Below are 226687 nucleotides of genomic sequence, written 5' to 3'. Positions count from 1 at the left end.
CCTGCGCCGCGCCCGCCTGCCCGTTCAGCGCGGCCGGGCACGCCGGCAGCGCCGCGATGGGGCTGTCCGCGCCGGCCGGGGCGACGACCGCGCCCTTGACCTGCGCGGCCAGCAGCGCGGCGGCGGTGGCGTCGGCGTTCGCGGCCTTCTTGCCGTCCTTGACCTCGTACGCGAAGGCGCCGCGGTCGGCCGCCGGCTGGTCCTCGCAGCCCAGCTGGAACGGCAGGAGCGCGTCGAAGCCCGACTTGCCCGCCTTCGACGTCACGGTCTGCGGCTGCACGCCCGCTGCGGCCAGCGAGCTGATCACGAGGGCCGTGGAGCTGGCCTCGGAGGGGGAGCCGGGCACGAAGCTCCAGCCGCCGTCCTCGTTCTGCACGGACTTCAGCCAGTCGATGCCCTTCTGGACCGCCGCGTCCTGGCCGCCCAGCGCCTTCAGCGCCTGCACGGCCACCGCGGTGGCGTTCGAGTCGAGCATCGTCGTCGCGTCGCACGCCTTGCCTGCGTCGGCGCGGAACGAGGCGAACGCGCCGTTCGCGCACTGCTGGCCGGTCAGCCAGTCCACCGCCTGCCGGGACGGGTGCAGGCCGACCGTGTGCTGCGCCAGCAGCGCGAAGGACTGGCGCCAGACGCCGTCGTACGTCGGGTCGCTCTTGCCGTACAGACCCGAGGGGATCACCGGCGCGGGGGAAGGAGAGGCCGTGTCGGCGAACGCCGCGGGGGCGGCGGCCACGCAGAGCACGGCGGAGGCGGCGAGCGCGGCGGCGCTGCGGCGGACGTTCATGGTGGGGGTGGTGCCTCTCCTGCTGGGGAGCGGGAGGCAGGCACGCACTGGCACCGGGCTCCGGCTCCGTTTACCTCGACGGTGCCGGCCGCCGGAGGATTCCGGCGGCACGAGCCGCGCACTCGGTACGGGGCATTCCGGCTTCCCGCGCGGGCGGGTCACGGTTGCGGGTCAGCGCCGGATTCGCACCGGCTTCCCCCCGTACGGAAGTGTGGACGACGCCGTCACTCTACCGGCCCCCGCTCCACGGGCCGGGGGCGGCGGCCCGGGGCATCCCTTACCGCCACCGCCACCGTCCGCTCACGGCCACCGCCACGGCCACCGCCGCCACGGTCAGAGCGCGCGGTACGTCACCGGGTCCGTCCCCGGTACGGCCTCGGCGCGCCCCTGCTTCACCAGCCGCCGCAGGTGCGCCTCCGCTTCCGATACGGCGATGGTGCGCGAGCCGTACGGGATCTGCTCCCACGGACGGTTCCACTCCATCCGCTCGGCCAGCCCCCACGGCGTCAGCGGCTCGGCGGCGAGCAGGGCCCACAGCCCGCGCAGCCGCTCCTCGTGGTGGCCGAGCAGCTCGCGCACCCGCGCAGGGGCGCCGGTGAACGCGTACTGGTGGGCCGGGAGCACCTCGGCGGGGTCCAGCCGGCCGATGCGCTCGAGGGAGTCGAGGTAGTCGCCGAGGGGGTCGGTGACCCGGGTGTCGGTCGGGTCCTCGTACAGGCCGATGTGCGGGGAGATGCCGGGCAGCAGGTGGTCGCCGGAGAACAGGCGGCCGTTGCCGGGCAGGTCCGCCGGATGCCGCTCCTCCAGGTGCAGGCAGACGTGGCCGGGCGTGTGGCCCGGCGTCCAGATCGCGCGCAGCCGGCGGCCGGCGAGGGGGAGCAGCTCGCCGGGGACGATCTCCCGGTCGGGTACGGCGGCGCTCAGCCCGGGCAGGGTCCGCAGCCGCCCGGACCGGCGGGCGGCGCGCAACGGGCCGACGTGCTCCTCGGGGGCGCCGGCGGCGGCGAGCTTCTCGGCCATGTAGTCGAACCAGACACCCGGCTCGGCCGCGCGCGTGCGGACGACGACCTCGGTGTCGGCGGCGTGCATGGCGATCCAGGCACCGGAGGCCTCGCGGACCCGGCCGGAGAGGCCGTGGTGATCGGGGTGGTGATGGGTGATGACCACGCCGTGGACGTCGGCGACGTCCGTGCCGAGGGCGGTCAGACCGGCGACGAGGGTGTCCCAGGAGGAGGGGTCGTCCCAGCCGGTGTCGATGAGGACGGGGCCGAGGTCGGTGTCGAGGACGTGGACGAGGGTGTGCCCGAGCGGGTTGTCGGGGATGGGCACCTTGATACCGCGGACGCCTCCGCCGTGGTCGGTTGTCTCTGGCATGCGGGCCCCCTGTCTGCGCCGGCTCGCGGCGGAAGGCCGGTTGCCGGCATCGGTTGCGGCCACTGTAACGAGAACTCGTTCCATTGGTAGCCCAAGTCGACCATCTCGGCCGCCATCTGACCGGCCGTCCGATCGCGAGCTCGGCGAAGTCCAGCCCACCCGCCCCTCCTTGTGTCCGGGCCGTGGACTCCTGGAACTAGAACTGGTATCAGTTCTTCAGCTCGCAGGCGCTTCAGCCCACCGGTTCTGAAGCACCCTCAGGGCGTGTCGGTGTCGCTCGCGTTCGCAGCCGCAGGAGGCCTCAGCCATGACCGAGCTCGTGGAACACGGACAACTGTTCATCGGCGGGCAATGGGCGGATCCGCTGGGCAGCGAGACGATCGAGATCGTCTCGCCCCACACCGAGCAGGTCATCGGACGCGTCCCGCACGCCTCGCGCGCCGACGTCGACCGTGCCGTCGCCGCCGCCCGCAAGGCCTTCGACGAGGGCCCGTGGCCCCGTATGACCCTGGACGAGCGGATCGCCGTCGTCTCCCGCATCAAGGACGCCATCGCCGTCCGGCACGAGGAGATCGCCCGGTCGATCAGCTCGCAGAACGGCTCCCCCTACTCCTGGTCCGTCCTCGCCCAGGCCCTCGGGCCGATGATGGTCTACGACGCCGCGATCACCGTGGCGCGCGCCTACCCGTACGAGGAGCACCGCCAGGGCGTGCTCGGGCCGATCCTGGTACGCCGCGAGCCGGTCGGCGTGGTCGCGGCCGTCATCCCGTGGAACGTCCCGCAGTTCGTGGCCGCGGCCAAGCTCGCGCCGGCGCTGCTCACCGGCTCCACGGTCATCCTCAAGCCGTCGCCGGAGTCGCCGCTGGACTCCTTCATCCTGGCCGACATCGCCAAGGAGGCCGGGCTGCCGGAGGGGGTGCTGTCGATCCTGCCCGCCGACCGCGAGGTCAGCGAGTACCTGGTCGGGCACCCCGGCGTCGACAAGGTGGCCTTCACGGGTTCCGTGGCGGCGGGCAAGCGCGTGATGGAGGTCGCGGCGCGCAACCTCACCCGGGTCACCCTGGAACTGGGCGGCAAGTCGGCCGCCGTGATCCTGCCGGACGCCGACCTGGAGACCGCGGTGGCGGGGATCGTGCCGGCGGCCTGGATGAACAACGGGCAGGCGTGCGTGGCCCAGACCCGCGTCCTCGCGCCGCGCAGCCGCTACGACGAGGTGGCCGAGGCCCTCGCCGCCGCGGCCGGCGCCCTCGTGGTCGGCGACCCGATGGACCCGGCGACCCAGCTCGGACCGCTGGTGGCCAAGCGGCAGCAGCAGCGGTCCTTCGACTACATCAAGATCGGGCAGGACGAGGGCGCGAAGGTCCTCACGGGCGGCGGCCGCCCGGCGGGCCAGGAGCAGGGCTGGTACGTCGAGCCGACGCTCTTCGGCGACGTCGACAACTCGATGCGCATCGCCCGCGAGGAGATCTTCGGCCCGGTCGTGTGCCTGATCCCGTACGGGGACGAGGCGGAGGCGGCGCGCATCGCCAACGACTCCGACTTCGGCCTCAGCGGCAGCGTCTGGACGGGCGACGTCGAGCGCGGCATCGACTTCGGACGGCAGGTGCGCACGGGCGTCTTCAACGTCAACACCTTCAGCCTGGACATGCTGGGACCCTTCGGCGGCTACAAGAACAGTGGTGTGGGCCGGGAGTTCGGGCCGGAGGGCCTGAGCGAGTACCTGGAGCACAAGATGATCTGCCTCCCGAACGGGTACGAGGCTCCTGCCGGGGATTCCGGGGCGGGCGTCTGATGGGGGACCGCTGGCACGTCGAGGTGGACCGGGGCGTGTGCATCGGATCGGGGATGTGCGTGAACCACGCCCCGTCGGGCTTCGCCCTGGACTCCGCCCGGCAGTCCCACCCGGTGACCCCGGAGACGGACGCGAACGAACCGGTCCTGACGGCGGCGGAGGGCTGCCCGGTGGAGGCGATCATGATCACGCTGCTGGGAAGCGGCGAGGCGGTGTTCCCACCGGAGGAGTGAGGCCCGCCGAAGCCCCTCGCCTACCGGCGACCTACCGGCGGGTTCCGGTCGAATCCGGTGGGGGCGGCGACGTCAGGTCGATCAGGCGGCAGACCGTTTCGATGTCGATCTTGACCTGGGCGATCGAGGCGCGGCCCGACAGCCAGGTGATGAGGGCCGAGTGCCAGGTGTGCTCGATCACGCGGACCGCCGAGAGCTGCTCGGCCGTGGGCGGGGCGTCCAGGCCCATCGCGTCCAGGATGATCGCGGTGGTCAGCCGGGAGACCGTGTCCACCTCGGGCGAGACGCTGCGGTCGGCGAAGGTCAGCGCGCGGACCATGGCGTCCGCCAGGTGCGGCTCGCGCTGGAGGGCGCGGAAGGCGCGCATCAGGGTCTCCGCGACCCGCGCCGACGGCTCCTCGCTCGCCGGCGGCCGCTTGCGCAGCGTGGTGTGCATGTGCTGGAGCTGGTCCTGCATGGTGGCGACCAGAAGGTGCACCTTGGACGGGAAGTAGCGGTACAGGGTGCCCAGCGCCACGCTCGACGACTCCGCGACCTCGCGCATCTGCACCGCGTCGAAGCCGCCCCGGCTGGCCAGTTGGGCGCTGGCGTGCAGGATCCGGCGGCGCCGTGCCTCCTGCCGCTCCGTCAGCGGCGGGGACGCCGGGGTGGTGACGGCTTTGGCTTCCGCTGTCATGTGTCCCGTTCCGTGGCGTTTCTGTCGTATCGCGAGGTGCTGAGGTGACGTGAGTGCCGTGAGTGCTGCCAAGTGCTGTTGAAGTGCTCCGTGTCAGGTCGTTCCGCCGATCACCGGAATCCTGCCCCAGCCAGCATGGCAGGCGCTGCGGCCGTGGCGCGAATCACCTGCCACGCCTCTTACGGTGTGGTTTCCGGCCGGTAGATTCAATGCCCTTGGACGGATCAAGTCTGAAACTTGTTCTAGATTATCCGAGCGGTTACGCTCCGGCGAAAGTGCAGTGAGAAGGGGGCCGAGAGTGTCCGCTGAGGCCATGGTGACGAGCCCTTTCCCAGGTTCCGCCACCGACGGCGACCGCCCGTTGCGCATCGCACTCCTCACCTACAAGGGGAACCCGTTCTGCGGCGGTCAGGGCGTCTACGTCCGCCACCTCTCGCGCGAGCTCGTCCGCCTCGGGCACTCCGTCGAGGTGATCGGCGCCCAGCCCTATCCGGTGCTCGACACCGGCGCGACGCTCACCGAGCTCCCGAGCCTGGACCTCTACCGCCAGCCCGACCCCTTCCGCACACCGTCACGCGACGAGTACCGCGACTGGATCGACGTGCTGGAGGTCGCGACCATGTGGACCGGCGGCTTCCCCGAGCCGCTGACCTTCTCTCTCCGCGCCCGCCGTCATCTGCGCGCCCGGCGCGGTGAGTTCGACGTCATCCACGACAACCAGACCCTCGGTTACGGCCTGCTCGCCGACCTCGGCGCCCCGCTGGTCACCACGATCCACCACCCCATCACCGTCGACCGCAAGCTGGAGCTCGAAGCCGCCAAGGACCGCAAGAAGCGGGCCTCGGTGCGCCGCTGGTACGCCTTCACCCGCATGCAGAAGCGGGTCGCGGGCCGGCTGCCCTCCGTGCTGACGGTCTCGGGCTCCTCCAAGCAGGAGATCGCCGACGACCTCGACGTCTCCCTCGACAACATCCACGTCGTCCACATCGGCGCCGACACCGACCTGTGGTCGCCGGACGCCTCCGTGGCGGAGGTGCCGGGCCGGATCGTCACGACGTCCAGTGCCGACGTACCGCTGAAGGGACTCGTCCACCTCGTCGAGGCCCTCGCCAAGCTGCGCACCGAGCAGCCCGGCGCCCACCTCGTCGTCGTCGGCAAGCGCGCCGAGAAGGGGCCGGTCGCCCGCGCCATCGAGACGTACGGGCTCCAGGACGCCGTCCGCTTCGTCAAGGGCATCAGCGACTCCGAGCTCGTCGACCTCGTGCGCAGCGCGCAGGTCGCCTGCGTCCCCAGCCTGTACGAGGGCTTCTCGCTCCCCGCCGCCGAGTCCATGGCCACCGGAACCCCGCTGGTCGCCACGACCGGCGGCGCGATCCCCGAGGTCAGCGGGCGGGACGGGGAGACCTGCCTGGCGGTGCCGCCCGGCGACGCCGGCGCCCTCGCCACCGCTCTGGGCCGGCTGCTCGCGGACGAGCAGCTGCGCGCCCGGCTGGGCGCCGCCGGCCGTGAACGGGTACTGGCCAACTTCACCTGGGCCAAGGCCGCCGAAGGCACCGTCGCGCGCTACCGCGCCGCCATCGCCGCCCGTACGGCGGCGGCCGACGCCCGCTCCGCCAGAACCAGCTGAGCCGGCCGGACCGGACACCTCCCCGATGCGCCACCCGTCGTACCCGCCATGCCCGTCAACCCCGTCGTACCCGTCAACCCCGTCGTACCTGCCGTACCGCCGCCCCCGCCGGCGTTCCGCGCAGCTCCCGCACCACCCTCACCCCCTTGACCGCGAAGGCAGGACCCCGTGCTGACCGTCGATTTCTCCCGGTTCCCGCTCGCCGCCGGAGACCGTGTGCTCGATCTGGGCTGCGGCGCCGGCCGGCACGCCTTCGAGTGCTACCGGCGCGGTGCCCAGGTGGTCGCCCTCGACCGCAACGGTGAGGAGATCCGCGAGGTCGCCAAGTGGTTCGCCGCGATGAAGGAGGCCGGTGAGGCCCCGGCCGGTGCCACCGCCACCGCCATGGAGGGCGACGCGCTGGCCCTGCCCTTCCCCGACGACTCCTTCGACGTCGTGATCATCTCCGAGGTCATGGAACACATCCCGGACGACAAGGGCGTGCTCGCCGAGATGGTGCGGGTGCTGAAGCCGGGCGGACGGATCGCCATCACCGTGCCGCGCTACGGGCCGGAGAAGATCTGCTGGGCGCTCTCCGACGCCTACCACGAGGTCGAGGGCGGCCACATCCGCATCTACAAGGCGGACGAGCTGCTCGGCAAGATGCGGCAGGCCGGCCTCCGGCCGTACGGCACCCACCACGCCCACGGGCTGCACTCCCCGTACTGGTGGCTCAAGTGCGCGTTCGGCGTGGACAACGACAAGGCGCTGCCGGTCCGCGCGTACCACAAGCTGCTGGTCTGGGACATCATGAAGAAGCCGCTGGCCACGCGGGTCGCCGAGCAGGCGCTGAACCCGCTCATCGGCAAGAGCTTCGTGGCGTACGCGACCAAGCCCCACCTCCCCGTCGGCGCGGCGCAGTGAGCTCGCCCGGGCGTACGGAGCACCTGGTCCTGGACGGGGTGCTGACCGCCGAGCAGGCGGCCGGGACCGTGGCCGGCATCCTGGCCGCGCAGCGCGCCGACGGGGCGATCCCGTGGTTCCGCGGCCACCACCTGGACCCGTGGGACCACACCGAGGCCGCGATGGCCCTGGACGCGGCCGGCGAGCACGCGGCGGCCGAGCGGGCGTACGCGTGGCTGGCGCGGCACCAGAACCCGGACGGGTCGTGGTACGCCGCGTACGCCGACGGGCCCGACGGAGTGGACACCGAGCGGCCGCAGGACGCGGGCAAGGAGTCCAACTTCACCGCGTACATCGCCGTCGGCGTGTGGCACCACTACCTGGCGACCGGCGACGACACCTTCCTCGACCGGATGTGGCCGGCCGTCTACGCGGCCGTCGAGTTCGTGCTGGGCCTCCAGCAGCCGGGCGGGGAGATCGGCTGGAAGCGGGAGGCGGACGCGGACGGCACGCCGGTCACGGACGCGCTGCTGACCGGCTCCTCGTCCATCCACCAGGCGCTGCGCTGCGCGCTGGCGATCGCCGACCACCGCGAGGAGGCGCAGCCGGACTGGGAGCTCGCGGCCGGCGCGCTGGGGCACGCGATCCGGCGGCACCCGGAGCGGTTCCTGGACAAGAGCCGGTACTCGATGGACTGGTACTACCCGGTCCTGGGCGGGGCGCTGACCGGCGTGGCGGCGAAGGCGCGGATCGAGGAGCGCTGGGACGAGTTCGTCGTCCCCGGCCTCGGGGTGCGGTGCGTGCTGCCGAACCCGTGGGTGACGGGCGGCGAGAGCTGCGAGCTGGCGCTCGCGCTGTGGGCGATGGGGGAGTCGGACCGGGCGCTGGAGATCCTGCGCTCGATCACGCACCTGCGGGCCGAGAACGGCATGTACTGGACGGGTTACGTCTTCGAGGACAAGGCGGTGTGGCCGGTCGAGCAGACGACGTGGACGGCCGGGTCGCTGCTGCTGGCCGTCGCGGCGCTCGGGGGTGACGAGGCGACGACCGCCGTGTTCGGCGGGCTGGAGCTGCCGAAGGGGCTGGACCCGGACTGCTGTTAGCGGGCGAGGCGGGGCGAGGCGGGGCGGGCGGCGCCGGGAGGGGGGAGGGAACCCGAATGGGTCCCCCGAGTGGCGCAGTGCCCGCACCGGGGTGAGGCTGCCGGGGACACCTCAGTCCCCGGAGGCAACCGTGTCCTTCCCCACGACCACCCGATTCCGCCGTGGCCTCACGGCGTTGCTCGTGTCCTGCGCGCTGCTGGCCGGCGCCACCGCCTGCGGTACGAACGGCGGCGGCGCCGGCGCCGCCGCGGACACCGCCGCGACCAGGGCCGAGGAGGCCTCGGTGACGGCCGCCCGGCAGGCGATGGCGGCCGAGACGGCGGCGATGGAGGCGCTGGAGGCCGCCGTCGAGCCGACGCCGACCACGACGGCCGAGAAGCAGAAGTTCGCCAAGGCGCGGTTCGTCGCCAACGCCGGGCTCGCGGCCGGGGCGACGTACCAGTGGATCGTCAAGCCGTACCGCGACGGCAAGTTCAAGAAGGGCGCCCAGGGCCGGACGTTCGCGCTCATCAAGGCGGGACTCGCGGGCGCCTTCGCCTACAACCGGTTGAAGGCCGCCATCGCCAACGCCCAGGGCGACCCGCTGCTGTCGAAGGCCGTGGCCCCGCTGACGGCCGGCATCGAGGCGCTCAAGGGCCTCGGTACGAAGCTCCGCAAGGGTGAGGCCGGCGACGCCGACATCAGCTCCTTCGAGGACGTCATCAGCGGGGTCAAGGAGGCCGGCAAGTCGGCGGGCGCCCCGGTGACGGACAAGGTGCCCAGCACCTCCCAGCTCACCGGCGGCTGACGGAGCGCGGCAGCCGGGCGCGGCAGCCGGGCGCGGGCCGGTCAGCTGTTGAGTTCCGCCAGGACCCGCAGCGTGTGCGGGTCCGGGGCGGTGACCAGCAGGTCGGTGACCGGGCCGGCCCGCCACAGCTCCAGCCGTTCGGCGATCCGCTCGCGCGGGCCGACCAGGGAGATCTCGTCGGCGAAGGCGTCCGGGACGGCGAGGACCGCCTCCTCCTTGCGGCCGTCGAGGAACAGCCGCTGGATGTGGCGGGCCTCGTCCTCGTAGCCCATGCGGGCCATCAGGTCGGCGTGGAAGTTGCGGGCTGCGTGGCCCATGCCGCCGATGTAGAAGCCGAGCATCGCCTTGACCGGCAGCAGCCCCTCGGCGACGTCGTCGCAGACCATCGCCCGGGCCATCGGCGCGATCATGAACCCGTCGGGGAGGTCCGTGAGGGAGGCCTGGTAGACGTCGGTACGGGTGGGTGACCAGTAGAGGGGCAGCCAGCCGTCCGCGATGCGGGTGGTCTGGGCGATGTTCCTGGGCCCCTCGGCGCCGAGGAGCAGCGGCAGGTCCGCGCGCAGGGGATGGGTGATCGGCTTGAGGGGCTTGCCGAGGCCGGTGCCGTCCGCGCCGCGGTAGGGGTGGCCGTGGAAGCGGCCGTCCAGGGCGACGGGGGCCGTGCGGCGCAGCACCTGGCGTACGACGTCGACGTACTCGCGGGTCGCGGTGAGGGGGCTGGCGGGGAACGGACGCCCGTACCAGCCCTCGACGACCTGCGGTCCGGACAGGCCCAGGCCCAGCATCATGCGGCCGCCGGAGAGGTGGTCGAGGGTGAGCGCGTGCATGGCGGTGGCGGTGGGCGTACGGGCGGCCATCTGGGCGAGGGCGGTACCGAGCCGGATCCGTGAGGTGTGCGCGGCGATCCAGGTCAGCGGGGTGAAGGCGTCGGAGCCCCAGGCCTCGGCGGTCCAGACGGAGTCGTAGCCGAGGTCCTCGGCGGCGGTGGCCAGGTCGAGGTGGCCGGGGTGGGGGGCGCGGCCCCAGTAGCCGAGTGCGAGTCCTAGGCGCATGGCGTGCCCTCCGAGGCCGGCGCGGTCAGTTCTGACGGTGCGTCAGGTGACTGTAGGGCAACGGCCCCCCGCCCGGAAGGGCGGGGGGCCGCTGCGTCCTGCGTCCTGCGTCGCGCGTCCTGCGTCGTGCGTCGGCGCCGTCAGCCGCGCTGGATGCCCGACGTGTCGTTCAGGACGCCCCGGCGGCCGTCCTGGGTCTGGGCGATCAGGGTGCTCGGACCGCGCTGGTCGACCGCGAGGTACCACGTGCCCGGGGCCAGCTCGGCGATCGGGGTGGGGGAGCCGTCCTCCGGGAAGAGGGGGCGGGCCACCGGGACGGCGAACCAGAACGGGGCGAAGTCGGCCGCCGGAGCGGGCGGCTGGGCGGGGTCCTGCGGGCCGGGGCCCGGTGCGGGCGCCGGGGTCGGGGTCGGGGTGCCGCCGTACGGCGGGACCGGCGACGGGGTGGTGCCGTACGGCGACGGGGCGCCGCCGGTGGCGCCCGGGTAGCCGTACCCGGCGCCCGGCTGCGGCTGGCCCCCGTACGGCGGGACGGCCTGCGGGGCCGGCGTGGGCAGCAGCGGTCCGGCCAGCGCCGGGACCTTGGGCCCGAAGACGGCGACACCGGCCACCACCAGGGTGGACAGGAACGCCAGGATCGACCCGGCGCCGAGGTCGGCGCCGTCCGGGCCGGTCATCAGGGCCCACAGCGCGGACCAGGCCGCCGCCACGGAGATTCCGGTTCCCCAGCCGGCCAGCGCGAGGCCGCCGATCCTGCGGGACTCGGGCAGGAAGCGGGTCGCGACGATCAGTCCCGCGCCGATCAGGCCGGCCAGGAAGATCGAGGGGAGGACGATGTTCAGTGCGTCCGTGTCCCACGCGTTCGGGATGCGGTCCTCACAGGCCGGGACGCCGCCGCATTCGACGGAGTAGAAGTTGAGGAACGACGCGATGAACAGCAGCACCGCTGCTCCGATCACCACGCCGTCGCCTCGAGTGAGGGAGCGGATGTTCACTTGGATGTCCTTCTCGGTCTCGGTCGCGGGCGGGGACCATCGTACGGATAGATTCCCGGCCCGAGGGCGCCGGGCCCGTGACGACAACCGTTCCGCTACCCGCCCAGGAAACCGATGATGCCGTTCGCGATGCCCTGCGCCGCCTTCTGACGCCACTGCGGATCCATCAGCAGGGCCGCGTCGTTGGCGTCCCGCATGTTGCCGCACTCGATGAAGACCTTCGGCTGCGTGGACAGGTTGAGGCCGCCGAGGTCGTCGCGGACCACCAAGCCCGTGCCGCCGCCTACGTAGTTGGAGGGCCCCGTAGCGGTGGACCGGGTGAAGTTCCCCGCGATCCGCTCGCCCAGCTCCTTCGACGGGCCCACGATCTTCGCGGTGTCCGCCGCCCCGCCCTTGACCCGGGCCGGGAGGATGACGTGGAAGCCGCGGTTGCCGGCGGAGGAGCCGTCGGCGTGGACCGAGACCACCGCGTCCGCCTTCGCCTCGTTGCCGATGCGGGCCCGCTCGGTGATGCAGGGGCCCCACGGGCGGTCGGCCTCGTGGGTGAAGACCACCTTCACGCCCTGCGCCTCCAGGGCCGTGCGCAGCCGGCGGGAGACGTCGAGGGTGAAGTCGGCCTCCTTGTAACCGGAGTTGGTGGTGGTGCCGGTGGTGTCGCACTCCTTGCGGTTCGTGCCGATGTCCACCTGCTGGTTGATCTCGCGGGCGTGCTGGAAGTTGCCCACGTTGTGACCGGGGTCGACCACGACCACCTTGCCGGACAGGGGCCCCTTGGCCACCGGCGCCGCCGGTGTCGCCGGGGCGGGGGCGGCCGGCGCGGTGGGCGTGACCGGGGCGCCCGCCCCGGTCGTACCGGGCGTGGGCTCCCCGCTGGCCTTCGCGTCCCCGTGGGAGGACGGGGCGGGTCCGGACGGCTGCTGGGGGGACTGCGCCGACGCGGGCAGCGGCGGCACCTGGGGCGCGGACGCCCCGGCGGAACCGGTCCCGGACAGCACCTGCACCAGCACCCAGCCGGCGAGCGCGGTCGGGGCGAGGGCGGCGACGGCCACGGTCAGGGTGGAGCGGCGCGCGAACCAGGGGCGGTCGGGGTCGACCGAGGAGGTGGACTCGGGCGGCGGCGGGGGGCTCTCGTCGTACGGCACGTCGCGATGCTAATCCGACGACATGCCCGGCGTCCGGATCCTGCTCCATCCGGGGGCGCGTGTGGCGTGGCGCGCCCCGCGGGTCACGCCGTGCACCGCGGTCAGATCCCGGGGCCGGTACGGCGCAGCACGCGCAGCGAGTCGGTCACGGCGACCTCCTCGAAGGCGCCGGACGCCAGCGCGCGGCAGTAGATCCGGTACGGCGCCTGCCCGCCGTCGGCCGGGTCGGGGAACACGTCGTGGATGACGAGCGTGCCGCCCTCGGCGACGTGCGGGGCCCAGCCCTCGTAGTCCCCGGTGGCGTGCTCGTCGGTGTGCCCGCCGTCGATGAAGACGAAGCCGAGCGGACCGCCCCAGGTGGCCGCGACCTGCGGGGACCGCCCGACGATCGCGACGACGTGCTCCTCCAGCCCGGCCCGGTGCAGGGTCCGGCGGAAGGTGGGCAGGGTGTCCATCAGCCCGATCTCGGGGTCGACGACGGACGGGTCGTGGTACTCCCAGCCCGGCTGCTGCTCCTCGCTGCCGCGGTGGTGGTCCACGGTGATCGCGGCGACGCCCGCCTCCCGGGCGACGTCGGCCAGCAGGATGGTCGAACGCCCGCAGTACGTGCCGACCTCCAGCAGCGGCAGCCCCAGCCGCGCCGCGTCGGCGGCCGCCTCGTACAGGGCCAGCCCCTCGCGTACGGGCATGAACCCCTTCGCGGCCTCGAAGGCGGCGAGGGTCTGCGGCTTGGGCGTGGCGGCCATGGTGTCTCCGGCGGTGGGACGTGGTACGGGCGGCCCCATGCTGCCCTACCACCGGGTCGTCGTCACCCCCGGGGTGTCCGCCACCTTCCGGGCACGGTGCGGGACTCCACGAACCCCCGGTGGGCCCGCCTTTACGGTGGACTCGGCCGCCATCACCACCTGGGCGAGGCCGCTCTCGGTAGGATCCCGATCCGCCGCAGGGGGAGGGCGGCCGCGAGGCGGGCGGGGCGGTGACGACGTCGAGCGGCCCGTCCGTACAGCCGACGGTCGTTGCCGGGCGGTACCGGAGGCTGGAGCCGTGCCCGGTGATGTCAGGGCTGCTGCCGCTGGCGAACCTCAAGATGGACAGCGTCTACCACGGGGAGAACACCGAGCGGACATACACCAGTTGCACCTGGTACGGGACGGCCACCCCGCGGGAGCCGGCCGAACGGATCGACTGGTACCTGACGTTCGGCGACGGCGGTGCCCGCGACGCGACGGCGGCGCAGCGGGCGCTCTTCGCCGGCGAGCTGCCCCAGGGGTCACGGGCGACGGTCGTGGGGTTCGGGGACGAGGCGTACTGGCTGACGTCCACGGCGGAGATGGACGACATCACCTGCGGGCTGGCGGTGCGCGACGGCAACCTCTCGGTCAAGGTGATCCTGCGCGGCCCGCAGCACCCGCCGGCGACCTGTGAGGCGGACGCCAAGCGCCTGGCCCGCACCGCCTGGGACGAAGTCCCCCGCTGAACCGGGCCGGGGAGACGCGCGCCCCCCGAGCCCGGCAGATCCTTACGGGGCGGCCCTCAGCGCCAGGAAGCCCACCAGGTAGGCGGTGGCGAAGATCAGGGGGACCCATTGTTCCACGTGGGTCAGGGGGAGGTAGCGGCGCCAGTCGCGGCCCTCGCCGAGGAGGGACCATTCGGCGCGGGAGTAGACGAAGGCCGGGAGCTTCTTCTCCAGGGCGCCTATCACCTCGAACTTGGCGGCGTTCAGCTGCCGGTAGGAGCGCACCATCACGAACCAGGTGAGGCACTGCGTCAGCAGGACCACCAGGGTCGCCAGCGCCACCGGTAAGGGGACCTGTCCGCCCTCGGGGCCGGCCAGGGCCGCCATGGTGGCCGCCACGGCGGAGTTGAGCGACAGGAAGAAGGTGTTGGCGAGGTTGCGGCGGCTGCTGATCCGGTCGGCCATCTCGATGTACGTCTTGTACTGCTCCAGGATCGCCGCCTGGTACTTCTCGCCGGTGTCCGCGTAGGCGGCCGGGCCCACCTGCTGGTTCCACAGCTTGTCGTCGAGGGAGTCCATGGGCACAGGGTTTCCCATGGGCCTCCTTCGTGTCAGGGCTTCCGGGCGGATCGGGGAGGGCGTCTCGGCAGCGCGGCCAACGGGCCGATGACCGGTTCCAGTTCGGCCCGGACGAGGCGGCGCACGGACCAGATCCAGCGGACCCGGGGAGCGGCCGGGCGGAAGGGGGTGAACGTCGCCCGCCAGGTCCGGTCGAAGGTGACGACGCCTTCGAGCGGGTACGTCCATCCCCCGTCCCGCGGAAGGGCGAGCGCGTCGGCCGCGGGCCAGTCCGGCAGCCGGGGCGGTGGCGGCCAGTCGGCGGCGCGCCGGTCGGCGTACGCGCGGGCGGCGGCGTCGCGGAAGAGGTCGTAGACCACGGGGCCGGACGTGATGAGCAGGAGCAGCCGGTCGGGCGGGGTGAGGCGGACGGCCTCGGTGAACTCCCAGACGGTGCCCGGCCCCGGCGCCGCCGACAGCATGACCACATGGGCGCCGGAGATCAGCTCGCTCACCGCGGCCTGCCAGTCGTCGAGGGGCAGGTAGCCGCGGCGCGCGCCGAGCAGGGGCAGCCGTTCGCCGGGCTGTCCGACGGCGACGACGGGGCCGAGCCGGTCGAACTGCCGGACCAGGAACTCCTCCTGCGTCAGCCCGGGCAGTTCGAAGGGTGAGCGGAAGGACCCGCGGGGAGCGCCGCCGGGGGCCGCGGCCAGGGGGCGGTCGAGGGCGAAGGGGCGCAGGTAGAGGACGTACGACGTGCCGCGGAGCCCGCCGAACGAGGTGATGACCGGGGCGCGCAGCCGCTTGCCGTGGACGAGGGCGGAGAAGCCGCCGACGAGGGCGAGCGCGCCGGCCAGGACGATCGCGGGGAAGACCGGGAGGAGCGCCAGCGGCGACAGCTGCTGTCCGCGCAGGGCCAGGTGGAGCAGGAAGCCCCCGCTGCCCAGCAGGGCGATGCCGAGTACGCGCAGGGCGTGGCCCAGGAGGACCAGGGCGTGCCCGGTGCCGGCCCGCGCGCCGCGGCGGAGACGGGGCGCCGAGCCCGCGCCCAAGCCCCTGCTCGCACCCCTGCTCGCGCCCCTGCTCGCGCCCCTGCTCGCGCTCACGGCCGTCGCGGCGCGCTGCCGGGGAGGGCGGCCAGCGGGGCGAGTACCGGCTCCAGCCGCTCGCGGACCTTCCGGCGGGTGCTCCAGCCCCAGCGCAGGGCAGGGACGGACACCTCGAAGGGGGTGAAGGTCGCTTGCCAGGCCTGGTCGAAGGAGATGACGCCCCGCAGCGGGTACTCCCACGTCCGGCCCTTCCCCGGCGGGCCCGGCGCGGGCCAGTCCGGCAGCTCGGGCAGGGGCGGCCAGTCGGCGGTGCGCCGTTCGGCGTACGCGCGGGCGGCGCGGTCGCGGAAGAGGTCGTAGACCACGGGCCCGGTGCAGACGAGCAGCAGCAGCCGGTCCGGCGGGACGGTGCGGACGGCCTCGGTGAACTCCCAGACGGTGCCCGGCCCGGGGGCCGCCGACAGCATGACCACGTGGGCGCCCCGGATCAGGGTGGCGACCGTGTTCTGCCAGTCGTCGAGGGGGAGGTAGCCGCGCTCGGCCCCGAGGAGGGGGAGCCGCTCGCCCGGCTGCCCCACCGCGATGACCCGGCCGAGCCGGGCGACCTGCCGGACCAGGAACTCCTCCTGGGTCACCTGGGGGAGTTCGAAGGGCGCGCGGGTGTAGAACCCCGGCTCGGGGACGGGGGCGGACAGCCCCGGATCGAGGGCGAAGGGGCGCAGGTAGAGGACGTACGGCTCGCCCGCGAGCTGTTCGAACGCGGTGATGACCGGGGTGAGGTGCTGCTTGCCCCGCCGGACCAGGTGCGTACCGCGGTCGAAGACCCACCAGCCGACGGTCGCGAGTGCGAGGGCGGTCAGGAGGACGCCCCACCAGGGCAGCGTCCCGCCGTCGTCCGCGCCGGGCCCGAAGGACTGGTACACCGCGTTGCCGCTGAAGGCGGCGACCGTCCCCGTCACGCGCAGGGTCCAGCCCAGCGTGATCAGCGCCCGGCCCAGGACGCCGCGCTGGGTGCCCCGGGCCGGTGAGCCACCAGTCGGTGAGCCACCGGTTGTGCCGTCGGCCGGTGAGCCACCGGTTGTGCCGTCGGTCATGTCGTCCACCCCTCCCCGGGGGCCAGGGTAGGCGGGTCCGGCGGCCATCTTCTGACCTTCCGTCAGAATGAAACGTGTTCTACTCTGGCCCGCGACCGACGGCGTGAGCGACGGGCGGGGGACCCCCATGGGCATCGGAATCACTGCGGAACAGCGGGAGTTGGCGGACGCCGTGCGGGGCTGGGTGGCCCGGGCTGTGCCGCCCGAGGAGGTGCGCAAGCTCCTCGACGGCCCGCCGCGGACCGGCACCCGGCCCGCCTACTGGGACGCGCTCGCCGCACAGGGGCTGCTCGCCCCGCACCTGGAGGGCGGGACCCTGCTCGACCTGGCCGTCGTGGTCGAGGAGGCCGCCCGGGGCGCGCTGCCCGGGCCGTACCTGGGCAGCGCGCTGGCCTCCGTGCTGCTCGGCCGGTGCGCGGGGACCGCCGACGTGGACGAGCTGGTGGCGGGGCTCGGCGACGGCGGCCGGATCGGGGCCGTCGCACTCGGGCCCGGGAGCATGACCGCGGTGGCCGTGGAGGGCGGCGGGCACCTGCTCGACGGGACGGCGCCGCCCGTGCTCGGCGCCGGCGAGGCGGACCTGGTCCTGCTGGCCGCCGAGGCCGCGCACGGCACGCTCTGGTTCGCCGTCGACGCCACCGCCCTGGACGTCCGTACGCACGACAGCGCCGACCCGACCCGGCCCACCGCCGAGGTACGGGCGCGCGGGGTCGCCGTACCGGCCGGGCGGCTGCTGCCGCTGGACGCGGCCCTCGTACGGGACGCGGCGTGCGCGCTGTTCGCCGCCGACGCCTGCGGCACCGCCGCCTGGGCCCTGGACACCGCCGCCGCCTACGCGAGGGTGCGCGAGCAGTTCGGCCGGCCCATCGGGCGGTTCCAGGGGATCAAGCACCTGTGCGCCGACATGCTGGTGCGGGTCGAGCAGGCCCGCGCGCTGGCCTGGGACGCCGTCCAGGCGCTCGACGAGGCTCCCGAGGTACGGGCGCTCGCCGCCGCGCTCGCCGCGGGCACCGCCCTGGACGCCGCCTACTCCTGCGCCCAGGACTGCATCCAGGTCCTCGGCGGGATCGGCTTCACCTGGGAGCACGACGCCCACCTCTACCTGCGCCGGGCCCTGGTCGCCCGCCAGCTGCTCGGGCCCGGCGACGGGCACCGGACGCGAGCGGTCCGGCTGGCCGCCGGCGGCGCCCGGCGCGAGCTGCGGCTGGAACTGCCCGCGCAGGCCGAGACCCACCGGGAGCGGGCGCGCGCCGTCATCGCGGACGCCCGCGGCCTGGACCCGGCCGCCGCCCGCCGGGTGCTCGCGCCCACCGGGTACGCGGCGCCGTACCTGCCGCCGCCGTACGGCCTGGGCGCCGGGCCCGTGGAACAGCTCGTCGTGCAGCAGGAGCTGGCGGCCGCCGGGGTGCGGGTCGCCGACCTGGGGATCGCCACCTGGGTGGTGCCCTCGCTGCTCGCCTACGGCACCCCCGCGCAGCAGGAGAGATACCTGCTGCCGACCCTGCGCGGGGACCTCACCTGGTGCCAGCTGTTCTCCGAGCCCGGCGCGGGCTCCGACCTCGCCTCGCTGCGCACGAAGGCGGAACGGACCGCGGACGGCGGCTGGCGGATCAACGGGCAGAAGGTGTGGACGAGTTCCGCGCACACCGCCGACTTCGGCATCCTGCTCGCCCGTACCGACCCGGACGCGCCCAAGCACCAGGGGCTCGGCTACTTCGTCGTCGACATGAAGGCGTCGGCGGGCATCGTGATCCGCCCGCTGAAGGAGATCACCGGCGAGGCGCTCTTCAACGAGGTCTTCTTCGACGACGTGTCACTGCCCGCCGACGCCCTGGTGGGCGCGGCGGACGGCGGCTGGCGCGTGGCCCGCAACACCCTCGGCAACGAGCGGGTCCACATGGCCGACCAGATGACCTTCGACACCGGACTGGAGGCGCTGATCGCCCGCTCGGCGGACCTGGACGGCGCCTACCGGGCCCGGATCGGCCGGCTCGCGGCGGAGGCGCACGCCCTGGCCTGCATCGGCCTGCGGACCACGCTCCAGCAGGTGTCGGGGCTGGAACCGGGCGCGGGGGCGTCCGTACGCAAGCTCGTCCAGACCCCGCACCAGCAGCGGACCGCCGAGCTCGCGCTCGAACTGCTGGGGCCGGCGGGAGCGGTGTGCGAGGGGGCGGGGGAGCGGGCGGTGCACGGGATGCTGATGTCGCGCTGCCTGACCATCGCCGGGGGCACCACACAGGTCCAGCTCAACGTCGTCGCCGAGCGGATCCTCGGCCTTCCCAGGGACTGAAGGGCACAGGGAGCACAGTGATGAAGTCGTACATCGTGGGCGTCGGCATGACGAAGTTCGAGAAGCCGGAGTCCCGGGACTGGCAGTACTGGGACATGGCCGAGGAGGCCGGGAGCGCGGCGCTCGCCGACGCGGGGGTGGACTACGGGCTGGTCGAGCAGGTGCCGGTGGGCTACTGCTTCCAGGCTTCCACCGCCGGCCAGCGCGCCGCGTACGAACTGGGCCTGACGGGGGTGCCGGTCTACAACGTCAACAACAACTGCGCGACCGGATCGACGGCGCTGATGATGGCCCGGCAGTTCGTGGCGGGCGGGATCAGCGACTGCGTGCTGGCGCTGGGCTTCGAGAAGATGAAGAAGGGCGCGCTGGGCGGGGGCGCCGATGGTGGGGACTTCAAGACCTCCCCTGTGGCGCGGCACTACGGGATCATGGCGGCCGGGCACGGCTTCGAGATGTCGCCGCCGACCGCGCAGATCTTCGGCAACGCGGCGCGCGAGCACATGGAGCGGTACGGGACGACGGCCGCGCAGCTGGCGGCGGTCGGCGCCAAGAACCACCGGCACTCGGCGAACAACCCGAACGCGCAGTTCCAGGACGTCTACACGGTGGAGGAGATCCTGGCCGCGAAGGAGATCCACGCGCCGCTGACCAAGCTCCAGTGCTCGCCGACCTCGGACGGCGCGGCCGCGGCGCTGGTGGTCTCCGAGCGGTTCGTGGTCGCGCACGGGCTGCACGACAAGGCGGTGGAGATCGCCGGCCAGGCGATGACGACGGACACGGCCGCGTCCTTCGACTCCGGCTCGTGCATCGACGTGGTCGGCCGGCCGATGTCGCGGGCGGCGGCCCGGGCCGCGTACGAGGCCTCCGGCCTGGGCATCGAGGACGTCGACGTCGTCGAGCTGCACGACTGCTTCTCGGTCAACGAGCTGCTGACGTACGAGGCGCTGGGCATGTGCGAGGAGGGGGCCTCGGGGAAGCTGGTCGAGAGCGGCGCCACCACGTACGGCGGGCGGTGGGTGGTCAACCCCTCCGGCGGGCTGATCTCCAAGGGGCATCCGCTCGGCGCGACGGGGCTGGCGCAGGCGGCCGAGCTCGTCTGGCAGCTGCGCGGCGAGGCGGGACCGCGGCAGGTGGCGGGCGCCCGGGTGGGCCTGGCGCACAACATCGGCCTGGGCGGCGCGGCGGTGGTGACGCTCCTGCGCCGCTGACCCTGCTGCGCAGCTGACGCTCCTGCGCCGCTGACGCCCCGGTACGGGTACGGGCGCCCGGTCAGCCCAGGGCCGGGTCCACCACCGTGTCGCCCATCGACGCGCGGCGGACCGCGTCGGCCAGGTCCTCGACGGGGCCGTCCCGCAGCACCAGGCCCGCCGCGCCCACGGCCCGGGCGGTGTCCCACAGGCCCGGGTGCGCCGAGCCGGCCAGCAGCAGCGTCCGGCACTCCGGGGCCTGGTCGGCCACGTCGGCGACGGCCGCCACCGAGTCCACCAGCGCCACGTGCGGCCGCTGGACCGGCGTCGGTACGACCTCGATGTCCGGCTGGAGGCCGAGCAGCACCGCCAGGGCGGGGTCCGGCGGGACCAGCAGGACCCGCAGGGCCTTGGCGGTGCGGTGCTCCCGCGGCATCTCGTCCACCTGCCCCACAGTAGGGCCGTACGGTGTCCGAACCGGTGATCTGACGTCGTGTCAGGAGTCTTCACAACCACCGGGGCGTGCGTTATACCTATCCCCATCGGCGCTAGAACGCGTTCTAGAACCGGTCCGTAGACGACCTCGGTGCGGCCGACGGTGCGGACGGCCGCACCGAGGTCTTCCCAGAACAAGGAGCAGCATCCGAATGCCGATCGATGCCGCCAGGGCTCTCGCCGCCGATCCACGTACCAGTGAGATCGGCTGGGACCACAAGGACATCCAGCTCTACCACCTCGGCCTCGGCGCGGGCCGGCCGGCCACCGACCTGGACGAACTGCGCTACACCCTCGAATCCAGGCTCCACGTGCTCCCCAGCTTCGCGACCGTCGCCGGCGCCGGCATGGCCATGCTGGGCGGCCTCGCCGCGCCCGGGATCGAGGTGAACCTGGCGAACGTCCTGCACGGCGGCCACTCCATCGAGCTCCACCGGCCCATCCCCGTCAAGGGGTCGGCCACCTCCCGCTCCCGGGTCGCCGCCGTCTACGACAAGGGCAAGGCGGCCGTCATCGTGCTGCGCTCCGAGGTCGCCGACGCCGACGGCCCGCTGTGGACGAGCGACGCGCAGATCTTCGTACGCGGGGAGGGCGGCTTCGGCGGCGAGCGCGGCCCCTCGGTCAGGGAGGACCTCCCCGCGCGGGAGCCCGACCGTGTCGAGGAGCGGCTCATCCGCGAGGAGCAGGCCCTGCTCTACCGCCTGTCCGGGGACTGGAACCCGCTGCACGCCGACCCCGAGTTCGCCAAGCTGGCCGGCTTCGACCGGCCGATCCTGCACGGCCTGTGCTCGTACGGGATGACCCTCAAGGCCGTCGTCGACACCGTCCTCGGCGGGGACGTGTCCCGGGTCCGGGCCTACCGCACCCGCTTCGCCGGAACCGTCTTCCCGGGCGAGACGCTGCGCATGCGGATGTGGCAGGAGCCCGGCCGGGTCCAGGTGTCGGTGACCGCGGTCGAACGGGACGACGCGCCGGTCCTCGCCGACACCGTCGTCGAACACGCGTAGGCACGCAGCCCACAGCCCACAGGTCACAGGCCACAGGTCACAGCTCACAGCACCGCAGCACGCGCAAGACCGACCGACACCAAGGAGCCGCACCGTGCGCGCAGCACTGCAGAGCGAGATAGGCCAGGACAAGCTCGAAGTCGTCGACGACATGGAGACCGTGGGCTTCGGCCCCGGCAAGGTGAGGATCCGCATCAAGGCCACCGGCCTGTGCCACTCCGACCTCTCCGCGATGAGCGGTGTGCTGCCGCAGCCCGCGCCGTTCATCCCCGGCCACGAGGGCTCCGGGGAGATCGTCGACGTCGGTGACGGGGTGACGAGCCATGCGATCGGCGACCGCGTGCTCGTGTGCTGGCTGCCGCCGTGCGGCCACTGTCCGGCCTGTCGGCGCGGCCAGGGCCACCTGTGCCTGGAGAGCTTCGCCAACGTCGCCACGCCCAACTTCCGGCGCGGCACCGGCGACATCTTCGGCTTCGCCGGCACCGGCACCTTCGCCGAGGAGATGGTGGTCCCGGCCGCCTGCGCGATACCGATTCCCGACGACGTGCCGTACGACATCGCCGCCCTCATCGGCTGCGGTGTCACCACCGGCCTGGGAGCGGCCATCAACACGGCCCAGGTGCAGGCGGGTTCGTCGGTCGCGGTGATCGGCTGCGGCGGCGTCGGCATCTCCGTCATCCAGGGCGCCAAGGTGCAGGGCGCGGCGCAGATCGTCGCCGTGGACCCGGTCGCGTCGCGGCGCGAGGCGGCGCTGCGGTTCGGGGCGACGGAGGGGGTGGCGCCGGATGCCTTCGGGGACGCCAGGAACCGGATCACCGGCGGCGAGGGCTTCGACTACGTCTTCGAGGTCGTCGGCAAGTCGGCGACCGCGCAGACGGCGTACGAGATGACCCGGCGCGGCGGCACGGTGTGCGTGGTCGGGGCGGGCGCGCTCGACGACAACTTCCAGATCAACATGTTCTCGCTGTTCTTCGACGAGAAGCGGATCCTGCCCTCCATGTACGGCGGCGGGGACGTCCTGCGGTCCTACGAGCGGACCATCGCCCTGTGGCGGGCGGGCCGCGTCGACCTGGAGGGCCTGATCACCCACCGGGTGAACCTGGCCGAGGTCAACGACGCGCTCGACCAGATGCGCACCGGCGTGGCCCTGCGCACCTGCATAGAACTCTGACCCCGACAACTCCGAAAGGAACGTGGCATGTCGCTCCCCCTTGAGGGACTGTCCGCCGTCGTGACCGGCGCCGGCCGCGGGCTCGGGCGGGCCGAGGCGATCGAACTCGCCCGGCTCGGCGCGAGCGTGGTCGTCAACGACTTCGGCCAGAGCGGCCGGGACGGCTCCGGCGAGGCCTCGGCGGCCCCGGCCGAGGAGGTCGCCGCCGAGATCCGGGCGGCCGGCGGTCAGGCGGTGGCGCACCTCGGCGACGTGGCCGACTTCGGGCAGGCGCGCGAGCTGATCGAGCTGGCGACCGGCACCTTCGGCAAGCTCGACATCCTGGTCAACAACGCGGGCATCCTGCGGGACCGGATGGTCTTCTCGATGTCGGAGGAGGAGTGGGACTCGGTGATCCGGGTCCACCTCAAGGGCCACTTCAACACCACCCACTTCGCCTCCGCGCACTGGCGGGAGCGGTCGAAAGCGGCGGGCGGCCCGGTGTACGGCCGGATCATCAACACCTCCTCCGAGGCCTTCCTCGGCGGGTCGGCCGGCCAGCCGAACTACGCGGCGGCCAAGGGCGGCATCGTCGGGCTCACCACGTCGACGGCGCTCGCCCTGGCCAAGTACGGCGTCACGGCGAATGCCATCTGCCCGCGGGCCCGCACCCGGATGACGGAGGACGTCTTCGCCGGCTTCCAGGTCCCGGAGGAGGGCAAGCTGGACGCCCTGGCCCCCGAGCACGTCTCCCCGCTGGTCGGCTACCTCGCCTCACCGGCGTCGGCGCGGGCCAACGGGCAGCTGTTCGTGGTGCACGGCGGGATCGTGGTCGTCATGGAACGCCCCCGGGTGGCGGCCAAGTTCGACACCACGAAGGAGGCGTTCTCCTTCGAGGAACTGGACGAGGTCCTCACCCCCCACTACGCCGCCCGCCCGGCGGACGAGACCTTCGCGGCGGCGGAGGTCCTGGCCCTCAAACACGGCTAGCGTCTGCCCCGCCCCGGCGCCGGGTCTCTCCGTCGGCGTCCCTCCGCCGGGGTCTCTCCGGCGGGCCTCAGCGCAGGGCCATGCGGCCCTTCAGCGGGGCCTGCTGGAGCGGGACCGGGCGCGGGGCGGCGGGGGCCGCCGGGGGCGGGGTGAGGTGCACCGCCGGGGGCGGGCCGTCGGGCAGCGCCAGGGAGGTCACGCCGCACGGGACGTCCGGGGTGGCGTACGGCAGTCTGAGGCGGCCCTCGCGGGTCCACAGCCCCGCCCCGCCGAGCCAGCCGGCCGGGGCGCCCAGCCGGAAGACGTGCCGGTCGGCAGGCCGCCACAGGGCGATCGCGTCACCGAACCCGCCGAACCCGGCGCCGCCGTCCCCGCCCTCGCCGCGATCCGGGCCGCCCGGCCCGGCCAGCCGCAGTGCGACCCCGCAGGCCTCCGGCATCAGCATCTGGCCCGGCTGGACCGCGAACGGGACCGCCGACCGGCCCACCCCGCGCAGGCACTCCGGGAACCGGACCGGGCGGGCGCTGCCCAGGACGCCCCAGCCGAGCCGCTCCTCGCCCGGCGCGTCCGAGCGGATCAGCAGCAGCCCGCTGTCCGCGTCGGCCAGCAGCAGCCGGTCGTCGCTCGACTCCGCGATCTGCAGCAGCGGCGAGACCTCGCCGCCCCGGCCCAGGTCGACCGCGACGGCCTTGGTCCGGCCGTCGAGTTCGCGGTCCAGGGCCAGCAGCCGGCCCTGCCCGTCCAGCCACACCCCGCCCGAACAGCGGCCGGGCACGTGCGCGACCCGCTCCGGCCCGAAGGCGGCCCCGGCCACCCGCCACACCGTCGTCGACTCCCCGCCCACCGCCAGCGCGTACGCGCTGCTGCCGTCCGGAGCGGGCGGCAGCAGGGTCACCCGGGTGCCGTCCGGCGGCTCGACCGCGCCCAGCGGGAGCTCACCGGTGCGCGGCCCCGTCGGGTAGAGCAGGGCGAACGCGTGCCGGTCGGCCACCCGGCGGTGGATCAGCACCCGCCCGTCCGCCAGCGGCAGCACCTCGCTGTCCGCCTCCTCCGGCTGCCCCAGCGGCAGCGGCACCGCGTACGGCTCGGGGCCGCCCAGGGTCCAGCGCTCCGGGTAGCGGGCCTCACCCTCCCCGGCCAGCCGGGCGGCGTACGAACCGTCCGCCGCGATCGTGAACGCGCTCACCGACGTCGTCATCGACCCCGGCACCGAAACCGACCCAGCCACAGCACAGGCAGTCATCCGTGCGTCACCTCCGGTGAGAAGCTAGTTTTCGCATTTCTTGCCGAACAACCGGAGCCAATCCGCTTCACACATACGGGTGGCCGCCCGGCGATTCCCCGGTGGCGACCGGCGCGATTGTGCTGGTACCGCTGGTCGGCGGGGCGGCCGCGGCGGACGGTAGCCTTGGGCCGTGCCCCGTCTCAGTGAAGTCATCGCCGCGCTCGACGCTCTGTGGCCCCCTCAGCGGGCCGAGCAGTGGGACGCGGTCGGAACCGTGTGCGGCGACCCCGACGCCGAGGTGTCCCGGGTCCTCTTCGCCGTCGACCCCGTCCAGGAGATCGCCGACGAGGCGGTGAAGCTGGGCGCCGACCTGATCGTCACCCACCACCCCCTCTACCTGCGCGGCACCACCACCGTCGCGGCCGGCACCTTCAAGGGCAAGGTCGTGCACACGCTGATCAAGCACGACATCGCGCTCCACGTCGCCCACACCAACGCCGACACCGCCGACCCGGGCGTCTCCGACGCCCTCGCCGGCGCCCTCGACCTGCGCGTCACCGGCCCCCTCGTGCCCGACCCGACCGACCCGGCGGGCCGCCGGGGCCTGGGCCGGATCTGCGAGCTCGACCACCCCGAGACGCTCGCCGCGTTCGCCGCCCGCGCCGCGGCCCGGCTGCCCCGTACCGCGCAGGGCGTCCGGGTCGCCGGCGCCCCGGACCGGCTGATCCGTACCGTCGCCGTCAGCGGCGGCTCCGGCGACAGCCTCTTCGAGCAGGTACGGGCCGCCGGAGTGGACGCGTTCCTCACCGCCGACCTGCGCCACCACCCCGTCTCCGAGGCCCGCGAGCAGAGCCCGCTCGCCCTCGTCGACGCCGCCCACTGGGCCACCGAGTGGCCCTGGTGCGAGCAGGCCGCGGCCCAGCTCGACGCCGTCTCCGAGCGCCACGGCTGGGGTCTGCGGACCCACGTCTCGCGCACGGTCACCGACCCCTGGACGGCCCACGCGCCGTCCGATCCCTCCCCTTCTATCTCTGGAGCCCCCAACTGAACGCCGAGCCCGCCGACCAGATCCGACTTCTCGACGTCCAGGCCCTGGACGTGCGGCTGTCGCAGCTCGCCCACAAGCGCAGGTCGCTGCCCGAGCACGCCGAGCTCGACTCCCTGACCAAGGACCTCGTCCAGCAGCGCGACCTGCTCGTCGCCGCGCAGACCGAGGAGAGCGACACCGCCCGCGAGCAGACCAAGGCGGAGCAGGACGTCGACCAGGTCCGCCAGCGCGCGGTCCGCGACCAGCAGCGGCTGGACTCGGGCGCGGTCGGCTCGCCGCGCGACCTGGAGAACCTCCAGCGCGAGATCGCCTCGCTCGCCAAGCGCCAGGGCGACCTGGAGGACGTGGTCCTGGAGGTCATGGAGCGCCGCGAGTCCGCCGCCGAGCGGGTCGCCGAGCTGACCGAGCGGGTCGCCTCCCTCCAGACCAGGACGGACGACGCCACCGCCCGCCGGGACGCGGCCACCGCCGAACTCGACACCGAGACCGAGACCGTCACCAAGGACCGGGCGCTGATCGTCTCGTCCATCCCGGCCGACCTGGTCGCGCTGTACGAGAAGATCCGCGTCAAGCAGGGCGGCGTCGGCGCGGCCAAGCTGTACCAGCGCCGCTGCCTGGGCTGCCAGATCGAGCTGGACATCGCCGAGGTCAACGAGGTCAAGGCCGCCGCGGCGAACAAGGTGGTGCGCCACGAGAACTGCGGCCGCATCCTGGTCCGTACGGCGGACTCGGGCATCTGATGCGGCTGGTGGTCGAGGCGGACGGCGGGTCCCGGGGCAACCCGGGCCCCGCGGGCTACGGGGCGGTCGTCCTGGACCCCGCGACGGGCGAGACGCTCGCCGAGCGCGCCGAGTACATCGGCGTCGCGACGAACAACGTCGCCGAGTACAAGGGCCTGATCGCGGGCCTGAAGGCGGTGCGCGAGCTGTCGCCGGACGCGCAGGTCACCGTCCGCATGGACTCCAAGCTCGTCGTCGAGCAGATGTCGGGCCGCTGGAAGATCAAGCACCCGGACATGAAGCCGCTGGCCGCCGAGGCGGCCCGGATCCTCCCGGGCGCGCAGGTGACGTACGAGTGGATCCCGCGCGAGCGCAACAAGCACGCCGACCGGCTCGCCAACGAGGCGATGGACGCGGGCAAGCGCGGCGGGCAGTGGGAGCCGGCCGCGTCCTCGGCCGCCCTGGACACCTCGGCGGCCCGCGCGCTGTCCCGCCCCCCGGCCCCGGCGGGCCCGCCGGGCGACGCGGCGGCGGGCGCGGCGGCGGCCCGCGCCGCCCTGACCGCGGCCCGCACCACGGCTCCGGCCGGGGCCGCCGACCCGTCCCGGGGCGCACAGGGCGTTCCCGTCGCGGGCGCCGCGCATCCGGCCGCGGCCGAGGCGGCCCGGGAGGCACAGGCGGCCGAGGCGGCCGAGGCGCTCTTCGGCCCCGGCACGGTCATGGCGGCCGGCGCCACCGCGCCGACCGCCGCGGGAGGCCCCGCCGTCGACCGGGACCGCGAGGCGGCCCGCGCGGCCGGGGCGCAGGTGGCGGACGTCGCCGGGCGGGCCGCCGCGCCCGCGGCCGGCCCCGGGTGGGCCGGGCCCGACCTCGGGACCCCGGCGACCTTCGTGCTGCTGCGCCACGGCGAGACCGCCCTCACCCCGCAGAAGCGGTTCTCCGGCAGTGGCGGTACCGACCCCGAGCTGTCCGCCGCCGGCCGCCGCCAGGCGGACGCCGTCGCCGCGGCCCTGGCCGCGCGCGGCACGATCCAGGCGATCGTCACCTCCCCGCTGCGCCGCTGCCGCGAGACCGCGCAGACCGTCGCCGACCGCCTCGGCCTGCCGGTCACCGTCGAAGAGGGGCTGCGCGAGACCGACTTCGGCGCCTGGGAGGGCCTGACCTTCGCCGAGGTCAAGGAGCGCCACCCGGAGGACCTCGACGCGTGGCTGGCCTCCGCCAAGGCCGCCCCGACCGGCGGCGGCGAGAGCTTCGCCACCGTCGCCCGCCGCGTCGCGGCGACCCGCGACCGGCTGCTCGCCGCCCACGCGGGCCGCACCGTCCTGCTGGTCACGCACGTGACACCGGTCAAGACGCTGGTCCGCCTCGCGCTGGGCGCCCCGCCGGAGTCCCTGTTCCGCATGGAGCTCTCGGCGGCCTCCCTGTCGGCGGTGGCGTACTACGCCGACGGCAACGCCTCGCTGCGGCTGCTGAACGACACCTCGCACCTGCGCTGAGCGCCCGCGCCCGGCACGCCGCAGGGCCCGCACACGGTGTGTGCGGGCCCTGCGGCGTGCAGACCGTGAAGAAGCAGAACAAGCGGAGCTGTACGCCGGGTTCTGTCACCCGGTGACCTCGCGGTCGCCGGGGAGACGGCCATCCATCTAGGACCGGTGTTGCCACCGGCCTCGTGCGGTCTACCCGCGGACTCGGGCGGGCAGCCCTCGATCGTCCGCGCAGGACCCTCCGGGGAGGATCCCTCTTGACCTTGCTCCGGGTGGGGTTTACCTAGCCGCCTGGGTCACCCCAGGCGCTGGTGGTCTCTTACACCACCGTTTCACCCTTACCGAGGGCCGAAGCCCCCGGCGGTCTGTTTTCTGTGGCACTGTCCCGCGGGTCACCCCGGGTGGGCGTTACCCACCACCCTGCCCTGTGGAGCCCGGACGTTCCTCGGCGGGGCGCGAAGCCCCGACGCGGCCGTCCACTCCGCTTGTTCTGCGGTGGACCATGTTACCGGCCCGTGCGCGTGCGGCTTGACCTTGACGCAGCGGCAACGTTTCTACTGGGGGCATGCGGATCGGAGAGATCGCCGCACTCGTCGGGGTCACCACCCGGGCGATCCGGCACTACCACCATGTCGGGCTGCTCCCGGAGCCGGAGCGGAAGGCCAACGGCTACCGCGCCTACAGCGTGCGCGACGCCGTGCTGCTGGCGCGCGTGCGCCGGCTCACCGAGCTGGGCCTGAGCCTGGACGAGGTGCGCGACGTCCTCGCGGACGACGCCGGGCGCGAGCTGGCCGACGTACTCGAAGAGCTCGACGCGGACCTGGCCCGCCAGGAGGCGGAGCTCCGCGAGCGGCGGCTGCGGCTGGCGGCGCTGCTGGCCGCGTCGCCCGGCGAGGTCGACCCGGTCTCGCCCGCGCTCGCGGCCCTGCTGGCGAAGGCGCCCCCGACGGACTCGCCGTCCGCCGCCAAGGACCGCGAACACCTGCTGCTCCTCGACACGAGGGGCAGTGGGGGCGAGGAGCTCTACGGCCTGCTCGGAGCGCTGGCCTCCGATCCGGCCGTGCTCGGGCTGTACGAGCGCCTGGACGCGCTGGCCGACGCCGGCGTCGACGACCCGCGGATCGCGGTGCTCGCCGAGGAGCTGGTCGCGGCGGTCCCGGACGAGGTCTTCGCGATGGTCCACGCGGACGGGCCGGTGGTGCCGGGGTTCCAGGAGGCCCTGCTGGCGGACTACGCGCCGGCGCAGGCGGAGGTCGTACGGCGGGTGATGGAGGCGTTCATGGCGAAGGGCAGCCGCAAGGGCCGCGAGGGCCGCACGGGCGGCGAGGGACGGGGGGCGACGTGACGGGTGTGCTGGGGCCGCGGGTGGCGCGGTGGGCGGTGGCGGCCGTGATCCCCGCCGAGCTGCTGCTGGTGGTCGTGGTGGTGGCGGGCGTACGGATACCGTCCGCCGTGCTGGCGGCCACGGAGCTGCTGGTGCTGGGCGTGCTCGTCCTGGAGATCTGGGTGCTGCGCGGGCTGTACGCCGCCGAACGCGCCGCCGGCCTGCGCCCCGGGCCGGCCGCGCGCTCGGCGCTGCGGACGGTCGTCCCGGTCCAGGTCCGCCGGCTGCTGCTGCACGAACTGCGGGCCATGGTCTCGCTGTGCCTGTGGATCGCCCGGCGGCGGCACGGCGTGCGCGAGGGCGACCACGCCGCCCGCTACACCGAGCCGCAGACGGCCATGATGTACGGGATGGTCTTCGTGTCGGTGGTCGAGACCGTCGTCCTGGCCCTGGTCATCCCCTGGCCGGCCGTGCACCGGGTGGTCCTGGTCCTGGACGTCTACGGCATCCTGATCATCCTGGCCATGCACGCGGCCTGCGTGACCCGGCCCCACGTGGTCGCCCGGGACGGCACCCTGCGGCTGCGCTACGGCGCCCTGGTCGACGTGACCGTCCCGGCGGACGCCATCGCCTCGGCCCGCGTCGACCGCCGCTACCCGCAGGGCCGCCTGGTGACGCCGGCCGAGGACGGCAGCCTGGACCTGATCGTGGGCGGCCAGACGACGGTGACCCTGGAACTCACCCGGCCGGTGCCCGTCGTCCGCCCGCTGGGCGCGGTGGCCGAGGCCACGGTGCTCCGCTTCCACGCCGACGACCCGCGGGCGCTCGTCGCGGCGCTGGGTCAGCCCACGCGCCGGTAGTCCGCCCCGGAGCCCGGCTCCGCGCCCGCTGTCCGCTGTGCTCCCCGGCCCGGGCCGGCCCCGTCGGGCGCGCGGCGCGGGCCGGGGACGCGGCGTACGGACGGGCGGCGCGGCGAGGTGGGCCGCCCGGCGCGCCGGCGCCGGTTCCAGGCGGTGAGCCTGCGCACCAGCGACAGGACCAGCGGTATCAGGAGCAGCCCGCCGAGGACCACGATCAGCACGGCGAAGGCGATGAAGGGCCGCGGCGCGGGGGTGTCCCCGCGGGAGGTGCCCTCAATCCGTCGTGAAGAGGACACTGGCCCGTCCCGGGTCCGCCTGGCGCAGCCGGGCGCGGACGTGGCCGCCGAGGGGGAGGGGGGCCGCGGCGGACTCCACGCGGCCGACCACGGCCGGTTCTTCGAGGTGGACCGTGCCGGTGCGCGGTTCCTGCTCGTCGACGTCGATCACCGTGGCGTCGAAGGTCTCGCCCACGTGGTCCTTCAGCAGCGCCGCCTCGACCAGGTCGACGCAGGCGCGTTCGGCGGCGTTGGCCAGGCGGGCCCCGCCGGCCATCTCCTCGGGCAGGCCGGGCAGCGCGGTCAGGACCCACTCCGGGACCGCCTTGCCCGCCGCGGCCGCCACGCACAGCTCCGACGCGTACCGGTCCACCAGGCGGCGCAGGGGCGCGGTGCAGTGCGCGTACGGGGCGGCGACGGCCGCGTGCACGGCGGGTGTCGGGGTCTCGCCGCCGGTGAAGAGGGTGTAGCCGGCCCCGCGCAGCAGCGCCGTGCACTCCTGGAGGAAGGCCGCCTGCGCGGGCTGCCGGGGGTCGAGGGAGCGGACCAGCTCGGCGTACGGCACGTGGTGCGGCCAGTCGATCCGCAGCGCCGCGGCCGTGCGGCGCAGCCGGCCGACCGCGCCGTCCGGGGCCAGCGGCAGCGTCCGCAGCACGCCCGTACCGGCGGCGAGCATGAGGTCGGCGGCGGCCATTCCGGTCATGAGGGAGATCTGCGCGTTCCAGCCGTCGGCGGGCAGCGGCGCCCGGTAGCCGAGGAAGAAGCGGCCCTCGCGTTCGGTGATCTCCTGCTCGGGGACGTTCAGGGAGACCCCGCCGCGCTCGGCCTCCAGCTCCTCGCGCAGCCGGCCGACGTCCCGGAGCAGGGCGAGGGGCTCCTCGGCGGTCCCGGTGTCGATGGCCTTCTGTACGGCGTCGTAGTCGAGCTTGGCCCGGCTGCGGACCAGCGCCCGGCGCACGTCCGCCTTCTCCACCCGGCCCTCGGAGTCGAGGTCGATCCGCCACAGCAGCGCCGGGCGGGTCTGGTCGGGCAGCAGGCTCGCGGCGCCCTCGGACAGCACGGGCGGGTGCAGCGGCACCTTGCCGTCGGGGAAGTAGAGGGTGGTGACGCGGCGGTGCGCCTCGGCGTCGAGCGCGCTGCCGGGGGTGACGAAGGCGGCCACGTCCGCGATGGCGTAGTGCACGCGGAAGCCTGAGCCGGAGAGCCGGCGCGCCAGGTGCATCGCCTGGTCGAGGTCGACGGAGACCGGCGGGTCGATGGTGAAGAAGGGGATCTCGGTGGCGTCCTCGGCGGGCAGCCGCGGGGCCCTGGCGGCGCTCTCCGCCTCGGCCAGGGCCGCCACCGGGAACGCGGCGGGCACCCCCAGCTTCGTCCGCAGGTCACGCAGCGCGGCCCGCAGGGCAGTTCCCTCTGCGCCGGTGATGTGCATGTGGCGGCGTGGCATGGGTCGAGCCTAGGGCGGCGGGGGGCGGGCGGCACGGCGAGACGGGCCGGGGGTGCGGGGCCGCGGCGGTTTACCCTGGCGCGGGGCCGCACTCCCCGCGCCGCGTCCGTACCGAAGGAGAACCACTGTGCTCGTGCTGCTGCCGCCGTCCGAAGGAAAGGCCACCGGCGGCTCCGGCGCGCCGCTGAAGGCGGCGGAGCTGTCCCTGCCGGGGCTGGCCGCGGCGCGCGCCGCCGTACTGGAGGAGCTGGTCGAGCTGTGCGCGGCCGACGAGGACAAGGCCCGCGAGGTGCTGGGGCTGAGCGAGGGCCTGCGGGGCGAGGTCGCCAAGAACGCCGGGCTGCGCGGTGCGGTGGCGCGGCCGGCCGGTGAGATCTACACCGGGGTGCTCTACGACGCGCTGGGCCTGGCCGGTCTGGACGCGGACGCGCGGGCGCGGGCGGACCGCTCGCTGCTGGTGTTCTCCGGGCTGTGGGGCGCGGTGCGGATCACCGACCGGATCCCGTCGTACCGCTGCTCCATGGGCGTGAAGCTGCCCGGGCTCGGCGCGCTGGGCGCGTACTGGCGCACCCCGATGGCCGAGGTGATGCCGCAGGCGGCCGGGGACGGGCTGGTGCTGGACCTGCGGTCGTCGGCGTACGCGGCGGCGTGGAAGCCGAAGGGCGAGGTCGCCGGGCGCACGGCGACCGTGCGGGTGCTGCACGCGCAGGTGGTCGACGGCGTGGAGAAGCGGTCGGTCGTGAGCCACTTCAACAAGGCGACCAAGGGGCGGCTGGTACGGGACCTGCTGACCGAGGGCGCCGCCCCCGCGACCCCGGCAGAGCTGGTCACGGCCCTGCGGGACCTGGGGTACGTGGTGGAGGCGGAGCCCCCGGCGAAGCCGGCGAAGGCGTGGTCGCTGGACGTGGTGGTCACCCGGATCCACTGACCCCGTGCCCCCGTACTCACGCCCCGCCGGCGATCGAGGCGCTGGGGGTCCTCCCGGACGGAGTCCGGGGGAGGGCCCGGGACGGGGTCAGCGGCCCAGGGGCCAGGCGACCGCGTGCGGGTCGTGGTCCGACGTACCCGCGTGCTGGGCGCAGGCGTCCGTCAGGGTCTCCAGCAGCGTCAGGGGGTCCGGCAGCGGGTGCTCCATGCCCCGCAGCCAGGTCACGGACAGCTCACCGGGCAGGGCGGCCGGCGGTACGAGCACGTAGCTGCCGCGGCAGTGCCAGCGCAGGCCCGGGTGCTCGTCCATGGTCTCGGGGTGGCAGTCCAGCTCGCAGGGCCACCACTCGTCCTCGTCCTCGGGGGTGCCGCGGGTGGCGGTGAAGAACAGCATCCGGGCCTGGTCGCCCGCACCACCGGACTCGGCGACGGGGCCGACGGCGATGCCGGCGGCGAGCAGCCGGTCGAGGGCGGAGCGGCCCGCCTCCAGCGGGACGTCCAGCACGTCGTGGACCATGCCGGTCGCGGTGATGAAGTTGGCCTGGGGCTGGGCGCGCGCCCAGCGTTCGATCTGCGCGCGGTCGGTCGTCGACTGGGTCTGCCAGGCGAAGGACAGCGGATGTCGCGCGGGGGTGGGACAGCCGATGCGTTCGCACGAACATCGGTATCCCGCGGGATGGGCGGCGGGGGCGAGCGGCAGGCCCGCGGCGGCCACGGACAGCAGGAGCGCCTCACGCTCCCGGCCCGGGTCCTCGGCGGTGGGCTTCTGCCGCCGACGCAGCCACTGGGAAATCCTGCTCTGCTCACCGCGTTTGAAGCGGCCGGACTCAGACCCCATCTATCCCCTCGCCAACCGTTGTCCCCGGCAGATCCCCCCATCGTCCCACCATCCGGAGGCCCGTATGACCGCACTTCCGCACCCCGGCCATCACAGAACCATCACATAACGGCACATTTCAGCCATACGTTCCCGGCCTGACGTGCCGGTGATCTACGACACCTTCCCGATTCCGTCCAGCACGCGGTCGACGAGCGCGTCCGTGAAGGCGTGGGTGAGCGGTGCGGTGCGCAGCAGCCAGCGGTAGGTCAGCGGGCCCAGCAGCATCTCGACGGCCAGCCGCAGATCGGTGTCCTCGGCGAGCTGGCCGGCCTCGCGGGCCGTGCGCAGCCGCTCCTCGTACAGCGCGAGCTGCGGCTCCAGCAGCTTCTGGGTGAACTCCGCGCCGAGGGCGGGGTCGGTGGCGCCGGCCGCGGTCAGGGCGCGGGCCGGAGCCTCGTACTTCTCGTCGTTGAACTCGTCGACCGTCGCCCGCAGCACGCTCTTGAGGTCGGCGGCGAGGTCGCCGGTGTCGGGGAACCCCTCCCAGCCGCCCTCCGCCTCGGCGTCGCCGGCCAGGGCGAGGGAGGCGTCGAGCAGGACGGCCGCCTTGGAGGGCCACCAGCGGTAGATGGTCTGCTTGCCGACGCCCGCGCGGGCGGCGATGGCCTCGATGGTCAGCTTGTTGTAGCCGACCTCGCCGACGAGGGCGAGTGCGGCGTCGAGGATCGCGCGGCGGGATCGGTCGCTGCGGCGGGAGGCGTCAGGGGTCTTCACCATGGGCTCACGGTACCAATGCGAGACGTCTCGTCTTCTAATGGTCGGATAAACCACCCGATCAGTTCACTGCGCGCTCACCCGTTGAGGAGAGACGATTCTGTGACTCTCATCCCGTGAGGAGCCTTCTTTGCGCAGAGACGCCACACCCCGGCGGTACCTGATGTGCCCACCCGCGCACTTCAAGGTCACGTACTCCATCAACCCGTGGATGGATCCCACGAAACCGGTGGACCTGCCCCTCGCACTCACCCAGTGGGAAGGCCTGAGGGACCGCTACCGGTCGCTCGGCCACACCGTCGAGGAACTCGACCCCGACCCCGCCCTGCCGGACATGGTCTTCGCGGCCAACGGCGCCACCGTCATCGACGACCGGGTGCTCGTCGCCCGCTTCGCCTACCCGGAACGGGCGGCGGAGGCGGAGGCGCACGCGGACTGGTTCGTGGCGCACGGTTTCCGGGAGGTCCACCAGGCCTCGCACATCAACGAGGGGGAGGGCGACTTCGCGGTCACCGCCACCTACCTCCTGGCCGGCCGGGGCTTCCGGTCCAGCCCGCTGTCGCACGACGAGGCGCAGGAGTTCTTCGGACGGCCGGTGATCGGGCTGGACCTGGTGGACCCGCGGTACTACCACCTGGACACGGCGCTGTGCGTGCTGGACGGCGACGAGATCATGTACTACCCGCCGGCCTTCTCGCCCGGCAGCCGGGCGGTCCTGGAACGGCTCTTCCCCGACGCGCTGCTGGCGGAGCCGGCGGACGCGGCGGCGCTGGGCCTGAACGCGGTGTCGGACGGCCTGCACGTGCTGGTGCCGCAGGCGGCGGTGGGGCTGTTCCCGCTGCTGCGGGAGCGGGGGTTCGAGCCGGTCGGGGTGGACCTGGGGGAGTTGTTGAAGGGGGGCGGCAGCGTGAAGTGCTGCACGCAGGAGCTCCGCCCGTCCTGACGGTGGCAGGCCCCCGTCCCCCCGCCGGCCACCCCGGCCGGCGGGGCCGGGGGCCGCTGCCCCGTACCCCCGCGCCTCAAACGCCGGCGGGGCCGGGTTGGGGCCCCTGTGCTTCAAAAGCCGGCGGGGCTGGGATGCCGCGCAGCGGCATGTCCAGCCCGCGCGGCGTTTGAGCGCACGGGCGCGAAGCGCACGTATGGGGGCCCGGGGGCGGGCCCGGGGACGGTCAGGGGTTGGACGGGGGCCAGGGGGCGCCCCAGGGGGTGTCGCGGGCCGCTTTGTAGAGGTCGCCGTGGCGCTTCGTCACCGTCTCGCGGCGCAGGCCGTCGGGCCCGCACAGGTCCAGCAGGACCAAGCCCTTGCGGATCTGCGGCTTCCGCGTCACCCGGGACACCGCCGGCCCCGCCGGCATCCGCACCGCCGCCACGTAGCTGAACTTCTCGTCCTCGTACGCCAGCGACCCGCCCTTCACCTGCCGGTGCAGCGACGACCGGCTGACCCGCGCCGAGAAGTGGCACCAGTCCTCGCCCACCACGATCGGGCACGTCCCGTCGTGCGGGCACGGCGCCGCCACCCGCATCCCCGCCGCGATCAGCGCGTCCCGCGCCGCGCGGATACGGAGGTAGCCCTCCGGGGTGCCCGGTTCGATGACGACCACCGCCTGCCCGGCCCGCGCCGCCTCCGCCACCACCGCCGCGCGCGCGGTCTCCGTCAGTTCGCCCAGGACGTACGAGACCGTGACCAGGTCCGCCTCCGGCAGCGCCAGCCCCGCCCCGATCACCGCGCGCCGCCACTGCGCCGCGCGCAGCACCGGGGAGCCGGAGGCGGCCGCGAGTTCGCGGCCCAGGGCCAGCGCCGGTTCCGCCCAGTCCAGGACGGTCGTCTCCCGCGGGCCCTCCCACGTGGCGTCGACCGCCCAGGTCGCCGCCCCCGTGCCGCCGCCGACGTCGACGTGCGACGCCGGGGACCACGCGGGCGCGGCGGTCGCGAGGGCGTCGAGTGCCGCCCGTACTGCCTCGAAGGTCGCCGGCATCCGGTACGCCGCGTACGCCGCCACGTCCGAGCGGTCGCGCAGGACCGGGGCGTCGGTGGGCGTACGGCCCCGGTAGTTGGCGATCAGCCGCTCGACGGCGGCCGCGGCCTGCTTCGGCGGCAGCCCGTCGAGCAGACCGGCCAGGGCGGCGCGCAGGGCATCAGCGGTGGGGGAGGCGTTCACCTGGGAATTTTACGGCGCCCCGGCCGCAGGGTCGGCCACCCCCTCGGGGGTCGCCATCGGCTCCCGCTCCCGCCACGGCCGGCACAGCCCCACGAAGCAGGCCACCGACAGCAGCGAGCACACCAGCTGCACCACAGCCATCGGCACCGCCGTGTCCTCGCCCGCGATGCCGACCAGCGGCGAGGCCACCGCGCCGACCAGGAACGAGGAGGTGCCCAGCAGCGCGGAGGCGGAACCCGCCGCGTGCGGGGTGCGCATCAGGGCCTGCGCGTTGGTGTTCGGCAGGACCAGGCCCATCGCCGACATCAGGACGAACAGCGCGGCCGCCACCGGCACCAGCCCGACCGTCCCGAACACCCCGGCCGACATCATCAGCAGGGCCACGGACGCCGCCGTGATGACCGCGAGGCCCACGGCCAGCACCTTGTCCAGGCTGACCCGGCCCACCAGCAGCTTGCCGTTGATCTGGCCGACCGCGATCAGGCCGACCGAGTTGAGGCCGAAGAGCAGGCTGAACGCCTGCGGCGAGGCCCCGTAGATCTCCTGGACGACGAACGGCGAGGCGGAGATGTACGAGAAGAGGACCGCGAAGGCGAAGCCGCCGGCCAGGGTGTAGCCGGCGAAGGCCCGGTCGGCGAGCAGCCCGCGCATGGTGCGCAGCGCCGCGCCGACGCCGCCGGTCTGGCGCCGCTCGGGCGGGAGCGTCTCGCCGAGCCCGCGCCACGCCAGCAGGGTCAGGAGCGCGCCGACGCCGGTGAGGACGAGGAAGACCCCGCGCCAGTCGGAGAAGCGGAGCACCTGGCCGCCGATGAGCGGGGCGACGATGGGCGCGCTGCCGGATATCAGCATCAGGGTGGAGAAGAACCGGGCCATCTCGACGCCGTCGTAGAGGTCGCGTACGACGGCCCGCGCGATGACGATGGCGGCGGCGCCGGCCAGCCCCTGGAGCAGCCGGAAGGCGATGAGCAGCTCGGCGGTGGGCGCGAGCGCGCAGACGGCGGTGGCCAGGACGTACACGACCATGCCGATGAGGAGCGGGCGCCTGCGGCCCCACTTGTCGCTCATCGGGCCGATCACCAGCTGTCCCAGGGCCATGCCGGCGAGGCAGGCGGTGAGGGTCAGCTGGATGGTGGCGGCCGGGCTGGACAGGGCGGTGGTGACCTCCGGCAGGGCCGGGAGGTACATGTCCATGGACAGCGGCGGGAGGGCGGTGAGTCCGCCCAGGATGAAGGTGACGAGCAGACCGGTCCGGCGGGCGGCCGGGCCGGTCTTCTCAGGGGGTGTGACGGCGGGTATCGCGGGGGTGGCGGCCCGGGTGGGGCCGTCGCCTCTTTCCGACATGGGAGCTCCAGTCCTCTGATCGCAAAATCGCACCCCTGACCGACCCATGTTCTCAGCAATCGGAACGTCCCGGGCTCCCCGCCGTCGCTGCCGTAGCCTGCGGCCTCATGAACGCACGCGGGAAGAAGATCGCTGTCGTCACCGGAGCGGGTTCCGGAATCGGCCGTTCCGTCGCGCTCGCGCTGGCCGGCGCGGGCTGGGCCGTTGCGGTGGCCGGCCGGCGGCAGGAGCCGCTGGAGGCCACGGCGGCCGCGGCGGCCCGGGCCTCCGGCCCCGGCGCGGACGTCCTGCCGGTGCGGGCGGACGTCAGCGACCCGGCGGACGTGGCCGCGCTCTTCGCGGCGGTGCGCGACCGGTACGGGCGCCTGGACCTGTTGTTCAACAACGCCGGTACGTTCGGGCCCGGCGGGGTGGCGCTGGAGGACCTCACGTACGAGGCGTGGAAGCAGGTCGTGGACGTGAACCTGACCGGCTCGTTCCTGTGCGCGCAGGCGGCGTTCCGCCAGATGAAGGAACAGGACCCGCAGGGCGGCCGGATCATCAACAACGGCTCGATCTCGGCGCACGTGCCGCGGCCGCACTCGGTGGCGTACACGGCGACGAAGCACGCGATGACGGGCCTGACGAAGTCCCTGTCGCTGGACGGCCGGCCGTACCGGATCGCGTGCGGCCAGATCGACATCGGCAACGCGGCGACGGAGATGACCGAGCGGATGCAGACGGGCATTCTGCAGCCGAACGGGCAGCTGGCGGTCGAGCCGGTGATGGACGCGGCGGACGTGGCGCGGACCGTGCTGCACATGGCGGAGCTGCCGCTGGAGGCGAACGTGCAGTTCGCGACGGTCATGGCGACGACGATGCCGTACATCGGGCGGGGCTGAGCCGGGCGGCGCCGTGCGGGCTGGGCCGGGCGGGCCGTGCGGGCCGGGCCGGGTGGGCCGGGCTGAGCGGGGCCGAGCCGGGTGGGCCGGGCTCAGCCGTGCGGGCGTGGTCATCGGGACCGGGAATGCCGGGTCACCGGGGCGGGTTGAGGCGATCATGACCGAGATCCTTCGCTACACCGCGTTCTCCGCCGACCCCGAAGGCGGGAATCCCGCCGGCGTGGTCCTCGACGCCTCGGGGCTGGACGAGGCCGGGATGCTCGCCGTCGCCGCCGGACTCGGCTACAGCGAGACCGCGTTCCTGACCGCGCCGCCCGCCGGACTCGGGGCCCCGGAGGGCCGCGGGTTCACCGTGCGGTACTTCAGCCCCAAGGCGGAGGTGCCCTTCTGCGGGCACGCCACCGTCGCCACGGCGGTGGCGCTCGCCGAGCGGATCGGCCCCGGCGAGCTGGTGTTCGCCACGCCCGCCGGCACGGTCCCGGTGTCCGTCACCGCCACCGGCACCGACGGGGACGGCACCGACGGGGGCGGGGGCCTGCGGGCCACCCTCACCAGTGTCGAGCCGTACGTCGAGGAGGTCGGTGCCGACGACCTCGCCGAGGCGCTGGCCGCGCTGGGCTGGCCGGAGGCCGACCTGGATCCGGAGCTCGCGCCCAGGATCGCGTACGCCGGGGCCCGGCACCTGGTGCTCGGCGCCGCGACCCGGGCCCGGCTGGCCGATCTGGCGTACGACTTCGCCCGGCTGGAGGCGCTGATGCGGCGCCTGGACCTGACCACGCTCCAGCTGGTGTACCGGGCGGGCCGTGACGTCTTCCACGTCCGCGACCCGTTCCCGGTCGGCGGGGTCGTCGAGGACCCGGCCACCGGGGCGGCGGCCGCCGCGTTCGGGGCGTACGCGCGCGAGCTGCGCCTGGTTCCGGCGGACGCCGTCCTGACCCTGCACCAGGGCGAGGACATGGGACGCCCGGGCGTCCTGACGGTCGAACTGCGCGCCGGTGACCCGCGCGTCCGGGTCGGCGGCGCGGGCGCCCGGATCGTATGAGGGACCGGGGTGGGAAGGGGACGGGCGGCGGCGTGCGGATCCTGAGCTTCGCGGAGGCCGACGTACCGGCGGGCCTGGCCGCGCAGGTGGCGGCCCTGGAGGACGAGGCCTGGCCCGGGGCCACCCCGGGGCACGACCCGGCGCTGGCGCCGCGCGCCCTGCTGCTCGTCGCCGACGACGGCACGGTGGCCGCGTCCCTGGCGCTGCTGTTCAAGGAGATCCGGCACGCGGGGCGGACCTACCGGGCGGCCGGGCTGAGCGCGGTCGTGACGCGGCGGGCGCTGCGCGGGCGGGGGTACGGGGCACGGCTGGTGGCGGCGGCGCGGCGGGAGCTGCGCGGCGTACCCGGCCTGGACGTGGTGCTGTTCAGCTGCGACCGGCCGCTCGCCGGCCTCTACGAGAGCGCCGGGTTCACCGTGCTGCCGGGGACCGTGCTGGTCGGGGGGACCCCGGACGATCCGCTGGCCACGGACGGCCCCGGCTTCGACAAGGTGGTCCTGGCCGACTTCCCGGGCGCCGCCGCCGACCCCACGGCCTTCACGGCCACCCGTATCCCCCTCCACCCGGGCCGGGTGGACCGCCTCTGGTGACGGCGGCCCGGCCGGCCGGGCACGACTCCAGCCGCTGCCCTCAGGAGGTGGCCGGGGAGGCGCCGGGACCGGGTACGGCGGCGCGCACCGGGACCACCAGAGGCACCCCCGTGCGGGGGTGCCCGAACACCTCGACCGGCTGCCGGTAGACCCGGCTCAGCAGCTCGTCGCGGAAGACCTCCGCGGGCGGACCCTCGGCGGCGATCCGCCCCTCGTGCAGGACGGCGGCGCGGTCCGCGTACGCGGCGGCCAGGCCCAGATCGTGCAGGACGACCACCACCGCGTCGCCGGCCGCGGCGCGTTCCCGGCAGATCCGCAGGACCAGCTCCTGGTGGCGCAGGTCCAGCGCCGCCGTCGGCTCGTCCAGCAGCAGCAGGAGCGCCCGCTGCGCCAGGACGCGGGCCAGCGCCACCCGGGCCCGTTCGCCACCGGACAGGGCCGAGAAGGGCCGGGCCGCGAACGCGGTGACCTCGGTGGCGGCCATCGCGGCGGCCACCGCGTCGTCGTCGGCGTCGGCCGGGGCGGTGCCCGCGTACGGCGCGCGGCCCATCCGTACGACGTCCTCGACCGGGAAGGGGAAGGACAGTTCGGCGGACTGGGGCAGGACGGAGCGGCGCAGCGCCAGGTCCGGGGCGGGCCACTCGGTCACCGGGCGCCCGTCGATGCGTACGGTGCCGCGGGCGGCGGGCAGATCGGCGGCCAGCGCCGCCAGCAGGGTGGACTTCCCCGCCCCGTTGGGGCCGACCAGGGCCAGCACCTCACCGGAGCGCGCGGTCAGTTCGATGCCGCGCAGCACCTCGCGCCCGCCCAGGCGTACGTGCAGGTCGCTCACCTCGGCGACGGTCTCGCCGGGGGCGGGGCGGGCGGGCAGGTCGCGCCGGGCGCGCCCGAACAGCGTGCGCAGCGGCGTCCCGGGCGTGCGGCTCATGCCCAGCCTCCTTGCCTGCGGCGGGTCCGGCGCAGCAGCCAGAAGAAGAACGGGCTGCCGATCAGGGCGGTCAGGACGCCCAGGGGCAGCTCGGCGGGCTGGGCGACGGTACGGGCGGCCAGGTCGCCGGCGACCAGGACCACGGCCCCGGCGAGCGCGCTGCCGGGGACCAGGAACCGGTGGCCGGGACCGTTGGCCATGCGCAGCAGGTGCGGGACGAGCAGTCCGACGAAGGTGATGACGCCGGCCACGGCGACGGCGGCCGCCGTCAGCAGCGCGACGAGCAGGATGAGGCGGACGCGCAACCGCTCGACGTGCACCCCGAGGTGGCGGGCGGGGCGTTCGCCGAGCGCGAGCAGGTCCAGCCGGCGGGCGTACAGCGGGGCCAGCAGCAGGCCGGCCAGCGCGCAGGGCAGCACGGCGAGCACCTTGGGCCAGGTGGCCTGGGCGAGTGAGCCGAGCTGCCAGAAGGTGATCTGGTTGACCTGGCCGCTGTCGGCGAAGAAGACGAACAGCCCGATGAGGGCGCCCGCGAAGGCGTTGACGGCGATGCCGGTGAGGATGAGGGTGACGACCTCGGTCCGCCCGCCGCTGCGCGAGAGCAGGTAGACGGAGCCGACCGTGAACAGGCCCGCGACGAACGCGCAGAACGTGATCGTCCAGTTGCCGAAGAAGCTGAGGCCGAGGCCGATGGCGGCGACCGCGCCGACGGCGGCGCCCGCCGAGATCCCGATGACGCCGGGCTCGGCCAGCGGGTTGCCGAACACGCCCTGCATCAGCGCGCCGGCACAGCCCAGGCTCGATCCGACGAGCAGCGCCAGGACCACGCGTGGCAGCCGCACGTTCCACAGCACGCTCTCACCGACCCGGTCCAGCGGCGCGCCGCCCAGTCCGATCCGGTGCTGTACGGAGGCCAGGACGTCGCCGAGGGGGATGCGGTAGGCGCCGAGCCCGGCCGAGACCAGGGCGAGGACCACCAGGGCGACGACGAGTGCGGCGCCGAGCACGAGTCCGCCGCGGCGCAGTCCGCCGAGGCCGGCCGTACGGGCGGGCGGTGCCCCGTCCTTCGACGGCGGGGTGCCGGAGGACGGCTCGGTGTCGGGCGGCGCCGGGGTGCCGGAGGGCGCCGGCGTGTCGGAGGCCGCCGAGGTCTCCGAGGGCGCCTGGGCCGACGGGTCGTCGGTGGGCGAGAGTGCGGTCACGGGTCAGGCCTTGCCGTAGAGCTGGGTGATCAGGGAGGTGAGGACCTCGTTCGTGCGGGGGCCGTAGTTGAGCAGGACCCCGTCGTCCACGGTGACCACGCGCCGGTCCATGCCGGCGGGGGTCTGCGCGACGCCCGGGATCTTGACCAGGCCGTCGACGCCGCCGACGGACTCCAGGCCCTTGGACATGACGAGGATCGCGTCGGGCGCGGCCGCCGCCAGCGCCTCGCTCGTGATCGGGGTGAAGTCCTTGGCCAGGCCCGACTCCTTGCCCGCGTCGACCGCGCCCGCCGCCTCCAGCAGGGAGGCCGCGCCCGAGTCGGCGCCGCCGAGCAGGTAGACGGAGGCCGTGCCGCGCAGGTAGAGGAAGGCCACCCGGGGCTTCTTGGCGGAGTGGGCCGGAATGTCCTTGCGGGCGGCGCCGATCCGGTCGGCGGTGCGCTGCTTGAGCGCCTCGCCCGCCTCCTTCACGCCGAGGCCCGCCGCGACCGCGTCGATGCGCCGGGGCACGTCGTCCAGCGACTTGGCCGGGGGCACGACCAGGACCGGGATGCCGGCGTCGCGGATCTGCTGCACGGCCTCGGCCGGGCCGGTCGTGGTCTCGGCGACGACGAGGGTGGGCCGCAGGGACAGCACGCTCTCGGCGGAGACGTCGTGTGCTCGTGTCACCACCGGCAGAGCGGCGGCCTGTTCGAACGTGGTGGTGATGTCCCGGGCGACGGCCCTCCCGCCGAGGCCCAGGGTGTACACGATCTCGCTCAGGCTGCCCGACAGCGGGATGATCCGTTCCGCCGACTCCACGGTGACCTGTGCGCCGTCCGCCGAGGACACCGTGGCCGGCAGCGCCGGTACGGGCGCCGCGGCGGCCAGTGGCTCCACCCGGTCCGGGGCCCCGGCGGCCGCGGGGGCCCCGGGGGTGTCCGTGCTCCCGCAGCCCGTCACGGCCGGCGCCAGCGCGAGCGCCAGGGCGAGCAGCGCGACGGCGCGGCGGGGGAAACGGGGTGGGGCGGCGGGCGTAGGCACGAAGGCACCGTCCTGTCGTCCGGCTGAAGGTTCTGGGCACCGGGGGCTTGCCAAACCCGGCCGGAGGTAGCTTAGGTTAGCCTAACCTCAGTTGCTAGACCTTGGAGGGGACATTCATGTCCGCACGACCCGCCCGCGCGTTCGCCGTTGCTCTGCTGGCGGCCCTGCTGGGAGCGCTCCTGCTGCCGGCCGCCGCCGCCGAGGCCGCGAGCCGCACCGTGCAGGGCGGCCGTCTCGACTGGGGCATCAAATCGTCTTTCCAGAGTTACGTCACGGGTCCCATCTCGAAAGGCGCTTTCCAGCTGAAGAACGGAGCCGCCACCGCGGGCGGCAGCCTGTTCCGTTTCCACTCGGCGAAGGGCTCCTACGACCCCGACACCGGTGAGTTCACCGCCGCCTTCACCGGCGGCGTCCGCTTCACCGGCCACGCCCGGCCCGACGGCGGCCTCGACCTGGACATGACGGTCAGCAACCCCACCGTGCGGATCTCCGGGGGCAGCGGCACCCTCCACGTCGACGTCACCAGCAAGGCCAAGGACACCGGCGCGGTCAGCAGCCAGTCCCAGGTGGCCTTCGCCACGCTCGGCCTCGGCGGCATCAACATGATGGGCGGCGGCAGCCCGCTCGCCCTCACCAACGTCCCGGCCACCCTCACCGAGCAGGGCGCCACGTCCTTCGCCGGCTACTACGGCGCCGGCACCGCGCTCGACCCCGTCTCGCTCTCCGCCGACGTCCTGGCCGCCGCGCAGCCCACCACCCCCGCCGCGCAGAGCCCGGGCGCGCAGCCGAGCGCACAGCCGAGCACCACCGGCACGGTCGCGCCGGGCGCCTTCGCCGACGCCGCCGTCGACTGGGGCGTGCGCCGTACCTTCCGCGAGTACGTCAGCGGCTCCGTCGGCCAGGGCAGGTGGACGCTCGCCGAGGGCGCGCAGGACGGCGGCGCGCTGTTCCGCTTCCCGCAGGGCCAGGGCACGTACGACGGCCAGAAGGGCACCCTTGACGCCGCGTTCGCCGGCAGCGTCCGCTTCACCGGCGCCCACCTCGACCTCACCTTCGGCAAGGTGGCCGTCAGGATCGAGAACGGCAAGGGAACCCTGTCCGCCGACGTCACCAGCGCCGGCCAGACCCAGAACGCCGTCCCGCTCGCCGAGTTCGACGCCAAGGGCATGAAGACCGAGGGGCAGCTCGCCACCCTCACCGAGGCGCCGGCCACCCTCACCGAGGGCGGCTCCAAGGCCTTCAACTCCCTCTACAAGGCGGGCACCGAGATGGACCCCGTCACCCTCGCGGTCGCCCTCGACGCCTCCGCCCAGCTGCCCGCCCTGCCGAACCTCGGTTCCACCGCCGCCGCGCCGTCGCCCACGCCGTCGGGCACCGCCGCCGCGGAGTCGCCCGCGCCGGCGGCGTCCGCCGAGGCGTCCTCGCGCACCGGCCTCCACCTGTCCCTGGCCGGGGCGGCCCTGGTCCTGGCCCTCGCCGCCGGCTTCCTCGTCCTGCGCAGGCGCCGCGCCGCGGCCGCCACCACCCGCGACACCACCGGCGCCCCCACCGGCGACACCGCACCCACCGCGGGCGCCCCCGACGCCGGTTCCGCCCCGCAGGACTGATCCACTCCCGACCCCCGTGCAGGAGACCTCTGTCATGTCGTTCCACCGCCGATCGCTCGCGCTCGCCGCCGCCACCCTGACCGCGGCCGCGCTGGGCGCGAGCGCCCTGATGCTCCCCGCCTCCGCCGCGGAGCCCGCCGGGGCCGCCAAGGCCGGACAGGCCGGACAGGCCGCACCGGCCGCCGGTGCGCCCACCGCGCCCCGGAAGGTCATAGGCGGCACCCTCGACTGGGGTCTGCTGAAGGACTACCGGGAGTACGTGACGGGCATGGCGCACGGCACGATCACGGTCGGCGACGGTGCGAAGCAGAACGCCGACGGCACCTTCCGGTTCGGCGCGCCCGCCGGCCAGTACGACCCCCGCGAGAACCGGCACACCATCACCGCCGCCTTCCAGGGCAGCGTCACCTTCAGCTCGCCCGCCCCGCCGGCCGGTCACGGCTTCACGGTCAAGCTCTCCGACTTCCGTATCGACAGCGGGACCCGGAAGCTCACCGCCGACGTCACCAAGGGGGAGGCCACCACGCAGGACGTGCCGCTCGCCGACGTCGCCTTCAAGGGCATGGACATGACCGGCCTGGCGACCAAGCTGACGAAGGAGGCCGCCGACCAGCTCGGCTCGCAGCGCTACAACGGCCTGGCCGGCGACCCGCTGACCGCGAAGCTGCAGTTCGAGGATCAGGCCCCCGGGCCGACGACCACCCCCTCGAACACCTCCTCCCCCTCGTCGACCCCGAGCGCCACCGCGAGCGCCACGGCGACGCAGGCGCCGGACGACGACGTGCAGAAGATCCTCTCCGGCCGCCTCACCTGGGGCTTCAAGGAGTCCTTCCGCGGCTACGTCCTCGGCGCGGGCGGCAGTGTCACCCCGGCCGGCGGCGCCGCCAAGAACGGCTCGACGTTCGACTTCGCCCTCGGCAAGGGCGAACTGGAGGCCAAGGCCAAGAAGCTCGACGCCGCGTTCGCCGGCAGCCTGCGCTTCCAGTACGCCGCGCACGGCATCGACATCACCCTCGCCAACCCCCGGGTCAAGGCCGCCGGCGCGTCCGGCACCCTGTACCTGGACGTGACCAACGCCGCCGGCGCCAAGACCGCCGTGCCGTTCGCCACGCTCGACCTCTCGCGCACCGACTACCGCACGGCCAAGGGCGTGCTGGCCCTCGACAGCGTGCCGGCCGTCTTCACCGCCGAGGGTGCGGCCACCTTCGACAGCTCCCAGGGCAACATGTACAAGGCGGGCATGCCGATGGACGCCCTCGTCCTGTCCGTGGCCGTCGACAAGGACGCCGTCCTGCCGAGCGCCACCCCCACCTCGACCGCGACCGCCACCACCCCGGCCGGCGGCACGGCGGGCGGCGGCGGCAGCGTGGGCGGCGGTACGGCCGGCGGCGGCAGCGCGGGCGGCAACCTCGCGGCCACCGGCTCCGAAGTCCCGGCCGGCACCCTGCTCCTGGCCTCCGGCACGATCGTCGCGGCCGGCGCGGGTGCGGTGTTCCTCGCCCGCAGGCGCCGGACCACCACCTCCGGCTGACGCGTGGACAGCTGACCGCGTGCTTCAATTCCCGCGTGAACGATCTCGACGTGCTCAAGGTCTTCTGCGCGGGCGACGGGAGCCACGGCAACCTGCTGGGTGTCGTACGCGACGGCCGGACCTGCCCGGACGACGCCTCCCGCCAGGCGCTGGCGGCCGAACTCGGCTACAGCGAGACGGTGTTCGTCGACGACCCCGAACGCGGGGTCGTCGACATCCGCACGCCCGGCACCCGGCCGGCCTTCGCCGGGCACCCGCTGGTCGGGGTGGCCTGGCTGCTGGACGTCGAGGAGCTGAACCCGCCCGCGGGCGCCGTATGGGCGCGCGACGACGGGGAGTTCACCTGGATCACGGCGCGCGCCGAGTGGGTCGAGGGCAAGCGCACCGTGCAGTACGCGAGCCCCGCCGAGGTGGACGCGCTGCCCGCGCCGCCGCCCGGCGAGGGCTGGCTGTACGCGTGGGCCTGGGAGGACGAGACCGCGGGCCGGGTCCGGGCCCGCGGTTTTCCGCGCCGCCCGGACGGGGTGATCACCGAGGACGAGGCCACCGGCTCGGCGGCGCTGCTGCTGACCGCCCAGCTGGACCGCGCGCTGAACATCACGCAGGGCGCCGGCTCGCAGATCCTGACCGCCCCCGGCCCCGACGGCACCATCGAGATCGGCGGCCGCGTCCGCTTCGCACCGGCCGCGGCCGGCGTACCGCGCCCACGGCAGTAGGCGTACGGCCAGGGCGCGGAAACGTTCCTGGGGGTCCGGCGGAGCTCCGCCGGACCCCCAGGTGGGGGCGCAGGGTTACCGGCGGCTCACGCGCTCAGCGGGAACTGCTCGCCCAGTTCGCGGAAGACCGCGCCGTTGAAGTCGAACGCGCGCTTGCACTCGTCGATGATCCGCTGCTTCTCCAGGTCGTCCGCCGCGATGGCGTCGAGGAGCTCGCGGTAGGTCCGCTTGAAGGCCGCCGGGTTGGAGATCTGCTCGAAGACGTAGAACCGCACGCCGTCGCCCCTGCGCTCGAAGCCCCAGGTCCGCTCCGCCTTGTCGCGGATGATCTGGCCGCCGGAGAGGTCGCCCAGGTACCGGGTGTAGTGGTGGGCCACGTACCCGCCCGGCCAGGTGGCGGCGCACTCGGCGACGCGCGCGGCGTACGCCTCGGTGGCGGGCAGGGCCGCCAGCGTCCCGCGCCAGGCGGGGCCGCGCAGGTGCGCGAGGTCGCGCTCGATCTCGGTCAGGCGCATCAGCTCGGGCCGTATGAAGGGGCCGGCGACCGGGTCGTCCCGCAGGGACGCGGCGGCGTCCTCCAGGGCCCGGTAGACGAACCACAGCTGCTCGGTGTAGCGCGTGAACGCGTCCACCCCGAGCCGGCCGCCGAGCAGGTCGCTCATGAACGTCGACGTCTCGGCCTCGGTGTGCTGCTCGTGCGAGGCGACGCGGATGACCGTGGAGAAGGCGTCCAAGACGGACCTCCGTAGGGATGCGGGAGCCGGGCGTGGCGGCAGCGCGCCGCCCCACCCGATCCTCTTACTTAGGCTTGCCTAAGTCAATGTGTTCCCGACGGCCTGTCGGTAAAACCTACGGGAGCGTGAGAATGTCGGCCCCGGTGTCGGTCACCACCAGTGTGTGCTCGAACTGCGCGGTCCGCTTGCGGTCCTTCGTGACGACGGTCCAGCCGTCCGCCCACATGTCGTACTCGTGCGTGCCCAGCGTCAGCATCGGCTCGATCGTGAAGGTCATGCCGGGCTCGATGACCGTGGTCGCGTGCGGGCTGTCGTAGTGCGGGATGATCAGGCCGGAGTGGAAGGACGAATTGATGCCGTGCCCGGTGAAGTCCCGGACCACGCCGTAACCGAAGCGCTTCGCGTACGACTCGATGACCCGGCCGATGACGTTGATCTGGCGGCCCGGCTTGACGGCCTTGATGGCCCGGTTCAGCGCCTCGCGGGTGCGCTCCACCAGCAGCCGCGACTCCTCGTCCACGTCGCCGCACAGGTAGGTGGCGTTGTTGTCGCCGTGCACGCCGCCGATGTAGGCGGTGACGTCCAGGTTCACGATGTCGCCGTCGCGCAGCACCGTGGAGTCCGGGATGCCGTGGCAGATGACCTCGTTGACCGACGAGCACAGCGACTTGGGGAAGCCCCGGTAGCCCAGCGTCGAGGGGTAGGCGCCGTGGTCGCACATGTACTCGTGGGCGACCTTGTCGAGCGCGTCCGTGGTCACCCCGGGCTCGATCAGCTTGGCGGCCTCCGCCATCGCCTGCGCGGCGATGCGGCCGGCGACGCGCATCGCCTCGACGGTCTCGGGCGACTGCACCTCCGGTCCGGTGTACGGCTTGGGCCCGGGCCTGCCCACGTACTCGGGGCGACGGATGTTGCCGGGGACGGAACGGGCGGGAGAGAGCTCGCCGGGTACGAGCAGCGACTGGCCAGACATGCATGCGAGTGTATCCAGCGGGGATCGGGCAGCATGGCGGCAGCGGAAGGAGCACGCGATGGCCCTGTTCAAGAAGCGTCAGGTCGGCAAGCCGGGTGAGTGGTACTACTGCCTCGTCCACCAGAAGGTCGAGGAAGGGCCGGAATGCCCGGCCAAGGACCGCTTCGGCCCGTACGGGACGCCGGAGGAGGCGGAGCGCGCCATGCAGACCGCGCAGGAGCGCAACCTGGAGTGGCAGACCGACCCCCGGTGGAACGACGTGAACGACGTGAACGACGTGAACGACGTGAACGACGTGAACGACGCGAACGACGCGAAGGGCGCGAACGGCGGCGGGGAGCCCGGGGGCACGGCGACGCCCTGAGGCCCCGGCAGCACCGGAGATCACGGCGGCTCGTGTGCTCCGGCAGCCCTTGAGTGCCCGGCGGCTCCGGTGGGCTCCGGCAGCCCCTGAGTCCCTGCGGCCGCCGCGGCCGTGCGCCCCCGGTGGCCCTGAGCACCCGATGGCTCCGGCGGCCCTGGCGGCCCTGGCGGCCCTGGCGGCCCTGGCGGCCGCGGCGGGCCCGGCGGGCCGCGGCGGTGCCCGGCCGGCCCGCGGTACGGGGGCGCTACCAGCGGCTGGGCGGCGGGGCCGTCAGCTGGTCGGCCAGCCGCGCCAGCCGGTCCCGGAACCGGCGCGGGGCCCGCTGCCCCGGCAGGCCGTTCTCCCCGGCCGCCGCGCTCACCAGGTGCTGCACCGTGTCCAGGTCCACCCCGTCCCCATCCCCGTCCCCATCCCCGTCCCCGTCCGCCGGCACGGACAGCGCGTCGTGCGCGAGCGCGCCGAGCTCCTCGTCCCCGCCGTCCAGGGACAGCACGGTCGCCCCCGCCCGGCGGGCGTCGTACACCCGCTCCAGCAGTCCCGCGCCGGGCCGCTCCGGCGCCACCACCAGCAGCGTGTGCCCGCGCCGGGCCGTCGCCAGCCGGCCCAGCCCCACCGACAGGTGCGGCGGCTCGCCCGGCAGCACCCGGTGCCGTACCAGGGTCGGCGCCAGCTCCGGCCGCCCCGACCAGGCGGCCTCGTCCACCAGGTGCGCGGCCAGGTGCCAGGGCTCGTAGCCCTCGGTGCCCACCAGCAGCAGGCGTCCGCCGGCCGGCGCGACCGAGCGGCGCAGCGAGCCCGCGAAACGGCGGGCGGCGTCGGGCCACTGCGTCCCGGCGAGGACCTCGCGCAGCAGCGCGACTCTGACCGCGTCCATGGCCGCATCCTTGCGCACGGCCGGCCGAACCGTGTGCGGTTGCCACCGCCTCACCCGTTCGGCCTTGCGCTACCCGGCAGTACGCTCGCCCCCATGACCTCCACTGAGAACAGCAAGCCCGCGGCCCGCGACCCGTGGGAGCTGCCCGACGTATCCGGCCTCGTGGTCGGCGTCCTGGGCGGTACCGGGGACCAGGGCCGGGGCCTGGCCTACCGGCTGGCCCGCGCCGGCCAGAAGGTGATCATCGGTTCGCGCGCCGCCGAGCGGGCGCGGACGGCCGCCGACGAGCTGGGCCTGGGCATCGAGGGCGCCGACAACGCCGAGTGCGCCCGCCGCAGCGACATCGTGATCGTCGCCGTGCCGTGGGACGGCCACGCCAAGACCCTGGAGTCCCTCCGCGAGGAGCTCGCGGGCAAGCTGGTCGTCGACTGCGTCAACCCGCTCGGCTTCGACAAGCAGGGCGCGTACGCCCTCAAGCCCGAGGAGGGCAGCGCCGCCCAGCAGGCGGCCGCCCTGCTCCCCGACTCGCGCGTCACGGCCGCCTTCCACCACCTGTCGGCCGTCCTCCTCCAGGACGAGTCCATCGAGGAGATCGACACCGACGTGATGGTCCTCGGCGAGGTACGCGCCGACACCGACCTCGTCCAGGCCCTGGCCGCCCGCATCCCCGGCATGCGCGGCGTCTTCGCCGGGCGCCTGCGCAACGCCCACCAGGTCGAGTCCCTGGTCGCCAACCTGATCTCGGTCAACCGCCGCTACAAGGCCCACGCGGGCCTGCGCGTGACGGACGTCTGACCCGCCCCACCGGCCACCCGCTCCCGGCGGGTGGCCGGGGAGCCGCCGCGGACCGGCCCGGCGCATGGGGGACACTGGAGGAGCTCGACCCGTTCCGTGCCCCCGAGGAGCCCGCCCCCATGCCCCGCCTTGCCGTGTTCGCCCTTGTCGTCTGCGCCCTCGCCGTGGCCGCAGCAGTCGTCGCCTTCGTGCGGGGCGACTTCATCGGGATCGTGTGGGTGCTGCTGGCCGGCCTGACCTCCAACATGGCCTGGTTCTACATCCGCCGGGCCAAGGCGCAGAAGGCTTCCGAGGTCAGCCGCTGACCTCGCACAGGCCGCCGGCCTCGCTCCAGAAGGTGTAGAGCTCGCGGCCGCAGTACGACTCCAGGTCGCTGACGCCGAGCGCGGCCAGGAGGTCGTGCACCACGCCGAAGAAGAACTGGTTGACGGCCGGGATCCACAGCAGGCCGAAGACGATGAGCAGCCCGACCGGCGCGAGGGGCGCCAGCTCGCGGCGCAGGTTGTACGACAGCCAGGGCTCGATGACCCCGTAGCCGTCGAGCCCGGGGACGGGCAGGAAGTTCAGGATCGCCGCCGAGACCTGGAGCAGCGCGAGGAAGGCGAGCGCGAAACGGAACGGCACGGGCACGCCGTCCAGGGCGTCCAGCCAGAACGGCGCGGTGCACACGACCGCGAACGCCACGTTCGTCAGCGGCCCCGCCGCCGAGATCAGGCTGTGCTGCCAGCGCTTGGTGATCCGGTCGCGCTCGATGTACACGGCCCCGCCCGGCAGGCCGATGCCGCCGAAGATCATGAACAGCACCGGCAGGACGATGCTCAGCAGCGCGTGCGTGTACGCGAGCGGGTTGAGGGTGAGGTAGCCCCGGTCCTTGACGCTGAGGTCGCCGCTGTGCAGGGCGGTGCGCGCGTGCGCGTATTCGTGCAGGCACAGCGACACCACCCAGGCGGCGGTGACGAACAGGAACACCGCGAGCCCGGTGCTGGTGGAGTACCCCGTCCACACCGCCCACCCGGTCACGGCCATCACGGCGACGATGCCGATGAACACCGAACTGATCCGCCGCTCCCCGCGGCCCGTCTGCACACCCATGCGGCGAAACCTACCGCTGTCCCGGTGACCCGCCGCGGCCCGCCCCCGCCACGGCCCCCGCCGAAGGGCCCGGCCACGGGCCCGGCCGGAAAATGGAGGGACCGTTCGGCGGGGAAGGGGACAATGGGGCGGTGCGTTACGCGATCCTCGGCAGCACCCAGGCGGTCCGCGGCGACGGGACCCCCGTCCCGGTCGGCGGGGCGCGGCTGCGCGCCCTGGTCACCGCGCTCGCCCTGCGGCCCGGCCGCGCGGTCCCGCCGCGGGTGCTCGTCGACGAGGTGTGGGCCGGCGATCCGCCCGCCGACGCCGTCGCCGCCCTCCAGGCCCTCGTCGGCCGGCTGCGCCGGACCGTCGGGCACGCCGCCGTCGTCTCCGACGAGGGCGGCTACCGCCTCGCCGCCGACCGCGACGACATCGACGTCTACCGTTTCGAGCGGCTCGCCCGCACCGCCGGCCGGGCTCTGGCCGACGGGGACCCGGCCCGGGCCGCCGAGCTGTACGACGAGGCGCTCGGCCTGTGGCGCGGCCCGGCGCTGGCCGACCTGCCGGACCCGGCGGCCGAGGCCGCCCGCTGGGACGCCGTACGGCTGGAGGCGCGCCGGGGGCGGCTCGCCGCCGCCCTCGCCCTGGGCCGGGCGGAGGGCGCCCTGCCGGAACTCACCGCCCTGTGCGCCGAGCGGCCGCTGGACGAACCCCTCCAGGCCCTGCGGCTGCGGGCCCTGCGCGACAGCGGCCGCACCGCCGAGGCGCTGGCCGCGTACGACGGCGTCCGCCGCGCCCTCGCCGCCCGCCTGGGCACGGACCCGGGCCCCACACTCCGCACCCTGCACACCGAACTCCTGGGCCCCACACCCCCCACCACCCACCGGCCCGCACCGGCACACCCGTCGGCCCCGGCCCCGGTCCACCTGCCCGCCCCGGGCCCGGGCCACCCGGCGGCCACCGCGTTGGGGCACTTGGCGGCCACGGGACACCCGGCCGCCACGGCGCCGGGTACCGCGGCCGGGGCGCCGCAGGCCGCGGCGGGTACGCCCGGACCGGCTGCGGGGGCACCCGGTGCCGGGCTCCAGTCGCCCGGATCGGCCGGGGCAGCCGAGACCACGCCCGGGCCCAGGGGGAGTACGCCCGGAGGGCCGGGGGGCGGGCCCGGCGCCGCCGGGACCGTGCCCGGGGTTGCCGGGACTGCTGCCGGAGTTCCCGGGGTCGGGCCCGGGGTTGCCGGGACTGCGTCCGGGGGCGCGGCCGGAGCCTCTGCGCCCGCTCCCGGGCGACCCGGGCTCGCGCCGGGGGTTTCCGGGGCTGCCGCCGGGGTGCCCGGGGCCGCCGTGGGAGCGGCCCCCGCGCCCGGGCACGAGGTACCGGGTACCTGGGCCCCCGCGCCCGGGCACGAGGTACCCGGTGCCTCGGCCCCCGTGTCCGGGGTGGCCGGCACCGCCGCCGGGGTGCCCGGGGCCGCCGGGGGAGCGGCCCCCGCGCCCGGGCACGAGGTACCGGGTGCCTCGGCCCCCGCCCCCGCGGCGGCCGTGCCCGCGGCCCCGGCCGGGACCGCCGCCGGGGGGAATCTGCGGGCTCGGCTCACCACGTTCGTCGGGCGTGAGGACGACATCAAGACCATCGGCGACGACCTCGCCGGCGCCCGGCTCGTCACGCTGCTCGGCCCCGGCGGCGCGGGCAAGACGCGGCTGTCGCAGGAGGCCGCCGAGGCGCACGCCCCGGGCACCTGGCCCGACGGGGTGTGGCTCGTCGAGCTCGCCCCCGTCGACGACCCCGACGACGTCGCCGAGGCCGCGCTCGCCGGGGTCGGCGCCCGTGAGACCAAGCTGCGCGGCGCCGCCGCCGAGGAACTGCGCGCCCTGACCGACACCACCGGCGACGACCCCCTGCGCCGCCTCGCCGAATACTGCGCGCACCGCCGGCTGCTGCTGATCCTGGACAACTGCGAGCACGTCATCGGCGCCGCCGCCCGCCTCGCCGAGGAGCTCCTCACGCACTGCCCGGGCGTCCGGATCCTGGCCACCAGCCGCGAACCCCTGGGCGTGCCGGGGGAGTTCCTGCGCCCGGTGGAGCCGCTGCCGCCCGGCCCCGCGCTCCGGCTCTTCGCGGACCGGGGCGCCGCCGCCCGCCCCGGGTTCACGGTCGCCGACGACCCCGAAGCCGCCGCCGAGATCTGCCGCCGCCTCGACGGTCTCCCGCTGGCGATCGAGCTCGCGGCGGCCCGGCTGCGGCTGCTCGCCCCGCGCCAGATCGCCGACCGCCTCGACGACCGCTTCCGGCTCCTGACCAGCGGCAGCCGGACCGTGCTGCCCCGCCAGCAGACCCTGCGCGCGGTCGTCGACTGGTCCTGGGACCTCCTGGACGCCCCCGAACGCGCCGTGCTGCGGCGGCTGTCCGTCTTCGCCGGCGGCTGCGACCTCGACGCCGCCGAAGCCGTGTGCGCCGACCCGGCGTACGACACCGCCGACACCCTCGGCTCGCTCGTCGACAAGTCCCTCGTCGTCGCCGCCCCCACCGCCGACGGCACCGGCATGCGCTACCGCCTCCTGGAGACCGTCGGAGAGTACGCCGCCGAGCGCCTCGCCGAGGTCCCGGGGGACCGCGAGGCCACCGAGCGCCGCCACCTCGTCCACTACCGCGAACTGGCCCGCGGCACCGAGCCGCGCCTGCGCGGTCACGGCCAGCGCGCGGCCGTCGACCGCCTCGCCACCGAGTACGAGAACCTCCGTACGGCGCTGCGCCGGGCCGTCGCCGCCCGCGACGCCGGCGAAGTGCTCTGCCTCGTCCACGCGCTGGGCTGGTACTGGCACATGCAGGACCTGCGCACCGAGGCCCGGCACTGGGCCGACGCGGCCGCCGCCCTCGGCCCCGACCCCTTCGCCCCGCCGTACGCCCCCGCCGAGCCCGTGTACGAGCGGCTCGTCGACACGCCCCCGCCCTACTCCGACGCCCTGATGGCCGAGGGCTGGCGCGCCCTGCACCTGGTCCGGCTGGCCTCCCGCGACCACAGCAACGCCGACTGGGACAACCCGGAGGTGCAGGCCGTCATCGAGGGCGTGCTCGCCACCTACCGGCCCGGACTGCCGCAGACCTGCCGGACCCCGGCCTCCCTGTGGATCTACGCCGTCATGATCGCGGGCGAGGCCGGGCTGCTCAAGGAGGTCGTGTACGCCACCGTCGACACCGCCCGCGCCCTCGGCCTCCGCTGGGAGCTCGCCTCCGCCCTCCAACTGCGCGCCGCCGTCCTGGCCAACCGCTCCGACTGGGTGGGCGACGCGGCCCGTGACGCCGACGAGTCCCTGGAGATCTTCCGTGAGCTCGGCGACGACTGGGGCTGCGCCGAGGCCCTGGCCGCCCGCGCCGACGCCCGGGAGAAACGCGGCGCGTACCGGGCGGCCGCCCAGGACTACCGGGCGGCGATCGGGTACGCCGAACGCCTCGGCGCGCGGGCGCAGGTGACCGTGCTGCGGGTCCGGATGGCCGGCGCGCTCGTCGAGAGCGGCGAGGTCGCGCAGGCCGAGGAGATCCTCACCGAGGTCATCGCCGGCGTGCGCCAGTCGCTCGGCAACGAGGCCATGCCCGCGGCCCGCATGTTCCTCGCGAACATCCTCGGCCGCACCGGCCGGATCCCGGAGGCGCGCGTCCAGATCCAGTTGCTGCGCGAGGAGTTCGCCCTCGGCGCGTTCGCCGTCTTCGACGTGTTCCTGCTCGCGACCGTGGCCTGGCTGGACAACCGGGAGGGCGCGTACGAGGAGTGCCTCCAGAGGGTCCGCGAGGCCATGGGGGCCTTTCGGCAGCCGCTCGCGCTGATGGTCGCCCCGCACCTGCCGGCCGTGTTCCTGGTGACGGCCGCGGACGCCCTCGCCTCGCTCGGCGGCCGGGAACGGGCGTACGACGCCGCGCGGCTGCTCGGCGCCTACCGGGCCCACCTGCCGGCCGCGCACCATCCGGTGTCCACCGAACGCGAGGACGCCGCCCACGCCGAGGAGCTGGCACGGGCGGCGCTCGGCGAGGACGCGTACGCGCGGGCGTACGCCGAAGGCGGCGGCCTCACCCTGAAGGAGGCCACCGCCCTCGTCTGATCCGGGATCCCCCGTCAGGAGTCCGTCCCGGGACGCGATCCGGAGCGGAGCGACGCCCGGATCAGGTCTTCTGGCGGAACTTGCGGACCGCGAGCGGCATGGTGACCGCCGTGATGGCCAGCGACCAGAGCAGGGTCATCCACACCGAGTCGCCCACGGGCGTCCCGTTGATCAGGGCGCGGGCGGCGTCCGCCAGGTTGGACAGCGGGTTGTAGTCCGTGAAGGACTGCAGCCAGCCCGGCATCGTGGACGGCGGGGCGAAGATCGAGCTGCCGAACTGCAGCGGCATCAGGACCAGCATCGCCATGCCCTGGACGGCCTGGGCGGTCTTCATGGTGAGACCGAGCAGGATGAAGATCCACATCAGCGCGCCGCCGAAGACCGCGGACAGCCCGATGGCGAGGAAGAGGTCCAGCACGGAGGACTTGATCGACAGTCCGAGCATGAAGCCCACGGCCAGCAGGATCGCGATGGCGACCAGCATCCGGCCGAGCTCGACCACGATCTTGGCGAGGAGCACGGACGACCGGGCGATGGGCATGGACCGGAACCGGTCCATCACGCCCTTCTTGAAGTCGTCGTTGACCCCGGTGCCGACCGCCATGGCGATGTTCATGCCCATCATCGCCATGAGGCCCGGGATGACGTAGTTGACGTACGCCGCCTGGTTGCCCTTGCCGGAGATCGCGCCGCCGAAGACGAAGACGAACAGCAGCGTGAAGATGATCGGCATGAACAGGACGTCGAACATCGACTCGGGGTCCTGCTTGATCTGCAGGGCGTTGCGGCGCACCAGGGCCCCGATGTGCCGCAGGTTGGCCCGCAGGCCGATCCGCCCCTCCCCGGCGGGGGAGCCCGCCGGGCGCCGACCGGAGGCGGCGGGAGCGGGCTTCGTCGTGGTTACGGTGCTCATGCCGCGACCTCCTCGGTCTTGTCGGTGGGGACGGAGTCCTCGGCGAGGGCGGGCTTCTGGCCGGTGATCGCCAGGAACACCTCGTCGAGGCTGGGCAGGTACGTGCCGAGGTCGGCGATCGCGTACCCGCGGGCGGCCAGCAGGCCGACCACGGCGGTCAGCTGCTCGTCGCTGAGGATCGGGACGAGGAGCACGCCCTCGTCCGGCACCGCCTGGGAGCCGGCCACGCCGTCCAGACCGGCCTCGGCCAGCGAGCGGGCCATGCCCGGCACGTCCGAGGGGTCCACGGGGCGGATCCGCAGGGTGCGGCCGCCGACGCGCGCCTTCAGCTCGTCCACCTTGCCGTTGGCGATGACCTTGCCGCGGTCGATGACCGTCAGCTCGCTCGCGAGCTGCTCGGCCTCCTCCATGTACTGGGTGGTGAGCAGCACGGTGGCCCCCTCGGCGACCAGGCGCTGGACCTCGTCCCACACCTCGTTGCGGGTACGGGGGTCCAGACCGGTGGTCGGCTCGTCCAGGTAGAGCACGGCCGGGTTGCCGACCAGCGAGGCGGCGAGGTCGAGCCGGCGGCGCATACCGCCGGAGTAGTGCATGGCGGCCTTCTTCGCGGCCTCCGTCAGGGAGAACCGCTCCAGCATCTCGTCCGCGCGGGCCCGGGCGTCCTTGCGGGACAGGTCCAGCAGCCGGCCGATCATGTAGAGGTTCTCCCAGCCGGAGAGCTTCTCGTCGACCGAGGCGTACTGACCGGTGAGGCCTATGGTGCGGCGCAGCTGCCGGGGCTGGCGGACCACGTCGTAGCCCGCGACGGTCGCGGTCCCGGAGTCCGGGACGATCAGGGTGGACAGGCAGCGCACCAGGGTGGTCTTGCCGGCGCCGTTGGGGCCCAGGACACCGAGGACGGTGCCCTCGCGGACATCGAGGTCCACGCCGTCCAGCGCCTTGGTCTCGCCGTAGTGCTTGACCAGTCCCCGTACCTCCACGGCGTTGGTGCCGTGCCGGGGGTTCTTGTCGTTTCGCGTCATGCCCACCATGGGACCAGACGCCACTGACAACGCACCGACAGACGACCGACAGCCGACCGACAGACGGGCGACGGCCCGCCGACGAAGCTGTCGGCGGGCCGTCGGCCGGCATCAGTGGAAGCTGTGCTCCTCCTGCGGGAACGATCCGCCGACCACGTCCTCGGCGAACGCCCTCGCCGCGTCCCCCATCGTCTGGCGGAGGTTCGCGTACTGCTTGACGAACCGCGGCAGCTTCCCGCTCGTCAGCCCCATCGCGTCGGTCCACACCAGGACCTGCGCGTCGCAGTCCGGGCCGGCGCCGATGCCGACGGTCGGGATGTGCAGCGAGCGGGTGACCTCGGCGGCCAGCTCGGCCGGGACCAGTTCCAGCACCACCGCGAACGCGCCCGCGTCCTGCGCGGCCTTCGCGTCGCGCAGCAGCTGGTGGGCGGCCTCGTCGCCGCGGCCCTGGACCCGGTAGCCCATGGCGTTGACGGACTGCGGGGTCAGCCCCAGGTGCGACATGACCGGGATGCCCGACTGCACGATCAGTTCCGTCTGGGCCAGCGAGCGCTCGCCGCCCTCCAGCTTGACCGCGCCGACCCCGGCCTCCTTGACGAGCCGGGTGGCGCTGCGCAGCGCCTGGACCGGCCCCTCCTGGTACGAGCCGAACGGCAGGTCGCCGATGACCAGGGACCGGCTGGTGCCCCGGACCACGGCCGCCGACAGCAGGGTCATCTCGTCCATCGTGACGGGCACGGTGGTGTCGTAGCCGAGGTGGCAATTGCCCATCGAGTCGCCGACGAGGATGACCGGGATGCCGGACTCGTCGAACACGGAGGCGGTCATCGCGTCGTAGGCGGTGAGCATCGGCCACTTCTCGCCCCGCTCCTTGGCGAGGCCGAGGTCGCGGACGGTGATGCGCCGCGTGCCCTTCCCGCCGTACAGGGTGGGGGCTGCCACCTTGGCGGGTTCCTGGGCAGGCGAAACGGCGTGCGTCATTGCAACTGCTCCTTGTGTCATCTCGAGGCGCCCTCACGGCGTCCCCGGACTCACCCACCATGGTGGCATCCGCGCGGCCCGCACCGGAAGAGCGCGCCGCACGGCTCCGTCGGCGCTCCGTCACACGCCCGGCCCGCCACGGCGGGCGCGCGAGGGAATGTGCGCGTTTCGTGACAGATGCAACCCCTGCCGCCAGGTGGTTCGTCCTTCCTTGCGAAGGGTCGGGACAAACGCCCCACACAGGACGGCACGTAAGGCTCCGGATATCGCCTAGGGTCAAGGGGCGGGGACGGAGCGCGAGCACGGCAGCGAGGACAGAGGTATGGCACAGGTGTATCTGCAGGAGACGGGGAACGGCGGCTCGGAGCACGAGCCCTCCGGATCCCGCTTCCGGCGCCGCCTGGCCGAACTGCGCAGAGACCCCGGGATCTGGCGGCGCGGCATCGTGCTCGCCGTCCTGGCGGTGCTGCTGGCCCTGGTGATGATCTTCCACGCGTATCTGCCGAACGACGTCGGCAACACCGGGAGCCTCATCGAGACCTTCCTGCCCTGGCTGGGCCTGGCGGTCCCGCTGCTGCTGGCCGGCGCGCTCTGGCGCAGGTCCGCGACCGCGCTGATCGCCGTCGTGCTGCCCGCCGTGGTGTGGACGAACCTCTTCGGCGGGCTGGTCACCGACAAGTCGGGCGCCGGCGGCAACCTGATGGTGGCCACCCACAACGTCGACGCCGACAACCCCGACCCCAAGGGCACCGCCGAATCGGTCGCCACCTCCGGCGCCGACGTGCTGGCCCTGACCGAGCTCAAGGCCGGCGCGGTCCCCGTGTACGAGAAGGCCCTGGCCGGCACGTACAAGTACTACGCGGTCGAGGGGACCGTCGGCGTGTGGAGCAAGTACCCGCTGACCTCCAGCGCGCCCGTGGACATCAAGATGGGCTGGACCCGCGCGATGCGCACGACCGTCGCCACCCCCAGCGGCCCGGTGGCCGTCTACGTCGCCCACCTGCCCTCGGTACGGGTCAAGCTCAACGCCGGGTTCACCGCCAACCAGCGCGACAACAGCGCCGAGGCGCTCGGCCAGGCGCTGGCGGGCGAGCCGCAGAAGAAGGTCATCCTCCTCGGAGACCTCAACGGCACCATGAACGACCGCGCCCTGTCCCCGGTCACCTCGCAGATGCGCTCCACGCAGGGCGCGGCGGGCGACGGCTTCGGCTTCAGCTGGCCCGCCCAGTTCCCGATGGCCCGCATCGACCAGATCATGGTCCGCGGCATCAAGCCCGAGGCCTCGTGGACCCTCCCGCGCACGGGCAGCGACCACCTCCCGGTCGCCGCCCGCGTCACGGTCCGGCAGTAGGCCCTACGACCCCGCCCGCTCGCGCCAGCCGTTGGTGACGGGCAGGCGGCGGTCCTTGCCGAAGCCCTTCGCGGAGATCTTCGTGCCCGGCGGGTACTGGCGGCGCTTGTACTCCGCCGTGTCCACCATCCGCAGGGTCCTCGCGACCAGCTCCGCGTCGTGGCCGGCCGCGACGATCTCCGCCAGGCCCCGGTCCTGGTCCACGTACAGCGCCAGGATGGCGTCCAGGACCGGGTAGTCCGGCAGCGAGTCGGTGTCCACCTGGCCCGGGCGCAGCTCCGCGCTCGGCGGCTTGGTGATCGAGTTCTCCGGGATCGGCGGGGTCTCGCCGCGCTCGGCGGCGGCCCGGTTGCGGTACGCCGCCAACCGGAAGACGTCCGTCTTGTACACGTCCTTGATCGGCCCGTACGCGCCGACCGAGTCGCCGTACAGGGTGGAGTAGCCGACCGCCAGCTCGGACTTGTTGCCCGGGGCCAGCACGAGGTGGCCCTCCTGGTTGGAGACCGCCATCAGCAGGGTGCCGCGCAGCCGGGACTGCAGGTTCTCCTCGGCCAGGCCCGTCAGGTCCAGTGCGCCCATGTAGGCGTCGAACATCGGCTCGATGGAGACGGTCCGGAAGTTCAGTCCGGTACGGCGGGCCAGCTCGGCCGCGTCCGAGCGGGAGTGGTCGGAGGAGTACTTCGAGGGCATCGAGACGCCGTACACGTTCTGCGCGCCGATCGCGTCGCAGGCGACCGCGGCGACCAGCGCCGAGTCGATACCGCCGGACAGGCCGACGAGGACCGAGCGGAATCCGTTCTTCACCACGTACGCGCGCAGGCCCACCACCAGCGCGTCGTAGACCTCCTCGTCGTCGTCGAGGCGGTCGGCGTACCCGCCGGTCACGACCGCCTCGTCCGCCGGGGCGGGCTCCTCGGACAGGACCACGCGGTCGATGCGCAGCCCGTCGTCGACGACGCCCTCGGGCGCGTCGGGGGCCGCCGCCGGCAGGTCCAGGTCGACCAGGACGCAGCCCTCGGAGAACTGCGGGGCCCGGGCGACGACCGCCCCGTCCCGGTCGACCACGATCGAGTCGCCGTCGAAGACCAGCTCGTCCTGGCCGCCGATCATCGCGACGTACGCGAGGGTGCAGCCGGCCTCCTGCGCGCGCTTGCGGACCAGCTCCAGGCGTACGTCGTCCTTGTTGCGCTCGTACGGCGAGGCGTTGAGGGAGATCAGCAGCCCGGCGCCCGCGGAGCGGGTGGCCGGGACCCGGCCGCCCTCCTGCCAGAGGTCCTCGCAGATGGCCAGCGCGACGTCCACGCCGTGCACCCGGACGACCGGCTGGGTGTCGCCGGGGACGAAGTAGCGGAACTCGTCGAACACGCCGTAGTTGGGGAGGTGGTGCTTGGCGAAGCGGAGCGCCACCCGGCCGCGGTGCAGCACGGCGGCCGCGTTCTGCGGGGCGCCGGCCGGGCGGCCCAGACGCGGCGAGGCCTGCTCGGCACGGTCGAGGTAACCGACCACGACGGGCAGCTCGCCCAGGTCCTCGGCCGCCAGCCGGGCGGCGAGCTCGCGCAGCGCGGTGCGGGAGGCCTCGACGAACGAGGCGCGCAGCGCCAGGTCCTCGACGGGGTAGCCGGTGAGCATCATCTCGGGGAACGCCACCAGGTGGGCGCCCTGCTCGGCGGAGTGCCGGGTCCAGTGGACGACCGAGTCGGCGTTGGCGGCGATGTCGCCGACGTGCGAGTCGATCTGATTCAGCGCGAGGCGTAGTAGAGGCACGGGACCCAGTCTAATCGTCTTTCTGACGCGATGTCCTGGGTCCCGGTCCTCCGGGGGGTGTTGGCGGGGCGGGCACCCCGCGTCGGGCGCCGGTGGGAGGCGCCGGTGGGATCAGCCGATCGGGCCGGTGAACCGGGCCTTGCCCAGCAGCATGCCGGGGGAGAACCCGGCGTTGATCCGCGTGGTGCCCTCGGGGACCTCGAAGGCGAACACGCCGGTGGCGGTGGCCCCCGGGGCGATGGAGTCCTGGATCATCTCGGGCAGCACGGCGTCGAAGGCGAGCTCGCCGTCCGCGCCGGACTCGGTGGTGACGGTGGGGACGGCGTAGACGACGTCCAGGGGCTTGGTGCCGTTGTTGGTGACCGTGGCCGTGATCTTGACGGCGTTCTTGATCACCTTGCGGCCGTAGGCGGTCGACGGCTTGTACATCACCGGCTTCGACAGGCTCACCGTGATGCCGTCGTCGAGCGTGACGCTCTCACCGAACGCGACCGCCGGGTTCTCCCGCGCCCAGGGCGGGAGCGAGGGGGCCGGCTTCGGGGAGGTGCTCGGGCGGCTTTCGTACGGGGTGTCGATCCTGTCGCGGACCTTGCGGTCGACTCGCTCCTCGGCGTCGAGGACGATCGACCGGGTGAAGGCGAAGCCGGCGACGGAGGTGCCGAGCGCGAGGACGCCGAGCACGGTGCCGGCGACGGCCATGGCGCGGCCCGTGCGGACGCGGGCGGCGCGCACGATGGCGGCGATGCCGATCCCGATGCCGACGGCGCCGGTGAGGCCGCCGAGGAAGAAGACGAACGGGAAGAAGCCGAGCACGAAGCCGATGCTGCCGAGGACCAGCGCGGCCACCGCGAGGCCGTTGGAGTCACCGCCGGGGCGCGGGACGACGGGGTACGGCACCCCGGGTGCCCCGGGTACGCCGGGCACCCCGCCGCCGAAGGCGGCCGGCGGCCCCCACGGGTTCCCGGGCCCGCCGGCGCCGGCCGTCGGCCCGAAGGGTGCGGGGGCGGCGGGTGCCGGGGCGGGGGTGGGCGGGGCGAAGCCGGGGGCGGGCGCGGCCGGGGATGCGGGGGCCGGGGTCGTCGGCGTCGCGGGTGCTGTCGGAGCCGGGGTGGCCGGCTGCGGCGGGACGAGCGGGGTGTCGGCCATGGTCATGGCGTCGTGGATCCCGGGCGCGGGGGTGCCCTGCGGCTCCGAGGGCGGGGTGCTGGACGGCTGCGGGGGCGTGCTCATGCCTGGGAGGGATCCTTTTTGCCTGACGTTGGTACGACCGGAGATCGCCAAGCCTGCCATGCCCCGGTCACGGGTCCGTACCGGATGTGCCGCCACTGACACGGCCGGACGCGGCCCGACCCGGCCTGACCCGTAAGCGGAAGCGTCATCTCCCGATTACGGGGCAGAGGCAACGAAACCGCTCCTGAGTTCGTCTTCCCTGACATGGGAGTCAGTCGGATGCCCGAGCGCATGCATGGTGAAGATCCACAGCGGCAGCGCGGCACACCACAGCACCTGGGCCACCCGCGCCCGGGTGGTCCGGAGCGCTGGGCGCCGGACGGGGCACGTCACGAGGAGAGCCGTCCCGGGGGCGGCCATTCGCTCATCGGATCGATCGCGGCCCTGCTGAGGGTCAGCCCGGTCGTGTCCACCAAGGGCACGCGGCCGATCGCCGCCCTGATAGGGCTCGGCGCCGCCGCGTACACGGCGTGGGTGCTGGAAGTCGTGCTGTCCACGGGGCTCAACCCCATCGACACGTACGTCAGCGAGCTCGCCGCCCAGGACCAGCCGCTCGGCGGCCTCTTCCGGGCCACCGACTTCACGGCCGGCCTGATGGCCTTCGTCGGCGGCCTGCTGGCGCTGCTGCGGCTGGGGACGTACACCGAGGCGCGCCGCCTCTGGGCGGTGATCGGCTGGTCCGGGATCACCCTGTTCGGCGCCGCCACCGCCGCCGACGCCTGGCTGCCGCTGAGCTGCAAACCCACCGTGGACCCGGTCTGTGCCGCCCGGGAGACCGCCGGCCTGGTCCCGGCCACCCACCAGGCGCACGCCATCAGCAGCAGCCTCGCGATGACCGGCGCGCTCGTCGGCATCGTCGCCCTGACCGTGGCGGCCCGCCGCTACGGCTGGTGGGGACCGCTGGCCCGCAACGGCCCGGTGCTGGTCGTGGCGGAGCTCATAGCCACCGTCTGGACCCTGGGCGCGATAGCCATGTTCACGGCCGGCCACGGCACCTGGGCCCTCGGCGCCGGCCAGCGCCTCCAGGTCCTGATCGTGGCCCTCTGGCTCGGCCTGCTCGCCCACTCGATCCGCAAGGAACGCCGCACGTGACACCGGGGCCCGCGCCGCGTGACGCCGGCCGGTCCGGCCGGCCCCCGTCGCGGGCCCGGTCGGGGGCCCGGTCGGGAGCCCGGTCGGGGGCCCGGTCGCCCTACGAGGGCTTCGTGCGGGTCGGCGGTGTCCCGCTGCACGTGGTCGTCGAGGGCAGCGGGCCGGTGTGCGTGCTCAGCGCCGGGCTCGCCATGAGCTGGTTCGACTGGGATCCGGTCGTCCCGCTGCTCGCCCCGCACCGCACGGTGATCCGCTTCGACCGGCCCGGGCACGGGCTCTCCGCGCCCACCGCCGTGCCGCCCACCGCCGCCGGTGAGGCGCACCGGATCGCGGGTCTGCTCGACGCGCTGGGCGCGGCCGGCCCGGTCACGGTCGTCGGTCACTCCCTCGCCGGCTTCCACGCGGAGGCCTTCGCCCGCCTGCACCCGGAGCGGACGGCGGCCCTCGTCCTGCTCGACAGCAGCGTCGAGGAGGATCCGCGCACCGTCCTGCCGCCCGCCGTGCGCACCGCGTTCGCCCGGGCCCTGGGCCGCGCCGTCACCGCCGCCGGGCTGCCGGCCGCGTTCGGCGCCCTGGCCCGGCGGGCCACCGTACGGGCGTCCCGGACCGGCGGCCCCGATCCGGCGCCGCCCGACCTGGTCGGCCGCTGCTACCGCACCGGCCGCGTCTGGCAGGGCGTCCTGCTGGAGAACGCCCGCTACCCGGACATGGCCGCCGAGCTCCTGGCCCTGCGCGCCGCTTATCCGCTGAGGGCCCCGGCCACCGTCGTGGCCGGGTACGACGGGTCCGCGAGCGGCCCCGCGCTGCGCTGGCTGGGCCGGCAGGCCGCGCTCGCCGACCGGATCGAGGCCCGCTTCGAGGTCGCCGACGGCGCCGGGCACCTGGTCATGCTGGACCGCCCGAACCAGGTGGCCCGGGCGGTCCTGTCCGCCGTACCGGCGCCGGGGGACGACGGGTAGAGCGCGCCTCAGGCAGCCCAGGCAGCCCAGGCAGCCCAGGCAGCCCGGGCAGCCCGGGCAGCTCGGCCGAGCCCGGCAGGCCGGTGGGCCTGCGGCCCAGCGGCCCAATGTCCGACCCCTGTCCTCAGCGCCCGGCGTAGACGCTCGCCACGAAGCCCGCGATCTGCTCGTCCGAGAGGTGCTGGGCCAGATCGGCCTCGCTGATCATGCCGACGAGCCGCTTGTTCTCGATCACCGGCAGCCGGCGGATCCGGTGGCTCTCCATCTCGTCCAGGACCGCGCTGACGTCGGCGTCCGCGTCGATCCACCGCGGCGTGCCCTGGCACAGGTCGGCGCACGTCATCGTGGCCGGATCACGCCCCTTGGCCACGCAGGAGACCACGATGTCGCGGTCGGTGATGATCCCGCACAGCCGGTCGTTCGCGTCGCTGACGGGCAGCGCGCCCACGTTCAGCTGTGCCATCACCTGGGCGGCCCGTGCGAGGCTCTCGGTGGCCGGGATCCACTGGGCCCCGGGGTGCATGATGTCTGCGGCTGTCGTCATCGCGTCGACCTCCTGGAGCACACGCCCGTACGGATGAGAGGGCGTCCTCCTTCCACCGTACGGGCGTGCTCCCGGCGCCGCTCACTGACGCGGGGCCGCCCCGCGCTGCTTGAGCATGTCCGCCATCAGGGCGAGTTCCGACTGCTGCCCCTCGACCATGCCCCGGGCGAGCTCCCGCTCGACCGGGGTCGTGCACAGGTCCACACAGCCCTGCGCCATCGCGACGCCGCCCTTGTGGTGGTCGGTCATCAGCTGGAGGAACAGCACCTCGGCCGCCCGCCCCTCGGCGGCGCCGAGCTGGGCGAGCTCCTCCTTGGTGGCCATGCCCGGCATCAGCGCGCCGGGCTTGGCCGCGACCCCGCCCATCCCGTGCCCGTCACCGGCCCCGGAGCCGTGCCCCGAGCCCTTCCCGTCCCCGCTGCCATGCCCGGAATGCCCGGCGCCGGCACCCTCCCCGGACCCGGACCCGGATCCGGACCCGCCCGGCCCGCTCCCGGTCATCCACGCCATCGGCTCCCGGTCGGCCGCCACCTTCGGCAGCCCCCACAGGTCCAGCCAGCCCAGCATCATGCCCCGCTGGTTGGCCTGGGTGTTGGCGATGTCGTACGCCAGGGTGCGCACCGCCTCGTCCTGGGTGCGGTCGCGGACGATGAAGGACATCTCCACCGCCTGCTGGTGGTGCACCGACATGTCCCGGGCGAATCCGGCATCCGCCGAGGCGATCCCCGGCGTGTCCCCGTGCGACCCGGAGCCGGAGCCGGAGCCGGACGACGGTCCGCTCGCGGCCGCGAACGTGGCGCCCGCCGCGAAGAGCGCCGCGAGCCCGACGGCGGCGACCGCCGCGCCGTACGTACGGCCGTTGCGCGAGCTCACTTCTCCGCCACGCCCATCGTGCACGCCGCGCCCGGCTCGGGCGTCTGCGGGCCCTGCACGTACTTGGTGAAGAACTGGTCCACCCGCGGGTCGGCGGCGTTGTCCACCGTCACCTGCTTGCCCCACGCGGACAGCATGATCGCGCCGGCCTGCTCCTTGACCGGGCTCATCAGCGTGTACGGGGTCTTGCCGACCTTCGCGGCGAGCTTGTCGACCTCGGCCTTGTCGGCCTTGTCGTTGTACGTCACCCAGACCGCGCCGTGCTCCAGCGAGTGGACGGCGTTCGTCTCGGGGATCGGGTTCTTGTAGACGTCGCCGTTGCAGTTCATCCAGCGCGGGTGGTGGTCGCCGCCGACCGGCGGGACCATCTCGTACGTGACGGGCGTCTCGACGTGGTTGCGGCCCAGCGCCTTCGCGTCCCAGGTCTGCTCGCCCGTGACCGGGTTCTTCTTGGCCGCGGCGACCGCCTTCGCGCGGTCCTCCTTCTCCTGGTTCTCCTTGATCAGGATCCAGGAGCCGAAGCCGACGAGGCCGGCGACGACGGCGGTGGAGACGCCGATCGCGAGGAACTTGTTGCGGCGGTCGCGCGCCCGGTCGGCGCGGCGCATCTCGGCTATGCGTGCCTGGCGGGAGTTGTCGTGCGGGTTGCGGGCCATGTCGTGTGAGTCCTTCGGCTGGGGATGATCTGAAGATCGGAAGACCTGTGGAAGGCCTGTGAAAGGCCTGAGAGATCCGTGGAAGACCGGTCGGACGACCGGATGTCGCACCGCTTGGGAACCGTCAGGTCCGCAGCACTTGAAGGACATGGAGATCGGGGGCCCGCGCCAGGGCCCGCGGCGGCCGGATCCGGCCGTCCGGGTCCGCCGCGGCGGCCGGGGGCGGCTCGCCCGCCACGGGCAGCACGGCGGGCGGCGGCACGGGCAGCACGCCCGGGGTCGCGTGCGCGAAGGGCGAGCAGCCCGGCAGGTCACCGGGACAGACGTACGCCGCGTGGCCGGCGTGCCGGAATGCGGCGGCGGTGTGCGCCGCCTCGCCCGTGCCGGACACCGGCCCGGGGCCGGCCTCCGTACCGGCCCCCATGCGCCCGCACAGGATCAGGGCGCCCAGGAGGGTGCCCAGCGCGCAGAGCAGGGCAGCACGACGGGCCACGGTGCGCCCGTGGCGTCCGTGCTGCGTGTGCTGCCGGCCCCCCATGGGCGCAGATGGTAATGCTCATGACGGCCCCGCGGTCAGTGCGGGGGTGCCGCGACCTTCCGCGGGTGCGTAATGTGGCGGAAACCACTGACCGCGATACTGGGCTCGGCAGGTGGTGGACAGCCCGTCTGAACTGCGAGGATGAAGGCATGGACAAGCAGCAGGAATTCGTCCTCCGGACGCTCGAGGAGCGCGACATCCGCTTCGTGCGCCTGTGGTTCACCGACGTACTGGGCTTCCTGAAGTCCGTCGCGGTCGCTCCCGCGGAACTCGAACAGGCCTTTGACGAGGGCATCGGCTTCGACGGCTCCGCGATCGAGGGCTTCGCGCGGGTCTACGAGTCCGACATGATCGCCAAGCCCGATCCGGGGACCTTCCAGATACTGCCGTGGCGCGCCGAGGCTCCCGGCACCGCCCGCATGTTCTGCGACATCCTGATGCCGGACGGCTCCCCCTCCTTCGCCGACCCCCGCTACGTCCTCAAGCGGATCCTGGCCAAGACCTCCGACCTGGGCTTCACCTTCTACACCCACCCGGAGATCGAGTTCTTCCTGCTGAAGGACAAGCCGCTGGACGGCAGCCGCCCGGTCCCGGCGGACAACTCCGGCTATTTCGACCACACCCCGCAGAACGTGGGCATGGACTTCCGCCGCCAGGCGATCACCATGCTCGAATCCATGGGCATCTCGGTCGAGTTCAGCCACCACGAGGGCGCCCCGGGCCAGCAGGAGATCGACCTGCGCTACGCCGACGCCCTCTCCACGGCCGACAACATCATGACGTTCCGCCTGGTCATGAAGCAGGTCGCCCTCGAACAGGGCGTCCAGGCCACCTTCATGCCCAAGCCCTTCTCCGAGTACCCCGGCTCGGGCATGCACACCCACCTCTCCCTCTTCGAGGGCGACCGCAACGCCTTCTACGAGTCGGGCGCCGAGTACCAGCTCTCCAAGGTCGGCCGCTCCTTCATCGCGGGCCTGCTGCGCCACGCGGGCGAGACCTCCGCGGTCACCAACCAGTGGGTCAACAGCTACAAGCGCATCTGGGGCGGATCCTCGCGGACCGCCGGCTCCGGCGGCGAGGCCCCCTCGTACATCTGCTGGGGCCACAACAACCGCTCGGCCCTGATCCGCGTCCCGATGTACAAGCCGGGCAAGACCGGCTCCTCCCGCGTCGAGGTCCGCTCCATCGACTCCGGCGCCAACCCGTACCTGACGTACGCCGTCCTGCTGGCTGCCGGCCTCAAGGGCATCGAGGAGGGCTACGAGCTCCCCGCGGGCGCCGACGACGACGTCTGGGCCCTGTCGGACTCCGAACGCCGCGCGATGGGCATCGAGCCCCTCCCGCAGAACCTGGGCGAGGCCATCTCCCTGATGGAACGCAGCGAACTGGTCGCCGAAACCCTCGGCGAGCACGTCTTCGACTTCTTCCTCCGCAACAAGAAGCAGGAGTGGGAGGAGTACCGCTCGGAGGTCACCGCCTTCGAACTCCGCAAGAACCTGCCGGTGCTGTAGCCGCAGGTCAGAGCCCCTTCGGGGCATGCGCAACACTCCGGGCCGGTGGTCGACGACCACCGGCCCGAAGTCGTCTCACCGGCCCTGGGCCGTCTGTGGGCCGTCCGACGCAGAATCCGAGGCCTTGTAGACCCCGTCCACGGCCTTCCGGGTCCGCCCCTCGCTGCTCGGCATGAGGTGCGTGTAGGTCCTGAGGGTGAAGCCGGGGTCGCCGTGCCCCAGGTACGTGCTGAGCGCCTTGATGTTCTCCCCGGCGTCCAGCAGCACTGAGGCGCAGAAATGCCTCAAGGCGTGCATCCCGTGCTCACGCGCTGCCTGGTGGCGCTACCCGGGCGAGGGCTCTACTGGATCAAGGCGGCCCGCTGACGCGGGCCGCGCGTCGCGGCGGCCCCCGGGCCGCCGCTGGCTCCATGTCTCCGCCACCGCCCGCGGCGGCCCCCGCCTCGGCAACGCTCAAAGAAAGGGCGGGAGTTGCTGCATCGGGCGTTGACGAGTGGGTCGTGTCGGAGGGCCCGTTCCTGCTACGGTCATCCGTTCTCCGAGGAGGTAACGCTCCCGGACCGGTCACACCATACGAATCAACGACCCGCGAAGTACGGGACTAGAACCGTGTCGACCAAGATCACTGTCAGGCGGCGGTCAGGCGGCGCAGCCGTACTTCTTGGCGAGCTTGGTGGCGGCCTCCTGCACCACGGCCGCATTGTTGCGGATCGCGGCGGCGTCCCGGTCGACGAGGTCCTTCTCCTCCTCTTCCCCTTTTTTCGAGGGCGCCATGAGCGTCACCGTGATGTTCGGCGCCGTCGAGCCCATGCGGGCGGCACAGCCGGCGGGCAGGTTGGCCTCGGCTTTGTCGGGAAGCGCCCAGCCGGTGAAGCCGGGGCCGAGGGGGACTGAGTTCTTGGGCTTGTAGTGAGGGTCGTTCCGGTTGTCTTCGATGATCAGGGTGTAGACCCCTCGGGGGTGGTCGCTGTCCGCGTTGGCGCGCAGCACCTGGCACCCCTTGAACACTGCGTGGTCGGTGCTCTTGCCCTTGCGCTCCCACTCCTCCGTGCTGATCTCGCCCCCCTTGCCGTCGTCGATCAGTTCCGCCGTCTGCCGGCTGAGCGCCCCATGACACAGCGTCTGCGGTAGCGGCGGCTTCTCGTCGTCAGGCCAGAAGCTCGCCGTCACGACGGCCACCCCGGCGGCGCCGAGCACGATGGTCAGCGGCAGCCACTTCCTGTCCATGTCTACGGCTGTCCCATCTTCTTCTGGGCGTCCTCGATGCCCTGCTGGTACCAGTTCTCGGCAGTCGTCTGGAGGCCGTCCTCGTACTCGCCCGGGCTCGCGTCCAGCTCCTCCTTCGTGAGGCCCTTCTCGGTCGCCATCTTCCGCATCATGGCGTTCATCTGGTTCTCGCCGTTCTCGAAGTGGTTGACCATGTTCTTACGAGTTTCCTCGTCGACCTTGGCGTTGAGCTCGTTCATGTACCCGGCCGTGCCGGCGTCGACCGTGCGCTGGAGCGCGTCGCCGACGATCGGGATGGCCGTCAGGGGTGCGCCGATGGCGTGGTAGTTCATCCTCTGGTTCCAGGCGTTGGTGTCCTTCTCCGCCTGGCCGAGGTCGTAGATGACGTCGCCGCGCACGCCGTCGAGGTGGCCGAGAACCGACGCCGACTGCTTGACCCAGGCGCGCATCTCGGGATCCTCCTTGCGGTACGAGTCCGGCGGGAAGCCGTTCAGTCCCTCGGCGATCACCACGCTCTGCGAGTGGTGCATGACACCGAACGCCTTGGGGTCCTCGGCGACGCCGCGCATGAGACGGGTGAGGTCGCCCCGCTCGATCGTGAGGTTGTTGAAGTCGGTCGGCCCGTCCATGTTCTTGCCGAGGATCTGGTGCACGTCCGAGGCGTAGTCCCCGATCATGTTGCCCATGCTCGTGCGCATGGCCAGGGGCACGGAGCTCTGGGTCCCGTACGTCTCGTCGCCGGTGTACTCCTTGGCGATCCGCTCGAAGATCGCGGCCTGCGCGCCGTCGTGGTGGGCGGGGACGCCGTGCAGCGGGCTGCCCGGCTCGCGGCCGGTGGACGCGGCCTCCAGGGCGGCGCCGAACTCGGTGCGGGCCGAGGTGCGCTGCGTCTCCTCGGGCATCTTGAACTCGACCTCGCCGCCCGGCCACTTGCGGTCCTCCAGGAAGTACTTGAGGTTGTCCGTGGTGTTCGGGTCGAAATAGTGGGTCGCGGCGGAGGGGTTGCGACTCATGGCGTTCATGAGGCCCTTCATCGGGTCCTCCTGCGTGCCCTGCCAGTTCTTCATGTAGCCGTCGTAGGCGTCGTCGTTGTCCGTCTCCCACTCACGGATGGTGTCGCCGACTTCGGTCAGGAATGCCTGGCTGTAGACCGGGTCGCCCTTGTCCTTGTCGTACGGGGAGGCGTTCTTGTCGTTCGGGTCGTACGCCTTGTCGCCGGCGTCGGCGGCCATCAGGTCCGTGAGGTCCTTCAGGGTCCCGGCGCCGCCCCCGATGGCGCCGGGGTGGCGCGTGGGCAGGCCGTTGCCGTCGCGGGCCGTGGTGATGAGCTTGTCGGTCCACGCCGAGGTGACGCCGCCCGGGGAGCCGATCGAGGACTCGGGTCCGGTGGCGGTGGCAAGGGAGCCGGACAGGGCCTTGTAGAGGCGGGCGTCGGTGCCGGAAAGCTGGCCGTCGCGCCCGCCCGACTCCAGGCTGCCGGCGAGCAGCAGCACGGCCTCCTGCTGGTCGCGGCCCCGATAGCTGAGGTTCGTCATCAGCTGCTCGGCGAAGGCCGGCGAGTCCTTGCCGCCCTCGGCCAGCTTGAGCAGCCGTTCGCGCTCCTTGTCGTCGAGGTGCTCCCAGCGGGCGTACAGCTTGGCGGCCTCGCGGCCGTTCTCGGCCTGCTGCTTCTCCTCCGCGCGCATTTTTTTCGCGTCGGCGACGCCGTCGAGATCGGTGCTGCCGAAGTCGTTGGGGTGGTTCTTGATCAGCGCGCGCAGACCCCAGGCACACAGCTCGTCCGCCTCGTTGGCCCGCTGCAGGATGCCTTCGATCTTGCCGCGCAGCGCCTCGAACTGTGCCTCGGTGGCCATCGGTTCGGTGCTGTCCTTCGACCTGCGGTCGGGGTGGACACGATGGCTGAGCACGCCGTTCGGGTAGATGGTGATGCCCGGCGGAGGATTCTCGTACGTGGCCTTGAGGTCGTCGTGGGCGGACTTGAACAGAGTGTGGGCGTCCTGGAGAAGGTCGCGCACGGATTCCGCCTCGGTGACGGCATCACCGAACTCCTTGGCCGTCTTCGCGACGAACTCCTTCGTCACGGAGGCGTTCTCACCCCGCCAGGTGGACTTGTCGGCCTTGCTCTTCATGGCCGACGCATCGGTCTTGAGCTGCGTCAGCTTGGCGATCATCTCGGTCCACTGAGTGACCACGGTGTCCATCGGACCAAGCTTGGCATTCAGGAGCTGCTCGAACGTGGGCATGACTGCGGCTCCTTACCGGAAGAACTGGCTGATCTTGGACGCGGACACGGCACCCTCGCTACCCGGCACGACGGGCCCGATGATGCGCAGCTGCGCCCCGATCCACTCGTCGTTGGCCTTGCTGGACTTCTTCGTGTAGTCGAGGTGGTTGGAGATGTGCGCGCATGCCTGGAGGAGGGTCTTGACCTGCGTCTCCCAGGTCTGTTCACTTCCGAGAGCGCGGCACCGGTGTCGAATCCGTCACCCTTCAGGCTGCTCCCGGCACTCTCGCTCGCCGCGCTTGCGTGCTTGCCTGCGGGCTCCAGGCCGTTGAAGAGCCCGTTGGCGGCATGGCCGATCTCGCCGAGGTCGTCGTCTTCGACCACGTAGTCGGCCGAGCCCGGCGTCGGCGCCGAACCGCCCGTACTGCCAGCTTGGTTTAATCTCATGGTCGCGGCTGCCTTGTCCGCGGCCCACTCTTCTTCGAACGACATCGTCAGCCCCCCGTGTTGCTGGTCGTGAACCTGCCCCGTCGGCCACGCTACCCATCTGGGTAACGAACGACTACAGGTGATCGATCATGTGTACGGGTTCCTGATGGAGCGCCGCCCCGGGCTGGCCAGGTCGCAAGGGTGCCGACGTCCCGGTCGCGAACTGCCAAGGCGGGCCGAAGAGTTTGGTCCGGATGCCGCACCATGACCGGATCCGCAGATCGGATCGGCTGACATCGGCGGCTCGATCCGGTCCCACCGGGGAGCCTGGGCTCCTGGCCCGCGTCTCCTTCGAGATGCCGGTCGCCGGGAAGCGCATGACCGTCGAGCAGTTCCGGTGCCGCTCTCACTGGGTGAGTGGACGAGGCGAGGCGGGCCCGTCTGGCGGCTCGGGAGGAACTTGCACGTGACACCGCGCTTGAACACCGTGTGGCGCGTGGGTTCCGTGCTGTTCAAGGACAGGATCCTGCGAACTCGCTCGTTTCTGGCGGGCTGAGGCGGACATCAACAAGAAGCAGGAGTGGGAGGAGTACCGGAGCGAGGTCACCGCCTTCGAACTCCGCAAGAACCTCCCCGTGCTGTAGTCGCCGGCCCCGGCGCGTGCCTGGTCATGTGGCGGGCAGCCCTCAGCTGCCCGCCAGGTCGCGCCAGATCGCCACGGCCGCGGCCACCTGGGCCAGGACGTAGGCGATCTGAACCGAGATGCCCCGCATCTGGTAGATCGACAGCAGCAGGCCGAAGCGGGTGGGCCAGAACTGTCTCTCTCCGCTGAAGGTCGCCATGTCCATCCAGAGGCTGGTGAGCGTCAGGACCGTCAGCATGAGCAGGACGTGCAGGAGCGCGTAACCGGCTTCGGTGTCCGCGATCCGGCTGAGCAGGGCGCCGACCCCGACCGGCAGGGCGTACGCCAGGGTCAGGCTCAGCGCACGGAACGGGCTGTGCCGCCCCGGCAGTACGCGCCAGAGCGCCCCCAGGGCCATCCCGGCACCGGCCCAGGCGAGCTGCCACGCACAGAGCTTCGCCACGATCTCCAGCAGCCCGCTCTGCTCGTGCAGAACGGACAGCCAGTGCTGGTAGTCCGGGATACGGTCCAGCCAGACCAGGGAAACGGTCGCCGGAATGCCGAAGAGGAAGGCGAGCCTGGCGGCGTGCCGCGCGTTGTCCCACCAGTTGAATTCCGGCCCCCAGGCGAGGGCCAGGTCCACGACCGAGTAGTGCTCCGCCGGACGATGCGCGCCCCGGCTCCGGCCCGAGAGCCAGGCGCCCTGTGCAGTCAGATCCTCTTCCAGTTGTTCGCGCGTGGGCTCGCCGTTCGCCCGACCGTGCTCGATCAAGTAGATCTCATGGTGCCGGTTCCGGTACTCGTGGGCCTTCTTCAGCAATTCCTTGCGCCGTTGGTCCGTGCCGAACACCCGGCTGAGGAAATACACGTCCGCCCCGCTCAGCACCGACCAGCGCCGGCCCACCGAGCTGATCACGTAGAACGAGAACATGATCAGCAGGAACCACACGGCGTAGAGGACGTTCGAGCGGGCGAACTCGACCTGTCGCAGTCCCACCACGAAGGCGAAGATCGCGGCCAGCAGCAGGAAGTCCGGCCCCTCCGGGCCCAGGGCGACCCTTCGCCCGCCGTACGCCTCCCTCCGCCGCGCGTCGATGCGGAGGCGGAGCAGGGCGAGGAGGGCGATGACGGCCAGGACCCAGGAGTAGGTGTACACCCACCTGAGGCCCGCGACCGGAAGCCGGCCCAGGTAGCCGACGAGCTCCCCCTGGGAGACCCCGACCCGTTCGCCGGGCCAGGCCCCGCGCCTCCAGTCACGGCGTTGCGCCCACCAGAAGCAGCTCAGAACGACCGCGGCGGCCGCCGCCAGCAGCGCCGAGACGGTCGCGACCCACCGGACCGGCGCCTGGTCCCACCGCCTGATCAGGCTTTTCCGTGCCAGCCCGCCTTCCCGTGCGAAGCGCCACGCCCAGGCCGTCATCGCCGCCAACCCCAGCCACAGCGTCGTCAGCCCCAGCAGTACCAGCCAGAGGTAGCCAGGCCTGTGCCGTGGCGACGGCGCGAGCGACCACTGGCCGAGGCAGCTGAGAACGACGACTGCGAGCACACCGAGCCCGGCCACCCCGGTCGCGGCCACGGTCACGGCACGGGCCTGACGGGGTCGGGGGTCGGGTGGGCCGCCGGGCTCGGCGCGCGGATCGCACGCGTCGGCCGGCCCGGGACAGGACCACGGGCGGGCGACCAGGACCAGCGCCAGCCCCGCCGCCATCCCGACGAGGGCCTGCTGCAGCGGAGGCAGTCCGATCGCCTTCTGGAGCAGGAGGAGGGTCAGGACGACCGCCGCGCTCAGCACGGCGAAGTGCAGGACCGCCTGTTGGGGGCCCTCGTCGTACGTCCCCCAGAACCTGCCGAGGACCTGGCGGCGGGCCGGTACGGGCGCGCGCCCGCCCTGCCGCGTCGTGGCGGACGGCGTCCGCGGCAGGGCGCGGAACGCGGCCACCGCCAGCACGAGGGAGGCGGACAGCCACCACGAGACCACGCCTGCCGTACTCAGCCACACCCAGGTGTTGGACCAGGTGAAGTACCGCTGCCAGGGCGGATCCACATCGACCGCGACCTCCAGATCCACCGACCGCCGCGCCGGATCCCGCACCCAGACCAGCTCGCCCTTCCCGATGGACCTGGGCTCAGGTGAGACCTCGGAGAAGTCGAGGTCGCCCAGCTGGATCCCGACGTGCTCCCACCGGGCGCCCTTCAGTGTGCCCGGTGGCCTGAGAGCGACCCGCCAGGCCTTGTCGCCCACGTCGATCTCCCACGGCCCGATACGCATCGGTCCCTTGTCCTTGATCGAGGCGAACGCCCGGTAGGCCACGGTGATCCGGTCGCCCTGTGCGGTGACCCGCGGAGTCGCGTAGCGCCACTCGGCACGGCGTGCGGCGGTCTCCTTCGCCTGCTCCGCCCTCTCGGAGGCGGTGGGCGAGGGCCCGAGCGCATCCCCGCGCAGGAGGCAGCGCATCGCGACCTGGTACCCACGGGATTCCTCGCCCAGGGTCAGATCCTTCGCGTGGAGCCAGGTGTCCGGAACCGTGACGGTCAGGTCCGACTGCACCTGGGTGTGCGTCCGGCCACGGTGCTCGAAACCCAGCCGAGCGGTCTCCACGCTGGCTGTCGTCAGCGCATTCATCTGGCAGTCGACGCGCGGGACGGTGTCGCCCTCACCGGATGCCAGCTCCTGCCACCCGGCGACGAGGAGCAGCACGGCCAGCAGACAGGCACCGGCCGGCAGCGACAGCGCCACCACATGCCATCGCCGCCACCAGGGAATTCCGGATGGCGAAGTCACAACACCGGGCCGATCATGTTCGTAAGGGATGCCGACGCGCGTTCAACGGGAGGAGCAGGAAATGACCGAGATCACCGAGCCTCCCGCCTCGAGGGCGCCGCTCCCCTCGTTCGAGGAAGCCGAAGGCCTGGGGCCGCAGGACGCCGAGTTCGTCCGCGATCTGGTCGCCGTACTGGACAAGCACGGAAACCTCGACCGCTTCGGTCTGTGCCTCCTGCACGACCACTTCGCGCTCGGCCCGGGTGAGGTCCTGGTGGAGACGAACGATCCCAGGGCCCGGACGCTGCACGCGCATGTCGAGAACGCCGGACGGACGCAGCACGCCAAGGCCTCGCAGTGGCGGTTCCTGCGGCACGGCAGCCGCTCAGCCGGTCCGGAAACGCGGGGGGACCCGTATCAGGTGATCATGGTGTGCGATCCGATCGAGGACCTCTGCCCCGGGCGCGAGCGCGGGAACTGACGGGCTGCCGATGGCGGGCATGACCGATCGACCTCTCTGTGAGAAATCGAAACGTTGCATGCCCAGCGTGCGGTGCCGCAGGCCACCGCGCATCCGGTGACGGCACGCCGCTCGGCCGGACGGCCTACCGAGATCCCCGGTGAGGTCCTACGGGCGGACCGCCGGGCGCCAGGTGGGGCGGGCGGGGCGGGTGGGGTCGTTGCCCGGGGGGAGGGTCGTCGTCACGTGGAGCTGGGCGTCCAGGCCCAGGACCGCCGTCGTCGTGGCCCCGGCGGGTTCGAGGATGCTGGCCGGCGCGCCGGCGTAGAGCACGTGGGACTCCGTCCACGCGGCCGGGCTGCCGCCGATGACCGCGGTCCCGACGGTGCCGGAGTCGGCGCGGCCCGACACCAGGCGGCCCGCGACGCTGACCGCGCCGTACCCCGACCGGCCGCCGGCCTCGGTGACGCCGGAGACCCGCGGCCTCGCCCCGTCGGCCGTGACCAGGGCGGTGCGCACGGTGCCCGCGTCGGGGCGGCGGAACCACAGCCGTACGCCGTCGCCCTCGGCGGTGGCCGTCAGCGGAACCGTCGTCGGCGGCAGGTCGGTCGGCAGCGGGCCCTGGAGCGGGGCGTCGGGGGAGGGCTGGATCCAGGCCAGCACGGTAGTGGCGGTGGAGGCGTAGACGTGCCGGCGCCCGGCCGCGTCGGTCGCCGTCACCGGGTCGCTGTGTAGGTCCTCGCCGCCGAGCCGCAGCCACGGGCCGAAGCCGCCGTCCGGCTGGGCCTCGCTGGCCCGCAGGGAACGGGCGGAGTCCCGCAGGTAGACGGTCACCTGGCCGTCGGCGCCGACGGAGACCGAGGGCGCGCTGATCGCCGACGTGCCGTGCTCGTCGGCGGTCTCCGGGGTGCCCAGCGACTGCCACGGGCCGAACGGGCCGTCGGGGGCGTCCTGGACGGCGTACACGACCTCGCGACGGTAGTCCCGCGCCCGCTCGCCCAGCGTCGTACGGGTGCCGAGGACGGCGACCCGGCCGCCGGGCAGCGCGGCCGCCGTGGCCCCCGCGTCCATACCGCCGCCCGCCATCAGGGTGGGGCCGGCCCACTCGGCCTCGGGGCCGGTACGGGTCCAGAACGCCATCCGGCCGTCCAGCACCGAGAACGCCCACAGCCGGCCCGCGCGGCCCTCGGCCAGCCAGGAGGTGTGGTCGCCGCGGGAGTAGCGCATGCTCTGCGCCCAGTCGCGGCCGGCGGGCCGGGCCGCGACCTTGCGGTCGCCGCAGCCCGACGGGCTGCCGCAGTGGTCGACGCGGTCCAGCCAGGCGTACGTCTTGAGGTAGCCGAGCTTGGTGTCGAAGGTCTTGGGGTCGAGCGAGTGCGGCAGCGCGCTGTTGAGGTAGCCGAGGTAGTTCTGCACCGAGAAGTGCGGGCGGTCGGTGACCTGCGCCGCGTACCGCTCGGCGGCGGCCTGGACGAAGCGCGCGCCGTACATGTGGTCCTGGTGGTCGGTGACCTTGCCGTCCTTGGCGGACCGGCCCGGCGTCGGATCCTGCATGCGTATCGTCGTCGGCCGGTACTGCTCCATGATCCCGGCGATCGTACGTATCGCCTGGTCCTTGGTGTACGCGAAGCGGTCCTTGACCGGGGTGCCCGCGGTGAGCTGCGAGGGCAGCGCCGGTATCTGACCGTTCCACAGGCCGCGCAGGCTCTCGGGCCGTTCGCCGGCGATCGAGCGGGCCTCGGTCAGCTGGAGCCAGACCAGGTTCACCTCGGGCCGGGCCTGCAGTATGTCCACCTCGGCGAAGCCGCCGCCGGCGGTGGGTACGGTCGTCCGCTTCCAGGGGCTGGTGCGGTCGCCGGTGGCCATCTGGGCGTACGCGGACCGTATGCCGTTCTGGCGGGCCTCGGCGTAGCGGGCGTGGTCGGCGGGCTGCTCGGGGTCGCCCAGGCGGCCGCCGGCCCGGTTGACGCCGTCGGCCTCGCCGGAGGTGAGGTACGCGGTCGTGACCGTGATCCCGGCCAGCAGGGCGCGGCTGAGGTCGGGGTTCATGAAGAACAGGTCGTCGTCGGGGTGGGCGACGATCTGGAGCACCGACCCGGCGGTGGAGCTGGCGCCGCGCCCGGCCGCCGGAGGCTGGGCGGGGCCGGTCTCCGCCGCGGACTCCTGGCCCTGGGCGACCGTGAGCACACCAGCGGTCCCCGCGGCGAGCACGGTGGCCAGGACGGCGAAGTTGATGTGTCGGCGCGCAACGGCCATCGGTCGGCCCCCCCAGGTCCATCCGTGCGGAAAATCCACTCCTCGGTCAGATAGAGGCCGTGACGGGCGACTTGGTTCACCGCGGGCGCGGATCACTTGGCCGCGCCGCGGACCGTTCCGCCCGGATCTCCCGCTTGGAGATGATTTGCCGGTCCTGGTGTCACGCACATCACGGCGCCGCGCGGCGGCAGTACTAGGCTCGACCGCGAGCACGATGCAAGCGCGATGCGAACGCGACGCGAGCGTGACGCCGACAGGCCGCGGGCGGACGACGCGGACGGCGCGGCGGACGCGGACGGCGCGGCGGACGCGGACGACGCGGCGGACGAGGTGGACGTCGCGGACGTCGCGGGCGTCGCGGGCGCGTGCTCGGGCAGACGAACCGACCAGGGCAGCGGCAGCGGCAGCAGCGGCAGCAGCAACGGAAGCGGAAGCGGAGGCGACGGGATGACAGTCCCCGGACGCAGGAGCAGCACGTTCATCCAACTGCTGCGCAGCGGATTCACCGACCCCTCCGCCGCGGCCCGGCTCCTCGACGCCGACGCACTGGCCCCCGCCCGCACCGACCCCGTGCTCCTGGACGCCTTCGGCGCCACCGCCGACCCCGACCTGGCCCTGCGCGCCCTCGTCCGGCTGGCCGAGGCCCAGCCGGACGACGAAGCCCGCCGCACCCTTCTCTCCACCCTCGTCAGCGCCAAGCCGCTGCGCGACCGGCTGCTCGGCGTCCTCGGCGCCTCCGAGGCCCTCGGCGACCACCTCGCCCGGCACCCGCAGGACTGGCACGCCCTGGTCACCTACGAGGCCGCCGACCTCCACCCCGGGCTCGCCGAGTTCGAGGCCGGCCTCGCCGACGCCCACGACCTCGTCTCACTGCGCGTCGGCTACCGCCGCTGCCTGCTCTCCATCGCCGCCCGCGACGTCTGCGGCACCACCGACGTCGCCCAGACCGCCGCCGAGCTCGCCGACCTCGCCACCGCCACCCTGCGCGCCGCCCTGCGCATCGCGAGCGCCGCCGCCCCCGAGGACGCCGCCGCCTGTCGGCTCGCCGTCATCGCCATGGGCAAGTGCGGCGGCAACGAGCTCAATTACGTCTCCGACGTCGACGTCATCTTCGTCGGCGACGCGGCCGCCGGCACCGACGAGGGCAAGGCCCTCCAGGCCGCCACCCGCCTCGCCTCCCACCTCATGCGGATCTGCTCCGAGACCACCGTCGAGGGCACCATCTGGCCCGTCGACGCCAACCTGCGCCCCGAGGGCCGCAACGGCCCGCTCGTACGCACCCTCGCCTCCCACATGGCCTACTACCAGCGCTGGGCCAAGACCTGGGAGTTCCAGGCCCTCCTCAAGGCCCGCGCCGTCGCCGGCGACCCCGACCTCGGCGCCCAGTACGTCGAGGCCATAACGCCGCTGGTCTGGCAGGCCGCCGAACGCGAGAACTTCGTCGCCGACGTGCAGAAGATGCGCCGCCGCGTCGTCGACAACATTCCCGCCGCCCAAGTCGACCGCGAGCTCAAGCTCGGCCCCGGCGGCCTGCGCGACGTCGAGTTCGCCGTCCAGCTCCTCCAGCTCGTCCACGGCCGCGGCGACCACACCCTGCACTCCGGCACCACCCTCGACGCCCTCCAGGCCCTCGCCGCCGGCGGCTACGTCGGCCGTACCGACGCCGCCCAGCTCGGCGACGCGTACCGGTTCCTGCGCGCCATGGAACACCGCATCCAGCTCCACCGGCTGCGCCGCACCCACCTCGTCCCCGAGGACGAGGCCGACCTGCGGCGCCTGGGCCGCTCCATGGGCCTGCGCACCGAACCCGTCGCCGAGCTCAACAAGGCCTGGCGCCGGCACGCCTCCGTCGTACGCCGCCTGCACGAGAAGCTCTTCTACCGGCCGCTGCTCGACGCCGTCGCCCAGCTCACCCCCGGCGAGACCCGGCTCTCCCCGCGCGCCGCCGGCCAGCGCCTGGAGGCCCTCGGGTACGCCGACCCGGCCGCCGCCCTGCGCCACCTCGAAGCCCTCGCCTCCGGCGTCACCCGCAAGGCCGCCATCCAGCGCACGCTGCTGCCCGTCCTGCTCGGCTGGTTCGCCGACTCGGCCGACCCCGACGCCGGCCTGCTGAACTTCCGCAAGGTCTCCGACGCCCTCGGCAAGACCCCCTGGTACCTGCGGCTGCTGCGCGACGAGGGCGCGGCCGCCGAGAACCTCGCCCGCGTCCTGTCCGCCGGCCGCCTGGCCCCCGACCTGCTCATGCGCGCCCCCGAGGCCGTCGCCCTCCTCGGCGACCCCGAAGGGCTCCTCCCGCGCGGCCACGAGGCCCTCGAACAGGAGGTCCTCGCCGCCGTCGGCCGCGCCGAGACCCCCGAGATCGCCGTGGCCGCCGCCCGCGGGGTGCGGCGGCGCGAGCTGTTCCGTACCACCGCCGCCGACATCATCGGCTCCTACGGCACGGAGGACAGCCCCGCCGAGGAGGACCACGGGGCCCTCGTCGACCACGTCGGCGGCGCCGTCACCGACCTCACCGCGGCCACCGTCGCCGGCGCCCTGCGCGCCGCCGTCCGGTCCCACTTCGGCGACACCCTGCCCACCCGCTTCGCCGTCATCGGCATGGGCCGCTTCGGCGGCAACGAACTGGGCTACGGCTCGGACGCCGACGTCCTCTTCGTCCACGAGCCGCGCGAGGGCGTCGACGAACAGGAGGCCGCCAAGGCCGCCCAGACCGTCATCGCCGAGATGCGCCGGCTGCTCCAGCTGCCCACCGCCGACCCGCCGCTGCTCATCGACGCCGACCTGCGCCCGGAGGGCCGCTCCGGCCCCCTGGTCCGTACGCTCTCCTCCTACGCCGCCTACTACCGCCGCTGGTCGCTGGTCTGGGAGAGCCAGGCCCTGCTGCGCGCCCAGCCCGTCGCGGGCGACACCGACCTCGGCGCCCGCTTCATCGAGCTGATCGACCCGCTGCGCTACCCCATGGAGGGTCTCGGCGAGGACGCCGTCCGAGAGATCCGCCGCCTGAAGGCCCGCATGGAATCGGAACGCCTGCCCCGCGGCGCCGACCCCACCCTGCACACCAAGCTCGGCCGCGGCGGCCTGAGCGACGTGGAGTGGACGGTCCAGTTGCTCCAGCTGCGGCACGCCTGGGCGGAACCGGGCCTGCGCACCACCCGCACCCGCCCGGCCCTGGCCGCCGCGCGGGCGGCCGGGCTGATCCCCACCGAGGAGGCGCAGATCCTGGACGAGGCCTGGGTCCTGGCCACCCGGGTCCGCAACGCCGTCATGCTGGTCCGCGGCCGAGCCGGGGACACCTTCCCCTCCGAAGCCCGCGAACTGGCCGCGGTCGGCCGCTACCTCGGCTACGGCCCGGGCCGCGTGGGCGAAATGCTCGACGACTACCGCCGCATCACGCGCCGGGCCCGTGCGGTGGTGGACGAACTCTTCTACGGCGCGTAGGGCCTGTCCGGCCCATCCGACCCTGATCCGCTGGGCAGGCCCTAAGCGCGCCGCGTACGGACCCGGTTCAGCAGGGCCTCGGCGGCCGGGTGGCGGTCCTCGGCGCGGGGATGGCGGGGGAGGCGGTGGGGGAGGGTGCCGTACCAGGTGCGGGAGACGGCGTAGCCGAACGCGAGGCAGAGCAGGCCGCCGACCGCGTCGAGCCAGAAGTGGTTGGCGGTGGCCACGATGACGACCAGGGTGGCCGCCGGGTAGAGCAGGCCCAGGATCCGGGCCCAGGGTGCCGAGGCGACGGCGAAGATCGTCAGCCCGCACCAGAGCGACCACCCTATGTGCATCGAGGGCATGGCGGCGTACTGGTTCGACATGTGCTTGAGGTTGCCCGAGGCCATCGAGCCCCAGGTGTGATGGACCAGCACGGTGTCGATGAAGTCCTGGCCGTTCATCAGCCGGGGCGGCGCGAGCGGGTACAGGTAGTAGCCGACCAGGGCCACTCCGGTGGTGGCGAACAGCACCATGCGGGTGGCGGCGTACCGGCCCGGGTGGAAGCGGTAGATCCAGACCAGGACGCCGATCGTCACGATGAAGTGGAGCGTGGCGTAGTAGTAGTTCATGCCGACGATCAGCCACGTCACGGAATTGATCGCGTGGTTGACGGTCAGCTCCACGGCGATGCCGAGGCGGCCCTCGATCTCCCAGATCCAGTCGGCGTTCGCCAGGGCGGCCGCCTTCTGCTCGGGCACGGCGTTGCGGATGAGGGAGTACGTCCAGTAGCTGATCGCGATCAGCAGGACCTCGAACCAGATCCGGGGCCGGCGCGGGGCGCGCATCCGGTCGAGCAGGGCGCGCCCGGACTCCGGACGGGGCTCGGTCCCGGTCACGATGGGTGACGAGACGTCCGTCCTGGTTTCCAGTGTCTTCACGCTCGCTTCACCCATGGGGAGAGAGTCTGCCAGATGCCTCCGCGCACCCGATCATCCCTCGGTACGGTCTTCGCCCCGCGGGCGTCCACCGCAGGAACGACACCGGCCCGGCAGGGTGGGGTGGGTGCTACCGGCGCGCGGGGCCGGAGGCCGTCGAGCCGCGGACGACGAGTTCGGGGAGGAAGACGAACTCGCTGTGCGGGGCCGGCGTACCGCCGATCTCCTCCAGCAGCGTGCGCACCGCGGCCTGGCCCATGGCCTGGACGGGCTGGCGGATGGTGGTCAGCGGCGGGTCGGTGAACGCTATGAGGGGGGAGTCGTCGAAGCCGACCACCGAGACGTCCTGGGGGACGCGCAGGTCCTCCTGGCGCGCGGCGCGGATCGCGCCGAGGGCCATCATGTCGCTCGCGCACACCACGGCGGTGCAGCCGCGCGCGATGAGCGCGGCGGCGGCGGCCTGGCCGCCCTCCAGGGAGTAGAGGGAGTGCTGGATCAGCTCGTCGGTCTCGGCCTCGGTCAGGTCCAGCCGTTCGCGCATGGCGGCGCGGAAGCCCTCGATCTTGCGGAGTACGGGGACGAACCGCTTCGGGCCGAGCGCGAGCCCGATCCGGGTGTGGCCGAGCGCCGTGAGGTGGGTCACGGCCAGGTGCATGGCGGCGCGGTCGTCGGGGGAGACGAAGGGGGCCTGCACCTTGTCGGAGAAGCCGTTGATGAGGACGTGCGGAACGCCCTGGGCGCGCAGCTGGTCGTAGCGCGTGGTGTCGGCGGTGGTGTCGGCGTGCAGCCCGGACACGTAGATGATGCCGGAGACCCCGCGGTCGACGAGCATCTCGGTCAGCTCGTCCTCGGTGGAGCCGCCGGGCGTCTGCGTGGCCAGCACGGGGGTGTACCCCTGCCGGGTCAGCGCCTGGCCGATGACCTGGGCGAGCGCCGGGAAGATGGGGTTGTCGAGTTCGGGGGTTATCAGGCCGACGAGTCCGGCGCTGCGCTGGCGCAGGCGCACCGGGCGTTCGTAGCCGAGGACGTCGAGGGCGGCCAGCACGGATTCGCGGGTGCCCGCGGCCACACCGGGCTTGCCGTTGAGCACGCGGCTGACTGTGGCTTCGCTGACCCCCGCCTGGGCTGCGATGTCGGCTAGCCGTGCGGTCACGGGATTGGACTGTACCGGTCGCACGTCACATTGCCCACCAGGTGCACGAATCGGGGGGAAGCAGGACGGTGCGGCCGTCGGTCTCGACGGGCGCGCTGGAGAGTACGGGGCGGCCGGGCGCGGGCAGTTCGACCCGGTCGGAGGTGGTGTTGACGGTGCAGGCGAATCCGGGCCGGGAGAAGACCAGCACCCCCTCGGGCGCCGCCATCCACTCGATCCCGGCGGGGCTCCCCCCGACCTCGTGGGCTCCCGCCCCGCCTTCGTGGGTCGTCCCGGCCTCGTGGGTCGTCCCGGCCTCGTGGGCTCCCGCCTCGATCCCGGAGACCCCGGCCTCGGTCTCCGGGGCGATGGCGCCCCCCTCCTGGGGCTCCGCCCCGAGCCTCGGGGTCAGGGTTCCGAGCTCCAGGGGCGCCAGCCCGGCGGAACTGACCGGACCTCCGGCCGGCCCGGTCCCGGCGGGGTCCGCCGCGTGTGTCCGGGCCGGGACTCCGGAGGCGTCCGGGCGCGCGTCGACCGCGCCGGCCGGGGCCGGGACGCGCCCGGCGGCCGTCGGGCGGGCCGCCGCCGCGGGGCGGCCCGCCTCCGGGGCGCCGAGGCCGGGCATCGCGCGGCGCAGTTCGAGGGCCGCCCGGTAGAGCTCCAGCGTGGAGTGCGGGTCGCCGGTCTGCGCGGCGACGCTGAAGGCGCCCCACCCGTCGGGCTGCGGCAGCCAGCTGCCCCCGGGCCCGAAGCCGTACGGCGGCTCGGCACCCGACCACGGGATCGGCACCCGGCACCCGTCCCGCAACCCGTCCTGCCCTGCGGCCTCGCCGACCTCGCCGGCCCCACCGGCCTCCCCGGCCCCACCGGCCCCGTGGTCCCCGTCGGCCGCTCCGGTGCCGCTGGGCCCGTAGTCCGCGCCGGCCGCGCCGGCCGCGCCGGCCGCGTCGGCCGCCCCGGCCCCGTCGGCCGTCGGGTGCGCGGGGCGCCGGCCCCGCCGGAACGCCGGGTCGCGGCGGGCGGTGGCGGGGAGGTCGGAGACCTCGGGGAGGCCCAGTTCCTCGCCCTGGTAGAGGTACGCCGAGCCCGGGAGGGCCAGCATCAGGAGGGCCGCCGCGCGGGCGCGGGCCAGGCCTCGGGGGCCGCCGCCGTAGCGGGTGCGGTGGCGGACCACGTCGTGGTTGGACAGCACCCACGTGGTCGGCGCCCCCACGGACGCCGTCGCCGCCAGGGACTCGTCGATCACCGTCCGCATGGCCGCCGCCTCCCACGGGCACTCCAGGAAGCGGAAGTTGAACGCCTGGTGCAGCTCGTCGGGGCGGACGTACAGCGCCAGCCGGTCCGAGGACGGCGCCCACGCCTCCGCGACCCCGATGCGCGGGCCCTCGTACGAGTCCAGCAGCCGCCGCCACGCGCGGTGGATCTCGTGCACCCCGTCCTGGTCGAAGAAGGGGAGCGGCTGCGTGCCGATCAGGGTGGCCTGGGCCCCGCGCCCGATGTCCGGCAGGCCCGGCGCCTTGACCATCCCGTGCGCGACGTCGATCCGGAAGCCGTCCACGCCCAGGTCCAGCCAGAAGCGCAGCACGGAGGCGAACTCCTCGCGGACCTCCTCGTGCTCCCAGTTCAGGTCCGGCTGCTCGGGCGCGAACAGGTGCAGGTACCAGTCGCCGTCCGCGACCCGCGTCCACGCCGGCCCCCCGAAGACCGACTCCCAGTCGTTGGGCGGCAGCGAGCCGTCCGCCCCCCGCCCGGGGCGGAAGTGGTAGCGCTCGCGCCGGGCGGGGTCGGCCAGGGCCTCCTGGAACCACACGTGTCGGTCGGAGGTGTGGTTGGGCACCACGTCGACGATCACGCGCAGGCCCAGCTCGTGCGCCGCCCGGACCAGGTCGTCGGCGTCCGAGAGGGTGCCGAAGATCGGGTCCACCGCCCGGTAGTCGGCGACGTCGTAGCCGCCGTCCGCCTGCGGGGAGACGTAGAAGGGGGTGAGCCAGACCGCGTCCACCCCCAGCCGGGCCAGGTGCGGCAGGCGCGAGCGCACCCCGCGCAGGTCGCCGATCCCGTCCCCGTCGCTGTCGGCGAAGGAGCGGACGTACACCTGGTAGATGACGGCATCCCGCCACCAGCCGCCCGCGCCGCCCCCCGCGCCGGCAGCCCCGCCGGCACCGCTTGCGGTCGGGTTGCTGGAAGAGCTTGCAAGGCGGGAGGCGGTGAGCTCATGGGTCATACCGGGGTCAACGCGACGACCCGACCCCTGGTTGCGGGCCCGTTCACTCGAAGACCATTCGAACTAACAGCAAGCTGCGGCAACCGTCCGGACACACAGATGTAACGATCCCCTCCGCTTGCAGAAAATTGCCGCAAGGTCTTTCGGATGGCTTTCAGCCTTGTTACGTTCTCGGCAACTCGGGACCGCGAGGGAGCGGCCGGGATCATCGAAGGAGTTCATATGCGGCGTGGCATAGCGGCCACCGCGCTGGTCGCGGCCCTGGCGCTCGCGGCGACGGCTTGCAGCGGTGACAAGAACGACGGCGGCACCGACACCGGCGCCGGCGGCGAACTCTCCGGCACGGTCACCTGGTGGGACACCTCCAACGACGCGGAGAAGGCCACCTTCCAGAAGATCGCCGAAGGCTTCACGGCCAAGCACCCCAAGGTCACCGTCAAGTACGTCAACGTCCCGTACGGCGACGCCCAGAACAAGGTCAAGAACGCCTTCAGCAGCGGCGCCGACGCCCCCGACGTGATCCGCGCCGACGTCGGCTGGGTCGCCGACTTCGCCTCCCTCGGCTACCTCGACAAGGTCCCGGCCGACACCGCCAAGCAGGTCGACGCGGAGTTCCTGCCCAAGGCGGCGGCCAGCGGCAAGTTCGACGGCCAGATGTACGCCGTCCCGCAGGTGATCGACTCGCTCGGCCTCTTCTACAACAAGAAGATGCTGGCCGATGCCGGAGTGCAGCCGCCGACCACCTTCGAGGAGGTCAAGACCGCGGCCGCCAAGATCAAGGAGAAGACCGGCAAGTCCGGCCTGTACCTGCGCGGCGACGACTCCTACTGGTTCCTGCCGCTGATCTACGGCGAGGGCGGCGACCTCGTCGACGCCAAGACCAAGACGGTCACCGTCGACAACGAGGCCGGCGTCAAGGCCTTCAAGGCCGCCCGTGACCTGGTCTCCTCCGGTGCCGCCGTCACCAACGCCACCGACGGCTACACCAACATGCAGAACGCCTTCAAGACCGGCCAGGTCGCCATGATGATCAACGGCCCGTGGGCGATCAAGGACACCTACGAGGGCGAGCAGTTCAAGGACAAGGCCAACCTCGGCATCGCCGCGGTCCCGGCCGGCTCCGCCCGCGCCGGTGGCCCGCAGGGCGGCCACGACCTCGCCGTCTACGCCGGCTCGAAGAACCGCGCCGCCGCGCACGCCTTCACCGCGTACATGACCTCGCAGGAGGTGCAGGTCCAGGCCGCCAAGGAGCTCAGCCTCCTGCCGACCCGCACCGCCGCGTACGAGCAGAGCGACGTCAAGGCCAACGAGATGGTCCAGTTCTTCAAGCCGGCCGTCGACAAGGCCGTCGAGCGCGCCTGGATCCCGGAGAACGGCGCCCTCTTCGACCCGCTGAAGGTCGAGTACACCAAGGCGGTCACCGGCGCCTCCAGCCCGGAGGACGCGGCCAAGGCGGCCGGCGTCGAGTTCCGCAAGATCCTCAAGGGCTGGAAGTAAGGACGACGATGGCTGTCCACACCAGCCGGTCGGTGGCGAAGGCCGCGGGTGACGATGTCGCCCGCGGCCGGAGCCGCCGTGGCCTCAAGCACGCGCTCGCCACCCACTGGTACGCCTGGGCGATGATCGCCCCCGTCGTACTCGTCCTCGGTGTGATCATCGGATGGCCGCTGGTGCGCGGCGTCTACCTGTCGCTGACCGACGCCAACGAGCGCAACGTCGCCCGTACGATCGGCGCCAACACCATCGAGGCCTCGTACGAGTTCGTCGGGCTCGACAACTACACGGACGTGCTCGGCGACCCGGTCTTCTGGCAGCGGCTGGTGTGGACGGTGATCTGGACCGTCGTGTGCGTGTCCGTCACCTTCGCGCTCGGACTGGCCCTCGCGAACATGCTCAACCGGAACTTCCGGGGCCGCGGCTTCTACCGGATGGCGCTCATCCTGCCCTGGGCCGTCCCCGGCTTCGTCTCCGTCTTCGCCTGGCGGTTCCTCTTCAACCGCGACAACGGCATCCTCAACAAGCTCCTCGACGGCGGCGGCATCGCCGCGATCCCGTGGCTCGACGACCCGACCTGGGCCAAGCTCTCGGTCATCACCGTCAACGTGTGGCTGGGCGTGCCCTTCATGATGGTCGCCCTGCTGGGCGGCCTGCAGTCCATCCCCGGCGAGCTGTACGAGGCCGCCGAGATGGACGGCGCCAGCGCCTGGCAGCGCTTCCGGCACATCACCCTGCCGGGGCTGCGCGCGGTGAGCATGACGGTGATCCTGCTCTCCACCATCTGGACGTTCAACATGTTCCCGGTGATCTTCCTGCTCACCCGGGGCGGACCGGGCGACTCCACCGAGATCCTGGTGACCCAGGCCTTCCGTGAGGCCTTCATCTCCAGCCCGCGCGACTTCGCCGGCTCCGCGACCTGGGGCGTGCTGATCCTCGCCCTCCTCATGATCTTCGCGCTGGTCTACCGGCGTTCGCTGCGCAAGCAGGGAGAGGTGTGGTGACGATGACCACCGCCGAGACCACCGCATCCACGAACACCACCGGCACCGGCACCGGCGGGCCCGCCAAGGCCGTACGGCGGCGCGGGCAGCGCTCGCCGCTGGCCTCCTTCGGCCTGCACGCGACCCTCGCCGTGGCCGCCGTCATCGCCGTCTTCCCGGTGCTGTGGGTGCTGCTGACCTCGCTCAAGCCCGCCGGGCAGGCCGTCAGCACGGACTTCGTGAAGGACCCGACCCTGGAGAACTACCGCTACCTGGTGGAGTCGACCTCCTTCTTCACCTGGTTCGGCAACTCCGTGCTGGTCGCCGGCGTCACCACCGTCCTCGGCGTCTTCATCGCCGCCACCACCGGGTACGCCGTCAGCCGCTTCAAGTTCCCCGGCATGCGTCCGCTGATGTGGACCCTGCTGGTGACCCAGATGTTCCCGATGGCCATCCTCATCGTCCCGCTCTACAACCTGATGGGACAGCTGGGGCTGCTCAACCAGCCGCTCGGCCTGATCATCACGTACCTCACCATCGCGGTGCCGTTCTGCGCCTGGATGATGAAGGGCTTCTTCGACACCATCCCGGTGGAGATCGACGAGTCCGGCCGCGTGGACGGGCTCAACCCCTTCGGCACCTTCTGGCGGCTCATCCTGCCGCTGGCCCGCCCGGGCCTGGCCGTCACCGCCTTCTACTCCTTCATCACCGCCTGGGGCGAGGTCGCCTACGCCTCCGCCTTCATGGTCGGTGACGACAACCTGACGCTGGCCGGCGGCCTGCAGACCTTCGTCACCCAGTACACCGCCAACTGGGGCCCGATGACGGCCGCCTCGGTCCTCATCGCGATCCCCGCGGCCATCTTCTTCGTCTTCGCCCAGCGCCACCTCGTCGCCGGGATGACGGCGGGCGCGACCAAGGGCTGACCACCCCGTTGCACAGGCGCCCCGCCCTCCGTACGACCGGCCCGACCTCTCCAAGGACGACATGACCCAGCACCTCGCCGAGACCTCCTCCGCCCCGACCGGGACCCAGCCGGGGGGCTGGTGGAGAGACGCGGTGATCTACCAGGTCTATCCGCGCAGCTTCGCCGACTCCAACGGTGACGGCATGGGCGATCTCGAAGGCATACGGAGCCGGCTGCCCTACCTCAAGGAACTGGGCGTCGACGCCGTCTGGCTCAGCCCGTTCTACGCCTCCCCGCAGGCCGACGCCGGCTACGACGTCGCCGACTACCGGGCCATCGACCCCATGTTCGGCACCCTGCACGACGCCGACGCGGTGATCCGCGAGGCCCACGCGCTGGGCCTGCGGATCATCGTGGACCTCGTCCCCAACCACTGCTCCGACCAGCACGAATGGTTCAAGCAGGCGCTGCGCGAGGGCCCCGGCACGCCGCTGCGCGAGCGCTTCCACTTCCGCCCGGGCCGGGGCGCGGACGGCGAGCTCCCGCCCAACGACTGGGAGTCCATCTTCGGCGGCCCGGCCTGGACGCGGACCGAGAACCCCGACGGCACCCCCGGCGAGTGGTACCTGCACCTCTTCGCCCCCGAGCAGCCCGACTTCAACTGGGAGCACCCGGCCGTCCACGACGAGTTCCGCTCCATCCTGCGGTTCTGGCTGGACCTGGGCACCGACGGCTTCCGCATCGACGTCGCGCACGGCCTGGTCAAGGCCCCGGGCCTGCCCGACCTCGGCCGCGACGAGCAGCTGAAGCTGCTGGGCAACCAGGTGCTGCCGTTCTTCGACCAGGACGGGGTCCACGAGATCTACCGCTCCTGGCGCAAGGTCCTCGACGAGTACGACGGCGACCGCATCGGCGTCGCCGAGGCCTGGACGCCCAGCGCCGACCGCACCGCGCTGTACCTGCGCCCCGACGAGCTGCACCAGGCGTTCAACTTCCACTACCTGGGCACCGGCTGGGACGCGGCCGACCTGCGCGCCACCATCGACGAGTCGCTCGACGCCATGCGCCCCGTCGGCGCCCCCACCACCTGGGTGCTGTCCAACCACGACGTGGTCCGCCACCGCACCCGCTTCGGCGACAGCCTGGACCGGGCCCGCGCGGCGGCCCTGCTGATGCTGGCGCTGCCCGGTTCGGCGTACGTCTACCAGGGCGAGGAGCTGGGCCTGCCGGAGGTCACCGACCTGCCGGACGAGGTCCGCCAGGACCCGTCCTTCTTCAAGGAGAACGGCCAGGACGGCCTGCGCGACGGCTGCCGGGTCCCGATCCCGTGGTCGGGCACGCAGGCGCCGTACGGCTTCGGCACCGGCGGCAGCTGGCTGCCGCAGCCGCAGGAGTGGGCGTCCCTGAGCGTCGAGGCGCAGAGCGCCGACCCGTCCTCCACGCTGGAGCTCTACCGCGCCGCCCTGCGGCTGCGGCGGTCCCACCCGGCGCTGGGCGCGGGCGACGCGGTGCAGTGGCTCGACGCCCCCGAGGGCGTCCTCGCCTTCCGCCGGGGCGACTTCGTCTGCACGGCCAACACCACGCAGCAGCCGGTACGGATGCCCGTGCCCGGCGAGCTGCTGCTGGCCAGCGGTCCGGTCACGGCCGCGGGCGAGCTGCCGGCGGACACCACGGTGTGGTGGCAGGTGACGTCGGGGTGACCTCCCCCTTGCGACTGACGGACATCGCCGCGCAGGCCCAGGTCAGCGAGGCGACCGTCAGCCGTGTCCTCAACGGCAAGGCGGGCGTCGCGGCCGGCACCCGGCACAAGGTGCTGGCCGCGCTCGACGTACTGGGCTACGAGCGGCCCGTACGGCTGCGGCGGCGCAGCAACGGCCTGGTGGGGCTGATCATCCCCGAGCTGACCAACCCGATCTTCCCCGCCTTCGCCCAGGTCATCGAGCAGGCGCTGGCGGGGCACGGGTACACGCCGGTGCTCTGCACGCAGACACCGGGCGGGGCCACCGAGGACGAGCTGGTGGAGCAGCTGGAGGAGCGCGGCGTCACCGGCATCGTCTTCCTGTCCGGCCTGCACGCCGACTCGGCCGCGGACCCCGCCCGCTACCAGCGGCTGGCGGCCCGGGGCCTGCCGTTCGTCCTGATCAACGGCTTCAACGAGCACGTCAACGCGCCGTTCGTCTCCCCGGACGACCGGGCGGCGGCCCGCATGGCGGTCCGCCACCTCGTCGATCTGGGGCACGAGCGGATCGGCCTGGCGATCGGTCCGACCCGGTACGTGCCCTCGGCCCGCAAGGCGGAGGGCTTCCGCTCGGCGCTGGCCGAACTGGGCACGCCGGACGCCGAACCGTACATCCAGCGCACCCTGTTCACGGTCGAGGGCGGCCACGCGGCGGGGGGCGCACTGCTGGACCGGGGCGTGACGGGCATCGTCTGCGGCAGCGACCCGATGGCGCTCGGCGCGATACGGGCGGCGCGGGAACGGGGGCTGCGGGTGCCGCAGGACGTGTCGGTCGTCGGCTTCGACGACTCCCCGCTGATCGCGTTCACGGACCCCCCGCTGACGACGGTCCGCCAACCGGTGCGCCCGATGGCCACGGCGGCCGTCGGAGCCCTGCTGGAGGCGGTCTCGGGCACGCCGGTCCAGCGCACGGAGTTCGTCTTCCAGCCGGAGCTGGTGGTCCGGGGCTCGACGTCCCAGGCCCCGTCGGCCCCCTGAGGGCCCTGGTCCCTACCCCCGCTGCCCGGCGGCGTACCCGACGAAGCCGGACCAGGCGGCGGGGCCGAGGGCGAGCTGGGCGAACGCCGGCCGCGTGGAGTCACGGACGAGGACCCTTTCGGGGGTCCTCGCCACCTCTACGCAGTCGGGGCCGTCGTTCGTGCTGTGGCTGCTCTTGGCCCACGCCACTTCGACGCAGTCGTTGCTGCTGCTCGGGCTGTAGCTGCTCTTGAACCACGCTACTTCGACACAGTCGTTGCTGTCGCTGGGGCTGTAGCTGCTCTTGAACCACTTCAGCGCGGCGAAGTCTCCGTGGGACGGCTCGATGCTCATGTCTCCCCCAGCGTTTTCTCGATGATGACCCGCGACTCTCGTGGGGTGAGAGCCTGCGCGCGCATGATCCCATACCGCAGTTCCAGAAGCTGGATGCTCTTGGGGTCGGTGATCAGTCGACTCGATAGCTGGCTCTCGACGTACCCGATCGTGGAACCGTCCCCGAGCTTCAGAACGGCGAGCTGCCCGCCCATCCCGGCGTGGTCCTCGCAGTTCGTCGGCATCACCTGGACCTCGACGTTACGCATTCTGCCGACGTCGAGCAGGCGTTCCAACTGTTCGCGCAGTACTTCCCGACCTCCGATCGGCCGCTCCAGCAACACCTGCTCCAGCACGAACGTGATCGTGGGCGACGGCTGCCGGTGGAGGACCTCCTGCCGGGCCAGGCGCGCCGCCACGTAGCGCTCGACCTCGTCAGGGGTGAACGACGGTCGCCTCATCTCGTACAGCGCCCGTGCGTACGCCTCGGTCTGGAGCAGGCCGTGCATGTTGTGGTTCCCGTAGGCGTTGAGCTCAACCGCGCTCGACTCCAACTTGGCCAGATTCCTGACCTGCTTGGGGTACCGGGCCTTTTGTACGTCGACCTTCATCGCCGAGATCTTCCCGCCAGCCCCGAGAATCTCATCTGCCTTGTCCAGATACTCTGGGCGGGGAATGCGGGTCCCGCGCTCGATCTTGTAGATCAGTTCAGCGCTGTATCCCATCCGCGTAGCGAACCGCGGCCGGTCGAATCCGCCCGCCTCCCGCCACATTTTCAACTGGCGTCCGACCGTGGCGATCACCGCCCCGGATTCATCCTCGGGATCGAGTTCCCAGCTCGACTCGTCCGTGCTGTCCGTACTCACTTCCACCTCCGCATAGGGACCGGCGGGACAGGGCGAGGCCGCCCTGGACAAGGGCCGTACACAGGGCCCCGGGCTCTTTTCAGGTTACGCATGGATGGCGACGCTGAGTGACGTGAATCAGGAAATCTCCTTCGTCGCCACGCTGCCCGCCACTCCGCGCGGCGCCCGCCTCGCCCGAGAGCTGGCCGTGGCCCAACTGGCCAGGCAAGAGCTCCCGTTCGCCGACGTCGCGCAGATCGTCGCGGAGCTCGCCGCCAATGCTGTGTCACATGGGAAAGTACGCGGCCGAGGCTTTCGCCTCGCGCTGGCGACGCGCCCCGGCCCTACGCTCCGTATCGAGGTGACCGATACCCGGTCCGACGCCCTCCCGCCCGAAAGCGCCAAAATCCCGCCCTTGGAGGGGGAGTCGGGTCGAGGCCTGTTCCTCGTCTCGGCGCTGGCCTCACGGTGGGGAACGGACAAGGGTCTTCCACCTCTCAAAACCGTGTGGGTGGAAATCGACCTGCCGTGTCCCATTTCACCGGATCGAGGTTTCCGCGACCCGGTCGGCCGCGTCTCGGTCGGGCACGACGCATAAGGACTAAATAACCGGGGGAAATGACCTTACCAACCTCCCCCCTCCCCTCCGTCACTCACTCGGGTGAAAAGGAGGAACCGGGCTGGCGCAAAAGCCAATTGAGGGTGCAGGCTCGATTCCGACAACACCCCAGACATGCGAACGGCCCTCGTACGGGACTGGCATCCCGAGCGAGGGCCTCGCCGCAGAGGAAGCAAGACCTTCCCTATGGCTGACCAGCACCTTAGCGCGCCCAGGCGCGCCGCGTACGGCATCCGGCACAACAACCGTGTCCTGCGTGGCCGATACGTCAAGATCAGCAACCTGCTCGCCCAGCACCGCGAGCTGAGCATCACCGCGATCGGGCTCTCGACGCACATCCAGTCGCTGCCAGCGGGCACGAAGGTGACGATCAAGTCGCTGGCCGAGCGGTTCCCGGAGGGCGAGGTACGGATCGCTGCCGCGCTCAAGGAGCTGGAGGAGCACGGCTATCTGGCCCGCTACTCGGAGCGGACGGCGGCGGGCACGGTCGTCAGCCACGTCGTGTCCTACAACGTTCCTGCGGCCATGGCCCCCACCGAGGACGACGACGATCCGACCCCGCCGGAGCCGCCGCCGGTCCCGGAGCCACCCACTCCGGACCCCGCGCCAGAGCCCGCCGAAGAGGCAGCCGCAGAGGCGGAACCACCCGAGCCCGTTGCCCCAGTCGCGCCCGAAACACTCGACGCCGCAAAGGGCGTACTGACCCGGCTGCGGCTGCGGGATCCGCGTCTGCTGCTCTCGGAGCGGGACGTGAACCGGCTCGCGCCCGCCGTGGCGGCGTGGCTGGAGCGGGGGATCAGGCCGTCCGTCGTCGGCAGCGTGCTGGCCGGGAACCTGCCCGTGGTCCCCATCCGCGCGCCCGCCGCCCTGCTGGCGTACCGGCTGCGGGAGATGATCCCGGCCCGGCTCCTGCCGCCACCAGCACCGGAGGCGAGGCCGCCGGCGGACCGGGTGATTCACCCGTTCGTGAACTGCGAGGACTGCGGACGCGCCTTCCGCGCCCCACGCCCCGGCCACTGCCACGACTGCGCCCCGGGCGACTCGGCCGTGGCATGAGCGGCGTGGGCCGTCCGTAGCGGCGCGGAAATCCGTGGACGGCCCGCACGAAGATCACGTACCGTGTGACCTGACCGGGAGCGCTCCAAGCAGTCTGTATCCCGGAGGAATTCATGACCGATACGGTCATCCGCGCGCTGTCCGCGAGCGACGCACATCTCTTCGACGCACACCCCGACCCCCTGGGCGCCCGTGAAGGTCATCGGCGTACCCGGTTCCGCCCCGACTGGAAGCGCGTCGCCCTGCGGGACGGCGAGGTCGTCGCACGCGGCGCGTGGTGGGGCGGCCCCGACGACTCGGAGCCCGTCAACATCAACTGGTTCGACGTGGCCGAGGGCGAGGAGGAGGCCGGGGCCGAACTCCTGCGCTCCGCTCCCTGGCAGGTCGAACTGGAGATCAACCTGCCCGGCGGCTGGCGGGAGGAGACCGACCTGCGCGCCGCCGGTGAGGCGCGCTTCGCCGCCGCACGAGCCGCGGGGTACGAACTCCTGGTGGAACGCTTCCTGTACCGCTGGACCCCGGAGCGAGGGCTGCCCGAGCGGCCCGGACGCCTGCGCTTCAGCGCCGAACCCGACGACACCGTGTTCCTCGACGCGCTGCGCCGCATCCACTCCGTCACCCTGGACGCCCACGCGCTCAGGGCCATCGAGGAGGGCGGCCTCGACCAGGCCGCCCAGGAGGAACTCGACTTCTTCCACTGGTGTCCCTCCCCACGGGAGTGGTGGCAGCTCGCACACACGCCGGAGGGCGACCTCGCCGGCATCCACATCCCGGCGCACAACCCCTCGGGCCCGACCATCGGCTTCATCGGGGTCGTCCCGGAGCAGCGAGGCCGCGGCTACGCCTACGACCTCCTCGCGGAGTGCACCCACTTCCTCGTCGAGCAGGGCGCGGAGTCCATCAGCGGGGCGACGGACCAGGGCAACTTCCCCATGGCCGCGAACTTCGCCAAGGCCGGCTTCCCCGTCGTCAGTGAACGCATCAACTTCCACCCGGCGGGCCCGGCGGCCTAGGGGCGGCCGCGGGGAAGCATCCGGTCCAGCCACCTCGGCAGCCACCAGTTGGTCCGGCCGAGGAGTGTCATGGTCGCCGGTACCAGCACCATGCGTACGACCGTGGCGTCGATGAAGATCGCGGTGGCCAGGCCGAGCCCGAACATCTTGGTGGAGGGGTCGTCGGCGACGGCGAAGGACAGGAAGACCGCCACCATGATGAGGGCGGCCGAGGTGATGATCCGGGCGGTGCGCGAGACGCCCTCGACGATCGCCGTGCCGTTGTCGCCGGTGCGCAGGTACTCCTCGCGTACGCGGGAGAGGAGGAACACCTCGTAGTCCATCGACAGGCCGAACAGGATGGCGAAGAGGAACATCGGGATGAACGACACGATCGGAACCGTCGCTTCCAGCCCGATGAGTGCGCCTCCCCAGCCCCACTGGAAGACCGCGACCATGATGCCGTAGGCCGCGCCGATGCTCAGCAGGTTCAGCAGTACCGCCTTGAGCGGTACGAGTATCGAGCGGAAGACCGGCACCAGCAGCAGGAACGACATCGCCAGCACGGCGGCGACGAACACCGGCAGGCGCTGGCTGGTGCGCTGGCCCACATCGGACAGGCTCGCGGCGGCGCCGCCGACGTGGGCCCTGGCCGGGCCGTGCCCGATCGCCGTGGGCAGCACGTCGGTGCGCAGCCGGGCGATGGTGTCGGCCGTGGCCTTGTCCTGCGGGCTGGTGGTCGGGAACACCACGAGGGTCGCGATGCCGGTGGCCCGGTCGATGTGCGTCGGCGCGACGGATGCGATGCCCGGATCCGCCGCGACCGCCCCGACGAGTCGGTCCAGCACGTCCGGATCACCGGTGGGGTCCGCGGCGATGACGAGGGGACCGTTGGTGCCCGGGCCGAACCCCTCGGCGACGAGGTCGTAGGCCCGGCGCTCGGTACGGCTGTGGGGCAGTGAGCCGTCGTCGGGCAGGCCGACGCGCAGGCCGAGCACGGGCAGCGTCGCGGTCAGCAGCAGCCCCGCCGCGCCGACCGCGTACGGCACCGGGTGCCGGCTGACGTGCCCGATCCAGCGGCGCCACCCCGCGGCGTGGGCGGCGCCTGCCGCCGGGTCCCGCCGTCGTGCGAGTCGGCCCGGCTTCCTGGTCTGCAGAGCCCGGCCGATCCGGCCGGCCCGGGCCAGGCGTGGGCCCGCCGCGCCGAGGAAGGCCGGCAGCAGCGTCACCGACGCGAGCACCATCGTCAGGACGACGATCGAGACGGCGAGCCCGCCCACCGTCATGAACGGCACGTTCGCGACCGCCAGGCCGAGGATCGACACGACGACGACGCCGCCGGCGAAGACCACCGGCCGCCCCGCCGTGGCCACCGCTCGCCCCGCCGCCTCGTGGGGATCGAGCCCGCGCGCGAGGTACTCCCGGTGCCTGGCGAGCACGAACAGCGCGTAGTCGATGCCCACTCCGAGCCCGACCATACTGCCCAGGACCGGCGCGAAGGTGGGGACCTCCGTCACCCCCGCCAGTACCGTCATCGTGGCGACTCCGATGGTCAGCCCGAAGACCGCCATGCCGATCGGCAGCGCGGCGGCGACGAGCGAACCGAACGCCAGGAACAGGATCGCGGCCGCGGCGAGGAGGCCGATCAGCTCGCTCGCGCCGCCGTCGGGGTCGGAGAAGGCGTAGAAGAGGCTCCCGCCCATCTCGATGCGCAGCGGTAGCTCGGCGCGCAGCCGGTCGCCGAGATCGACGAGGGCGTCGAGGTCCTCGGCCGACAGCCGGCTCTGGTCGGGATACTGCACCCGGACGACCGCGATCCGCCCGTCGGCCGAGACGAGGCCGGCGCGCACGGCGGTGTCCCGGCGTACGTCGAGTGCCCCCGCCGGGTCGCTCGTGCCGAGCACGTGCGGCAGCCGCTCCACCTCGGTCTGCAACCGCGTGAGAGCGGTGCGCGCGCTGCCGTCGTCGAAGAACGTCGCACCGCCGTCGAGGGGGGTGACGACCACTTGGGCGGTCATCCCCTCCTGGCCGGTGCCGGCCCGCTCGACCAGTTCCGCGGCCCGCCCGGAGTCCAGCCCCGGAGCGGTCATCGAGTCCGCGGTACGCCCGCCGAAGGCGATCGCGGCGAGGACGGCGAGCGTGGCGGCGACCAGCCATGCCGCGATCACCCGCCAGGGATGGCGGGCGGCGCTTGCGCCCAGGCGGAACAGGGCTTTCGAGAGCATCGGGTCCTCCGACCACTACGTCGGCCGTCGTGGTACGGCCGCCGATGCCGAGGCTCGCCGCCACGGGGCTCCGCGGCATCGGCTCGCGGGCCGCGGATCCGTCGGCCCCGGGGCGGAGTGACGACCCGTCCTTTCGGCCGATGCGCGGCACGGCGCGGTGCCTAGGCTGAGAACCGTGCTACGAGACGACCTGCGAGCCCTGTGGACCGAACCCCGGCCGCCCGACGCGCCCGCCCGGGTGTGGCGGGACTGGGCGCTGCTCGCCGTGGGCCTGGGCGGTGTGGTGCTGGAGGCCGCGCTGCGCGAGAACGTCGTGTGGCGGCCGGTGGCGGTGGTGTTCGCCGTATGGCTGTGCCTGCTGCCCTTGTGGCGCCGGACCCGCCCGCTGGCGATGGTCGGGCTGGCGTTCGGCTCGGTGGTCCTGCTCGAAGTGGCCTCGCTCGTCGCCGCACCGCGCGAGCCCGTCGGCCTGTACACCGGCGCGGTCGTGCTCGTGCTGGTGTACGCGCTGCCCCGGTGGGGATCGGGACGCGAGATCGTGCTCGGCGGCGCGGTGATCCTCGCGGCCGGCACGCTGTGTGTCGTCATGGACGAGACCCCGGTCGTCGAAAAGGTCGTGGGCATCGTCTTCCTGCTGCTGCCCGGCGTGGTCGGGGCTGCCGTGCGGTTCCGGGTGACCGCCCGCGAGCGGCAGTTGGAGCAGTTGCGCTCCCGCGAGCGCGAGCAGCTCGCCCGGGAACTGCACGACACGGTGGCCCACCACGTGTCGGCCATGGTGATCATCGCCCAGGCGGGCCGGGTGCTCGCGGGCACCGACCCGTCCGCCGCCGTCGAGGCGCTGGAGGGGGTCGAGGAGGAAGGGGCGCGCACGCTGGAGGAAATGCGCGCCATGGTCGCCACGCTGCGCGACCGCGGGGCCGGCGCCGAGCTGGCGCCCCCTGCCGGAGTCGCGGATCTGGAGCGCCTGGCGCGCACCCCGGGTGGTCGCCTCAGGGTCGACCTGGAGCTCGACGGCGAACTGGACGCGCTGCCCCCGGCCGTGGACGCGGCCGTCTACCGGATCGTGCAGGAGTCGGTGACCAACGCGCTGCGCCATGCGGCCGACGCGACCGAGCTCGTCGTCCGGGTCGCCGCTGAACGGAACACGGTGCGGGTGAGCGTGCGCGACAACGGCCGGCGCACCGGCCGGGGTCGCGACGGATACGGACTGACCGGACTGCGCGAGCGCGCGACCCTGCTCGGCGGCACACTACGAGCCGGCCCGGGTACCGACCGGGGCTGGCATGTCGAAGCCGAACTGCCGAGAGCGAGGAGCGAGAGCGGTGTCCATTCGCGTCCTCGTCGCTGACGACCAGACGATCATCCGCACCGGGTTGCGGATCATACTGAACGCCCAGCCCGGCATCGAGGTGGTCGGCGAGGCCGCCGACGGGCGGGAAGCGGTCCGTCTGGCCCGCGAACTACGCCCCGACGTCTGCCTGTTCGACATCCGCATGCCCGTACTCGACGGGCTCGAGGCCACCCGGCTGCTCGCCGGCCCGGGCGTCGCCGACCCGCTGGCCGTGGTCGTCATCACCACGTTCGACCTCGACGAGTACGTCTACGGCTCACTGCGGGCCGGCGCCCGCGGATTCCTCCTCAAGGACACGGGACCGGACCTTCTGGCGCAGGCCGTGCGGTCGGCGTCCGACGGTGAGGCGCTCATCGCGCCCAGCGTCACCGTCCGTCTGCTCCAGGCGTTCGCGGACCTGCCCGCCGGCCGACCCGTGGCCCAGCCGGTCTCCCCCGTCACCGCCCGCGAGGAGCAGGTGCTCCTCGCCGTCGCCCGCGGGCTGACCAACACCGAGATCGCCGATGCGCTGCACATCAGCCTCAGCACGGTGAAGACGCATCTGGCCAGCCTGATGGCCAAACTCGGCGCCCGCAACCGGGTCGAGATCGCGATGTGGGCCTACGAAACGCGCCGTATCCTCCCCGGAACCTGAGCCGGGTGGCGCCGTTCAGGCCCGGGTGTAGCCGCCGTCGGCGAAGAGTTCGGCGCCGGTGACGAACGACGAGGCGTCCGATGCCAGGAAGAGGGCGGCCTCGGCGATCTCCTCGGCGTCTGCCAGCCGCCCCAGCGGCACGACGGCCTCGGCGAACCGGTCGGCGTCCGGCCCCGCGGCGCCCAGCAGGCCAGGGGTCCGCGTGGGGCCCGGGCTGAGCACGTTGACCCGGAACCGGCGCTCCCGCGACTGCCGGGCCCAGTTGTGCACGAGGTTGCTCACCGCCGCCTTCGAGGCGCTGTAGACCTCCAGATGCTCGTTGGGGCGCACGCTGTTGCTCGAGCCGACGACCAGGAGGGAGGCGTTCTCCGCCAGCAGGGGGAGCGCCTTCTGCACGGTGAACAGGGGGCCCTTGACGTTGACGGCGAGCGTCAGGTCGACGTTCGCCTCGGTGTGGGCGCCGAGCGCCGCGTCCGCGACGATTCCCGCGTTGGCCACCAGTACGTCGATGCGTCCGGCCTCCTCGCGGACGCGCGCGTAGAGCGTGTCCAGGTCGGCCAGGACGGAGACGTCGGATCGTACGCCGGTGGCGGCAGGGCCCAGCTCCTCGACGGCCGCTTCGAGGCGGTCGACGTTCCGGCCGGTCACGAAGACCCGTGCGCCCTCCCGGACGAAGCGGTGGGCGATGGCCAGCCCGATCCCGCTGGTCCCCCCGGTGATCACGGCCACCTTGTCCTGCAGCACGCCTGGCATGTTGAACCCCTTCGGTTATGGAACGGATCGTCCATAACGTTGGCAGTAATGGACGATCGAGTCAAGAATGGCTAGCCTGGAACCATGCCGAGACCACGCGCATTCGACGAACGCCACGTCCTGGAGCAGGCCCGGGAACAGTTCTGGGCGACCGGCTATGCGGGAACGAGGATGGACGACATCGCCCGGGCGACCGGCCTGGGCAAGGGCAGCCTGTACGGCGCCTTCGGCGACAAGGGCAAGCTGTTCCACCGCGTGTTCGGCGACTGGTGCACCGCGGTCGTCGAGGTGGCCGAAGGAGAGCTGGCAGGTGGCCCGGACGCCGAGGCCCTGACCCGCCTGTCGGGATACGTGCACCTGATGGCGGAGAACGCGGCCTCCGACACCGAGCGCCGAGGATGCCTGCTGGCCAAGGGCGCGGCGGAACTGTCCCAGTGCGACCCGACGGTCGCCGCACGATCGGCCGAGACCATGACGGCACTGCTGACCCTGCTGCGGACGGAGATCAGCGCCGCCCAGCGCCACGGCGACATCGACAGCGCGGCGGACCCGGAGCGGCTGGCGGCCCTGCTGCTGACGGTGGTCCGCGGCATCGAGGCGGTCGGCAAGGCCGGCCTGGCCCCGGAGACGCTGCGGAACATCGCAGACACCGCCCTGGCGGTCCTGCCCGTGCCCGAGGTGCGGAAAGGCGGCCGGGCCGGACGCGGTCCGGCCCGCGAGAACTGACCCGGCGCCATCACCAGGGCGGTACAGGTCGTGCAACACCGTCAGGAAACAATTCTGCAATCTCTTGCGCAAGGTCTTGCAACACCTTGGGGTGCGCCCCTACGGTCGCCACCATCCCCACCTCTCCGCCAGGAGGAGCCCCCATGCGACCCACCCGCCCCGCCCGTCGCAGTGCCAGAGCCCTGGTCGCGGCCGCGACCCTCGTCGCCGCGACGGTGTCCGCCACCGCGACGGCCACCGGGCCCGCCCTCGCGGTCCCGCCGGGCGAGAAGGACGCCACCGCCGTCCTCTTCGAGTGGCGCTTCGACTCCGTCGCCAAGGCGTGCACCGACACCCTCGGGCCCGCCGGGTACGGGTACGTCCAGGTGTCCCCGCCCCAGGAGCACATCCAGGGCGGCCAGTGGTGGACCTCGTACCAGCCCGTCAGCTACAAGATCGCCGGGCGGCTCGGTGACCGCACCGCGTTCACGAACATGGTCAACGCCTGCCACTCCGCCGGGGTGAAGGTCGTCGTCGACTCCGTCATCAACCACATGGCCGCCGGTGACGGGGTCGGGACCGGCGGGTCCTCTTACACGAAGTACGGCTACCCCGGCATCTACTCCGGCGCCGACATGGACGACTGCCGGGCCGAGATCACCAACTACCGGGACCGCGTCAACGTCCAGCACTGCGAGCTCGTCCAGCTCGCCGACCTCGACACCGGCGAGGAGTACGTCCGCGGGCGCATCGCCGGGTACCTCAACGACCTGCTGTCGCTGGGCGTCGACGGCTTCCGGATCGACGCCGCCAAGCACATGCCGGCCGCCGACCTCGCCAACATCAAGTCCCGCCTGACCAAGCCCGACGCCTACTGGAAGCAGGAGGCCATCCACGGCGCCGGGGAAGCCGTGGACCCCGCCGAATACCTCGGCAGCGGTGACGTGCAGGAGTTCCGGTACGCCCGCGACCTCAAGCGGGTCTTCGAGGGCGAGAACCTCGCCTACCTCAAGAATTTCGGGGAGGGGTGGGGGTACATGGCTTCGGGCAAGGCCGGGGTGTTCGTCGACAACCACGACACCGAGCGCGTCGGTGACACCCTCAGCTACAAGTCCGGCTCCGCCTACACCCTCGCCGGCGTCTTCATGCTGGCCTGGCCCTACGGCTCGCCCGACGTCCACTCGGGTTACGAGTGGAGCAACAAGGACGCCGGTCCGCCCAACGGTGGCGCGGTGAACGCCTGTTACACCGACGGCTGGAAGTGCCAGCACGCCTGGCGCGAGATCTCCTCGATGGTGGCCTTCCGGAACGTGTCCCGCGGTCAGGGCGTCACGAACTGGTGGGACAACGGCGCCGACCAGATCGCCTTCGGGCGCGGCACCAAGGCGTACGTCGCGATCAACCACGAGGGCGCGGCCCTCACCCGTACCTTCCAGACCTCCCTGCCCGCCGGGGACTACTGCGACGTGCAGAGCGGCCGCACCGTCGGCGTGAACGGCTCCGGCCAGTTCACCGCCACCGTCGCCCCCGGCACCGCCCTCGCCCTGCACGCGGGCGCCCGCTCCTGCGGCACCCCGCCGTCGGCCGGTACCGGTGCCGCCTTCGGGGTCACCGCCACCACCGTGCCCGGCCAGAACATCCACGTCACCGGCGACCACGCCGCGCTCGGCGGCTGGAACACCGGCGCCGCCCTGAAGCTGGACCCGGCCGCCTACCCGGTCTGGAAGCTCGACGTGAACCTGCCGGCCGGTACGGCGTTCCAGTACAAGTACGTCCGCAAGGACGCCGCCGGCAACGTCACCTGGGAGAGCGGCGCCAACCGCACCGCCACCGTGCCCGCGAACGGCCGGGTCACCCTGACCGACACCTGGCGCAGCTGACCGCGCCCCCTGACGAGGGCCGCCGCCGGGCACCCAAGAACCCGCCACCGCCCGGCTGCGGCCCTTTTTCCTGCCCAGAGCAGTCCAGATCAGCCCAGATGATCCCTGATCAGCCCAGTGCAAGGAGTCCTGCCGTGATACGCCCAGCCCTGCGCACCGCCGCGGGCGTGGCCGCCGCCGCCCTGGCGGTGACGCTCGTGCCCGCGCTGCCCGCCGCGGCCGCCGGCGCCGCCGCCCGGCCGCCCGCCCCGCCCTCGGACGCGAAACTGGCCGCCGAGCCCGCCCGTCACGACCTGACCCGGGAGCAGTTCTACTTCGTACTGCCGGACCGGTTCGCCAACGGCGACCCGCGCAACGACCGGGGCGGGCTGACCGGCACCCGGCTGGAGACCGGCCTGGACCCGGCCGACAAGGGCTTCTACCAGGGCGGTGACCTCAAGGGGCTGACCGACCGGCTCGACTACATCAAGGGCCTGGGCACCACCGCCATCTGGATGGCGCCGATCTTCAAGAACCAGCCGGTGCAGGGCAAGGGCGAGGACGTCTCCGCCGGGTACCACGGCTACTGGATCACCGACTTCACCCAGGTCGATCCGCACTTCGGCAGCAACGCCGACCTGGAGAAGCTGATCGACAAGGCCCACTCCAAGGGCATGAAGGTCTTCTTCGACGTCATCACCAACCACACCGCCGACGTCGTCGACTACGAGGAGAAGTCCTACTCCTACCTGTCCAAGGGGGCGTTCCCCTATCTGACCAAGGACGGGGTGCCCTTCGACGACGCCCAGTACGCCGACGGGAAGAAGAAGTTCCCCGCCACCGACCGGGACTCCTTCCCCCGTACCCCCGTCGTGCCCCCGGCCAAGAAGAACCTGAAGGTGCCGGCCTGGCTCAACGACCCGCAGATGTACCACAACCGCGGCGACTCCACCTTCGCGGGCGAATCCAGCGGCCAGGGCGACTTCTTCGGCCTCGACGACCTGTGGACCGAGCGTCCCGAGGTGGTCAGCGGCATGGAGAAGATCTACGAGAAGTGGGTCCGCGACTTCAAGATCGACGGATTCCGCATCGACACCGTCAAGCACGTCAACACCGAGTTCTGGACCCAGTGGGCCACCGCCCTCGACGCGTACGCAGCGAAGCGCGGCCGGCCGGACTTCTTCATGTTCGGCGAGGTCTACTCCGCCGACACCGCCGTCACCTCCCCGTACGTCACGCGCGGACGGCTCGACGCCACCCTCGACTTCCCGCTCCAGGACGCCATCCGCGCGTACGCCTCCCAGGGCGCCGGCGCGGCCCGGCTGGCCGGGGTGCTCGGTGACGACTACCGGTACACCACCGACAAGGCCAACGCCTACGAGCAGGTGACCTTCCTCGGCAACCACGACATGGGCCGCTTCGGGGCCTTCCTCAAGCAGGACCGGGCGGGCGCGGGCGAGCAGGAGCTATTGGACCGCTACCGGCTGGCGAATGAACTGATGTTCTTCAGCCGTGGCAACCCCGTCGTCTACTACGGCGACGAGCAGGGCTTCACCGGCGCCGGCGGCGACAAGGACGCCCGCCAGTCGCTGTTCGCCTCCAGGACCGCCGACTACCTCGACGACGACCAGCTCGGAACAGCGCGCACCCACGCGAGCGATGCTTACGATCCGGGACACCCGCTCTACCAGCAGATCAGTGCTCTCTCGAAGCTGACCAAGGCCCACCCGGCCCTGCGCGACGGCATCCAGAGCGAGCGCCTCGCCGACGGCTCCGTCTACGCCTTCGCCCGCACCGACGCCAAGTCCCGCACCGAGTACCTGGTCGCCGCCAACAACGCCACCGCCGCCCGCACCGTCGAGCTCGACGCCCCGGCCGGAGCCGCCTACCACGTCCTGTACGGCGGCGGGGGCACCACCACCGTCTGGGCCTCCTCCGCCGGCAAGGTCACCGTCTCCGTCCCCGCCCTCGGCTCGGTCGTCCTCCAGGGCACCGCGCCCCTCCCCGCCCCCGCCACCAGGCCCGCGATCACCCTCACGCCCCCGGCCCCCGGCGCCACCGGCACCGTCGAGCTGTCCGCCGACGTCACCGGCGGCGGCCTGAACCGGGTCGTCTTCGCCGCCCGGACCGGCAACGAGAAGTGGCAGGTCCTCGGCTCCGCCGACCACGCCCCGTACAAGGTCACCCACCACATCACCGCCCCGCAGGGCACGGCCCTGCGCTACAAGGCGGTCGTCGTCGACGCCTCCGGCCGCACCGCCGGCGCGCAGGCCGCCTCCGTCGCCGGCCAGGTGCCGCCCGCCGAGGTGCCCACCGCCACCCAGCGCGACTACGCGGTCGTCCACTACCACCGCCCCGACGGCGACTACACCAACTGGCGGCTGTACGCCTGGGGGGACATCGCCGAGGGCGAGGTCACGCCATGGCCGGCCGGCCACGACTTCGTCGGCCGCGACGCGTACGGCGCCTTCGCGTACGTACGTCTCAAGCCCGGCGCGAGCTCCGTCGGCTACCTCGTCATCGACAAGGACGGCAACAAGGACGTCGCCGCCGACCGCACCATCGACGTGACCAGGACCGGCGAGATCTGGCTGGAGCAGGGCCAGGAGCCGGCCCGTACCGACCGCCCCGCGTACCCGCCGCAGGACACCTCCAAGGCCGTCCTCCACCACCGCCGCGCCGACGGCGCGTACGACGGCTGGGGCCTGCACGTGTGGACCGGCGCCGCCACCCCCACCGACTGGTCCAAGCCCCTGCTCCCCGCCCGCTTCGACGCCTACGGCGCCGTCTACGAGGTCCCCCTCGCCCCCGGCGCCACCAGCCTCGGCTACATCCTCCACAAGGGCGACGAGAAGGACCTCCCCTCCGACCAGTCCCTGGACCTGAAGGCCGCCGGACACGAGGTGTGGCTGCTCGCCGGCCAGGACAAGCACCTCCTTCCCCAGCCCGCCGGCTCCGCCGCCGCCCTGGACCTCACCACGTCCCAGGCGGTCTGGATCGACCGCGACACCCTCGCCTGGAACGCCCCCGCGGCGGCCGCCTCCGTCCAGCTGCTCGCCTCCCGCGACGGCGCCGTCAAGGCCGAGAACGGCACCCTGACCGGTACGGCGCAGTGGCTGCGGCTGAACCGCTCCGAACTGACCGCCGCCCAGAAGCAGAAGTTCCCGCACCTCGCCGCGTACCCCGCCTTCACCGTGGACCCGCGCGACCGCGACCGCGTCCGCGAGGCGCTGCGCGGCCAGCTCGTTGCGAGCGCCCGCGCCGGAGGCGGCGCCGTCCTCGCCGCGACCGGCGTCCAGCTCGCCGGGGTCCTCGACGACCTGTACGCCACGACCGCGGCCCTCGGCCCGGTCTTCAAGGACGGCCGCCCCACCCTCTCCGTCTGGGCCCCCACCGCCCAGCAGGTGACCCTCGAACTCGACGGCCGCAGCGTCGCCATGCGCCGTGACGACACCACCGGCGTCTGGTCGGTGCGCGGCGAGCGCTCCTGGACCGGCAAGCCGTACCGCTACGCCGTCACCGTCTGGGCCCCCAGCACCCGCCAGGTGGTCCGCAACCTCGTCACCGACCCCTACTCCACCGCCCTGACCACGGACTCCACCCACAGCCTGGCCGTGGACCTGGCCGACCCCCACCTCGCCCCGCCCGGCTGGCGCGACCTGCGCAAGCCCGCCCCCGTCCCCTTCACCGCCGCCCAGATCCAGGAACTGCACGTCCGCGACTTCTCCGTCGCCGACCGCACCTCCCGCCACCCCGGCCGGTACCTGGCCTTCACCGACACCTCCTCGGCGGGCATGCGCCACCTGCGCGACCTGGCCGCCGCCGGCACCTCGTACGTCCACCTGCTGCCGGCCTTCGACATCGGCACCATCCCCGAGAACCCCGCCGACCGCACCGAACCGGCCTGTGACCTGGGGGTCTACGCCCCGGACTCCGAGCAGCAGCAGGCCTGCGTGGCCGCCGCGGCCGCCAAGGACGCCTACAACTGGGGCTACGACCCGCTGCACTACACCGTCCCCGAGGGCTCCTACGCGAGCGACCCCAACGGCACCGCCCGCACCGTCGAGTTCCGCAGGATGGTCCAGTCCCTCAACGGCGCCGGGCTGCGCACCGTCATGGACGTCGTCTACAACCACACCGTCGCCGCCGGGCAGTCGGACAAGTCGGTCCTCGACCGCATCGTGCCCGGCTACTACCAGCGCCTGCTCGCCGACGGCTCGGTGGCCACCTCCACCTGCTGCGCCAACACCGCCCCCGAGAACGCCATGATGGGGCGCCTCGTCGTCGACTCGGTCGTCACCTGGGCCAAGCAGTACAAGGTCGACGGCTTCCGCTTCGACCTCATGGGCCACCACCCGAAGGCCAACATCCTGGCCGTGCGCCAGGCCCTGGACGCCCTCACCGTGGCCAAGGACGGCGTCGACGGCAAGGCGATCGTCCTCTACGGCGAGGGCTGGAACTTCGGCGAGATCGCCGACGACGCCCGCTTCGTCCAGGCCACCCAGAAGAACATGGCCGGGACCGGCATCGCGACCTTCTCCGACCGGGCCCGCGACGCGATCCGCGGCGGCGGCCCCTTCGACGAGGACCCGCGCGTGCAGGGCTTCGCCTCCGGCCTGTTCACCGAGCCCAACGGCTCACCCGCGAACGGCACCCCCGAACAGCAGCGGGCCCGGCTCCTGCACGCCCAGGACCTGATCAAGGTGGGCCTGTCCGGCAACCTCGCCGCCTACACCTTCACCGACACCGCCGGCCGCCGCGTCAAGGGCTCCGACGTCGACTACAACGGCAGCCCGGCCGGTTACGCCGCCGCGCCCGGTGACGCGCTCGCCTACGCCGACGCCCACGACAACGAGACCCTGGCCGACGCCCTGACGTACAAGCTGCCGGCCGCCACCGCACCGGCCGACCGGGCCCGGATGCAGGTCCTGGCCATGGCCGCGGCCGCGCTCTCCCAGGGGCCGGCGCTCTCCCAGGCCGGCACGGACCGGCTGCGCTCCAAGTCGCTGGACCGCAACTCCTACGACAGCGGCGACTGGTTCAACGCCATCCACTGGGACTGCCGCGACGGCCAGGGCAACGGCTTCGGCCGCGGTCTGCCCCCGGCCGCCGACAACCGCTCCAAGTGGGTCTACGCCAAGCCCCTGCTGGCCGGGGTCACGGCCCCCTCCTGCGCGCAGACCGAGGCCGCCTCGGCCGCCTACCGGGACCTGCTGCGGATCCGTACGAGCGAGCCGGTGTTCTCCCTGACCACCGCCGACGCCGTCCAACGCGCCCTGGCCTTCCCGCTGTCGGGCCCGGCGGAGACCCCCGGCGTCATCACCATGACCCTGGGGGACCTCGTCGTCGTCCTCAACGCCACGCCCGCCGCCCAGCACCAGCGCGTCCCCGCGCTCGCCGGACAGGGCTACGCCCTGCACCCGGTCCAGGCGCAGGGCGCCGACGCGGCCGTCAAGCAGGCGTCGTACGAGTCCGCGACGGGCGATTTCACCGTCCCGGCCCGTACGGTGGCCGTCTTCACACGACGGTGAGCTGATCCAGCCGCTTCTCCAGCAGGATCACCCCGTACACCCGCCCGTCGGCACCCTGCTTGTCGGGCAGCTCCCCGACCACCCGGTAGCCCGCATTCCGGTAGTACGCGAGCAGCCGGGGGTTGGAGGAGACGCAGTCCAGTCGCGCCCGTTCGCGGCCGGTCCTGGCGATGCGCCGCTCGGCGTGTTCGAGCAGTCGCCGCCCGGCCCCGGCGGGCGCGACCCGGCGGTCGGCCATCAGCCGGTGCACGTAGCCGGCGACCGGAGGCTGTACGCCCCAGGCGTCCTCGTCGGACCACCACAGCTCGTACGCCCCGCAGATCCGTCCGTCGGGATCACCGGCCAGCCAGACCTCGCCCTCGCGCATGATCGCCGTGAAGTGCGCGGCGTCCTTCTCCCCGGGCTTCCACTGCTCGATGCCGGTGTCCCGCATCCACCGCGCGGCCTGGTCGTACAGGGCCGTCAGGGTCCCGGCGTCCTTCTCCGCGGCCCGCCGGAACAGCAATCCGTCGTCAATGATCACGCGGGCATTATCACGCGCCGTCCGATCCGGACCCGGAGGCGGAGGCGGAGGCGGACGCGGACCCGGACGCGGACCCGGACGCGGGCGCGAGGGCCGCCAGCCGCGCGACCAGCTCGCCGAACGGCCCGTCCGCCGGTTCGTCGGAGAGCATCCGCACCAGGATCGAGGCCATCTCCGCGTCGTACGCGGCACTGACGGCGGCCAGCGCCGCGAAGTCGTGCACCAGCTGCAACTCCAGCTCGGCGCGCGGGATCCGCTTGCCCTCCAGCCAGATCAGCGCGGTGGACTCGGCCAGCGACACCCACGACCGCACCACCAGCTCCAGCCGGGCGGGCGGCGTCCCCTCCACCCTCAGGTGCGCCAGGATCTGCTCGTACGCGGCCTGCCGGACCTCGTCGATCATGGCGTTGGTCCGGCTGGACCCGGCCGCGGGCCCGCCGCGCATCAGCGCCGAGAACCCCGGCCCGTGGTCGTCGACGAACGCGAAGTACCGCCCCATGACCCGCAGCAGGCGGGCCCCCAGCGGGCCCTCGTGCGGCTCGACGAACCGCAGCGCCAGCTCGTCGGCCGCCCGTCGCAGCGCCGCCTCGTAGAGGCTGAGCTTGCCCGGGAAGTAGTGGTAGACCAGCGGCCGCGATATCCCGGCCGCGGCCGCGATCTCGTCGATCGACACATCGTCGGGCGACCGGTGGCTGAACAGCTCCAGCGCCACACCGATCAGCTGCTGCCGCCGCTCCTCGACACCCATCCTGCGTCGTACCCCGGTTGTCATGCGGACACCCTACTTCGTACGGCCATCCGCACCGCCCGCCCAATCCGCCCCGCCCGCGGGCCGGTCAGAGGTCTATGACCAGCTCCTCGCCGCGGGCGCGGGAGACGCACAGCAGCATCGAGTCCGTGCGTTCGGCGTCGGTGAGGAGGGTGTCGCGGTGGTCCACCTCGCCCGCCAGCACCCGGTGTCGGCAGGTGCCGCAGAAGCCCTGCTCGCAGGAGTACGGGGTGGCGGGCAGCTCTTCGCGGATCGCGGCCAGCGCGGTGCGGTCCGCCGGGACCTCGACCGTGCGCCCGGAACGCGCCAGCCGGACGGTGAACGGCCGGTCCTCGGCGGTGGCTCCGGCCCCGCCGCCGGCCCCGCTCCCGGCCGGCGCGAAGCGTTCCAGGTGCACGGCGACGCCCGGGGCGACCGCCGCCGTGACCGCGCTCATCAGCGGCTCCGGGCCGCAGGCGTAGACCAGGGTGTCCGGGGCCAGCGCGGCCAGCGGCGCCAGGTCCGGCAGCCCCACCTCGTCCTGCGGCAGGACGCCGACGCGGTCGCCGTACGCCGCGAGTTCGGGGAGGAAGGGCATCGAGGCGCGCGAACGGCCGCCGTAGAGCAGGGTCCAGTCGGCGCCGGCGGCCGTGGCCGCGCGCAGCATCGGCAGGACGGGGGTGATGCCGATCCCGCCCGCGACGAAGACGTAGGAGGCGGCCGGGACCAGCTCGAAGCGGTTGCGCGGCGGGCGCAGTTCCAGCTCGGCGCCCTCCACCAGCTGCTCGTGGACCTCGCGGGAACCGCCGCGGCCGTCCTCGATCCGGCGCACGGCGATGGTGTACGTACCCGTCCGGGCCGGGTCCCCGCACAGCGAGTACTGCCGGGTCAGTCCCGACGGCAGCACCACGTCGACGTGCGCGCCCGGCGTCCAGGGCGGCAGGTCGCCCGCCTCCAGGGTGAGCTGGACCACGCCCTCGGCGGGCTCGGTGCGCGAGACGATCAGCGCGCGCAGCCGGCGGCGCGGCGAGTACCCGGATATCGGGGTCTCCAGGGCGGGCAGCGGCCACAGGGGCGAGCGGCGGATCCGCCGCCGCAGGGCGCGCCGGGCCAGCCAGGCCGTCCCGGCCACGGCGGCGACCGCGAGCGGGCGCGGGACCGGCGGGCGCGGGGGTATCGGGGGCGGGGTCATCGGGCCGTACCGCCGTTCGCGCCGGGGGAGGTCGCCAGGTACGCCACCGCCTGCGCGGTGCAGCCCTCCTGCGAGGGGTGGTACGTACGCGAGAGGTAGGTGGGGATCGAGCGCAGCATCGCCGGGGCCGAGGGCAGGGTGCCCTGCCGGCCCGCCCGCAGGAACTGGCCCACCGACGCCCTGCCGTCCTTCAGCGTCGGGTCGTTCTCCATGAAGAAGCGGGCGCCGCGCTGCCAGAGGAACACCAGCGCGGTGAAGGCCGTCGCCCAGGTGCGGGCGCGCCGCCGGTAGCCGCCGTCCACGTGCATGAAGAGGTCGAAGGCCACCGAGCGGTGTTCGACCTCCTCCGCGCCGTGCCAGCGCAGCAGATCGAGCATCATCGGGTCGGCGCCGCGCCGGTCCAGCTCGTCCGCGTTGAGCACCCAGTCGCCGAGGAACGCCGTGTAGTGCTCGATCGCCGCGATCAGCGCCACCCGCTCCATGAGCCACCAGCGGCTCGCCCGGCCGGGCGGCAGCGTGCGGTCGCCCAGCAGCTTCTCGAAGAGCCAGTCGACCTGTGCCGTGTACGGGGTCGGGTCGAGACCGAGGGCCTTGAGGTGGGGGAGCACGTCGTCGTGCGCGGCCGCGTGCATGGCCTCCTGGCCGATGAAGCCGATCACGTCCGCCCGCAGCCGCTCGTCCTCGATGTACGGCAGCACCTGCTTGTACACGTGCACGAACCACCGCTCGCCCGCGGGCAGCAGCAGGTGCAGCACGTTGATGGTGTGGGTGGCGAACGGGTCGCCCGGCAGCCAGTGGAGCGGGGTGTCCTGCCAGGAGAACGCCACGTTCCGGGGCCGGAGTTCGACGGGTGCGGACGCCACGGGGACGGAGACGGGGGCGAGCGGCGTATTAGACATGGCGTCAATGTACTGATGGGTACGCGTGCCGCAACACCCCCGTGCACCAAGGTTTCCCGCCCGGCCACCGGTGACCGGCTACCGCAGGACGCCCGCCTTCGTGCCGTCCTGGAGCGTCCCCGACAGCTCGGCCTGCGCGCCCTCCTTGGCCTTCACGGCCAGCCGGTTGCCGGTCGCGGAGCCGGTCGCGCCACCCGTCACCGACAGCGACGTGAACTGCGCGCTGCCAGCGGCCAGGACGTACCACTGCCCGGCCGGCGCCTTCCACAGCACGCCCGCCAGCGCCCGCGGTTCCCGTACCCCGCACGCCGGTGAGCCCTCCGCGGTCGCCGTCTGCGCCGCCGCCGGCGCACCCGGCGCCAGGAACTGGCCCTGCACCCGCTCCGCGGCGCCCCGCCAGGTCTCCGCCCGCGAACACAGCCAGGCCGCCGACCCCTTGCCCTCCGGCAGCGGCTGCTTCGCGTACGCCCACAGGTTCACGCTGCGGACGCCGTGCGAGCGCACCGAGGCCAGCAGGCACGCCGACTTCGACCAGTCGGCGAGCGCCGGTTCCGCCTCCGTGCCCGGCGTGCCCGACGTGAGCCGGACCGGGGTCAGCTCGCCCAGGTCGGTCACCAGCCGGGTCCCGGACGCGGACTTCAGCTCCATCGCGTTCCAGGTGGTGCACGCCCCGGCCGACGGCGGGCTCGGCGCCGGCGCGGTGATCCCCTCCGGCGTCAGTTTCAGCGGGACCGCCTCCTCGCCGGGCTTGACCAGGTCCCGTACGGCCGCCGCCGTCACCCACGGCGCCGTCAGGTACCGCACGTTGCCGTCCACCCGGCTGACGACCAGGGCGTTGGCGGTGTCGGCCGAGGCCCCGTCGGTCCGGGCGAAGTCCAGGGCCGCGCCCGCCGTGCCGGAGACCGGCTCGGCGTACCGCGCCACGCGCAGGCCGTCGTACAGCAGCACGACCACCGCCTGGTCGACCGCGCCCGCGAACAGCAGCTGCGGCGGTCCCATCGGCGGGCCGGACTGGGTCCCCGGGGTCGCCGAGACGACCACCGTCGGCCCGGGCCGCGCCCAGACGGCCAGCGCCCGCCGCAGCAGCGCGGCGTCGCCGACCCGGTCCCCGCGCGCGGGCCAGACGGAGAAGTCGGTACGGGTGGACGTCCGCCAGGCGGCGGGCGCGACCCGGGTCAGCTGCCCGGGGTCCAGGGCCTGCTCGGCGGCGGCGTTGCGCGCGTACGGCGGCGCGGCCGCCCCGTCGGCGCCCCAGCCGCCGCCGGGCAGCGCGAGCAGCGCCCCGCACACCAGCAGCGCCGCCCCGGCGGCGAGCGCGGCCCGCACGTGCCGGCGGCGGCGCAGCAGATCGGTGGGCCGGGCCTGGAGCACGCACGGGTCGAACTCGGGGGAGGTGAAGAGCACGTCGTTGGCGGGATCCCCCGACTCCGCGACCGCGGCCGCCGGATCGGCGACGCCGGCCTCGGCCAGCACCCGGACCACCTCGGCCTCGGGCAGCTGCTCCAGCGCGCGCAGCACGCACGCGGCCCGGCCGGGGCCGTCGAGGGTGGTCAGCCACTGGTCCAGGGCCAGCTCCTCGGCCCCGCCGGCGCGCGGGAACAGCCGCAGCCCCCACACCTGGGGGAGCCCCGGCGGCAGTTGCGCGCGCCGCGGCAGGGACCGGAAGGTCAGCGGCAGCCCGGCCTGCAGCGCGCTGCGCAGGACGCGCAGCCGGACGTACGCGTACCCGGGATCGGCCGCGCTGCCGCGCTGCGTCGGCACCCGGCCCTGCGGCCCGGCCTCGCGGCCGCGCGGCAGGGCGCGCTGGACCAGTGCGTGGGCGGTGAGCACGCGGCGGTTGCGGCCCAGGGCGGGCGGCAGCACCAGATAGGCGATCCGCACCAGCCGGGGGTAGTGCTCGACGATCGCCGCCTCGGCCTGTTCGACGTCGAGGGGGCGGGTGGCGGTATCCGGAGCAGTCACGTTCAGCAGAACGAGCGAACCGCCGGACGGTCACCCGCCCCCGGGTCACGCGTTCGGGCGAACCGGCGGTACGCGGAGCCGGGTGACGGGGCGGACGGGCGTCAGGCGATCGGGCGGGCGTCAGGCGATCAGGCGGGCCCGCAGCGCGTCGACGGTCCCGTCCGCGACTCCGAGCCCCTCGCGCACGTACGTCTCCATCGAGCCGTACCGCGTCGCGACCTCGTCCAGGGCCGCCTCCAGGTACTCCGGGAACACACCGATCAGCGCCAGCGCGATGTCCGGGTTGCCGCCGGCGGCCGTGAAGCCCTCGATCATCGGGGCGTAGGCCTGCCGCACCGCCGGGTTCACCGACAGGTACTCGGCCATCAGGGTCTTCTCGTCCGCGCCGAGCAGGGCCAGGACGACGGTCGCGCCCCAGCCGGTGCGGTCCTTGCCGGCCGTGCAGTGGAAGAGCAGCGGACCGGCGTCGGGCGCGGCGAGCTCGGTGAGCAGCGTGCGGTAGGCGGCCCGGCCGGAGGCGGAGTGGACGAAGGAACGATACGTCTCGGTGAACAGCGCCTGCACCCGCCCGCCGCCGAGCTCCCGCTCCGCCGTCACCGGGTCGGACAGCAGGTCCTTGAGCTGGGTGGCGACCGGTACCCGGCTCGCGTTCATCTTGTCGGCCAGGACGTCGCGCACCAGCGCGCGGGCCCCGTCCGGCACCCGGTCGGGGTGGGCCGCGCGCTCGCCGTCGGTACGGAAGTCGATGATCGTCCGCAGCCCCAGGGCGGCCACCGCCGGGTCGGCGCCGAGGTCGAGCCGGTCGAGCTGGCCGGACCGCAGCACCAGCCCCCGGCGCACGGTGCGGCCGTCGGCCAGCACGGTGCCTCCGAGGTCGCGGAGGTTGGCGACGGTGGTGGACGGGGTGGCGGTGGCGGTCATCGTGGTGGCTCCTCTGGTAACGGTCTATGCGATTTTCTGACGATTTGCCGGGGAAAGGTAATCGACGACCATCGACAGCCCGACCCCTATCCCCAGTGCCACCAGGTGCCCGGCGTCCGTGAACGTCCGCCCGCGCCGCACCACCGGCCATGCGGCCAGCGCCAGCAGCCCGCCCCGGGCCGCGGCCCGCACGGGCCCGCGCGGCAGCGCCGAGGTCAGGGCGCCCAGCACCGCGTTGAACCCGTAGCTGGTGCCCACGTCCACCGCCCACCGGGTCTCGGCCGCGGGCCGCCCGGCGCGCAGCGCCCCGTAGACCAGCAGCGTGGCCGCGGTGTGGCCGAGCAGGAAGACCCCGGCGGTCCACCACACGCCGTACGCGTACTCGGCGTACCCGAGCACGGCGAGCAGCAGCAGCGCGTACGGCAGCGGCATCGGCTCCTCGACGACGAGGGCGCTGCCGGCCAGCGTCTCCCAGCGCCCGGCCGCGAGATTGTCGACATTCGTCGACCAGGCGCGCAGCACCTGCTCCCGCCTGCCGTCCCCCATCCGCTCCAGCACGTACGCCCCGAGCTGCACACCTCCGGTGTAGAGGGGGGCCAGTAGCAATGGCTTCACCCGTTCATGATCGGGCACGGCTTCCGGCCACGGACAGCCGGGTCACCCCCGGCGTCGCCCGTCGGGAAACCTGATGGGGCCGCTTTCGGGGGCGGTGGACCGGGATGGGAACATGGCCGGAACATGACTACCGAACCCGCGCCGATGCGCGTCGCACGCGCCGCGGTGTTCGCGGCTCTGTGCACCGCTCTGGGCGGGGCCGGGCACGCGTACACGGCCGGCCACGACATCCCCGCCACCGGGCTGCTCGCCGCCTTCGGGCTGACGGGCGCCCTGGCGTGGCTCGCGGCCGGCCGCCAGCGCGGTCCGGTGTCCATCTCGGCCGCGCTGCTCGCCGTCCAGGGCGCGCTGCACCTCGTCTTCGCCGGGAGCGGCCACGCGCCGGCCCCGGGCGGGGTACGGGGGATGCCGCCCGGCCACCACCACGCGCACCCGTCCGGGGGAGTCCCGTCGCCGGCGGACCCGGCCGCGATGGCCGACGTGGGCGGGATGGCCCACGCGGGCGCGATGGCCCACGCAGGCGCGATGGCCGACGTGGGCGGGATGGCGGGCGCGGGCGGGGTGACGGACACGGCCGGCCCGGCCGGCCTGGCGGATCTGGCCGCGATGGCCGGGACCGGTGGCGCCGGGATGCTCGCCGCGCACCTCCTGGCCGCGCTGATCTGCGGGATCTGGCTCGCCCGGGGCGAGGACGCCGTCTTCCGGCTCGCCCGCGCGCTGCGCGCGCTCGGGGCCCGGGTCGTGGTGGCCCTCGTACGGCCGCACCTGCCGGTGCCCGAGCGGCCGCTGCCGTCCGGCCGGTGGTCCTGCGCACCCCCGCGCGCCCTGCGCGGCGCGGTGCACGCCTACGCCGTCGTACGGCGGGGCCCGCCCGGCCCGGTGTCCGTCCGAGCCACGGCCCCCGGCCGTCCTGCCTGCGCCTGACCGGCGAACCGGCGAGTCCTGGGGGCTGTTTTCCCCTGCCTTCGCCAACACCGAGGACCACCATGGCCATCGACGACGTCCCGGACACCCGCGCCGGGACCGCCACCAGCGACACCGTCACCAGAGACACCGACACCGACACCGGAACCGATAGGGGCGCGGACACCGGCACCGACGCCGGTGGAGGTGCCGGCGGCTCCGCGCCGCGGCGCGGAGGCGGCACCTGGGCCGCGCTGCGCCCGCTGCTGCTACGCCTGCACTTCTACGCGGGACTGCTCATCGCCCCGCTGCTCTTCGTGGCCGCCACCACCGGGCTCCTGTACGCCCTGTCCTTCCAGGCCGAGAAGATCATCTATGCGGACGAACTGACCGTGGACACCGTCGGCCAGAGCGCCCTGCCGCTGAGCGCGCAGGTCGACGCCGCGCGGATCGCCGCCCCGGAGGGCAAGGTCCTCTCCGTGTGGCCGGCGCCCGAGGCGGACGCCACCACCCGCGTGATCATGGAGAGCCCGTCCGCCGAGGAGGGTGAGACCCTCACCGTCTTCGTCGACCCCTACACCGCCCACGTGCGCGGCCAGCTGACCACCGTCGGCGACGCGCTCCCGCTGCGGGCCTGGCTGAGCGAGTTCCACAGCTCCCTCCAGCTCGGCGAGTTCGGCCGCAACTACAGCGAGCTGGCCGCCAGCTGGCTGTGGGTGGTCGCCCTGGGCGGGCTCGCCCTGTGGATAGGCCGCCGCCGCACCCGGCGCGCGCAGCTCGTCGTCCCCGACCGCAAGGCGACCGGGCGGCGCAGGACGCTGTCCTGGCACGGCACCGTCGGCCTCTGGGCCGTGGCCGGTCTCGTCGTGCTCTCCGCGACCGGTCTGACCTGGTCGAAGTACGCCGGTGAGAACATCGGCCGGGTGCAGGACGGCCTCGGCGGCGCCACCCCGTCCGTCTCCGCCTCCCTCCAGGGCGGCGCCGGCGCGGAGGCCGGCGGCGACGAGCACGCGAGCCACACCATGGGCCCCGGCGAGACGATGCCGGACATGCCGGCGAAGGCCGACGTCGGCATCGACAGGGCGGTCGAGGCCGCCCGCGCCGCCGGGGTCACCGAGAGCCTCCAGGTGACGTTGCCCGTGCCGGGCAAGGGCTACGTCATCAAGGAGAAGGACCGCACGGTTCCGGTCAACCTGGACGCCGTCGCCGTCGACCCGGCCGACGGCCGGGTCATGGACGAGCTGCCGTTCGCGGAGTACCCGGTCCTGGCCAAGCTCACCCGCTTCGGCATCGACCTCCACATGGGCACGACCTTCGGGCTGGTCAACCAGCTCGCGCTCGCGCTGCTCGCGGTCGCCGTCATGGCCCTCGTCTTCTGGGGCTACCGGATGTGGTGGCTGCGCCGGCCGACGAAGGACCGGGCGCTGTCCTTCGGGCGGCCGCAGCCGCGCGGCGCGTGGCGGAAGCTGCCGGTCACGGCCCTGCTGCCGCTGGCCGCGGTGGTGGCCGTGGTCGGGTGGTTCATCCCGATGCTGGGGATCAGCCTGCTGGCGTTCCTGGTCGTCGACGCGGTGGCCGGCTTCGTGGGCCGGCGGCGGGCGGCCGCGGCGTGACCGCTGACGGCTGACGACTGACGGCTGACGACTGATCACCTCCGGCCGCTGACGGCCGACGGGCCCGTGCTCCCTCCTCGGAGCACGGGCCCGTCGTGTGTGCGGGGCGCCCGCGGCGCTCAGGGCGCGTACTTGTAGCCCACCCGGCGCACGGTCCGGATCGCACCCCGGTGGGCGGCGCCCAGCTTGCGGCGCAGGCGGGCGATGTGGACGTCCACCGTGCGGCCGTCGCCGACGTGGCCGTAGCCCCAGACGGTGGTCACCAGCTGGTCCCGGCTGTGCACCCGGTGCGGGTGCGCCACCAGGTGGGCCAGCAGCTCGAACTCCAGGTACGTCAGGTCCAGGACCCGGCCGTCCACCTCGGCGGTGCGCCGCGCCGCGTCGATGCGTACGAGCGCGTCGTCGGCGGAGCCGGTGGCGGGCCGGAGGCCGGCCGCCGCCTGCGGGGCGAGGGGCTGGGGCTGCGCCGTCGGCGCCACCAGCGGCGGCTGGTCGGCGGGTACGAGGACCAGGTAGCCGATCATCGGCGGCTGGCCCGGGAGCGCGGGCACGGTGTGCTGGGGGGCCGGGAGCCAGGTGGCGCCGGGCGGCAGGAGGTCCACCACGCGCGCCGCCTCGTCGCGGTCCACGGCCCGCAGCCGATGGCGCGGTCCGTGATGGGGCGGGAAGGGGAGCGGGGCGGTCGCGGTCGCAGCGGTCGCGGCAGAGGTGATGGAACGGGTGTTCGCCATGAGTGGTCAGCTCTTTCACGCGGAGAGTCGGCAGGAGACGTCGGTCGGTCGTCGTGCCGCGCAGACCGAAGGCCTTCGGGAAGGACTGGTGGAGCGTTCCGGAAGGCTTTAGAGGGCCGGCGCGTTCTTCGCGCGGCAACACACCCGGTCGAAATCGTGATCCTGACGGGAGGGCCAGAACGGCTCGAGGTCGCTGCGACCGGTCGAGGTGTGCGAATGGCTGGCCATGCGCCCATTCAAGCAGATGCCGAAGGCGCGGGGCAGGCGGCATCTCACCTGCTGGAGCGGAATCTCAAATTCCGTCAGTAAAACAATCAGTAGGACCCGACAATCGGTAAGACCCGACAAGCCGACGCCCGTCGCGCTGCGGCAGCGCGACGGGCGTCGGTGGAGCACGGAGTGCGGCGTCCGCAGGGCGAACGGACCGGCGTCAGACCAGGCCGGCCTTGTCCAGGCCGGTGCAGCAGGTGTCCACGATGAGGCGGGTGACGACGTACGGGTCGACGTTCGCGTTCGGGCGGCGGTCCTCGATGTAGCCCTTGCCGTCCTTCTCCACCTGCCACGGGATGCGCACCGAGGCGCCGCGGTCGGAGACGCCGTAGCTGAACTCGTTCCACGGGGCGGTCTCGTGCAGACCCGTCAGACGCTCGTCGATGCCCGCGCCGTAGTTCTTCACGTGGTCCAGCGGCTTGCTGCCCTCGCCCAGCGCCTCGCACGCGGCGACGATCGCGCGGTAGTCCTCGCGCATCGCCTTGGTGGAGAAGTTGGTGTGCGCGCCCGCGCCGTTCCAGTCGCCCTTGACCGGCTTCGGGTTGAGGGTGGCGGAGACGTTGAAGTCCTCGGCCGTGCGGTAGAGCAGCCAGCGCGCGATCCACAGCTGGTCCGCGACCTCCAGCGGGGCCAGCGGGCCCACCTGGAACTCCCACTGGCCCGGCATGACCTCGGCGTTGATGCCCGAGATGCCCAGACCGGCGGCGAGGCAGTGGTCCAGGTGCTTCTCGACGATCTCGCGGCCGAAGATCTCGTCCGAGCCGACGCCGCAGTAGTAGCCGCCCTGGGCCGCGGGGAAGCCGCCCACCGGGAAGCCGAGCGGCCGGATGCCGTCGAAGAAGGTGTACTCCTGCTCGATGCCGAAGATCGGCTCCTGCGCGGCGAACTTCTCGGCGACCGGGCGCAGCAGGGCGCGGGTGTTCGACTCGTGCGGGGTCATGTCGATGTTCAGGACCTCGCACAGCACGAGGACGTTGTCGCCGCCGCGGATCGGGTCCGGGCAGGAGAACACCGGCTGCAGCACGCGGTCGGAGGCGTGGCCCTCGGCCTGGTTGGTGCTCGACCCGTCGAAGCCCCAGACCGGCAGCTCGGCGCCGTCGTCGAGGATCTTCGTCTTGGAGCGAAGCTTCGCCGTCGGCTCGGTGCCGTCGATCCAGATGTACTCAGCCTTGAAGGTCACGGGCCCCATCCTCAGACTCTGCGGGTGCTGCGGTTCGCTGCGGTGATGTCCGCAGCGTGCCCGCTCGCGATTTCTCTTCCGTTGCCCGTGTGTGAACCCCGTGTTACCGGGGTTTCAGCCGCAGGTCGGGCGGCTCGTGCGGGTTGGTGGAGGTGCGCCCGTCCCGGTGGGGCAGACTGAGCACGTGAGCATTTCGTACGATTTGACGTCCTCGAACGGTCCCGCCGCCGGCCCCCGTCCCCGCATCGGACTGCTCGGCACCGGCCCCTGGGCCCACCGCACCCACGCCCCCGCCCTCGCCGCGCACGCAGGCTCCGACTTCGTCGGCGTCTGGGGCCGCAGGCCCGAGGCCGCGGCCGAGCTGGCCGCCGCGTACGGCGTGAAGGTGTACGAAGACCCCGACGCGCTGTTCGCGGACTGTGACGCCGTGGCGTTCGCCCTGCCGCCGGACGTCCAGGCCCCGCTCGCCGTGCGCGCGGCCGCGGCCGGCTGCCACCTGCTGCTCGACAAACCGGTCGCGACGACACCGGAGGGCGCCCGCGCCGTCGCCGACGCGGTACGGCGCCATGGCGTCGCCTCGGTCGTCTTCCTCACCCTCCGCTTCGCCGAACCGGCCGCCGGCTGGGTCCGGGAACAGTCCGGGCGTTCCGGCTGGTTCACGGCCGCCGCCCACTGGCTCGGCGCCGTCTTCCCGCCCGACGGCGCGCCCAGCGCGTACGCCGACTCACCGTGGCGGCGGGACAAGGGCGGCCTGTGGGACGTGGGTCCGCACGCCCTGTCGGTCCTGATCCCGGTCCTGGGCGACGTGGTCGGGGTGACCGCCGCCCGCGGCCCGGGCGACGTGGTCCAGCTGGCACTGCGGCACGCCTCGGGCGCGGCGAGCACGGCCGTCCTCAGCCTGAGCGCGCCGCAGGCGGCGGCCGGGGTGGGGCTGGAACTGCGCGGCGCCGAGGGCGTCTTCTCGCTCCCGAACTGGAGCGACGTCCCGGGCGCCTACGGCCGCGCGGTCGACGCCCTGCTGACAGCGGCCCGTACGGGCGTCCCGGACCCGCGGGACGCGGCGTTCGGGGCGCGGCTGACGGAGATCCTGGCGGAGGCGGAGGAACGGCTGGAGGCGTAGCGGACGGGCGGGTAGCGGACGGGCGGCGGAGGCCCCGGCCCCGCCCCTTCCGGGGCGGGCCACCCGTCCCGGAAGGGCCGTCCGTCCGGGAAGGGCCGTCCGTCCCGGAAGGGGCCGCACCTCGGGGAAGGGGCCGCCGGTCCTGGAAGGGGCCCTACCTCGCGGAAGGAACGGCCCGTCCCGGAAGGAGCCGCCCGACCCGGTCACTTGATGACGGCGTTCGCCACGATGATGACCAGCCCGATCGTGGCGTCCGCCACGCCGATCGCGAGCGCCGAGGTCAGCCGGCGGCCGACGCGCAGTGCCACGAAGGAACCCCACGCGAACAGCAGCGCGGTGTTCAGGCCCAGTCCCACGGCGGTCACGCTGGGCGCGTCCCACCGCGCGAACCCCGCCAGGACCAGCAGCAGCACGGTGGGCAGGGTGGCCGCGATCATCGGCCACTCGTTCCACAGGGCCCGCCCCAGTACCCGCCACCGGTACCGGGCGGACCCCACGTGCTGGACGGTCATGTGGTGCGAGTACCCGTGCGCCAGCCCGGCGGCGCCCGCCGTCACCAGCACCCAGCTGGCGTCGTGGAACGGGGTGTACTCCTCGCCCGCCTGGTCGAGGGCCGCCAGCAGGCCACTGGCCAGCACGGTCCCGTAGACCCCGCCGAACATCCAGTCGGCGCCGCGCCGAGGCGCGGGCGTGGTGGCCGGGGCCGGGGCGGGCGGGGTCGGCGGGGTCGGCGCGGTGGTGGCCGGAGCCGGGGTCGTGGCCGGAGCCGGGGTCGTGGGCTGGTGGGACATGGGGTTCCTTATGCGGCATTCATCCGTGTTGTTCCGCGGTCCACCCTACGAGGGCGCCCGCCGGAACGACGTGAAGGCCGGGGCCGGGGGCAGGTCCCCCGTGCGTCCGCCGAAGCCCAGGTCCTCCAGGACGCCGGTCAACGCCCCCACCGCCCGCGCGAACGCGTGGTCGGGGAGGGCCGCGAAGCCGATCACCAGGCCTTCGCGGGGCGGGCCCGCGGCCGCGGGGTGGTGGTACGCCGAGAGGGGGTCCAGGGCCAGCCCGGCCGCGTCCGCCGCCGCGAGGGTGGCGCGTTCCGTGCCCGGGGGCAGCGTCAGGACCGCGTGGAGGCCCGCCGCGATGCCGGTCACCGGGAGGCGCGGGACCGCCCGGGAGAGGGCGGCGGTCAGGGTGTCGCGGCGCGCGCGGTAGCGGGCGCGCATGCGGCGTACGTGGCGGTCGTACCCGCCGGAGTCCAGGAAGTCGGCCAGGGTGAGCTGTTCGAGGGAGCTGGACCACGGCTCGCGCACACCCTTGGCCGCCAGCAGCGGATCGAGCAGCGCGTCCGGCACGACGAGCCAGCCCAGCCGGATCGCGGGGGAGAGGGACTTGCTGAGCGAACCCCCGTAGACGACGTGGTCCGGGGCCAGGCCCTGGAGGGCGCCGACCGGTTTGCGGTCGTAGCGGAACTCGCCGTCGTAGTCGTCCTCGACGATCAGACCGCCCGTGGCGCGCGCCCACTCCACCGCCGCCGTGCGGCGCGACGGCAGCAGCGGCCCGCCCGTCGGGAACTGGTGGGCCGGAGTGAGCAGCGCGGTGCGGGCCCGGCCGGGGAGCAGGTCCGTGCGGGCGCCGTCGTCGTCGACGGGTACGGCGTGCGCGCGCACGCCCGCCGAGGCGAGGAGCCCGTGGTGGAAGGGCAGTCCGTACGCCTCGCACGCCCAGTCGCGCGGGCGGCCGGCGGCCAGCAGCCGCAGGGCGCCCGCGAAGCCGGCGACGATCACGATGTGGTCGGCGTCGGTACGGACGCCGCGCGCGCGGGTCAGGTACCCGGCCAGCGCCCGGCGCAGCTCCGGCCGCCCCTGCGGGTCGCCGGGGCCGAAGGCCTCGGCCGGCGCCGCCGCCAGGGCCCGCCGGGCGCTGGTGGACCAGGCGGCGCGGGGGAAGGCGGACGGGTCGGGTTTGCCCTGGACCAGGTCGAAGTGCGGGGAGGCGGCCCGGGGGTCCGGCGGTCCGGGCGCGGCCGGGGCGCCGGCCGCGACCCCCTCGGCGACCCGGGTGCCCGAGCCCTGGCGGGCCGTGAACCAGCCCTCGGCGACCAGTTCGGCGTACGCGTCGGCGACCGCGCCCCGCGCCATGCCGAGGTCGGCGGCCAGCGTCCGGTAGGGCGGCAGCCGGGTCCCGCCCGCCAGCCGGCCGCTGCGTACGGCGTCGCGCAGGGCCTGCGCGAGCACGGTGCGGCGGGCGCCGTGCGCGGGGAGGTCGAGGTGCAGGTCGCTGCCGCTGGTTCCGGCTCCGGTGCCGGTTCCGGTGACGGGCGGGGGCGGTGGCGGTGGCGGGGGCGCGGGGGTGTCGTCGGCCGCGGTCATGGGGCGAAGCCTAAGGCGCGGGCGGGCGCGGGCCGTCGGCGCCGAAGGCGTCCCGGGCCCCCGTCAGGAAGCGGTGGACCGTGGCCCGTTCGGCCGGGTCGAAGGTGTCGGTGAGGGTCAGGAGGGCGTCGATGAAGGGGCCGAAGAAGGACCGGCCCAGGTCCATGGCCGCCGGGGTGACCCGGAGCAGCACCCGGCGGCGGTCGGCGGCGTCGCGTACGCGGGCCACGTGGCCCAGGCGTTCCAGCCGGTCGATGACGGCCGTGGTGCCCGCCGAGTTGAGGGCGAGCCGGGTGCCGAGCAGGCCCGCCGTGGCGGGTTCGCCGGCGCGGGCGGCGTCCAGGAGGCAGATCAGGGCCCGGACGTCGGTGGGGTGCATGCCGTTGCGGGCGGCGAACTCGCCCTGCCGCAGACCGAACTCGACGGTCACGGCGCGCAGGAGGTGCACCAGTTCTTCGCGGGGGTCGTGGGGGTCGTGGCCGGCGTCCCGGCGGTCCGGGTTCTGGGGTCCCTCGTGCATGGCGTCTCGGCTCCGTCCGTCATAATCTCTCGCTGAGCGATATTATCGTCCATCGAGGGATTGGAATCGGCTCCATGGCACCGATGACGGCTTTCCGTGACGCGTACGACGCCGTGCTCGACCACTGGCCCGGACCCGTCGACGCCCTGGACCTCCCCACCCCCTACGGCCTCACCCACATCAACAGCACCGGGGGAGGGGGAGGGGGAGGGCGAGGGGAAGGGGAAGAAGGAGGGCCGCCGCCGCTGGTGCTGCTGCCCGGGGGCGGGGCCACCTCCACCGTGTGGGGCGGCTGCCTCGCCGCCGGTCTCGGGCGGGGGCGCCGGGTGTACGCCGTGGACCTGGTCGGGGACCCGGGGCTCAGCGTGCCCGCCGACGGGGTCCGGACGCGGACGGTGGCCGACCTCATGCGCTGGCTGGACGCCGTACTCGACGGGCTCGGGGACGGGCCGGTCGAACTCGTCGGCCATTCGTACGGGGCCTGGATCGCCGCCCACTACGCCGTCCACGCGCCCGGGCGACTGAGCCGGCTGGTGCTGCTCGACCCGACCCAGGTGTTCGCCGGGTTCCGCCCGGGCTACCTGCTGCGGGCCCTGCCCATGCTGGCCCGGCCCACGCCGGAGCGGATCCGCTCCTTCCTTGCCTGGGAGTCGGGCAAGGGGGAGTCGGGCAGAGGGGAGCCGAGCCCGTGGGAGTCCGTCCCGTGGGAGTCCGGGCCGGGAACCTCGCGGCCGACGGACGGGCCGGTTCCGGTTCCGGTTGCAATCACCGTCGACGGGATCGGGGCCGCCTGGCTGCGGCTGCAGGAGGCGACCGCCGGGTTCCCCGCCGTGCGCCCGGTCTCCGGGCCCCGGCCCGCCATCGGCCGGCTGCGCGATCCGTACGCCCACGGCGCCGGCCTCGGCCCGGGCGCCGGCCTCGGCCCGGGCGCCGGCCTCGGCCCGGGCGCCGGCCTCGGCCCGGGCGCCGGCCCCGCCCTGCCCGTGCTCGCGCTGTTCGCCGGGCGGGCCCGCTGCCACCGCGCGGACCGGGTCGCGGCGGCGGCCGCCGCCGCGCTCCCCGGGGCCGTGGTCGGCGTCCTGCCCGGGGTCGGGCACCACGCGCTGCCGCTGGCGGGGGCCGCCGCGATCACCGCGCGGCTGCGGCCCGGCGCTACGCCTTCCGGGACAGCGCTTCCCGCACCGCCTCCTCCGAACGGGCCACCACCGCCGTCCCGTCCTCGGCCGTGATGATCGGGCGCTGGATCAGCTTCGGGTGCGCGGCGAGGTGGGCGATCCACCGGGCGCGGGCCGCCTCCGTCCCCTCGCGCGGCAGGTCCCGTACACCGGTCTCCCGGGCCAGCGGGTCCGAGGTGCGCGTGATGTCCCACGGCTCCAGGCCCAGACGGCCCAGGACCTCCCGGATCTCGGCCTCCGAGGGGACGTCCTCCAGGTAGCGGCGGACGGTGTACTCGGCGCCTTCCGCGTCCAGCAGGGTCAGCGCGCTGCGGCACTTCGAACAGGCGGGATTGATCCAGATCTCCATGGCCGGGAAGCCTACCGACACGCCTGCGCCGGAACCGTCCCGATGGCGTCTGGCCAGGGGCTTTTGTCAGTGGTCCCCGGTAAAATCGAAGACAGCACGACAGGAACCGACGGACCGCCAACTACCCTTTGGGAGGCTGTGGATGGCCGCTGCCGCGATCATTGACCCGCCGAAGAAGAAGCCGCTGCCCGCGGGTCTGCCCCGGGAGTGGTACGAAAGCCACAACCGCCGTCTGAAGGCCATGCGGCTGGCGATATCGCTGCTCGACTCCGGTACGTACGACGCCGCACGCGCCACCAACCGCAAGATCCGGACGATGGCCGCCCGCACCGGCATCCACCGTCCGTCCAACGTCACCTGCCGGATGGTCCGCACGCTGATCCACGAGGCACACCACTGACCGAGCCGGCGCCCGAAGGGCCCCCGGGGGAGAACCGCCCCCGGGAGCCCGCGTCAGGCACGCTCACGTCCCCGTCCCCGTCCCCGTCCCCTTCTCCCGCTCCGGGACCGCCCGCACCGGTACGGACAGGAGCAGCAGCGCCACGTCGTCCCGCGGCCCGCCGCCCGTGAAGGCCACCAGGTCCTCCCACACCGCCCGCGGCAGCCCCGCCGGGTTCGTCGCCAGGACCGGGACCCGCGTCGCCAGGGGGTAGAAGGCCCCTCCCCCGTCCCGCGCCTCCGAGACCCCGTCCGTGTACGCGAGCAGTCGGTCGCCGGGCAGCAGCGGCATGCCGGCGACGCCCGGCGCGGCCGCCGCCCCGGCCAGTCCCAGGCCCAGCGGAGGCCCCGGCTCCACCGTCGTCTCGGCCACCGTGAAGCCCCGCATCAGCAGGGGCGGCGGATGGCCGTACGAGAGGATCCGGACGAGTTCCAGGCCGGGCGGGAACTCCAGCAGGACCGCCGTCGCGAACAGCTCCGCGTGCTCCACCGCCGCCGAGTCCGCCACCAGCCGCCGGTCCAGCCGCGCCGCCACCCCCGCCAGCTCCGGGTCGTCCAGCACCCCCTCCCGGAACGCCCCGAGCAGGCCGGCCACCGTCCCCACCGCCGCCAGGCCGTGGCCCTGCACGTCCCCGACCACCGCGCGCACGCCGTAGGGCCCCGCCCGTACGTCGTACAGGTCGCCGCCGACCAGCGTGCCGCGCTGTGCCGCCCGGTAGAGCCCCGCGCAGCCCAGCCGCCCCACCCGTTCCGGCAACGGCGGCAGCACCGCCAGCTGCGCGGCCTCCGCCACCGTCCGTACGCTGACCAGCTGGGCGTCCCGGCGCTGGCGTACCCACGCGATGACCACGCTGAGCAGGCCGACCGCCGCCACCGTCGCCAGATCCGCGCCCCGTGCGTGTCCCACCCCCAGCCGGGGGATGCCCAGCAGGACCAGCACGATCCCGGCGAACACCGCCGTGCCGCGCGGACCGTAGGCGAAGGCCGCCACCGGGGGCAGGCCGGCCAGGAAGAAGCCCAGTTCCACGGTGCCGGGCGTGGCCCGTTGCGCGAGCACCAGCACCACCAGAGCCACCACGGGCGCGATCCGGGCCCAGGGCGGCGGCGGCGCCCCCTGCAACCAGCCCGGGTCCTGGCGTCGGCGTCTCACCCTTCCACCCTGGTGCCCGGGCCGGACCCGCGCACCCCGGACCACCTCCTCGGGTGGCCCCCGGCCCCGGCCCGGCCCCGGACCCGACCCCGACCCCGACCCCCATCCCGATCCCGAGACCGGTGGCCGGAGTGCCGCGATCAGCACCCGGCTGAACTGGCTGCGCGCCGACGTGCCCGGCGCCGACGACGGGATCATCTCCACCGCCGGCCTGGTCGTCGTGGCGGCGGGCGTGGCCGGGCTGCTCGCCGGTGCGCTGTCCATGGCGGCCGGCGAGTACGTCTCCGTCAGTTCCCAGCGCCCAGCGGGTCCCGGTCACCGACGCGGTCGGTACGTGGATCGGGGCGGGCTGACCGGGCAGGATGAGGGGCATGCGGATCGCGGTCACCGGCTCGACCGGGCTCATCGGCAAGGCGCTCGTACGCTCCCTGCGCGCGGACGGACACGAGGTGGTGCGACTGGTGCGCCGCCCGCCCGCCGCCCCCGACGAGGCGGCGTGGGACCCGCCGCGCGGGTACGTCGACCCAGCCGGCCTGGAGGGCTGCGCGGCCGTCGTCCACCTGGCCGGGGCCGGGGTCGGCGACCGCCGGTGGAGTGCGGCGTACAAGAAGGAGATCCGCGACAGCCGGGTCCTGGGCACGGCGGCGCTGGCGCGCGCGGTCGCCTCGCTCGCCGAGCCGCCGCGGGTGCTGGTCAGCGGGTCGGCCGTCGGCTACTACGGCGACCAGGGCGACCGGGTGCTGGACGAGGACTCCCCGGCCGGCGAGGGCTTCCTGCCCTCGGTGTGCGTGGAGTGGGAGGCGGCCGCGGCCCCCGCCCACGCGGCGGGCGTCCGGACCGTCTTCGCGCGGACCGGGCTGGTGGTCGCGGGCAAGGGCGGCGCGTGGGGCAGGCTCTTCCCCGTCTTCCGGGCGGGCATCGGCGGGCGGATGGGCGACGGCCGCCAGTACTGGCCGTTCATCTCGCTGCACGACGAGGTCGCGGCCCTGCGGCACCTCATCGACACGCCCGCGCTGGCCGGGCCGGTGAACCTGACCGCGCCGGAGCCGCTGACCAACCGGGAGATCACGGCGGCGATGGGGCGGGTGCTGCACCGGCCGACGCTGCTGCCCGTACCGGCGGCGGCCCTGCGGATCGTGCTCGGGGAGATGGCGCAGGACGTGCTGGGCAGCCAGCGGGCCCGGCCGGTCCGGTTGCTGGAGTCCGGATTCGTGTTCCGCCACCCGCTGATCGAGCAGGCCCTGCGGGCGGCGCTGACGGCGGAGGACTGAGACCGCGCTACGGCCGGGCTACGGCCGGGCTACCGTCGGGACAGGACCGGAGCACGACCGGAACGCGACCATGACGTGACCGTGAAACGACGGGAGCACGACCGAAGTTGTGCGGAATACCGCAGCGGACTTGGGTTCTCCTCAGGCCTGTTGGGGGAAGGAGGACGTGACATAGCCGCGCCGACCTCGGGGAGGGGCACGTGCTCAGCAGCGCACACCATGCGGACGTCGTCATTGTCGGAGCCGGAGTCTCGGGACTCGCGGCAGCGCACCACCTGATCGCAGCGGGGGTCAGCGTCATCGTGCTGGAGGCCGCGGACGGCCCGGGCGGGCGGATGGCCACCGAGCTGACCGACGGATTCCGGTTGGACCGGATCGGTCAGCTGCTCAGCACCTCGTACCCGGAGCTCGACCTGACGCCCGGTCTGGGCGACCTGGTGCTCCGGCCGTTCGCGCCCGGCGTGCGGGTGCACACCGAGGGCAAAGTACTGCGGGTGGGCACGCTCACCCCGGCCCGCGCGCTGGCCAGCGGCTCGCTGGAGCAGGCCCGGCTCAGCGCGATGCTGGGCCGGCTGGCGGCGCTGCCGGTGGAGCGGGTCCTGGCCCGCCCGGAGCGCACGGCGGCCGCCGCGCTGCGCTCGCGGGGCGCGGGGGCACTGCGGCCCCTGCTGGCCACCTTGCTCTGCGACGCCGAGCTCGGCACGTCGAGCCGGGTCGCCGACCTCGCGCTGCGCGGGTTCGCGCGGGGGAGGCTGGCCGTGCCCGAGGGCGGGGCGTCGGCCCTGCCCGAGCTGCTGGGGGCGAGCCTTCCGCCCGGCACGATCCGTACCGGTGTGAGGGTCCGCTCGGTGGCCACGAACCTGGTGACGACCGAGGAACACGGCGACTTCGGCTGCCGTTCGGTCCTGCTGGCCACCGGCGCGCGGGCGGCGGCGGACCTGCTGCCGGGGCTGCGGGTGCCGCGGTTCCACGAGGTCACCGCGATCCACCACGCGGTGCCGGGCGGCCTGCCGTCGGACGGCTCGCTGCTGCTGGACGGCGACGCGCGGTGGCCGGTGGCCCACACGGCGGTCATGAGCGCGGTCGACCCGACGCGGGCGCCGGCCGGGCGGTCGCTGGTCACCACGACGGTGCTGGGCCCGCCGCCGGCGCTGCGGACGGTGGCCTCGCGGCTGGCGCGGCTGTACGAGACGTCCACCCGTGACTGGGAGGTCCTGGCGGTGCACCACACGCCGGAGGCGGTCCCGGCGATGCCGCCGCCGCACGACCTGCGGCGGCCGGTGCGGGTGCTGTCGGGGCTGTACGTGTGCGGGGACCACCGGGACACGAACACGGTCCAGGGCGCACTGCAGTCGGCCCGGCGGGCCACGTCGGCCGTCCTGCGCGACTTCGGCATCCCCCTCCCGGCGGCACCGCCCCTGGTGCCGGCGGCGGCGTAGACGCACGGGGCCGGGCGGACGGCGCGCTGCCCCCCATACTCCGTCCCAGGCCCCGCGCCTCAATCGCCGGCGGGGCTCAAGGATCGGGGCCCCGCCCCGGGCCCCGCGCCTCAATCGCCGACGGGGCTGGATGGGTGCGCCTCGGTGGTCGGCGGGGCTCAAGGATCGGGGCTCCGCCCCGGGCCCGGCGCCTCAATCGCCGGCGGGGCTGGATGGGTGCGCCTCAGTGGTCGGCGGGGCTCAAAGATCGGGGGCTGCGCCCCCGGCCCCCAGTACGTGCGCTTCGCGCCCGTGCGCTCAAACGCCGCGCGGGCTGGAAATGCCGCTGCGCGGCATCCCAGCCCCGCGGCCCATTCCAGCGCCGCCGGGCACCAATTCAGCCTCGCCGGCGTTTGAGGCGCGGGGGGGTCCGGGGGCGGAGCCCCCGAAACCGGCCCCACCGGGCAACCGTTCAGTCCCACCGCGCGCCCTTCCAGCGCCGCCGGGCATCCCATTTAGCCCCGCCGGCGTTTGAGGCGCGGGGGAGTGGGGGGGCGAAGCCCCGACGCCCGTCAGGGGAACGACAGCGCCGCCACCCGGTCCCGATACGTCCGCACGGCCGCCGCGTCACGATAAGGCTCGAGCCGCCGCTCGAAATCCCGCACGTACTCCACCGCCCGCACCGACCGCATCTCCATCGCCTGCTGCGCCGCCTCCGCCCCCAGCGCACACGCCTGGTCCAGTTCCCCCAGCCCCAGCCGCGCCGTCGCCAGGACGACCCGGCAGAACAGCCGGGACCGGGCGTAGGCCGGCGCGCGCAGCTGCAGCGAGCGTTCCGCGTGCTGCGCCGCCGCCCGGTACTGCTGGAGGTCCCGGTGGCTGTGCCCGAACTCGTCCGCCAGCTGCGCCTCGTCGAAGAACCGCGCCCAGTACGGCACGTCGTCCCCCGGCCGCGCCGCGCCCAGCGCCCGCTCGGCCCGGACCAGCGACGCCGTGGCCGCCCGTACCTCGCCCAGGACCGCGTGCCCCCGCGCCTCCGCCGCGTGCAGCAGCGCCTGCATCACCGGTGGCGGCCCCGAGCCCACGCCCTGCTGGGCCACCCGTGCCAGCTGGACCGCCTCCCGGCCGTGCCCCAGGTAGACCGCCTGGCGGCTCATCGTCACGAGCACGTACGAGCCGTACGGCCGGTCGCCCGCCGCCTGCGCCAGCCGCAGCGCCTGCACGAAGTACCGCTGGGCCAGCCCGTGCGCCGCGATGTCGTACGAGGTCCAGCCCGCGAGCCGGGTCAGGTCCGCGGCGGCCGCGAACAGCCGGCGCCCGGTGGTCTCCCCGTACGTGCCGCGCAGCATCGGCTCGGCCTCGTGCTCCAGGTAGCGCACCAGGGCCTGGCGGGCGTGGCCGCCGCCGTACGCCTGGTCGAGCGTGCGGAACAGCTCGCCCACCGACCGCAGTGCCGCGATGTCCCCGCCCGTCACCCGCTGCCCCGGCCCCCGGTCGATCTGCCGCTGGCGCGGCACCGACCCGCGGCCCTGCGCCGGCACCCGGGCGGCGGCGGCCGGGTCGGTGCCGCGGCCGACCCGTTCGTCGGCGCGGCCGATCAGCCAGTCGCGGCTGGGCACCACCAGCCCGGCGGGCGTGAACGCGATCTTGCGCAGTTCCGCGTGCGAACCGGAGTCCTTGCGCCACAGCCCGCTCGCGATGTCGACGGCCTCCTCGGGTGTCGCCGCGAACTCCAGGCCCGCGTAGACCGGGGCGCAGGCGTCCAGGCCGAGGTCCTGAGCCGACAGCCGCCGCCCCAGGCGCCGGGTGAAGACCTCGGCGATCAGTGCGGGGGTGGTGCCGCGCGGCTGCTGCCCGCGCAGCCAGCGGGTGACGGAGGTCTTGTCGTAGCGCAGATCGAGACCGTGTTCGAGGCCGAGCTGGTCGACACGGCGGGCGAGCCCGGCGTTGGAGAACCCGGCTTCCGCGATCAGCGCCGCGAGCTGCCGGTTGGGGACGCGCTGGGCAGGTCGTTCCGTCATCGGCTCCACGGTCTCCTGACGTGACGGACCGGGGTCCCGGCCCTGTGAACGGCGTGAATGTAGCGGCGAACTCCGCCCACACCGCCCGCTCTGCCCCACATTCATCCGATCGTGCGAAGAACCGGGAGGTCTCTTTACGGCCGCTGACGGCAGTGCCCCCTAGGCTGCGGCCATGACCCGCAGGTCCCCCCGACCGCATTCCGCCCCCGCGCCCCCTTCCGCACCCGCCTCCGGACCGGCTTCCGCGCCCGCCTGCGGACCGGCCTCCGGACCGGTCGTCGCCGAGTGCACCGCCCCGCTGCCCGCGCCCGAGCTCACCGAGGCCGAGTGCCGGCGCTGCGGCACGCTCATCGCGGGTCTGGACGGGCGGTACGCGTGCGGCGTGTGCGGCTGGGTCAACGACCACTCCGAGGGGCACCGGCGGCTGCCGCGCGCGGACGAGGACCCGGACCTGCCGCGACGCGGCCGCCGGCTCCCCAAGCTGCCGCCGGGACCACCCGAGGAGACGCAACCGGAGACGGGACCGGAGACGGGACCGGAGCCGGGACGACAGACGCGCCAGCAGCCGGGACAGCGGCCGGCGCCACGGCCCGGTACGGCGTCCTGACGGGGTCAGGACGGCGTCCGTACGGCCTTCTGTCGCCCTCCTGACAGGTCCCGGACGCGCCGCCGTACCCTTGCTGGAGCGATATGTGCACACAGCAGGTTCAACGAGGAGGCGCTGCGGTGGCTGAGCTGCGGTTTGTCCGTCTGGGCTTCGGCCCGGACGCGGTCGAGTACACCGAGGCGTGGGAGGAGCAGCGCCGGGTCCACGCCCAGCGTTTCGAGGACGCCGTCGGCGACACCTGCCTGCTGCTGGAGCACCAGCCCGTCTACACCGCCGGGCGGCGTACCGACGACAGCGAGCGGCCCCTCGACGGCACGCCCGTCATCGACGTGGACCGCGGCGGCAAGATCACCTGGCACGGCCCGGGCCAGCTGGTCGGCTACCCGATCATGAAGCTGCCCCGCCCGGTCGACGTCGTCGCGCACGTCCGCCGGCTGGAGGAGGCGCTGATCCGCACCGCCGCCGACTTCGGGCTGGAGACCACCCGTATCGAGGGCCGCTCCGGCGTCTGGGTGCTCGGCGACCCGGTCGAGGAGCGCCCCGCGATCGGCGGGCTCTCGCTGGACTTCGACCCGCGGATCGGCGACGACGAGTTCGACGCGCGCCTGAACGGTCCCGAGTACGCCCCCTCCAACGCCGGCCAGCGCCGCGAGGACCGCAAGCTCGCCGCGATAGGCATCCGCGTGGCCAAGGGCGTCACCATGCACGGCTTCTCGTTCAACGTGAACCCCGACAACACCTGGTTCGACCGGATCGTGCCGTGCGGGATCCGGGACGCCGGTGTGACCTCGCTCTCGTACGAGCTGGGCCGCGAGGTCACGATCGAGGAGGTGCTGCCGGTGGTCCAGCGGCACCTGAAGGACGTGCTGGAGAACGCCGAGCTGCGGCCGCGCGAGATCGAGGCAGCCGCCGGCGCCTGACGGGCGGGGAATGCGTCCGGGCTCCCGCAGGTTGGCCGGACGTAAGAGCGTACGAATTACGGGCGTACCCTGGTGGGCGCCGAGGAATCAAAGTCACAGGGAGCCGGTCGTGTCCGCAGTCGCACCCGACGGACGCAAGATGCTGCGCCTGGAGGTCCGTAACGCCCAGACCCCCATCGAGCGCAAGCCCGAGTGGATCAAGACCCGGGCGAAGATGGGCCCCGAGTACACCGCGATGCAGAGCCTCGTGAAGAGCGAGGGCCTGCACACCGTGTGCCAGGAAGCCGGCTGTCCGAACATCTACGAATGCTGGGAGGACCGCGAGGCCACCTTCCTCATCGGTGGCGACCAGTGCACCCGGCGCTGTGACTTCTGCCAGATCGACACGGGCAAGCCCCAGGCGCTGGACCGCGACGAGCCCCGTCGCGTGGGCGAGTCCGTGGTCACGATGGACCTGAACTACGCCACCATCACGGGCGTCGCGCGCGACGACCTGCCGGACGGCGGCGCCTGGCTGTACGCCGAGACGGTGCGCCAGATCCACCAGCAGACCGCGGGCCGTGAGTCCGGCCACACGAAGGTCGAGCTGCTGGCCCCCGACTTCAATGCCGTGCCGGAGCTGCTGGAGGAGGTCTTCGCCTCCCGCCCCGAGGTCTTCGCGCACAACGTCGAGACGGTGCCGCGGATCTTCAAGCGGATCCGCCCCGGCTTCCGCTACGAGCGCTCGCTGGACGTGATCACCAAGGCGCGCGAGTACGGCCTGGTGACCAAGTCGAACCTGATCCTGGGCATGGGCGAGGAGCGCGAGGAGGTCAGCGAGGCGCTGCGCGACCTGCACGCGGCCGGCTGCGAGCTCATCACCATCACCCAGTACCTGCGGCCCTCGCCGCGCCACCACCCCGTGGAGCGGTGGGTGAAGCCGGCCGAGTTCGTGGAGCTGGCGAAGGAGGCCGAGGAGATCGGCTTCTCGGGCGTCATGTCCGGCCCCCTGGTCCGCTCGTCGTACCGCGCCGGGCGCCTCTACCAGCAGGCGATGGAGAAGCGCAGCCGAGCCGGAGCGTAGGTCGAGGGAACGAGAAGCGCGCGGAGGTCTGAGCCGCGAGGCACCGTGAGGCGTCGTGAGACTCCGCACACCTCCACCCGTGTGAACTCACGCACAAATGATTACCAATCAGTAACACCGCACCGACGCGGCCCCTAGGCTCTTTCCAGGACGAGCCCGGCGGGCCGCGTCAATGTTTCATCATCGTTTGACCGCCGGGTCACGCCCTGGTAACACCAATCAGTGATGCTGGATCCACGCACCGCAACCACCCCGATGTGAGTTCCGAGAGAAGGATCGACACCATGCAGGCCGCGCCCGTTCGCGCCATCGCCATCCCGTCCTTCACCGACGCCCTCCGCGGCATCGAGTCGATGCTCATCCGCGGCGCCCGTCGCAACGCCTGGACGGCCGTCCTGGAGGACCGCCGCAGGGCCAAGGACCGGGTCGAAACCGAGCACGCGCTCGAGGCCGTGGCTACCCGGACGTCGTAAGCCACGTAAACTTCGCTACATGGCGAGGAAGTCAAACGCAGACACTGCTGCGAACCCCGGGCGACTGAAGCAGATCGCCCTGACGTACAAGATGACCCGTAAGGCCGATCCCAAGGTCGGTCTCATCGTCGCGGGCGTGGGAATCGTCACCTTCGGTGTCTTCCTTGCGATCGGCTTCCTGATCGGCCACCCGGTCTACCTGGGCATCCTGGGCTTCCTGGTGGCGTTCCTCGCGATGGCGATCGTCTTCGGGCGCCGGGCCGAGCGGGCTGCCTTCGGGCAGATGGAGGGCCAGCCGGGCGCCGCCGCGGCCGTACTGGAGAACGTGGGCCGTGGCTGGACCACGACCCCGGCCGTGGCGATGAACCGCAACCAGGACATCGTCCACCGCGCGGTCGGCCGGGCCGGCGTCGTGCTGGTCGCCGAGGGCAACCCGAACCGGGTGAAGACCCTGCTCGCGGCCGAGAAGAAGAAGATGGCCCGGATCATGCCGGACGTCCCGGTCCACGACATCATCGTCGGCACCGGCGAGGGCGAGGTGCCGCTCAAGAAGGTGCGCACGACGCTGCTCAAGCTCCCGCGCGTGCTGGCCGGCCCCCAGGTCACCCAGATCAACGACAAGCTGCGGGCCATGGGCGACCTCATGAGCAACATGCCGCTGCCGAAGGGCCCGATGCCCAAGGGCATGCGGATGCCGCGCGGCGGAAAGATGCGCTGAGCATCTCGTATACGAAACGGGGGCGCCCCGGAGCCAAGCTCCGGGGCGCCCCCGTTCTTATGGTTCTTTCGTTGTTGCCCGGATTCAGATCCGGACCTGGACGGCGCGGGCCAGCCGGTCGTGCAGGCCGCGGCCGTCGCGGTCCCAGACCAGGGCCGGGATCACCAGGCCGAGCAGCACCGTCCGCAGCAGGGCGCGGAAGAAGCCGAGCCGGCCACCGTCCTCCGCGATCACCCGGAGCCCGACGATCCGCTTGCCGGGGGTGAAGCCCACGGTGCCGACGGTCAGCAGGGCCAGGGCGAGGAACAGGGGCAGCGCCCAGTTCCCGGCGGCGACCCAGTCACGGTCGGTGATGAGGCCGAATGCGATCAGCTGGCAGCCCATCCAGTCGATGGCCACACCGCCCAGCCGGCGGCCGAAACGGGCCGCGGAGCCGGGCCCCGCCTGGGGCAGCCCGAGGCGCTGGCCCGGGTAGCCCAAGTCGACACCCATCTGCTCGACCGCCGCGCGGGGGCCTGAGAGCCACGATCCGATTGCTTCCCTGTTGTCCACTCGACCACGGTACCTGTGGCGCTCCAGAGCCCCTCCGCGGGGATCCGGTTAACTTGTGCGAAACAAATGGGTCATGCTTGAGAAATCCCGTCTGCTTATGGTCGGGTCAGCGTGCGGCACCGCACTGACGCACCACGGGCTATAAGCCCGACCCTCCCCCGGGGTCGGGAGTAGGAGGAGTTGGATGTTCCAGAACGCCGACGACGCGAAGAAGTACATCGCGGACAACGACATCAAGTTCGTAGATGTCCGGTTCTGCGACCTCCCGGGTGTGATGCAGCACTTCACGATCCCGGCGAAGGCGTTCGACCCGTCCGAGGAACTGGCCTTCGACGGCTCCTCGATCCGCGGCTTCCAGGCGATCCACGAGTCGGACATGGCGCTGCGCGCCGACCTCTCGACCGCCCGTCTGGACCCGTTCCGCCGCGACAAGACGCTGAACGTCAACTTCTTCATCCACGACCCGATCACGGGCGAGGCCTACAGCCGCGACCCCCGCAACATCGCGAAGAAGGCCGAGGCCTACCTCGCCTCCACCGGCATCGCCGACACCGCGTACTTCGGCCCCGAGGCCGAGTTCTACGTGTTCGACAGCGTGCGCTTCGCGACCTCCGCGAACGAGGGCTTCTACCACATCGACTCCGAGGCCGGCGCCTGGAACACCGGTTCCGAGGAGAACAACCGCGGCTACAAGGTCCGCTACAAGGGCGGCTACTTCCCGGTCGCCCCGGTCGACCACTTCGCCGACCTGCGCGCGGAGATCTCCCTGGAGCTCGACGCCCAGGGCCTCCAGGTCGAGCGCCAGCACCACGAGGTCGGCACCGGCGGCCAGGCCGAGATCAACTACAAGTTCAACACGCTGCTGGCCGCGGCCGACGACCTGATGCTCTTCAAGTACATCGTGAAGAACGTCGCCTGGCGCAACGGCAAGACCGCGACCTTCATGCCGAAGCCGATCTTCGGCGACAACGGTTCGGGCATGCACGTCCACCAGTCCCTGTGGCAGGGTGGCGACCCGCTCTTCTACGACGAGGCCGGCTACGCGGGCCTGTCGGACACCGCCCGCTACTACATCGGCGGCATCCTCAAGCACGCCCCGTCGCTGCTGGCCTTCACCAACCCGACGGTGAACTCGTACCACCGCCTGGTCCCCGGCTTCGAGGCCCCGGTCAACCTGGTCTACTCGCAGCGCAACCGCTCCGCGGCCATGCGCATCCCGATCACGGGCTCGAACCCGAAGGCCAAGCGCGTCGAGTTCCGCGCCCCGGACCCGTCCTCGAACCCGTACCTGGCCTTCTCGGCCCTGCTCCTCGCGGGCCTCGACGGCGTCAAGAACAAGATCGAGCCGATGGAGCCGATCGACAAGGACCTCTACGAGCTGGCCCCCGAGGAGCACGCGGGCGTCCCGCAGGTCCCGACCAACCTCGAGTCGGTCCTCCAGGCCCTGGAGAACGACAACGAGTACCTCCAGGCCGGCGGCGTCTTCACGTCCGACCTGATCGAGACGTGGATCGACTACAAGCGCACCCACGAGATCGCCCCGATCCAGCTCCGCCCGCACCCGCACGAGTTCGAGCTGTACTTCGACCTCTAAGCCGCACGCTGAAAGGCCCCGCCGCTCTCCCAGGAGAACGGCGGGGCCTTCGTGTCGCCTACGGCGCCGTCAGGCGTCTCCGGTGCCGAGGACGGCCATGCCGCGGGTCAGTTCGCGCAGGGCGCGGAGCGCCAGTTCCGATGGGGAGCCCGGGCCCTGGGGCGGGGCTTCCGTCGTGGACCAGACCTCCAGGGAGACGCGGATCGCGTCCGTGGCCGCCGCCGCCAGGAGGCGGACGGCCAGGGGGTCGGCCTCCGGGCCGGTCAGGCGGGCGATCACCGGGACCAGGCGTTCCTCGGAGTCCTGGTTGACGCGGTACCAGACGGCGCGCAGGGCCGGGTCGGCCTCGGAGGCGCGCAGCAGGCCGCGGGTCCAGTTCAGGCCCTCGGAGACGGCCACCGGGCCGGTCAGGGAGCGGGTCACCGCGCGTTCGAGGGCCTCGGCGAGCGGGGTGCCGGGCTCCTCCTCGGCGAGCAGGTCGCGCCACTCGTCGCCGCCGCCGGCCAGGAGCGGGGCCACGGCCTCCTGCTTGTTGCGGAAGTAGCGGTAGAACGTACGCAGCGCCACGCCCGCGCGGTGGGCGATGTCCTCGGCGGTGGTGCCGTCGGGGCCGTGCTCGGCGAAGAGTTCGCACGCGGCGCGGGCGATGTCGAGCTGGGTCGCGGCCTTGCGCCGCTCGGTCAGCGACTGGGCGCGCGGACCGTTCTGGGGGGAGTACGGACGAGGGGATTTCACCACCGCAGCGTACCCTCCGGTAGGGAGCGATCTAGGCATTCATTGACAGGGTGGCAATACGTGTCAGGGAGTCGGTACGCTCGGCTCATGAACCGTTACGAAGGACGTCGCGTCCTCATCACCGGCGGTGGCTCCGGCATCGGCCAGGCCACCGTCCAGCGCATCCTCGCAGAGGGGGGCCGGGTCCACACCGTGGACGTCAACGAGGCCGGCCTCAAGGCCACCGCCGACCGCGCCGTCGCCGACGGCGTCGCGGAGCGCCTGACCACCGCGGTCCTGGACATCTCCGACGAGAGCGCCGTCCGGGAGGGCGTCGCCGCCGCCGTCGCGACCCTCGGCGGGCTCGACGTCCTCGTCAACGCCGCCGGGATCCTGCGCTCGGAGCACACCCACAAGACCACGCTGGACTTCTGGAACAAGATCATATCGGTCAACCTGACCGGCACGTTCCTGATGGTCCGCGAGGCGATTCCGGCGCTGCTGGAGGGCGACCGCCCCGTCATCGTCAACTTCAGCTCCACCTCGGCGTCCTTCGCGCACCCCTACATGTCCGCGTACGCGGCCAGCAAGGGCGGCATCCAGTCGATGAGCCACGCGCTCGCCGCCGAGTACAGCAAGCAGGGCCTGCGTGTCGTCTGCGTCGCCCCCGGCTCGATCGAGAGCGGCATGACCACCGGTACCGGCCCCGGGCTGCCCGAGGACACCGACTGGAGCCTGTTCACCAAGCTCGCCCCGGCCATCGGCCAGGGCTTCGCCGGCCCGCAGACCGTGGCGGGCGTCGTCGCGATGCTGGGCTCCGAGGACGGCGCGTTCATCACCGGTACGGAGATCCGTATCGATGGTGGTACCCACTACTAGGGTCTGTCGGACCGGGTCCCGCGGGCCGCGCGCTCAGGCCGCGCGGAAACGTTCCCACAGCCGGGGGTAGCGCTCCGCCAGTGCGGCTTCGCTCTCGAAGTCCACCGGAGCGCCCTCCGGCTCGGCCGCCTGGAGCGGGATGCCCAGGTCCGGCGCCACCGAGCCGGTCAGCTGCTCGTACGCCTCGTCCGCGGCGTACCCCAGCTCCTCGCCGTCCCCGTCGATCTCCTCGTCGAACTCGCCCAGCAGCTCGGCCAGCGCGTCCGGATCGTGCACCCCGCCCTCGAAGACCTCCCGCCCCTGGCCGATGAGCCAGCAGCGGAAGGAGTCGAACGCGTCATCGCTCGCCCCGTTGAACAGGACGTACGCCGCGCCCCACAGGTCCCAGGTGTACGCCCGGTTGAACCGCGCCTCGAAGTGCCGGGCGAAGTCCAGGACGGAGTCCGGATCGAGCTGTGCCAGGCGCTCGACGAGCAGGTCGGCATGCTCCTCGGGGTCGCCCTCGGCGGCCTCGCGGGTGCGGTCCACGATCTCCCAGAACTCCGTCTCGTCCATCACGGGATCCAGCATCAGGGGTGCGCGTGCGCGCCGCCACTGCTCATACGGCCAAAGGCCGGTGCACGGCCCCCCGTTCGGCCCAGGTCGCACGCGGGGTCGTACGTACGGAAACTCCTTCAAGACGTACGAAACGCCCTCAAGGCGTACGAAACGCCGTCAAGACGTACGAACGCCGTGAGGCGGCCCGCCCCCTGCCGGGGTGGGCCGCCTCACGGGCGTCGGTGGTGCGTACGTACGGCCTACAGGCCGTAGCGCTCCCGGGCCTCCTTGACCGCCGAGGCCGGGACCTCGCCGCGGCGGGCGAGCTGGGCCAGCGCGGCGACCACGATGGACTGGGCGTCGACGCCGAAGTGGCGGCGGGCGCCCTCGCGGGTGTCGGAGAGGCCGAAGCCGTCCGTGCCCAGCGAGGTGTAGTCCTGCGGCACCCACTGGCTGATCTGGTCGGGGACCTGACGCATCCAGTCGGACACGGCGAGGACCGGACCGGGGGCGCCCTCCAGGACGCGCGTGACGTACGGGGTGCGCGTCTCGCCGCGCAGCAGCGCCTCGTCGCACTCCAGCGCGTCGCGGCGCAGCTCGCCCCACGAGGTCGCGGACCAGACGTCGGCGGCCACGTTCCAGTCGGCGGCCAGCAGCGCCTGCGCCTCCAGGATCCAGTGGATCGCCGTACCCGAGGCCATCAGCTGGATCTTCGGGGCGTCCGCCGCCGGGGCGTTCTCCAGCGAGGAGGCCTCGTTGAAGCGGTAGAGGCCCTTGAGGATGCCCTCCTCCACGCCCTCCGGCATGGCCGGCTGGACCTTCGGCTCGTTGTAGACCGTCAGGTAGTAGAAGACGTCCTCGGGGTTCTCCCCGTACATCCGCTTCAGACCGTCCTTGACGATCACCGCGATCTCGTACGCGAAGGCCGGGTCGTAGTTCAGCGACGCCGGGTTCGTGGACGCGATCAGGTGCGAGTGGCCGTCCGCGTGCTGGAGGCCCTCACCGGTCAGCGTGGTGCGGCCGGCGGTGGCGCCGACGATGAAGCCCTTGCCGAGCTGGTCGGCGAGCTGCCACATCTGGTCGGCGGTGCGCTGCCAGCCGAACATCGAGTAGAAGATGTAGAACGGGATCATCGGCTCGCCGTGCGTCGCGTACGACGTGCAGGCGGCGATGAAGTCGGCCATGGCGCCGGCCTCGGTGATCCCCTCGTTGAGGATCTGGCCGTCCTTGGCCTCCTTGTAGTACATCAGCTGGTCGCGGTCGACCGGCTCGTACGTCTGGCCCAGCGGCGAGTAGATGCCGGCCGACGGGAAGAGCGACTCCATACCGAAGGTACGGGCCTCGTCGGGGACGATCGGAACCCAGCGCTTGCCGGTCTCCTTGTCCCGCATCAGGTCCTTGACGAGCCGGACGAAGGCCATGGTGGTGGCCATCTCCTGCTTGCCGGAGCCCTTGATCAGCGGGGCGAAGGAGCGGTCGGCCGGAGCCGGCAGGGCCACGTGGTGGACCTTGCGGGCGGGGGCGGGGCCGCCGAGGGCCGCGCGGCGCTCGTTGAGGTACCGCACCTCGGGGCTGTCGGCGCCCGGGTGGCCGTAGGGCACGACACCGTCGGCGAAGGCGCTGTCCGGGATCGGGAGTCCGAGCTTGTCGCGCATGCTCTTGAACTCGTCGATCGTCAGCTTCTTCATCTGGTGGTTCGCGTTCTTCGACTCGAACCCGGCACCCAGCGTGTAGCCCTTGACCGTCTGCGCCAGGATCACCGTCGGCGCGCCCTTGTGCTCCAGGGCGGCCTTGTACGCGGCGTAGACCTTGCGGGGCTCGTGGCCGCCGCGGGAGGAGTGGAAGCACTCCGCGATCTTCGCGTCGGACAGTACGGCGGCCAGCTGCACCAGCTCGGCGCTGGCGCCGAAGAAGTGCTGGCGGATGTAGGCCACGTCGCGGGTCGCGTACGTCTGGAACTGCGCGTCCGGTACCTCGCGCAGGCGGCGTACGAGGGCGCCCGTGGTGTCGAGCTGGAACAGCTCGTCCCAGGCGGAGCCCCACAGCGACTTGATGACGTTCCAGCCCGCGCCGCGGAACTGGGCCTCCAGCTCCTGGACCACGCGGAAGTTCGCGCGGACCGGGCCGTCGAGGCGCTGCAGGTTGCAGTTGATGACGAACGTCAGGTTGTCGAGCCGCTCGCGGGAGGCGAGGGCGAGGGCCGCCGTCGACTCGGGCTCGTCCATCTCGCCGTCGCCCAGGAAGGCCCAGACGTGCGAGTTGGCGGTGTCCTTGATGTTCCGGTTCTGCAGGTAGCGGTTGAACCGCGCCTGGTAGATCGCCGAGAGCGGGCCCAGGCCCATGGAGACCGTGGGGAACTCCCACAGCCAGGGCAGCCGCCGCGGGTGCGGGTACGAGGGCAGGCCGTTGCCGCCGGACTCCTGGCGGAAGTTGTCCAGCTGCTGCTCGGAGATGCGCCCGTCGAGGAAGGCGCGGGCGTAGATGCCGGGGGAGGCGTGGCCCTGGATGTAGAGCTGGTCGCCCGACCCGTCGGCCTCCTTGCCCCGGAAGAAGTGCTGGAAGCCGGTCTCGTAGAGCCAGGCCGCCGAGGCGAAGGTGGCGATGTGTCCGCCGACGCCGTACTTGGAGCCACGGGTCACCATCGCGGCCGCGTTCCAGCGGTTCCACGCGGTGATCCTGGCCTCCATCTCCTCGTCACCCGGGAACGCGGGCTCGGCGGAGGTGGGGATGGTGTTGACGTAGTCCGTCTCCAGCAGCTTCGGCAGGGCGAGCCCGGCGGCCTCGGCGTGGTGGAGCGTACGACGCAGCAGGTACTCGGCGCGGCGCGTACCGGCGGCCTTGGCGACGGCGTCGAGGGACTGCGCCCATTCGGCGGTCTCCTCGGTGTCGCGGTCCGGGAGCTGGTCGAGCTCGCTCGGAAGCTTTCCTACGGGGTCGGACATCGGTGTGCGCCGCCTTCCGGACTAAGGAGGGGGGTGAAGAAGGAACCCTGACGGGCAGGACAGGGTCGACGGACCCGATGGGGCCCGCCGTCGACTGTAAATCCCTGATCGATGATCGATCAAAGAAAAGTGTCGAAAAAATGGCCGAAAGCCAAAAGTAGGCACTGCGTGCCGCGCCAAGAGGCACGCAGTGCCGGGCAAAGCCGGGCAAACGGTCCTGTCAGGCGCGCGGCGCGCAGCCGAGCACATGCCGCTTCACGAGCAGCCCGATCTCCGGATCCTGGTTCCGGAACGCCTGCACCAGCGCCTCGTGCTCCTCCGCGTACGACTTCTGGACCGTCCCCAGCCAGCGGATCGACAGCGCCGTGAACACCTCGATGCCCAGGCTCTCCCAGGTGTGCAGCAGCACGCTGTTGCCCGCCGCCCGCACCATCTCCCGGTGGAACCCGACCGTGTGCCGCACCTGCGCCGTGCCGTCCTCGCTGCGGTCGGCCTCCCACAGCGCCGCCACGTGCGGTTCCAGCTTCGAGCAGTCCAGCGCCAGGCGCGGGGCGGCCAGCTCGGCGGCGATCTGCTCCAGGCCGGCCCGGACCGGGTAGATCTCCTCCAGGTCCGCCGCCGTCAGGTTGCGCACCCGTACGCCCTTGTTCGGCGCCGACTCGATCAGCCGCAGCGTCTCCAGCTCGCGCAGCGCCTCGCGCACGGGCGTCTGGCTGACCTCCAGCTCCACCGCGATCCGCCGCTCCACGATGCGCTCACCGGGCTTCCAGCGCCCGCTGACGATGCCCTCCACGATGTGCTCGCGGATCTGCTCGCGGAGCGAGTGCACCACGGGTGGGGTGATCATCGGGGCGTCATCTCCTGGAGGGTCGCGCAGGGGCCGGGATGAGAGTACTGATGCGTGGACAAGTACTGATGCGTAGACAATACGGCGGCGCCCCCGTCCGGGAGTATCCCGGACGGGGGCGCCGACGGTGAGGCTGGTTACAGGCAGGCCCCGCAACAGCCCTTACAGGCCGAGCTCGACCTCGAACTCGCCGGCTTCCAGGATCGCCTTGACGGCGGTCAGGTAGCGGGCGGCGTCCGCGCCGTCGACCAGACGGTGGTCGTACGACAGGGTCAGGTACGTCATGTCGCGGGCGCCGATGACCGTGCCCTCGGGGGTCTCCATGACCACCGGACGCTTGACCGTGGCACCGATGCCCAGGATGGCGACCTGGTTCGGCGGCACGATGACCGTGTCGAACAGCGCACCGCGCGAGCCGGTGTTGCTGATGGTGAAGGTCGCGCCCGACAGCTCGTCCGGCGTGATCCTGTTGCCGCGGACCTTGGCGGCCAGGTCGGCGGTCGCCTTGGAGATACCGGCCAGGTTGAGGTCACCGGCACCCTTGATGACCGGGGTCATCAGGCCCTTCTCGGAGTCCACGGCGATGCCGATGTTCTCCGAGTCGAAGTAGGTGATGGTGCCCTCGTCCTCGTTGATCCGGGCGTTGACGACCGCGTGGGCCTTCAGCGCCTGGGCGGCGGCCTTGACGAAGAACGGCATCGGGGAGAGCTTGACGCCCTCGCGGGCCAGGAACGACGCCTTGGCCTTCTCCCGCAGCTTCATGATCTTGGTGACGTCCACCTCGACCACGGAGCTGAGCTGCGCCTGCGAGTGCAGCGCCTTCATCATGTTGTCGCCGATGACCTTGCGCATGCGGGTCATCTTGACGGTCTGCCCGCGCAGCTCCGAGACCGCGGCGGCCGGAGCCTTGGCGGCCGGGGCGGCAGCGGCGACCGGGGCGGCAGCGGCGGCCTTGGCGGCCTCGGCGGCGGCCAGGACGTCCTGCTTGCGGATCCGGCCACCCACGCCGGTGCCCTGCACCTGCGCCAGGTTCACACCGGACTCCGAGGCCAGCTTGCGCACCAGCGGGGTCACGTACGCACCCTCGTCGCCGGTGACGGCCGGGCCGGCCGGGGCCGGGGCGGCCACGGGGGCCGGAGCGGCGACCGGAGCCGGGGCCGGAGCGGCGGCGGCGGGCGCGGCCACGACCGGAGCCGGGGCGGCGACCGGAGCGGCCGGAGCCGGGGCCGGGGCGGCGGCCGGAGCGGCGACCGGAGCCGGAGCCGGAGCGGCAGCCGGAGCCGGGGCCGGGGCGGCGGCCGGAGCCGGGGCGGCGGGGGCCGGGGCGGCCGCGGGGGCGGCACCGGCGGCACCGACGACCGCCAGACGCGCGCCGACCTCGGCGGTCTCGTCCTCGCCGACCAGGATCTCCAGCAGCGTGCCGGAGACCGGCGACGGGATCTCGGTGTCGACCTTGTCGGTGGAGACCTCGAGCAGCGGCTCGTCGGCCTCGACCGTCTCGCCGACCGACTTCAGCCAGCGGGTGACGGTGCCCTCGGTGACGGACTCGCCCAGGGCGGGCAGCACGACGTCGGTACCGGCGGCCGGGGCGGCGGCGGCCGGAGCGGCCGCGGGGGCCTCGGCGACCGGAGCCGGGGCGGCGGCGGCCGGGGCAGCAGCGGCCGGAGCCTCGGCCTCGACCGGCTCGGCGGCCGGAGCCGGAGCGGCGACCGGAGCACCGGTGCCGTCGTCGATGACGGCCAGCTCGGCGCCGACCTCGACCGTCTCGTCCTCGGCGACCTTGATGGACGCCAGAATGCCGGACACAGGGGAGGGGATCTCGGTGTCGACCTTGTCGGTCGACACCTCGAGCAGCGGCTCGTCGGCCTCGACGCGCTCGCCCTCGGCCTTCAGCCAGCGGGTGACAGTGCCCTCGGTGACGCTCTCGCCGAGCGCCGGAAGGGTTACGGAAACCGCCATGGTTTCAGTTGCTCCTAACGGAATTGCGGAAGTGGTCGTCGCGCCCGTGACTGCTAGTCGTGGGAGTGCAGCGGCTTGCCGGCGAGGGCCAGGTGGGCCTCGCCCATCGCCTCGTTCTGGGTCGGGTGCGCGTGGATGAGCTGCGCGACCTCGGCCGGCAGTGCCTCCCAGTTGTAGATCAGCTGGGCCTCGCCGACCTGCTCGCCCATCCGGTCACCGACCATGTGGACGCCGACGACGGCACCGTCCTTGACCTGGACGAGCTTGATCTCGCCCGCGGTCTTGAGGATCTTGCTCTTGCCGTTGCCGGCCAGGTTGTACTTGAGCGCGACGACCTTGTCCGCGCCGTAGATCTCCTTGGCCTTGGCCTCGGTGATACCGACGGAGGCGACCTCCGGGTGGCAGTACGTCACCCGCGGCACACCGTCGTAGTCGATCGGGACGGTCTTCAGACCGGCCAGGCGCTCCGCCACCAGGATGCCCTCGGCGAAGCCGACGTGCGCGAGCTGGAGGGTGGGGACGAGGTCACCGACGGCCGAGATGGTCGGCACGTTGGTCTGCATGTACTCGTCGACCAGGACGTAGCCGCGGTCCATCGCGACGCCCTGCTCCTCGTAGCCCAGGCCCTGCGAGACCGGGCCGCGGCCGACGGCGACCAGCAGCACCTCGGCCTCGAAGGTCTTGCCGTCGGCCAGCGTGACGCGGACGCCGTTCTCGGTGTACTCGGCCTTGTCGAAGAAGGTGCCGAGGTTGAACTTGATGCCGCGCTTGCGGAACGCGCGCTCCAGCAGCTTGGAGCTGTTCTCGTCCTCGACCGGGACGAGGTGCTTGAGGCCCTCGATCACGGTGATGTCGGAGCCGAAGGACTTCCACGCCGAGGCGAACTCGACGCCGATGACGCCGCCGCCCAGGACGATCGCGGACTCGGGCACGCGGTCCAGGACCAGCGCGTGGTCCGAGGAGATGATGCGGTTGCCGTCGATCTCCAGGCCCGGCAGCGACTTCGGCACGGAGCCGGTCGCCAGGAGGACGTGGCGGCCCTGGATGCGCTGGCCGTTCACGTCGACGGAGGTCGGGGAGGAGAGGCGGCCCTCACCCTCGATGTAGGTCACCTTGCGGGAGGCGACCAGGCCCTGCAGACCCTTGTACAGGCCGGCGATGACCTCGTCCTTGTACTTGTGGACACCGGCGATGTCGATGCCCTCGAAGGAGGTCTTCACGCCGAACTGGGCGGCTTCGCGAGCCTGGTCCGCGACCTCGCCCGCGTGCAGCAGAGCCTTCGTGGGGATGCAGCCGTTGTGCAGGCAGGTGCCACCGAGCTTGTTCTTCTCGATCAGGGCAACGTCCAGACCCAGCTGGGAAGCGCGCAGCGCCGCGGCGTAACCGCCACTGCCACCGCCGAGGATCACTAGGTCGAAAACGGTGCTGGCGTCGTTCGCCACGTCACGTCCTCCATGCATGTGCGCCGGGCACCGGTCCTCTGTGACCGGGCGGCGGCTGGTAATCGGCCGCTTTTTCTTCGGCCCTGTGGTGGGGGCCCTGTCCTGCCGAGAACCCATCTTCGCATTTGTCGGCGGCATGCGGGACGGCGGGCCCGTTACCTAGGGGTAGGAATCCACCGGATCAACAAGGTTTCGTCATGGGCGAACGCACCCCCGGCCCCGCCGGGGGTGCGCAGCGTCACATACGGCTCAGCCCAGGTCGCCCGTGGCCGTGCGCTCGGCCAGCCGCACCAGGGTGCGCACGGCGGAGCCGGTGCCGCCCTTGGGGGTGTAGCCGTACGGCGCGCCCTCGTGGAAGGCCGGGCCCGCGATGTCCAGGTGCGCCCAGGTGATGCCCTCGCCCACGAACTCCTGGAGGAAGAGGCCGGCCACCAGGCCGCCGCCCATGCGCTCGCCCATGTTGGCGATGTCGGCGGTCGGGGAGTCCATGCCCTTGCGCAGGTCGGCGGGGAGCGGCATCGGCCAGGAGGCCTCGCCGACCTCCTCGGCGATCTCGTGGATCGACGTACGGAACGCGTCGTCGTTGGCCATGATCCCGAAGGTGCGGTTGCCCAGGGCCATCACCATCGCGCCGGTCAGGGTCGCGACGTCGACGATCGCGTCCGGGTTCTCCTCGGAGGCCTTGGTCAGCGCGTCCGCCAGGACCAGACGGCCCTCGGCGTCGGTGTTGAGGACCTCGACGGTCTTGCCGCTGTACATGCGCAGCACGTCGCCGGGGCGGGTGGCCGAGCCCGACGGCATGTTCTCCGCGAGCGCCAGCCAGCCGGTGACGTTGACCTCCAGGCCCAGCTTGGCCACCGCGACGACGGCGGCGAACACGGCGGCGGCGCCGGACATGTCGCACTTCATCGTCTCGTTGTGGCCGGCCGGCTTCAGGGAGATGCCGCCCGAGTCGTAGGTGATGCCCTTGCCGACGAAGGCGAGGTGCTTCTCCGCCTTGGCGTGGGTGTAGGACAGCTTCACCAGGCGCGGCAAATTCTCGGAGCCCTTGCCGACGCCCATGATGCCGCCGAAGCCGCCCTTGACGAGCGCCTTCTCGTCCAGCACCTGGACCTTGATCCCGTTCTCCTTGCCGGTCGTCTGGGCGACGGCGGCGAAGGCCTCGGGGGTGAGGTCGTTCGGCGGGGTGTTGATCAGGTCGCGGGCGATGTTCACCTCGGCGGCGACGACCTTCGCACGCTCCGCGGCGGCCTTGTGGTCCTTGTCGCGCGGCTTGGCGCCCAGCAGGGCCACCTCGGCCAGCGGCTGCTTCGGGCCGGCGTCCTTGCCCTTGCCGTTCTTCTCGCCGCCCATGTAGGCGGTGAAGGCGTACGCGCCCAGCAGCGCGCCCTCGGCGACCGCGGTGACGGCGGAGGCGTCCTCCAGCGGCAGCGCGAACGCGGCCTTCTTGGTGCCGGTCAGCGCCCGCGCGGCCGCACCGGCGGCGCGGCGCAGCGCCTCCTCGTCGTAGGACTCGTCCTTCTCCGGTACGGAGCCGAGGCCGACCGCCAGCACGACCGGGACCTTCAGGCCGGCCGGCGCGGGCAGCTTGGTGACCTCGCCGTCGGCGCCCGAGGCACCCAGGGCGTCGAGCACGGCGGCCAGCTTGCCGTCGAACGCCTCGTCCACGGCCTCGGCGCCGGCCGCGACGACGGGACCCTTGGGGCCCTTCGCCACACCGACCACGAGGGCGTCGGCGCGCAGCGTCGCAGCGCCGGCAGTGCTGAGAGTCAGAGCAGTCACGGTGGTGAAGTCTCGCTTCCGTATGTGTGATGTGGAGCTGCGGTCGGCTCGGGGTCACCGGCCGTCCCGTGCAGCGATCGTAGTTCCGGCCCGGCGGCCGCCGGAACGAGCGTACGCGCCCGCACTCGACCGTACGTCACTCCAGGGTTTGGCAAGGTGTTCGATCCCGAACCGTCCGGATTCACCCATCTGTGGACTGTGTTCCGGGTTTGCCTCGCCGACCTGACGAGGTCCGCGAGACTCGGGCCCACTCTCGCAAGGGGACGCGGGGTTCCTTTGCATGATTTCCACAGAGCCTCTCCGGCCCGGCCGTACCGCCTGGGGCCGTGTCCAGGGATGCCTGCGGGGGGAAAGGCCGGCATGGTCAGGAAGAACAGGATGAACAGGGTCGCCGCCGCGTGCGCGGTGGCCGCACTGATGTCCGTGGCGCTGCCCGGCGCGACCGCCTCGGCGGCCGCCGCGACACCGCGCGTCGACCTCAGGGTGCTCGTCGTCGACGACGGCGGCAGCTCGGTCGACGCCATCACCGCGGAACTGAAGGACACCGGAGTCCCGTACACCCGGGTCGCGCTGGGGGAGAGCGGCCGCCCGGTCATCGACGCGGCGTTCCTCGCCGACACCGTCGACGGCCGGCCGCGCGCCAAGTACCAGGGCGTCGTGCTGCCCAACGAGAATCCTTTCGGCGCGGGCAGCGCCGAGATGGCCGCCCTGGTCGCGTACGAGACGGCGTACGGGATCCCCCAGGTCGACGCCTACACCTGGGCGCACCCGGGCGTGGGCCTGGAGTACACCGACAACGGCGGCTACAGCGGCCAGCTCGACGGCGCGCAGGCGGCCGTCACCGCCGCCGGCACCGGCGGCCCGTTCGGCTACCTCGCCGGACAGGTCGCCTTCGAGGACAACTCGCCCCTGATCCAGGAGAGCTACGGCTTCCTGGGCAAGCCGCGCACCGGCTACACCAGCTACGTCGACGCGCCCGTCACCGGCGGCCGCGCCTCGCTGGTCGGCGAGTACGCCCACGACGGCCGCCGCGAACTCGTCATCACCTTCGGCTACAACCAGCACCAGCGGCAGTTCCGGCTGCTGGCCCGCGGCATCGTCGAATGGCTCACCCAGGGCGTCCACCTCGGCCAGAGCCGCAACTACTTCGCCGTCCACGTCGACGACGTGTTCGCGCCCGACGCCCGCTGGAACAAGGAACTCAACTGCACCCCCGGCGACTACGCCTGCGCGGGCGGCGAGGGCCAGGAGAGCACCATCCGCATGACGGCCGCCGACGCCGTGTACGCGGCCCAGTGGCAGCAGCAGAAGAACTTCAAGCTCGACATGGTCTTCAACGGGGGCGCCGGAGAGGAGTGGAAGGCCGAGAACGGCGGCACCGACGCGATGACCGCCCAGCTGCTCGCCGACCGCGCCGAGTACCGCTGGATCAACCACACCTACACCCACCCCTTCCTGGGCTGCGTGCAGAACGTCGCCACCGTGCCCTGGTCCTGCACCAAGAACGCCCAGGGCGCCGTCCAGTGGATGAGCCGCGCCGACATCGCCGCGCAGATCCGCGACAACCACACCTGGGCGGCCGCCCGCGGCATCGCCCTGGACCGCACCGAACTGGTCACCGGCGAGCACTCGGGCCTGAAGACCCTGCCGCAGCAGAACCAGGACAACCCCAACCTCGCGGGCGCGCTCGCCGACAACGGCGTCAAGTGGATCGCGAGCGACAACTCCCGCGAACCCGCGCAGCGCACCGTCGGCTCCGCCCTGACCGTCCCCCGGCACCCGATGAACGTGTACTACAACACGGGCACCAACGCCGAGATGGCCGACGAGTACAACTGGATCTACACCAGCCGGGCGCACGGCGGCAGCGGCGTCTGCGAGGACAACCCCGGGACCTCCACCTGCCTGCCGGCCCCACTCGACGTCAGCACCGGCTACCTGACGCACATCGTCCCGCAGGAGGCCCGTACCGCCCTGCGGCACGTACTGGCCAACGACCCGCGCCCGCACTACGTCCACCAGTCCAACCTCGCCGAGGACCGCACCCTCTACCCCGTGCTCGACGAGGTCCTCGCCGCCTACCGCGGCCTGTACACCGCCGGCACCCCGATCGTGAACCAGAGCCAGAAGGACACCGGCGTCGAGCTCCAGCGCCGTGCCGCCTGGAACAAGGCACTGGCCGACGGCAAGGTCACCGCCTACCGGATCGGCAAGGACGTCACCGTCAAGGCGCCCTCCGGAGTGCTCGCCCCGGTCACCGTGCCGGAGGGCACCCGCAAGCAGATGCTGCTCGGCACCGCGGTGTACGGCTCCCCGTACGCCGGCGCCCGCTCCGCCTGGGCCGGGCCCGAGCTGCTCCAGAGCGCCCTCGTCCTCAAGCTGCTCTGACAGCGACCGTAGGAACGCAGTACCTCGAGTCCGGCGCGCCACCGATCCGGTGGGCGCCGGCCCTTATCCGTCCTGGGGGGACACACACGCATGAGCCATGGGCGTCATGTCACCATGCTCACCGAAGGCACCTATCCGCACGTCCACGGAGGCGTCAGCACCTGGTGCGACCAGCTCGTCCGGGGAATGCCCGAGGTCGATTTCAACGTCATAGCCCTGACCGGCTCCGGCCGGGAGCCGGTCACCTGGGAACTGCCGCGCAACGTCTACCGGCACACCGCGGTCCCGCTGTGGGGACCGCCGCCGGGCCGCGGCCGGGCCCGCCGGGCCGCCCTGCGCGGCAGGGCCCACCGCCGCTTCGCCGAGACCTACGAGCAGTTGCTGCTCGCCCTCCTCGCCCCGCCGGCCACCGCCGGGGACGCCCCCGCGCACGGCGGATTCTCCGAGGCCCTGCGCGAACTCGCCCGGCTCGCCCGGGCCGGCCGGCTCGCCGCCACCCTGCGCTCCGAATCGGTGCTCCGCCAGCTGATGGCCGTATGGACCCGCCCGGGTCTGGTCACCGCGGCCGCCGCGCCCACCATCCACGACGCGCTGACCGCCACCGACCTGCTCGAACACGCGCTGCGCCCGCTGGCCGTGCGCATCCCGCCCGACTCCGTCGCCCACGCCGTCAGCAGCGGCCTGGCCACCCTGCCCGCGCTGGCCGCCAAATCCCTCGACGGGGTGCCGTTCCTGCTCACCGAGCACGGCATCTACCTGCGCGAGCGCTACCTCGGTTACCGCACCGCCGCCCACCGCTGGCCGGTCAAGGCCCTGCTGCTCGGCTTCTACCGGGAGCTCAACTCCGAGGGCTACCGGCAGGCCGACCTGATCACCCCGTGCAACCAGTACAACCGCCGCTGGGAGGAGCGCGGGGGCGCCCCCGCCGACCGGATCCGCACCGTCTACAACGGCGTCGACCCGCACGCCTTCCCCGCGGCCGGTCCCGAACCGGAGGTCCCCACGCTGAGCTGGTGCGGCCGGATCGACCCCATCAAGGACCTCGAAACCCTCCTGCGCGCCTACGCGTTCATGCGCGCCGAACTGCCCGCGCTGCGGCTGCGGCTGTTCGGCCCGGTCCCGGCCGGCTGCGAGGAGTACCGGCGGCGCCTGGAGCTGCTCGCCGCCGACCTCGGCGTCACGGACGGGGTCGCGTACGAGGGCCGGATCGACGACGTCGCCCGGGCGTACGCGGCGGGCAGCGTCGTGATGCTCTCCAGCATCAGCGAGGGCTTCCCCTTCAGCATCATCGAGGCCATGTCCTGCGGCCGCACCACCGTCTCCACGGACGTCGGAGGGGTCCGCGAGGCCGTCGGCGACACCGGCCTGGTGGTGCCGCCGCGCGAACCGGAGACGATGGCCCGCGCCACCCTCGCCCTGCTGCGCGACCCCGTGCGCCGCGCCGAACTGGGCCGGCTCGCCCGCCGCCGGGTGGTGGAGAAGTTCACCCTGCACCAGTCCGTGGACGGCTTCCGCCACATCTACCGGGGCCTGGCCCACCAGCAGCACACCGACCGGGCCGTGCTGCCCCTCCGCGCGGGCGCCGACTGGGCGCACTGGCCGGCCGATCCCTGGTACCGCGAACTGGCGGCGGACGGGAGCGCGTGGTGAGCGGCTCCCTCTGGCTGGAACCGGCCGGCGCGCCCGGCCCGGCGGGCCTCCCGGCCCGCCGGTTCCCCGGCGCCCCGCCCGGCCCCGACGGGGGCGGCGGCACCCTGCCCGCCGTCCCGCGCCGCCGCCGCGAGGGCCCGGCGGCCGCCGACCCCATGGAGGAACTGGCCGGCCGCCTGGACACGCTGGTCGCGGCCGCCGTCCACCCCGACGAGATCGCCGCCGTCCTGGAATCCGACGGCATGACGGACGAGCACATCCGGCTCACCTACGGCCGGCCCGACTCCTTCGGGCTCGCCGAGGACCTCTACACCCGGGTGCCGCGCGCCTTCCCCGAACCCGCCGAGACCCCCGACCCGTGGCGGGTCCCGCTCACCGCCTGCCTGCTGCGCGGCGTGATCTTCGCGCTCCCCGGGCTCGCCTACCTGCTGGGCGCGCCCCTGCTGGAGGGGCCGCCCGACCGGCTCGGGCTGCCCGCCGGCACGCTCACCCTGCTCGCCGGGGCGCTCATCGGCTGGGTCTGGGACCAGACGCTGTCCCACCGGGCGTACTCCTGGCTGGGGCTGGGCGACCGGGCCGCCGCCGGGCGGACCCTGCTCGTCGGCGCGCCCGTCGGCGCCCTCCTGGGCATCGGCGCGGCGCTCGCCGTACCCGGCGGACCCGCCTTCTCCTACGCCTTCGCCGCGGGCCAGGCCCTGTACGTCGGGGCCGCCACCGTCCTGCTGGTGCTCGGCCGGGAGCGGCTGCTGCTGTGCGCGCTGGCGCCCATGGCCGCCGGCGCCCTGCTCACCCTGCGCGTCGACCTGCCGATCCCGGTACGCCAGACGCTGCTCGCGCTGTCCCTGCTCGCCGCGTGCGCCCTGGGCTTACGCGAACTGCCCCTGGCCGCCGGCGTGCGGGGCGTGGCCCGCCGGCTGCGCCGACTGCGCCGGCCCCACGACCGCGGCACCAGGAAGGGCACCGTGCGCTGGCGGACCCTGCGCGGCGCCGAGGACGAGTTCGCGCCGTGCGGTCCCCGGCTCGCCGACTCGGTGCCGTTCGGCGTCTTCGGACTCGGCACCGGGCTGCTGGTGCTGTACGCGGCGCTCGGCGAAGTCCTCGCGGGCGGGCCCGCCGAGGCGGTGGCGGCCCCGTCCGCGGTGGCGCTCACCTTGAGCATGGGGCCCGCCGAATGGCTGCTGCACCGCTTCCGCAGCGGCAGCCTGGCCGGGCTGCGGGCCGCGCGGTCACCGCGCGCCTTCTGGGGCCGGATGCTGCTCACCCTGCTGCGCTGCCTGTCCGCCTACCTGCTGGTGGTGCTCTGCCTGGGCATCGTCGGCACCCTGCTGTGGCCCGGAGCCCCGTCCCTGACCGGCGTCCGCGTCGCCGCGCTGCTGCTGCTCGGCGCCGTGATGTGGACCGGGCTGCTCCTGCAGTCCTTCGGCGCCGTACGGATCGCGGCGGCCGTGTGCGCCGGGGCCGCCGTCGCCCAGAGCCTGGCGCTGCTGCTCGACGTCGCCGGGCCCCGCACGGTCCAGCTCGCCGTGGCGGGCTCGGCGGCCGCGCTGCTGGCCGGGACCGTCGTCGTCCTCCTCGGGCGGGCGACCGCCCACCGATGACCCGCCGATCATGAAGGAACCCATGCTGCTGGTGCCCCTGTACGAGCACCCCGCCGACCGCCCCGAGGCCTGGGAGAGGCTGATCCGCTCCGCCGGGCGGCTGCACTCGGTCGTCCTGAACCCCGACAGCGGACCCGGGGCCGCGCGCGACGAGCGGTTCGCCGCCGTCGCGGCGCGGCTGCGCGACGCGGGCGTGCCCGTCCTCGGGTACGCCGACACCGACTACGGGCGGCGCCCGCACGCCTCGGTCGTCCGGGACCTGCTGTCCCACCGCGACTGGTACGGCACCGACGGCGCCTTCCTCGACCAGACGGCCGCCGGCCCCGAACTGCTGCCCCACTACCGGCGGCTGGCCGTCGCCGCACGGGCCGCCGGAGCGGGCACGCTGGTCCTCAACCCCGGGACGCACCCGCACCCCGGGTACGCCGAAGTCGCCGACCTGCTGGTCACCTTCGAGGGGCCCTGGGACGCGTACCGTGAGGCGGGCACCGCCCCGTCGTGGACCGCCGGGTACCCGGCCCACCGGTTCTGCCACCTCGTGTACGCCGTCCCGCCCGGCGCCCCGGCCGCCGAGCTGGCCACCGAGCGGCGGGCGGGCGTGCACTGCGCGGTGCCCGGCGGCGGGGCGCACCCGTGGGGCACCCTGCCGTACGCCCTGGAGGACCCCCGATGAAACGGTCACGCACCGCCCCGTTCCTGCTGCTGCCCTCGCTCCTGCTCCTGCTCGCCGCGTGCACGGCCGGGCCCGGCGAGGGGGACGACCCGACCGGGCCCGCCCCCTCCCCGCGGGCCCCGGGGGAGCGCTGGCAGCCCAGACCCGGGACCGCCTGGCAGTGGCAGCTCTCCGGCAAGCTCGACCTGTCCGTCAAGGTGCCGGTGTACGACGTGGACGGCTTCACCACCACCCGGGCGCAGGTCGCGAAGCTGAAGGCGGCCGGCCGCGACGTCATCTGCTACCTGTCCACCGGCGCCTGGGAGGACTTCCGCCCGGACGCGGACGCCTTCCCCCAGGAACTGCTCGGCCGGAGCAACGGCTGGAAGGGCGAACGCTGGCTCGACATCCGGCGCACCGACCTGCTGGAGCCGCTGATGGCCGCGCGCCTGGACATGTGCCGGGACAAGGGCTTCGACGCCGTCGAACCCGACAACATGGACGGCTACCGCAACACCACCGGCTTCCCCCTGAACGCCGACGACCAGCTGCGCTACAACCGCCTCATCGCCCGCCTCGCCCACGACCGCGGCCTGGCCGTCGGCCTGAAGAACGACCTCGACCAGATCCCGCAGCTGGTGGGCGACTTCGACTTCGCGGTCAACGAACAGTGCGCCCAGTACGGCGAATGCGACAAGCTCGCCCCGTTCGTCGCGGCGGGCAAGGCCGTCTTCCACGTCGAGTACGAACTGGGCACGGAGCGCTTCTGCGCCGCCTCGCGCCGCCTCGGGCTCAGCTCGCTGGAGAAGAAGTACGAGCTGGGGGCCTGGCGCAGACCGTGCTGAGGAGACGGCCTACACGGGGAGGATCACGTGCACCCGGTAGCCGCCGCCGTAGCGGGGACCGGCGAAGCAGGAGCCGCCCAGGGCGCCCGCCCGTTCGCGCATGCCCAGCAGGCCGTGGCCGCCGCCCCCGTCGGGGGCGGGGGAGGAGTCCGCGCTCGTGCCGCCGTCGTCCAGGACGGTGACCTCGACCGAGGGGCCCACGCGGATCACGCTGACCTCCGCCCGGGCGCCCGGCCCGGCGTGCTTGCGGACGTTGGTCAGCGCTTCCTGGATGACCCGGTACGCCGCCAGGTCGACGGCGGCCGGCAGCGGGCCCTGGGAGTCGTTCAGCGCGACGTCCACCGGCAGGCCGGCGTGCCGGAAGGTGTCCACCAGCTCGTCGAGCCGGGCCAGCCCCGGCGCGGGCTCGGTCGGTGCCTCCGGGTCGCCGGACTGCCGCAGCAGACCCACCGTCGCCCGCAGTTCGTTCAGCGCCGACCGGCTGGCCTCCCGTACGTGGGCCAGGGCTTCCTTGGCCTGGTCCGGCCGCTTGTCCATGACGTGCGAGGCCACCCCGGCCTGCACGTTGACCAGGGCGATGTGGTGGGCGACCACGTCGTGCAGATCGCGCGCGATCCGCAGCCGCTCCTCCGCGACCCGGCGCCGGGCCTCCTCCTCCCGGGTCCGCTCGGCCCGCTCGGCCCGCTCCCGGATGGCGTCCACGAACGCCCGCCGGCTGCGCACCGCGTCCCCGGCCGCCGCCGCCATCCCGGTCCACGCGAAGATCCCCAGGTTCTCCTGCGCGTACCAGGGCAGCGGCCCGGCCAGCATGGCCACGCCGGTCAGCACGGTCATGGTGAGCAGGCCCACCCGCCAGGTCGTGGGCCGGTCGGTGCGCGAGGCCACCGTGTACAGCGCGATCACCGTGCACATGGCGACCGGGGCCCGGGGCTCGCCGGTGGCCAGTTCCAGCACGGACAGCGCCACGGCCGCGGTCAGCACGGCGAGCGGCCGGCGGCGCCGGAAGACCAGCGCGGCCGCGCCGAGCACCATCAGCACCAGGGACGTCGTGTGCGGCGTACGGGTCCCGAAGGTCGGCCCGTGCGGCCCGTGCGGATCGGCGAACGATCCGACGATCATGCAGACGAGCACCCCGGCCGCGAGCAGGGCGTCGGTGCCCAGCGGATGCGCCCGCATCCAGTTCCGGGTGGGCGCGAGCCGCCCGAGGTGTGTCGTCACCCGGATACGGTACGGCCTGCCCCGCGCGCCCGACACGGGCCGGACCCCGTGCTCGGCTCACGCGCTCGGCTCACGCGCTCAGCCCTGGCGCAGGCCTTCCCCGGGTGGCGTGGGCGGTGGCGGTGGCGGGGGCCGGCCCGTGTCGGCCACGGCCCGCGGGGAGCGCCGGGGTCCCCAGGCGGCCCGCGCCGCGCACACCGCCATGACCGCGACGATCGCGGCGAGGTGTTCCTTGCCCGCGAGGTTGTTCTTGACCAGCACCTCGACGATCATCACCGCGACCACCAGGAACCCGGTCAGGTACGCCCGGTAGCGCCAGCAGACGTAGATCGCGAGCCCGACCACCGCGGCCGACGGCCCGGTGTCGTTGACGATCCGGTCCGACACCGGCAGGCCGAGCGGATGGTCCGGGCCGAGCGCGAGCCCGGCCCGCGCGTACGTCGTGCCGGCGAGCGTGGCGACGTACCCGACCAGCAGGGTGCGCCACCAGCCGATGGAGATCTCGGCGATCCCGAACACCAGCAGGACCTGGGCGAGCGCTCCCCAGACCGGCAGGTCCAGGGCGGGCACGAACAGCGACAGCGGCGTGCGCAGCAGGGCCAGCCAGAACGGGTCGACGGCCTGGACCGAACCCAGGTCCTGCACCAGCCGGAAACCCCACGGCTGCTGGTGCTGCACGAGGTGGAAGACCGAGGTCAGCGCGACGGCGCCCAGCGTCATCGGGACCGCCCGCCACGCCCTGGCGACCAGCGCGTCGCGGACGGTCCGGTACAGCGGCCCCCATTCGCGGCGGGCGAACCGCCGCACGGTGGGCGTGGACGTCAACGCTTGCTCTCCAGATGCTTGCGGTGCACCCACTTCGGGAGTCCGGGCGCTTCGAGGAAGCCCTCCGCGCGGCCCGCCGCGATGCCGATCCGCAGCAGATCGGCGCTCTTCTCGAAGAGCATGAACCGCGGTTCCCAGATCGGCCGGTATTTGGCGTTGGCCCGGTAGAGGGACTCGATCTGCCACCACCGGGAGAAGAAGCTCAGCAGCGAACGCCACATCCGCAGCACCGGGCCGGCGCCCAGCCGGGAGCCGCGCTCGAAGACGGACCGGAACATGGCGAAGTTCAGCGACACCTGGGTGACGCCGATCTCCTTCGACCGCTCCAGGAGTTCGATGACCATGAACTCCATCAGGCCGTTCTCCGAGTCCCGGTCCCGGCGCATCAGGTCCAGGGACAGGCCCTTGGCGCCCCACGGCACGAACGACAGCAGGGCCCGCAGGTCGCCGTTGCCGTCGGTGCACTCCAGCATCACGCACTGGCCGTCGGCCGGGTCGCCCAGCCGCCCCAGCGCCATCGAGAAGCCGCGCTCGGTCGCCCCGTCGCGCCAGTCGTCGGCGCGCCGCAGCAGCTCGTCCATCTCGGCCGCCGGGATGTCGGCGTGCCGGCGGATCCGCACCTCGTACCCGGCCCGCTCGACCCGGTTGTAGGCCTGCCGGACGGTGCGCATGGCGCGGCCCTCCAGCGTGAACTCGGCGGTCTCCACGATCGCCTCGTCGCCCAGCTCCAGGGCGTCCAGGCCGTGCCGGGCGTAGATCTGCCCGGCCTCCTCGCTCGCCCCCATCACGGCGGGCACCCAGCCGTGCTCGCGGGCCTCCGCCAGCCACGGCTCGATCGCGCCGGGCCAGGCCTCGGGGTCTCCGATCGGGTCGCCGGAGGCCAGCGAGACCCCGCCCACCACCCGGTACGTGACGGCGGCTTTGCCGGTGGGGGACCAGATGACGCTCTTCTCGCGGCGCAGCGCGAAGTAGCCGAGCGAGTCGCGGGCGCCCTGGCGGGCCAGCAGCGCCCGCAGCCGTTCCTCGTCCTCCTCGCTCAGCGGGTCCACGGCGCGGCGCGAGCGGAACGCGGCCAGCAGCACGGCCAGCAGCAGCAGGAACGACATGACGTTGATGCACACGTCCACCCACGGCGGGGTGACGATCCCGTGGTAGCCGGTGTCCTCGGTGGCCAGGGTGACCAGGCGCATCACGCCGTAGCGCCAGCGCGCCAGGAAGGAGGCCTCCTCGGGCGCGGGGGCGCTGTTGGTGGCGCCCACCAGCAGGGCGGCGACCAGCGAGGTCACCAACAGGCCGACGGCCGCGACGGCGGTGGCGAGCTTGGGGTTGGAGCGGTCGCCCTTGGCGTAGAACTCGCGGCGGCCCAGCAGCAGCGCGCCGACGAAGAGGGCGGTCAGGCCGAGCGAGACCCAGTTCTGGGCGTGCGCGCGGATCTCCGGGTAGCCCGGGATGCAGAACGCCGCCACCAGCAGCGCCAGCATCATGCCGCTGAGCGCCAGGTTCAAGATCCAGGCCGCCCGCTTGCGGCGGCCCATGGTCACCGCCAGCAGCAGGGTGAACAGGCCGGAGCCGAAGCCCGCCGTCAGCAGGTACGGCGTGTAGTAGTCGTCGGTGTTGTGGTCCCGCAGGTCCTGCCCCAGCGACACCCACACCGCGCTGAGGAAGTTGACGAACGTGACCGCCCGCAGGTACCAGACCGCGAACCCGGCCGCGCGCCGCGACCGGACGCCCCGTCCGGCGCCGTCCCGTCTGGCGCCGTCCCGTGCGGCGCCGTCTCCCTTGCCGCCGTCCCCCTTGCCGTTGTCCCCCGTGCTGCTACTGCTGTTGCCTCTGGTGGCGCCGGCCGCGTCCGCCCGGGGTGTCCGGGCGGTCGTGCGGTCGGTCTCTGCGCTGGCCAAACGGACCTCTCCCATGAAAAGCGATCATATGGGTCATCGCGGTCCACAGGAGGGGCGGTTGACGCGCCGACTGGTCAGGCCGGCGGTCGACCGCGGCTCACTCCGAAGGCTCCTCCGCCCGCTCCGGGAGCTCCGCCGCGAGTGCGGCGGCCGCCCGGACCAGGGGAAGCGCCAGCAATGCCCCGGTTCCTTCACCTACTGTGACGCCGTGATCGAGCACGGGGTTGAGTGCCATTCGGTCAAGTGCCTTGGCCTGACCCGGCTCCCCGCTGGCCTGCCCGGCCACCCACCAGTCCGGGGCCCGGAACGCCGCCCGCTGCGCCACCAGCCCGCAGGCCGCCGAAACGATCCCGTCCAGGATCACCGGGGTCCGGCGCACCGCGCACTGGAGCAGGAAACCGGTGATCGCGGCCACGTCCGCGCCGCCGACCGCGCCCAGCAGCGCCACCTGGTCGCCCAGCGCCGGGCGGGCCCGGCGCAGCGCGTCCCGGATCGCCGCGCACTTGCGCATCCACGCCAGGTCGTCGATGGGCGTGCCGCCCCGCCCGGTCACCACCGAGGCGTCCGTCCCGCACAGGGCCGCGACCAGGGTCGCGGCCACCGTGGTCCCGCCCACGCTCAGATCGCCGAGCACCACCAGATCGGTCCCGGAGTCCGCCTCCTCGTCGGCGATCCGCATGCCCAGGCGCAGCGCCGCCTCGGTCTCCTCCGGCGTCAGCGCGTCCTCGATGTCGATACGCCCGCTGCCGCGCCGTACGCGGTGCTCGACGACGTCCTTGGGCAGCAGCTCGGGGTCGCAGTCCAGGCCCGCGTCCACCACCCGGATCCCGATGCCGAAGCGGCGGGCCAGGATCGACACCGGGCTGCGCCCGTCGAGCACCGCCCGTACCAGCTCGTGCGCGCCGCCCGCGGGTCCCGCGGACACCCCGAGGGAGGCCACCCCGTGGTCGGCGGCGAACAGCACCACCTTGGGACGCTCGACCGGCGTGACCGGAACCCGCCCCTGCGCGGCGGCCAGCCATTCGGCGAGCTCGTCGAGCCGCCCCAGCGCCCCCGGCGGCACGGCCAGCCGCTCACGGCGGTCCTCGGCGTCCCGCCGTACGCCCCCGTCGGGGCGCTCGATCAGATCGGAGAAGTCGTCGAGATTCAGCGTGGTCATCTGCCGAAGGGTACAGGCGGTCAGGCCCTGCCCAAGCCCTCTCCTCCCGGAGCTGAACGGCGGGCCGCGCCCGGGCCTATTCCTTGAGAACGAGGGCCCCTCCGGCGACCACCAGCAGGACGTGTTCGCACTCCCCGGCGACCGCCGCGTTCAGCCGCCCCAGCTCGTCTCGGAAGCGCCGTCCGGAGGCGGTGGCGGGCACGACGCCCGAGCCGACCTCGTTGCTCACGACGACCACCGTGCGCCGGGTGGCCCGGAAGGCCGCCACCAGCTCGGCGGTGCGCTCCCGCAGCTCCTTCTGCCCTGGGCCCGCCCACGTCTCGTCGTCCCAGGCCCCGGCCCGGTCCATCGCGTCGGTCAGCCACAGCGCCAGACAGTCGATCAGCAGCGGCGGCCCGCCCTCGGTCAGCAGCGGTACCAGCTCGCAGGTCTCCAGCGTCCGCCAGCCGGCCGGCCGCCGCTCGCGGTGCATCCCCACGCGCTGGGCCCACTCCGCGTCGCCGTCACGGGTCCCGCCGGTGGCCACGTAGTGCACCTCGGGGAAGGTCTCCAGGCGGCGTTCCGCCTCGTACGACTTGCCCGAGCGCGCCCCGCCCAGCACCAGCGTGCGGCGCGGCAGGTCCGGCACAGCGTGGTACTCGCCGACGATCACCGTCGTCCCGTCCGGCACCGCCCGGGCCCCGGCGGCCGCGCAGCGCCGGTCCAGCTCCGCCCCCGGCGGGGTGTCGTGGTCGAGGTGCACGGCGATCACATCGGTGGCCGGGCCCACCGCGCCGACCGCCCGCAGCCGGGCCAGCGCCTCGGGCCGGCCCAGGACGTCGGCGAGCACCATGTCGTACGGCGGGGCGCCCGGCGCCGCGTCCGCCCCGGCCGGGGCCCCGCCGGGCGGCAGGTACAGCAGCCGGTCCCCGTCCGGCCCGGTGACCTCGTACCCGGTGCCCGGCGCGTCCATCGGCACCGCCCGCACCCGGTGCCCGCTGATCACCGCGAGCTCCCGCCCGTCCGGCACGCGGCCGGCCGCCGGCAGCCCCGGCGGCAGCTCCACGGCGGGTCCGTCGTGCGGGTGCGTCAGCAGCACCTGCCGTACGCCGGCCAGCGAGTGCCCGGCCCGCGCGGCGGCCAGCACCGCCCCGGGCGTCAGGTCGAGCAGCAGCGCCCCGTCGACGAGTACGGCGGTCGCGGCGCGCGCCCGGGTGCCCACGGAGACCGCGCACGCGGCGCAGGGACAGCCGGGGCGGGGCAGTCCTTCGGGTGTGCCGGTACCCAGCAGAGTCAGTTCCACGTAGAAGATCCTCCCGCGTCGCCGCGCGTGATGCGCGCCCGGCTAGTCTGCGGGGCAGACTCACCAGGAGCCCGGCCGGCGAGCGGACGGGCAGCGGACGGGCAACGGAGGCGGACATGGCGTGGACGTGGCGGTTCGAGAAGGCCGACGGTACGGAGGCCGCGCCCGCGGTGGAGCCGGAGGAGTTCACGACGCAGGGGGACGCGGAGTCCTGGATCGGCGAGTACTGGAAGGAGCTGCTGGAAGGCGGCACCGAGCGGGTGAAGCTGTCGGACGACGCCGGCACGGAGCTCTACACGATGAGCCTGCGCGACGCGGTCGACGCGTAACCCGGGGCCCGGCGCCGACGGGTCCCCCACCGTGACGTGAACGCACGTCGCCCCCTCTCCGGCCCGCGGCCCGGAGAGGGGGCCCCGTCGGCCCGCACCACCTCAGCGACTCGCGCCCTCGGGCCACAGGATCCGCACCCGGACGCCGGTCGCTCGGCGTGTCACGGGCCCCCGAGGCTCTTCATCATCACCGCGTACACCGGTGAGTCCGCGAACGGCTGGTTCTCCCCGATCTTCCGGTACCCCCAGCCCTCGTACATCGCCTGGAGGCGGGGCCGTTTCGTGTCCACGGTGAGGACCGCCCAGGCCTCCGGCCGGCCACCGGTCAGTGCGTCGTGCAGGCGCGGCCCCAGCCCGTTCTTCCGCCACTTCGGGCGCACCATCAGTTCCGAGACGGAGAACGTGGACGCCGGCTCCGGCGGGGTGTCGAGGTGCCCTCGCCACCACTCCCTCCCCGGGGTGGCCGGGGCTCCGTAGGAGAACCCGACCGGTGTGTCGCCCTCCCAGGCGATGACGCACGCGAAGTCGGGGCTGGCGCCCCAGTGGTCCACGAACCACGGGAAGCGCTGGACGAACTCCTCGTGGAGGCGGTCCGCGTACGCGTCCTCGTGCACGTCCAGGAGGGTCTGCCGGATGTCACCGAGGTCGTGATGGCGGTGGCGCGTCAGGGCGATGGTCACGCGGTGCTCCATTCGGTGCGGTAGCGGTCGCTCCACTCCCTGGCCGGCCGGGCGGAGGGGGCGAGCATGAACAAGGCCCGGTGGAAGTCTCCGACCCTGGTCCGCAGGCGGCCGGGCAGGCGGTCGCCCGCCATCAGCTCGAAGGCTTCGCCGGTCGTCGCGCACGCCAGATCGACGTCGCCCTGGTGCAGTTGAGCGAACGCGAGACCGATGACGGCCATCGAGCGGTTCCGCCGCAGCTCCGTGGGCAGGGTGGCCAGGGCTCGGTGGGAGGCCGCCTCGGCGTTCGCGTACCGGCCGAGCAGCCGGTGGACGGCCGCGGTGAGCGCGGCGAGTTCCGCGGGCCCGTAGAAGCCGATCCACGGGGGCCGCGGCGCGGTGAGATCCGCTTTCGCGAGTGCGGCTTCCGCGTGGCCCAGGGACCGCAGTGCGGGGCGGTGGTCCCCGCGCCCGGCGTGACCGATGGCGGTCCGGGCGTGGGTCAGGGAGGAGAACAGGGGATCGCGCCGGGCCGCGGTGGTGGTCTGGGCGGCCTGCGCGGCGGCGATGCCCTCGCCGTAGTCGCGCCGCTGGTGCGCGAGCATCGCGGTGGCATTCCAGACGAGCAGCTGTGCCGCTGGGTCCTGGGCCATACCGGCCATGCTCAGGGCCTCGTTCAGGTGCACCCGGGCCCGGTCCAGCCGGCGGGCGTCGATACACGACCACGCCGCCGCCGACGTGTAGTGCGCGGCCACGGACAACAGACGCTGGCGTACGGTCTGCGAGACGGCGTTGCGTTGCAACCGAACCGCTTCGGCGGCTCCGCCGAGCGCGGCCCTCTCCAGCGCGATGTGCCCTCCGCGCGTCTGGTCGAGAGCGGTCAACGCCGCCATACCGTCCCGCAGCCGGAACACGTCCGACATTCCGGCGGATCTGCCGCTCGTGACTCCGGGGACGGACGCGGCGAGCGCGCCGACCGTGGCGGTGCAGAAGGAACGGCGCAGCACGGGATCCTCCGATGATGCGGTGGCGGCGGTTGGCGCGAACCCCAGATCCGTACTCGGGCATCCGAACACCCGCTCAAGCGCGACGCGCGTACGCCCGATCGGTCGCAGGGTGGCCCCGCTGAGCAGATTGCGCACCGTGCGAGCGGAGACGTCGCCGGGCCGACCGGTGATCTCCAGCAGCGCGACGTTCATCCGGGCCGCCAGCTCCTCCTGCGTGAGCCCGAGATCAGCCATCCGCGCCCGTAGGACAGCGTTCCCCGTCATGCCACCCAACGTAGCCCTGCCCTCACTCTCCGGTCCAGGAGGGTCGTCAAGCGCGCGCAAAGTCTTCCTGTCCCCGGCGGTGCCACGGCCGTCGGCCTTTCCTGGCTCGTCACGGCCGCCGGGCGTTGACTGTCACCATCCGAGGAGAGGAACACCCGCGATGGAAGTCCGTGAGACAGGCACGTCGACGTTCGGGCATGTGCCGCACCGGCTGCTCGGGCAGCGGGTCGTCGACACCCGGTCGCTGCGGGAGGGCGAGCTGCGGGCCGTCGTGGCCGAGGGCAAGGGCGGCCTCACGGCGTACATCCGCGGGCGCGACCACCGGGAGTTCGAGGCCCCGCTCGCCTGTGTGCGGGCCGCCACGTGAGCGAGTGGCGGAGCCTGGCACAGATGGAGGCCGAGGCCGCGAACCTGATGGTGACGGGTCTCGGGCTGGAGGCGCGGGCTTCCCCGGCCCACCCGGGCGGCATCTGCCGCACCGTCACCGTGCCGTGCCCGGCGTGCCGGCAGCCAGGGGCTCTGCAACGGCGCTTCGGCTCCACCTTCGTCCACTGCACCCGCTGCTCGGCCGGCTTCGGCATCGTGCACGATCCGGTGCGCTGCTGGGAACCGCTGCGATGACCGGCGGCCCCGTCGGCGGCGCTCTGCCGAACATCCGCCCCGGCCGTCCCGACACGCCGCCTTCGGCTGTTCGAGCTCCTCTGCGGGAGTGGAAGAAACTGTTCCCTCCCCATGGGCGGGGAGTCCAGCTGGCCCGCCGGCCGGCGGCCGCGGAGCTGGACGGCGCCGGGTACACGCGGACGCATCCGGTCCGCGAGGACGTCGTGCACGTGGTCGCCGAGCTGGCCGCCAACGCCGCCACCCACGGCCGGGTGCCCGGGCGGGGGTTCCGGGTCGCGATCACGGAGCTGCCCGGTGTCTTCCTGGTGGAGGTCTCCGACGCACGCAGCGAAAGGCGGCCGTGCGTGCGGGGTGCCGCCTGCGTGGACGAGGGCGGCTATGGGCTGCGGGTCGTGGACGCGCTCGCCAGCGAATGGGGCGGGTACCAGGAAGACGTGATCAAGGTCGTATGGGCCACGATCGCGAAAAACGGCAAGCGCCCCCGTGACCAGTTCCGCCCGCTGAACGCCCGAAGGGGCACCCCGTGGAGGGCGCCCCTTCGTCGTACGCCGGACCCCGAAGGGCCCTCGGCTGCGTCAGACCCGGACCGGGTCGTCGTCCTCGGACGAGCGCGACGGCGCGGCCGACGTCGCGGCCGGGACCACCGTCAGCCGGCCGGCCCGCTTCGCGTCCCGCTTCTGACGGCGGCGCTCCTTGCGCAGCTCGACCATCGTGTAGAGGGTCGGCACCAGGAGCAGCGTCAGCAGGGTGGAGCTGATCAGGCCGCCGATCACGACCACCGCGAGCGGCTGGGAGATGAACCCGCCCTCGCCGGTGACGCCGAGCGCCATCGGCAGCAGGGCGAAGATCGTCGCCAGGGCCGTCATCAGGATGGGGCGCAGCCGGTGCCGGCCGCCCTCGACGACCGCCTCGACGACGCCCAGGCCCTGGGCGCGGTACTGGTTGACGAGGTCGATCAGGACGATCGCGTTGGTGACCACGATGCCGATGAGCATCAGCATGCCGATCATCGCGGGGACGCCCATCGGGGTGCCGGTGACGATGAGCAGGCCGAGCGCGCCGGTCGCCGCGAACGGGATGGACACCAGCAGGATCAGCGGCTGGATCAGCGACTTGAAGGTCGCGACCAGCAGCATGAACACGATGGCGATGGCCGCGAACATGGCCAGCCCCAGCTGTGCGAACGCCTCGTCCTGGTCCTCGGAGACCCCGCCGATCGAGGCGGTGGCGCCGTCGGGCAGGTCCAGGGACTTCAGCTTCGTCTGCAGGGCGGAGCTGACCGCGCCGGTGTTGTCGCCGGTCGGCTTGGCCGTGATGGTCGCGGCGCGGGCGCCGTCGATACGGGTCATGCCGACCGGACCGGGCACCTCCTCGACCTCGGCGACGTCACCGAGCCGGAGCGGGCCGACGGGCAGCGCCTGGAGCTCGGCCAGCGTCCTGGCGGGCTGCGCGGAGGTGATGACGATGTCCCGCTCGGTGTTGTCCAGGACGGCCTTGCCGGCCGGGATCCCGTGGACGGCCTGGGCGACGATGCCGCCCAGCATCGTCTGGTCCAGGCCCGCCTCGGCGGCCTTGGGGGTGGCGGTGACGGAGATCCGGGGCACCGACTGGGACAGGTCGCTCTGGACGTTGGTGACGTCCTTCAGGCCGGCCACCTCGGCGCGGACCTGCTCGGCGGCCTTCGCCAGCACCGCCGCGTCGGCGGCCTTGACGACCACGCTGAGGTCCTGGTTGCCGAAGGACTCGCCGGCCACGACGTTGGTCTCGCCGATGCCGTCGAGGCCGGCGAGGCCCTTCTCGATGCGGCGGACGGTGTCCTCGGCGGAGACCGAGTCCTTCAGGGTGATCTGGTACGTGGCCTGGTTGGAGCCCGTACCGCCGCCGAAGGCCGCGAGGAAGCCGGAGGAACCGACGGTGACCTGGTAGTCCTTGACGCCGTCGGTGGCGGCCAGGACCTTCTCGACCTTCTGGGCGGCCGCGTCGGAGGCGGCCAGCGAGGTGCCGGGGGCCAGCTCCTGCTTGAGGGTGAGGACCTTCTGCTCGCCCGGGTCGAAGAAGTTGGTCTTCAGCAGCGGGGTCATGCCGAAGGTGCCCAGGAGCACCACGACGGCGATGACCACACTGGTCAGGCGGCGCCGGGTGGCGAAGCCCAGCACCCGCACGTACAGGCGCTGGAGCCGGCTGCGGGCCTCCTTCTCCTCGGCCTCGCGGCGGGCCCGGGCCGGGTCCTCGGCGGTGCCCTTGGGGGCGCGCAGGAACCAGTACGCCAGCACCGGTACGACGGTCAGCGAGACCAGCAGGGACGCCAGCAGGGCGGCGGTGACGGTCAGCGAGAAGGAGCCGAAGAGCTCGCCGACCATGCCGCCGACCAGCCCGATGGGGAGGAAGACGGCGACGGTGGTCAGGGTGGAGGAGGTGACCGCGCCGGCGACCTCCTTGACGGCGGCGACGATCGCGGACTCGCGCTCCTCGCCGTAGCCGAGGTGGCGCTTGATGTTCTCCAGGACCACGATCGAGTCGTCGACGACGCGGCCGATGGCGATGGTGAGCGCGCCGAGGGTGAGCATGTTCAGCGACAGGTCGCGGGTCCACAGCACGATGAGCGCGAGGACGACGGACAGCGGGATGGAGACCGCGGTGACCAGCGTCGAGCGCAGCGAGGCCAGGAAGACCAGGATCACGATCACCGCGAAGAGCAGGCCGAGCAGGCCCTCGGTGGTGAGGCTGGAGATGGCGGTGGCCACGGCCGGGCCCTGGTCGCTGACGACGGTCAGGGCGGCGCCGGAGCCGAGGTCGGCGCGCAGCTCGGGCAGCTTGGCGGTGACGGCGTCGGAGATGGCGACGGCGCTGCCGTCCTTGTCCATCGTCATGACGACGGCGAGGCTGGGCTTGCCGTTGGTACGGGTCAGCGAGACCGCCTTGGCGGGCTGCTGGGTGACGGTGGCGACGTCGCCGAGCCGGACGGCGCCCTTGCCGGGGCCGGCGCTCAGCCGCAGGTCCTGGACCTGGGCCAGGGAGGTGTAGCCGCCGCCGACGCGGACGGTGCGGTTCTTGCCGGCCTCGTCGAAGGAGCCGGCCGGGACGGTCGCGCCGCCCGCCCTGAGGGCTTCGCCCAGCTTGCCGGCGTCGAGGCCGGCGGCCGCGAGCTCGGCGGTGTCGGGGGTGACGGCGACCTGGAGGTCCTGCACGCCGTCGACGGTGACCTGGCCGACGCCGTCGATGTCCTCGAGGACCGGGACGACGGTGCGCTGCAGCTGGTCGGCGAGGGCCTGCTGGTCCTTGTCGGAGGTGACGGCGAGGACGACGGTGGGGATGTCGTCGGTCGAGCCGGCCACGACCTGCGGGTCGACGTCGGCGGGCAGCGTGGCGCGGACCCGGTTGACGGCCTGCTGGACGTCGGCGACGAGCTGCTTGGTGCCGGAGTCGCCGTAGTCGAAGGTGGCGCGGATCAGCGCGTTGCCCTCGGTCGCGGTGGAGGTGATGCCGGTGATCCCGTCGACGCCCTTGAGGGCGCCTTCGATCGGTTCGACGACCTGCTTCTCGACCACGTCGGGCGAGGCGCCCTGGTACGGCGCGAGCACGGAGACCATCGGGAGTTCGATGGAGGGCAGCAGCTGCTGCTTGAGCTGCGGGATGGCTATGACGCCGAAGAGGAGCGCGACGATCGACACGAGTCCGATCAGCGCACGTTGGGCGAGGCTGAAGCGGGACAGCCAGGACATGGGTGGGATCTCTCTGCTGTGGCCGAAAGCTGGTCCCTTCCATCCCATCCCACCGGGCGGCACCGAATCCTCGGCTTCAGGTCGCGTCCTTATCTCACGCATACCGCGAACGCAGTACGCACATCGGCGCCCGGCTACTCCGTGCGCGGGCGGACAAGTCCTGATTCGTACGCGATGACCACCAATTGCGCCCGGTCACGGGCGCCGAGCTTGGCCATGGCCCGGTTGACGTGGGTCTTGACGGTGAGCGGGCTGACCTCCAGCCGTCCGGCGATCTCGTCGTTCGACAGCCCGGCCGCGACCAGGACGAGCACCTCGCGTTCGCGTCCGGTGAGCGCGGCCAGCCGCTGGGCGCGGGCGCCGTCGGGGATCCCGTCCGCGGCGGGTCCGGAGCGGCCGCCCTGGGCGAGGAAGGTGGCGATCAGGCCCTTGGTGGCGGCCGGGGACAGCAGCGCCTCGCCGGCGTGGGCGATCCGGATGGCGTTCAGCAGTTCCTCGGGTTCGGCGCCCTTGCCGAGGAACCCGGACGCCCCCGCGCGCAGGGCCTGGACGACGTACTCGTCCACCTCGAAGGTCGTCAGCATCACGACGCGGACGTCCGCCAGCTCCGGGTCGGCGCTGATCGCGCGGGTGGCGGCGAGGCCGTCGGTGCCGGGCATCCGGATGTCCATGAGGACCACGTCGGCCTTCAGCTCACGGGCGAGCGCACAGGCCTGCGCGCCGTCGGAGGCCTCCCCCACGACGCGCATGCCGGGTTCGGAGTCGATGAGCACCTTGAACGCGCTGCGCAGGAGCGCCTGGTCGTCGGCGAGCAGCACCCTGATGGGCGTCGCCGACGGGTCCGGGGACTGTGCTTCCGGCTGGGGCAGGGGGTGTTCCACGGACCAGAGCGTACGTCGCCCCGCCCGCCCGGGGTCGGTCAGCCCAGCGCGAGGACGACCAGGGCGCAGGTCGCGGCGGTCTCCTCGACGGCGCCGAAGACGTCCCCGGTGACCCCGTCGAGGCGGCGGACGCAGCGGCGCAGCAGCAGTTCGGCGGCGGCCAGTCCCGCCAGGACCGCGCCCGCGTGCTGGGCGGCGGCCGGCAGGCCGAGCGGCAGGGCGGCGGCTGCCGCGGCGAGCGCGGTGAGGACGGCGAGGGCGGCAGCGGCCGGGACCGGGACCACACCGGCCACCGCGGCGCCCAGGCCGCCGGGCCGGGCCGCGGGAACGCCGGAGCGGGCGGCGAGGGTCATGGCGAGGCGGGCGGTCACGGCCGCGGTCACGGCGGCCAGGGCGCCGGGCGCCCAGCCGCCGGCGTAGAGGTCGTACAGCGCGGCGACCTGGGCCAGGAGGACCAGGAGGAGGGTGATGACGCCGAAGGGGCCGATGTCGGACTGCTTCATGATCCGCAGGGCGGTCTCGGCCGGCTTGGCGCTGCCCAGGCCGTCGGCGGTGTCGGCCAGGCCGTCCAGGTGCAGCCCGCGGGTCAGGGCGGCGGGGACGGCGACGGTGGCGACGGCGGCCAGCAGCGGGCCCGCGGAGAGCAGGACCAGGGCGGTGCCGAGGGCGGCGGCGCAGAGCCCGACGACCAGCCCGGCCAGCGGGGCGCACACCATGCCGGTGCGCGCCGCGGGCCGGTCCCACCGGGTGATGCGGGCGGGCAGCACGGTGAGCGTGCCGAAGGCGAAGCGGACGCCGTCGAGCAGCGAAGCGCGCTCCGGGGCCGGCGACGGGGACGCGGGAGCGGGGGGCGGCGGGGGCGGGGATCCGGTCATCCCGGCGAACGCTACCTGTTCGAAGCAGCCGGTAAATTGCCCCTTACGCACCACATGGGGAGCTGGGCATGGGTCACTGGTGGTACCGGAACATCGTCGAACCGGGGAAGCTGCCGCTGCTGCTCGCGCTCGTCTCGTTCGTGATGTCGTTCCTGGTCACCCGGACCATCACCCGGCTGATCCGGGCCGGGCGGGGCCCGTTCAAGAACATCACCCCGGGCGGGCTGCACGTCCACCACGTGGTGCCCGGCGTGGTCCTGGTGATCATCGGCGGTTTCGGGGCGGTCGGCAGCACCGGGAACAGCTTCGGGGCGATGGTCTCCGCCGTGCTGTTCGGGCTCGGCGCGGGCCTGGTCCTGGACGAGTTCGCGCTGATCCTGCACCTGGACGACGTCTACTGGAGCGAGCAGGGCCGCAAGAGCGTCGAGATCGTCGTGCTGACGGCGGCGCTGGTGGCGCTGGTCCTCGGCGGTTTCCTGCCCTTCGGGGTCAACGAGCTGACCGCCGACGAGCGGCACAACCGGGGGCTGGTGGTCATGAACACCGCCCTGAACTTCTTCCTGGCCCTGGTCGCCCTGTGGAAGGGCAAGGCGCGCACGGCGCTGGTGGGCACCGTGGTCCCCTTCGTCGCGCTGATCGGGGCGGTACGGCTGGCCCGGCCCGGGTCCCCGTACGCGAACCGGTTCTACGCCAACCGGCCGCGCGCCCGGGCCAGGGCCGGGCTGCGCGCCTTCCACCACGACCGCCGCTGGGCGGGTCCGCGCCGCCGGTTCCAGGACTTCATCGGCGGCGCCCCGGACCCGGAGCAGGCCGCGCGCCCGGAGAAGACCCCGGACCCGGAGAAGACCCCGGACCCGGAGAAGGGCCAGGACCCGGCGGCGGACCGCGATCGTCCCGAGCCGCCGCCCGGCATCAGCCGGGAATGAGCCCGTCGTCGCTGAGCATCTCCCGGACCTCGTCCAGCGTCGCGTCCGGCGCCGGCAGGATCAGCTCCGACGGCTCCAGCGCGTCGTCCGGCAGCGGGCTGCCCAGCCGGCGTACGGCGTCCAGCAAGGCCTCCAGCGTGCGCCGGAACCCCGCCTCGTCACCGGACTCCATCTCCTCCAGGAGCTCGTCGTCCAGCGCGTTCAGCTCCGCGACGTGTTCGTCGCCGAGCCGGACCTGCCCTTCCCCCATGATGCGGACAATCATGACGGGCCCCTGTCCTACTGCTTGTCGAACCGGTGCGGGCTCTGCTGCGACTGCGGCTGCGCGGCGCCGGGGGTGCCGCCCTCGATGGCCTGCTGCTGCGCCGACGGGCCGCCCGCCAGCTCGGCCTTCATCCGCTGGAGCTCCAGCTCCACGTCCGTGCCGCCGGAGAGGCGGTCCAGCTCGGCCTGGATGTCGTCCTTGGAGCCGAGGCCGGACTGGTCGTCCAGGGCGCCGGAGGCCAGCAGCTCGTCGATCGCGCCGGCCCGGGCCTGGAGCTGGGCGGTCTTGTCCTCCGCCCGCTGGATGGCCACGCCGACGTCGCTCATCTCCTCGGAGATGCCGGAGAAGGACTCCGCGATCCGGGTCTGGGCCTGGGCCGCCGTGTAGGTGGCCTTGATGGTCTCCTTCTTCGTCCGGAAGGCGTCCACCTTGGCCTGGAGGCGCTGCGCCGCCAGCGTCAGCTTCTCCTCCTCGCCCTGGAGGGTCTGGTGCTGCACCTCCAGGTCGCTGACCTGCTGCTGGAGCGAGGCACGGCGGGAGAGGGCCTCCCGCGCCAGGTCCTCGCGGCCCAGGGCAAGGGCCTTGCGGCCCTGGTCCTCCAGCTTGGCCGACTGGCCCTGGAGCTGGTTCAGCTGGAGCTCCAGGCGCTTGCGGGAGGTCGCGACGTCGGCGACACCGCGGCGCACCTTCTGGAGCAGCTCCAGCTGCTTCTGGTACGAGTAGTCGAGGGTCTCGCGCGGGTCCTCGGCCCGGTCAAGGGCCTTGTTCGCCTTCGCGCGGAAGATCATCCCCATACGCTTCATCACACCGCTCATGGGCTTCGCGCGCCCCCTTCTGACGGACTTCGGCCTCGGATCACCAACAGAACCCACAGTAAGGGCCCTGTCTCCATTACCGCACTGTTCGCGGGCGGATGCGCTCCTCCTCCAGGACGACTACACCATCGCCCGTGTCAGGCGTAAGGAGTAGGTAGTCCCCCTAGAGGAACGTGAGAAGCACTCCCGTCCCATCAAGGAAGACGCCCGCCGTTGCGGGATCGTTCCCCTCCGGGGTGGGGGCGCAACCCCGCGACCCCGTACCCTTGGGTTTTGTGTTTGGTAGCCGTTCGTCCAAGGAAGAGAAGGCAGCCGCCACCGACAAGGTGACCGCTGACCCCTCGCAGCCCCGTGACCCGCAGGCCCCCAAGGGCCGCCCGACGCCGAAGCGTGCTGTGGCCCAGTCGCAGCGCAAGGCGGTCGTGGCCTCGACCGGCAATCGCAAGGAGGACGCCAAGCGCGCCCGCGAACGCCGCCGCGTCGAGATGGCCAGGCAGCGGGAGGCGCTGGCCAACGGCGACGAGCGCTACCTGCCGGCCCGTGACAAGGGCCCGGTGCGCAGGTTCGTCCGCGACTACGTGGACTCCCGCTTCGCGGTCGCCGAGATGTTCCTGCCGCTCGCGGTGGTCATCCTGGTGCTCACCATGGTCAAGGTCCCCTCGATCCAGACCATCGCGCTGACGCTGTGGCTCGGTGTGATCGCGCTGATCGTCGTCGACTCGATCGGCCTGTTCATCCGCCTGCGCCGCACGCTGAACGAGCGGTTCCCGGACGAGCCCAAGCGCGGCGCCGTCGCGTACGGCCTGATGCGCACCCTCCAGATGCGTCGGCTGCGGCTGCCGAAGCCGCAGGTCAAGCGCGGGGAACGGCCCTGAGTGCAGCGGGGGGCCCGGACGCCTTCACCGGGGGTTCCCGGTTGTGGCTGGAGGGCCTGGGGGGTCTGCGCAACGCGGTCCGGCAGGAGCTCGTAGGGCGCCAGATCGAGGAGCAGATCGCGCAGCGCTTCCCCGTGGGGCAGCGGCTGCGGGTCCTCGACGTCGGCATGGGCCAGGGCACGCAGGCGCTGCGGCTGGCCCGGGCCGGCCACCAGGTCACCGGGCTGGAGCAGGACCCCGGCATGCTCGACGTGGCGCGCGACGCGCTGGAGCGGGAGCCGGCCGGGATCCGGGAGCGGGTCCGGCTGCTGGAGGGCGACGGCCGGGAGACCGGCGCGCACTTCCTTCCGGGCAGCTTCGACGTCGTGCTGTGCCACGGGGTGCTGATGTACGTGCCCGAGCGGGACGGCATGCTCGCCGGGCTGGCGCGGATGCTGGCCCCGGGCGGTCTGCTGTCGCTGCTGGTCCGCAACGGGGACGCGCTGGCGATGCGGCCGGGGATGGCCGGTGACTGGGCCACGGCCCTGACCGCCTTCGACACGGTCGCGTACACCAACCGGCTCGGGCTGGACGTCCGGGCGGACCGGCTGGGGGACCTGACGTCCACGCTGTCCGGGATCGGGGCGCCGCTGTCGGCGTGGTACGGGGTGCGGGTCTTCACCGACGGCACCGAGGCCGCCGAGCAGCTGCCGCCGGAGGCCGAGCTGGAGCGGCTGCTGACCACCGAGGAGCGGGCCGGCCGTACCGACCCCTACCGGGGGGTGGCGGCGCTGCTGCACCTCTGCGGCGTCCGCGGCGGCTGACCTCCGGTCCGGGCCCGCCGAATTCCGCGGCCCCTCAGGGCCCCGCGTACGACGAAGGGGCGCCCCCCGGTGTGGGGGGGCGCCCCTTCGGGCGTTCAGCGGGGCGGGCCGGGCGTTACGGGAGCGCCAGCATCCGCTCCAGCGCGAGCTTGGCGAAGCTCTCGGTCTCCTTGTCGACCTGGATCTGGTTGACCAGCGTGCCCTCGGCGAGGGACTCCAGGGTCCACACCAGGTGGGGCAGGTCGATGCGGTTCATCGTCGAGCAGAAGCAGACCGTGCGGTCGAGGAAGACGACGTCCTTGCCCTCGGGGGCGAATCGATTCGCCAGGCGCTTGACCAGGTTCAGCTCGGTGCCTATCGCCCACTTCGAGCCGGCCGGGGCCGCCTCCAGGGCCTTGATGATGTACTCCGTCGAGCCGACGTAGTCGGCGGCCGCCACGACCTCGTGCTTGCACTCGGGGTGGACCAGCACGTTCACGCCCGGGATGCGCTCGCGGACGTCGTTGACCGAGTCCAGCGAGAACCGGCCGTGCACCGAGCAGTGGCCCCGCCACAGGATCATCTTCGCCGCGCGCAGCTGCTCGGGGGTCAGGCCGCCGCCCGGCTTGTGCGGGTTGTAGACGACGCAGTCCTCCAGCGACATGCCCATGTCGCGGACGGCGGTGTTGCGGCCCAGGTGCTGGTCGGGGAGGAACAGGACCTTCTCGCCCTGCTCGAACGCCCACTCCAGGGCCTTCTTCGCGTTGGACGACGTACAGATCGTGCCGCCGTGCTTGCCGGTGAAGGCCTTGATGTCGGCGGAGGAGTTCATGTACGACACCGGCACGGTGACGTCGGCGATGCCGGCCTCGGTCAGCACGTCCCAGCACTCGGCGACCTGCTCGGCGGTGGCCATGTCGGCCATCGAGCAGCCGGCGGCCAGGTCCGGCAGGACCACCTTCTGGTCGTCGCCGGTCAGGATGTCGGCCGACTCCGCCATGAAGTGCACGCCGCAGAAGACGATGTACTCGGCCTCCGGCTTGGCGGCCGCGTCCCGGGCCAGCTTGAAGGAGTCACCGGTGACGTCCGCGAACTCGATGACCTCGTCGCGCTGGTAGTGGTGGCCGAGGATGAAGACCTTGTCCCCGAGCTTCTCCTTGGCCGCGCGGGCGCGCGCCACCAGGTCCGGGTCCGACGGCGAGGGCAGGTCGCCCGGGCACTCGACACCCCGCTCGCTCCGGGGGTCGGCCTCGCGGCCGAGCAGCAGCAGGGCGAGGGGCGTCGGCTGGACGTCCAAAGGCTGGGCGGTGGTCACGACACGCACCCTTTCTGTTCCGCGACGACGAGACCTCGGTCCTGGCCGGTCCAGGAAGATGCGACTTCTCGTCTATTTGACGCTATCTATGATAGCCGTTTCATGTCACTTTGACGATGGCCATAGTGTCGATGTGACGAATTCGCCGTCCCCGGGCGAGCGGCTCCACCGCTCCGCCCGGGTGTGCGAGCATGAATGTCTGAAACAAGCGTCAGGCCCGGAATGAATCCGCGGCCGCGTCGGTTGCAGCCGACGGCAAGAGTCCGACGTTTCCCTGCCCCGGCGGGGAGCCGCCCCACTTCGGGAGTGAATGCAGATGTCCGTTCAGGACGACAAGACCACTGTGAGCGACGGCATCCTCCTGTCCGACGCCGCCGCCGCCAAGGTCAAGGCCCTGCTCGACCAGGAAGGCCGGGACGACCTGGCGCTGCGCGTCGCCGTCCAGCCCGGCGGCTGCTCGGGCCTGCGCTACCAGCTCTTCTTCGACGAGCGCTCGCTCGACGGTGACGTGGTGAAGGACTTCGACGGTGTGAAGGTCGTCACCGACCGGATGAGCGCCCCGTACCTGGGCGGCGCCTCCATCGACTTCGTCGACACCATCGAGAAGCAGGGCTTCACGATCGACAACCCGAACGCCACGGGCTCCTGCGCCTGCGGCGACTCCTTCAGCTAAGGCTCAGCCGTGCGTGAGCCGCGCCTGTAGCGGTACGCGAGGGGCCCCGCCGGAATCGTCCGGCGGGGCCCCTCGCGCATGCCCGCGGGCCCGCGCTCGCACTGCCCTCAGGAGGCGCGCGGCAGCTCCTTGGCGGTCTTCGCGTCGATCACCTTCCGGTTCCCGAGCGGCTCCTGGAGCGTCACCGACAGGGACATCTCCTCCGCGATCAGGATGCACGCACGGCCCGGCTCCCGCGGCGTGTCGGTGATCTTGACCAGCACGGACGCCGCGCTCTCGCGCGCCTCGAGGGCGTAGTCGCTGCACACCCCGCCCCAGAAGTGCACCGTCAGCTTCCGGTCGTTCTCGCTGTACGAGAACCCGGGCACCGTCTGGCCACCGCCGCTGCCACCGCCGCCGTCGGCCGGGGCCTCCGCGGCGGCCGGCTGCGCCACCGTGTGCCCGGCCGCCGTGCCCTGGCCGGCCACCTCGAACAGCCAGGCCGGAACCAGGCCGCGGCCGCCGTCCACCGTGCCCGGGGCCAGCCCCAGCACCGCCTTGGCCACCCGCTCCGTCCGCGGCGGCTTCATCGGCCGCGGCTCGGGGTTGCAGGGCAGCGGGCCGTCGGAGGACACCGGGGCGTCCGGCTCCAGCGGCACCGACGTGGCGCAGCCGCTCGGGTCCGGGTTCCTCACCGGGCCCGAACGTCCGTTGAGCCGCTTCAGAGCCTCCTCGGCCCCGATCACCGGCCGGTCGGCGGTCTTCACGGGGGCCTTCAGCTCACCGCTGCCGCCCACCACCTGGCCGTCCGCGCCCACGTTCACCTTGGTGGCCCAGCCCTGCGTGGGCAGTCCGCCGATCACCGGGTCGGCGCTGACCACGCGCACCGCGCCCTGGGTGAGCCGGGCGTCCAGCCGCGCGCCGCTCTGCCCGACCGCCGTCAGCACCGCGGCCGCGGCCGTCTTCGCCGCCTCCTCGGGCACCGCCGTGCCCGGGTTCCCCTCGGCGGGCGGCACCGGACCGCAGGTGTCCTTGCCCTTCTGGCAGTTGTCCCCGCCGCCGAGCTGGCCGTGCGTGTACGTCCAGGAGCCCGGCGCCTTGCGGGTCACCTGGAGCCGGGGGCCGGAGGAGTCCCGGACCGTCCCGGCCTGCCACACCTCGCCCGACAGCCGCGGCTCGCCCTCGATCCCGAGCGCCGCCGCCAGCCGGGCCACTTCCTCCTTGGACACCTCGCCGTCCGCCTTGAACGCGGGCGCGGCGGCGGGCCCCTGCGGCAGCGGTCCGGTGGCCTCGTACGTCACCCCGCCGCCGGACGGGTCGGGCTCGCCGGGCGCGATACCGGGCGTGGAGGCGGCCGGGCGGGGCGCCGTCCGCAGCGAGGCCGCGGCGTCCGCCGTACCGGCGCGTTCGGCGCCGCTGCTGCCCTGGGCCGTCGTCGCCCAGTACGCCGTACCGCCGCCCGCCAGCAGAACGGCCGCCGCGATCGAGCCGACCGCCCAGTGCCGCCGCCGTCGGTGGGGGTGAGGGGTGGTGTGCTGCTGGTCGCTGGTCACCGCATCGCTCCTTCGCCGTGTGGCTGATGCGGGTGTGACGCGACACCGCCCGTTCCGGTTCCCCTACGCGCCTACTCCTGGCCTACTCGCCTACTCGCCGTACTGGGCGGTGGCGGCGATCAGACGGGCCGAGGACGGGGGCACGCTGATCCCGTGGATCTGGGAGGGGGCCACGCGCGCGGGGTGCGGCTCGGCCGGGACCGTCCAGTGCGGGGCCATCCGGGCGCAGTCGCCGAGGAGCTGAGCGAGGCCTTCGGGGTGCCCGTAACCATCGGTAGACGTCATGGGGGCACGGTAGGCACGGCGGGCCGCGCGGAGAAAGACCTACTACGGGGTAGTTTCGGGCATTCGGCCGAACGGCCGCGACCGGGTAGCGTTGACTGTCCTCTGTCGCCCCTCGCCCACGCAGGAGCATCAACGCCGTGCGTATCGCAGTCACCGGCTCCATCGCCACCGACCACCTCATGACCTTCCCCGGCCGCTTCGCCGACCAGCTGGTCGCGGACCAGCTGCACACGGTCTCCCTCTCCTTCCTCGTCGACAACCTCGACGTGCGCCGGGGCGGTGTGGGCCCGAACATCTGCTTCGGCATGGGTCAGCTCGGCACCCGGCCGATCCTGGTCGGCGCGGCCGGCTACGACTTCGACGAGTACCGCGCCTGGCTGGACCGGCACGGCGTCGACACGCAGTCCGTCCGTATCTCGGAGGTGCTGCACACCGCGCGCTTCGTCTGCACGACGGACGCCGACCACAACCAGATCGGCTCCTTCTACACGGGTGCGATGAGCGAGGCCCGCCTGATCGAGCTGAAGGCCGTCGCCGACCGGGTGGGCGGCCTGGACCTGGTCCTGATCGGCGCGGACGACCCGGAGGCGATGCTGCGCCACACCGAGGAGTGCCGGACCCGGGGCATCCCGTTCGCGGCGGACTTCTCGCAGCAGATCGCGCGGATGGACGGCGAGAACATCCGCACGCTGATGGAGGGCGCGACGTACCTCTTCTCGAACGAGTACGAGAAGGGCCTCATCGAGTCGAAGTCCGGCTGGAGCGACGAGGAGATCCTCGGCAAGGTCGGCACGCGCGTGACCACGCTGGGCTCGCGGGGCGTGAGGATCGAGCGGGTCGGCGAGGACCCGATCGTCGTGGGCTGCCCGGAGGAGACCGCGAAGGTCGACCCGACCGGTGTCGGCGACGCGTTCCGCGCGGGCTTCCTGACGGGGCTGGGCTGGGGCGTGGGCCTGGAGCGGGCCGCGCAGATCGGCTGCATGCTGGCGACGCTGGTCATCGAGACGCTGGGCACCCAGGAGTACACGCTGGCCCGTGCCCACTTCATGGAGCGCTTCACGAAGGCGTACGGCGACACGGCCGCCGCCGAAGTCCGCGCCCACCTGTCCTGACGGGGCCGACCCGCACCACCGGCCGGGGGGCCCGACCCGCCCCCGGGCCGCCCCGCCCGGCCCCCGGGGCCGACCTGCACCCCCGGCCGGGGCCGGGACCCACGGGGCAGGGACAGGGGGGAGCCGCCCCCTGGGCCCTGCGCGGTGGGGGTCGGGCCCTGCGGGGCTTGTTCCCTCACCCCGCCCCTTCCCGAAACCGGGGCTCCGCCCCGAGACCCCGGTACGTGCGCTGCGCGCCCGTGCGCTCAAACGCCGCGCGGGCTGAAAGTGCCGCGCGCCGGCACCCTTCCAGCCCCGCCGGCGTTTGAGGCGCGGGGGTGTGGGGGCGGAGCCCCCGTAGCGGCCCCCGCAGGGATCGCGGGCCCCGGGGTCAGTGGGTGCGGCGGACCTGGTAGGCCGTGCCCGTTGGGCGGGGGGACTCGCCCAGGTAGGTGTGGTCGCGCAACGCGCACCACGCCGGGATGTCCAGCCGGGCCACCTCGTCGTCCGACAGGACCGTGACCGTCCCGCCCACCGCCACCGTGCCGATCGCCCGCGCCAGCTCGATCACCGGCTGCGGGCAGCGCAGCCCCAGGGTGTCCACCTCCACCGACGGCGTGGACGCCGACGGCTCCGGCGGCGGCGGGGTCGCGCCCAGGCGGGCGCGGACGTCCGCCACCACCCCCGGCAGGACCTCCAGGAACGCGTTCACCGACTCCGCCGTCGTCCCCACCGGCAGCGACACCCGCACGTTCCCCTCCGACAGCACCCCCATCGCCCGCAGCACATGGCTCGGCGTCAGCGTGGAGCTCGTACACGAGGAGCCCGACGACACCGAGAAGCCCGCCCGGTCCAGCTCGTGCAGCAGCGTCTCGCCGTCGACGTACAGGCAGGAGAACGTCACCAGGTGCGGCAGCCGCCGGTCCGCGTCGCCCACCACCTCCACGTCCGGCACCAGCCGGGCCACCCGCCGCCGGATCCGGTCCACCAGCACCCGCAGCCGCCGCCCCTCGGCCTCCGCCTCCGCCCGCACCGCCCGCAGCGACGCCGCCGCCGCCACGACCGCCGGCAGGTTCGGGTAGCCGGGCGAGCGGCCCGACTCCCGTTCGTCGGCGGGGCCTTGGGGCGCGTACCGGACCCCCTTGCGGACGGCCAGCAGGCCGACCCCCGGCGGCCCGCCCCACTTGTGCGCGCTCGCCGTCAGCAGCGACCAGCCCGCCGGCGGCCGCTCCCACGGCAGCGACTGCGCCGCGTCCACCAGCAGCGGTACGCCCGCCGCCGCGCAGGCCTGCGCCACCTCGGCCACCGGCTGCACCGTGCCCACCTCGTGGTTGGCCGACTGCAGGCAGGCCAGCGCCGTGTCCGCGCGCAGCGCCCCCGCGTACGCGTCGGGGTCCACCGCGCCGAGCCGTGAGACCGGCACCGACGTCAGCGAACCGCCGCCCGCCTCGTGGGCCTCCGCCGCATGCAGCACGGAACTGTGTTCGACCGCCGACACGACCAGGTGGTTCCCCACCCGCCGGCGGCCCGCCAGCGCCCCCGCCAGACCGGCGTGAACCGCGTGCGTCCCCGAAGGAGTGAACGCCAGCTCGTCCGGGCGGCAGCCCACGGCCTCCGCCGCCGCCTCGCGCGCCGCGTCCAGCAGCAGCCGGGCCCGCCGGCCCTCGCGGTAGAGACGTACGGGGTCGGCCCACCCCTCGTCCAGCGCGGCCAGCAGGGCCTGCCGGGCGACCGGGTGGAGAGGGGCGGCGGACGCGGCGTCGAAGTACGGCATTGCGCCACCGTAGGCCAAGCCCCGGGCCGCACCAGGTCAGGGACCGTCAGATGGCTTCCGGAGAGCCCCGTTCCGGGGTGTCCGGCCCGTCCCCCGTACGGCCGACCCACCCCTTCGGGGGCTGTAGCGGCGCGTTGGGCACCCTCCCCGCGCGACCCCAAATAGCGTCCAGTAGGGTTTGGTCCGCATAAACATCCAAACCCCTGCCCGCGTCAGGGCCGGCGACCGACCCGCGAGACGGCCGCAGCCGGTCGCGCGGGCCGAGACTCTCGGGAAGGCGCTACGTGAGTCCCTACGGCTCCGACCGCTCGCCGCGGCGCCCGATGCGGCGGAAGCTGCTGCAGGCGCTGACTGCGGGCGCGGTTCTGGCGACCGCCACTGGTTGCACATATAAAGACTTCCCCACCCTCGGAATGCCCGACCCGGTCACCGAGGAGGCGCCGCGCATCCTCTCGCTGTGGCAGGGTTCATGGGCCGCCGCCCTCGTCACCGGCATCCTGGTGTGGGGTCTGATCCTGTGGAGCGTCATCTTCCACCGGCGCAGCCGGACCAAGATCGAGGTTCCGCCGCAGACCCGGTACAACATGCCCATCGAGGCGCTGTACACCGTGGTTCCGCTCATCATCGTCTCGGTGCTCTTCTACTTCACCGCGCGTGACGAGTCCAAGCTCCTCGAGCTCACCGCCAAGCCGCCGCACACCATCAACGTGGTCGGCTTCCAGTGGAGCTGGGGCTTCAACTACATCGAGAACGTCGACGGGGATGCCGCGACGCCGAAGGCGGGCGCCGTTCCGAAGGAGCTCGCCTCCATCCCGGACCGGTACACCAAGGACTTCCCGGCGGGCGCCGAGGGCGTCTACGAGAAGGGCACGCCGGCCGATGTGAACGCGGAGAAGGGCTGGCCGGGCCCGACCCTCTACCTGCCCAAGGGCGAGAAGGTCCGCTTCATCCTGTCGTCCAACGACGTCATCCACTCCTTCTGGGTCGTCCCCTTCCTGTTCAAGCAGGACGTCATCCCGGGTCACACCAACGTCTTCGAGGTCACGCCGAACGAAGAGGGCGTCTTCATGGGCAAGTGCGCCGAGCTCTGCGGCGTCGACCACTCCCGGATGCTCTTCAACGTCAAGGTCGTCTCTCCCGAGGAGTACAGGAAGCACCTCAAGGAACTGGCTGAGAAGGGGCAGACCGGCTTCCTCCCGGCCGGCATCAAGCAGACCGACCCGGCCCGGAACTCGGAGACGAACAAACTGTGAGCATCCTCAACGAACCTCAGGGTGCCGCGGCAGCTGAAGACTCGTACGAGAACGAGCTGCCGGTACGGCGCAAGCGCCCGGGATCCGTGGTCGTCAAGTGGCTGACCACGACCGACCACAAGACCATCGGTACGCTCTACCTGGTCACCTCGTTCGTGTTCTTCATCATCGGCGGCATCCTGGCCCTGGCCATGCGTGCCGAGCTGGCCCGTCCGGGCACGCAGATCATGTCGAACGAGCAGTTCAACCAGGCGTTCACGATGCACGGCACGATCATGCTGCTGATGTTCGCGACGCCGCTGTTCGCCGGATTCGCCAACTGGATCATGCCGCTGCAGATCGGCGCGCCCGACGTGGCGTTCCCGCGGCTGAACATGTTCGCGTACTGGCTCTACCTCTTCGGCTCGACCATCGCGGTGGCCGGCTTCGTCACGCCGAACGGCGCCGCCGACTTCGGCTGGTTCGCCTACTCCCCGCTGTCGGACGCGGTCCGCTCGCCGGGCATCGGCGCCGACATGTGGATCATGGGTCTGGCCTTCTCCGGCTTCGGCACGATCCTCGGCTCGGTCAACTTCATCACCACGATCATCTGCATGCGCGCCCCCGGCATGACGATGTTCCGCATGCCGATCTTCACCTGGAACGTGCTGCTGACCGGTGTCCTGGTCCTGCTCGCCTTCCCGGTGCTGGCCGCCGCGCTCTTCGCGCTGGAGTCCGACCGCAAGTTCGGCAGTCACATCTTCGACTCGGCCAACGGTGGCGCACTGCTCTGGCAGCACCTCTTCTGGTTCTTCGGACACCCAGAGGTGTACATCATCGCGCTGCCGTTCTTCGGAATCATCTCCGAGGTCATCCCGGTCTTCTCCCGCAAGCCGATGTTCGGTTACATCGGCCTGATCGGCGCGACGATCGCGATCGCCGGCCTCTCGGTGACCGTGTGGGCGCACCACATGTACGTCACCGGCGGCGTACTGCTGCCGTTCTTCTCCTTCATGACCTTCCTGATCGCGGTACCGACCGGTGTGAAGTTCTTCAACTGGATCGGCACCATGTGGAAGGGCTCACTGTCCTTCGAGACCCCGATGCTCTGGGCCGTCGGCTTCCTGATCACCTTCACCTTCGGTGGTCTGACCGGCGTCATCCTGGCCTCGCCCCCGATGGACTTCCACGTCTCCGACTCGTACTTCGTCGTCGCGCACTTCCACTACGTCATCTTCGGCACCGTGGTCTTCGCGATGTTCTCCGGCTTCCACTTCTGGTGGCCGAAGTTCACGGGCAAGATGCTGGACGAGCGGCTCGGCAAGATCACGTTCTGGACGCTGTTCGTGGGCTTCCACGGCACGTTCCTGGTGCAGCACTGGCTGGGTGCCGAGGGCATGCCGCGCCGTTACGCGGACTACCTCGCCGCCGACGGCTTCACCACCCTGAACACGATCTCGACGATCAGCTCCTTCCTGCTCGGCCTGTCGATGCTTCCGTTCATGTACAACGTGTGGAAGACCGCCAAGTACGGCAAGAAGATCGAGGTCGACGACCCGTGGGGCTACGGCCGTTCGCTCGAGTGGGCGACCTCCTGCCCGCCGCCGCGCCACAACTTCGTCACCCTGCCGCGGATCCGCTCCGAATCCCCGGCGTTCGACCTGCACCACCCGGAGATCGCGGCCCTCGAGCACCTTGAGGACCACAGCGCCGGCACCAAGGCCGTCACCGGTGGCAAGGAGGCCGGCAAGTGAAGATCCAGGGCAAGATGTTCCTCTGGCTCGCCCTCTTCATCCTGATCATGACCGTCGTGTACGGCGTCTGGTCGAAGGAGCCCGTAGGAACCACCGCGCTCGCCCTCGCCTTCGGCCTGAGCGCCATGATCGGCTACTACCTGGCCTTCACGGCCCGGCGCGTGGACGAGATGGCCCAGGACAACCTGGAGGCGGACGTCGCGGACGAGGCCGGCGAGCTGGGGTTCTTCTCCCCGCACAGCTGGCAGCCGCTCTCCCTGGCCATCGGTGGCGCGCTCGCCTTCATGGGCGTCATCTTCGGCTGGTGGCTGATGTACTTCTCGGCCCCGATCATCGTGATCGGCCTGTGGGGCTGGGTGTACGAGTACTACCGCGGTGAGAACCAGAACCAGTAGTACGCCTTCCGCGTGACCTGCCTGGGGCCCGGACACCTCTTCGGAGGAGTCCGGGCCCCTCGTTTGCAGTCACCCCGCGCGCACTGATGGTCATACCTTCATAGCGTTGGCTCCATGAGCCACACACCGCGTCTTTGGACGGTAGTCAGCTGCGCCATGCTGGTCGCGTCCCTCGGGGCCGGCGCCACCGCGTGCGGCGGGTCCGGCGACCACCCGCTGTCCGCGCGCCCTTACGACGCGGCCGGTCAGGTCGCCTTCAACCAGGCCGCGGGCAGCCGCCCCGTCGACCCCGACCGGCCGCTGGAAGTCACCTCCAAGGGCACCGACGGCCGGATCACCGACGTCACGGTCGTGGACACCCACGGCCGTCGCCTGGCGGGCGAGCTGTCGGCCAAGGGCGACCGCTGGCACAGCACCACGCCCCTGTCCGCCGGCGTGCGCTACACCGTCACCGTCAGCACGGAGGACCAACGGGGCGCCCCCGGACAGCGCACCATGACGTTCGACACCGCACCGGCCCACAAGGTCCTCCAGGTCGAATTCGGCCCGGAGGAGGGCAAGTACGGCGTCGGGCAGCCCCTCATCGCCGAGCTCAACGAGCCCGTCCACGACAAGGCCTCCCGCGCCCTCGTGGAGCGGGCCCTGGTGGTGGAGACCAAGCCCAAGCCCGTGGAGGGCTCCTGGCACTGGGTGGACGACTCCCGGCTGCACTTCCGCCCCAAGGAGTACTGGCCCGCCCACTCCACCGTCTCCGTACGGAGCAACCTGGAGGGCGTCAAGATCGGCAACGGGCTCTACGGGGCCGCCTCGAAGCCGCTGAAGCTGGAGATCGGCGACCGGGTCGAGGTCATCACCGACGCCGCGTCGCACTGGATGACGTTCAAGCGCAACGGAGAAGTGATCAATTCCATTCCGATCACCACCGGAAAGCCCGGCTTCTCCACCCGCAACGGCGTCAAGGTGGTGCTCGGCAAGCAGTACTACGTCCGGATGCGCGGCGACACCGTCGGCATCGGCGGCAGCGAGTACTACAACCTGCCCGTCTACTACGCCACCCGTGTCACCTGGAGTGGTGAATACGTGCACGCCGCCCCGTGGTCCATCGAATCCCACGGCTACGCCAACGTCAGCCACGGCTGCACCGGCATGAGCACCGGCAACGCCGCCTGGTTCTACGAGAACATCACCGAGGGCGACCTCGTCACGGTCATCAACAGCATCGGCGAGGAGATGGACCCGTTCGGCAACGGGTACGGCGACTGGAACCTGGACTGGAAGGACTGGCGCGACGGCAGCGCGCTGCTCAAGGACACCCAGGAAGGCCGCAGCCCCATCGACAAGGCGCGACTGCGGCCCCAGGTGTAAACGGGCCGTACCGGACGGCCCTGCGGCCCTCAGGCCTCCACGGAGAGCCTGGTGCGCAGCAGGGCCGCCAGCCGGTCCGGGAACTCCACCGGATCCACCGGAAGGGTCACCGCCGCGTCCGCGCGGCTCCACGTGGCCAGCCAGGCGTCCTGCGGGCGCCCGATCAGCAGCAGCACCGGCGGACACCGGAAGATCTCGTCCTTGAGCTGCCGGCACACGCCCATCCCGCCCGCGGGCACCGCCTCACCGTCCAGCACGCACAGGTCGATCCCGCCGGCGTCCAGTTCCTTGAGCACGGCCGGGAGCGTCGCGCACTCGACGAACTCCACCGGCGGGAGGTCCGCGGCCGGCCTGCGCCCGGACGCCAGCCGCACCTGCTCCCGGGTCCCCGCGTCGTCGCTGTAGACCAGAACCCTTGCAGTCGCCCGCATTGTTTCCTCCACGCGTCAGGAAATCCTGCGCGGGATGCTACTCCGTCCCACGCGCTGTCAACATCGGTTCGCGCACCCCCGCGCCCGGACGTCGACAGCCCATCTGATGGGCCGTTCGGGCAGTGCACACCCCTCGGACACTCCGAACGGCACCCCCCGGGGTGAGGGCGGGATAAGCGACCGACATAATGTCGGTCGTGGCGACAGCAACGACAGTAGATACCGGGCACGCGCACCCGACGGTCAACAGGCCGAACCTCGTCAGCGTCGGAACCATCATCTGGTTGAGTTCCGAGCTGATGTTCTTCGCGGCCCTCTTCGCGATGTACTTCACCCTGCGATCGGTGACGGGCGCCGAGTACTGGACGGAACAGGCTGACACCCTGAACCTCCCGTTCTCGGCGACGAACACCACGATCCTGGTGCTTTCCTCCCTCACCTGCCAGCTCGGCGTCTTCGCCGCCGAGCGCGGTGACGTGAAGAAGCTCCGGACGTGGTTCATCATCACGTTCGTCATGGGTGCGATCTTCATCGGCGGCCAGGTGTTCGAGTACACCGAGCTGGTCAAGCACGAGGGCATGAGCCTCTCGTCCGGTCCGTACGGCTCGGTCTTCTACCTGACCACCGGCTTCCACGGACTGCACGTGACGGGCGGCCTCATCGCCTTCCTGCTGGTCCTCGGCCGGACGTACGCGGCCAAGAGGTTCACCCACGAACAGGCCACGTCGGCCATCGTCGTGTCCTACTACTGGCACTTCGTCGATGTCGTCTGGATCGGCCTCTTCGCCACGATCTACCTGATCAAGTAGCGAATACGTGGCCGGGTACGGCCCGGCACACCATCCAGAAACACCGACGCAGAAGATCCTGACACCGGGGTAATCCGTGAAAAAGCTCTCCGCACGACGACGCCATCCGCTGGCGGCGGTCGTCGTTCTACTCCTCGCGCTGGCGGCCACTGGGGGGCTGTACGCCGCCTTCGCGCCCGCGGGCAAGGCGCAGGCCGATGAAACCGCCCAGTCCCTCGCCATCGAGGAGGGCAAGAAGCTCTACGCCGTGGGCTGCGCAAGCTGCCACGGAACCGGCGGTCAGGGTTCCTCTGACGGCCCGAGCCTGGTGGGCGTCGGCTCTGCCGCCGTCGACTTCCAGGTGAGCACGGGCCGCATGCCCGCCCAGCAGCCCGGCGCCCAGGTGCCGAAGAAGCCCAACATCTACACCCAGGCGCAGATCGACCAGCTGGCCGCGTACATCGCCTCCCTCGGCGCCGGCCCGATCACGCCGACCGCCAAGCAGTACGACCCGGCGGGTGCCGACATCGCCAACGGTGGTGAGCTGTTCCGCAACAACTGCGCGCAGTGCCACAACTTCACCGGTGAGGGCGGCGCGCTGACGCACGGCAAGTACGCCCCGAACCTCGAGGACGTCTCGCCGAAGCACATCTACGAGGCCATGCTCACCGGCCCGCAGAACATGCCCTCCTTCCCGGACAGCACGATGCCGGAGAAGGAGAAGAAGGACATCATCGCGTACCTCCAGAACGTGAACGGCGAGAAGTCGGTCAACCCCGGCGGCCTCAAGCTCGGTGGCCTCGGCCCCGTCTCCGAGGGTCTGTTCGGCTGGATCTTCGGTCTGGGTGCGCTGATCGCTGTCGCCGTCTGGGTCGCGGCCCACACCGCTAAGGCCAAGAAGTCATGAGTAGCCAAGACATTCCCGAAGAGAACCTGCCGAGCGAGCAGGGCAACGCGCACCACGGTGGTGTAGCCGTCGCGGACGACCCGTTCGCCGATCCCGGCATGCCGGCCCACAAGCCGCGCATCCAGGACATCGACGAGCGGGCCGCCAAGCGCTCCGAGCGCACCGTGGCGATGCTGTTCACGCTGTCGATGCTGGCCACGATCGGCTTCATCGCCGCGTACGTGATCATCCCGGTCGACAAGATCGTGTTCATCTGGCCCCTCGGCAAGGTGAGCGCGCTCAACTTCGCCCTGGGCATGACGCTGGGCATCGCCCTCTTCTGCATCGGCGCGGGCGCGGTCCACTGGGCCCGCACCCTGATGTCCGACGTCGAGGTCGCCGACGAGCGCCACCCGATCGCCGCTCCGCCGGAGGTCAAGGCCAAGGTCATGCAGGACTTCGCCGACGGTGCGGCGGAGTCCGCCATCGGCCGTCGTCCGCTGATCCGCAACACCATGCTCGGCGCGCTGGCCATGGTGCCGCTCGCCGGCGTCGTGCTGCTGCGCGACCTGGGCCCGCTGCCCGAGGAGAAGCTGCGCAAGACCCTGTGGGCCAAGGGCAAGCTGCTCATCAACCAGAACACGATGGAGCCGCTGCGTCCCGAGGACGTCGCCGTCGGTTCGCTGACCTTCGCCATGCCCGAGGGCCTGGACGAGCACCAGCACGACTTCCAGACGCAGATCGCCAAGGCCGCCCTGATGATCGTCCGTATCCAGCCGGAGGACATCAAGGACAAGCAGGAACTGGAGTGGTCCCACGACGGCATCGTGGCCTACTCCAAGATCTGCACCCACGTCGGCTGCCCGATCAGCCTGTACGAGCAGCAGACCCACCACGTGCTCTGCCCGTGCCACCAGTCCACCTTCGACCTCTCCGACGGCGCCCGTGTCATCTTCGGCCCGGCCGGTCACGCGCTTCCGCAGCTGCGGATCGGCGTGAACCAAGAAGGCTTCCTCGAGGCGCTCGGCGACTTCGAAGAGCCCGTCGGTCCTGCATTCTGGGAGCGCGGATGAGCACTGCCACCGATACGAAGCGCAAAGCGCCGGCCGGGGAGCGCGTAGCCGACTGGGCGGACGGCCGCCTGGGCATCTACAGCCTCGCCAAGGCCAACATGCGCAAGATCTTCCCGGACCACTGGTCCTTCATGCTGGGTGAGATCTGCCTCTACAGCTTCATCATCATCATCCTCACGGGTGTGTACCTGACGCTGTTCTTCCACCCGAGCATGAACGAGGTCGAGTACCACGGCTCGTACGTGCCGATGCAGGGCGTGCTGATGTCCGAGGCCTTCGCCTCGACGCTCGACATCAGCTTCGACGTCCGCGGTGGTCTGCTGATCCGCCAGATCCACCACTGGTCGGCCCTGATCTTCGTCGCGGCGATGATCGTGCACATGATGCGCGTCTTCTTCACCGGCGCGTTCCGCAAGCCGCGCGAGATCAACTGGATCTTCGGCTTCCTGCTGCTGGTCCTCGGCATGTTCACCGGCTTCACCGGTTACTCCCTGCCGGACGACCTGCTCTCGGGCACCGGTGTCCGCTTCATGCAGGGCGCGATCCTGTCCGTGCCGGTCGTCGGCACGTACCTGTCGTTCTTCCTGTTCGGCGGCGAGTTCCCCGGCGGCGACTTCGTCGCCCGGTTCTACTCGGTCCACATCCTGCTGCTGCCCGGCATCATGATGGGCCTGCTGGTGGCCCACCTGATCCTGGTCTTCTACCACAAGCACACCCAGTTCGCGGGCCCCGGCCGCACGAACAACAACGTCGTCGGCATGCCGCTGCTGCCGGTCTACATGGCCAAGGCCGGAGGCTTCTTCTTCCTGGTCTTCGGTGTCATCGCGGCCATCTCGGCGATCGCCTCGATCAACCCGATCTGGGCGCTCGGCCCGTACCGCCCGGACCACGTGTCCACCGGTGCGCAGCCCGACTGGTACATGGGTATGCCGGAAGGCCTCATCCGTGCCATGCCCGGCTGGGAGATCAACCTCTGGGGTCACACGCTGGTGCTCGGCGTGTTCATCCCGCTGGTCCTCTTCCCGCTGGTGCTCGGCTCGATCGCGGTGTGGCCGTTCATCGAGTCCTGGGTCACCGGCGACAAGCGCGAGCACCACATCCTGGACCGCCCGCGCAACGCCCCGACGCGTACGGCCTTCGGTGTCGCCTGGATCGCGGAGTACATCGTGCTCCTGATCGGCGGCGGCAACGACATGTTCGCGCAGTACTTCCACCTCTCGATCAACGCGATCACCTGGTTCGTCCGGATCGGCTTCTTCGTCGTCCCGGTCCTCGCGTTCATCGTCACCAAGCGGATCTGCCTCGGCCTCCAGCGCCGGGACCACGACAAGGTGCTGCACGGTCGCGAGACCGGCATCATCAAGCGTCTGCCGCACGGTGAGTTCGTCGAGATCCACGAGCCGCTGCCGCAGGGCCAGCTGCACACGCTGACCGCGCACGAGCAGTACAAGCCGCTCGAGATCGGCCCGACGGTCGACGAGAACGGTGTCGAGCGCAAGGTCGGCGCCATGGAGAAGCTCCGCGCGAAGCTCAGCAAGGGCTTCTACGCCGAGGGCAACCAGATTCCGAAGCCCACGGTGGAGGAGTACAAGGAGATCCAGAGCGGCCACGGCCACCACTGATCTCCGGCCGCCCGGTCCGGCCGAAAACTGATCGCCACGGCAAGAGCCCCGTCCAGTGTCTGGACGGGGCTCTTCGCCGTCCGTGGAGCTGGATAGGCTGGGATCCTTCCCATCGGCATCTGTGGACCCTGGAGCGGACCATGAACGTTGTGACCCCGGCAGGCGGCGACAGCGTGGCGGCCCGTTCCTGGCCGGGCCTCCTGGACGCGCTGCTCTCCGGCCGGAACCTGGCCGTGGACGACACGGCCTGGGCGATGGACAAGATCATGCGGGGTGAGGCGACGGACGCCCAGATCGCCGGTTTCCTGGTGGCCCTGCGGGCCAAGGGGGAGACGGTGGACGAGATCAACGGTCTCGTGCGCACCATGTACGAACACGCCAATCTCATCGAGGTGCCGGGCCGGACGGTGGACATCGTCGGCACCGGCGGTGACGGCGCGAAGACCGTCAACATCTCGACGATGTCGGCCGTCGTGGTCGCGGGTACGGGCGCCAAGGTGGTCAAGCACGGCAACCGGGCCGCCTCCTCGTCGAGCGGGGCCTCGGACGTGCTGGAGAAGCTCGGCGTCAACCTGGACCTGTCCCCCCAGCGGGTCGCGGCGGTCGCCGAGGAGGCGGGCATCACCATGTGCTTCGCCGTGAAGTTCCACCCGGCCCTGCGGCACGTGGCCGCCGCCCGCCGGGAGCTGGGCATCCGCACCACGTTCAACGTCCTGGGCCCGCTGACGAATCCGGCCAAGGTGCGCTCCCAGGCGACGGGTGTCGCCGACCCCCGGATGGCGCCGATCGTCGCGGGCGTGCTGGCCGAGCGCGGCTCCTCGGCGCTGGTCTTCCGCGGCGACGACGGCCTGGACGAGCTGACCACGACGGCGACCTCGCGGGTGTGGTGGGTCCGCGACGGCAAGGTCACCGAGCAGTCCTTCGACCCGCGTGACGTGGGCATCTCCCTGGTCGACGTCTCCGCCCTGGCCGGCGGGGACCCCTCGTACAACGCGGACGTGGCCCGCCGGCTGCTGGCCGGCGAGACGGGCCCGGTGCGCGACGCGGTGCTGCTGAACTCGGCGGCGGCCCTGGTGGCCCTGGACCCGGGCCCGGGCACCCTGGAGGAGCAGCTGCGGGCCGGTATCGAGCGGGCGGCCGAGTCGGTGGACTCGGGCGCGGCCAGGGCGGTCCTGGAGCGCTGGGTGAACGTCAGCAACGCGTAGCCCCCCGGAGGGTGTGACGGCGCGACGGCTCGAAACGGGTGGCCCCGGTCCAGCATGCGGACCGGGGTCTTGCCGTTCCGCGTGCGTATGGCAGGATGCTCACCAGGTCACGAGTGACAGCGTCAAGGCCCCGGCTCGCTGTCCGGCAACCCTCCTTCCGTGGCGGGGTGCCCCGGGTGATGACCAGGTCGCAGGCAGCAGGGCCTGCGGCAAGCGCGGATCCCTCGACACCAGGGGTCCTGGTCTCTCGAGGAGCGTTTTCCGTGAGCAAGCGAATGCGATAGGGCGACTCACGCCCCTTCTTCCCCCCTCGGATCCGGGCCACTTCGGCGTACCCGCGTACTCACGTGCTCACGTACCGGTGTACGGACGTACCGGCTCGACGCCCCCCCCGCGCTCCGAGGCATCCCGTACCCCGGACGGCCCCGCGCCGTACCCGCGTACGGGCGATCCGCCGAAGCCATTCAGCCCTGCCGCCGGGAGATTCCGCCATGTCCGCTGCCGCCCACGCCACCCACGCCACCCACGCCACCCACGTCACCGCCGGCACCGGCTGTGCCGAGCCGCTGCCCGTCCTCGGCCGGGACGTCACCGTGCCGCTCGTCACCGGGGGCGAGGTCACGTACGCCGCGCTCGACTACGCCGCCAGCGCCCCCGCCCTCCAGCGGGTCTGGGACGACGTCGCCGGCTACGCCCCGTACTACGGCAGCGTGCACCGGGGGGCCGGCTACCTCTCGCAGCTGTCCACCGACCTGTTCGAGGCCAGCCGCGCCACCGTCGCCGAGTTCCTCGGCTGCCGCCCCACCGACCAGGTGGTCTTCACCCGGTCCACCACGGACTCGCTGAACCTCCTGGCGCGGGCGCTCCCCGCGGACTGCCGGGTCTTCGTCTTCGAGACCGAGCACCACGCCTCCCTGCTGCCGTGGGGCGACGCGCAGGTCACGTACCTCGACGCCCCGCGGACCCCGGCGCAGGCCGTCGAGACCCTGGAGCGGGCGCTGGCCGCCCGCGCCCCCTACGGCCCCGCGCTGGTCTGTGTCACCGGTGCCAGCAATGTCACCGGTGAACTGTGGCCGGTCAAGGAACTCGCCGCCGCGGCGCACGCCCACGGCGCGCGGATCGTCCTGGACGCCGCCCAGCTCGCCCCGCACCACCCGGTCTCGGTGACCGAACTGGACGTGGACTGGGTCGCGTTCTCCGGGCACAAGCTGTACGCGCCCTTCGGCTCCGGCGTCCTGGCCGGCCGCGCCGACTGGCTCCAGCAGGCCGAGCCGTACCTGGCCGGCGGCGGCGCCTCGCGCACGGTCTCGCGCCGTACGGACGGCGGGGTCGACGTGGAGTGGCACACCACCGCGGCCCGCCACGAGGCCGGTTCGCCCAACGTCATCGGCGTCTACTCCATCGCCTCCGCCTGCAAGGCGCTCACCGAGGCCGGCTTCGACGCGCTCGTCGCCCGCGAGGAGCGGCTGATCGCCGCGGTTCGCGCCGGGCTGGCCGAGGTGCCCGAGGTCCGTGTGCTGTCCCTGTTCGGTGACGACGCGCCGCGGGTCGGCGTCATCTCCTTCGTGGTGGACGGCTGGAACAGCTCGCACTTCGCCGCCGCGCTCTCCGCCGAGTACGGCATCGGCGTCCGCGACGGCCTCTTCTGCGCCCACCCGCTGGTGCGCACGCTGCTGGGCGGCGCCCCGCAGGAGCCGGGCGAGTGCGGCGCCCCGGAGGCGGCCCCGGACGGGAGGTCGCTGAACGCCATCCGCGTCAGCTTCGGCGCGGGCACCCCGGACGAGCACGTGGAGCGGTTCGTGGGCGCGGTGAAGGAACTGGTCACGCATGGCGCCAAGTGGCAGTACCGGACCCAGGAGGGCCGCTGCGTCCCGGCCGTGTGACACACCGTCCGGGCAACGGGCCGGCCGGGACTGCTGTCCCGGCCGGGGGAGGGGCTGCCGGGGCTCTGACCGTCCCGACCGGGCCCGCCCCGGCCAGGGGCTACGCGTCGAGGCCGATCGCGAACGCCGCTTCCAGGTCGTGCTGGGAGTACGTACGGAACGCCACGTGCGTGTCGGTGGCCTCCACGCCCGGGATCTTGCTGATGCGGCCCGGGATGATGTCCGCCAGGTTCTCGTGGCGGGCCACGCGCACGAGGGCGATCAGGTCGTACGTACCGGTGACGGAGTAGACCTCGCTGACGCTGTCCAGCGCGGCGATCGACTCGGCGATCTCGGGGATGCGGTCCACGCTGGTCTTGATGAGCACGATCGCGGTGATCACGGCTGGCTGTCTCCCTCGGTGGCCGTCGCTGGTCGCTTCACTCTAGTCGTACGCCGGTAGCGCGCCCACGCCCCCAGGAATCCCAGCGAGAACCCCACCACGTGCGCCAGGTACGCCACGCCCGGCCCGCTGCCCGCGCGGTGCGCCGCCAGCCACTGCAGGGCGAACCAGGCCAGCAGCACGAGCCACGCCGGGAAGCGCAGCGGCAGGAACAGCAGGAACGGGAACAGCGTCGTCACCCGGGCACGCGGGAAGAGGCAGAGGAAGGCGCCGAGCACCGCCGAGATCGCACCCGAGGCGCCCACCAGCGTCTCCGGGGAGGCGGCGTGCGCGGCCGCGTACGCCACCAGCGCGAGGTAGCCGGTGACCACGTAGAAGCCGAGGAAGACCGTCCGGCCCATCCGCTCCTCCGCCATCGTGCCGAAGACGTAGAGGAAGAGCATGTTGCCCAGCAGGTGCAGCCAGCTGCCGTGGACGAACAGGGCGGTCAGCGGGGTGAGCAGGGTCCGCGCCTCGGGCGGGAAGAGCTCGGCCGGGACCACCCCCCAGTGGCGGAAGTACGCCGTGCCCGAGGCCAGGAGCTGCTCGCCGGTCCCGTAGGAGGGGTTCAGGCCCGAGGCCGGTCCGAGGAGGAAGACCACGCAGCAGGCGGCGATCAGCACGTGGGTCACGGTGACGCCGGCGGGTCTTACGATCATGGGACAGAGCATGGCGCACCGGGCGGAGGCGGTCAGCTCGCCTCGCCGCCGTCCCGGATCCGGGAGGGGCCCCACCCGCCATGCCCGCAGGCCGTAGGGTTACGTGCTGCCGCACCATCGAGGTTTTAATTGAACGAGCGACGAAGGAGTGAGGACGGCCGATGACGGTTCCCCTGCCGACCGCCACCACCCGGTGGCGCTGCACCTTGTGCGGCAACCTCACACGGTTCGACGTCACCCGTTCGTCGAAGGTCGTCGAGTACGTCCACCTGGACCTCGCCGGGGAGGCCAAGGTCGAGGAGTGCGAGGTGGTCAATGAGACCATCGAATCGGTGCGCTGCCGCTGGTGCGACGCGGTGGACCGGATCGAACTCGTGGACAGGCCGGGCGCGGACTCCTGACGGAGCCGGCGCCCGAAGGTAAGAAGCTGACGGTAGGGGTGACGGATCGTGGAGCCAGCAAGCGGCGCTGAGCCGGCCGACGCGGCCGGCGACGCCGCCGAGGTGCTCGACCGCCCGCTGCCCGAAGGCGTACGGCGCCGGGTCGTCGCGCTCGTCTCGGACGCGTTCGGCGGGCTGACCGTCGCCGATCTGCCGTCGCAGCTGCGCCAGTACGCCCGGTTCACGCCCACCCGGCGGGCCAAGTTCGCCGGGAACGCCATGGCCGCCGCCGTGGAGACGGACGCCGTCTTCCGTTCGCGCGTCGCCGAGAAGCTCCGCGAGGCCCAGCCCGACCTCACCGGGGCCCTGGAGACCGGTGCGCCGCCGGCCGCCGCGGACCCGCTCGACGTGGCGGCCGCCGCGTACGTCCTGCGGCCGGTCGGCTGGGTCAAGCTGGTGGCCGCCGCGGGCGAGGAGGCACAGCGCGCCGACGCCGAGCGGGTGGGCGAGGAGACCCAGCGCGAGCTGGAGCGGCTGCGCGAGGAGCTGGCCCACGTACGGGAGCAGCAGCGCACCGGCGGCGAGCAGCTGCGGACCGAGCTGGAGGCCGTGCGCAAGGAAGCGGAATCGCTTCAGCGCAAGCTCCGCAGCGCCTTGAACGACGTGAAGCGGGGCGAGGCCGCCCTGCGGAAGGTCACCGCGGAGACCGACGGCATCAGGGCGGAGGCCGCCGGACAGGTCGCCGCCGCCGAGAGCGAGTCGCGGCGGCTGAAGTCCCGGCTGGCGGAGGCCGAGGCGGCACTGGAGGCCTCGCGCCGGGCCACCCGCGAGGGGCGCAGCATCGAGGACATGCGGCTGCGGCTGCTGCTGGACACGGTGCTCGACGCAGCCCAGGGGCTGCGCCGGGAGCTGGCCCTGCCGCCGGTCTCGACCCGTCCCGCCGACACCGTGGACGCGGTGGAGCCGGGCCGGATGTCGCCCAAGGACATCGCCAACCGCGCGCTGTCGGAGACCGATCCGGCGCTGCTGGACCAGCTGCTGGCGCTGCCGCAGGCGCACCTGGTCGTCGACGGCTACAACGTCACCAAGACCGGCTACCCCACGATGCCGCTGGAGAAGCAGCGGCTGCGGCTGCTGGGCGGGCTGTCGATGCTGGCCGCGCAGACCGGCGCCGAGATGACGTGCGTCTTCGACGGCGCGGAGCTGGCGGCCCCGGTGCTGCTCGCGCCACCGCGCGGCGTACGGGTGCTGTTCTCCAAGCCGGGCGTGACGGCGGACGAGCTGATCCGCCAGCTGGTGCGGGCCGAACCGCCGGGCCGTCCGGTGGTCGTGGTCTCCACCGACCGCGAGGTGGCCGACGGCGTGGCCAAGGCGGGGGCGCGGCCCGTGGCGTCCGCTTTGCTCCTCAAGCGGCTTTCGCGCGTCTCGTAACACACGGCCGTCATGCCCGAATTGGCGGCGGCCGCGCGGAACCCAGGGTCAAGTGGCCGCCACGCAGCGTGCGCTGAAGGTAAAGAAGCTGGTGGGAGCGTGAATTTTTGTCCGCAGGGTTTGAAGTGATCACGGCGCTCTCACTAGGGTCTGGCCAAACCTTCGTGCGGTAGGTCACTCATTCGGGGTGCCGGCGGAGGAGCCGCCGTGTGTGCCCCGGCGGCCGGAGGAAGGAGAGCGCCCCCGTGGCGTCCCACCGTCGACCCAGGCAGCCGAACCGCGCGCGCGTCACCGTCCTCACCGCGACCGCCGCCGCGGCCGTCGCGCTCTCCGCCCCCGGCGCCTCCGCCGCCCCGGCCAAGCCCGGCAAGGACGAGGTCAAGGCCCAGGTGGAGAAGCTCTACGAGGAGGCCGAGCAGGCCACCGAGAAGGCCAACGGGGCCAAGGAGCGCCAGGAGAAGCTGGAGAAGGAGATCAGCCAGCTCCAGGACCGGGTGGCCCGGGGGCAGGCCGAGCTCAACGAGGTCCGCGGCAGGCTCGGCACGATGGCCACCGCGCAGTACCGTTCCGGCGGGATCGACCCCTCCCTCGCCCTCCTGCTCGCGGACGATCCGGACGAATACCTCCAGAAGGCCTCCACGCTGGACCAGTTGAGCGGGAAGCAGGTCGAGGCCGTCCAGAAGATCCAGGCCAAGCAGCGCAGCCTCGCGCAGCAGCGCCAGGAGGCCTCCGGCAAGCTCACCGACCTCGACGCCACCCGCAAGGAGCTCGCCGAGAAGAAGAAGGCCTCCCAGGGCAAGCTCGCCGAGGCCCAGAAGCTCCTCAACACCCTGACCGCCGGGGAGCGCGCGCAGCTCAAGGACGAGGAGACCCGCGCCAGTCGCGCCGACGGCGAGCGCGTCAACCTGGGCAACGAGAAGGGCAGCGGCCGCGCCGCCGCCGCGCTCGCCGCCGCCAAGACCAAGGTCGGCAGCGCGTACATCTCCGGCTACGAGGGCCCCAACGCCTTCGACTGCTCGGGGCTGGTCCAGTGGGCGTACAAGCAGGCCGGGGTCTCCCTCTCGCGCACCACCTACACCCAGGCCAACGACGGCCGGCGGATCGGCAGGAGCGAGCTCCAGCCCGGCGACCTGGTGCTGTTCTACTCCGACCTGCACCACATCGGCCTGTACGCGGGCAACGGCACGGTGCTGCACGCCTCCAACCCGCGCGGCGGCGTCAAGTACGAGTCGATCAACAACATGCCGTTCCAGTTCGGCGTCCGCGTCTGACCCCGCCTGGCCCCGGCTGCGCCCGTCCCCCCTTCCCGCTGAACGCGGTGCGGCGCGCCGTACACCGCCCATCCGGGCGAATTGCGCGGCCCGCCCGCGACCCCGCCCCGCGCCGGTGACCTGCGCCTTGAGCGGGGCGCCCGGTCGCGCGGACGGGCGGCGGTCGTTGGCCGGTGTGTGGTCGTGCGGTTACTGTCGGCCCGCGCGGAGCCCGGTACACGGCCGTCCACGGGGGGCGGACCCGGGCCACGCAGCGGAAGGGAGCGGCTCCACGTGGCGTCCCATCGCCGGTCCGCGGCCACGGGCCCCGGCCTCGACCGGAACACCAGGGTCACCGCCCTGACCGCCGCCGCGGCGGCCGCCGCGGCCGCCCTCACGGGCACCCCGGCCCTCGCGGCCCCCACCGCCCCGCAGGACCCGGCGTCCACCGCCCGGGCCCAGGTCGACCGGCTCTTCGAGGAGGCCGAACAGGCCACCGAACGCTTCAACGAGGCGGGGGAGCGGGCGGCGAAGCTGCGCGAGGAGGTCCGGCGCATCCAGGACGCCGTCGCCCGCGGCCAGGACCACATCAACACCATGCGGGGCGTGCTCGGCGCCTTCGCCGGGGCCCAGTACCGCTCCGGCGGCCTCGACCCGGCCGTCGCGCTGATGCTCTCCGAGGACCCCGACGCCTACCTCGACAAGGCCGCCGCCCTCAGCCGGCTGACCGGCCGTCAGGCGCAGGCGCTCGCCGAACTGCACGAGGAACGGCGCCGGCTCTCCCAGCAGCGCCACGAGGCCGCCGGGAAGCTCGCCGAACTGGAGGGCCTGCGTTCCGACGTGGCCCGGCACAAGCGCTCCGTCACCGCCAAGCTCGCCGCCGCCCGGCGGCTGCTGAGCGCGATGCCCAGCGAGGAGCGCGCCGCGTTCGAACGGGCCTCGCGCTCCGGCGGCCGCACCGAGGGACTGCCGGAGCCCTCCTCCCCCGGCCCCTCCTCGGGCCGGGCCGCCGCCGCCGTGATGGCGGCCCGGGCGGCCGTCGGCCGGCCGTACATCTGGGGGTCCACCGGGCCCTCCGGGTTCGACTGCTCCGGGCTGATGGTGTGGTCCTACCGGCAGGCCGGGGTCTCGCTGCCGCGCACCTCGCAGGCCCAGCGGTTCGCGGGCCGCCAGGTCCCGCTCTCCGAGGCACGGCCGGGCGACCTGGTGACGTACCGCTCGGACGCCAGCCACGTCGGCATGTACGTCGGCAACGGCCAGGTGGTGCACGCGCCGTACCCGGGAGCCCGGGTGCGCTACGACCCGGTGGGCATGATGCCGGTCTCGTCGGTCACCCGCCCCTGACCGCCGCAGGCCGGAAAGGCAGCGGCCGTACGGACGTACGATCGGCGGATGGTCCGGGTCCTCCTGCGCGCGGTGGTGGCGCTGCTGCTCTGCGCGGCGGCGGGCTGCTCCGCGCCCGCGCCCGCGGACGGCGCCGAGCGGGACGTCCGGCGCGCGGTGGCCGCCTGGCCGCAGCGGCCGCCCGGGATCCCCTTCGACTCCTTCGGCTACGAGGTCACCTCCGTACGCCGTGACGGCGACCGGGCCGTGGCCGCCGCCGAGCTGCGCTACCGGCTCGCCGGGTACGACGCGGCGCCCGCCACCGCGGCCCGCGAGGTCGAGCTGACCTCGGCCGGCGGGGCCTGGCGGGTCACCGCGGAGCGCCCGGCGCCCGGCGCGCCGGCCCAGCCCTGGGACCAGGGCCCGGTCACGGTGGTGCACGGCACCCACGCCCTGGTGCTCGGCACCGGGCAGGACCGGGCGCTGCTGGAGGCGGTCGCGGACACCGTGGACGGCGCGGTGCCCGCGGCCGGCTCGGCCTGGCCCCGGCCCTGGGCGGGCCGCGTGGTCGTACTGGTCCCCGGCTCCCTCGACGCGATGGCCGCCCTGCTGGGCCGGCCGCCGTCGCAGTACGCCGGGACGGCGGCCGTCACCACCGCCGCCACGGGCGCCGGGGCCGGGCCCGCGGACCGGGTGGTGGTCAACCCGCAGGCGTACGCCCAGCTGTCCGGGGCCGGCCGGCGGATCGTGCTGACCCACGAGGTCACCCATGTCGCCACGCGCGCGGCGACGACGGAGCGCACCCCGCTGTGGCTCTCCGAGGGCTTCGCCGACTGGGCGGCGTACCGCGGCTCGGCGGACGACGTCCCGGCGCGGGCCGCCCCCGCCCTGGCCCGGGCGGTCCGCGCCGGGCAGCTGCCGCCGGCCCTGCCCGCGGACGAGGCCTTCGGCTTCGGCGGGGAGGCCGAGGCCTCGGCGCGGGCCTACGAGGGGGCCTGGCTGGCCTGCCGCCTGATCGCGGCGCGCTGGGGCGAGGCCGCGCTGGTCGCGCTGTACGAGGCGGCCGGCCGCGAGCCACTGCCCGAGGCGCTGCGCCGCACCCTCGGCACGGATCTCCCCGGCCTCACCCAGGCCTGGCGGGCGGAGCTGCGCACGGTACTGTCGGCGGACGATGCACAAGACGCTGATCGTGACCAATGACTTCCCGCCGCGCCCCGGCGGCATCCAGGCCTTCCTGCACAACATGGCGCTGCGGCTGGACCCCGACCGGGTCGTCGTCTACGCCTCGACCTGGAAGCGCGGCGCCGAGGGCCACCGGGCGACGGCCGCGTTCGACGCGGAGCAGCCGTTCCAGGTCGTCCGGGACCGTACGACCATGCTGCTGCCGACGCCGCGGGTGACCCGGCGGGCCGTGGAGCTGCTGCGCGAGCACGGCTGCGAGTCGGTGTGGTTCGGGGCCGCGGCGCCGCTGGGCCTGATGGGACCGGCGCTGCGGCGGGCGGGCGCCCGGCGGCTGGTGGCCACCACCCACGGCCACGAGGCGGCCTGGGCGCAGCTGCCCGCCTCCCGGCAGCTGCTGCGCCGGATCGGCGAGGGCACGGACGCGATCACCTATCTGGGCGAGTACACGCGCAGCCGGATCGCGTCGGCGCTGACGCCGGCGGCGGCCGCGCGGATGGTCCAGCTCCCGCCGGGCGTGGACGAGAAGACCTTCCACCCTGGCTCGGGCGGCGACGGGGTCCGGGCCGGGCTGGGCCTGGCCGACCGGCCGGTCGTCGTGTGCGTCTCGCGCCTGGTGCCCCGCAAGGGCCAGGACACGCTCATCCTCGCCATGCCGCGCATCCTGGCGGCCGTGCCCGACGCGGTGCTGCTGGTCGTGGGCGGCGGCCCGTACGAGCAGGCGCTGCGCAAGCTGGCGGCCGAGACCGGGGTCGCGGACTCGGTCCGCTTCACGGGCGCGGTGCCCTGGTCGGAGCTGCCGGCGCACTACGGGGCCGGTGACGTCTTCGCGATGCCGTGCCGCACCCGGCGCGGCGGCCTGGACGTCGAGGGCCTGGGCATCGTCTACCTCGAGGCCTCTGCGACGGGCCTGCCCGTGGTCGCGGGCGACTCCGGGGGCGCGCCCGACGCCGTCCTGGACGGCGAGACGGGCTGGGTGGTCCGCGGTGACGTCGCCGAGGACTCGGCCGACCGGATCATCACCCTCCTGAAGGACCCGGCCCTGCGGGCCCGGATGGGGGAGCGCGGGCGGGCCTGGGTCGAGGAGAAGTGGCGCTGGGACCTGCTGGCGGAGCGCCTGCGCGAACTGCTCTGACCCCCGCCGACACCGTACGGTCGGCCGCCGCCGTACAGGCGGCCGGGGGCGCGTCCCGGGCCGGGGGCGTCCCCGGCCGGTGCGTCCCGCGCCGGGGGCGTCCGGGCCGGGCGTTTCGCGCGCGGGGCGTCTCCCGCGCCGGGCGCTTTCCGCGCCGGGCGCTTTCCGCGCCGGGGGCTTTCCGCGCCGGGGGCGTCCCGCGCCGGGCGCGGTTCGGGCCGGGCGTGGCCCCGGGTCGGGCGTTTTCTCGTCCCGGGCGTTGTCCCGCGCCGGGTGTTCCGCGCGGGGGGCGTCTCCCGAGCCGGGCGCGTCCCGGGCCGGGGGGCGTCCCGCGCCCGGTGGTGGATCCGGCGCCTGCCGCGTACGGGTCCGTGATCCTCCGCCACGTCCGACTGTTCCGCGGATGTCTGTCAATGCCGCGTCTGGGCGGACGGCCGGATTCCGCCCATGATGCGGCCATGACACCTCATCTGACGCGTCGTCATCTCATGGGCCTCGGCGCCCTCCAGACCGCCGCGGCCCTCGGCTTCACGCGCATCGGCCCGGCCGCCGCGGCGGCCGCCGAACCGGCCGCCGCGCACTACGCGCCCGCCGTCGTCGTCGGCTCCGGCTACGGGGCCGCGGTCGCCGCCCTGCGGCTCGGGCAGGCCGGCGTACGGACCGTCGTCCTGGAGATGGGCCGGCTGTGGGACACCCCCGGGCCCGACGGCAAGGTCTTCCCGTCCACCTCCGCGCCCGACCACCGCTCGATGTGGTTCCGCACCCGTACCGAGGCGCCCCTCGCCACGTTCCTCTGGCTGGACGTCGTCAACCGGAACATCTCGCCCTACCCCGGGGTGCTGGACCGGGTGCACCACGGGGACATGTCCGTCTACGTGGGGCGCGGGGTGGGCGGCGGGTCGCTGGTCAACGGCGGGATGGCGCCGACGCCGCGGCGCTCGTACTTCACGGAGGTCTTCCCCGGCGTCGACGCCGACGAGATGTACGGCACGTACTACCCGCTCGCCCGCCGGATGCTGGGCGTCAACGACATCGACCCCGCCTGGTTCGAGTCCACCGAGTGGTACCGCTTCGCCCGCGTCTCCCGCAAGCACGCGCACCACACCGGCCTGCGGACCGTCTTCGTCCCCAACGTCTACGACTTCGGCTACATGCGGCGCGAGGCCGCCGGCCAGGTCCCGCGCTCCGCGCTCGCCGGCGAGGTCATCTACGGCAACAACCACGGCAAGAGGAGCCTCGACAAGACCTACCTCGCGGCCGCCCTCGGCACCGGCAACGTCACCATCGAGACCCTCCAGAAGGTGGTCGGCGTACGGCCCGACCCGGCCGGGGGCTACGTCCTGACCGTCCACACCATCGACCTGGCCGGCCAGGTCACCCGGACCCGTGAACTCGGCTGCGCACAGCTCTTCCTGGGGGCCGGCAGCCTCGGCACGACCGAGATCCTGCTGCGGGCCCGCGAGCGCGGCACCCTGCCCGAGCTCAGCGACCAGGTCGGGCTCGGCTGGGGCCCCAACGGCAACGTCATGACGGCCCGCGCCAACCACCTCTGGGACACCGTCGGCGCCCACCAGGCCACCATGCCCGCGCTCGGCATCGACGACTGGGACAACGCGGCCAACCCGGTCTTCGCCGAGATCGCCCCGCTGCCCATGGGCCTGGAGCACTGGATCTCGATGTACCTGGCGATCACCAGGAACCCCGAGCGCGGCCACTTCACCTACGACGCGGCCACCGACTCGGCCCGGCTGGTCTGGCGGCGCGAGCAGAACGCACCGTCCGTGCAGGCCGCCAAACGCCTCTTCGACCGCGTCAACCGGGCCAACGTGACCATCTACCGCTACGACCTCTTCGGCGAGAACAAGCCCTTCGCCGACACCTTCACCTACCACCCGCTGGGGGGCTGCCTGCTGGGCCGGGCCACCGACGGCCACGGGCGGGTCGCCGGGTACCAGGGGCTGTACGTGGTCGACGGCTCCCTGGTCCCCGGGTCGCTCGGGGTCAACCCCTTCGTCACCATCACCGCGCTCGCCGAACGGAACATGGCGCGGATCCTGACCGACCCGCGCTGACCGCGTCAGCCGCGGTACAGCGCCTCGATCTCGTCCGCGAAGTCCTTCGCCACCACGTTCCGCTTCAGCTTCAGCGACGGCGTGATGTGGCCCGACTCCTCCGTGAACTGGGAGGGCAGAATGCGGAATTTCCGCACCGATTCCGCCTTGGACACCGCCGCGTTGCCGTCGTCGACGGCCTTCTGCACGGCGGCGATCAGCTCCGCGTCCTCGCGCAGCTGCGCCGCCGTGACCCCGTCCGGCTTGCCGTTCTCCGCCGCCCAGCGGCCGAGGAACTCCTCGTCGATGGTGACCAGCGCCGCGACGAACGGCCGCCCGTCGCCGACCACCATGCACTCCGCGACCAGCGCGTGCGCCCGGATCCGGTCCTCGATCACCGCAGGGGCGACGTTCTTGCCGCCCGCCGTGACGATGAGCTCCTTCTTGCGGCCCGTGATGGCCAGGTAGCCGTCCTCGTCGAGGGTGCCGACGTCGCCGGTGTGGAACCAGCCGTCGGCCAGCGCCTCCGCGGTCGCGGTCGGGTTCTTCCAGTACTCCTTGAAGATGTGCTCGCCGTGCAGCAGCACTTCGCCGTCGTCGGCGATCCGCACCACGGAGCCCGGCAGCGGCTGGCCGACCGTACCGATCTTCTGCCGGTCCCACGGGTTGAAGGCCGTCGCCGCGCACGACTCCGTCAGGCCGTAGCCCTCCAGCACGGTGAAGCCGATGCCGCGGAAGAAGTGGCCGAGCCGCTCGCCCAGCGGCGCGCCGCCCGAGATCGCGTACTCGCCGCGCCCGCCCAGCACCGCGTGCAGCTTGCTGTAGACCAGCTTGGAGAAGAGCTTGTGCTTCAGCCGGAGGCCGAAGGACGGGCCCCGCGGGGTGTCCAGCGCCCTGCTGTACGCGATCGCCGTGTCGGCCGCCGCGTCGAAGATCCTGCCCTTGCCGTCGGCCTGCGCCTTGGCGCGCGCCGAGTTGTAGACCTTCTCGAAGACGCGCGGCACACCGAGGATCAGGGTGGGCCGGAAGGACTGCAGCTCGTCGGTGAGGTTCTTGATGTCCGGTACGCAGCCCAGCCGGATCGGCGCCAGCACGGCCGCCACCTCGACCAGGCGTCCGAAGACGTGGGCCGCCGGCAGGAACAGCAGCACCGAGCACTCGCCCGTACGGAACAGCGGCTTGAGCCGCTCGACGATGTTGCCGCACTCGGCGAAGAAGCTGCGGTGGGTCAGCACACAGCCCTTGGGGCGGCCGGTGGTGCCCGAGGTGTAGACGATGGTGGCCGGGTCGTCGGCGTTGGCCAGGCCGCTGCGCTCGTCGACCTCCGCGTCGGAGACGCCCGCGCCCGCCGCCTTGAGCGACTCCACCGCGCCCCGGTCCAGCTCCCAGACCTCGCGCAGCTCCGGCAGCGCCTCGCGCAGCGACTCCACGGCGGCGCTGTGCGCCGCGCTCTCGACCACGGCGGCGACCGCGCCGGAGTCGGAGAGGATCCACTGGATCTGCTCGGGCGAGGAGGTCTCGTACACCGGGACGGTGACGCCGCCGGCGCTCCAGATCGCGAAGTCGGTCAGCACCCACTCGTAGCGGGTGCGCGAGATGAGGGCGACCCGGTCGCCGGGGCGGACACCGGCCGCGATCAGCCCCTTGGCGGTGGCGCGCACCTCGGCCAGGAACTCGGTCGCGGTGACGTCCTGCCAGCCGTCGCCGGCCTTGCGGGCCATGACGGCGGTGTCCGGATGCTGCGCGGCATTGCGGCGGATGAGATCCGTCAGGTTCCCGTCCGACGGGACCTCGTACAGGGCCGGAAGGCTGAACTCGCGCAAGACTGCTGCTCCTCTGGGGCGCCATCGCCACGGTGCGGACCGACCGGACGTTACCCATCGGTAGTGGGTTCCGATAGAGGGAACCGGCCAGATGTTCCATGCGTCACACGACGCCGCCATTACGGCACGACACTAGTTCACCCCCGCCGCGACTCGGAAGTAACCGCAGGTCCGGTGGCCTGTGTCCGCCCTGTTCAGACCGCCGCACCCCGCCTAGGGTGTCCGCATGGGTGGTACGAAACGCGGCACGGGTGCCGGTGGGACACGGGTCCACGTGGTCAGCGACGTCCACGGCAACACCGAAGCCCTCGCACGCGCGGGTGACGGCGCCGACGCCCTGATCTGCCTGGGCGACCTCGTCCTCTTCCTCGACTACGCCGACCACTCGCGCGGCATCTTCCCCGAGCTCTTCGGCGTCGAGAACGCCGACCGGATCGTCGCCCTGCGCACCGAGCGCCGCTTCGCCGAGGCCGGGGAGTTCGGCCGCCGGCTGTGGGCGGGCCTGCCGGGCAACCCCGACCGCGAGCAGGTCATCGAGGACGCGGTACGCCGCCAGTACGCCGAGATGTTCGCCGCCTTCCCCACCCCCACGTACGCCACCTACGGCAACGTCGACATCCCGGCCCTGTGGCCCGAGTACGCCGGCCGCGGCACCACCGTCCTCGACGGCGAGCGCGTCGAGATCGGCGGCCGCGTCTTCGGCTTCGTCGGCGGCGGCCTGCCCTCGCCGATGCGCACCCCGTACGAGGTCGGCGTCGAGGAGTACGCCGCCAAGGTCGAGGCCCTCGGCGAGGTCGACGTCCTGTGCTCGCACATCCCGCCGGACGTGCCCGAGCTCTGCTACGACACCGTCGCCCGCCGTTTCGAACGCGGCAGCGCCGCCCTGCTCGCCGCGATCCGCCGCACCCGGCCCCGCTACGCCCTCTTCGGCCACGTCCACCAGCCCCTGGCCCGGCGGATGCGCATCGGCGCCACCGAGTGCGTCAACGTCGGCCACTTCGCGGCCACCGGACGTCCCTGGGCCCTGGAGTGGTGACCTCCGGCCGTCGGGGAGGGGACCTCGCGCAGTGGCCGGGTCCGCACGCGCGGTAGCCTTCACGCGACGGCCGGAGGCCGCACATTTCCTCGAACTCCCCCAGCTGCCGCTGGGAGGTGCCCCCAGCCCGGAGGAGCCACCGCGATGGCGGAACACACCAGCTCGAGCATCACGATCGAGGCGGCGCCGGCCGACGTCATGGCCGTGATCGCCGACTTCGCCCGCTACCCCGAGTGGACCGGCGAGGTGAAGGAGGCCGAGGTGCTGGCCACCGACGCCCAGGGCCGCGCCGAGAAGGTCCGGCTGCTGCTCGACGCCGGCGCGATCAAGGACGACCACACCCTCGCCTACACCTGGAAAGGCACGGACGAGGTCAGCTGGACCCTCGACAAGTCGCAGATGCTGCGCCAGCTCGACGGTTCCTACCTGCTCAAGGCCCTGGAGGGCGGCACCCGCACCGAGGTCACCTACCAGCTGACCGTGGACGTCAAGATCCCGATGCTCGGCATGATCAAGCGCAAGGCCGAGAAGGTCATCATCGACCGCGCGCTGGCCGGCCTGAAGAAGCGCGTCGAGTCCGTCTGACCATGCGCACTCTGCTCGTCACCGGGCCCGGCGGGGCCGGCCGCACCACCCTCGCCGCCGCCACGGCGGCCGCCGCGGCCCGGCGCGGGCAGCGGGTCCTGGTCCTCTCCGCGGACCCCGGCGACCCGATGGGCGCCCTGCTCGGCCCGGCCACCGGCGAAGCGGCCGAGGCCGCGCCCGGCCTGGCCGCCGTACCCGTCGGCGACGGACTGTGGCGGGGCCGGATCGACTCCGGCGAGGAGTTCCGCGCGGACCTGGTCGCCCTCCAGGAGCGCGGCTCCGCCGTGCTCGGCATGCTCGGGGCCCGCGCACTGGTCGGCGAGGAACTCACCGAGCTGCCCGGCGCCGAGCAGTTCGCCCTGCTGCGCGCGCTGCGCCGGGCCGCCGCCGCGGACGGCTTCGACCTGGTCGTCGTCGACCTGCCGGCCGTCCCCCAGGCACTGGCCACCCTGGCCCTGCCGGCCCAGCTGCGCCGCTACCTGACCCGGCTGCTCCCGGCCGAGCGGCAGGCCGCCCGCGCCCTGCGGCCCGTCCTGGCACAGCTCGCCGGGGTGCCGATGCCCGCGCAGTGGCTGTACGAGGCCGCCGCCCGCTGGGACGGGGAACTGGCCGCCGTCCAGGCCGTCGTCGAGGCGCCCACCACCTCCGTACGGCTGGTGGCCGAGCCGGGACCCGCGGGTGCCGACGCCCTGCGCCGGGCCGTGCTCGGCCTCGCCCTCCAGCAGCTCCCGCTGGAATCGGTCGTCGCCAACCGGACCGTGCCCACCGGCTCCACCGACCCGTGGCTGGCCGGGCTGGCCGCCCAGCAGGCGACGTACCTCGACCGGTGGCCCGGCGTCCGCACCCTGCCCCACCTGGGCCGGGACCCGCAGGGGCCGGCCGACCTGGCCCTCCTGGACCCCGGCACCCTCGAGGCGGCCGCCCGCCCGGACTGGGCGGTCGAGGACCGGCTGGCCGCGGACGGCGTGCTGGTGTGGACCGTGCCGCTGCCCGGCGCCGAGAAGCGGGACCTGGACCTGGTCCGGCGCGGGGACGAGCTCCTGCTGACGGCGGGCCCGTACCGCAGGATCGTTCCCCTTCCCTCCGCCCTGCGCCGCTGCACGGTCTCCGGAGCGGCACTGGCCGAGGGCGAGCTCCGGATCCGCTTCACCCCGGACCCGGCCCTGTGGCCGAGGGCCGACCGGGCCCCCGCGTAGCTCCGGTACCGTCGAAGGTGTCAGCCCTCACCCTCCGCAGGAGCGTCCGCCATGAGCGAGGCCACCGACCACCCCTTCGACGACGACGCCTGGGCCAAGGCCTGCGCGGAGGACCTCGCCGCTGAGCGCGAGCGCCGCAGGGCGGAGCAGGGCGGCGGGGCCGGGCCGACCGGAACCGCGGCGGAGGAGCTGTTCAAGCTGTTCGAGGCGGTCGCCGACAAAGTCGGCGCACTGGGCGGCAACCCGGTCTTCGGCGTCGCCGCGCAGGGTGCCGTGCGCCAGTTCGTCAACCAGGCGAAGAGCGCCGCCAAGCCCGTGATCGAGCGCAATCCCGAGGTCTTCGACCACCTCGCCGCGGCCGGCACCGAGCTGCTCGCCGCCTACCGCTCGGCCGTCGAGGGCCACGAGCGGCGCTGGACCCGCGACGACAGCACCGCCCGGCCCGCGGACCGGCCCGCCGGCGACGCCCGCGACCCCCGGGACACCGGCGACGACGAGGGCGGCGGCGGCCCGACGGAGCGGATCGATCTCGACTGAGGACCCGCCGCCCTCGGGTACGGTTGGCCATGGCGGGGTTTGACCGGAAACCGAGGGACTAATGGGACTCACCATCGGCGTCGACATCGGCGGCACGAAGATCGCGGCCGGCGTGGTCGACGAAGAGGGCACCATCCTTGAGACGTACAAGGTGCCCACCCCGCCGACCGCGGACGGCGTGACGGAGGCGATCTGCGCCGCCGTCTCCGAGGTCAGCAAGAACCACACCATCGAGGCCGTCGGCATCGGCGCCGCCGGATACGTGGACGACAAGCGCGCGACCGTCCTCTTCGCGCCGAACATCAACTGGCGTCACGAGCCGCTCAAGGACAAGGTCGAGCAGCGCATCGGGCTGCCCGTCGTCGTCGAGAACGACGCCAACTGCGCGGCGTGGGGCGAGTACCGCTTCGGCGCCGGCCAGGGCCACGAGGACGTCATCTGCATCACGCTCGGCACCGGCCTGGGCGGCGGCATCATCATCGGCAACAAGCTGCGCCGCGGCCGGTTCGGCGTCGCCGCCGAGTTCGGCCACATCCGGGTGGTCCCGGACGGCCTGCTGTGCGGCTGCGGCAGCCAGGGCTGCTGGGAGCAGTACGCCTCGGGCCGCGCCCTCGTGCGCTACGCCCAGCAGCGCGCCAAGGCCACCCCGGAGCAGGCGCAGATCCTGCTGGGCCTGGGCGACGGCACCCCCGAGGGCATCGAGGGCAAGCACGTCAGCACCGCCGCGCGGGCCGGCGACCCGGTGGCCATCGACTCCTTCCGCGAGCTGGCCCGCTGGGCCGGCGCGGGCCTGGCCGACCTCGCCTCCCTCTTCGACCCGTCGGCGTTCATCGTCGGCGGCGGCGTATCCGACGAGGGCGACCTGGTCCTCGACCCGATCCGCAAGTCCTTCAAGCGCTGGCTGATCGGCGGCGCCTGGCGCCCGCACGCGCAGGTCCTCGCCGCGCAGCTCGGCGGCAAGGCCGGCCTGGTCGGCGCCGCGGACCTGGCCCGCCAGGGCTGATCACCACCGGATCTGTACGCGACTGCCCGCCGCGCCCTCTGGGGCCGCGGCGGGCAGCTGCGTATGTTGCCGCGTATGGACCTGCCCAACTCCGTGACCGAGGACGACGGTTCCGCGGTGATCCGCGTCCTGAGCTACAACATCCGCTCCCTGCGCGACGACGAGGAGGCGCTGGCCCGGGTGATCCGGGCGTGCGCGCCGGACCTGGTCTTCGTCCAGGAGGCGCCGCGCTTCTTCCGCTGGCGCAAGCACGCGGCGCGGCTCGCCGCCAAGAGCGACCTCGTCGTGCTGACGGGCGGCGCGACCGCGGCGGGCCCGCTGCTGCTGTGCAGCCTGCGGGTCTTCGTGGAACGCACCGAGGACGTGCTGCTCCCGCTCACCCCGGGACTGCACCGGCGCGGCTTCGCGACGGCCGTCGTACGGGTGGGGGCCGCCAGGATCGCGCTGATCTCCACCCACCTCTCGCTCCAGGCGGCCGAGCGCCGGGAACAGGCGGGCCTGCTGCTGGACCGGCTCGCCGCGATGGACGCCCCGTACGGCATCGCGGCGGGCGATCTCAACGAGCTTCCCGACGGGCCGGCCTTCCGGCAGCTGGCGGAGCACCTCCAGGACTGCTGGGCGACGGCCCCCTGGGGCGGCGAGCACACCTTCGACACCCGGCGCATCGACGCCGTCTTCGCCACCCGCGACGTGGAGGTGCTGGGCTGCGGCGTCCCGCTCGGCCTGCCGGGTGTCACGGAGGCCGACCTCAAGGCCGCCTCGGACCACCTCCCGGTCCTCGCCGCCCTGCGCCTGCGGGCGCCGTAGGGACCCGCCGGGAGGGGCGGGGTCAGACGACGGCGCCGCGGCCCGGGTCGTCGTCCTCGTCGTCACCGTGCGCCATGCGCGCCACGAGCGCGGCGAAGCCGCCCAGGAAGCCACCGATGCCCAGCGTGGTGAGCCACCAGGTCATCTCCCACTGGAAGAGCACCGCGAGCAGCAGCAGGACCGGGCCGCCGACCACCGCGAGCCACGCGAACTTGGCCGTGGTGTCGGCCTCCGGCAGCGGCGGGTCCGGCTGGACGAAGTGGCCCTCGTCCGCCGAGCCCGGGCCGTCGTCCGGGTCCGCCAGGGAGTGGTCGCGCGGGCCCCTGCCCACACCCGGGGCGAAGGTCACCGAGCCGCCCAGGGGCACCGGCGCGACCGGGGCGGCGGGGGGCTCCTCGCCGTCCTTCCCGAGCTCCTCGGCGTCCTTGCCGTCCTTGGAGTTCTTGACGTCCTTGGAGTTCTTGGCGTCCTTGCCGTCCTCGGCCCCCGGGGCGTCCTTCTTCTGCGGATCCGCCGGCTCCGGCTGCACGTCCTCCTCCGGCAGCAGCAGGTCCTCGATCGGCTTGAACGGCCGCGAGCCCGGCGGGTCCGGCGGCTCCTCCCCGTACCCCGCGACGATGGCGGCCCACGCCGCCTCCTCGTCCAGCGGCGGGACGCCGCCCGACGGCTCCGGCTCCTCGTGCTCAGCCACCGGTCCCAGCTCCCTCCCTGCCGACGCTCTCCGCGAGCCGGCCGATGAACGCCACACTGTCCGCGAAGATGCGCTCCGCGTCATGGTCCAACGTCGCCACGTGGTAGCTCTGTTCCAGCAGGGTCTCGGTCACGTCCGTCGACGACACCCGCGCGAGGATCCGCGCCGAGTCCACCGGCGGCACGACATGGTCCTGCGGGCTGTGCAGGAGCAGCAGCGGCTGGGTGACCTGGGGCAGCTCGGCGTCCACGAGCCGCAGGAGGCGGCGCAGCGAGTCCGCGGCCCGGGTCGGGACCCGGTCGTAGCCGACCTCGTCCGAGCCCGGCTTGGCGATGTCGCTGGCGATGCCCGCCGTGGACCGGATGACGTGCTTGGCCACCGGCAGCGCGAAGGCCAGCGGGTCGTGGACCTTGTTGGCCGGGTTCACCAGCACGATCCCGCTGATCGCGTCACCGTGCTTGGCCGCCAGCCGCAGGGTCAGCGCGCCGCCCATCGACAGCCCGAAGACGAACACCTGCGCGCAGCTCTCCAGCAGCTCGCGCAGCGCCCGGTCGACCTCCGCGTACCAGTCCTGCCAGCCCGTGAGCTGCATGTCCTGCCAGCGCGTCCCGTGTCCGGGCAGCAGCGGCAGCGACACCGTCAGGCCGCGCCCGGCGAGATACTCGGCCCAGGGGCGCAGCGACTGCGGGGAACCGGTGAAACCGTGGCAGAGGAGGACACCGACCTCTCCGCCCTCGTGGCGGAACGGCTCGGCTCCGGGCAGAACGGGCACCAGGGACTCCTTGGAGGGGTGAGCGGGGGGCGGGTGCGCTGTGTGACTTCACCGTACGCGACCGGACTGACACCGACCAGGGCCGTAGGGCCCCGGAGGCACGGCCAGGGGTTAAGGTCTGTTCGACAGGACACAGGAAGGCTTACGAGTTGATCTACGGCGCAATGAAGTTCTCCATCGGGGGTTCCCTGAAGCTCGCCTTCAGGCCGTGGGTGGAGGGCCTCGAGAACATTCCCGCCGAGGGGCCGGCGATCCTCGCGAGCAATCACCTGTCCTTCTCCGACTCCTTCTTCCTCCCGGCCGTGCTGGACCGGAAGGTGACCTTCATCGCCAAGGCGGAGTACTTCACGTCGCCGGGCGTCAAGGGCAAGCTGACCGCTGCGTTCTTCAAGGGCGTCGGCCAGCTGCCGGTGGACCGCTCCGGCGCGCGCGGCGCGGGCGAGGCGGCCATCAAGAGCGGCATCGAGGTCATCGAGCGCGGTGAGCTCTTCGGCATCTACCCCGAGGGCACCCGGTCGCCCGACGGCCGGCTCTACCGGGGCAAGCCCGGCGGCCTGGCCCGGGTGGCGCTGGCCACCGGCGCGCCCGTGATCCCCGTCGCGATGATCGACACCGAGAAGATCCAGCCGCCCGGCAAGATCGTCCCCAAGCTGATGCGCCCGGGGATCCGGATCGGCAAGCCGCTGGACTTCTCCCGCTACCACGGCATGGACAGCGACCGCTTCATCCTGCGCTCGGTGACCGACGAGGTCATGTACGAGATCATGAAGCTCTCCGGCCAGGAGTACGTCGACATCTACGCCACCGCCGCCAAGCGGCAGATCGCGGATGCCGAGAAGGCGGAGAAGGAGGCCGGGAAGGCCGCCAAGGAGGCCGAGAAAGCGGCCGCCGCGGAGAAGGCCGAGAAGGCCGCCGAGTAGCACGACGGGCGGGGACCGCCCGCGAGGGTGGGGGAGATGGCCGGACGCGAGCGCGTCGTAAGGATGTCGGTCGAGCTGCCGCTGTGGCGCGCGCTGACCGCCTACCGGGTGCTGACCATGCTGTACGCGGTGCTGCTGTTCGCCTCCGCCTACCGCCGCTTCCCGCACCCCGGCGTGGCGGTCGGCTACCTCGCCGTCCTCGCCGTGTGGACGCTGGCCACCCTGCCCAGGGTCGCGAACGCCGCCAGCTGCACCAAGCGCTTCCTCGGGGCCGACCTGGGCGTCGCGGTCGCCGGCATCCTGCTGACACCGCTCGCCGACACCCACGAGCGGATCGCGGCGGGCGGCCCCACGCTGCCCACCATCTGGACGGCCGGCGCGGTGCTCGCCTTCGCCCTCAAGGGCGGCTGGCGCTGGGCCGCGGTCGCCTCGACCGTCGTGGCGGTGGCGAACATCGTCGTCCACCAGGGCGACCCCACCCGCGACACCCTGCACAACGTGCTGCTGGTCTGGGTGGCCTCCGTGGCCATCGGATACGTCGTCGAGGTCGCCCGGGCCAGCGAGGCGACCCTCGCCCGCGCCCTGGAGATCGAGGCCGCCACCCGCGAGCGCGAGCGGCTCGCCCGGGACATCCACGACGGGGTCCTCCAGGTCCTGGCGATGGTCCAGCGGCGCGGCGCCGAGCTGGGCGGCGAGGCCGCCGAGATCGGCCGGATGGCCGGGGAGCAGGAGGTGGCCCTGCGCACCCTGGTCTCCAGCGGCCTGGTGCCGCCCTCCCGGGTCTCCTCAACCCCCGCGCACGGGGCCCTGGTGGCCGCCGTCGAGGTGGACGAGGCCGGCGGCGCGGAGGGCGACGGCGCCGGTGAGCTGGACCTGCGGACGCTGCTCGCCCCGCACGCCGGCTCCCGGGTGAGCTTCGCCGAGCCGGGCGCCCCCGTGCTGCTGGCGGTGCCGGCGGCGAAGGAGCTGGCGGCCGCCGTCGGCGCGGCCCTGGACAACGTCCGCAAGCACGCGGGCGAGGGCGCGCGGGCCTGGATCCTGGTCGAGGACTGGGGCGACGAGGTGATCGTCACCGTCCGCGACGACGGGCCGGGCATCCCGGCCGGGCGGCTGGACCAGGCGGCGGGCGAGGGCCGGCTGGGCGTGGCGCAGTCCATCCGCGGGCGGCTGCGGGACCTGGGCGGCACCGCCGAGCTGGTGTCCGTACCGGGGCAGGGCACGGAAGTCGAGTTGAAGGTACCGAGGAACGGGGCGGGACGATGAGCGGGACGGAGACGGGCGGGGCGGCCGCGGACACGCGGGCGCAGGCACCGATCAGGGTCATGGTGGTCGACGACCACCCGATGTGGCGCGACGCGGTCGCCCGCGACCTGGCGGCGGCCGGCTGCGACGTGGTGGCCACCGCCGGGGACGGCCCCCAGGCGGTCCGGCGGGCCCGGGCCGTGGGCCCCGACGTCCTGGTCCTGGACCTCAACCTGCCCGGGATGCCCGGCGTCCAGGTCTGCAAGGAGCTGGTCGGCGCCAACCCGGCGCTGCGCGTGCTGGTGCTGTCGGCGAGCGGTGAGCACGCCGACGTGCTGGAGGCGGTCAAGTCCGGTGCCACCGGCTACCTGCTGAAGTCCGCGGGCGCCGAGGAGCTCATCGACGCGGTGCGCCGTACCGCCGTCGGCGACCCGGTCTTCACCCCCGGTCTGGCCGGCCTGGTGCTCGGCGAGTACCGGCGGCTGGCCAGCGACCCGGCCCCGGCCGCGCCGGACGAGCCGAAGGCCCCGCAACTGACGGACCGCGAGACCGAGGTGCTGCGGCTGGTCGCCAAGGGCCTGTCGTACAAGCAGATCGCGGAGCGGCTGGTCATCTCGCACCGCACCGTCCAGAACCACGTCCAGAACACCCTGGGCAAGCTGCAGTTGCACAACCGCGTGGAGCTCGTGCGGTACGCGATCGAGCGTGGTCTGGACGACGTCTGACCGACGCGCGACCTGACGTCCAGCCCCGGCGTCCGGCCCGTTCGTTCCTCGTACGAGTGAACGGGTCCACCGGGCACCCTCGAATTCACCGGAATCGGCCGTTCTGGAGCTCTTGTTGTGACCTGAGTCACCACTAGCGTGACCGTCATGGCGAAGGGAGATTCCATGAAGGTCGGAGTGCTGACCGGCGGCGGCGACTGCCCCGGGCTCAACGCGGTGATCCGGGGCGTGGTCCGCAAGGGCGTCCAGGAGTACGGGTACGGCTTCATCGGCTTCAAGGACGGCTGGCGCGGCCCCATGGAGGGCGACACCGTCCCCCTCGGCATCCCGGAGGTCCGCGGCATCCTCCCCCGCGGCGGCACCATCCTGGGCTCCTCGCGCACCAACCCCTTCAAGACCGAGAACGGCGTGCGCGCCATCAAGGACAACCTCGCCAAGTACGAGGTCGACGCGCTCATCGCGATCGGCGGCGAGGACACCCTGGGGGTGGCGGCCCGGCTGCACGCCGAGTTCGGCATCCCGTGCGTCGGCGTGCCCAAGACCATCGACAACGACCTGTCCGCGACCGACTACACCTTCGGCTTCGACACCGCCGTCGGCATCGCGACCGAGGCCATCGACCGGCTGCACACCACCGCCGAGTCGCACATGCGGGTCCTCGTCGTCGAGGTGATGGGCCGGCACGCGGGCTGGATCGCCCTGCACTCGGGCCTGGCGGGCGGCGCCAACGTCATCCTCATCCCCGAGCAGCGCTTCGACCTCGACCAGGTGTGCGCCTGGGTGACCTCGCGGTTCAAGGCGAGCTACGCGCCGATCGTGGTGGTCGCGGAGGGCGCCATGCCCAAGGACGGCGAGATGGTCTTGAAGGACGCGACGACCGACTCCTTCGGGCACGTGCGGCTCTCGGGCGTCGGCGAGTGGCTGGCCAAGGAGATCGAGGCGCGCACCGGCAAGGAGGCCCGTACGACGGTCCTCGGCCACGTGCAGCGCGGCGGCACCCCCAGCGCGTTCGACCGCTGGCTGGCCACCCGCTTCGGGCTGCACGCCATCGACGCCGTGCGCGACGGGGACTTCGGCAAGATGGTCGCGCTGCGGGGCACGGACGTGGTGCGGGTGCCGATCGTGGAGGCGACGTCGAAGCTGAAGACGGTGGACCCCGCGCTGTACGAGGAGGTCGGCGTCTTCTTCGGCTGAGCGGCCGGGCGGCCGGGCGGGCGTCGGCGCTGCCGTACCCGCCGGACCATGGGCCGTAAGGTGAAAACGGCCCATGGTCCGCCGGATCGGGAGCAACGGGAGCAGTGGTGGAAATCCTGGCATTCGGTGCGACGGCCGACGAGATGCCGCTCCTGGAGCAGGCCTTCGCCGGGCTGTGCGAGGTCCGCTGCCTCGACGTCTTCCTGACCGAGGACACCGCGCCGATCGCCGCCGGGTACGAGGTCGTCTCCTCCAGCGTCAACGCCGACCTGGGCGGGGTGGGGGAAAGGCTCCGCGCAGCGGTGAGTGGGCCTACGCCGGGGTCGCGACGCCCGTCAGGAGCTCGGTCAGGATCGTCGCGCCGCGCAGCGTCAGGACCGACTCCGGGTGGAACTGGACGCCCGCGAAACCGGCCGCCGGCGACCGCAGCGCATGCACCTCGCCCGTGACCCGGTCACGGGCCACCTCCACGCCCCGCACGGCCAGCCGCTCGGCCGCCGACTCGTCGCACCGCGCGGTGAACGTGTTGTAGAAGCCCACCACCTCCTCCCGCCCGAACAGGTCGATCCGCAGCTGCGCGCCTTGCGCCGGCTCCGCCTTGCGGACCAGCGGCAGGCCCAGCTCGGCCGCCAGCAGCTCGTGCCCGAGGCAGACCCCCAGCAGCCCGCCCCGGTGCCCCGGGCCGCGCCCGGCCAGCAGGTCGCCCGCCAGCCCGCGCAGCATCCGCATCTTCGGATCGGTCCCGTCCGCCGGGTTCCCCGGCCCCGGGCCCAGGACGACCGGCCCCGTCCACGCCAGGGCCGCCGCCCGCAGCCCGGGGTCGTCGTAGCGGCGTACCGTCACCGCCGGCCCCGACACCCGCAGCACGTGGGCGAGCATCGCCGTGAAGGTGTCCTCGCCGTCCACCACCAGCGCGTGCCCGCGGCCGCCGGCCGGCCGGTCCTGCATCCGCAGCCAGAACGGCGCCAGGTCCCGCCGCCGGGCGGCCAGCGCCGCCCGCACCCGGGGGTCGTCGGCCAGGCCCGGCGCGGCGGCGGGCGGCCGCGGCGCCGCCGGCCGGACCCCGAGCGCCGCCAGGACCCCGGCCGCCTTGGCGTGGGTCTCCGCCACCTCGCCCGCCGGGTCGGAGTGCCGGACCAGCGTCGCGCCCACCGGCACCCGCAGGCGGCCGTCGGGCGCGATGTCGGCGGTGCGGATCAGGATCGGGGAGTCGAGGGTCTGCACCCCGGCACCGTCGAGGCCGAGCAGGGCGAGCGCGCCCGCGTAGTAGCCGCGCCCCCCGGATTCGTGGCGCTCGATGACCCGGCAGGCGTTCTGCACCGGCGAGCCGGTCACCGTCGCCGCGAACATCGTCTCCTTCAGCACCTCCCGCACGTCCAGCGAGGAGCGGCCGCGCAGCTCGTACTCGGTGTGCGCGAGGTGGGACATCTCCTTCAGGCGCGGGCCCACGACCACCCCGCCCCGGTCGCCGACCGTGCACATCATCTTCAGTTCCTCGTCGACCACCATCGACAGCTCCTCGGTCTCCTTGCGGTCGCCGAGGAAGGCGAGGAGGGACTCGGCCGTGGCGCCCCCGGCCGGATAGCGGTAGGTCCCGCTGATCGGGTTCATCACGACGGTGCCGCCCGACATCCGGACGTGCACCTCGGGGCCGGCCCCGACCAGCGTGCGCTCCGGGGTGTGGACCACGTACGTCCAGTACGCGCCGCGCTCGCCCAGCAGCAGCCGCCGGAAGAGGGCCAGCGCGTCCGCCCGGCCGAAGCCGTCGATGCGGCCCTCGTAGGTGCGCCGGATGACGAAGTTCGCGCCCTCGCCCCGGCCGATCTCGTCCTCGATCACCCGCTCGACGATCCCGGCGTACGCCGCGTCGGGGACGTCGAAGCCGCCGTCCTCGACGCGTACGTCGTGGGCCGGCAGCTGCGCCAGCAGGTCGGCGAGCGGGACCTCGTACGCCTCCTCGGCGGCCAGCACCGCCAGCGGCGTGCCGTCGTCGCGCACGTCGAACCCGCGCTCGCGGATCTGCCGGAACGGCACGAGCGCGAGGGTGGGCAGCGGGCCCACCGGCAGGTCGGCCAGGCGCTCGGCCTCGTGGACGGGACCGATCAGCACCTCGACGGTGTCGTGGGCGCGGCCCGGGGTGCGGCGGCGGAGCAGGGCGAAGGGCGGGCAGTCGGCGTCGAGCAGTCGGCTCACGGTCGTCATCGGGCGGAACCTTTCCGGGGAGGGGGAGAGGAACGGCCCGCATACGCGAGAAGGCCGCCCCTCGGGCGGCCTTCGCGTCGGTTACGGGTACGCGCAGTCAGTGGGCCGCCGGATGAGCGGTCCACCACCAGTTCTGGTCGGAGTGCGCGTACATACGGGCGACTCTAGCCCACGGACCGGGGCCGGGTGCGGGAGCGTGCCCGACATGACAGACATCTGTCTCACCTGGTGGGCACCGGACTGGACGCGTCGTGGGACGCCGTAATGTTGAGGACGTGACCGTGAACGCTAAGACCACCGCCGCCGGTGGCACCTCCTGGCGAGACCTTCCCGCGGCGCAGCAGCCTGTGTACCCCGATGCCGAGGCTCTGCGCGCTGTCGTCGCGGACCTCGAGTCGTATCCTCCGCTCGTCTTCGCGGGCGAATGCGACCAGCTGCGCGCCCGGCTGGGAGCCGTCGCCAAGGGCGAGGCGTTCCTGCTCCAGGGCGGCGACTGCGCCGAGGCCTTCGACGCCGTGTCGGCGGACCACATCCGCGCGAAGCTCAAGACCCTCCTCCAGATGTCGGCCGTGCTCACGTACGCCGCCTCCGTCCCCGTCGTCAAGGTCGGCCGTATCGCCGGCCAGTACTCCAAGCCGCGCTCGAAGGACACCGAGACCCGCGACGGGGTGACCCTGCCGACCTACCGCGGCGACTCCGTCAACGGCTTCGCCTTCACCGAAGAGGCCCGGGTCCCGGACCCGGAGCGGCTGAAGCGGATGTACCACGCGTCCGCCTCGACGCTGAACCTGGTGCGCGCCTTCACCACCGGTGGTTACGCCGACCTGCGCCAGGTGCACGCCTGGAACCAGGACTTCGTGAAGTCGTCCCCCTCGGGCCAGCGCTACGAGCAGCTCGCCCGCGAGATCGACAACGCGCTGAACTTCATGAAGGCCTGCGGTACCGACCCGGCCGAGTTCAAGGCGGTGGAGTTCTACTCCTCGCACGAGGCGCTGCTGCTCGACTACGAGGGCGCGCTGACCCGCACCGACTCGCGCACCGGCCGGCTGTACGACACCTCCGGCCACATGGTGTGGATCGGTGAGCGCACCCGCCAGCTGGACCACGCGCACATCGAGTTCTGCTCGCAGATCGCCAACCCGGTCGGCATCAAGCTCGGCCCGACCACCACGGTCGACGAGGCGCTGACGTACATCGACCGCCTGGACCCCGAGCGGGAGCCGGGCCGGCTCACCTTCGTCGTCCGCATGGGCGCCGACAAGGTCCGCGACAAGCTCCCGGAGCTGGTCGAGAAGGTCACCGCCTCGGGCGCGACCGTGGCCTGGGTGACGGACCCGATGCACGGCAACACCTTCGAGGCGGCGTCCGGCCACAAGACGCGCCGCTTCGACGACGTGCTCGACGAGGTCAAGGGCTTCTTCGAGGTCCACAAGGCGCTGGGCACCCACCCGGGCGGCATCCACGTCGAGCTCACCGGTGACGACGTCACCGAGTGCGTGGGCGGCGGCGACGAGATCTTCGTCGACGACCTGCACCAGCGCTACGAGACGGCCTGCGACCCGCGGCTCAACCGCAGCCAGTCCCTGGACCTGGCGTTCCTGGTGGCCGAGATGTACCGCGACCAGTGATCTGATCAGTACGTATGTTCGTACGGTGATGGGGCGCGGATCCATGTGATCCGTGCCCCATCGTCGTTTCGAGGGCTTTTAAGGTGACCCTAAGTCCGGGTAGGGTTAGGTAAGCCTCACCGAACAGTCGGGGATGGCCTCCGAACCGTTCCTGCCAGGGAGGTGAACCGCGTGTACGTCTGCTCTTGCTTCGGTGTCACCGACAAGCAGGTCAAGGAGCACGCGGCCGCCGGTGCGTGCACCCCCCGGCAGATCGCCTCGGCCACCAAGGCCGGCACCGACTGCGGTTCCTGCGTCCGCACCATCCAGGGCCTGCTCGGCCGCGGTGCGTGCCCGCGCCGCGAGCTGCTGGAGAAGGGCAGCGCCCCGGCCGCCGTCCTGGCCCCCGAGGCGCAGCTCGCCGAAGCCGCCTAGCTCCGCCGGAGCGGCCTGGCTCGCCGAAGCCGCCTGGCTCGCCGGAGCGGCCTAGCTCTCCGGCTGCTCGACCAGCTGCGCGATGTAGAGCGGCTCGCCCAGGGTCTCGATCAGCTCCAGCTGGGTGTCCAGGTAGTCGATGTGGTGCTCCTCGTCCTCCAGGATGTCCTCGAAGAGGCGGGCGGAGGTGATGTCGCCCTTGCCGCGCATGACCTCGATCCCGCGCTTGAGCCGGTCGATCGCCTCGACCTCGACCTGGCGGTCGGCCTGGAACATCTCCGTCAGGGTCTGGCCGACCCGTACGTGGAAGAGGCGCTGGTAGTTCGGCAGGCCGTCGAGCATCAGGATGCGCTCGGTCAGCTTGTCCGCGTGCTTCATCTCGTCCATGGACTCTTCACGCGTGTACTTGGCGAGCTTGGTCCAGCCCTTGTTGTCCTGGATCCGGTAATGCAGCCAGTACTGGTTGATCGCCGTGAGTTCGCCGGTGAGCTGTTCGTTCAGAAACTCGAGGACCTCGGGGTCGCCCTGCATCGCGTAAGGCTCCTTCCAAGCAAGAGTGACAAGGCCGCAACCCCTCCCAGCGACTGACCGGGGGAGTTGGCCGCATCCTTGCACCGCCGTCGGAGGCCGTCCAGTAAGTGCCTCCTTAGTAGGAGTTGCCCGAATCCCGGCCGCCTGGTCATGACCACCCCCGCAGGTCTGTCACCATGGAGTCATGGGTCAGCCGGAAAGCCGGGAATCTCCGGGAGCAGAGCAGCTGGAGCTTCCACCGGGGCAGCGGCTGCAGCGGGGCTGGCCGGTCACCCATTACGGGCCCGTGCCCAAATTCAAGCCGGACCGGTGGGAGTTCCGGGTGTTCGGCGCGACCGCCGACGGCGACAAGCACTGCTGGAACCACGAGGAGTTCTCGGCGCTGCCGTTCACCTCGGTCGTCGCGGACCTCCACTGCGTGACGAAGTTCAGCATGACGGGGGCCGAATGGGGCGGTGTGCTCGCGCGCACCGTGCTGGCGATGGCGCCGCCGGCGCCGCAGGTCACGCACGTGATGGTGTGGGCCGAGTACGGGTTCAGCTCCAATATGCGGCTGTCGGACTTCGCCTCCGACCGCACGGTCTTCGCCACCCACCAGGGCGGTGAGCCGCTCACCGCCGAGCACGGCTTCCCGCTCCGCCTGGTCGTCCCGCACCTGTACGCGTGGAAGGGCCCCAAGTGGGTGCGCGGCGTGGAGTACATGACCGCCGACCGCCGCGGCTTCTGGGAGGAGCGCGGCTACCACAACATCGGCGACCCCTGGCGCGAGCAGCGCTACTCGTACCAGGAGGAGCCGGGGGACGGCCCGGAACTGTAGCTCGGCGGGTGTGTCAGTGGTACTGGTGCACCACGGCGTGCCCCTTGCCGCGGCCGATCATCCACGTGTTGACGGGTGTCGTGATCACGAAGGCGGCCGTGAGCGCGATCGCCGGCACGATCCAGAACATCGGGGGTGAACGCGTAGCCGAAGAGGAACGCGAGGACGATGGCGAGGGCCATGGTCGCGACGTTTCCCCAGCCCAGCGCGGTGCCGATGACCAGGCCGAGCACTTCGCCGATGGCGCAGCCGGTGAGGCAGTGCAGCGTGGCGCGGGCGGCCATGCCCCAGCCGGCTCCGCCGTGGCCGACGCCGACGCCGTCGCCGTGCGCCGCGTGGTCGTGGTGGTCGTGGTGGTCGTGGGTGTGGTGCTGGTGGTCCATGACAGCCCCCTCGAATGCCGGAGTACACCGGAGTGCGGTCCCTGCGCGACAGCAGGAACCACATACCCCCCTGGGGTATTCCTCGACGGGTGTCCGCGGGGCGTCGGCCGGTCACGGATCCGGCCGGAGCTCCTTCAGCAGCGCCACGTCCGCGGCGTGCCCCTCCTTGCCGCCCGGCGTCTCGATGATCAGCGGCACGCCCGCCGTCTCCGGGTGCGTGAACAGCTCCGCGAAGGCCTCGCGCCCGATGTGACCCCGGCCGATGTTCGCGTGCCGGTCCTTCCTGGCGCCCACCTCCGCCTCGGAGTCGTTGGCGTGGATCAGCTTCAGCCGCCCCGCCCCGACCGTGTCCACCAGCAGGTCCAGGGTCTCCTTGGTGCCGCCCGGCCCGGCCAGGTCGTGGCCGGCCGCGAAGACGTGGCAGGTGTCCAGGCAGATCCCGAGCCTGGGATGGGCGTCCAGCGCCTCGAAGTACGGCCCGAAGTCCCAGGTCCGCGAACACAGCGAGGAGCCCTGCCCGGCCGTCGACTCCAGCAGCAGGAACGGGTCGTCCTCGTGGGTCAGCTCCTCCAGCAGCGGCAGCATGTGCTCCCGCACCTGGGCCAGTGCCTGCGCGCGCGGCCGGCCGCCGGTCGCGGAACCGGTGTGCACCACCACCCCCAGCGCCCCGATCGCGCGGGCCCGGCGCAGCGAGTGCCGCAGGGACTCCACCGACCTCTCCACGGTGGCCGCCGTGTGCGAACCGAAGTTGATCAGGTACGGGGCGTGCACGTACGCCGGGATCCCGGCGGCCGCGCACTGCGCGCGGAACGCCTCGTCCTGCGCCGGATTGCCGGCGGGCGTGGCCCAGCCGCGCGGATTGGCGACGAAGACCTGCACGGCCTCGGCCGCCATCTCCCGCGCGTACGTCAGCCCCACCTTGGCGAGCCCGCCCGCGACGGGCACGTGCCCGCCGACCGGATTGCGCTTCACTGTCCGGCCCCGCCCTAGAGTCCCTTGATCCTGATGGTGATCGTGCTGCCCTCGGGGGCGTTCTGGCCGCCCGGCACCGACTGGGCCTCCACCGTCTTGCTGAAGGAGATGAGCGGCCGGTCCACCTTCACCTTGAAGCCCGCGGCCTCCAGCGCCCGGCGCGCGTCGTCGGCCTCCTTGCCGGTGACGTCCGGCACCGGGAGCTGGCGCGGGCCCTTGGACACCGTCAGGGTCACCGTGTCGCCGGCCGCGGCCTGGGCGTTCGCACCCACCGACTGGTTGGCGACCGTACCCGCCCGCTCGGGGGAGTTGACCTGCTCGGGGGCGATCTCGACCTTCAGGCCCGCGTCCTGCAGCTGGTCCCGCGCCTGGTCCACCGGCCGGCCGACCACACCGGGCACCTGCACCGGCCGGCCCTTGCTGACGACCATCGCGACGGCCGTGTCGGGGGCCCGGCCGACGCCGGGCTCCGGGTCGGTGGTGATCACCGCGCCCTGGGCGACGTCCTGGCTGAAGGCCTGCGTGACCAGACCGGGCTCCAGCCCGGCCTTCTTCAGCTCGGCCTTGGCCTTCTCCAGCGGCATGTTCTTCACGGACGGGACGGTGACGATCTCCGGCCCGCGCGAGACGGTCAGCCCCACCGAACCGTTCCCGCGGATCCGCCGGCCGCCGGCGGGGTCGGTGGCGATCACCGCGCCGCGCTCGACGGTGCTGCTGAACTTCTTCTCGATCTTCTTCACGCCGAGCCCGGCCGCGGACAGCTCCTGGCGGGCCTGCGCCTCGCTCTTGCCGATCAGGTTCGGCACTTGGGTGAACTGCCCCGAGCTGATGTACCAGACGCCGGTGCCGAGCCCGAGGACGAGGACCAGGGCCGCGATGACCAGGTAGGCCGCGCGGGGCCGCTCCCGCATCGCGGCCCGCCGCCGCCCGGGGGCGGGGGCCGGTTCGGGCAGGGGCGGCCGTTCCAGGCGCGAGGTGTGCTGCACGTCGTGCGGCTCGGGCCGGGGCCGGCGCGGCGCGGTCACCGGGCGCGGGATCACGCTGGTGCGGTCCTCGGCGTCGGACCGGTCCGCGGCCAGCGCCTGCGGCGGTACGGCGTCCAGCTCGGCGTCGGTGAGGGCGGCGCGGGCCTCGCGGGCCAGGCCGAGAAGGGCCACGGCGTCGTGGGGGCGGGCGGCGGCGTCGCGGGCGGTGGCCGTGGCCACCAGGGCGTCCAGCGCGGCCGGCAGCCCGGGGACGGTGGCGGACGGGGGCGGCACGTCCTCGTGGAGGTGCTGGTACAGCACCTGGGCGGGGGAGCCGCCGGTGTGCGGCTTGGTGCCGGTGAGCATCTCGTACAGCACGACGCCGCAGGCGTACACGTCGACGCGGGTGTCGGTGACGCCGTTCTCGATCTGCTCGGGGGCCAGGTAGGAGACGGTGCCGAGGACGGCACCGGTGGTGCTGGTCACCGTGTCGACGCTGCGGACCAGCCC

General features: G+C 73.1%; 200 protein-coding genes, 1 other RNA gene, 5 pseudogenes and 2 riboswitches (2 of these 208 only partly in view). Of the genes and pseudogenes, 108 read left to right on the top strand and 98 right to left on the bottom strand.

Annotated features, from left to right (window positions below):
• On the bottom strand, nt 1-781 hold the 5' portion of the coding sequence (locus ACIPXB_RS12970) for a prenyltransferase/squalene oxidase repeat-containing protein (RefSeq protein WP_401448220.1). Its footprint begins 491 nt before the window's first position; the window shows 781 of its 1272 coding nt (coding positions 1-781); it begins with the start codon at nt 779-781; its stop codon lies off the left edge, out of view.
• Between the two features lie 130 nt (nt 782-911).
• A riboswitch (cobalamin riboswitch) is annotated at nt 912-980 on the bottom strand.
• A 134-nt stretch (nt 981-1114) separates the two neighbouring features.
• The gene (locus tag ACIPXB_RS12965; protein WP_401448218.1) at nt 1115-2155 is read right to left on the bottom strand and encodes an MBL fold metallo-hydrolase; all 1041 of its coding nucleotides are present in this window, start codon (nt 2153-2155) and stop codon (nt 1115-1117) included.
• Nucleotides 2156-2462: 307 nt separating this feature from the next.
• Here ACIPXB_RS12965 and ACIPXB_RS12960 point away from each other — a divergent pair, with 307 nt between their 5' ends.
• Complete coding sequence (locus tag ACIPXB_RS12960; protein ID WP_401448216.1) at nt 2463-3947, top strand: aldehyde dehydrogenase; 1485 nt, start codon at nt 2463-2465, stop codon at nt 3945-3947.
• Nucleotides 3947-4180, top strand: a complete 234-nt coding sequence (locus tag ACIPXB_RS12955) for a ferredoxin (protein ID WP_401448214.1) — start codon at nt 3947-3949, stop codon at nt 4178-4180. Before ACIPXB_RS12960 ends, ACIPXB_RS12955 begins: the two co-directional genes overlap by 1 nt.
• Before the next feature lie 31 nt (nt 4181-4211).
• On the opposite strand, the gene ACIPXB_RS12950 is transcribed toward ACIPXB_RS12955, so the two are convergent.
• Entirely contained in the window at nt 4212-4856 is a 645-nt protein-coding gene (locus ACIPXB_RS12950; protein ID WP_401448211.1) for a TetR family transcriptional regulator, read from the bottom strand.
• Nucleotides 4857-5154: 298 nt separating this feature from the next.
• Between ACIPXB_RS12950 and ACIPXB_RS12945 the strand changes: the two genes are divergently transcribed.
• The 4 genes from ACIPXB_RS12945 to ACIPXB_RS12930 all read left to right on the top strand — a co-directional run bounded on the left by ACIPXB_RS12945 (nt 5155) and on the right by ACIPXB_RS12930 (nt 9255).
• Nucleotides 5155-6483 carry a glycosyltransferase family 4 protein gene (locus tag ACIPXB_RS12945; RefSeq protein ID WP_401448209.1) on the top strand — a complete coding sequence of 443 codons (1329 nt, stop codon included), beginning with the start codon at nt 5155-5157 and terminating at the stop codon, nt 6481-6483.
• Nucleotides 6484-6651: 168 nt separating this feature from the next.
• Nucleotides 6652-7386 (top strand): class I SAM-dependent methyltransferase, encoded by a 735-nt coding sequence (locus ACIPXB_RS12940; RefSeq protein ID WP_401448207.1) that lies wholly within the window; start codon nt 6652-6654, stop codon nt 7384-7386.
• Nucleotides 7383-8468 (top strand): prenyltransferase, encoded by a 1086-nt coding sequence (locus tag ACIPXB_RS12935; RefSeq protein WP_401448205.1) that lies wholly within the window; start codon nt 7383-7385, stop codon nt 8466-8468. Before ACIPXB_RS12940 ends, ACIPXB_RS12935 begins: the two co-directional genes overlap by 4 nt.
• Before the next feature lie 130 nt (nt 8469-8598).
• Nucleotides 8599-9255 (top strand): hypothetical protein, encoded by a 657-nt coding sequence (locus tag ACIPXB_RS12930; protein ID WP_401448203.1) that lies wholly within the window; start codon nt 8599-8601, stop codon nt 9253-9255.
• Between the two features lie 41 nt (nt 9256-9296).
• Here the strand turns inward: ACIPXB_RS12930 and ACIPXB_RS12925 are convergent, their stop codons facing one another.
• The 4 genes from ACIPXB_RS12925 to ACIPXB_RS12910 all read right to left on the bottom strand — a co-directional run bounded on the left by ACIPXB_RS12925 (nt 9297) and on the right by ACIPXB_RS12910 (nt 13190).
• A complete protein-coding gene (locus ACIPXB_RS12925; RefSeq protein WP_401448201.1) occupies nt 9297-10307 on the bottom strand; it encodes an LLM class F420-dependent oxidoreductase in 1011 nt (336 codons plus the stop codon).
• A gap of 140 nt (nt 10308-10447) precedes the next feature.
• Nucleotides 10448-11302, bottom strand: coding sequence for a DUF5336 domain-containing protein (locus tag ACIPXB_RS12920; RefSeq protein WP_401448198.1), 855 nt, complete (start codon nt 11300-11302; stop codon nt 10448-10450).
• A gap of 95 nt (nt 11303-11397) precedes the next feature.
• Complete coding sequence (locus ACIPXB_RS12915) at nt 11398-12444, bottom strand: N-acetylmuramoyl-L-alanine amidase (protein WP_401448196.1); 1047 nt, start codon at nt 12442-12444, stop codon at nt 11398-11400.
• Nucleotides 12445-12545: 101 nt separating this feature from the next.
• The gene (locus ACIPXB_RS12910) at nt 12546-13190 is read right to left on the bottom strand and encodes a class I SAM-dependent methyltransferase (RefSeq protein WP_401448195.1); all 645 of its coding nucleotides are present in this window, start codon (nt 13188-13190) and stop codon (nt 12546-12548) included.
• Nucleotides 13191-13498: 308 nt separating this feature from the next.
• Between ACIPXB_RS12910 and ACIPXB_RS12905 the strand changes: the two genes are divergently transcribed.
• A complete protein-coding gene (locus ACIPXB_RS12905) occupies nt 13499-13921 on the top strand; it encodes a hypothetical protein (protein WP_401448193.1) in 423 nt (140 codons plus the stop codon).
• Nucleotides 13922-13963: 42 nt separating this feature from the next.
• Here the strand turns inward: ACIPXB_RS12905 and ACIPXB_RS12900 are convergent, their stop codons facing one another.
• Genes ACIPXB_RS12900 through ACIPXB_RS12890 form a run of 3 tightly spaced genes read right to left on the bottom strand, consistent with a single transcriptional unit; the run spans nt 13964 to nt 16601 of the window.
• Nucleotides 13964-14497, bottom strand: a complete 534-nt coding sequence (locus ACIPXB_RS12900; protein WP_401448191.1) for a hypothetical protein — start codon at nt 14495-14497, stop codon at nt 13964-13966.
• A 14-nt stretch (nt 14498-14511) separates the two neighbouring features.
• Nucleotides 14512-15510: a hypothetical protein gene (locus ACIPXB_RS12895; RefSeq protein ID WP_401448188.1), complete on the bottom strand. Its 999-nt coding sequence runs from the start codon at nt 15508-15510 to the stop codon at nt 14512-14514.
• Between the two features lie 50 nt (nt 15511-15560).
• Nucleotides 15561-16601, bottom strand: a complete 1041-nt coding sequence (locus ACIPXB_RS12890) for a hypothetical protein (protein ID WP_401448186.1) — start codon at nt 16599-16601, stop codon at nt 15561-15563.
• 127 nt (nt 16602-16728) lie between these two features.
• On the opposite strand from ACIPXB_RS12890, the gene ACIPXB_RS12885 reads away from it, so the two are divergent.
• Both ACIPXB_RS12885 and ACIPXB_RS12880 read left to right on the top strand, forming a co-directional pair.
• A complete protein-coding gene (locus ACIPXB_RS12885; RefSeq protein WP_401448184.1) occupies nt 16729-18891 on the top strand; it encodes an acyl-CoA dehydrogenase in 2163 nt (720 codons plus the stop codon).
• A 20-nt stretch (nt 18892-18911) separates the two neighbouring features.
• Nucleotides 18912-20099: a lipid-transfer protein gene (locus tag ACIPXB_RS12880; RefSeq protein ID WP_401448182.1), complete on the top strand. Its 1188-nt coding sequence runs from the start codon at nt 18912-18914 to the stop codon at nt 20097-20099.
• Between the two features lie 61 nt (nt 20100-20160).
• On the opposite strand, the gene ACIPXB_RS12875 is transcribed toward ACIPXB_RS12880, so the two are convergent.
• Entirely contained in the window at nt 20161-20514 is a 354-nt protein-coding gene (locus ACIPXB_RS12875) for a DNA-binding response regulator (RefSeq protein WP_401448322.1), read from the bottom strand.
• A gap of 211 nt (nt 20515-20725) precedes the next feature.
• On the opposite strand from ACIPXB_RS12875, the gene ACIPXB_RS12870 reads away from it, so the two are divergent.
• The 3 genes from ACIPXB_RS12870 (at nt 20726) to ACIPXB_RS12860 (ending at nt 23720) form a co-directional block, all read left to right on the top strand.
• Nucleotides 20726-21580, top strand: coding sequence for a MaoC/PaaZ C-terminal domain-containing protein (locus tag ACIPXB_RS12870; protein WP_401448180.1), 855 nt, complete (start codon nt 20726-20728; stop codon nt 21578-21580).
• A 94-nt stretch (nt 21581-21674) separates the two neighbouring features.
• Nucleotides 21675-22751 (top strand): Zn-dependent alcohol dehydrogenase, encoded by a 1077-nt coding sequence (locus ACIPXB_RS12865; RefSeq protein WP_401448178.1) that lies wholly within the window; start codon nt 21675-21677, stop codon nt 22749-22751.
• A 27-nt stretch (nt 22752-22778) separates the two neighbouring features.
• A complete protein-coding gene (locus tag ACIPXB_RS12860; RefSeq protein WP_401448175.1) occupies nt 22779-23720 on the top strand; it encodes a 3-oxoacyl-ACP reductase in 942 nt (313 codons plus the stop codon).
• Nucleotides 23721-23787: 67 nt separating this feature from the next.
• Here the strand turns inward: ACIPXB_RS12860 and ACIPXB_RS12855 are convergent, their stop codons facing one another.
• Nucleotides 23788-24963, bottom strand: a complete 1176-nt coding sequence (locus ACIPXB_RS12855) for a hypothetical protein (RefSeq protein ID WP_401448172.1) — start codon at nt 24961-24963, stop codon at nt 23788-23790.
• Between the two features lie 172 nt (nt 24964-25135).
• Between ACIPXB_RS12855 and ACIPXB_RS12850 the strand changes: the two genes are divergently transcribed.
• Genes ACIPXB_RS12850 through ACIPXB_RS12840 form a run of 3 tightly spaced genes read left to right on the top strand, consistent with a single transcriptional unit; the run spans nt 25136 to nt 28208 of the window.
• Nucleotides 25136-25993 (top strand): Nif3-like dinuclear metal center hexameric protein, encoded by an 858-nt coding sequence (locus ACIPXB_RS12850; protein ID WP_401448170.1) that lies wholly within the window; start codon nt 25136-25138, stop codon nt 25991-25993.
• Nucleotides 25990-26733 (top strand): zinc ribbon domain-containing protein, encoded by a 744-nt coding sequence (locus tag ACIPXB_RS12845; RefSeq protein WP_401448319.1) that lies wholly within the window; start codon nt 25990-25992, stop codon nt 26731-26733. The genes ACIPXB_RS12850 and ACIPXB_RS12845 overlap by 4 nt, the downstream gene beginning before the upstream one ends.
• Nucleotides 26730-28208: a bifunctional RNase H/acid phosphatase gene (locus tag ACIPXB_RS12840; RefSeq protein ID WP_401448317.1), complete on the top strand. Its 1479-nt coding sequence runs from the start codon at nt 26730-26732 to the stop codon at nt 28206-28208. The genes ACIPXB_RS12845 and ACIPXB_RS12840 overlap by 4 nt, the downstream gene beginning before the upstream one ends.
• Nucleotides 28209-28283: 75 nt before the next feature.
• Here ACIPXB_RS12840 and rnpB read toward each other — a convergent pair.
• Nucleotides 28284-28684, bottom strand: an RNA gene (gene rnpB / locus ACIPXB_RS12835) — RNase P RNA component class A.
• Nucleotides 28685-28761: 77 nt separating this feature from the next.
• Between rnpB and ACIPXB_RS12830 the strand changes: the two genes are divergently transcribed.
• Both ACIPXB_RS12830 and ACIPXB_RS12825 read left to right on the top strand, forming a co-directional pair.
• On the top strand, nt 28762-29541 hold the full coding sequence (locus tag ACIPXB_RS12830) for a MerR family transcriptional regulator (RefSeq protein WP_401448169.1): 780 nt from the start codon (nt 28762-28764) through the stop codon (nt 29539-29541).
• Nucleotides 29538-30380, top strand: a complete 843-nt coding sequence (locus ACIPXB_RS12825) for a hypothetical protein (protein ID WP_401448167.1) — start codon at nt 29538-29540, stop codon at nt 30378-30380. Before ACIPXB_RS12830 ends, ACIPXB_RS12825 begins: the two co-directional genes overlap by 4 nt.
• On the opposite strand, the gene ACIPXB_RS12820 is transcribed toward ACIPXB_RS12825, so the two are convergent.
• Nucleotides 30362-30676, bottom strand: a complete 315-nt coding sequence (locus ACIPXB_RS12820; protein WP_401448165.1) for a hypothetical protein — start codon at nt 30674-30676, stop codon at nt 30362-30364. The two genes, ACIPXB_RS12825 and ACIPXB_RS12820, sit on opposite strands and share 19 nt — an antisense overlap.
• On the bottom strand, nt 30654-32099 hold the full coding sequence (locus ACIPXB_RS12815; RefSeq protein WP_401448163.1) for an RNB domain-containing ribonuclease: 1446 nt from the start codon (nt 32097-32099) through the stop codon (nt 30654-30656). The genes ACIPXB_RS12820 and ACIPXB_RS12815 overlap by 23 nt, the downstream gene beginning before the upstream one ends.
• 127 nt (nt 32100-32226) lie before the next feature.
• Between ACIPXB_RS12815 and yaaA the strand changes: the two genes are divergently transcribed.
• Nucleotides 32227-33027, top strand: a complete 801-nt coding sequence (gene yaaA, locus ACIPXB_RS12810) for a peroxide stress protein YaaA (RefSeq protein ID WP_401448162.1) — start codon at nt 32227-32229, stop codon at nt 33025-33027.
• A gap of 87 nt (nt 33028-33114) precedes the next feature.
• Here the strand turns inward: yaaA and ACIPXB_RS12805 are convergent, their stop codons facing one another.
• Nucleotides 33115-33864, bottom strand: a complete 750-nt coding sequence (locus ACIPXB_RS12805) for a bifunctional DNA primase/polymerase (protein ID WP_401448159.1) — start codon at nt 33862-33864, stop codon at nt 33115-33117.
• A gap of 153 nt (nt 33865-34017) precedes the next feature.
• On the bottom strand, nt 34018-34623 hold the full coding sequence (locus ACIPXB_RS12800; RefSeq protein WP_401448157.1) for a TetR/AcrR family transcriptional regulator: 606 nt from the start codon (nt 34621-34623) through the stop codon (nt 34018-34020).
• Between the two features lie 127 nt (nt 34624-34750).
• Between ACIPXB_RS12800 and ddaH the strand changes: the two genes are divergently transcribed.
• Nucleotides 34751-35563 carry a dimethylargininase gene (gene ddaH, locus ACIPXB_RS12795; protein ID WP_401448155.1) on the top strand — a complete coding sequence of 271 codons (813 nt, stop codon included), beginning with the start codon at nt 34751-34753 and terminating at the stop codon, nt 35561-35563.
• A gap of 226 nt (nt 35564-35789) precedes the next feature.
• Here ddaH and ACIPXB_RS12790 read toward each other — a convergent pair whose 3' ends face one another.
• Both ACIPXB_RS12790 and ACIPXB_RS12785 read right to left on the bottom strand, forming a co-directional pair.
• Nucleotides 35790-36779, bottom strand: coding sequence for a small ribosomal subunit Rsm22 family protein (locus ACIPXB_RS12790; RefSeq protein ID WP_401448153.1), 990 nt, complete (start codon nt 36777-36779; stop codon nt 35790-35792).
• A gap of 9 nt (nt 36780-36788) precedes the next feature.
• Nucleotides 36789-38120 carry a Bcr/CflA family multidrug efflux MFS transporter gene (locus ACIPXB_RS12785; RefSeq protein ID WP_401448151.1) on the bottom strand — a complete coding sequence of 444 codons (1332 nt, stop codon included), beginning with the start codon at nt 38118-38120 and terminating at the stop codon, nt 36789-36791.
• 107 nt (nt 38121-38227) lie between these two features.
• Here ACIPXB_RS12785 and ACIPXB_RS12780 point away from each other — a divergent pair, with 107 nt between their 5' ends.
• The 3 genes from ACIPXB_RS12780 (at nt 38228) to ACIPXB_RS12770 (ending at nt 40633) form a co-directional block, all read left to right on the top strand.
• On the top strand, nt 38228-39001 hold the full coding sequence (locus tag ACIPXB_RS12780) for an SDR family oxidoreductase (protein WP_401448149.1): 774 nt from the start codon (nt 38228-38230) through the stop codon (nt 38999-39001).
• 157 nt (nt 39002-39158) lie between these two features.
• Nucleotides 39159-40043 carry a PhzF family phenazine biosynthesis protein gene (locus tag ACIPXB_RS12775; protein WP_401448148.1) on the top strand — a complete coding sequence of 295 codons (885 nt, stop codon included), beginning with the start codon at nt 39159-39161 and terminating at the stop codon, nt 40041-40043.
• Nucleotides 40044-40075: 32 nt separating this feature from the next.
• On the top strand, nt 40076-40633 hold the full coding sequence (locus ACIPXB_RS12770; protein WP_401448146.1) for a GNAT family N-acetyltransferase: 558 nt from the start codon (nt 40076-40078) through the stop codon (nt 40631-40633).
• Between the two features lie 40 nt (nt 40634-40673).
• On the opposite strand, the gene ACIPXB_RS12765 is transcribed toward ACIPXB_RS12770, so the two are convergent.
• From ACIPXB_RS12765 to ACIPXB_RS12755, 3 genes are all read right to left on the bottom strand, one after another.
• Nucleotides 40674-41561: a heme ABC transporter ATP-binding protein gene (locus tag ACIPXB_RS12765; RefSeq protein WP_401448144.1), complete on the bottom strand. Its 888-nt coding sequence runs from the start codon at nt 41559-41561 to the stop codon at nt 40674-40676.
• Nucleotides 41558-42586, bottom strand: coding sequence for a FecCD family ABC transporter permease (locus tag ACIPXB_RS12760; protein WP_401448315.1), 1029 nt, complete (start codon nt 42584-42586; stop codon nt 41558-41560). The genes ACIPXB_RS12765 and ACIPXB_RS12760 overlap by 4 nt, the downstream gene beginning before the upstream one ends.
• A gap of 180 nt (nt 42587-42766) precedes the next feature.
• Nucleotides 42767-43786: a hemin ABC transporter substrate-binding protein gene (locus ACIPXB_RS12755; protein WP_401448143.1), complete on the bottom strand. Its 1020-nt coding sequence runs from the start codon at nt 43784-43786 to the stop codon at nt 42767-42769.
• Between the two features lie 116 nt (nt 43787-43902).
• On the opposite strand from ACIPXB_RS12755, the gene ACIPXB_RS12750 reads away from it, so the two are divergent.
• Genes ACIPXB_RS12750 through ACIPXB_RS12740 form a run of 3 tightly spaced genes read left to right on the top strand, consistent with a single transcriptional unit; the run spans nt 43903 to nt 47640 of the window.
• Nucleotides 43903-45393 carry an HtaA domain-containing protein gene (locus tag ACIPXB_RS12750; protein ID WP_401448140.1) on the top strand — a complete coding sequence of 497 codons (1491 nt, stop codon included), beginning with the start codon at nt 43903-43905 and terminating at the stop codon, nt 45391-45393.
• 34 nt (nt 45394-45427) lie between these two features.
• A complete protein-coding gene (locus tag ACIPXB_RS12745) occupies nt 45428-46924 on the top strand; it encodes an HtaA domain-containing protein (RefSeq protein ID WP_401448137.1) in 1497 nt (498 codons plus the stop codon).
• A gap of 35 nt (nt 46925-46959) precedes the next feature.
• A complete protein-coding gene (locus ACIPXB_RS12740; protein WP_401448136.1) occupies nt 46960-47640 on the top strand; it encodes a PhzF family phenazine biosynthesis protein in 681 nt (226 codons plus the stop codon).
• An 86-nt stretch (nt 47641-47726) separates the two neighbouring features.
• Here ACIPXB_RS12740 and ACIPXB_RS12735 read toward each other — a convergent pair whose 3' ends face one another.
• A complete protein-coding gene (locus ACIPXB_RS12735) occupies nt 47727-48374 on the bottom strand; it encodes a heme oxygenase (biliverdin-producing) (protein ID WP_401448133.1) in 648 nt (215 codons plus the stop codon).
• Between the two features lie 115 nt (nt 48375-48489).
• Nucleotides 48490-49347: a type I methionyl aminopeptidase gene (map, locus tag ACIPXB_RS12730; protein WP_401448131.1), complete on the bottom strand. Its 858-nt coding sequence runs from the start codon at nt 49345-49347 to the stop codon at nt 48490-48492.
• A 58-nt stretch (nt 49348-49405) separates the two neighbouring features.
• Here map and ACIPXB_RS12725 point away from each other — a divergent pair, with 58 nt between their 5' ends.
• Nucleotides 49406-49711, top strand: coding sequence for a hypothetical protein (locus ACIPXB_RS12725; RefSeq protein WP_401448128.1), 306 nt, complete (start codon nt 49406-49408; stop codon nt 49709-49711).
• A gap of 244 nt (nt 49712-49955) precedes the next feature.
• On the opposite strand, the gene ACIPXB_RS12720 is transcribed toward ACIPXB_RS12725, so the two are convergent.
• Complete coding sequence (locus ACIPXB_RS12720) at nt 49956-50585, bottom strand: hypothetical protein (protein ID WP_401448127.1); 630 nt, start codon at nt 50583-50585, stop codon at nt 49956-49958.
• Between the two features lie 93 nt (nt 50586-50678).
• Here ACIPXB_RS12720 and npdG point away from each other — a divergent pair, with 93 nt between their 5' ends.
• Together npdG and ACIPXB_RS12710 are read left to right on the top strand one after the other, a co-directional pair.
• The gene (gene npdG / locus ACIPXB_RS12715; protein ID WP_401448125.1) at nt 50679-51380 is read left to right on the top strand and encodes an NADPH-dependent F420 reductase; all 702 of its coding nucleotides are present in this window, start codon (nt 50679-50681) and stop codon (nt 51378-51380) included.
• 119 nt (nt 51381-51499) lie between these two features.
• The gene (locus ACIPXB_RS12710) at nt 51500-51685 is read left to right on the top strand and encodes a hypothetical protein (protein WP_401448123.1); all 186 of its coding nucleotides are present in this window, start codon (nt 51500-51502) and stop codon (nt 51683-51685) included.
• Here ACIPXB_RS12710 and ACIPXB_RS12705 read toward each other — a convergent pair.
• Nucleotides 51675-52472 (bottom strand): site-2 protease family protein, encoded by a 798-nt coding sequence (locus ACIPXB_RS12705; RefSeq protein WP_401448121.1) that lies wholly within the window; start codon nt 52470-52472, stop codon nt 51675-51677. The two genes, ACIPXB_RS12710 and ACIPXB_RS12705, sit on opposite strands and share 11 nt — an antisense overlap.
• Nucleotides 52473-52564: 92 nt before the next feature.
• Here ACIPXB_RS12705 and ACIPXB_RS12700 point away from each other — a divergent pair, with 92 nt between their 5' ends.
• Nucleotides 52565-56548 carry an AfsR/SARP family transcriptional regulator gene (locus ACIPXB_RS12700; RefSeq protein ID WP_401448119.1) on the top strand — a complete coding sequence of 1328 codons (3984 nt, stop codon included), beginning with the start codon at nt 52565-52567 and terminating at the stop codon, nt 56546-56548.
• Nucleotides 56549-56609: 61 nt separating this feature from the next.
• Here ACIPXB_RS12700 and ACIPXB_RS12695 read toward each other — a convergent pair whose 3' ends face one another.
• The 3 genes from ACIPXB_RS12695 to panB all read right to left on the bottom strand — a co-directional run bounded on the left by ACIPXB_RS12695 (nt 56610) and on the right by panB (nt 59464).
• Nucleotides 56610-57461 carry an ABC transporter permease gene (locus ACIPXB_RS12695; RefSeq protein WP_401448117.1) on the bottom strand — a complete coding sequence of 284 codons (852 nt, stop codon included), beginning with the start codon at nt 57459-57461 and terminating at the stop codon, nt 56610-56612.
• Entirely contained in the window at nt 57458-58492 is a 1035-nt protein-coding gene (locus ACIPXB_RS12690; RefSeq protein WP_401448115.1) for an ATP-binding cassette domain-containing protein, read from the bottom strand. Before ACIPXB_RS12690 ends, ACIPXB_RS12695 begins: the two co-directional genes overlap by 4 nt.
• Nucleotides 58493-58594: 102 nt before the next feature.
• A complete protein-coding gene (gene panB / locus ACIPXB_RS12685) occupies nt 58595-59464 on the bottom strand; it encodes a 3-methyl-2-oxobutanoate hydroxymethyltransferase (protein WP_401448113.1) in 870 nt (289 codons plus the stop codon).
• 322 nt (nt 59465-59786) lie between these two features.
• On the opposite strand from panB, the gene ACIPXB_RS12680 reads away from it, so the two are divergent.
• Nucleotides 59787-60815 (top strand): endonuclease/exonuclease/phosphatase family protein, encoded by a 1029-nt coding sequence (locus ACIPXB_RS12680; RefSeq protein WP_401448110.1) that lies wholly within the window; start codon nt 59787-59789, stop codon nt 60813-60815.
• A gap of 3 nt (nt 60816-60818) precedes the next feature.
• On the opposite strand, the gene ACIPXB_RS12675 is transcribed toward ACIPXB_RS12680, so the two are convergent.
• On the bottom strand, nt 60819-62579 hold the full coding sequence (locus ACIPXB_RS12675; protein ID WP_401448108.1) for an NAD+ synthase: 1761 nt from the start codon (nt 62577-62579) through the stop codon (nt 60819-60821).
• A gap of 111 nt (nt 62580-62690) precedes the next feature.
• Nucleotides 62691-63809, bottom strand: coding sequence for a DUF4190 domain-containing protein (locus ACIPXB_RS12670; protein ID WP_401448106.1), 1119 nt, complete (start codon nt 63807-63809; stop codon nt 62691-62693).
• A gap of 438 nt (nt 63810-64247) precedes the next feature.
• Here ACIPXB_RS12670 and ACIPXB_RS12665 point away from each other — a divergent pair, with 438 nt between their 5' ends.
• Both ACIPXB_RS12665 and ACIPXB_RS12660 read left to right on the top strand, forming a co-directional pair.
• Entirely contained in the window at nt 64248-64901 is a 654-nt protein-coding gene (locus tag ACIPXB_RS12665; RefSeq protein WP_401448313.1) for a DUF998 domain-containing protein, read from the top strand.
• 113 nt (nt 64902-65014) lie between these two features.
• Nucleotides 65015-65860 (top strand): alpha/beta fold hydrolase, encoded by an 846-nt coding sequence (locus ACIPXB_RS12660; protein WP_401448104.1) that lies wholly within the window; start codon nt 65015-65017, stop codon nt 65858-65860.
• A 124-nt stretch (nt 65861-65984) separates the two neighbouring features.
• Here the strand turns inward: ACIPXB_RS12660 and ACIPXB_RS12655 are convergent, their stop codons facing one another.
• The 4 genes from ACIPXB_RS12655 to ACIPXB_RS12640 all read right to left on the bottom strand — a co-directional run bounded on the left by ACIPXB_RS12655 (nt 65985) and on the right by ACIPXB_RS12640 (nt 68471).
• Complete coding sequence (locus ACIPXB_RS12655) at nt 65985-66404, bottom strand: CBS domain-containing protein (protein WP_401448101.1); 420 nt, start codon at nt 66402-66404, stop codon at nt 65985-65987.
• 81 nt (nt 66405-66485) lie between these two features.
• A complete protein-coding gene (locus tag ACIPXB_RS12650; RefSeq protein ID WP_401448099.1) occupies nt 66486-67277 on the bottom strand; it encodes a DUF305 domain-containing protein in 792 nt (263 codons plus the stop codon).
• Complete coding sequence (locus ACIPXB_RS12645) at nt 67274-67933, bottom strand: DUF3105 domain-containing protein (protein ID WP_401448096.1); 660 nt, start codon at nt 67931-67933, stop codon at nt 67274-67276. The genes ACIPXB_RS12650 and ACIPXB_RS12645 overlap by 4 nt, the downstream gene beginning before the upstream one ends.
• Nucleotides 67934-68057: 124 nt before the next feature.
• Nucleotides 68058-68471 carry a hypothetical protein gene (locus tag ACIPXB_RS12640; RefSeq protein WP_401448095.1) on the bottom strand — a complete coding sequence of 138 codons (414 nt, stop codon included), beginning with the start codon at nt 68469-68471 and terminating at the stop codon, nt 68058-68060.
• A gap of 149 nt (nt 68472-68620) precedes the next feature.
• Between ACIPXB_RS12640 and ACIPXB_RS12635 the strand changes: the two genes are divergently transcribed.
• On the top strand, nt 68621-69982 hold the full coding sequence (locus tag ACIPXB_RS12635) for a glutamine synthetase family protein (protein WP_401448093.1): 1362 nt from the start codon (nt 68621-68623) through the stop codon (nt 69980-69982).
• Between the two features lie 75 nt (nt 69983-70057).
• Here ACIPXB_RS12635 and ACIPXB_RS12630 read toward each other — a convergent pair whose 3' ends face one another.
• The 3 genes from ACIPXB_RS12630 to ACIPXB_RS12620 all read right to left on the bottom strand — a co-directional run bounded on the left by ACIPXB_RS12630 (nt 70058) and on the right by ACIPXB_RS12620 (nt 73452).
• The gene (locus tag ACIPXB_RS12630; protein WP_401448091.1) at nt 70058-70270 is read right to left on the bottom strand and encodes an integrase; all 213 of its coding nucleotides are present in this window, start codon (nt 70268-70270) and stop codon (nt 70058-70060) included.
• A gap of 351 nt (nt 70271-70621) precedes the next feature.
• Nucleotides 70622-71209: a hypothetical protein gene (locus ACIPXB_RS12625; protein WP_401448089.1), complete on the bottom strand. Its 588-nt coding sequence runs from the start codon at nt 71207-71209 to the stop codon at nt 70622-70624.
• A 2-nt stretch (nt 71210-71211) separates the two neighbouring features.
• The gene (locus tag ACIPXB_RS12620) at nt 71212-73452 is read right to left on the bottom strand and encodes a DUF6571 family protein (protein ID WP_401448086.1); all 2241 of its coding nucleotides are present in this window, start codon (nt 73450-73452) and stop codon (nt 71212-71214) included.
• 976 nt (nt 73453-74428) lie between these two features.
• Between ACIPXB_RS12620 and ACIPXB_RS12615 the strand changes: the two are divergent.
• Nucleotides 74429-74506 (top strand): annotated as a pseudogene (locus ACIPXB_RS12615) (glutamine synthetase); the annotation flags it as partial.
• A 42-nt stretch (nt 74507-74548) separates the two neighbouring features.
• On the opposite strand, the gene ACIPXB_RS12610 reads toward ACIPXB_RS12615, so the two are convergent.
• Entirely contained in the window at nt 74549-77221 is a 2673-nt protein-coding gene (locus ACIPXB_RS12610; RefSeq protein ID WP_401448084.1) for a DUF6185 family protein, read from the bottom strand.
• Nucleotides 77222-77327: 106 nt separating this feature from the next.
• Here ACIPXB_RS12610 and ACIPXB_RS12605 point away from each other — a divergent pair, with 106 nt between their 5' ends.
• Nucleotides 77328-77726, top strand: coding sequence for a hypothetical protein (locus ACIPXB_RS12605; protein WP_401448083.1), 399 nt, complete (start codon nt 77328-77330; stop codon nt 77724-77726).
• Between the two features lie 147 nt (nt 77727-77873).
• Here the strand turns inward: ACIPXB_RS12605 and ACIPXB_RS12600 are convergent, their stop codons facing one another.
• Nucleotides 77874-79961, bottom strand: a complete 2088-nt coding sequence (locus tag ACIPXB_RS12600) for a PIG-L family deacetylase (protein WP_401448081.1) — start codon at nt 79959-79961, stop codon at nt 77874-77876.
• Between the two features lie 447 nt (nt 79962-80408).
• Here ACIPXB_RS12600 and ACIPXB_RS12595 point away from each other — a divergent pair, with 447 nt between their 5' ends.
• A complete protein-coding gene (locus ACIPXB_RS12595) occupies nt 80409-83399 on the top strand; it encodes a bifunctional [glutamine synthetase] adenylyltransferase/[glutamine synthetase]-adenylyl-L-tyrosine phosphorylase (protein WP_401448311.1) in 2991 nt (996 codons plus the stop codon).
• 41 nt (nt 83400-83440) lie between these two features.
• Here ACIPXB_RS12595 and ACIPXB_RS12590 read toward each other — a convergent pair whose 3' ends face one another.
• The 3 genes and pseudogenes from ACIPXB_RS12590 to ACIPXB_RS12580 form a co-directional block, all read right to left on the bottom strand.
• Complete coding sequence (locus tag ACIPXB_RS12590; protein ID WP_401448078.1) at nt 83441-84337, bottom strand: phosphatase PAP2 family protein; 897 nt, start codon at nt 84335-84337, stop codon at nt 83441-83443.
• A gap of 112 nt (nt 84338-84449) precedes the next feature.
• Nucleotides 84450-85472: a LacI family DNA-binding transcriptional regulator gene (locus tag ACIPXB_RS12585; protein ID WP_401448076.1), complete on the bottom strand. Its 1023-nt coding sequence runs from the start codon at nt 85470-85472 to the stop codon at nt 84450-84452.
• Nucleotides 85473-86058: 586 nt separating this feature from the next.
• Nucleotides 86059-87675 (bottom strand): annotated as a pseudogene (locus tag ACIPXB_RS12580) (glycoside hydrolase family 13 protein); the annotation flags it as partial.
• 222 nt (nt 87676-87897) lie between these two features.
• Here ACIPXB_RS12580 and ACIPXB_RS12575 point away from each other — a divergent pair.
• The 5 genes from ACIPXB_RS12575 to ACIPXB_RS12555 all read left to right on the top strand — a co-directional run bounded on the left by ACIPXB_RS12575 (nt 87898) and on the right by ACIPXB_RS12555 (nt 93775).
• Complete coding sequence (locus ACIPXB_RS12575; RefSeq protein WP_401448074.1) at nt 87898-89172, top strand: extracellular solute-binding protein; 1275 nt, start codon at nt 87898-87900, stop codon at nt 89170-89172.
• 8 nt (nt 89173-89180) lie between these two features.
• Nucleotides 89181-90173 carry a carbohydrate ABC transporter permease gene (locus tag ACIPXB_RS12570; RefSeq protein WP_401448072.1) on the top strand — a complete coding sequence of 331 codons (993 nt, stop codon included), beginning with the start codon at nt 89181-89183 and terminating at the stop codon, nt 90171-90173.
• Nucleotides 90174-90175: 2 nt separating this feature from the next.
• Nucleotides 90176-91078 carry a sugar ABC transporter permease gene (locus tag ACIPXB_RS12565; RefSeq protein WP_401448308.1) on the top strand — a complete coding sequence of 301 codons (903 nt, stop codon included), beginning with the start codon at nt 90176-90178 and terminating at the stop codon, nt 91076-91078.
• 61 nt (nt 91079-91139) lie between these two features.
• Entirely contained in the window at nt 91140-92759 is a 1620-nt protein-coding gene (locus ACIPXB_RS12560) for a glycoside hydrolase family 13 protein (RefSeq protein WP_401448070.1), read from the top strand.
• Nucleotides 92756-93775 carry a LacI family DNA-binding transcriptional regulator gene (locus ACIPXB_RS12555; protein ID WP_401448067.1) on the top strand — a complete coding sequence of 340 codons (1020 nt, stop codon included), beginning with the start codon at nt 92756-92758 and terminating at the stop codon, nt 93773-93775. The genes ACIPXB_RS12560 and ACIPXB_RS12555 overlap by 4 nt, the downstream gene beginning before the upstream one ends.
• Before the next feature lie 12 nt (nt 93776-93787).
• On the opposite strand, the gene ACIPXB_RS12550 is transcribed toward ACIPXB_RS12555, so the two are convergent.
• On the bottom strand, nt 93788-94108 hold the full coding sequence (locus ACIPXB_RS12550) for a DUF397 domain-containing protein (protein WP_401448065.1): 321 nt from the start codon (nt 94106-94108) through the stop codon (nt 93788-93790).
• Nucleotides 94105-94953: a helix-turn-helix domain-containing protein gene (locus tag ACIPXB_RS12545; protein ID WP_401448062.1), complete on the bottom strand. Its 849-nt coding sequence runs from the start codon at nt 94951-94953 to the stop codon at nt 94105-94107. The genes ACIPXB_RS12550 and ACIPXB_RS12545 overlap by 4 nt, the downstream gene beginning before the upstream one ends.
• Before the next feature lie 94 nt (nt 94954-95047).
• Between ACIPXB_RS12545 and ACIPXB_RS12540 the strand changes: the two genes are divergently transcribed.
• From ACIPXB_RS12540 to ACIPXB_RS12530, 3 genes are all read left to right on the top strand, one after another.
• Nucleotides 95048-95530 carry an ATP-binding protein gene (locus ACIPXB_RS12540; protein ID WP_401448059.1) on the top strand — a complete coding sequence of 161 codons (483 nt, stop codon included), beginning with the start codon at nt 95048-95050 and terminating at the stop codon, nt 95528-95530.
• Nucleotides 95531-95737: 207 nt separating this feature from the next.
• Nucleotides 95738-96607: a helix-turn-helix domain-containing protein gene (locus ACIPXB_RS12535; protein ID WP_401448056.1), complete on the top strand. Its 870-nt coding sequence runs from the start codon at nt 95738-95740 to the stop codon at nt 96605-96607.
• A gap of 113 nt (nt 96608-96720) precedes the next feature.
• Nucleotides 96721-97620 (top strand): GNAT family N-acetyltransferase, encoded by a 900-nt coding sequence (locus ACIPXB_RS12530; RefSeq protein ID WP_401448054.1) that lies wholly within the window; start codon nt 96721-96723, stop codon nt 97618-97620.
• On the opposite strand, the gene ACIPXB_RS12525 is transcribed toward ACIPXB_RS12530, so the two are convergent.
• A complete protein-coding gene (locus ACIPXB_RS12525; protein WP_401448052.1) occupies nt 97617-99824 on the bottom strand; it encodes an MMPL family transporter in 2208 nt (735 codons plus the stop codon). The two genes, ACIPXB_RS12530 and ACIPXB_RS12525, sit on opposite strands and share 4 nt — an antisense overlap.
• Before the next feature lie 175 nt (nt 99825-99999).
• Here ACIPXB_RS12525 and ACIPXB_RS12520 point away from each other — a divergent pair, with 175 nt between their 5' ends.
• On the top strand, nt 100000-101172 hold the full coding sequence (locus ACIPXB_RS12520; RefSeq protein WP_401448050.1) for a sensor histidine kinase: 1173 nt from the start codon (nt 100000-100002) through the stop codon (nt 101170-101172).
• Entirely contained in the window at nt 101147-101809 is a 663-nt protein-coding gene (locus tag ACIPXB_RS12515) for a response regulator (RefSeq protein ID WP_401448047.1), read from the top strand. Before ACIPXB_RS12520 ends, ACIPXB_RS12515 begins: the two co-directional genes overlap by 26 nt.
• A gap of 15 nt (nt 101810-101824) precedes the next feature.
• On the opposite strand, the gene ACIPXB_RS12510 is transcribed toward ACIPXB_RS12515, so the two are convergent.
• Complete coding sequence (locus ACIPXB_RS12510; protein ID WP_401448045.1) at nt 101825-102562, bottom strand: SDR family NAD(P)-dependent oxidoreductase; 738 nt, start codon at nt 102560-102562, stop codon at nt 101825-101827.
• Between the two features lie 84 nt (nt 102563-102646).
• On the opposite strand from ACIPXB_RS12510, the gene ACIPXB_RS12505 reads away from it, so the two are divergent.
• From ACIPXB_RS12505 to pulA, 3 genes are all read left to right on the top strand, one after another.
• A complete protein-coding gene (locus ACIPXB_RS12505; protein ID WP_401448042.1) occupies nt 102647-103288 on the top strand; it encodes a TetR/AcrR family transcriptional regulator in 642 nt (213 codons plus the stop codon).
• A gap of 143 nt (nt 103289-103431) precedes the next feature.
• On the top strand, nt 103432-105147 hold the full coding sequence (locus ACIPXB_RS12500) for a carbohydrate-binding module family 20 domain-containing protein (RefSeq protein ID WP_401448040.1): 1716 nt from the start codon (nt 103432-103434) through the stop codon (nt 105145-105147).
• Nucleotides 105148-105245: 98 nt separating this feature from the next.
• On the top strand, nt 105246-110657 hold the full coding sequence (pulA, locus tag ACIPXB_RS12495; protein WP_401448037.1) for a pullulanase-type alpha-1,6-glucosidase: 5412 nt from the start codon (nt 105246-105248) through the stop codon (nt 110655-110657).
• On the opposite strand, the gene ACIPXB_RS12490 is transcribed toward pulA, so the two are convergent.
• The 7 genes from ACIPXB_RS12490 to ACIPXB_RS12460 all read right to left on the bottom strand — a co-directional run bounded on the left by ACIPXB_RS12490 (nt 110644) and on the right by ACIPXB_RS12460 (nt 117517).
• Nucleotides 110644-111180, bottom strand: coding sequence for a GNAT family N-acetyltransferase (locus ACIPXB_RS12490; RefSeq protein ID WP_401448035.1), 537 nt, complete (start codon nt 111178-111180; stop codon nt 110644-110646). The two genes, pulA and ACIPXB_RS12490, sit on opposite strands and share 14 nt — an antisense overlap.
• A gap of 10 nt (nt 111181-111190) precedes the next feature.
• On the bottom strand, nt 111191-111952 hold the full coding sequence (locus ACIPXB_RS12485) for a TetR/AcrR family transcriptional regulator (protein WP_401448033.1): 762 nt from the start codon (nt 111950-111952) through the stop codon (nt 111191-111193).
• A 64-nt stretch (nt 111953-112016) separates the two neighbouring features.
• Complete coding sequence (locus ACIPXB_RS12480) at nt 112017-113120, bottom strand: PDR/VanB family oxidoreductase (protein WP_401448032.1); 1104 nt, start codon at nt 113118-113120, stop codon at nt 112017-112019.
• Nucleotides 113117-114019 (bottom strand): metal-dependent hydrolase, encoded by a 903-nt coding sequence (locus tag ACIPXB_RS12475; RefSeq protein ID WP_401448030.1) that lies wholly within the window; start codon nt 114017-114019, stop codon nt 113117-113119. The genes ACIPXB_RS12480 and ACIPXB_RS12475 overlap by 4 nt, the downstream gene beginning before the upstream one ends.
• Nucleotides 114020-114097: 78 nt before the next feature.
• Nucleotides 114098-115990 carry a hypothetical protein gene (locus ACIPXB_RS12470; protein ID WP_401448306.1) on the bottom strand — a complete coding sequence of 631 codons (1893 nt, stop codon included), beginning with the start codon at nt 115988-115990 and terminating at the stop codon, nt 114098-114100.
• Nucleotides 115991-116101: 111 nt separating this feature from the next.
• Nucleotides 116102-116902 (bottom strand): tyrosine-protein phosphatase, encoded by an 801-nt coding sequence (locus ACIPXB_RS12465; protein WP_401448028.1) that lies wholly within the window; start codon nt 116900-116902, stop codon nt 116102-116104.
• Nucleotides 116903-116926: 24 nt separating this feature from the next.
• On the bottom strand, nt 116927-117517 hold the full coding sequence (locus ACIPXB_RS12460; protein ID WP_401448026.1) for a rhomboid-like protein: 591 nt from the start codon (nt 117515-117517) through the stop codon (nt 116927-116929).
• Nucleotides 117518-117640: 123 nt separating this feature from the next.
• On the opposite strand from ACIPXB_RS12460, the gene ACIPXB_RS12455 reads away from it, so the two are divergent.
• On the top strand, nt 117641-118441 hold the full coding sequence (locus ACIPXB_RS12455) for a hypothetical protein (protein ID WP_401448023.1): 801 nt from the start codon (nt 117641-117643) through the stop codon (nt 118439-118441).
• A gap of 62 nt (nt 118442-118503) precedes the next feature.
• Nucleotides 118504-120033: a PepSY-associated TM helix domain-containing protein gene (locus tag ACIPXB_RS12450; RefSeq protein WP_401448020.1), complete on the top strand. Its 1530-nt coding sequence runs from the start codon at nt 118504-118506 to the stop codon at nt 120031-120033.
• A gap of 119 nt (nt 120034-120152) precedes the next feature.
• Here ACIPXB_RS12450 and ACIPXB_RS12445 read toward each other — a convergent pair whose 3' ends face one another.
• Complete coding sequence (locus ACIPXB_RS12445) at nt 120153-120764, bottom strand: winged helix-turn-helix domain-containing protein (RefSeq protein WP_401448017.1); 612 nt, start codon at nt 120762-120764, stop codon at nt 120153-120155.
• A gap of 430 nt (nt 120765-121194) precedes the next feature.
• On the bottom strand, nt 121195-122214 hold the full coding sequence (glnII, locus tag ACIPXB_RS12440) for a glutamine synthetase (protein WP_401448015.1): 1020 nt from the start codon (nt 122212-122214) through the stop codon (nt 121195-121197).
• A gap of 202 nt (nt 122215-122416) precedes the next feature.
• Between glnII and ACIPXB_RS12435 the strand changes: the two genes are divergently transcribed.
• On the top strand, nt 122417-123334 hold the full coding sequence (locus tag ACIPXB_RS12435; protein WP_401448303.1) for a Gfo/Idh/MocA family protein: 918 nt from the start codon (nt 122417-122419) through the stop codon (nt 123332-123334).
• 203 nt (nt 123335-123537) lie between these two features.
• On the opposite strand, the gene ACIPXB_RS12430 is transcribed toward ACIPXB_RS12435, so the two are convergent.
• Genes ACIPXB_RS12430 through ACIPXB_RS12420 form a run of 3 tightly spaced genes read right to left on the bottom strand, consistent with a single transcriptional unit; the run spans nt 123538 to nt 126214 of the window.
• The gene (locus ACIPXB_RS12430) at nt 123538-124125 is read right to left on the bottom strand and encodes a hypothetical protein (protein ID WP_401448013.1); all 588 of its coding nucleotides are present in this window, start codon (nt 124123-124125) and stop codon (nt 123538-123540) included.
• A 45-nt stretch (nt 124126-124170) separates the two neighbouring features.
• Nucleotides 124171-125694 carry a PLP-dependent aminotransferase family protein gene (locus ACIPXB_RS12425; RefSeq protein WP_401448011.1) on the bottom strand — a complete coding sequence of 508 codons (1524 nt, stop codon included), beginning with the start codon at nt 125692-125694 and terminating at the stop codon, nt 124171-124173.
• A gap of 10 nt (nt 125695-125704) precedes the next feature.
• Nucleotides 125705-126214 (bottom strand): MarR family transcriptional regulator, encoded by a 510-nt coding sequence (locus ACIPXB_RS12420; RefSeq protein WP_401448009.1) that lies wholly within the window; start codon nt 126212-126214, stop codon nt 125705-125707.
• An 83-nt stretch (nt 126215-126297) separates the two neighbouring features.
• Here ACIPXB_RS12420 and ACIPXB_RS12415 point away from each other — a divergent pair, with 83 nt between their 5' ends.
• Nucleotides 126298-127443: an alpha/beta fold hydrolase gene (locus tag ACIPXB_RS12415; RefSeq protein WP_401448007.1), complete on the top strand. Its 1146-nt coding sequence runs from the start codon at nt 126298-126300 to the stop codon at nt 127441-127443.
• Here the strand turns inward: ACIPXB_RS12415 and ACIPXB_RS12410 are convergent.
• The gene (locus ACIPXB_RS12410; RefSeq protein ID WP_401448006.1) at nt 127367-127738 is read right to left on the bottom strand and encodes an ArsC/Spx/MgsR family protein; all 372 of its coding nucleotides are present in this window, start codon (nt 127736-127738) and stop codon (nt 127367-127369) included. The genes ACIPXB_RS12415 and ACIPXB_RS12410 overlap by 77 nt on opposite strands.
• Nucleotides 127739-127880: 142 nt before the next feature.
• Between ACIPXB_RS12410 and ACIPXB_RS12405 the strand changes: the two genes are divergently transcribed.
• Nucleotides 127881-128138: a hypothetical protein gene (locus tag ACIPXB_RS12405; protein ID WP_401448003.1), complete on the top strand. Its 258-nt coding sequence runs from the start codon at nt 127881-127883 to the stop codon at nt 128136-128138.
• A 63-nt stretch (nt 128139-128201) separates the two neighbouring features.
• Here ACIPXB_RS12405 and ACIPXB_RS12400 read toward each other — a convergent pair whose 3' ends face one another.
• Nucleotides 128202-129326, bottom strand: coding sequence for a PP2C family protein-serine/threonine phosphatase (locus tag ACIPXB_RS12400; RefSeq protein ID WP_401448001.1), 1125 nt, complete (start codon nt 129324-129326; stop codon nt 128202-128204).
• Between ACIPXB_RS12400 and ACIPXB_RS12395 the strand changes: the two are divergent.
• From ACIPXB_RS12395 to ACIPXB_RS12385, 3 genes and pseudogenes are all read left to right on the top strand, one after another.
• Nucleotides 129214-129567: pseudogene (locus ACIPXB_RS12395) on the top strand (hypothetical protein); the annotation flags it as partial. The gene ACIPXB_RS12400 and the pseudogene ACIPXB_RS12395 overlap by 113 nt on opposite strands.
• A gap of 121 nt (nt 129568-129688) precedes the next feature.
• Nucleotides 129689-130597, top strand: coding sequence for a TIGR01777 family oxidoreductase (locus tag ACIPXB_RS12390; RefSeq protein WP_401447999.1), 909 nt, complete (start codon nt 129689-129691; stop codon nt 130595-130597).
• A gap of 200 nt (nt 130598-130797) precedes the next feature.
• Nucleotides 130798-132036, top strand: a complete 1239-nt coding sequence (locus ACIPXB_RS12385; RefSeq protein ID WP_401447996.1) for an FAD-dependent oxidoreductase — start codon at nt 130798-130800, stop codon at nt 132034-132036.
• A 551-nt stretch (nt 132037-132587) separates the two neighbouring features.
• Here ACIPXB_RS12385 and ACIPXB_RS12380 read toward each other — a convergent pair.
• Nucleotides 132588-134036 (bottom strand): regulator, encoded by a 1449-nt coding sequence (locus ACIPXB_RS12380; RefSeq protein ID WP_401447994.1) that lies wholly within the window; start codon nt 134034-134036, stop codon nt 132588-132590.
• A gap of 172 nt (nt 134037-134208) precedes the next feature.
• On the opposite strand from ACIPXB_RS12380, the gene ACIPXB_RS12375 reads away from it, so the two are divergent.
• The 5 genes from ACIPXB_RS12375 to ACIPXB_RS12355 all read left to right on the top strand — a co-directional run bounded on the left by ACIPXB_RS12375 (nt 134209) and on the right by ACIPXB_RS12355 (nt 137817).
• Nucleotides 134209-134643 (top strand): hypothetical protein, encoded by a 435-nt coding sequence (locus tag ACIPXB_RS12375; protein WP_401447993.1) that lies wholly within the window; start codon nt 134209-134211, stop codon nt 134641-134643.
• Between the two features lie 119 nt (nt 134644-134762).
• On the top strand, nt 134763-135563 hold the full coding sequence (gene lipB / locus ACIPXB_RS12370) for a lipoyl(octanoyl) transferase LipB (protein WP_401447991.1): 801 nt from the start codon (nt 134763-134765) through the stop codon (nt 135561-135563).
• 109 nt (nt 135564-135672) lie between these two features.
• Nucleotides 135673-136626 carry a lipoyl synthase gene (gene lipA, locus ACIPXB_RS12365; protein WP_401447988.1) on the top strand — a complete coding sequence of 318 codons (954 nt, stop codon included), beginning with the start codon at nt 135673-135675 and terminating at the stop codon, nt 136624-136626.
• A gap of 284 nt (nt 136627-136910) precedes the next feature.
• The gene (locus tag ACIPXB_RS12360) at nt 136911-137099 is read left to right on the top strand and encodes a hypothetical protein (RefSeq protein WP_401447985.1); all 189 of its coding nucleotides are present in this window, start codon (nt 136911-136913) and stop codon (nt 137097-137099) included.
• Between the two features lie 19 nt (nt 137100-137118).
• The gene (locus tag ACIPXB_RS12355; protein WP_401447982.1) at nt 137119-137817 is read left to right on the top strand and encodes a DUF4191 domain-containing protein; all 699 of its coding nucleotides are present in this window, start codon (nt 137119-137121) and stop codon (nt 137815-137817) included.
• Nucleotides 137818-137901: 84 nt separating this feature from the next.
• Here the strand turns inward: ACIPXB_RS12355 and ACIPXB_RS12350 are convergent, their stop codons facing one another.
• Nucleotides 137902-138369: an RDD family protein gene (locus ACIPXB_RS12350; RefSeq protein WP_401447980.1), complete on the bottom strand. Its 468-nt coding sequence runs from the start codon at nt 138367-138369 to the stop codon at nt 137902-137904.
• A gap of 184 nt (nt 138370-138553) precedes the next feature.
• Between ACIPXB_RS12350 and glnA the strand changes: the two genes are divergently transcribed.
• Nucleotides 138554-139963 (top strand): type I glutamate--ammonia ligase, encoded by a 1410-nt coding sequence (glnA, locus tag ACIPXB_RS12345; RefSeq protein WP_401447978.1) that lies wholly within the window; start codon nt 138554-138556, stop codon nt 139961-139963.
• Nucleotides 139964-140032: 69 nt separating this feature from the next.
• Here glnA and ACIPXB_RS12340 read toward each other — a convergent pair whose 3' ends face one another.
• Complete coding sequence (locus ACIPXB_RS12340) at nt 140033-140698, bottom strand: TetR/AcrR family transcriptional regulator (RefSeq protein WP_401447976.1); 666 nt, start codon at nt 140696-140698, stop codon at nt 140033-140035.
• Between the two features lie 87 nt (nt 140699-140785).
• Here ACIPXB_RS12340 and ACIPXB_RS12335 point away from each other — a divergent pair, with 87 nt between their 5' ends.
• Nucleotides 140786-141556, top strand: coding sequence for an SDR family NAD(P)-dependent oxidoreductase (locus tag ACIPXB_RS12335; protein ID WP_401447973.1), 771 nt, complete (start codon nt 140786-140788; stop codon nt 141554-141556).
• Between the two features lie 33 nt (nt 141557-141589).
• Here the strand turns inward: ACIPXB_RS12335 and ACIPXB_RS12330 are convergent, their stop codons facing one another.
• From ACIPXB_RS12330 to ACIPXB_RS12305, 6 genes are all read right to left on the bottom strand, one after another.
• Nucleotides 141590-142111 (bottom strand): DUF4240 domain-containing protein, encoded by a 522-nt coding sequence (locus ACIPXB_RS12330; RefSeq protein WP_401448300.1) that lies wholly within the window; start codon nt 142109-142111, stop codon nt 141590-141592.
• A 242-nt stretch (nt 142112-142353) separates the two neighbouring features.
• On the bottom strand, nt 142354-145035 hold the full coding sequence (gene aceE, locus ACIPXB_RS12325) for a pyruvate dehydrogenase (acetyl-transferring), homodimeric type (RefSeq protein ID WP_401447971.1): 2682 nt from the start codon (nt 145033-145035) through the stop codon (nt 142354-142356).
• Nucleotides 145036-145255: 220 nt separating this feature from the next.
• Nucleotides 145256-145879, bottom strand: a complete 624-nt coding sequence (locus tag ACIPXB_RS12320) for a GntR family transcriptional regulator (protein WP_401448297.1) — start codon at nt 145877-145879, stop codon at nt 145256-145258.
• Between the two features lie 165 nt (nt 145880-146044).
• Complete coding sequence (gene sucB / locus ACIPXB_RS12315) at nt 146045-147841, bottom strand: 2-oxoglutarate dehydrogenase, E2 component, dihydrolipoamide succinyltransferase (protein ID WP_401447969.1); 1797 nt, start codon at nt 147839-147841, stop codon at nt 146045-146047.
• Nucleotides 147842-147894: 53 nt separating this feature from the next.
• Complete coding sequence (gene lpdA, locus ACIPXB_RS12310) at nt 147895-149283, bottom strand: dihydrolipoyl dehydrogenase (protein ID WP_401447966.1); 1389 nt, start codon at nt 149281-149283, stop codon at nt 147895-147897.
• Between the two features lie 249 nt (nt 149284-149532).
• On the bottom strand, nt 149533-151065 hold the full coding sequence (locus ACIPXB_RS12305) for a leucyl aminopeptidase (RefSeq protein ID WP_401447963.1): 1533 nt from the start codon (nt 151063-151065) through the stop codon (nt 149533-149535).
• A gap of 360 nt (nt 151066-151425) precedes the next feature.
• On the opposite strand from ACIPXB_RS12305, the gene ACIPXB_RS12300 reads away from it, so the two are divergent.
• The 5 genes from ACIPXB_RS12300 to ACIPXB_RS12280 all read left to right on the top strand — a co-directional run bounded on the left by ACIPXB_RS12300 (nt 151426) and on the right by ACIPXB_RS12280 (nt 158198).
• Nucleotides 151426-153453 (top strand): hypothetical protein, encoded by a 2028-nt coding sequence (locus tag ACIPXB_RS12300; RefSeq protein ID WP_401447961.1) that lies wholly within the window; start codon nt 151426-151428, stop codon nt 153451-153453.
• A gap of 90 nt (nt 153454-153543) precedes the next feature.
• Nucleotides 153544-155103, top strand: coding sequence for a GT4 family glycosyltransferase PelF (gene pelF / locus ACIPXB_RS12295; RefSeq protein WP_401447959.1), 1560 nt, complete (start codon nt 153544-153546; stop codon nt 155101-155103).
• On the top strand, nt 155100-156701 hold the full coding sequence (locus ACIPXB_RS12290) for a hypothetical protein (protein WP_401447956.1): 1602 nt from the start codon (nt 155100-155102) through the stop codon (nt 156699-156701). Before pelF ends, ACIPXB_RS12290 begins: the two co-directional genes overlap by 4 nt.
• Before the next feature lie 10 nt (nt 156702-156711).
• A complete protein-coding gene (locus tag ACIPXB_RS12285; protein WP_401447954.1) occupies nt 156712-157374 on the top strand; it encodes a spherulation-specific family 4 protein in 663 nt (220 codons plus the stop codon).
• A complete protein-coding gene (locus tag ACIPXB_RS12280; RefSeq protein WP_401447951.1) occupies nt 157371-158198 on the top strand; it encodes an endo alpha-1,4 polygalactosaminidase in 828 nt (275 codons plus the stop codon). The genes ACIPXB_RS12285 and ACIPXB_RS12280 overlap by 4 nt, the downstream gene beginning before the upstream one ends.
• A gap of 9 nt (nt 158199-158207) precedes the next feature.
• On the opposite strand, the gene ACIPXB_RS12275 is transcribed toward ACIPXB_RS12280, so the two are convergent.
• The 5 genes from ACIPXB_RS12275 to ACIPXB_RS12255 all read right to left on the bottom strand — a co-directional run bounded on the left by ACIPXB_RS12275 (nt 158208) and on the right by ACIPXB_RS12255 (nt 164580).
• Nucleotides 158208-159374, bottom strand: a complete 1167-nt coding sequence (locus tag ACIPXB_RS12275) for a sensor histidine kinase (RefSeq protein WP_401448296.1) — start codon at nt 159372-159374, stop codon at nt 158208-158210.
• A gap of 120 nt (nt 159375-159494) precedes the next feature.
• Nucleotides 159495-160241 (bottom strand): hypothetical protein, encoded by a 747-nt coding sequence (locus ACIPXB_RS12270; protein ID WP_401447949.1) that lies wholly within the window; start codon nt 160239-160241, stop codon nt 159495-159497.
• Nucleotides 160238-162154 (bottom strand): phosphatidylglycerol lysyltransferase domain-containing protein, encoded by a 1917-nt coding sequence (locus ACIPXB_RS12265; RefSeq protein ID WP_401447947.1) that lies wholly within the window; start codon nt 162152-162154, stop codon nt 160238-160240. The genes ACIPXB_RS12270 and ACIPXB_RS12265 overlap by 4 nt, the downstream gene beginning before the upstream one ends.
• A gap of 82 nt (nt 162155-162236) precedes the next feature.
• On the bottom strand, nt 162237-163298 hold the full coding sequence (cobT, locus tag ACIPXB_RS12260) for a nicotinate-nucleotide--dimethylbenzimidazole phosphoribosyltransferase (RefSeq protein WP_401447945.1): 1062 nt from the start codon (nt 163296-163298) through the stop codon (nt 162237-162239).
• A gap of 76 nt (nt 163299-163374) precedes the next feature.
• Nucleotides 163375-164580 (bottom strand): bifunctional adenosylcobinamide kinase/adenosylcobinamide-phosphate guanylyltransferase, encoded by a 1206-nt coding sequence (locus ACIPXB_RS12255; protein ID WP_401447943.1) that lies wholly within the window; start codon nt 164578-164580, stop codon nt 163375-163377.
• 116 nt (nt 164581-164696) lie between these two features.
• Between ACIPXB_RS12255 and ACIPXB_RS12250 the strand changes: the two genes are divergently transcribed.
• The gene (locus tag ACIPXB_RS12250; RefSeq protein ID WP_401447941.1) at nt 164697-164909 is read left to right on the top strand and encodes a hypothetical protein; all 213 of its coding nucleotides are present in this window, start codon (nt 164697-164699) and stop codon (nt 164907-164909) included.
• 161 nt (nt 164910-165070) lie between these two features.
• Here ACIPXB_RS12250 and ACIPXB_RS12245 read toward each other — a convergent pair whose 3' ends face one another.
• Entirely contained in the window at nt 165071-165601 is a 531-nt protein-coding gene (locus ACIPXB_RS12245; protein ID WP_401447938.1) for a GNAT family N-acetyltransferase, read from the bottom strand.
• Complete coding sequence (locus ACIPXB_RS12240) at nt 165586-166839, bottom strand: multiprotein-bridging factor 1 family protein (protein ID WP_401447935.1); 1254 nt, start codon at nt 166837-166839, stop codon at nt 165586-165588. Before ACIPXB_RS12240 ends, ACIPXB_RS12245 begins: the two co-directional genes overlap by 16 nt.
• Before the next feature lie 160 nt (nt 166840-166999).
• On the opposite strand from ACIPXB_RS12240, the gene ACIPXB_RS12235 reads away from it, so the two are divergent.
• Nucleotides 167000-167206 carry a hypothetical protein gene (locus tag ACIPXB_RS12235; RefSeq protein WP_401447933.1) on the top strand — a complete coding sequence of 69 codons (207 nt, stop codon included), beginning with the start codon at nt 167000-167002 and terminating at the stop codon, nt 167204-167206.
• A complete protein-coding gene (locus tag ACIPXB_RS12230) occupies nt 167203-167460 on the top strand; it encodes a hypothetical protein (protein WP_401447931.1) in 258 nt (85 codons plus the stop codon). Before ACIPXB_RS12235 ends, ACIPXB_RS12230 begins: the two co-directional genes overlap by 4 nt.
• Nucleotides 167461-168035: 575 nt before the next feature.
• Here ACIPXB_RS12230 and ACIPXB_RS12225 read toward each other — a convergent pair.
• From ACIPXB_RS12225 to ACIPXB_RS12215, 3 genes are all read right to left on the bottom strand, one after another.
• Nucleotides 168036-171182: an efflux RND transporter permease subunit gene (locus ACIPXB_RS12225; protein WP_401447928.1), complete on the bottom strand. Its 3147-nt coding sequence runs from the start codon at nt 171180-171182 to the stop codon at nt 168036-168038.
• A gap of 134 nt (nt 171183-171316) precedes the next feature.
• Nucleotides 171317-172063, bottom strand: coding sequence for a response regulator (locus tag ACIPXB_RS12220; RefSeq protein ID WP_401447926.1), 747 nt, complete (start codon nt 172061-172063; stop codon nt 171317-171319).
• Between the two features lie 38 nt (nt 172064-172101).
• Nucleotides 172102-172938 (bottom strand): adenosylcobinamide-GDP ribazoletransferase, encoded by an 837-nt coding sequence (locus ACIPXB_RS12215; RefSeq protein ID WP_401447924.1) that lies wholly within the window; start codon nt 172936-172938, stop codon nt 172102-172104.
• A gap of 68 nt (nt 172939-173006) precedes the next feature.
• On the opposite strand from ACIPXB_RS12215, the gene ACIPXB_RS12210 reads away from it, so the two are divergent.
• Nucleotides 173007-173864 carry a hypothetical protein gene (locus ACIPXB_RS12210; protein WP_401447921.1) on the top strand — a complete coding sequence of 286 codons (858 nt, stop codon included), beginning with the start codon at nt 173007-173009 and terminating at the stop codon, nt 173862-173864.
• On the opposite strand, the gene ACIPXB_RS12205 is transcribed toward ACIPXB_RS12210, so the two are convergent.
• Both ACIPXB_RS12205 and ACIPXB_RS12200 read right to left on the bottom strand, forming a co-directional pair.
• Nucleotides 173851-174129, bottom strand: coding sequence for a hypothetical protein (locus ACIPXB_RS12205; RefSeq protein ID WP_401447919.1), 279 nt, complete (start codon nt 174127-174129; stop codon nt 173851-173853). The genes ACIPXB_RS12210 and ACIPXB_RS12205 overlap by 14 nt on opposite strands.
• 14 nt (nt 174130-174143) lie before the next feature.
• Complete coding sequence (locus ACIPXB_RS12200) at nt 174144-174944, bottom strand: PspA/IM30 family protein (RefSeq protein WP_401447917.1); 801 nt, start codon at nt 174942-174944, stop codon at nt 174144-174146.
• Between the two features lie 266 nt (nt 174945-175210).
• Between ACIPXB_RS12200 and ACIPXB_RS12195 the strand changes: the two genes are divergently transcribed.
• Entirely contained in the window at nt 175211-175819 is a 609-nt protein-coding gene (locus ACIPXB_RS12195; RefSeq protein ID WP_401447914.1) for a DUF3043 domain-containing protein, read from the top strand.
• A 41-nt stretch (nt 175820-175860) separates the two neighbouring features.
• A complete protein-coding gene (locus tag ACIPXB_RS12190; protein WP_401447912.1) occupies nt 175861-176622 on the top strand; it encodes a class I SAM-dependent methyltransferase in 762 nt (253 codons plus the stop codon).
• A 115-nt stretch (nt 176623-176737) separates the two neighbouring features.
• Here the strand turns inward: ACIPXB_RS12190 and nadA are convergent, their stop codons facing one another.
• Nucleotides 176738-177916, bottom strand: a complete 1179-nt coding sequence (nadA, locus tag ACIPXB_RS12185; RefSeq protein ID WP_401447909.1) for a quinolinate synthase NadA — start codon at nt 177914-177916, stop codon at nt 176738-176740.
• Between the two features lie 316 nt (nt 177917-178232).
• Here nadA and ACIPXB_RS12180 point away from each other — a divergent pair, with 316 nt between their 5' ends.
• Complete coding sequence (locus tag ACIPXB_RS12180) at nt 178233-178589, top strand: iron-sulfur cluster assembly accessory protein (protein ID WP_093801209.1); 357 nt, start codon at nt 178233-178235, stop codon at nt 178587-178589.
• A gap of 107 nt (nt 178590-178696) precedes the next feature.
• Here the strand turns inward: ACIPXB_RS12180 and ACIPXB_RS12175 are convergent, their stop codons facing one another.
• Both ACIPXB_RS12175 and ACIPXB_RS12170 read right to left on the bottom strand, forming a co-directional pair.
• Entirely contained in the window at nt 178697-180121 is a 1425-nt protein-coding gene (locus ACIPXB_RS12175) for a hypothetical protein (RefSeq protein WP_401447907.1), read from the bottom strand.
• Nucleotides 180122-180211: 90 nt separating this feature from the next.
• On the bottom strand, nt 180212-180406 hold the full coding sequence (locus tag ACIPXB_RS12170; protein WP_401447905.1) for a hypothetical protein: 195 nt from the start codon (nt 180404-180406) through the stop codon (nt 180212-180214).
• Nucleotides 180407-180543: 137 nt separating this feature from the next.
• On the opposite strand from ACIPXB_RS12170, the gene ACIPXB_RS12165 reads away from it, so the two are divergent.
• Entirely contained in the window at nt 180544-181518 is a 975-nt protein-coding gene (locus ACIPXB_RS12165; RefSeq protein ID WP_401447903.1) for a carbohydrate kinase family protein, read from the top strand.
• A gap of 370 nt (nt 181519-181888) precedes the next feature.
• Here the strand turns inward: ACIPXB_RS12165 and ACIPXB_RS12160 are convergent, their stop codons facing one another.
• Complete coding sequence (locus ACIPXB_RS12160; protein ID WP_401447901.1) at nt 181889-183271, bottom strand: cysteine desulfurase/sulfurtransferase TusA family protein; 1383 nt, start codon at nt 183269-183271, stop codon at nt 181889-181891.
• Between the two features lie 284 nt (nt 183272-183555).
• On the opposite strand from ACIPXB_RS12160, the gene coxB reads away from it, so the two are divergent.
• The 4 genes from coxB (at nt 183556) to ACIPXB_RS12140 (ending at nt 188017) form a co-directional block, all read left to right on the top strand.
• Entirely contained in the window at nt 183556-184524 is a 969-nt protein-coding gene (gene coxB / locus ACIPXB_RS12155) for a cytochrome c oxidase subunit II (protein ID WP_401447899.1), read from the top strand.
• Nucleotides 184521-186257: a cytochrome c oxidase subunit I gene (gene ctaD / locus ACIPXB_RS12150; RefSeq protein ID WP_401447896.1), complete on the top strand. Its 1737-nt coding sequence runs from the start codon at nt 184521-184523 to the stop codon at nt 186255-186257. Before coxB ends, ctaD begins: the two co-directional genes overlap by 4 nt.
• Entirely contained in the window at nt 186254-186652 is a 399-nt protein-coding gene (locus ACIPXB_RS12145) for a cytochrome c oxidase subunit 4 (protein ID WP_401447894.1), read from the top strand. Before ctaD ends, ACIPXB_RS12145 begins: the two co-directional genes overlap by 4 nt.
• Nucleotides 186653-186766: 114 nt before the next feature.
• Nucleotides 186767-188017, top strand: coding sequence for an Ig-like domain-containing protein (locus ACIPXB_RS12140; RefSeq protein WP_401447892.1), 1251 nt, complete (start codon nt 186767-186769; stop codon nt 188015-188017).
• Between the two features lie 29 nt (nt 188018-188046).
• Here the strand turns inward: ACIPXB_RS12140 and ACIPXB_RS12135 are convergent, their stop codons facing one another.
• Nucleotides 188047-188448, bottom strand: a complete 402-nt coding sequence (locus ACIPXB_RS12135; RefSeq protein ID WP_401447890.1) for a hypothetical protein — start codon at nt 188446-188448, stop codon at nt 188047-188049.
• 188 nt (nt 188449-188636) lie between these two features.
• Between ACIPXB_RS12135 and ACIPXB_RS12130 the strand changes: the two genes are divergently transcribed.
• The 6 genes from ACIPXB_RS12130 (at nt 188637) to ACIPXB_RS12105 (ending at nt 195905) form a co-directional block, all read left to right on the top strand.
• A complete protein-coding gene (locus ACIPXB_RS12130) occupies nt 188637-189257 on the top strand; it encodes a heme-copper oxidase subunit III (protein WP_401447888.1) in 621 nt (206 codons plus the stop codon).
• Between the two features lie 76 nt (nt 189258-189333).
• Nucleotides 189334-190143, top strand: a complete 810-nt coding sequence (locus tag ACIPXB_RS12125; RefSeq protein WP_401447885.1) for a c-type cytochrome — start codon at nt 189334-189336, stop codon at nt 190141-190143.
• Nucleotides 190140-191195: a Rieske 2Fe-2S domain-containing protein gene (locus ACIPXB_RS12120; RefSeq protein ID WP_401447883.1), complete on the top strand. Its 1056-nt coding sequence runs from the start codon at nt 190140-190142 to the stop codon at nt 191193-191195. The genes ACIPXB_RS12125 and ACIPXB_RS12120 overlap by 4 nt, the downstream gene beginning before the upstream one ends.
• On the top strand, nt 191192-192817 hold the full coding sequence (locus ACIPXB_RS12115) for a cytochrome bc complex cytochrome b subunit (RefSeq protein ID WP_401447881.1): 1626 nt from the start codon (nt 191192-191194) through the stop codon (nt 192815-192817). The genes ACIPXB_RS12120 and ACIPXB_RS12115 overlap by 4 nt, the downstream gene beginning before the upstream one ends.
• A gap of 140 nt (nt 192818-192957) precedes the next feature.
• Complete coding sequence (trpD, locus tag ACIPXB_RS12110) at nt 192958-194022, top strand: anthranilate phosphoribosyltransferase (protein ID WP_401447879.1); 1065 nt, start codon at nt 192958-192960, stop codon at nt 194020-194022.
• A 105-nt stretch (nt 194023-194127) separates the two neighbouring features.
• Nucleotides 194128-194244, top strand: a riboswitch (SAM riboswitch).
• A 269-nt stretch (nt 194245-194513) separates the two neighbouring features.
• The gene (locus tag ACIPXB_RS12105) at nt 194514-195905 is read left to right on the top strand and encodes an aminotransferase class V-fold PLP-dependent enzyme (protein WP_401447877.1); all 1392 of its coding nucleotides are present in this window, start codon (nt 194514-194516) and stop codon (nt 195903-195905) included.
• A 100-nt stretch (nt 195906-196005) separates the two neighbouring features.
• Here the strand turns inward: ACIPXB_RS12105 and ACIPXB_RS12100 are convergent, their stop codons facing one another.
• Together ACIPXB_RS12100 and ACIPXB_RS12095 are read right to left on the bottom strand one after the other, a co-directional pair.
• The gene (locus tag ACIPXB_RS12100; protein ID WP_008738815.1) at nt 196006-196287 is read right to left on the bottom strand and encodes an Lrp/AsnC family transcriptional regulator; all 282 of its coding nucleotides are present in this window, start codon (nt 196285-196287) and stop codon (nt 196006-196008) included.
• Nucleotides 196284-196985 carry a rhomboid family intramembrane serine protease gene (locus ACIPXB_RS12095; RefSeq protein WP_401447875.1) on the bottom strand — a complete coding sequence of 234 codons (702 nt, stop codon included), beginning with the start codon at nt 196983-196985 and terminating at the stop codon, nt 196284-196286. The genes ACIPXB_RS12100 and ACIPXB_RS12095 overlap by 4 nt, the downstream gene beginning before the upstream one ends.
• Before the next feature lie 161 nt (nt 196986-197146).
• Between ACIPXB_RS12095 and ACIPXB_RS12090 the strand changes: the two genes are divergently transcribed.
• The 7 genes from ACIPXB_RS12090 (at nt 197147) to ACIPXB_RS12060 (ending at nt 205755) form a co-directional block, all read left to right on the top strand.
• Nucleotides 197147-197386, top strand: a complete 240-nt coding sequence (locus ACIPXB_RS12090) for a hypothetical protein (RefSeq protein ID WP_401447873.1) — start codon at nt 197147-197149, stop codon at nt 197384-197386.
• A gap of 45 nt (nt 197387-197431) precedes the next feature.
• Complete coding sequence (locus ACIPXB_RS12085) at nt 197432-198796, top strand: NYN domain-containing protein (protein WP_401448294.1); 1365 nt, start codon at nt 197432-197434, stop codon at nt 198794-198796.
• A gap of 245 nt (nt 198797-199041) precedes the next feature.
• A complete protein-coding gene (locus ACIPXB_RS12080) occupies nt 199042-200067 on the top strand; it encodes an NlpC/P60 family protein (RefSeq protein WP_401447871.1) in 1026 nt (341 codons plus the stop codon).
• 273 nt (nt 200068-200340) lie between these two features.
• Nucleotides 200341-201390 (top strand): NlpC/P60 family protein, encoded by a 1050-nt coding sequence (locus tag ACIPXB_RS12075; protein ID WP_401447869.1) that lies wholly within the window; start codon nt 200341-200343, stop codon nt 201388-201390.
• 48 nt (nt 201391-201438) lie between these two features.
• Nucleotides 201439-202569 carry a hypothetical protein gene (locus ACIPXB_RS12070; RefSeq protein ID WP_401447867.1) on the top strand — a complete coding sequence of 377 codons (1131 nt, stop codon included), beginning with the start codon at nt 201439-201441 and terminating at the stop codon, nt 202567-202569.
• Entirely contained in the window at nt 202541-203683 is a 1143-nt protein-coding gene (locus ACIPXB_RS12065) for a glycosyltransferase family 4 protein (protein ID WP_401447864.1), read from the top strand. The genes ACIPXB_RS12070 and ACIPXB_RS12065 overlap by 29 nt, the downstream gene beginning before the upstream one ends.
• A 458-nt stretch (nt 203684-204141) precedes the next feature.
• The gene (locus ACIPXB_RS12060) at nt 204142-205755 is read left to right on the top strand and encodes a GMC oxidoreductase (protein ID WP_401447862.1); all 1614 of its coding nucleotides are present in this window, start codon (nt 204142-204144) and stop codon (nt 205753-205755) included.
• A 5-nt stretch (nt 205756-205760) separates the two neighbouring features.
• Here ACIPXB_RS12060 and ACIPXB_RS12055 read toward each other — a convergent pair whose 3' ends face one another.
• A complete protein-coding gene (locus tag ACIPXB_RS12055; protein ID WP_401447859.1) occupies nt 205761-207557 on the bottom strand; it encodes an AMP-dependent synthetase/ligase in 1797 nt (598 codons plus the stop codon).
• Between the two features lie 226 nt (nt 207558-207783).
• Between ACIPXB_RS12055 and ACIPXB_RS12050 the strand changes: the two genes are divergently transcribed.
• The 6 genes from ACIPXB_RS12050 to ACIPXB_RS12025 all read left to right on the top strand — a co-directional run bounded on the left by ACIPXB_RS12050 (nt 207784) and on the right by ACIPXB_RS12025 (nt 212721).
• A complete protein-coding gene (locus tag ACIPXB_RS12050) occupies nt 207784-208593 on the top strand; it encodes a metallophosphoesterase (RefSeq protein WP_401447856.1) in 810 nt (269 codons plus the stop codon).
• 144 nt (nt 208594-208737) lie between these two features.
• Complete coding sequence (locus tag ACIPXB_RS12045) at nt 208738-209178, top strand: SRPBCC family protein (protein ID WP_401447854.1); 441 nt, start codon at nt 208738-208740, stop codon at nt 209176-209178.
• Nucleotides 209179-209180: 2 nt separating this feature from the next.
• Nucleotides 209181-210374: an ArsA family ATPase gene (locus tag ACIPXB_RS12040; protein ID WP_401447852.1), complete on the top strand. Its 1194-nt coding sequence runs from the start codon at nt 209181-209183 to the stop codon at nt 210372-210374.
• 51 nt (nt 210375-210425) lie between these two features.
• The gene (locus ACIPXB_RS12035) at nt 210426-210911 is read left to right on the top strand and encodes a DUF5304 domain-containing protein (RefSeq protein ID WP_401447850.1); all 486 of its coding nucleotides are present in this window, start codon (nt 210426-210428) and stop codon (nt 210909-210911) included.
• 61 nt (nt 210912-210972) lie between these two features.
• Nucleotides 210973-211914, top strand: coding sequence for an ROK family glucokinase (locus ACIPXB_RS12030; RefSeq protein WP_401447848.1), 942 nt, complete (start codon nt 210973-210975; stop codon nt 211912-211914).
• A gap of 75 nt (nt 211915-211989) precedes the next feature.
• Entirely contained in the window at nt 211990-212721 is a 732-nt protein-coding gene (locus ACIPXB_RS12025) for an endonuclease/exonuclease/phosphatase family protein (RefSeq protein ID WP_401447846.1), read from the top strand.
• A gap of 22 nt (nt 212722-212743) precedes the next feature.
• Here the strand turns inward: ACIPXB_RS12025 and ACIPXB_RS12020 are convergent, their stop codons facing one another.
• The gene (locus tag ACIPXB_RS12020; protein ID WP_401447843.1) at nt 212744-213412 is read right to left on the bottom strand and encodes a hypothetical protein; all 669 of its coding nucleotides are present in this window, start codon (nt 213410-213412) and stop codon (nt 212744-212746) included.
• Nucleotides 213405-214184: an alpha/beta hydrolase gene (locus ACIPXB_RS12015; RefSeq protein WP_401447841.1), complete on the bottom strand. Its 780-nt coding sequence runs from the start codon at nt 214182-214184 to the stop codon at nt 213405-213407. The genes ACIPXB_RS12020 and ACIPXB_RS12015 overlap by 8 nt, the downstream gene beginning before the upstream one ends.
• 164 nt (nt 214185-214348) lie before the next feature.
• Here ACIPXB_RS12015 and ACIPXB_RS12010 point away from each other — a divergent pair, with 164 nt between their 5' ends.
• The 5 genes and pseudogenes from ACIPXB_RS12010 to ACIPXB_RS11990 all read left to right on the top strand — a co-directional run.
• Nucleotides 214349-215104: a lysophospholipid acyltransferase family protein gene (locus ACIPXB_RS12010; protein WP_401448292.1), complete on the top strand. Its 756-nt coding sequence runs from the start codon at nt 214349-214351 to the stop codon at nt 215102-215104.
• 36 nt (nt 215105-215140) lie between these two features.
• The gene (macS, locus tag ACIPXB_RS12005) at nt 215141-216367 is read left to right on the top strand and encodes a MacS family sensor histidine kinase (RefSeq protein ID WP_401447839.1); all 1227 of its coding nucleotides are present in this window, start codon (nt 215141-215143) and stop codon (nt 216365-216367) included.
• Nucleotides 216364-217071 (top strand): response regulator, encoded by a 708-nt coding sequence (locus ACIPXB_RS12000; protein ID WP_401447838.1) that lies wholly within the window; start codon nt 216364-216366, stop codon nt 217069-217071. The genes macS and ACIPXB_RS12000 overlap by 4 nt, the downstream gene beginning before the upstream one ends.
• 165 nt (nt 217072-217236) lie before the next feature.
• The gene (locus ACIPXB_RS11995) at nt 217237-218265 is read left to right on the top strand and encodes a 6-phosphofructokinase (protein WP_401448289.1); all 1029 of its coding nucleotides are present in this window, start codon (nt 217237-217239) and stop codon (nt 218263-218265) included.
• Nucleotides 218266-218372: 107 nt separating this feature from the next.
• Nucleotides 218373-218540, top strand: a pseudogene (locus tag ACIPXB_RS11990) (2-hydroxyacid dehydrogenase); the annotation flags it as partial.
• 37 nt (nt 218541-218577) lie between these two features.
• On the opposite strand, the gene ACIPXB_RS11985 reads toward ACIPXB_RS11990, so the two are convergent.
• Both ACIPXB_RS11985 and ACIPXB_RS11980 read right to left on the bottom strand, forming a co-directional pair.
• Nucleotides 218578-220467, bottom strand: a complete 1890-nt coding sequence (locus ACIPXB_RS11985; RefSeq protein ID WP_401447836.1) for an anthranilate synthase family protein — start codon at nt 220465-220467, stop codon at nt 218578-218580.
• Between the two features lie 97 nt (nt 220468-220564).
• Nucleotides 220565-220621 carry a trp operon leader peptide gene (locus tag ACIPXB_RS11980; RefSeq protein WP_388854157.1) on the bottom strand — a complete coding sequence of 19 codons (57 nt, stop codon included), beginning with the start codon at nt 220619-220621 and terminating at the stop codon, nt 220565-220567.
• 121 nt (nt 220622-220742) lie between these two features.
• Here ACIPXB_RS11980 and ACIPXB_RS11975 point away from each other — a divergent pair, with 121 nt between their 5' ends.
• On the top strand, nt 220743-222095 hold the full coding sequence (locus ACIPXB_RS11975; RefSeq protein WP_401447834.1) for a class II 3-deoxy-7-phosphoheptulonate synthase: 1353 nt from the start codon (nt 220743-220745) through the stop codon (nt 222093-222095).
• Between the two features lie 171 nt (nt 222096-222266).
• Nucleotides 222267-222509: a bacterioferritin-associated ferredoxin gene (locus tag ACIPXB_RS11970; RefSeq protein WP_401447831.1), complete on the top strand. Its 243-nt coding sequence runs from the start codon at nt 222267-222269 to the stop codon at nt 222507-222509.
• 51 nt (nt 222510-222560) lie between these two features.
• Here the strand turns inward: ACIPXB_RS11970 and bfr are convergent, their stop codons facing one another.
• Complete coding sequence (gene bfr, locus ACIPXB_RS11965) at nt 222561-223040, bottom strand: bacterioferritin (protein WP_401447828.1); 480 nt, start codon at nt 223038-223040, stop codon at nt 222561-222563.
• 184 nt (nt 223041-223224) lie between these two features.
• Here bfr and ACIPXB_RS11960 point away from each other — a divergent pair, with 184 nt between their 5' ends.
• The gene (locus tag ACIPXB_RS11960; RefSeq protein WP_401447826.1) at nt 223225-223857 is read left to right on the top strand and encodes a sulfite oxidase-like oxidoreductase; all 633 of its coding nucleotides are present in this window, start codon (nt 223225-223227) and stop codon (nt 223855-223857) included.
• A gap of 13 nt (nt 223858-223870) precedes the next feature.
• On the opposite strand, the pseudogene ACIPXB_RS11955 reads toward ACIPXB_RS11960, so the two are convergent.
• From ACIPXB_RS11955 to pknB, 3 genes and pseudogenes are all read right to left on the bottom strand, one after another.
• Nucleotides 223871-224240 (bottom strand): annotated as a pseudogene (locus tag ACIPXB_RS11955) (DUF4396 domain-containing protein).
• Nucleotides 224241-224351: 111 nt separating this feature from the next.
• Nucleotides 224352-225212 carry a deoxyribonuclease IV gene (locus ACIPXB_RS11950; protein WP_401447824.1) on the bottom strand — a complete coding sequence of 287 codons (861 nt, stop codon included), beginning with the start codon at nt 225210-225212 and terminating at the stop codon, nt 224352-224354.
• A gap of 14 nt (nt 225213-225226) precedes the next feature.
• A protein-coding gene (gene pknB / locus ACIPXB_RS11945; protein WP_401447822.1) for a Stk1 family PASTA domain-containing Ser/Thr kinase crosses the window boundary here: on the bottom strand, nt 225227-226687 show its 3' portion. Its footprint extends 480 nt past the window's final position; 1461 of the gene's 1941 nt are visible here — the last part of the coding sequence; its start codon lies beyond the right edge, outside the window; it ends in the stop codon at nt 225227-225229.

This window comes from Streptomyces sp. NPDC090022 (assembly GCF_044748145.1).
Lineage (GTDB): Bacteria > Actinomycetota > Actinomycetes > Streptomycetales > Streptomycetaceae > Streptomyces.
Note: the sequence above shows the minus strand (reverse complement) of the source record. Positions and strands in the feature narration are given on the sequence as shown.

Coding starts and splice junctions, on each gene's coding strand:
- ACIPXB_RS12285 (WP_401447954.1), top strand. CDS start 156,712: ATGAAGGAACCCATGCTGCTGGTGCCCCTGTACGAGCACCCCGCCGAC.
- ACIPXB_RS12620 (WP_401448086.1), bottom strand. CDS start 73,452: ATGCCCACGTTCGAGCAGCTCCTGAATGCCAAGCTTGGTCCGATGGAC.
- ACIPXB_RS12965 (WP_401448218.1), bottom strand. CDS start 2,155: ATGCCAGAGACAACCGACCACGGCGGAGGCGTCCGCGGTATCAAGGTG.
- ACIPXB_RS12575 (WP_401448074.1), top strand. CDS start 87,898: ATGCGGCGTGGCATAGCGGCCACCGCGCTGGTCGCGGCCCTGGCGCTC.
- ACIPXB_RS12300 (WP_401447961.1), top strand. CDS start 151,426: ATGGTCAGGAAGAACAGGATGAACAGGGTCGCCGCCGCGTGCGCGGTG.
- ACIPXB_RS12280 (WP_401447951.1), top strand. CDS start 157,371: ATGAAACGGTCACGCACCGCCCCGTTCCTGCTGCTGCCCTCGCTCCTG.
- ACIPXB_RS12330 (WP_401448300.1), bottom strand. CDS start 142,111: ATGGACGAGACGGAGTTCTGGGAGATCGTGGACCGCACCCGCGAGGCC.
- ACIPXB_RS12090 (WP_401447873.1), top strand. CDS start 197,147: ATGACGGTTCCCCTGCCGACCGCCACCACCCGGTGGCGCTGCACCTTG.
- ACIPXB_RS12605 (WP_401448083.1), top strand. CDS start 77,328: ATGACCGAGATCACCGAGCCTCCCGCCTCGAGGGCGCCGCTCCCCTCG.
- aceE (WP_401447971.1), bottom strand. CDS start 145,035: ATGTCCGACCCCGTAGGAAAGCTTCCGAGCGAGCTCGACCAGCTCCCG.
- ACIPXB_RS11985 (WP_401447836.1), bottom strand. CDS start 220,467: ATGACGACCGTGAGCCGACTGCTCGACGCCGACTGCCCGCCCTTCGCC.
- sucB (WP_401447969.1), bottom strand. CDS start 147,841: ATGGCGGTTTCCGTAACCCTTCCGGCGCTCGGCGAGAGCGTCACCGAG.
- ACIPXB_RS12140 (WP_401447892.1), top strand. CDS start 186,767: ATGAGCCACACACCGCGTCTTTGGACGGTAGTCAGCTGCGCCATGCTG.
- ACIPXB_RS12925 (WP_401448201.1), bottom strand. CDS start 10,307: ATGCGCCTAGGACTCGCACTCGGCTACTGGGGCCGCGCCCCCCACCCC.
- ACIPXB_RS12645 (WP_401448096.1), bottom strand. CDS start 67,933: ATGGCCCGCAACCCGCACGACAACTCCCGCCAGGCACGCATAGCCGAG.
- ACIPXB_RS12250 (WP_401447941.1), top strand. CDS start 164,697: ATGGCGTGGACGTGGCGGTTCGAGAAGGCCGACGGTACGGAGGCCGCG.
- ACIPXB_RS12120 (WP_401447883.1), top strand. CDS start 190,140: ATGAGTAGCCAAGACATTCCCGAAGAGAACCTGCCGAGCGAGCAGGGC.
- ACIPXB_RS12600 (WP_401448081.1), bottom strand. CDS start 79,961: ATGGCCGTTGCGCGCCGACACATCAACTTCGCCGTCCTGGCCACCGTG.
- ACIPXB_RS12625 (WP_401448089.1), bottom strand. CDS start 71,209: ATGGACAGGAAGTGGCTGCCGCTGACCATCGTGCTCGGCGCCGCCGGG.
- ACIPXB_RS12025 (WP_401447846.1), top strand. CDS start 211,990: ATGGACCTGCCCAACTCCGTGACCGAGGACGACGGTTCCGCGGTGATC.
- ACIPXB_RS12535 (WP_401448056.1), top strand. CDS start 95,738: ATGGCTGACCAGCACCTTAGCGCGCCCAGGCGCGCCGCGTACGGCATC.
- ACIPXB_RS12570 (WP_401448072.1), top strand. CDS start 89,181: ATGGCTGTCCACACCAGCCGGTCGGTGGCGAAGGCCGCGGGTGACGAT.
- ACIPXB_RS12890 (WP_401448186.1), bottom strand. CDS start 16,601: ATGACCGACGGCACAACCGGTGGCTCACCGGCCGACGGCACAACCGGT.
- ACIPXB_RS12705 (WP_401448121.1), bottom strand. CDS start 52,472: ATGGGTGTGCAGACGGGCCGCGGGGAGCGGCGGATCAGTTCGGTGTTC.
- ACIPXB_RS11960 (WP_401447826.1), top strand. CDS start 223,225: ATGGGTCAGCCGGAAAGCCGGGAATCTCCGGGAGCAGAGCAGCTGGAG.
- ACIPXB_RS12070 (WP_401447867.1), top strand. CDS start 201,439: ATGGTCCGGGTCCTCCTGCGCGCGGTGGTGGCGCTGCTGCTCTGCGCG.
- ACIPXB_RS12875 (WP_401448322.1), bottom strand. CDS start 20,514: ATGCCGCGGGAGCACCGCACCGCCAAGGCCCTGCGGGTCCTGCTGGTC.
- ACIPXB_RS12565 (WP_401448308.1), top strand. CDS start 90,176: ATGACCACCGCCGAGACCACCGCATCCACGAACACCACCGGCACCGGC.
- ACIPXB_RS12510 (WP_401448045.1), bottom strand. CDS start 102,562: ATGCCAGGCGTGCTGCAGGACAAGGTGGCCGTGATCACCGGGGGGACC.
- ACIPXB_RS12390 (WP_401447999.1), top strand. CDS start 129,689: ATGAGGGGCATGCGGATCGCGGTCACCGGCTCGACCGGGCTCATCGGC.
- bfr (WP_401447828.1), bottom strand. CDS start 223,040: ATGCAGGGCGACCCCGAGGTCCTCGAGTTTCTGAACGAACAGCTCACC.
- ACIPXB_RS12870 (WP_401448180.1), top strand. CDS start 20,726: ATGCCGATCGATGCCGCCAGGGCTCTCGCCGCCGATCCACGTACCAGT.
- ACIPXB_RS12225 (WP_401447928.1), bottom strand. CDS start 171,182: ATGTCCTGGCTGTCCCGCTTCAGCCTCGCCCAACGTGCGCTGATCGGA.
- ACIPXB_RS12065 (WP_401447864.1), top strand. CDS start 202,541: ATGCACAAGACGCTGATCGTGACCAATGACTTCCCGCCGCGCCCCGGC.
- ACIPXB_RS12480 (WP_401448032.1), bottom strand. CDS start 113,120: ATGACCCCGCCCCCGATACCCCCGCGCCCGCCGGTCCCGCGCCCGCTC.
- ACIPXB_RS12855 (WP_401448172.1), bottom strand. CDS start 24,963: ATGACTGCCTGTGCTGTGGCTGGGTCGGTTTCGGTGCCGGGGTCGATG.
- ACIPXB_RS12830 (WP_401448169.1), top strand. CDS start 28,762: ATGCGGATCGGAGAGATCGCCGCACTCGTCGGGGTCACCACCCGGGCG.
- ACIPXB_RS12900 (WP_401448191.1), bottom strand. CDS start 14,497: ATGGGAAACCCTGTGCCCATGGACTCCCTCGACGACAAGCTGTGGAAC.
- ACIPXB_RS12180 (WP_093801209.1), top strand. CDS start 178,233: ATGTCCGTTCAGGACGACAAGACCACTGTGAGCGACGGCATCCTCCTG.
- ACIPXB_RS12700 (WP_401448119.1), top strand. CDS start 52,565: ATGGAGGGACCGTTCGGCGGGGAAGGGGACAATGGGGCGGTGCGTTAC.
- ACIPXB_RS12115 (WP_401447881.1), top strand. CDS start 191,192: ATGAGCACTGCCACCGATACGAAGCGCAAAGCGCCGGCCGGGGAGCGC.
- ACIPXB_RS12720 (WP_401448127.1), bottom strand. CDS start 50,585: ATGGACGCGGTCAGAGTCGCGCTGCTGCGCGAGGTCCTCGCCGGGACG.
- ACIPXB_RS12550 (WP_401448065.1), bottom strand. CDS start 94,108: ATGAGCATCGAGCCGTCCCACGGAGACTTCGCCGCGCTGAAGTGGTTC.
- ACIPXB_RS12360 (WP_401447985.1), top strand. CDS start 136,911: ATGCAGGCCGCGCCCGTTCGCGCCATCGCCATCCCGTCCTTCACCGAC.
- ACIPXB_RS12160 (WP_401447901.1), bottom strand. CDS start 183,271: ATGCCGTACTTCGACGCCGCGTCCGCCGCCCCTCTCCACCCGGTCGCC.
- cobT (WP_401447945.1), bottom strand. CDS start 163,298: ATGACCACGCTGAATCTCGACGACTTCTCCGATCTGATCGAGCGCCCC.
- ACIPXB_RS12475 (WP_401448030.1), bottom strand. CDS start 114,019: ATGTCTAATACGCCGCTCGCCCCCGTCTCCGTCCCCGTGGCGTCCGCA.
- ACIPXB_RS12095 (WP_401447875.1), bottom strand. CDS start 196,985: ATGATCGTAAGACCCGCCGGCGTCACCGTGACCCACGTGCTGATCGCC.
- ACIPXB_RS12530 (WP_401448054.1), top strand. CDS start 96,721: ATGACCGATACGGTCATCCGCGCGCTGTCCGCGAGCGACGCACATCTC.
- ACIPXB_RS12335 (WP_401447973.1), top strand. CDS start 140,786: ATGAACCGTTACGAAGGACGTCGCGTCCTCATCACCGGCGGTGGCTCC.
- ACIPXB_RS12420 (WP_401448009.1), bottom strand. CDS start 126,214: ATGCACGAGGGACCCCAGAACCCGGACCGCCGGGACGCCGGCCACGAC.
- ACIPXB_RS12910 (WP_401448195.1), bottom strand. CDS start 13,190: ATGGCCGCCACGCCCAAGCCGCAGACCCTCGCCGCCTTCGAGGCCGCG.
- ACIPXB_RS12375 (WP_401447993.1), top strand. CDS start 134,209: ATGACCCGCAGGTCCCCCCGACCGCATTCCGCCCCCGCGCCCCCTTCC.
- ACIPXB_RS12245 (WP_401447938.1), bottom strand. CDS start 165,601: ATGGAGCACCGCGTGACCATCGCCCTGACGCGCCACCGCCATCACGAC.
- ACIPXB_RS12905 (WP_401448193.1), top strand. CDS start 13,499: ATGTCAGGGCTGCTGCCGCTGGCGAACCTCAAGATGGACAGCGTCTAC.
- ACIPXB_RS12800 (WP_401448157.1), bottom strand. CDS start 34,623: ATGGTGAAGACCCCTGACGCCTCCCGCCGCAGCGACCGATCCCGCCGC.
- glnA (WP_401447978.1), top strand. CDS start 138,554: ATGTTCCAGAACGCCGACGACGCGAAGAAGTACATCGCGGACAACGAC.
- ACIPXB_RS12415 (WP_401448007.1), top strand. CDS start 126,298: ATGACGGCTTTCCGTGACGCGTACGACGCCGTGCTCGACCACTGGCCC.
- ACIPXB_RS12130 (WP_401447888.1), top strand. CDS start 188,637: ATGTCGGTCGTGGCGACAGCAACGACAGTAGATACCGGGCACGCGCAC.
- ACIPXB_RS12465 (WP_401448028.1), bottom strand. CDS start 116,902: ATGACCGCCACCGCCACCCCGTCCACCACCGTCGCCAACCTCCGCGAC.
- trpD (WP_401447879.1), top strand. CDS start 192,958: ATGAACGTTGTGACCCCGGCAGGCGGCGACAGCGTGGCGGCCCGTTCC.
- ACIPXB_RS12485 (WP_401448033.1), bottom strand. CDS start 111,952: ATGACAACCGGGGTACGACGCAGGATGGGTGTCGAGGAGCGGCGGCAG.
- ACIPXB_RS12430 (WP_401448013.1), bottom strand. CDS start 124,125: ATGTCCCACCAGCCCACGACCCCGGCTCCGGCCACGACCCCGGCTCCG.
- ACIPXB_RS11995 (WP_401448289.1), top strand. CDS start 217,237: ATGAAGGTCGGAGTGCTGACCGGCGGCGGCGACTGCCCCGGGCTCAAC.
- ACIPXB_RS12000 (WP_401447838.1), top strand. CDS start 216,364: ATGAGCGGGACGGAGACGGGCGGGGCGGCCGCGGACACGCGGGCGCAG.
- ACIPXB_RS12640 (WP_401448095.1), bottom strand. CDS start 68,471: ATGGGGGGCCGGCAGCACACGCAGCACGGACGCCACGGGCGCACCGTG.
- ACIPXB_RS12525 (WP_401448052.1), bottom strand. CDS start 99,824: ATGCTCTCGAAAGCCCTGTTCCGCCTGGGCGCAAGCGCCGCCCGCCAT.
- ACIPXB_RS12170 (WP_401447905.1), bottom strand. CDS start 180,406: ATGACGTCTACCGATGGTTACGGGCACCCCGAAGGCCTCGCTCAGCTC.
- ACIPXB_RS12060 (WP_401447862.1), top strand. CDS start 204,142: ATGACACCTCATCTGACGCGTCGTCATCTCATGGGCCTCGGCGCCCTC.
- ACIPXB_RS12505 (WP_401448042.1), top strand. CDS start 102,647: ATGCCGAGACCACGCGCATTCGACGAACGCCACGTCCTGGAGCAGGCC.
- ACIPXB_RS12775 (WP_401448148.1), top strand. CDS start 39,159: ATGACCGAGATCCTTCGCTACACCGCGTTCTCCGCCGACCCCGAAGGC.
- ACIPXB_RS12885 (WP_401448184.1), top strand. CDS start 16,729: ATGGGCATCGGAATCACTGCGGAACAGCGGGAGTTGGCGGACGCCGTG.
- ACIPXB_RS12030 (WP_401447848.1), top strand. CDS start 210,973: ATGGGACTCACCATCGGCGTCGACATCGGCGGCACGAAGATCGCGGCC.
- ACIPXB_RS12695 (WP_401448117.1), bottom strand. CDS start 57,461: ATGAGCACCGTAACCACGACGAAGCCCGCTCCCGCCGCCTCCGGTCGG.
- npdG (WP_401448125.1), top strand. CDS start 50,679: ATGACCTCCACTGAGAACAGCAAGCCCGCGGCCCGCGACCCGTGGGAG.
- ACIPXB_RS12560 (WP_401448070.1), top strand. CDS start 91,140: ATGACCCAGCACCTCGCCGAGACCTCCTCCGCCCCGACCGGGACCCAG.
- ACIPXB_RS12355 (WP_401447982.1), top strand. CDS start 137,119: ATGGCGAGGAAGTCAAACGCAGACACTGCTGCGAACCCCGGGCGACTG.
- ACIPXB_RS12540 (WP_401448059.1), top strand. CDS start 95,048: ATGGCGACGCTGAGTGACGTGAATCAGGAAATCTCCTTCGTCGCCACG.
- ACIPXB_RS12265 (WP_401447947.1), bottom strand. CDS start 162,154: ATGGGAGAGGTCCGTTTGGCCAGCGCAGAGACCGACCGCACGACCGCC.
- ACIPXB_RS12035 (WP_401447850.1), top strand. CDS start 210,426: ATGAGCGAGGCCACCGACCACCCCTTCGACGACGACGCCTGGGCCAAG.
- ACIPXB_RS12680 (WP_401448110.1), top strand. CDS start 59,787: ATGGCACAGGTGTATCTGCAGGAGACGGGGAACGGCGGCTCGGAGCAC.
- ACIPXB_RS12455 (WP_401448023.1), top strand. CDS start 117,641: ATGACTACCGAACCCGCGCCGATGCGCGTCGCACGCGCCGCGGTGTTC.
- ACIPXB_RS12805 (WP_401448159.1), bottom strand. CDS start 33,864: ATGGGGTCTGAGTCCGGCCGCTTCAAACGCGGTGAGCAGAGCAGGATT.
- ACIPXB_RS12815 (WP_401448163.1), bottom strand. CDS start 32,099: ATGCCACGCCGCCACATGCACATCACCGGCGCAGAGGGAACTGCCCTG.
- ACIPXB_RS12960 (WP_401448216.1), top strand. CDS start 2,463: ATGACCGAGCTCGTGGAACACGGACAACTGTTCATCGGCGGGCAATGG.
- ACIPXB_RS12410 (WP_401448006.1), bottom strand. CDS start 127,738: ATGGAGATCTGGATCAATCCCGCCTGTTCGAAGTGCCGCAGCGCGCTG.
- ACIPXB_RS12040 (WP_401447852.1), top strand. CDS start 209,181: ATGCGCACTCTGCTCGTCACCGGGCCCGGCGGGGCCGGCCGCACCACC.
- ACIPXB_RS12725 (WP_401448128.1), top strand. CDS start 49,406: ATGGCCCTGTTCAAGAAGCGTCAGGTCGGCAAGCCGGGTGAGTGGTAC.
- macS (WP_401447839.1), top strand. CDS start 215,141: ATGGCCGGACGCGAGCGCGTCGTAAGGATGTCGGTCGAGCTGCCGCTG.
- ACIPXB_RS12950 (WP_401448211.1), bottom strand. CDS start 4,856: ATGACAGCGGAAGCCAAAGCCGTCACCACCCCGGCGTCCCCGCCGCTG.
- ACIPXB_RS12380 (WP_401447994.1), bottom strand. CDS start 134,036: ATGACGGAACGACCTGCCCAGCGCGTCCCCAACCGGCAGCTCGCGGCG.
- panB (WP_401448113.1), bottom strand. CDS start 59,464: ATGACGCACGCCGTTTCGCCTGCCCAGGAACCCGCCAAGGTGGCAGCC.
- ACIPXB_RS12235 (WP_401447933.1), top strand. CDS start 167,000: ATGGAAGTCCGTGAGACAGGCACGTCGACGTTCGGGCATGTGCCGCAC.
- ACIPXB_RS12050 (WP_401447856.1), top strand. CDS start 207,784: ATGGGTGGTACGAAACGCGGCACGGGTGCCGGTGGGACACGGGTCCAC.
- ACIPXB_RS12780 (WP_401448149.1), top strand. CDS start 38,228: ATGAACGCACGCGGGAAGAAGATCGCTGTCGTCACCGGAGCGGGTTCC.
- ACIPXB_RS12750 (WP_401448140.1), top strand. CDS start 43,903: ATGTCCGCACGACCCGCCCGCGCGTTCGCCGTTGCTCTGCTGGCGGCC.
- ACIPXB_RS12955 (WP_401448214.1), top strand. CDS start 3,947: ATGGGGGACCGCTGGCACGTCGAGGTGGACCGGGGCGTGTGCATCGGA.
- ACIPXB_RS12710 (WP_401448123.1), top strand. CDS start 51,500: ATGCCCCGCCTTGCCGTGTTCGCCCTTGTCGTCTGCGCCCTCGCCGTG.
- ACIPXB_RS12135 (WP_401447890.1), bottom strand. CDS start 188,448: ATGCGGGCGACTGCAAGGGTTCTGGTCTACAGCGACGACGCGGGGACC.
- ACIPXB_RS12590 (WP_401448078.1), bottom strand. CDS start 84,337: ATGGGTGAAGCGAGCGTGAAGACACTGGAAACCAGGACGGACGTCTCG.
- ACIPXB_RS12275 (WP_401448296.1), bottom strand. CDS start 159,374: ATGCGGGCGCATCCGCTGGGCACCGACGCCCTGCTCGCGGCCGGGGTG.
- ACIPXB_RS12745 (WP_401448137.1), top strand. CDS start 45,428: ATGTCGTTCCACCGCCGATCGCTCGCGCTCGCCGCCGCCACCCTGACC.
- ACIPXB_RS12860 (WP_401448175.1), top strand. CDS start 22,779: ATGTCGCTCCCCCTTGAGGGACTGTCCGCCGTCGTGACCGGCGCCGGC.
- ACIPXB_RS12010 (WP_401448292.1), top strand. CDS start 214,349: ATGAAGTTCTCCATCGGGGGTTCCCTGAAGCTCGCCTTCAGGCCGTGG.
- ACIPXB_RS12425 (WP_401448011.1), bottom strand. CDS start 125,694: ATGACCGCGGCCGACGACACCCCCGCGCCCCCGCCACCGCCACCGCCC.
- ACIPXB_RS12215 (WP_401447924.1), bottom strand. CDS start 172,938: ATGACCGGATCCCCGCCCCCGCCGCCCCCCGCTCCCGCGTCCCCGTCG.
- ACIPXB_RS12500 (WP_401448040.1), top strand. CDS start 103,432: ATGCGACCCACCCGCCCCGCCCGTCGCAGTGCCAGAGCCCTGGTCGCG.
- pelF (WP_401447959.1), top strand. CDS start 153,544: ATGAGCCATGGGCGTCATGTCACCATGCTCACCGAAGGCACCTATCCG.
- ACIPXB_RS12450 (WP_401448020.1), top strand. CDS start 118,504: ATGGCCATCGACGACGTCCCGGACACCCGCGCCGGGACCGCCACCAGC.
- ACIPXB_RS12240 (WP_401447935.1), bottom strand. CDS start 166,839: ATGACGGGGAACGCTGTCCTACGGGCGCGGATGGCTGATCTCGGGCTC.
- ACIPXB_RS12690 (WP_401448115.1), bottom strand. CDS start 58,492: ATGGTGGGCATGACGCGAAACGACAAGAACCCCCGGCACGGCACCAAC.
- ACIPXB_RS12785 (WP_401448151.1), bottom strand. CDS start 38,120: ATGTCGGAAAGAGGCGACGGCCCCACCCGGGCCGCCACCCCCGCGATA.
- ACIPXB_RS12595 (WP_401448311.1), top strand. CDS start 80,409: ATGACAGTCCCCGGACGCAGGAGCAGCACGTTCATCCAACTGCTGCGC.
- ACIPXB_RS12635 (WP_401448093.1), top strand. CDS start 68,621: ATGGACAAGCAGCAGGAATTCGTCCTCCGGACGCTCGAGGAGCGCGAC.
- pulA (WP_401448037.1), top strand. CDS start 105,246: ATGATCCCTGATCAGCCCAGTGCAAGGAGTCCTGCCGTGATACGCCCA.
- map (WP_401448131.1), bottom strand. CDS start 49,347: ATGTCTGGCCAGTCGCTGCTCGTACCCGGCGAGCTCTCTCCCGCCCGT.
- ACIPXB_RS12200 (WP_401447917.1), bottom strand. CDS start 174,944: ATGAGCGGTGTGATGAAGCGTATGGGGATGATCTTCCGCGCGAAGGCG.
- ACIPXB_RS12765 (WP_401448144.1), bottom strand. CDS start 41,561: ATGAGCCGCACGCCCGGGACGCCGCTGCGCACGCTGTTCGGGCGCGCC.
- ACIPXB_RS12670 (WP_401448106.1), bottom strand. CDS start 63,809: ATGAGCACGCCCCCGCAGCCGTCCAGCACCCCGCCCTCGGAGCCGCAG.
- ACIPXB_RS12105 (WP_401447877.1), top strand. CDS start 194,514: ATGTCCGCTGCCGCCCACGCCACCCACGCCACCCACGCCACCCACGTC.
- ACIPXB_RS12045 (WP_401447854.1), top strand. CDS start 208,738: ATGGCGGAACACACCAGCTCGAGCATCACGATCGAGGCGGCGCCGGCC.
- ACIPXB_RS12205 (WP_401447919.1), bottom strand. CDS start 174,129: ATGATTGTCCGCATCATGGGGGAAGGGCAGGTCCGGCTCGGCGACGAA.
- ACIPXB_RS12445 (WP_401448017.1), bottom strand. CDS start 120,764: ATGGCGAACACCCGTTCCATCACCTCTGCCGCGACCGCTGCGACCGCG.
- ACIPXB_RS12655 (WP_401448101.1), bottom strand. CDS start 66,404: ATGACGACAGCCGCAGACATCATGCACCCCGGGGCCCAGTGGATCCCG.
- ACIPXB_RS12210 (WP_401447921.1), top strand. CDS start 173,007: ATGGGTCACTGGTGGTACCGGAACATCGTCGAACCGGGGAAGCTGCCG.
- ACIPXB_RS12405 (WP_401448003.1), top strand. CDS start 127,881: ATGGCCGCTGCCGCGATCATTGACCCGCCGAAGAAGAAGCCGCTGCCC.
- ACIPXB_RS12880 (WP_401448182.1), top strand. CDS start 18,912: ATGAAGTCGTACATCGTGGGCGTCGGCATGACGAAGTTCGAGAAGCCG.